This is a genomic window from Thalassospira profundimaris WP0211 (assembly GCF_000300275.1).
GTDB lineage: Bacteria > Pseudomonadota > Alphaproteobacteria > Rhodospirillales > Thalassospiraceae > Thalassospira > Thalassospira profundimaris.
Genome location: NZ_AMRN01000002.1, coordinates 1 through 230,686 on the forward strand (window position 1 = coordinate 1; position 230,686 = coordinate 230,686).

215 protein-coding genes, 2 tRNA genes, 1 pseudogene and 2 riboswitches (1 of these 220 cut by a window edge) are annotated in these 230,686 nt (G+C 54.7%); of the genes and pseudogenes, 129 read left to right on the forward strand and 89 right to left on the reverse strand.

Features of this window, described 5'->3' with window-relative positions; all coding sequences use genetic code 11:
* Positions 1 to 335 precede the first annotated feature (335 nt).
* Positions 336 to 887, forward strand: a complete 552-nt coding sequence (pgsA, locus tag TH2_RS04115) for a CDP-diacylglycerol--glycerol-3-phosphate 3-phosphatidyltransferase (RefSeq protein WP_040822814.1) — start codon at positions 336 to 338, stop codon at positions 885 to 887.
* Positions 888 to 919: 32 nt separating this feature from the next.
* Positions 920 to 1,375: a molybdopterin synthase catalytic subunit MoaE gene (moaE, locus tag TH2_RS04120; RefSeq protein WP_008889139.1), complete on the forward strand. Its 456-nt coding sequence runs from the start codon at positions 920 to 922 to the stop codon at positions 1,373 to 1,375.
* Between the two features lie 24 nt (positions 1,376 to 1,399).
* Here the strand turns inward: moaE and TH2_RS04125 are convergent, their stop codons facing one another.
* The 4 genes from TH2_RS04125 to metX form a co-directional block, all read right to left on the reverse strand.
* Positions 1,400 to 1,687 carry a hypothetical protein gene (locus TH2_RS04125; protein WP_008889140.1) on the reverse strand — a complete coding sequence of 96 codons (288 nt, stop codon included), beginning with the start codon at positions 1,685 to 1,687 and terminating at the stop codon, positions 1,400 to 1,402.
* A gap of 19 nt (positions 1,688 to 1,706) precedes the next feature.
* Positions 1,707 to 2,552, reverse strand: coding sequence for a hypothetical protein (locus tag TH2_RS04130; protein WP_157193849.1), 846 nt, complete (start codon positions 2,550 to 2,552; stop codon positions 1,707 to 1,709).
* A 113-nt stretch (positions 2,553 to 2,665) separates the two neighbouring features.
* The gene (gene metW, locus TH2_RS04135; RefSeq protein WP_008889142.1) at positions 2,666 to 3,316 is read right to left on the reverse strand and encodes a methionine biosynthesis protein MetW; all 651 of its coding nucleotides are present in this window, start codon (positions 3,314 to 3,316) and stop codon (positions 2,666 to 2,668) included.
* A 2-nt stretch (positions 3,317 to 3,318) separates the two neighbouring features.
* A complete protein-coding gene (metX, locus tag TH2_RS04140) occupies positions 3,319 to 4,479 on the reverse strand; it encodes a homoserine O-acetyltransferase MetX (RefSeq protein WP_040822680.1) in 1,161 nt (386 codons plus the stop codon).
* 196 nt (positions 4,480 to 4,675) lie between these two features.
* Between metX and TH2_RS04145 the strand changes: the two genes are divergently transcribed.
* The 6 genes from TH2_RS04145 to TH2_RS04170 all read left to right on the forward strand — a co-directional run bounded on the left by TH2_RS04145 (position 4,676) and on the right by TH2_RS04170 (position 10,209).
* Entirely contained in the window at positions 4,676 to 5,548 is an 873-nt protein-coding gene (locus TH2_RS04145) for a chorismate mutase (RefSeq protein ID WP_231959620.1), read from the forward strand.
* Positions 5,549 to 5,600: 52 nt separating this feature from the next.
* Positions 5,601 to 6,698, forward strand: a complete 1,098-nt coding sequence (gene hisC, locus TH2_RS04150; protein WP_008889145.1) for a histidinol-phosphate transaminase — start codon at positions 5,601 to 5,603, stop codon at positions 6,696 to 6,698.
* Position 6,699: 1 nt separating this feature from the next.
* The gene (locus TH2_RS04155; protein ID WP_008889146.1) at positions 6,700 to 7,665 is read left to right on the forward strand and encodes a prephenate/arogenate dehydrogenase family protein; all 966 of its coding nucleotides are present in this window, start codon (positions 6,700 to 6,702) and stop codon (positions 7,663 to 7,665) included.
* Positions 7,666 to 7,754: 89 nt separating this feature from the next.
* A complete protein-coding gene (locus TH2_RS04160; RefSeq protein WP_008889147.1) occupies positions 7,755 to 8,636 on the forward strand; it encodes a DMT family transporter in 882 nt (293 codons plus the stop codon).
* A 47-nt stretch (positions 8,637 to 8,683) separates the two neighbouring features.
* Positions 8,684 to 9,244 carry a gamma-glutamylcyclotransferase gene (locus TH2_RS04165; protein WP_008889148.1) on the forward strand — a complete coding sequence of 187 codons (561 nt, stop codon included), beginning with the start codon at positions 8,684 to 8,686 and terminating at the stop codon, positions 9,242 to 9,244.
* The gene (locus TH2_RS04170) at positions 9,244 to 10,209 is read left to right on the forward strand and encodes a DMT family transporter (RefSeq protein WP_008889149.1); all 966 of its coding nucleotides are present in this window, start codon (positions 9,244 to 9,246) and stop codon (positions 10,207 to 10,209) included. Before TH2_RS04165 ends, TH2_RS04170 begins: the two co-directional genes overlap by 1 nt.
* 18 nt (positions 10,210 to 10,227) lie before the next feature.
* Here the strand turns inward: TH2_RS04170 and TH2_RS04175 are convergent, their stop codons facing one another.
* Entirely contained in the window at positions 10,228 to 11,097 is an 870-nt protein-coding gene (locus tag TH2_RS04175) for an NmrA family NAD(P)-binding protein (RefSeq protein ID WP_008889150.1), read from the reverse strand.
* Between the two features lie 116 nt (positions 11,098 to 11,213).
* Between TH2_RS04175 and TH2_RS04180 the strand changes: the two genes are divergently transcribed.
* Positions 11,214 to 12,119, forward strand: coding sequence for a LysR family transcriptional regulator (locus tag TH2_RS04180; RefSeq protein WP_008889151.1), 906 nt, complete (start codon positions 11,214 to 11,216; stop codon positions 12,117 to 12,119).
* A 115-nt stretch (positions 12,120 to 12,234) separates the two neighbouring features.
* Here the strand turns inward: TH2_RS04180 and TH2_RS04185 are convergent, their stop codons facing one another.
* The 4 genes from TH2_RS04185 to ftsE all read right to left on the reverse strand — a co-directional run bounded on the left by TH2_RS04185 (position 12,235) and on the right by ftsE (position 15,882).
* Positions 12,235 to 13,038: a lysophospholipid acyltransferase family protein gene (locus tag TH2_RS04185; RefSeq protein WP_008889152.1), complete on the reverse strand. Its 804-nt coding sequence runs from the start codon at positions 13,036 to 13,038 to the stop codon at positions 12,235 to 12,237.
* Positions 13,039 to 13,125: 87 nt separating this feature from the next.
* Positions 13,126 to 13,854, reverse strand: a complete 729-nt coding sequence (locus TH2_RS04190; protein ID WP_008889153.1) for a YdcF family protein — start codon at positions 13,852 to 13,854, stop codon at positions 13,126 to 13,128.
* 387 nt (positions 13,855 to 14,241) lie between these two features.
* On the reverse strand, positions 14,242 to 15,144 hold the full coding sequence (locus tag TH2_RS04195) for a cell division protein FtsX (protein WP_008889154.1): 903 nt from the start codon (positions 15,142 to 15,144) through the stop codon (positions 14,242 to 14,244).
* Between the two features lie 60 nt (positions 15,145 to 15,204).
* Positions 15,205 to 15,882, reverse strand: a complete 678-nt coding sequence (ftsE, locus tag TH2_RS04200) for a cell division ATP-binding protein FtsE (protein ID WP_008889155.1) — start codon at positions 15,880 to 15,882, stop codon at positions 15,205 to 15,207.
* A gap of 350 nt (positions 15,883 to 16,232) precedes the next feature.
* Between ftsE and TH2_RS04205 the strand changes: the two genes are divergently transcribed.
* Positions 16,233 to 17,051, forward strand: coding sequence for a DUF3426 domain-containing protein (locus TH2_RS04205; protein ID WP_081579268.1), 819 nt, complete (start codon positions 16,233 to 16,235; stop codon positions 17,049 to 17,051).
* Positions 17,052 to 17,133: 82 nt separating this feature from the next.
* On the opposite strand, the gene TH2_RS04210 is transcribed toward TH2_RS04205, so the two are convergent.
* From TH2_RS04210 to argH, 4 genes are all read right to left on the reverse strand, one after another.
* On the reverse strand, positions 17,134 to 19,587 hold the full coding sequence (locus TH2_RS04210; RefSeq protein WP_008889157.1) for a DUF4175 domain-containing protein: 2,454 nt from the start codon (positions 19,585 to 19,587) through the stop codon (positions 17,134 to 17,136).
* Between the two features lie 187 nt (positions 19,588 to 19,774).
* The gene (gene lysA, locus TH2_RS04215) at positions 19,775 to 21,046 is read right to left on the reverse strand and encodes a diaminopimelate decarboxylase (RefSeq protein WP_008889158.1); all 1,272 of its coding nucleotides are present in this window, start codon (positions 21,044 to 21,046) and stop codon (positions 19,775 to 19,777) included.
* Positions 21,043 to 21,189 (reverse strand): LPS translocon maturation chaperone LptM, encoded by a 147-nt coding sequence (gene lptM / locus TH2_RS21465; RefSeq protein WP_008889159.1) that lies wholly within the window; start codon positions 21,187 to 21,189, stop codon positions 21,043 to 21,045. Before lptM ends, lysA begins: the two co-directional genes overlap by 4 nt.
* On the reverse strand, positions 21,186 to 22,601 hold the full coding sequence (argH, locus tag TH2_RS04220) for an argininosuccinate lyase (RefSeq protein ID WP_008889160.1): 1,416 nt from the start codon (positions 22,599 to 22,601) through the stop codon (positions 21,186 to 21,188). Before argH ends, lptM begins: the two co-directional genes overlap by 4 nt.
* Positions 22,602 to 22,632: 31 nt before the next feature.
* On the opposite strand from argH, the gene TH2_RS04225 reads away from it, so the two are divergent.
* The gene (locus TH2_RS04225) at positions 22,633 to 23,193 is read left to right on the forward strand and encodes a TlpA disulfide reductase family protein (RefSeq protein WP_008889161.1); all 561 of its coding nucleotides are present in this window, start codon (positions 22,633 to 22,635) and stop codon (positions 23,191 to 23,193) included.
* Between the two features lie 17 nt (positions 23,194 to 23,210).
* Here the strand turns inward: TH2_RS04225 and rbsK are convergent, their stop codons facing one another.
* From rbsK to TH2_RS04265, 8 genes are all read right to left on the reverse strand, one after another.
* Positions 23,211 to 24,134: a ribokinase gene (gene rbsK / locus TH2_RS04230; RefSeq protein WP_008889162.1), complete on the reverse strand. Its 924-nt coding sequence runs from the start codon at positions 24,132 to 24,134 to the stop codon at positions 23,211 to 23,213.
* A 150-nt stretch (positions 24,135 to 24,284) separates the two neighbouring features.
* Entirely contained in the window at positions 24,285 to 25,751 is a 1,467-nt protein-coding gene (xylB, locus tag TH2_RS04235; protein WP_008889163.1) for a xylulokinase, read from the reverse strand.
* A gap of 160 nt (positions 25,752 to 25,911) precedes the next feature.
* Positions 25,912 to 26,799, reverse strand: a complete 888-nt coding sequence (locus TH2_RS04240) for a 3-hydroxybutyryl-CoA dehydrogenase (RefSeq protein WP_040822681.1) — start codon at positions 26,797 to 26,799, stop codon at positions 25,912 to 25,914.
* Positions 26,800 to 26,867: 68 nt separating this feature from the next.
* Positions 26,868 to 27,803, reverse strand: coding sequence for an electron transfer flavoprotein subunit alpha/FixB family protein (locus TH2_RS04245; protein WP_008889165.1), 936 nt, complete (start codon positions 27,801 to 27,803; stop codon positions 26,868 to 26,870).
* A gap of 15 nt (positions 27,804 to 27,818) precedes the next feature.
* Positions 27,819 to 28,568, reverse strand: a complete 750-nt coding sequence (locus TH2_RS04250; RefSeq protein ID WP_008889166.1) for an electron transfer flavoprotein subunit beta/FixA family protein — start codon at positions 28,566 to 28,568, stop codon at positions 27,819 to 27,821.
* A 252-nt stretch (positions 28,569 to 28,820) separates the two neighbouring features.
* Positions 28,821 to 29,393: a cob(I)yrinic acid a,c-diamide adenosyltransferase gene (locus TH2_RS04255; protein ID WP_008889167.1), complete on the reverse strand. Its 573-nt coding sequence runs from the start codon at positions 29,391 to 29,393 to the stop codon at positions 28,821 to 28,823.
* A gap of 46 nt (positions 29,394 to 29,439) precedes the next feature.
* Positions 29,440 to 29,634: a twin transmembrane helix small protein gene (locus TH2_RS04260; RefSeq protein WP_008889168.1), complete on the reverse strand. Its 195-nt coding sequence runs from the start codon at positions 29,632 to 29,634 to the stop codon at positions 29,440 to 29,442.
* Between the two features lie 105 nt (positions 29,635 to 29,739).
* Positions 29,740 to 31,686 (reverse strand): sigma 54-interacting transcriptional regulator, encoded by a 1,947-nt coding sequence (locus tag TH2_RS04265; protein ID WP_008889169.1) that lies wholly within the window; start codon positions 31,684 to 31,686, stop codon positions 29,740 to 29,742.
* A 211-nt stretch (positions 31,687 to 31,897) separates the two neighbouring features.
* On the opposite strand from TH2_RS04265, the gene TH2_RS04270 reads away from it, so the two are divergent.
* The 7 genes from TH2_RS04270 to TH2_RS04300 all read left to right on the forward strand — a co-directional run bounded on the left by TH2_RS04270 (position 31,898) and on the right by TH2_RS04300 (position 39,242).
* Complete coding sequence (locus TH2_RS04270) at positions 31,898 to 33,364, forward strand: CmpA/NrtA family ABC transporter substrate-binding protein (protein ID WP_008889170.1); 1,467 nt, start codon at positions 31,898 to 31,900, stop codon at positions 33,362 to 33,364.
* Position 33,365: 1 nt separating this feature from the next.
* Positions 33,366 to 34,196, forward strand: a complete 831-nt coding sequence (ntrB, locus tag TH2_RS04275; protein ID WP_008889171.1) for a nitrate ABC transporter permease — start codon at positions 33,366 to 33,368, stop codon at positions 34,194 to 34,196.
* An 11-nt stretch (positions 34,197 to 34,207) separates the two neighbouring features.
* Positions 34,208 to 35,116, forward strand: coding sequence for an ABC transporter ATP-binding protein (locus TH2_RS04280; protein ID WP_008889172.1), 909 nt, complete (start codon positions 34,208 to 34,210; stop codon positions 35,114 to 35,116).
* Between the two features lie 37 nt (positions 35,117 to 35,153).
* Positions 35,154 to 35,594: a cyanase gene (gene cynS / locus TH2_RS04285; protein WP_008889173.1), complete on the forward strand. Its 441-nt coding sequence runs from the start codon at positions 35,154 to 35,156 to the stop codon at positions 35,592 to 35,594.
* Between the two features lie 189 nt (positions 35,595 to 35,783).
* Positions 35,784 to 36,488 (forward strand): glutathione S-transferase N-terminal domain-containing protein, encoded by a 705-nt coding sequence (locus TH2_RS04290; RefSeq protein WP_008889174.1) that lies wholly within the window; start codon positions 35,784 to 35,786, stop codon positions 36,486 to 36,488.
* Between the two features lie 103 nt (positions 36,489 to 36,591).
* The gene (locus tag TH2_RS04295; protein WP_008889175.1) at positions 36,592 to 37,758 is read left to right on the forward strand and encodes an adenosylhomocysteinase; all 1,167 of its coding nucleotides are present in this window, start codon (positions 36,592 to 36,594) and stop codon (positions 37,756 to 37,758) included.
* Positions 37,759 to 37,895: 137 nt separating this feature from the next.
* Entirely contained in the window at positions 37,896 to 39,242 is a 1,347-nt protein-coding gene (locus tag TH2_RS04300) for a ferredoxin reductase family protein (protein ID WP_008889176.1), read from the forward strand.
* 95 nt (positions 39,243 to 39,337) lie between these two features.
* On the opposite strand, the gene TH2_RS04305 is transcribed toward TH2_RS04300, so the two are convergent.
* The 3 genes from TH2_RS04305 to ccrA all read right to left on the reverse strand — a co-directional run bounded on the left by TH2_RS04305 (position 39,338) and on the right by ccrA (position 44,774).
* Positions 39,338 to 41,428, reverse strand: a complete 2,091-nt coding sequence (locus tag TH2_RS04305; protein WP_008889177.1) for a methyl-accepting chemotaxis protein — start codon at positions 41,426 to 41,428, stop codon at positions 39,338 to 39,340.
* Positions 41,429 to 41,664: 236 nt separating this feature from the next.
* Entirely contained in the window at positions 41,665 to 43,332 is a 1,668-nt protein-coding gene (locus TH2_RS04310) for an acyl-CoA dehydrogenase family protein (protein WP_008889178.1), read from the reverse strand.
* Between the two features lie 161 nt (positions 43,333 to 43,493).
* The gene (gene ccrA / locus TH2_RS04315) at positions 43,494 to 44,774 is read right to left on the reverse strand and encodes a crotonyl-CoA carboxylase/reductase (RefSeq protein ID WP_008889179.1); all 1,281 of its coding nucleotides are present in this window, start codon (positions 44,772 to 44,774) and stop codon (positions 43,494 to 43,496) included.
* A 291-nt stretch (positions 44,775 to 45,065) separates the two neighbouring features.
* On the opposite strand from ccrA, the gene TH2_RS04320 reads away from it, so the two are divergent.
* Positions 45,066 to 47,123, forward strand: a complete 2,058-nt coding sequence (locus tag TH2_RS04320) for a protein meaA (RefSeq protein WP_008889180.1) — start codon at positions 45,066 to 45,068, stop codon at positions 47,121 to 47,123.
* 84 nt (positions 47,124 to 47,207) lie between these two features.
* Here the strand turns inward: TH2_RS04320 and TH2_RS04325 are convergent, their stop codons facing one another.
* From TH2_RS04325 to ispH, 4 genes are all read right to left on the reverse strand, one after another.
* Entirely contained in the window at positions 47,208 to 49,568 is a 2,361-nt protein-coding gene (locus tag TH2_RS04325; RefSeq protein ID WP_008889181.1) for a putative bifunctional diguanylate cyclase/phosphodiesterase, read from the reverse strand.
* A gap of 268 nt (positions 49,569 to 49,836) precedes the next feature.
* Positions 49,837 to 50,286, reverse strand: a complete 450-nt coding sequence (gene rnhA / locus TH2_RS04330) for a ribonuclease HI (RefSeq protein ID WP_008889182.1) — start codon at positions 50,284 to 50,286, stop codon at positions 49,837 to 49,839.
* Positions 50,287 to 50,311: 25 nt separating this feature from the next.
* Positions 50,312 to 51,280 (reverse strand): homoserine kinase, encoded by a 969-nt coding sequence (locus TH2_RS04335; protein ID WP_008889183.1) that lies wholly within the window; start codon positions 51,278 to 51,280, stop codon positions 50,312 to 50,314.
* Between the two features lie 45 nt (positions 51,281 to 51,325).
* Positions 51,326 to 52,273 (reverse strand): 4-hydroxy-3-methylbut-2-enyl diphosphate reductase, encoded by a 948-nt coding sequence (gene ispH / locus TH2_RS04340; RefSeq protein WP_008889184.1) that lies wholly within the window; start codon positions 52,271 to 52,273, stop codon positions 51,326 to 51,328.
* A gap of 256 nt (positions 52,274 to 52,529) precedes the next feature.
* Here ispH and TH2_RS04345 point away from each other — a divergent pair, with 256 nt between their 5' ends.
* The 7 genes from TH2_RS04345 to TH2_RS04375 all read left to right on the forward strand — a co-directional run bounded on the left by TH2_RS04345 (position 52,530) and on the right by TH2_RS04375 (position 59,599).
* Entirely contained in the window at positions 52,530 to 53,087 is a 558-nt protein-coding gene (locus TH2_RS04345) for a hypothetical protein (RefSeq protein ID WP_008889185.1), read from the forward strand.
* A 103-nt stretch (positions 53,088 to 53,190) separates the two neighbouring features.
* Positions 53,191 to 53,289, forward strand: a riboswitch (glycine riboswitch).
* A gap of 3 nt (positions 53,290 to 53,292) precedes the next feature.
* Positions 53,293 to 53,400: riboswitch (glycine riboswitch) on the forward strand.
* A gap of 59 nt (positions 53,401 to 53,459) precedes the next feature.
* Positions 53,460 to 54,572 (forward strand): glycine cleavage system aminomethyltransferase GcvT, encoded by a 1,113-nt coding sequence (gene gcvT, locus TH2_RS04350; RefSeq protein ID WP_040822683.1) that lies wholly within the window; start codon positions 53,460 to 53,462, stop codon positions 54,570 to 54,572.
* A 74-nt stretch (positions 54,573 to 54,646) separates the two neighbouring features.
* The gene (gene gcvH, locus TH2_RS04355; RefSeq protein WP_008889187.1) at positions 54,647 to 55,018 is read left to right on the forward strand and encodes a glycine cleavage system protein GcvH; all 372 of its coding nucleotides are present in this window, start codon (positions 54,647 to 54,649) and stop codon (positions 55,016 to 55,018) included.
* 3 nt (positions 55,019 to 55,021) lie between these two features.
* Positions 55,022 to 56,377 carry an aminomethyl-transferring glycine dehydrogenase subunit GcvPA gene (gene gcvPA, locus TH2_RS04360; RefSeq protein WP_008889188.1) on the forward strand — a complete coding sequence of 452 codons (1,356 nt, stop codon included), beginning with the start codon at positions 55,022 to 55,024 and terminating at the stop codon, positions 56,375 to 56,377.
* Entirely contained in the window at positions 56,374 to 57,870 is a 1,497-nt protein-coding gene (gene gcvPB / locus TH2_RS04365; protein WP_008889189.1) for an aminomethyl-transferring glycine dehydrogenase subunit GcvPB, read from the forward strand. The genes gcvPA and gcvPB overlap by 4 nt, the downstream gene beginning before the upstream one ends.
* Before the next feature lie 202 nt (positions 57,871 to 58,072).
* On the forward strand, positions 58,073 to 58,984 hold the full coding sequence (locus TH2_RS04370) for a protein phosphatase CheZ (RefSeq protein WP_008889190.1): 912 nt from the start codon (positions 58,073 to 58,075) through the stop codon (positions 58,982 to 58,984).
* A 210-nt stretch (positions 58,985 to 59,194) separates the two neighbouring features.
* Positions 59,195 to 59,599, forward strand: coding sequence for a hypothetical protein (locus tag TH2_RS04375; protein ID WP_040822685.1), 405 nt, complete (start codon positions 59,195 to 59,197; stop codon positions 59,597 to 59,599).
* A gap of 89 nt (positions 59,600 to 59,688) precedes the next feature.
* Here TH2_RS04375 and TH2_RS04380 read toward each other — a convergent pair whose 3' ends face one another.
* A complete protein-coding gene (locus TH2_RS04380) occupies positions 59,689 to 60,168 on the reverse strand; it encodes a peroxiredoxin (protein ID WP_008889192.1) in 480 nt (159 codons plus the stop codon).
* 215 nt (positions 60,169 to 60,383) lie between these two features.
* Entirely contained in the window at positions 60,384 to 62,591 is a 2,208-nt protein-coding gene (locus TH2_RS04385; protein ID WP_008889193.1) for a protein-disulfide reductase DsbD family protein, read from the reverse strand.
* Positions 62,592 to 62,911: 320 nt separating this feature from the next.
* On the opposite strand from TH2_RS04385, the gene TH2_RS04390 reads away from it, so the two are divergent.
* The gene (locus TH2_RS04390) at positions 62,912 to 63,490 is read left to right on the forward strand and encodes a YqgE/AlgH family protein (RefSeq protein ID WP_008889194.1); all 579 of its coding nucleotides are present in this window, start codon (positions 62,912 to 62,914) and stop codon (positions 63,488 to 63,490) included.
* Positions 63,491 to 63,577: 87 nt separating this feature from the next.
* Here TH2_RS04390 and TH2_RS04395 read toward each other — a convergent pair whose 3' ends face one another.
* Complete coding sequence (locus tag TH2_RS04395; RefSeq protein WP_008889195.1) at positions 63,578 to 64,363, reverse strand: hypothetical protein; 786 nt, start codon at positions 64,361 to 64,363, stop codon at positions 63,578 to 63,580.
* Positions 64,364 to 65,197: 834 nt separating this feature from the next.
* On the opposite strand from TH2_RS04395, the gene coxB reads away from it, so the two are divergent.
* From coxB to TH2_RS04460, 14 genes are all read left to right on the forward strand, one after another.
* A complete protein-coding gene (coxB, locus tag TH2_RS04400; protein WP_008889196.1) occupies positions 65,198 to 66,049 on the forward strand; it encodes a cytochrome c oxidase subunit II in 852 nt (283 codons plus the stop codon).
* A gap of 11 nt (positions 66,050 to 66,060) precedes the next feature.
* Positions 66,061 to 67,644 carry a cytochrome c oxidase subunit I gene (ctaD, locus tag TH2_RS04405; RefSeq protein WP_008889197.1) on the forward strand — a complete coding sequence of 528 codons (1,584 nt, stop codon included), beginning with the start codon at positions 66,061 to 66,063 and terminating at the stop codon, positions 67,642 to 67,644.
* A 79-nt stretch (positions 67,645 to 67,723) separates the two neighbouring features.
* A complete protein-coding gene (gene cyoE / locus TH2_RS04410; RefSeq protein WP_008889198.1) occupies positions 67,724 to 68,650 on the forward strand; it encodes a heme o synthase in 927 nt (308 codons plus the stop codon).
* 14 nt (positions 68,651 to 68,664) lie between these two features.
* Positions 68,665 to 68,787: a hypothetical protein gene (locus TH2_RS21860; RefSeq protein ID WP_255356190.1), complete on the forward strand. Its 123-nt coding sequence runs from the start codon at positions 68,665 to 68,667 to the stop codon at positions 68,785 to 68,787.
* A 6-nt stretch (positions 68,788 to 68,793) separates the two neighbouring features.
* Entirely contained in the window at positions 68,794 to 69,384 is a 591-nt protein-coding gene (locus tag TH2_RS04415) for a cytochrome c oxidase assembly protein (protein WP_008889199.1), read from the forward strand.
* Between the two features lie 85 nt (positions 69,385 to 69,469).
* Entirely contained in the window at positions 69,470 to 70,270 is an 801-nt protein-coding gene (locus TH2_RS04420; protein ID WP_008889200.1) for a cytochrome c oxidase subunit 3, read from the forward strand.
* Between the two features lie 26 nt (positions 70,271 to 70,296).
* The gene (locus TH2_RS04425) at positions 70,297 to 70,662 is read left to right on the forward strand and encodes a DUF983 domain-containing protein (RefSeq protein WP_008889201.1); all 366 of its coding nucleotides are present in this window, start codon (positions 70,297 to 70,299) and stop codon (positions 70,660 to 70,662) included.
* Between the two features lie 6 nt (positions 70,663 to 70,668).
* Positions 70,669 to 71,400 (forward strand): SURF1 family protein, encoded by a 732-nt coding sequence (locus tag TH2_RS04430; protein WP_008889202.1) that lies wholly within the window; start codon positions 70,669 to 70,671, stop codon positions 71,398 to 71,400.
* Positions 71,401 to 71,465: 65 nt separating this feature from the next.
* Positions 71,466 to 72,953, forward strand: coding sequence for a carboxypeptidase M32 (locus TH2_RS04435; protein ID WP_008889203.1), 1,488 nt, complete (start codon positions 71,466 to 71,468; stop codon positions 72,951 to 72,953).
* A 115-nt stretch (positions 72,954 to 73,068) separates the two neighbouring features.
* A complete protein-coding gene (locus tag TH2_RS04440; protein WP_008889204.1) occupies positions 73,069 to 73,488 on the forward strand; it encodes a cyclic nucleotide-binding domain-containing protein in 420 nt (139 codons plus the stop codon).
* 186 nt (positions 73,489 to 73,674) lie between these two features.
* Positions 73,675 to 75,072 carry a threonine synthase gene (thrC, locus tag TH2_RS04445; RefSeq protein WP_008889205.1) on the forward strand — a complete coding sequence of 466 codons (1,398 nt, stop codon included), beginning with the start codon at positions 73,675 to 73,677 and terminating at the stop codon, positions 75,070 to 75,072.
* 47 nt (positions 75,073 to 75,119) lie between these two features.
* Entirely contained in the window at positions 75,120 to 76,379 is a 1,260-nt protein-coding gene (locus TH2_RS04450) for a M16 family metallopeptidase (RefSeq protein WP_008889206.1), read from the forward strand.
* Between the two features lie 120 nt (positions 76,380 to 76,499).
* Positions 76,500 to 77,420, forward strand: a complete 921-nt coding sequence (locus tag TH2_RS04455; RefSeq protein ID WP_008889207.1) for an ROK family protein — start codon at positions 76,500 to 76,502, stop codon at positions 77,418 to 77,420.
* Between the two features lie 176 nt (positions 77,421 to 77,596).
* The gene (locus TH2_RS04460; RefSeq protein WP_167549065.1) at positions 77,597 to 78,568 is read left to right on the forward strand and encodes a sensor domain-containing diguanylate cyclase; all 972 of its coding nucleotides are present in this window, start codon (positions 77,597 to 77,599) and stop codon (positions 78,566 to 78,568) included.
* Between the two features lie 95 nt (positions 78,569 to 78,663).
* Here the strand turns inward: TH2_RS04460 and TH2_RS04465 are convergent.
* The 7 genes from TH2_RS04465 to TH2_RS04495 all read right to left on the reverse strand — a co-directional run bounded on the left by TH2_RS04465 (position 78,664) and on the right by TH2_RS04495 (position 85,431).
* Positions 78,664 to 78,738, reverse strand: a tRNA-Gln gene (locus TH2_RS04465).
* A 78-nt stretch (positions 78,739 to 78,816) separates the two neighbouring features.
* Positions 78,817 to 79,746, reverse strand: a complete 930-nt coding sequence (locus TH2_RS04470) for a 4-(cytidine 5'-diphospho)-2-C-methyl-D-erythritol kinase (protein ID WP_008889209.1) — start codon at positions 79,744 to 79,746, stop codon at positions 78,817 to 78,819.
* Between the two features lie 21 nt (positions 79,747 to 79,767).
* Positions 79,768 to 81,483, reverse strand: a complete 1,716-nt coding sequence (locus TH2_RS04475; protein ID WP_008889210.1) for a tetratricopeptide repeat protein — start codon at positions 81,481 to 81,483, stop codon at positions 79,768 to 79,770.
* Between the two features lie 182 nt (positions 81,484 to 81,665).
* Positions 81,666 to 82,853, reverse strand: a complete 1,188-nt coding sequence (locus TH2_RS04480; RefSeq protein WP_040822831.1) for a M20 aminoacylase family protein — start codon at positions 82,851 to 82,853, stop codon at positions 81,666 to 81,668.
* Positions 82,854 to 82,949: 96 nt separating this feature from the next.
* The gene (locus TH2_RS04485) at positions 82,950 to 83,438 is read right to left on the reverse strand and encodes a hypothetical protein (protein WP_008889212.1); all 489 of its coding nucleotides are present in this window, start codon (positions 83,436 to 83,438) and stop codon (positions 82,950 to 82,952) included.
* Positions 83,439 to 83,440: 2 nt separating this feature from the next.
* Complete coding sequence (locus TH2_RS04490; RefSeq protein ID WP_008889213.1) at positions 83,441 to 84,271, reverse strand: DUF3100 domain-containing protein; 831 nt, start codon at positions 84,269 to 84,271, stop codon at positions 83,441 to 83,443.
* Between the two features lie 230 nt (positions 84,272 to 84,501).
* Positions 84,502 to 85,431, reverse strand: coding sequence for a LysR family transcriptional regulator (locus TH2_RS04495; protein WP_008889214.1), 930 nt, complete (start codon positions 85,429 to 85,431; stop codon positions 84,502 to 84,504).
* Between the two features lie 220 nt (positions 85,432 to 85,651).
* Here TH2_RS04495 and TH2_RS04500 point away from each other — a divergent pair, with 220 nt between their 5' ends.
* Together TH2_RS04500 and TH2_RS04505 are read left to right on the forward strand one after the other, a co-directional pair.
* Positions 85,652 to 86,566, forward strand: a complete 915-nt coding sequence (locus TH2_RS04500; protein WP_008889215.1) for an NAD(P)-dependent oxidoreductase — start codon at positions 85,652 to 85,654, stop codon at positions 86,564 to 86,566.
* Positions 86,567 to 86,568: 2 nt separating this feature from the next.
* Complete coding sequence (locus TH2_RS04505) at positions 86,569 to 88,104, forward strand: aldehyde dehydrogenase family protein (RefSeq protein WP_157193851.1); 1,536 nt, start codon at positions 86,569 to 86,571, stop codon at positions 88,102 to 88,104.
* A 71-nt stretch (positions 88,105 to 88,175) separates the two neighbouring features.
* On the opposite strand, the gene TH2_RS04510 is transcribed toward TH2_RS04505, so the two are convergent.
* The gene (locus tag TH2_RS04510) at positions 88,176 to 89,813 is read right to left on the reverse strand and encodes an electron transfer flavoprotein-ubiquinone oxidoreductase (RefSeq protein WP_008889217.1); all 1,638 of its coding nucleotides are present in this window, start codon (positions 89,811 to 89,813) and stop codon (positions 88,176 to 88,178) included.
* A 273-nt stretch (positions 89,814 to 90,086) separates the two neighbouring features.
* Here TH2_RS04510 and TH2_RS04515 point away from each other — a divergent pair, with 273 nt between their 5' ends.
* The 3 genes from TH2_RS04515 to TH2_RS04525 all read left to right on the forward strand — a co-directional run bounded on the left by TH2_RS04515 (position 90,087) and on the right by TH2_RS04525 (position 93,366).
* Positions 90,087 to 90,977: a uracil-DNA glycosylase gene (locus TH2_RS04515; protein WP_008889218.1), complete on the forward strand. Its 891-nt coding sequence runs from the start codon at positions 90,087 to 90,089 to the stop codon at positions 90,975 to 90,977.
* A 232-nt stretch (positions 90,978 to 91,209) separates the two neighbouring features.
* Positions 91,210 to 93,063 (forward strand): lytic transglycosylase domain-containing protein, encoded by a 1,854-nt coding sequence (locus tag TH2_RS04520; RefSeq protein ID WP_008889219.1) that lies wholly within the window; start codon positions 91,210 to 91,212, stop codon positions 93,061 to 93,063.
* A gap of 15 nt (positions 93,064 to 93,078) precedes the next feature.
* A complete protein-coding gene (locus TH2_RS04525) occupies positions 93,079 to 93,366 on the forward strand; it encodes a hypothetical protein (protein WP_008889220.1) in 288 nt (95 codons plus the stop codon).
* A gap of 15 nt (positions 93,367 to 93,381) precedes the next feature.
* Here the strand turns inward: TH2_RS04525 and TH2_RS04530 are convergent, their stop codons facing one another.
* The 10 genes from TH2_RS04530 to TH2_RS04575 all read right to left on the reverse strand — a co-directional run bounded on the left by TH2_RS04530 (position 93,382) and on the right by TH2_RS04575 (position 101,189).
* Positions 93,382 to 94,098: a tetratricopeptide repeat protein gene (locus TH2_RS04530; protein WP_008889221.1), complete on the reverse strand. Its 717-nt coding sequence runs from the start codon at positions 94,096 to 94,098 to the stop codon at positions 93,382 to 93,384.
* A 46-nt stretch (positions 94,099 to 94,144) separates the two neighbouring features.
* Positions 94,145 to 94,645, reverse strand: a complete 501-nt coding sequence (locus tag TH2_RS04535; RefSeq protein ID WP_008889222.1) for a cytochrome c-type biogenesis protein — start codon at positions 94,643 to 94,645, stop codon at positions 94,145 to 94,147.
* A complete protein-coding gene (locus TH2_RS04540) occupies positions 94,642 to 95,178 on the reverse strand; it encodes a DsbE family thiol:disulfide interchange protein (RefSeq protein WP_008889223.1) in 537 nt (178 codons plus the stop codon). The genes TH2_RS04535 and TH2_RS04540 overlap by 4 nt, the downstream gene beginning before the upstream one ends.
* Entirely contained in the window at positions 95,175 to 97,244 is a 2,070-nt protein-coding gene (locus TH2_RS04545) for a heme lyase CcmF/NrfE family subunit (RefSeq protein WP_008889224.1), read from the reverse strand. Before TH2_RS04545 ends, TH2_RS04540 begins: the two co-directional genes overlap by 4 nt.
* Positions 97,245 to 97,376: 132 nt before the next feature.
* On the reverse strand, positions 97,377 to 97,865 hold the full coding sequence (gene ccmE, locus TH2_RS04550; protein ID WP_008889225.1) for a cytochrome c maturation protein CcmE: 489 nt from the start codon (positions 97,863 to 97,865) through the stop codon (positions 97,377 to 97,379).
* A gap of 13 nt (positions 97,866 to 97,878) precedes the next feature.
* The gene (gene ccmD / locus TH2_RS04555; RefSeq protein WP_008889226.1) at positions 97,879 to 98,076 is read right to left on the reverse strand and encodes a heme exporter protein CcmD; all 198 of its coding nucleotides are present in this window, start codon (positions 98,074 to 98,076) and stop codon (positions 97,879 to 97,881) included.
* Positions 98,073 to 98,861, reverse strand: a complete 789-nt coding sequence (locus TH2_RS04560) for a heme ABC transporter permease (protein ID WP_008889227.1) — start codon at positions 98,859 to 98,861, stop codon at positions 98,073 to 98,075. Before TH2_RS04560 ends, ccmD begins: the two co-directional genes overlap by 4 nt.
* 60 nt (positions 98,862 to 98,921) lie before the next feature.
* Complete coding sequence (ccmB, locus tag TH2_RS04565; protein ID WP_008889228.1) at positions 98,922 to 99,587, reverse strand: heme exporter protein CcmB; 666 nt, start codon at positions 99,585 to 99,587, stop codon at positions 98,922 to 98,924.
* Positions 99,584 to 100,297, reverse strand: coding sequence for a heme ABC exporter ATP-binding protein CcmA (gene ccmA, locus TH2_RS04570; RefSeq protein ID WP_008889229.1), 714 nt, complete (start codon positions 100,295 to 100,297; stop codon positions 99,584 to 99,586). Before ccmA ends, ccmB begins: the two co-directional genes overlap by 4 nt.
* Before the next feature lie 139 nt (positions 100,298 to 100,436).
* Positions 100,437 to 101,189: a DUF1223 domain-containing protein gene (locus TH2_RS04575; RefSeq protein WP_157193853.1), complete on the reverse strand. Its 753-nt coding sequence runs from the start codon at positions 101,187 to 101,189 to the stop codon at positions 100,437 to 100,439.
* Between the two features lie 279 nt (positions 101,190 to 101,468).
* On the opposite strand from TH2_RS04575, the gene TH2_RS04580 reads away from it, so the two are divergent.
* On the forward strand, positions 101,469 to 102,809 hold the full coding sequence (locus TH2_RS04580; RefSeq protein WP_040822843.1) for a sodium-dependent transporter: 1,341 nt from the start codon (positions 101,469 to 101,471) through the stop codon (positions 102,807 to 102,809).
* A 77-nt stretch (positions 102,810 to 102,886) separates the two neighbouring features.
* Here TH2_RS04580 and TH2_RS04585 read toward each other — a convergent pair whose 3' ends face one another.
* The gene (locus TH2_RS04585; RefSeq protein ID WP_040822692.1) at positions 102,887 to 105,433 is read right to left on the reverse strand and encodes an EAL domain-containing protein; all 2,547 of its coding nucleotides are present in this window, start codon (positions 105,431 to 105,433) and stop codon (positions 102,887 to 102,889) included.
* 217 nt (positions 105,434 to 105,650) lie between these two features.
* Positions 105,651 to 108,338, reverse strand: coding sequence for an aconitate hydratase AcnA (gene acnA, locus TH2_RS04590; protein ID WP_008889233.1), 2,688 nt, complete (start codon positions 108,336 to 108,338; stop codon positions 105,651 to 105,653).
* Between the two features lie 820 nt (positions 108,339 to 109,158).
* On the opposite strand from acnA, the gene TH2_RS04595 reads away from it, so the two are divergent.
* The 7 genes from TH2_RS04595 to TH2_RS04630 all read left to right on the forward strand — a co-directional run bounded on the left by TH2_RS04595 (position 109,159) and on the right by TH2_RS04630 (position 117,811).
* Positions 109,159 to 109,968 (forward strand): ABC transporter ATP-binding protein, encoded by an 810-nt coding sequence (locus tag TH2_RS04595; RefSeq protein ID WP_040822694.1) that lies wholly within the window; start codon positions 109,159 to 109,161, stop codon positions 109,966 to 109,968.
* A 2-nt stretch (positions 109,969 to 109,970) separates the two neighbouring features.
* Positions 109,971 to 111,920, forward strand: a complete 1,950-nt coding sequence (locus TH2_RS04600) for a long-chain fatty acid--CoA ligase (RefSeq protein ID WP_008889235.1) — start codon at positions 109,971 to 109,973, stop codon at positions 111,918 to 111,920.
* Between the two features lie 60 nt (positions 111,921 to 111,980).
* Positions 111,981 to 112,874 (forward strand): branched-chain amino acid ABC transporter permease, encoded by an 894-nt coding sequence (locus TH2_RS04605; protein ID WP_008889236.1) that lies wholly within the window; start codon positions 111,981 to 111,983, stop codon positions 112,872 to 112,874.
* A gap of 285 nt (positions 112,875 to 113,159) precedes the next feature.
* On the forward strand, positions 113,160 to 114,233 hold the full coding sequence (locus TH2_RS04615; RefSeq protein WP_008889238.1) for a branched-chain amino acid ABC transporter permease: 1,074 nt from the start codon (positions 113,160 to 113,162) through the stop codon (positions 114,231 to 114,233).
* A 105-nt stretch (positions 114,234 to 114,338) separates the two neighbouring features.
* Complete coding sequence (locus TH2_RS04620; RefSeq protein ID WP_008889239.1) at positions 114,339 to 115,583, forward strand: ABC transporter substrate-binding protein; 1,245 nt, start codon at positions 114,339 to 114,341, stop codon at positions 115,581 to 115,583.
* A gap of 152 nt (positions 115,584 to 115,735) precedes the next feature.
* Positions 115,736 to 116,518, forward strand: a complete 783-nt coding sequence (locus TH2_RS04625; protein WP_008889240.1) for an ABC transporter ATP-binding protein — start codon at positions 115,736 to 115,738, stop codon at positions 116,516 to 116,518.
* Between the two features lie 57 nt (positions 116,519 to 116,575).
* Positions 116,576 to 117,811: a phenylacetate--CoA ligase family protein gene (locus tag TH2_RS04630; protein WP_008889241.1), complete on the forward strand. Its 1,236-nt coding sequence runs from the start codon at positions 116,576 to 116,578 to the stop codon at positions 117,809 to 117,811.
* 76 nt (positions 117,812 to 117,887) lie between these two features.
* Here the strand turns inward: TH2_RS04630 and TH2_RS04635 are convergent, their stop codons facing one another.
* Complete coding sequence (locus tag TH2_RS04635) at positions 117,888 to 119,150, reverse strand: permease (RefSeq protein WP_008889242.1); 1,263 nt, start codon at positions 119,148 to 119,150, stop codon at positions 117,888 to 117,890.
* A 132-nt stretch (positions 119,151 to 119,282) separates the two neighbouring features.
* Here TH2_RS04635 and TH2_RS04640 point away from each other — a divergent pair, with 132 nt between their 5' ends.
* The 9 genes from TH2_RS04640 to TH2_RS04680 all read left to right on the forward strand — a co-directional run bounded on the left by TH2_RS04640 (position 119,283) and on the right by TH2_RS04680 (position 127,952).
* Positions 119,283 to 120,488, forward strand: a complete 1,206-nt coding sequence (locus TH2_RS04640; RefSeq protein WP_008889243.1) for an MFS transporter — start codon at positions 119,283 to 119,285, stop codon at positions 120,486 to 120,488.
* 180 nt (positions 120,489 to 120,668) lie between these two features.
* Positions 120,669 to 123,533 (forward strand): monovalent cation/H+ antiporter subunit A, encoded by a 2,865-nt coding sequence (locus TH2_RS04645; RefSeq protein WP_008889244.1) that lies wholly within the window; start codon positions 120,669 to 120,671, stop codon positions 123,531 to 123,533.
* Between the two features lies 1 nt (position 123,534).
* A complete protein-coding gene (locus TH2_RS04650; protein ID WP_008889245.1) occupies positions 123,535 to 123,891 on the forward strand; it encodes a Na+/H+ antiporter subunit C in 357 nt (118 codons plus the stop codon).
* A complete protein-coding gene (locus TH2_RS04655) occupies positions 123,891 to 125,423 on the forward strand; it encodes a monovalent cation/H+ antiporter subunit D (protein ID WP_008889246.1) in 1,533 nt (510 codons plus the stop codon). The genes TH2_RS04650 and TH2_RS04655 overlap by 1 nt, the downstream gene beginning before the upstream one ends.
* Before the next feature lie 18 nt (positions 125,424 to 125,441).
* Entirely contained in the window at positions 125,442 to 125,933 is a 492-nt protein-coding gene (locus TH2_RS04660) for a Na+/H+ antiporter subunit E (protein ID WP_008889247.1), read from the forward strand.
* A complete protein-coding gene (locus tag TH2_RS04665) occupies positions 125,930 to 126,199 on the forward strand; it encodes a K+/H+ antiporter subunit F (protein ID WP_008889248.1) in 270 nt (89 codons plus the stop codon). Before TH2_RS04660 ends, TH2_RS04665 begins: the two co-directional genes overlap by 4 nt.
* 12 nt (positions 126,200 to 126,211) lie before the next feature.
* Complete coding sequence (locus TH2_RS04670; protein WP_008889249.1) at positions 126,212 to 126,616, forward strand: Na+/H+ antiporter subunit G; 405 nt, start codon at positions 126,212 to 126,214, stop codon at positions 126,614 to 126,616.
* A 98-nt stretch (positions 126,617 to 126,714) separates the two neighbouring features.
* Positions 126,715 to 127,245 carry a GNAT family N-acetyltransferase gene (locus TH2_RS04675; protein ID WP_040822700.1) on the forward strand — a complete coding sequence of 177 codons (531 nt, stop codon included), beginning with the start codon at positions 126,715 to 126,717 and terminating at the stop codon, positions 127,243 to 127,245.
* An 83-nt stretch (positions 127,246 to 127,328) separates the two neighbouring features.
* Positions 127,329 to 127,952 (forward strand): ribonuclease HII, encoded by a 624-nt coding sequence (locus TH2_RS04680; protein WP_008889251.1) that lies wholly within the window; start codon positions 127,329 to 127,331, stop codon positions 127,950 to 127,952.
* A 3-nt stretch (positions 127,953 to 127,955) separates the two neighbouring features.
* Here the strand turns inward: TH2_RS04680 and TH2_RS04685 are convergent, their stop codons facing one another.
* Together TH2_RS04685 and arfB are read right to left on the reverse strand one after the other, a co-directional pair.
* Entirely contained in the window at positions 127,956 to 128,738 is a 783-nt protein-coding gene (locus TH2_RS04685) for an acyl-[acyl-carrier-protein] thioesterase (RefSeq protein ID WP_008889252.1), read from the reverse strand.
* A gap of 37 nt (positions 128,739 to 128,775) precedes the next feature.
* A complete protein-coding gene (arfB, locus tag TH2_RS04690) occupies positions 128,776 to 129,192 on the reverse strand; it encodes an alternative ribosome rescue aminoacyl-tRNA hydrolase ArfB (RefSeq protein WP_008889253.1) in 417 nt (138 codons plus the stop codon).
* Between the two features lie 146 nt (positions 129,193 to 129,338).
* Between arfB and TH2_RS04695 the strand changes: the two genes are divergently transcribed.
* Positions 129,339 to 129,743 carry a YbaN family protein gene (locus TH2_RS04695; protein WP_008889254.1) on the forward strand — a complete coding sequence of 135 codons (405 nt, stop codon included), beginning with the start codon at positions 129,339 to 129,341 and terminating at the stop codon, positions 129,741 to 129,743.
* Here TH2_RS04695 and TH2_RS04700 read toward each other — a convergent pair.
* The 5 genes from TH2_RS04700 to TH2_RS04720 are packed head-to-tail and all read right to left on the reverse strand — an operon-like array spanning position 129,740 to position 135,277.
* Entirely contained in the window at positions 129,740 to 130,123 is a 384-nt protein-coding gene (locus tag TH2_RS04700) for a MerR family transcriptional regulator (RefSeq protein WP_008889255.1), read from the reverse strand. The two genes, TH2_RS04695 and TH2_RS04700, sit on opposite strands and share 4 nt — an antisense overlap.
* A gap of 38 nt (positions 130,124 to 130,161) precedes the next feature.
* Positions 130,162 to 131,781 carry an ATP-binding protein gene (locus TH2_RS04705; protein WP_008889256.1) on the reverse strand — a complete coding sequence of 540 codons (1,620 nt, stop codon included), beginning with the start codon at positions 131,779 to 131,781 and terminating at the stop codon, positions 130,162 to 130,164.
* A 14-nt stretch (positions 131,782 to 131,795) separates the two neighbouring features.
* Complete coding sequence (locus TH2_RS04710; protein WP_008889257.1) at positions 131,796 to 132,419, reverse strand: chemotaxis protein CheC; 624 nt, start codon at positions 132,417 to 132,419, stop codon at positions 131,796 to 131,798.
* A complete protein-coding gene (locus TH2_RS04715; RefSeq protein ID WP_040822850.1) occupies positions 132,416 to 132,790 on the reverse strand; it encodes a response regulator transcription factor in 375 nt (124 codons plus the stop codon). Before TH2_RS04715 ends, TH2_RS04710 begins: the two co-directional genes overlap by 4 nt.
* A gap of 60 nt (positions 132,791 to 132,850) precedes the next feature.
* The gene (locus tag TH2_RS04720; RefSeq protein WP_157193855.1) at positions 132,851 to 135,277 is read right to left on the reverse strand and encodes a putative bifunctional diguanylate cyclase/phosphodiesterase; all 2,427 of its coding nucleotides are present in this window, start codon (positions 135,275 to 135,277) and stop codon (positions 132,851 to 132,853) included.
* Positions 135,278 to 135,918: 641 nt separating this feature from the next.
* On the opposite strand from TH2_RS04720, the gene fdxA reads away from it, so the two are divergent.
* The 3 genes from fdxA (at position 135,919) to TH2_RS04735 (ending at position 137,961) form a co-directional block, all read left to right on the forward strand.
* A complete protein-coding gene (fdxA, locus tag TH2_RS04725) occupies positions 135,919 to 136,254 on the forward strand; it encodes a ferredoxin FdxA (protein WP_008889260.1) in 336 nt (111 codons plus the stop codon).
* A gap of 310 nt (positions 136,255 to 136,564) precedes the next feature.
* Positions 136,565 to 137,065 carry a CarD family transcriptional regulator gene (locus TH2_RS04730; RefSeq protein WP_008889261.1) on the forward strand — a complete coding sequence of 167 codons (501 nt, stop codon included), beginning with the start codon at positions 136,565 to 136,567 and terminating at the stop codon, positions 137,063 to 137,065.
* A gap of 92 nt (positions 137,066 to 137,157) precedes the next feature.
* Positions 137,158 to 137,961 (forward strand): hypothetical protein, encoded by an 804-nt coding sequence (locus tag TH2_RS04735; protein WP_008889262.1) that lies wholly within the window; start codon positions 137,158 to 137,160, stop codon positions 137,959 to 137,961.
* 101 nt (positions 137,962 to 138,062) lie between these two features.
* Here the strand turns inward: TH2_RS04735 and TH2_RS04740 are convergent, their stop codons facing one another.
* Positions 138,063 to 139,541: a M48 family metalloprotease gene (locus tag TH2_RS04740; RefSeq protein WP_008889263.1), complete on the reverse strand. Its 1,479-nt coding sequence runs from the start codon at positions 139,539 to 139,541 to the stop codon at positions 138,063 to 138,065.
* 181 nt (positions 139,542 to 139,722) lie between these two features.
* Between TH2_RS04740 and TH2_RS04745 the strand changes: the two genes are divergently transcribed.
* From TH2_RS04745 to TH2_RS04760, 4 genes are all read left to right on the forward strand, one after another.
* Positions 139,723 to 140,544 (forward strand): hypothetical protein, encoded by an 822-nt coding sequence (locus TH2_RS04745; protein ID WP_157193858.1) that lies wholly within the window; start codon positions 139,723 to 139,725, stop codon positions 140,542 to 140,544.
* A 108-nt stretch (positions 140,545 to 140,652) separates the two neighbouring features.
* On the forward strand, positions 140,653 to 141,609 hold the full coding sequence (pip, locus tag TH2_RS04750) for a prolyl aminopeptidase (protein WP_008889265.1): 957 nt from the start codon (positions 140,653 to 140,655) through the stop codon (positions 141,607 to 141,609).
* 88 nt (positions 141,610 to 141,697) lie between these two features.
* Positions 141,698 to 142,222, forward strand: coding sequence for an acyloxyacyl hydrolase (locus TH2_RS04755; protein WP_008889266.1), 525 nt, complete (start codon positions 141,698 to 141,700; stop codon positions 142,220 to 142,222).
* Positions 142,223 to 142,381: 159 nt separating this feature from the next.
* Positions 142,382 to 142,458 (forward strand) — tRNA-Arg (locus TH2_RS04760).
* Positions 142,459 to 142,672: 214 nt separating this feature from the next.
* On the opposite strand, the gene TH2_RS04765 is transcribed toward TH2_RS04760, so the two are convergent.
* Positions 142,673 to 143,665, reverse strand: coding sequence for an MBL fold metallo-hydrolase (locus TH2_RS04765; RefSeq protein WP_040822704.1), 993 nt, complete (start codon positions 143,663 to 143,665; stop codon positions 142,673 to 142,675).
* Between the two features lie 174 nt (positions 143,666 to 143,839).
* Between TH2_RS04765 and TH2_RS04770 the strand changes: the two genes are divergently transcribed.
* Positions 143,840 to 144,769, forward strand: a complete 930-nt coding sequence (locus TH2_RS04770) for a LysR family transcriptional regulator (protein ID WP_040822706.1) — start codon at positions 143,840 to 143,842, stop codon at positions 144,767 to 144,769.
* A gap of 20 nt (positions 144,770 to 144,789) precedes the next feature.
* On the opposite strand, the gene TH2_RS04775 is transcribed toward TH2_RS04770, so the two are convergent.
* On the reverse strand, positions 144,790 to 145,209 hold the full coding sequence (locus TH2_RS04775; protein WP_008889269.1) for a cupin domain-containing protein: 420 nt from the start codon (positions 145,207 to 145,209) through the stop codon (positions 144,790 to 144,792).
* A gap of 210 nt (positions 145,210 to 145,419) precedes the next feature.
* Between TH2_RS04775 and TH2_RS04780 the strand changes: the two genes are divergently transcribed.
* The 3 genes from TH2_RS04780 to TH2_RS04790 all read left to right on the forward strand — a co-directional run bounded on the left by TH2_RS04780 (position 145,420) and on the right by TH2_RS04790 (position 149,415).
* Positions 145,420 to 146,556, forward strand: a complete 1,137-nt coding sequence (locus tag TH2_RS04780) for a homogentisate 1,2-dioxygenase (RefSeq protein ID WP_008889270.1) — start codon at positions 145,420 to 145,422, stop codon at positions 146,554 to 146,556.
* Positions 146,557 to 146,800: 244 nt separating this feature from the next.
* A complete protein-coding gene (locus tag TH2_RS04785; RefSeq protein ID WP_040822708.1) occupies positions 146,801 to 147,967 on the forward strand; it encodes a hypothetical protein in 1,167 nt (388 codons plus the stop codon).
* Complete coding sequence (locus tag TH2_RS04790; RefSeq protein ID WP_008889272.1) at positions 147,964 to 149,415, forward strand: hypothetical protein; 1,452 nt, start codon at positions 147,964 to 147,966, stop codon at positions 149,413 to 149,415. The genes TH2_RS04785 and TH2_RS04790 overlap by 4 nt, the downstream gene beginning before the upstream one ends.
* Positions 149,416 to 149,430: 15 nt before the next feature.
* Here the strand turns inward: TH2_RS04790 and gcvA are convergent, their stop codons facing one another.
* The gene (gcvA, locus tag TH2_RS04795; protein WP_008889273.1) at positions 149,431 to 150,348 is read right to left on the reverse strand and encodes a transcriptional regulator GcvA; all 918 of its coding nucleotides are present in this window, start codon (positions 150,346 to 150,348) and stop codon (positions 149,431 to 149,433) included.
* A 221-nt stretch (positions 150,349 to 150,569) separates the two neighbouring features.
* Here gcvA and TH2_RS04800 point away from each other — a divergent pair, with 221 nt between their 5' ends.
* The 7 genes from TH2_RS04800 to TH2_RS04830 all read left to right on the forward strand — a co-directional run bounded on the left by TH2_RS04800 (position 150,570) and on the right by TH2_RS04830 (position 158,270).
* On the forward strand, positions 150,570 to 151,760 hold the full coding sequence (locus tag TH2_RS04800) for an acyl-CoA dehydrogenase (RefSeq protein WP_008889274.1): 1,191 nt from the start codon (positions 150,570 to 150,572) through the stop codon (positions 151,758 to 151,760).
* 91 nt (positions 151,761 to 151,851) lie between these two features.
* Positions 151,852 to 153,075, forward strand: coding sequence for a CaiB/BaiF CoA transferase family protein (locus tag TH2_RS04805; protein WP_008889275.1), 1,224 nt, complete (start codon positions 151,852 to 151,854; stop codon positions 153,073 to 153,075).
* A gap of 250 nt (positions 153,076 to 153,325) precedes the next feature.
* A complete protein-coding gene (locus TH2_RS04810) occupies positions 153,326 to 154,420 on the forward strand; it encodes an ABC transporter ATP-binding protein (protein WP_008889276.1) in 1,095 nt (364 codons plus the stop codon).
* A gap of 2 nt (positions 154,421 to 154,422) precedes the next feature.
* Positions 154,423 to 155,313, forward strand: a complete 891-nt coding sequence (locus TH2_RS04815; RefSeq protein ID WP_008889277.1) for an ABC transporter permease — start codon at positions 154,423 to 154,425, stop codon at positions 155,311 to 155,313.
* Positions 155,310 to 156,104: an ABC transporter permease gene (locus TH2_RS04820; RefSeq protein ID WP_008889278.1), complete on the forward strand. Its 795-nt coding sequence runs from the start codon at positions 155,310 to 155,312 to the stop codon at positions 156,102 to 156,104. Before TH2_RS04815 ends, TH2_RS04820 begins: the two co-directional genes overlap by 4 nt.
* Positions 156,105 to 156,196: 92 nt before the next feature.
* Positions 156,197 to 157,237, forward strand: a complete 1,041-nt coding sequence (locus TH2_RS04825) for an extracellular solute-binding protein (RefSeq protein WP_008889279.1) — start codon at positions 156,197 to 156,199, stop codon at positions 157,235 to 157,237.
* Positions 157,238 to 157,337: 100 nt separating this feature from the next.
* Positions 157,338 to 158,270 carry a nitrilase-related carbon-nitrogen hydrolase gene (locus TH2_RS04830; RefSeq protein WP_008889280.1) on the forward strand — a complete coding sequence of 311 codons (933 nt, stop codon included), beginning with the start codon at positions 157,338 to 157,340 and terminating at the stop codon, positions 158,268 to 158,270.
* Between the two features lie 167 nt (positions 158,271 to 158,437).
* On the opposite strand, the gene TH2_RS04835 is transcribed toward TH2_RS04830, so the two are convergent.
* A complete protein-coding gene (locus tag TH2_RS04835) occupies positions 158,438 to 158,980 on the reverse strand; it encodes a hypothetical protein (protein ID WP_008889281.1) in 543 nt (180 codons plus the stop codon).
* Positions 158,981 to 159,120: 140 nt separating this feature from the next.
* Here TH2_RS04835 and TH2_RS04840 point away from each other — a divergent pair, with 140 nt between their 5' ends.
* Complete coding sequence (locus TH2_RS04840) at positions 159,121 to 159,999, forward strand: ketopantoate reductase family protein (RefSeq protein WP_008889282.1); 879 nt, start codon at positions 159,121 to 159,123, stop codon at positions 159,997 to 159,999.
* A 29-nt stretch (positions 160,000 to 160,028) separates the two neighbouring features.
* Here the strand turns inward: TH2_RS04840 and TH2_RS04845 are convergent, their stop codons facing one another.
* Both TH2_RS04845 and TH2_RS04850 read right to left on the reverse strand, forming a co-directional pair.
* Positions 160,029 to 160,958, reverse strand: a complete 930-nt coding sequence (locus TH2_RS04845) for a DMT family transporter (protein ID WP_008889283.1) — start codon at positions 160,956 to 160,958, stop codon at positions 160,029 to 160,031.
* 138 nt (positions 160,959 to 161,096) lie between these two features.
* Positions 161,097 to 162,086: a helix-turn-helix domain-containing protein gene (locus tag TH2_RS04850; RefSeq protein WP_008889284.1), complete on the reverse strand. Its 990-nt coding sequence runs from the start codon at positions 162,084 to 162,086 to the stop codon at positions 161,097 to 161,099.
* A gap of 468 nt (positions 162,087 to 162,554) precedes the next feature.
* Between TH2_RS04850 and TH2_RS04855 the strand changes: the two genes are divergently transcribed.
* Entirely contained in the window at positions 162,555 to 163,115 is a 561-nt protein-coding gene (locus tag TH2_RS04855; RefSeq protein WP_040822714.1) for a hypothetical protein, read from the forward strand.
* 137 nt (positions 163,116 to 163,252) lie between these two features.
* Positions 163,253 to 164,068 (forward strand): hypothetical protein, encoded by an 816-nt coding sequence (locus tag TH2_RS04860; protein ID WP_157193860.1) that lies wholly within the window; start codon positions 163,253 to 163,255, stop codon positions 164,066 to 164,068.
* 11 nt (positions 164,069 to 164,079) lie between these two features.
* On the opposite strand, the gene TH2_RS04865 is transcribed toward TH2_RS04860, so the two are convergent.
* Positions 164,080 to 164,880, reverse strand: a complete 801-nt coding sequence (locus TH2_RS04865; RefSeq protein WP_008889288.1) for an AraC family transcriptional regulator — start codon at positions 164,878 to 164,880, stop codon at positions 164,080 to 164,082.
* A gap of 155 nt (positions 164,881 to 165,035) precedes the next feature.
* Here TH2_RS04865 and TH2_RS04870 point away from each other — a divergent pair, with 155 nt between their 5' ends.
* Together TH2_RS04870 and TH2_RS04875 are read left to right on the forward strand one after the other, a co-directional pair.
* The gene (locus TH2_RS04870; RefSeq protein ID WP_008889289.1) at positions 165,036 to 166,316 is read left to right on the forward strand and encodes an MFS transporter; all 1,281 of its coding nucleotides are present in this window, start codon (positions 165,036 to 165,038) and stop codon (positions 166,314 to 166,316) included.
* Positions 166,317 to 166,469: 153 nt separating this feature from the next.
* Complete coding sequence (locus TH2_RS04875; RefSeq protein ID WP_008889290.1) at positions 166,470 to 168,431, forward strand: bifunctional 2',3'-cyclic-nucleotide 2'-phosphodiesterase/3'-nucleotidase; 1,962 nt, start codon at positions 166,470 to 166,472, stop codon at positions 168,429 to 168,431.
* Between the two features lie 68 nt (positions 168,432 to 168,499).
* On the opposite strand, the gene TH2_RS04880 is transcribed toward TH2_RS04875, so the two are convergent.
* A complete protein-coding gene (locus tag TH2_RS04880) occupies positions 168,500 to 168,940 on the reverse strand; it encodes a GcrA family cell cycle regulator (RefSeq protein ID WP_008889291.1) in 441 nt (146 codons plus the stop codon).
* 220 nt (positions 168,941 to 169,160) lie between these two features.
* On the opposite strand from TH2_RS04880, the gene TH2_RS04885 reads away from it, so the two are divergent.
* The 3 genes from TH2_RS04885 to TH2_RS04895 all read left to right on the forward strand — a co-directional run bounded on the left by TH2_RS04885 (position 169,161) and on the right by TH2_RS04895 (position 170,983).
* Positions 169,161 to 169,799, forward strand: coding sequence for an NnrU family protein (locus tag TH2_RS04885; protein WP_238538660.1), 639 nt, complete (start codon positions 169,161 to 169,163; stop codon positions 169,797 to 169,799).
* A gap of 126 nt (positions 169,800 to 169,925) precedes the next feature.
* On the forward strand, positions 169,926 to 170,387 hold the full coding sequence (locus TH2_RS04890; protein ID WP_008889293.1) for a methylmalonyl-CoA mutase: 462 nt from the start codon (positions 169,926 to 169,928) through the stop codon (positions 170,385 to 170,387).
* A 113-nt stretch (positions 170,388 to 170,500) separates the two neighbouring features.
* Positions 170,501 to 170,983, forward strand: coding sequence for a hypothetical protein (locus TH2_RS04895; protein ID WP_008889294.1), 483 nt, complete (start codon positions 170,501 to 170,503; stop codon positions 170,981 to 170,983).
* 82 nt (positions 170,984 to 171,065) lie between these two features.
* Here the strand turns inward: TH2_RS04895 and TH2_RS04900 are convergent, their stop codons facing one another.
* From TH2_RS04900 to TH2_RS04915, 5 genes are all read right to left on the reverse strand, one after another.
* The gene (locus TH2_RS04900) at positions 171,066 to 171,929 is read right to left on the reverse strand and encodes an NUDIX hydrolase (RefSeq protein WP_008889295.1); all 864 of its coding nucleotides are present in this window, start codon (positions 171,927 to 171,929) and stop codon (positions 171,066 to 171,068) included.
* 59 nt (positions 171,930 to 171,988) lie between these two features.
* Positions 171,989 to 172,315, reverse strand: coding sequence for a hypothetical protein (locus tag TH2_RS04905; protein ID WP_008889296.1), 327 nt, complete (start codon positions 172,313 to 172,315; stop codon positions 171,989 to 171,991).
* Between the two features lie 206 nt (positions 172,316 to 172,521).
* Positions 172,522 to 172,644 (reverse strand): hypothetical protein, encoded by a 123-nt coding sequence (locus TH2_RS21865; RefSeq protein ID WP_269451506.1) that lies wholly within the window; start codon positions 172,642 to 172,644, stop codon positions 172,522 to 172,524.
* Positions 172,645 to 172,862: 218 nt separating this feature from the next.
* Entirely contained in the window at positions 172,863 to 175,298 is a 2,436-nt protein-coding gene (locus TH2_RS04910; protein ID WP_008889297.1) for a bifunctional diguanylate cyclase/phosphodiesterase, read from the reverse strand.
* Between the two features lie 121 nt (positions 175,299 to 175,419).
* Entirely contained in the window at positions 175,420 to 176,406 is a 987-nt protein-coding gene (locus tag TH2_RS04915) for a M23 family metallopeptidase (RefSeq protein ID WP_238538661.1), read from the reverse strand.
* Between the two features lie 217 nt (positions 176,407 to 176,623).
* On the opposite strand from TH2_RS04915, the gene TH2_RS04920 reads away from it, so the two are divergent.
* On the forward strand, positions 176,624 to 177,415 hold the full coding sequence (locus tag TH2_RS04920) for a sterol desaturase family protein (RefSeq protein WP_008889299.1): 792 nt from the start codon (positions 176,624 to 176,626) through the stop codon (positions 177,413 to 177,415).
* Here TH2_RS04920 and TH2_RS04925 read toward each other — a convergent pair whose 3' ends face one another.
* The gene (locus TH2_RS04925; RefSeq protein ID WP_008889300.1) at positions 177,416 to 178,222 is read right to left on the reverse strand and encodes a class I SAM-dependent methyltransferase; all 807 of its coding nucleotides are present in this window, start codon (positions 178,220 to 178,222) and stop codon (positions 177,416 to 177,418) included.
* A 241-nt stretch (positions 178,223 to 178,463) separates the two neighbouring features.
* Between TH2_RS04925 and TH2_RS04930 the strand changes: the two genes are divergently transcribed.
* The 9 genes from TH2_RS04930 (at position 178,464) to TH2_RS04970 (ending at position 189,869) form a co-directional block, all read left to right on the forward strand.
* Complete coding sequence (locus TH2_RS04930; RefSeq protein WP_008889301.1) at positions 178,464 to 178,901, forward strand: MaoC family dehydratase; 438 nt, start codon at positions 178,464 to 178,466, stop codon at positions 178,899 to 178,901.
* A 128-nt stretch (positions 178,902 to 179,029) separates the two neighbouring features.
* Positions 179,030 to 179,986: a bifunctional riboflavin kinase/FAD synthetase gene (locus TH2_RS04935; RefSeq protein ID WP_008889302.1), complete on the forward strand. Its 957-nt coding sequence runs from the start codon at positions 179,030 to 179,032 to the stop codon at positions 179,984 to 179,986.
* A gap of 109 nt (positions 179,987 to 180,095) precedes the next feature.
* A complete protein-coding gene (ileS, locus tag TH2_RS04940; protein ID WP_008889303.1) occupies positions 180,096 to 182,933 on the forward strand; it encodes an isoleucine--tRNA ligase in 2,838 nt (945 codons plus the stop codon).
* A gap of 65 nt (positions 182,934 to 182,998) precedes the next feature.
* Positions 182,999 to 183,472, forward strand: coding sequence for a signal peptidase II (gene lspA, locus TH2_RS04945; RefSeq protein WP_008889304.1), 474 nt, complete (start codon positions 182,999 to 183,001; stop codon positions 183,470 to 183,472).
* 50 nt (positions 183,473 to 183,522) lie between these two features.
* Positions 183,523 to 184,104, forward strand: a complete 582-nt coding sequence (locus TH2_RS04950) for a DUF3035 domain-containing protein (protein ID WP_008889305.1) — start codon at positions 183,523 to 183,525, stop codon at positions 184,102 to 184,104.
* Between the two features lie 455 nt (positions 184,105 to 184,559).
* Positions 184,560 to 185,981 (forward strand): M16 family metallopeptidase, encoded by a 1,422-nt coding sequence (locus TH2_RS04955; protein WP_008889307.1) that lies wholly within the window; start codon positions 184,560 to 184,562, stop codon positions 185,979 to 185,981.
* Position 185,982: 1 nt separating this feature from the next.
* Positions 185,983 to 187,314, forward strand: coding sequence for a M16 family metallopeptidase (locus TH2_RS04960; RefSeq protein WP_008889308.1), 1,332 nt, complete (start codon positions 185,983 to 185,985; stop codon positions 187,312 to 187,314).
* A gap of 108 nt (positions 187,315 to 187,422) precedes the next feature.
* Entirely contained in the window at positions 187,423 to 189,345 is a 1,923-nt protein-coding gene (gene mutL, locus TH2_RS04965) for a DNA mismatch repair endonuclease MutL (RefSeq protein ID WP_008889309.1), read from the forward strand.
* 8 nt (positions 189,346 to 189,353) lie between these two features.
* On the forward strand, positions 189,354 to 189,869 hold the full coding sequence (locus TH2_RS04970; RefSeq protein WP_008889310.1) for a GNAT family N-acetyltransferase: 516 nt from the start codon (positions 189,354 to 189,356) through the stop codon (positions 189,867 to 189,869).
* Here the strand turns inward: TH2_RS04970 and TH2_RS20465 are convergent.
* The 4 genes from TH2_RS20465 to TH2_RS04990 form a co-directional block, all read right to left on the reverse strand.
* Entirely contained in the window at positions 189,866 to 191,242 is a 1,377-nt protein-coding gene (locus TH2_RS20465; protein ID WP_008889311.1) for a pentapeptide repeat-containing protein, read from the reverse strand. The genes TH2_RS04970 and TH2_RS20465 overlap by 4 nt on opposite strands.
* A gap of 61 nt (positions 191,243 to 191,303) precedes the next feature.
* A complete protein-coding gene (locus tag TH2_RS04980; protein ID WP_081579271.1) occupies positions 191,304 to 192,239 on the reverse strand; it encodes an OmpA family protein in 936 nt (311 codons plus the stop codon).
* A 44-nt stretch (positions 192,240 to 192,283) separates the two neighbouring features.
* A complete protein-coding gene (locus TH2_RS04985) occupies positions 192,284 to 193,054 on the reverse strand; it encodes a motility protein A (protein ID WP_040822872.1) in 771 nt (256 codons plus the stop codon).
* A 491-nt stretch (positions 193,055 to 193,545) separates the two neighbouring features.
* Complete coding sequence (locus TH2_RS04990) at positions 193,546 to 194,397, reverse strand: GNAT family N-acetyltransferase (RefSeq protein WP_040822875.1); 852 nt, start codon at positions 194,395 to 194,397, stop codon at positions 193,546 to 193,548.
* A 186-nt stretch (positions 194,398 to 194,583) separates the two neighbouring features.
* On the opposite strand from TH2_RS04990, the gene TH2_RS04995 reads away from it, so the two are divergent.
* The gene (locus tag TH2_RS04995) at positions 194,584 to 195,651 is read left to right on the forward strand and encodes a siderophore-interacting protein (protein ID WP_008889315.1); all 1,068 of its coding nucleotides are present in this window, start codon (positions 194,584 to 194,586) and stop codon (positions 195,649 to 195,651) included.
* 25 nt (positions 195,652 to 195,676) lie between these two features.
* Here the strand turns inward: TH2_RS04995 and TH2_RS05000 are convergent, their stop codons facing one another.
* From TH2_RS05000 to TH2_RS05020, 5 genes are read right to left on the reverse strand one after another with little or no spacing between them, the layout of a single operon-like run.
* Positions 195,677 to 196,618 (reverse strand): hypothetical protein, encoded by a 942-nt coding sequence (locus TH2_RS05000; RefSeq protein ID WP_008889316.1) that lies wholly within the window; start codon positions 196,616 to 196,618, stop codon positions 195,677 to 195,679.
* Between the two features lie 45 nt (positions 196,619 to 196,663).
* Positions 196,664 to 197,614 carry a metal ABC transporter permease gene (locus tag TH2_RS05005; RefSeq protein WP_008889317.1) on the reverse strand — a complete coding sequence of 317 codons (951 nt, stop codon included), beginning with the start codon at positions 197,612 to 197,614 and terminating at the stop codon, positions 196,664 to 196,666.
* Positions 197,611 to 198,840: a metal ABC transporter permease gene (locus tag TH2_RS05010; RefSeq protein ID WP_008889318.1), complete on the reverse strand. Its 1,230-nt coding sequence runs from the start codon at positions 198,838 to 198,840 to the stop codon at positions 197,611 to 197,613. Before TH2_RS05010 ends, TH2_RS05005 begins: the two co-directional genes overlap by 4 nt.
* Before the next feature lie 5 nt (positions 198,841 to 198,845).
* Positions 198,846 to 199,646: a metal ABC transporter ATP-binding protein gene (locus TH2_RS05015; RefSeq protein WP_008889319.1), complete on the reverse strand. Its 801-nt coding sequence runs from the start codon at positions 199,644 to 199,646 to the stop codon at positions 198,846 to 198,848.
* A 54-nt stretch (positions 199,647 to 199,700) separates the two neighbouring features.
* Positions 199,701 to 200,675, reverse strand: coding sequence for a metal ABC transporter solute-binding protein, Zn/Mn family (locus TH2_RS05020; protein WP_008889320.1), 975 nt, complete (start codon positions 200,673 to 200,675; stop codon positions 199,701 to 199,703).
* Positions 200,676 to 200,816: 141 nt separating this feature from the next.
* On the opposite strand from TH2_RS05020, the gene mntR reads away from it, so the two are divergent.
* The 17 genes from mntR to TH2_RS21945 all read left to right on the forward strand — a co-directional run bounded on the left by mntR (position 200,817) and on the right by TH2_RS21945 (position 217,428).
* Complete coding sequence (mntR, locus tag TH2_RS05025; RefSeq protein WP_008889321.1) at positions 200,817 to 201,245, forward strand: manganese-binding transcriptional regulator MntR; 429 nt, start codon at positions 200,817 to 200,819, stop codon at positions 201,243 to 201,245.
* A gap of 332 nt (positions 201,246 to 201,577) precedes the next feature.
* Positions 201,578 to 202,615 carry a UDP-glucose 4-epimerase GalE gene (gene galE / locus TH2_RS05030; protein WP_008889322.1) on the forward strand — a complete coding sequence of 346 codons (1,038 nt, stop codon included), beginning with the start codon at positions 201,578 to 201,580 and terminating at the stop codon, positions 202,613 to 202,615.
* Between the two features lie 422 nt (positions 202,616 to 203,037).
* The gene (gene rfbA / locus TH2_RS05035) at positions 203,038 to 203,913 is read left to right on the forward strand and encodes a glucose-1-phosphate thymidylyltransferase RfbA (RefSeq protein ID WP_008889323.1); all 876 of its coding nucleotides are present in this window, start codon (positions 203,038 to 203,040) and stop codon (positions 203,911 to 203,913) included.
* An 8-nt stretch (positions 203,914 to 203,921) separates the two neighbouring features.
* The gene (locus tag TH2_RS05040) at positions 203,922 to 204,746 is read left to right on the forward strand and encodes an ABC transporter permease (protein ID WP_008889324.1); all 825 of its coding nucleotides are present in this window, start codon (positions 203,922 to 203,924) and stop codon (positions 204,744 to 204,746) included.
* Positions 204,736 to 206,064 carry an ABC transporter ATP-binding protein gene (locus TH2_RS05045; RefSeq protein WP_008889325.1) on the forward strand — a complete coding sequence of 443 codons (1,329 nt, stop codon included), beginning with the start codon at positions 204,736 to 204,738 and terminating at the stop codon, positions 206,062 to 206,064. Before TH2_RS05040 ends, TH2_RS05045 begins: the two co-directional genes overlap by 11 nt.
* Positions 206,064 to 206,978, forward strand: coding sequence for a hypothetical protein (locus TH2_RS20470; RefSeq protein ID WP_008889326.1), 915 nt, complete (start codon positions 206,064 to 206,066; stop codon positions 206,976 to 206,978). Before TH2_RS05045 ends, TH2_RS20470 begins: the two co-directional genes overlap by 1 nt.
* Entirely contained in the window at positions 206,968 to 207,888 is a 921-nt protein-coding gene (locus tag TH2_RS05055; protein ID WP_008889327.1) for a class I SAM-dependent methyltransferase, read from the forward strand. The genes TH2_RS20470 and TH2_RS05055 overlap by 11 nt, the downstream gene beginning before the upstream one ends.
* A gap of 19 nt (positions 207,889 to 207,907) precedes the next feature.
* On the forward strand, positions 207,908 to 208,774 hold the full coding sequence (locus TH2_RS05060) for a DUF268 domain-containing protein (RefSeq protein WP_202948990.1): 867 nt from the start codon (positions 207,908 to 207,910) through the stop codon (positions 208,772 to 208,774).
* A 19-nt stretch (positions 208,775 to 208,793) separates the two neighbouring features.
* Positions 208,794 to 209,477, forward strand: a complete 684-nt coding sequence (locus TH2_RS05065; RefSeq protein ID WP_008889329.1) for a class I SAM-dependent methyltransferase — start codon at positions 208,794 to 208,796, stop codon at positions 209,475 to 209,477.
* A gap of 34 nt (positions 209,478 to 209,511) precedes the next feature.
* A complete protein-coding gene (locus TH2_RS05070; RefSeq protein ID WP_008889330.1) occupies positions 209,512 to 210,390 on the forward strand; it encodes an alpha-1,2-fucosyltransferase in 879 nt (292 codons plus the stop codon).
* A complete protein-coding gene (locus TH2_RS20475) occupies positions 210,387 to 211,373 on the forward strand; it encodes a glycosyltransferase family 2 protein (RefSeq protein ID WP_008889331.1) in 987 nt (328 codons plus the stop codon). The genes TH2_RS05070 and TH2_RS20475 overlap by 4 nt, the downstream gene beginning before the upstream one ends.
* Before the next feature lie 13 nt (positions 211,374 to 211,386).
* Positions 211,387 to 212,883, forward strand: coding sequence for a glycosyltransferase family 4 protein (locus TH2_RS21595; RefSeq protein ID WP_008889332.1), 1,497 nt, complete (start codon positions 211,387 to 211,389; stop codon positions 212,881 to 212,883).
* A 6-nt stretch (positions 212,884 to 212,889) separates the two neighbouring features.
* Positions 212,890 to 213,825 carry an NAD-dependent epimerase/dehydratase family protein gene (locus tag TH2_RS05085; protein ID WP_008889333.1) on the forward strand — a complete coding sequence of 312 codons (936 nt, stop codon included), beginning with the start codon at positions 212,890 to 212,892 and terminating at the stop codon, positions 213,823 to 213,825.
* Positions 213,822 to 214,706: a glycosyltransferase family 2 protein gene (locus TH2_RS20480; protein ID WP_008889334.1), complete on the forward strand. Its 885-nt coding sequence runs from the start codon at positions 213,822 to 213,824 to the stop codon at positions 214,704 to 214,706. Before TH2_RS05085 ends, TH2_RS20480 begins: the two co-directional genes overlap by 4 nt.
* Positions 214,703 to 215,836 carry a glycosyltransferase family 4 protein gene (locus tag TH2_RS05095; RefSeq protein WP_008889335.1) on the forward strand — a complete coding sequence of 378 codons (1,134 nt, stop codon included), beginning with the start codon at positions 214,703 to 214,705 and terminating at the stop codon, positions 215,834 to 215,836. The genes TH2_RS20480 and TH2_RS05095 overlap by 4 nt, the downstream gene beginning before the upstream one ends.
* Before the next feature lie 822 nt (positions 215,837 to 216,658).
* Positions 216,659 to 216,787: a DUF6538 domain-containing protein gene (locus tag TH2_RS21940; protein ID WP_415674387.1), complete on the forward strand. Its 129-nt coding sequence runs from the start codon at positions 216,659 to 216,661 to the stop codon at positions 216,785 to 216,787.
* A gap of 215 nt (positions 216,788 to 217,002) precedes the next feature.
* Positions 217,003 to 217,428, forward strand: a complete 426-nt coding sequence (locus tag TH2_RS21945; protein WP_008889337.1) for a hypothetical protein — start codon at positions 217,003 to 217,005, stop codon at positions 217,426 to 217,428.
* Positions 217,429 to 217,525: 97 nt separating this feature from the next.
* Here TH2_RS21945 and TH2_RS05110 read toward each other — a convergent pair whose 3' ends face one another.
* Entirely contained in the window at positions 217,526 to 218,494 is a 969-nt protein-coding gene (locus tag TH2_RS05110) for a cation diffusion facilitator family transporter (RefSeq protein ID WP_318271648.1), read from the reverse strand.
* Here TH2_RS05110 and TH2_RS20705 point away from each other — a divergent pair.
* Positions 218,449 to 218,754, forward strand: a pseudogene (locus tag TH2_RS20705) (transposase); the annotation flags it as partial. The gene TH2_RS05110 and the pseudogene TH2_RS20705 overlap by 46 nt on opposite strands.
* 22 nt (positions 218,755 to 218,776) lie before the next feature.
* Here the strand turns inward: TH2_RS20705 and TH2_RS05120 are convergent.
* Positions 218,777 to 219,205 (reverse strand): MerR family transcriptional regulator, encoded by a 429-nt coding sequence (locus tag TH2_RS05120; protein WP_008889340.1) that lies wholly within the window; start codon positions 219,203 to 219,205, stop codon positions 218,777 to 218,779.
* A 171-nt stretch (positions 219,206 to 219,376) separates the two neighbouring features.
* Here TH2_RS05120 and TH2_RS05125 point away from each other — a divergent pair, with 171 nt between their 5' ends.
* Genes TH2_RS05125 through lnt form a run of 10 tightly spaced genes read left to right on the forward strand, consistent with a single transcriptional unit; the run spans position 219,377 to position 226,865 of the window.
* Entirely contained in the window at positions 219,377 to 219,979 is a 603-nt protein-coding gene (locus TH2_RS05125) for an SCO family protein (RefSeq protein ID WP_008889341.1), read from the forward strand.
* Between the two features lie 5 nt (positions 219,980 to 219,984).
* On the forward strand, positions 219,985 to 220,407 hold the full coding sequence (locus tag TH2_RS05130) for a disulfide bond formation protein B (RefSeq protein WP_008889342.1): 423 nt from the start codon (positions 219,985 to 219,987) through the stop codon (positions 220,405 to 220,407).
* Complete coding sequence (locus tag TH2_RS05135) at positions 220,404 to 221,063, forward strand: DsbA family protein (protein ID WP_008889343.1); 660 nt, start codon at positions 220,404 to 220,406, stop codon at positions 221,061 to 221,063. The genes TH2_RS05130 and TH2_RS05135 overlap by 4 nt, the downstream gene beginning before the upstream one ends.
* Positions 221,064 to 221,086: 23 nt before the next feature.
* A complete protein-coding gene (locus TH2_RS05140; RefSeq protein ID WP_008889344.1) occupies positions 221,087 to 221,554 on the forward strand; it encodes a copper chaperone PCu(A)C in 468 nt (155 codons plus the stop codon).
* Positions 221,554 to 222,180, forward strand: a complete 627-nt coding sequence (locus TH2_RS05145) for an SCO family protein (RefSeq protein ID WP_008889345.1) — start codon at positions 221,554 to 221,556, stop codon at positions 222,178 to 222,180. Before TH2_RS05140 ends, TH2_RS05145 begins: the two co-directional genes overlap by 1 nt.
* A complete protein-coding gene (locus TH2_RS05150) occupies positions 222,177 to 223,550 on the forward strand; it encodes a M23 family metallopeptidase (protein ID WP_040822729.1) in 1,374 nt (457 codons plus the stop codon). The genes TH2_RS05145 and TH2_RS05150 overlap by 4 nt, the downstream gene beginning before the upstream one ends.
* Before the next feature lie 3 nt (positions 223,551 to 223,553).
* Positions 223,554 to 224,009, forward strand: a complete 456-nt coding sequence (locus TH2_RS05155) for a DUF411 domain-containing protein (protein ID WP_008889347.1) — start codon at positions 223,554 to 223,556, stop codon at positions 224,007 to 224,009.
* A gap of 12 nt (positions 224,010 to 224,021) precedes the next feature.
* Entirely contained in the window at positions 224,022 to 224,804 is a 783-nt protein-coding gene (locus TH2_RS05160; RefSeq protein WP_040822731.1) for a ZIP family metal transporter, read from the forward strand.
* 4 nt (positions 224,805 to 224,808) lie between these two features.
* Entirely contained in the window at positions 224,809 to 225,291 is a 483-nt protein-coding gene (gene lspA, locus TH2_RS05165; protein ID WP_238538662.1) for a signal peptidase II, read from the forward strand.
* Positions 225,258 to 226,865 (forward strand): apolipoprotein N-acyltransferase, encoded by a 1,608-nt coding sequence (gene lnt / locus TH2_RS05170; RefSeq protein ID WP_008889350.1) that lies wholly within the window; start codon positions 225,258 to 225,260, stop codon positions 226,863 to 226,865. The genes lspA (TH2_RS05165) and lnt overlap by 34 nt, the downstream gene beginning before the upstream one ends.
* On the opposite strand, the gene TH2_RS05175 is transcribed toward lnt, so the two are convergent.
* The 4 genes from TH2_RS05175 to TH2_RS20710 all read right to left on the reverse strand — a co-directional run.
* Complete coding sequence (locus TH2_RS05175) at positions 226,846 to 227,358, reverse strand: L,D-transpeptidase family protein (RefSeq protein WP_008889351.1); 513 nt, start codon at positions 227,356 to 227,358, stop codon at positions 226,846 to 226,848. The two genes, lnt and TH2_RS05175, sit on opposite strands and share 20 nt — an antisense overlap.
* Positions 227,359 to 227,540: 182 nt before the next feature.
* Entirely contained in the window at positions 227,541 to 227,828 is a 288-nt protein-coding gene (locus TH2_RS05180; protein WP_008889352.1) for a TFIIB-type zinc ribbon-containing protein, read from the reverse strand.
* Positions 227,829 to 227,862: 34 nt separating this feature from the next.
* Complete coding sequence (locus tag TH2_RS05185) at positions 227,863 to 230,211, reverse strand: heavy metal translocating P-type ATPase (protein WP_008889353.1); 2,349 nt, start codon at positions 230,209 to 230,211, stop codon at positions 227,863 to 227,865.
* A 231-nt stretch (positions 230,212 to 230,442) separates the two neighbouring features.
* The gene (locus TH2_RS20710) for an IS5 family transposase (protein ID WP_414717972.1) occupies positions 230,443 to 230,686 on the reverse strand; it runs 526 nt beyond the window's last position. Within the gene, positions 230,443 to 230,686 belong to an annotated coding region that runs on past the window's edge; the region does not span the whole gene.

Here is a 230,686-nt window from a genome sequence, read left to right on the forward strand (position 1 = left end):
CGCTGATCTTTGGCGCGGGCGACTTCACGGTGAATTTCGGTGGCTTCGCCATGGGCGGGATCGGCACCGCGACCTTGGCTGCCATCATCCTCTATCAGGCGCTCAGCATCGGACGCGGCAAGTCCGTCCATCCGGCCGAGGCAGGGGCGGCGGCAGAATAATCGCGCCGACGCGATGAGTTGATAAATCGCACGGGCCGTGTTGTGACGCTAATCCGTCATCAACACGCCCCTTGTGGTATGTGCTTCAAGTCTTTAATAATTGCGCGGCCTTGGGCGTTTGCGCATCAGGGCCTTGATGTCATTGCCGTAAAATCCGTCAAACAGGCCCCGTTTATGAAGAACCAGATTCCCAATCTGCTGACCATGTCGCGCATATTCGTAATCCCGGCGCTGATTGCGTCGTTTTACATCAATGGTCCTGTCGGGAACTGGATCGGCTTTGCGCTGTTTGCCTTTGCCGGGGTGACCGATTTCTTTGACGGTTATCTGGCGCGCTCGATGAATGTGGTCTCCCCACTTGGTCGGTTCCTTGATCCGATTGCCGACAAGCTTCTGGTGGCGGCCGCATTGATGATGATGGTGGCGTTTGAACGCATTTCTGGTTTGGCGGTATTGCCTGCGGTGATCATCATGTGCCGGGAAATCATGGTGTCGGGCCTGCGCGAACATCTGGCCGAGATTAAAGTGCCCTTGCCGGTCACGGTCCTTGCCAAATGGAAAACCACGGCCCAGATTCTCGCCATCGGCTTCCTTCTGGTCGGTGATGCGTCGCCTGATCTGATTCCGTCGATCCTGATTGGCGATATCCTGCTGTGGATTGCCGGGATCGTCACGGTTCAGACCGGCTATATCTATCTGCGCACCGGCCTGAAACATCTCGATTAATTTGTGTAATCCGGCAAACCGGGACGGCGACCATGTCACGCGTTTCTGTTCAGCAAAATGATTTTGATCCCGGGGCCGAGCTTGCGGCCCTGACCGATGGGCGTACCGATATCGGGGCTGCGGTCAGTTTTGTCGGGCTGGTGCGTGATATCCACGGTGGCGAAAATGTCTCAGCCCTGACCCTTGATCACTATCCGGGCATGACCGAACGCGAACTGGAAAAGATCGCCGGTGAGGCCGCCAATCGCTGGCCGCTTGATGATATCCGCATCATTCATCGCTTTGGCCGCATGTTGCCCGGCGAACGCATCGTTCTGGTGATCGTGCTCTCGGCGCATCGCCGTGCCGCGTTCGAGGCCTGCGACTTCATTATGGATTTCCTCAAAACCCGCGCACCGTTCTGGAAACGCGAAGAAACCCCGGATGGTGGTGACAAGTGGGTGACGGCAAAGGCATCTGATGATGCCGATGCCGACCGCTGGAAATGACGGTGGAAGTAACCCCAAAGCGCGTCAGATAAATTTCGTCAGCACCGCAACCAGGGTCATCAACCCGGTTTGCAAGGTCGCGGCATTGTTGACCTGCTGACGCAATTGCTTCATCGCCGCTTCATCCTCGGCATCGACTTTCCTGGCTTCATCAAGCTGCTTGGCCTGAAGGGCGACCAGTTGGCTGGCGGCCTTGTCAAGCGCCGGTTTGGATTTGACCTTCTGGTCAATCGTTGCCCCCTGATAGGTCACAGCCGCTGTGGCATAGGCTTCCTGCGCATCGGCAATCAGGGCACCGAGTGTCTGGCTCATTGTGAAATCTCCCTTTTTTCTAGTTGGTGGCGGTTTCAAGCAGGCCGGTGCCTTGGGTGACGAGTTCGGCTGGGCTCAGCTTGCCGATCTGGCTCGAAAGTTTGATGCCGTCTTCGACTGCGGTAATCAGCGATCCGACATCAAGCTTGGCATAGTTATCGATCTGTTCCTGAAGCCTGTTGCCAAGGGCTGAGGCCGTGACAAAGGCGCGCAGGGTATCGGTCTGCATCGCGCGTTCGGCGGCGATCAGGCTGTTCCATTGCTGCCACCAGGCCTCGATCAGAAGGCTTTCGGCCTCGGGGTTGTTGTGATCCTTGGTGCGGATCAGGTTCAGTTCGGCAATCAGGGTGCTGCGCCGGGTCAGGAATTGCGGCGGGGTGCGCGCGAATTCTTCGCTGATGGTGGCAAGCTGCGCGCGCAGTTTTTCCAATATGGGCCCGGATTCTGTGACCGCCGATGCGCCGAATGCCGATCCGGCTTCGATATTATCGAAAATCGCAACAAACTGCTGATACTGGCTGCGCAGGCCCTTCAGCGTATCCTGCCACTGGCGTGTGACGTTTGGGTCGATTTTCACCGCATCGGGATCAAGCAAGGTATCGATATTGGCCGGCGTGATCGTGCCGGTGAAATCGGTGATGTTGGTGACAAACGCGCTGCGCTTTGCCGTGTCGGATTTCGGGAAGGGGGCAAATTGCGTGCTGTATGCCGCGTCATAGTGATCGAACGCCTGCTCGGTCGCGCTGCCAAACTGGGTGACCGAAAGTTTCAGCGTCTCGGCCTTCTGCGAACAGGCCGCAAGCAGGGTGATCGCACCGATCAGAATGCTACGTCGAACAAATTGTATGAGGATTGAATTGGTCATATCGGCCCCGTCTGATGATTTTGCCCGATCGGGCATCAGATTTCAGACGGGGACGCGATCAGTTTGTGATCGGGCAGGGGTGATTGTTCAATGAAAACGAATAATCGATCTGATTATTTGCTGAGCATGAAAAGTGCCTGATTGCCCAAAAAGTTGGAAAATCGGGTCTGGCTGCCGAGGCTGAGCTTCGAGCCCGCTTCATTGAGAACCATCGACCGTTCGATCGTCAAATCCATTTCCTTACACAGCGCAACGAAGTCCAAAACCGTGCAAAAATGGATGTTTGGCGTTTCGTACCACATGATCGGAAGGTTGGGGTTCTGCGGCATCCGGCCCCGGAACATCAAATCAAACCGTGCGCGCCAATGGCCGAAATTCGGAAAGGACACAATCGCCTTGGTACCAATGCGCAGCAATTCCGACAGCACCTCTTTCGGGCGCTGGGTTGCCTGCAAGGTCTGGCTGAGGATGGCGTAATCAAACGCCCCGTCCGGGTAATCGCGAAGATCGCGGTCCGCATCGCCCTGCATCACCGGAAGTCCCTGTGCGACACAGTTGCGCACCCCTTCGTTGGACAGCTCAAGGCCCCGCCCATCAACCTTTTTGGTGCGGGTGAGGTAGCCCAGAAGTTCGCCGTCGCCACAGCCGATATCAAGTACGCGTGTGCCCGGTTCGATCATGTCGGCAATCAGTTGCAGGTCGATACGGATGCGGTCGCTATGCGCAACGTTTGCTGCGCTGTTTGGGTTCAAAGTCTCATTCATGATTATTTCAGCCCCCGGCCTTCGGCGGCACCTTCGATGAAGCCACTTAGCACCATGTGGAAATCGGGTTCATCAAGCAGGAACGCATCATGGCCCTTGTCGCTTTCGATCTCGACGCAGCTGACATTGCACGATGCGGCATTGAGCGCATGGGCGACAATCCGGCTTTCGGCGGTGGTAAAGCACCAGTCGCTGGAAAACGAAATGACGCAGAACCGGGTTTTGCAGCCCTGAAACGCCTCGGCCAACCGCCCGTCATATTCAAGCGACAGATCGAAATAATCCATCGCCCGGGTGATATAGAGATAGCTGTTGGCATCAAAGCGATCGACGAAGCTTTTGCCCTGATGGCGCAGATAGCTTTCGACCTGGAAATCCTGATCGAAGCTATAGGTGATCGCACCACGGTTTTGCAGCTTGCGGCCGAATTTGCGGTGAAGGGCCGGTTGCGACAGATAGGTGATGTGCGCAGTCATGCGCGCCACAGCCAATCCGCGTGACGGTTTCTTGCCTTCGAGCAGGTAATTGCCCCCGCACCAGTCCGGGTCGGCCATGACGGCCTGACGCCCGACTTCGTGGAAGGCAATATTTTGCGCCGAGTGACGGAAAGAGGTCGCAATCGGGGCCGCGGCATAAACCCGTTCGGGATAGCTTTTGCACCATTCAAGAACCTGCATGCCGCCCATCGAGCCACCGATAACGGCAAACAGCATGTCGATGCCAAGCGCGTCAATCAGCATGGTCTGGGCGCGTACCATATCGGCAATGGTGATCACCGGGAAATCAAGACCCCATGGCTTGCCGGTTGCCGGATTGATTTCCTTGGGCCCGGTACTGCCAAGACAGCCGCCGATCACGTTGCTGCAGATGACGAAATACTTGTTGGTATCAATGATCTTGCCGGGGCCGACGATTTCGGACCACCAGCCTTCCTTGCCGGTGATCGGATGGACGTCATCGGCAACATATTGATCACCCGTCAGGGCATGGCAGACCAGAATCGCGTTGGATTTATCGGCATTAAGTTCGCCGTAGGTCTGATAGGCCAGGGTGAAGGGACCAAATTCCACACCGCTATCAAGGCGCAGCTTTTCCGTTTCGCCAAGTACCATGTGGTGACCTGGAAGTGGGGGGCGCTTTTCGGTGTTAGTCGCGGTGGACATGTAAAACGGTATCCCCTGAAGTGGTGTTATCCTTGTCAACAAGGTCTGACTTTCCTGCAACGTGACAGCAGGCGACCTGTCCTAGCTAGGAATACACTGGGATTTAGTCAATCTTTTCTTTGCATTTCTGCGGCCCTGTCCTAATACTGTGCGCCGTTCAAAAGAAGAGTAGATTATGGCGTCTGACGATAAAAATTTGGCAAATCTTGACCTGAATGAGCTGCGCGGAGAGATCGACGAGATCGATCAGGCTTTGCAGTCGCTGATCATTCGCCGGACAAAGGTTGTGCAGGCCGTCGGGGCCTACAAGGACCGGATGATCGCGGCGGGTGGCAAGGTCAAGGTGCCCTATCGCCCGGCCCGTGAAGCCCGCATCATGCGCACGCTTGTTGAACGTCATGAAGGGGCCTTTCCCAAAACCGCCCTGATCCAGATCTGGCGCGAAATGATCGCGGCCGGAACGCGCCTTGAAGCGCCGTACACAGTGGCACTTGGCCGCAATGCTGACGGGCTGGATTGCTGGGAACTGGCGCGTTTGAATTTCGGGTGCCTGAACGAAATCATTGAATTTGATACCCCGCGCGAAGCGTTCAATGCCGTTGAAGACGGGCGGGCAGCAGTTGGTGTTTTCCCCAAACCGCAACTGGGCGAGGCCCAGCCATGGTGGGTCCATCTGAGCGAACAAAGCCCGGTGCGTGTGGTTTCAAAGCTGCCCTTTGGCGGTCGCCCGGTTGGACGCGGCGAAGATACCGAGGGTTTCGTTCTGGCAGCGATTGAACTTGAAGACAGCGGTGATGACCGGACTCTGTTTGTGGTCAGCCTGTCAAAAGAGATTTCGATGGATACCGTGCGCAAAAAAATTGCGGATGGCATCGACGGGTCGGTAATCCTTGGCTTTTCTGACGATGAGGCGACGGATCGGCGTTTTGTGCTTGTTGATGTGCCGGGATTCTTTTGTAATCGCACCAATGCGTTTCAGAGCACACTGGACGCGCAAGGCCTTCGCCCCGAAAGTTTGCGGGTTGTTGGGGCCTATGCCGTGCCGCTTGCCGAAGACGCACTGAGTTAAACATGCTTGGCAGCCGCGACTGGCTGCAATTTCCCCAGGGAGAATATACCTGATGTCTGCGCCCACCCCACGCCCCGGAATTCTTGATATCGCGCCGTATAAAGGCGGTAAATCCAGTGCTGACAGTGCTCAGCGCGTGATCAAATTGTCTTCGAACGAGGGCGCACTTGGCCCGAGCCCCAAGGCCATGGAAGCCCTGCGTAACACGGCAACCCGTTTGCATCGTTATCCGGATGGCGGTTGCGACGTTCTGCGTCACAAGCTGGCGGAAAAATACGGTCTGGAATTTGATCAGCTTATTTGCGGCAACGGTTCTGATGAACTTCTGACGCTTCTGATCCGTGCCTATGCAGGTCCGGGCGATGAAGTGCTATATTCGCAGCACGGCTTTTTGATGTATCCGATTGCGACCATGGGTGTTGGTGCAACGCCGGTAACCGCGCCTGAAACCAACATGACGACCGATGTTGATGCGCTGCTGGCGGCGGTGACGGACAAAACCAAGATCGTGTTTGTTGCCAACCCGAACAACCCGACCGGCACCTATATTTCGGATGCGGAAATGAAGCGCCTGCGCGATGGTCTGCGTGAAGACATCGTTCTGGTGGTGGATGCGGCCTATGCCGAGTTCATGACCGGTCAGGAAGATTATTCGGCCGGTGAAGAGCTTGTGAAAGCAGGCAACAACACCGTGATGACCCGCACATTTTCCAAGATCTATGGTCTTGGTGGCATCCGTCTGGGTTGGTGCTATGCGCCGCCGGCGATTGCCGATGTGCTGCAACGCCTGCGCAACCCGTTCAACGTGCCGCTGCCGACACAGGAAGCTGGTGCCGCCGCCCTTGATGACGACGACTTCGTCAATGAGTGCGTGCGCCACAATGCCGAAACGCTTTCGTGGTTCCGTGACGAGGTGAACGCGATTTCGGGCCTTAAGGCACATCCGAGCTATGGCAACTTCGTTCTCGTTGAATTCCCGGCAGAAGAAGGCAAGAACGCCGATGCTGCCAATGATTTCATGATGGCCCGTGGCGTGATCCCACGCAAAATCGGTGCCTATGGCCTGCCGCAGATGCTTCGTATTTCTATCGGTACGAAGGAAGAAATGGAAATCTGCCTGCAGACCATCAAAGACTTTGTGAACGCATAAAATGACCAATACTGCATCCCAACCGCTGTTTGAAACTGTCGCCTTTATCGGCATGGGCCTGATCGGCTCGTCCATGGCCCGTCGCATCAAGCGTGACGGCCTTGCCAACAAAATCACCTGCGCGGTCCGATCAGAAGCGACCCGTGACCGGGTGCTTGAACTTGGCATTGCCGATGAGGCCTATTGCGACATCAAGCAGGCGGTTGGTGATGCAGATCTGGTCATGGTCTGTGCCCCGGTCGGCGCCAACGAAGCCATTGGGGCGCAATTGACCGGTGCATTGAAAAAAGGCGCGATTGTTTCCGACGTCGGGTCGGTCAAACAATCGGTCATCCGCGATATTGCCCCGCATCTGGATGAGGGTGTGCATTTCGTACCCGGTCACCCCCTTGCCGGTACGGAACATTCCGGCCCGGATTCCGGTTTTCCGGAACTGTTTGAGGAGCGCTGGTGCATCCTGACCCCGATCCCGGGCGAAAACGAGGCTGCGATTGCCAAGGTCAAAGCCCTTTGGGAAGCCTGCGGGATGTATGTTGAATGCATGGATGCCGATCATCACGACCGTATCCTTGGCATCACATCGCATCTGCCGCACCTGATTGCCTACACGATTGTCGGAACGGCAACTGATCTTGAGGACGCACTGCGTCAGGAAGTGATCAAGTTTTCGGCAACCGGTTTCCGTGATTTTACCCGTATTGCTGCGTCTGATCCGACCATGTGGCGGGACGTGTTCCTGAACAACCGCGAAGCCGTTCTCGATGTGCTGGGACGTTTTCAGGAAGACTTGATGGCCTTGCAACGCGCCATTCGCTGGGGCGAGGGCGACAAGCTGTTTGAGCTGTTTTCGCGCACCCGTGAAATTCGCCGCGGCATTGTTGATGCCGGTCAGTATTTCGCCAATTTCTCGGCCGAAGGCGAAGACCGCAAAAGCGACGAAAAGAGCAAGAAAAAGCCTGCTGAGTAATTTGGGAGTGACCGGCATTCTGTCGGTCATCCTGTGCGGTCCATCAAGCAGCCCCACCACGCTTTACGGACCGACCTTAGGGGAATGAAATGTCTGCCACCAATCATCCGGCGTTCGCCCGGATCATGCCATTTGTGTTCGTGTTCCTGTGGAGCACGGGCTTTGTCGGTGCCAAGTTTGGCCTGCCATACGCAGATCCGTTCGTTTTCCTTTTTGTCCGATTTGTCATCGTCCTGATCCTGATGATCCCGGTGATCTTCCTGATGGGCGCGAAATGGCCAAAAACATGGCGTGAGGCCGCACATATCGGCACCACCGGGGTGTTGGTGCATGGGGTGTATCTGGGCGGGGTGTTCTGGGCGATTGATACCGGGTTGCCGGCCGGGCTTGCCGCATTGATCGTTGGCTTGCAGCCGGTTGTGACCGCATCGGTCGTGGGGTCCATTTTGGGCGAACGGGTTTCGATGCGGCAATGGGGCGGGTTGATCCTGGGCCTGATCGGGGTGGCGCTGGTTTTGCTGCCCAAGATTGGCGATGGTGTCGGAATTACCCCATTTGGCATCGGACTTGCGGTTTTTGCGCTGTTTGGCATGACTGCGGGCACCCTTTATCAGAAACGTTTTTGCACCGGCATGGAACTGATGAGCGGTACAGTCGTTCAATATGTTGCTGCCAGTGTGTTTGTCGGCGTTGTCGCGCTGTTCAAGGAGCCGCTGCATGTTGAATGGAGCATGGACTTCATTCTGGCGATGGCTTGGCTGGTGCTGGTTTTATCCATCGGGGCGATCATGCTGTTGATGGTTCTGATCAAGCAGGGCGAAGCCACCCGTGTGGCCAGTATGTTCTACCTTGTGCCACCGACTGCCGCGTTCTTTGCCTGGCTTCTGTTTGACGAGCAACTTGGCGTGCTTGGCTTTGCCGGGTTTGCAATTGCCGCCCTTGGGGTGGCATTGGTGATCATGAAGCGTTAGTTTCGCGTAATTCTAAGAGATCAGAAAGCTAGTTAGCGGAGGAATGCGTGAGCGACGCGCGCGAAAAATGGGTGTTTGGATACGGGTCGCTGTTGTGGCGGCCAGGCTTTGAATTTGTCGAGTGCGCACGTGCGTTGCTGCCCGGCTATCACCGGTCGTTTTGTATCTATTCCCATCATTATCGCGGCACGCCGGAAAACCCGGGGCTGGTTCTTGGCCTGAACAAAGGCGGGGAATGTGTGGGCAACGCGTTTCTCATTGCTGAGGAAAACTGGTCAAAGGTGAAAGCCTATCTTGATGAGCGCGAACTTGTGACCAACACCTATATCCCGGCCGATGTCGAGGTTGAGCTTGCAGACGGGCGCAAGGTTATTGCGCACACCTATGTCGCCGATCCGACCCATGAACAATATGCCGGCAACCTACCGGTGCGCACCGCGGTTGAAATCATTGTTGCGGCCCATGGCAATGTCGGGCCGAACCTTGAATATCTGGAAAACACGGTGCGCCATCTTGATGAAATGGGCATCATTGATCCGCCCCTGCACGATCTGATGGATCTGGTGCGGCGCGAATATGGCGAGATCAATATGGGGGCGGGAATCTGATGAGCCAGTCAAACGTAACGACTGTTTCTGCCATCCAGACCGGGTCGCAGACGCCACTGACGATGGCCTATTTGATGTTGGTGGCCTGTTCGTTGATGTGGGGCTCAAACCACGTTGTGGCGCGCGGCATCAATGAAACGGTCCCGTTCGAGGCACTTTCATTCTGGCGCTGGATCGTTGCGATCTGTTTGCTGTTGCCGTTCTGCTTTAAATATCTGCGTCGCGATCTGAAAATCATGGCGGACCACAAATTGTCGATGTTCCTGATCGGCTTTACCGGTGTGTTCCTGTTTTCGGTGGTGATTTATCTGGCGGCCTATAACACCACGGCGGTCAATACCGGCCTTCTGAACGCGACGACACCGATCTGGGTTCTGTTGTTTGCAGCCCTTTTGACGGCAGACAAACCACGGCTTGGTCAATGGCTGGGCGTGCTGGTGGCCGGGGCCGGAACCGCGACCATCATCGCCAAGGGCGACCCATCGGTCTTTGCCAGAATGGATTTCGTTCTGGGCGATGTGCTGGCGATGATGTCGGCCATGGTCTGGGCGGCCTATTCGATGTTTTTGAAACGCGCGCCCAAGGGTGTGCATCCGCTGAGCCTGGTGTTTGTGTCGGCTCTTATCGGTTTGTGTTTCTTAACGCCGCTTTATGTCTGGGCGCTGGTGGTCGATGGAAAGCCGTTCTTTACCAGCCTTGATCCGGTGTGGCCCGATATGCTCAAGATTTTCTATATCGGGGCGGGGCCGGCGTTTCTGGGATACATGTTCTGGAACAGGGGCGTGTCGCTGGTGGGGCCGGCCAAGGCGGGCGTGTTCATGTATCTGATCCCGGTCTGTTCAAGCGGCCTTGCCATCGCGTTTCTGGGTGAGGCGCTGCATCTTTATCATCTGGCGGGGATTGTTTTGAACGTGTCGGGTATCTGGCTTGTGACACGTAAAAGGCGGGTGGCAAAGCCGACCTGAATGCGAACATTTGTGGGATCAGGTGCGCGGCATTTTTTCGCTAAGGAAATCGGGTATCTGGCGCGGATCACGCCCCAGTATGCGACTAAGTGTTGGGTCGACGGTTTCGAATTCACCAGCCTTGGCCGCACGGTAGTAACCGATAATGATTTCAAGCACGTTTCCTGAGAGTCCTGCGCGGTGCAGGCTTTCGAGCATCATATCTTCACCGATAATCTGACGTTCGATGGTTCTGCCTGTGACCGCGCTTGCCATCTGTGCCAGATCTGCAAGGTCAAGGGCGTGATTTCCGGTGAGGGGCGGTGTGATGCCTTCGATGGTTTCATGCCCGCTTAGCAGCCGTGCATCAGCCTCTGCCAGATCTTCGTGGGTTACCCAGGCAACCTTGCCATCCTCGGGGCCAGTCAGCGTGCCAGTGGCAAAACCATGTTCATGCATGCTCAGAATACTGTCGGCGTAAAAGCCGTGGCGCATTGAAGTCCATGCCAGGCCGGAGTCCGCTAGCATCGCCTCAGTCGCGGCGTGATCACGGCCCGGCGGGAAATGAGAGAGTGGGTTGCTTGATACCTGACTGGTATAGAACACACGTTCGATGCCGATTTCCTTTGCCACTGAAATTGCTTTTTCATGCTGATCGAGCGGATTGTCGCCACTTGCCCTGGCATTGGATGACACCAACAATAGTCGTTTGGCCCCCGCCCAAGCATGGCGGAGACTGTCGGTATCGTTGTAGTCGCCCCGCCTGACACGAACGCCCGCGGCTAGCCGTTCAGGAAGCTTTTCGGGGTTGCGCACGCTCAAACTGATTTGATGGGCTGGAACGAGGCGCTTTAGTGCTTCGACGATAAGGCTGCCGAGTTTCCCCGAGGCCCCTGTTACGATGAACATTGTTTGATCTCCAATCATCTTGTCACGCCACCGGGCGTTAATTGTATTCGTCATCGACAGGATGATTGTTCTGGATTATCGAATTAAGTGGGTAAATTCTGAACAGGTTGTTCTCTATGAAGAACGGTGTTTCTGCGGATGATCTTGCTGTTCTGGTTGCGGTTGTGCGCGAAGGTGGCTTTCGTGCTGCTGGCCGACGGCTTGGTATGGCCGCCTCGAATGTCAGTACGACGGTCTCGCGGATTGAGGAGCAATTGGGCATTCCTGTTTTGCGCCGTACGACACGCAGCCTGCATCTGACCGATGCGGGCAAAGTGCTTGTGGATCGTGTCGATCCATTGCTTTCGGGACTGGATGCGGCCTGTAACGAGGTGAAGGCCCTCGGTGGTCAGGTTCAGGGACGGTTGAAGCTGAACGTACCCGGTGCGGTCATGCGCGACATTCTTCCTGCGCTGATTGCCGAATATCGTGTGCGCCATCCAGCCGTAGAGGTTGAAATCGTCGTGGAGAGCGATCTTGTCGATATCGTTGCGGAGGGCTGTGACGCCGGGATTCGTTATGGCAGCGTTCTGGAACAGGACATGATTTCTATTCCGATTGGTCCGCGTCGCCAACAGATGGCGTTGGCCGCGGCCCCGGCGTATCTGGAAGCGCGCGGGATGCCTGACACAGCGGAAGACTTGATACATCATGATGCGATCCGCTATCGCCTTGATGGGGGCCCATTATTATCGTGGGATATTATGAGCGCACAAGGATCGGTTCAGGTGGAGCCATCCAATGTTCTGGTACTAAGCGTTGCTGCACTTGATACGGGTCTTCGTTTTGCCCACGCGGGAGTGGGGATCATCCATACTTTCCGCAACTGGCTGGAAGAAGACTTCGCGGCTGGAACCCTTGTACCTGTCCTGCCTGAATGTTGGCCGGAAATGGAGGGTCCGCGTCTTTATTATCCCAGCCGGTCGGCCCCTGCACCATTGCGCGCTTTTATCGATATCTGCCTGCACGCATCCAGAAATTGATGATGCTTGGTAGCTGAAGTTGCGCCGGATTTGAAATGGAATGCAGTCCACCATGAAAAAGGCCGAGGTGCGAATTGCACGTCGGCCGTTGGTTTAATATCTGCAATTGGCAGAGTTAAGACGCGCTTTTTTGATCCACGCTGTCAGTGTCGTCCACCTTGGCTTCGATATCATCGGTGGTGAGCGTCGGCAGGCGGAATTCTGTTTGTGCCTCGGCCTCAAGCTCGCGCGTGCGGGTATCGATGCGGTGCTTGATTTCCTTCATGAAGGTCTTGCGATCAAGGCCCGGTTCCATGGCCGGCAAGAATTCCATGGTGACCCGACCGCCATATTTCATAAAGCTGTCGCGGCCCCAGAACATGCCGGAATTAAGGGCGACCGGAATAACCTTGGTATCCGGGAAGGCCTTATAAAGCGCGAAAATCCCGGGGTGATAAGGACGATTTGAGCCCGGCGGGGTACGTGTGCCTTCGGGGAAAATGATCACCTGACGGTTTTCCTCAAGCGCCTTGGCAGCACCCTTGATCATGTCTTTGAGGGCCTGACTGCCCGCCGACCGATCAACGGCAATCTGGCCTGACAGGATCAGGAACTGCCCGACGAGCGGAATGCGGGTGAGTTCCTTTTTCAGGATATAGGCCGGATCAGGAACCACCGTATGGAAGGTCAGGGTTTCCCAGGCGGACTGATGTTTGGCGACAATGATGCACGGACCGTCTGGCAGATTTTCCAGACCGGTGAAGCGTTTGCGCATGCCCACCGAGTAGCGAAGCATGAACTGAATGAGGCGACACCAGGCATGGCCGACGAACTGGTTGGCCTTGCGCCCAAACAGCATCAGCGGCAACAGAACAATGCACAAAAGCGCCGTTCCACCGAAAAACAACACGTTAAACAGTAACGCGCGCAGGGTAATCATTCAGACAAATTCCTTACAGCCATGGTCCTGACCTTAAATATTCACTGTTTTGTAACAGCAATATGACGATCAGAAAATGCCGATTGTTCAGCCATCCTTGCGCGCCGCGTTTGAGGCGGAATAGTCATCAAGGTCTGGTGCATCCTTCGCAGGACCACCGGGGCTGCGCAGTGCGGCGCGGTCACCGTTTGGCAACCAGTTGAGCAACGCGTTGCGCAGGCTGGCAAAGACGTATTTGTTGTATTCACTGGCGATCAGGGCGCTGCTGCCGGGGAAGCGCCACCAATTGTCGACCTTGACGTTATCGGGAAAGACCGGATGTGCGACGATTTCAACATCGGGCATCAGGCTTTTGAATTCCAGAAGGGATCGAGGCATGTGGTAATTGGCCGTCACGATGCGCAGGCTTTTGAAACCTTCCTCATACATCCAGACAGCGGTTTCAATCGCATTGCCGCGCGTGTTTTCGGCGACATGGCCCAGAACAACACAACAGGCGATCAGTCGCGGATCGGATTTGCCGACCGACAGAAGTTCGTCGACTTCAACCCCGCGATAGACACCCGATATGAACAGTTTGTCGGCAAGGCCGCGTACCAGAAGACGGCGGCCTTCGGACAGACGTTCGCTGCCGCCCGTCAGAACGACAATGGCGTCGGTGCGTTGGGTCGTGTTTTCAACCGTTTTGGGGATATAGTCGACATACCAGATGAAGCCCGCCGCCCAGACCAGCGCGCAGAAAATCAGTGTGGAAAGCAAAAAACGAAACCGCCGGAACCGGCGGCGATGTTGCACACTCAGCGGGGGCTTGTTCATGAAGGCGTGCCTGAATAGCGGCGGTCTGGCATGAATTCGGATCTCCAGGGGGCAAAACTCATTCACATAATCGTCCGGTCGCCCGGATTTGTACGGATATGCAGAGCAAAATCGCAGGAAGATTAATATCTTTCAAGATTTTGCGACAAAATAGCCCGTGCAAATCCGGGTGATCCGAAGGACAACTGATATGAGAGAAAGCCTCTGCGTCAAATCCCTTGACCGGGGGTCACCCCGCTCTGCGGTCTTTTCCTTGCTTTTTCTCTCATATCAGTTGCCGGGTCGTTTATGTGAATGAGTTTTGCCCCCTGAGGGGACAAAGAGGGCCAAGGCCATGATCCCAAAAGGGAAGTGGTAAAAACCGACTATACGAAGACCGTGAGCGGGTTACAACATCCGGTGTAGGACACGAAGCACAGTTCGGTTGGCGGTGATGCCCGCCACCAATGCGACAATAAACGGAATGGCGACGATCAGGCCAATAAAGGTCGGGCTAAGAACCAGTGACGGCACCGGCCAGCCCGCCCGCAATCCAAGCCAACCAATCAGGGCCGAAACCGGCAGCGCAATCAAAAGACCGATCAGTGCGCCAAAGAAGGCAAGGCGTCGGTTATGGCGGCCGAACTGACTGGCGATATAGCCATCCTGTGCGCCAATCAGATGCAGCAATTCAATGATGCGATGATGGATCGAAAGGCCTGATCTGGTGGCAAACACCACCGAGAGCATGGTCGCGCCAAACAGCACGACAATCAAAAGGGCCAATGCCAGTTCAACCGAAAAGGCGACATCGGCAATGCGTTCGATCCAGATGCGATGATCATCAAGCACGGCTTCGGGCGCGATGACGCCAAGGCGGCTTTCAAGCGCATCAAAGTTAAACCCGGTTTCAGGCGTGACTTCGATAATGCGCGGAATGGGAAGCTCGCTGATGACTTCATCCGGGCCCAGCCAGGGTTCAAGCAGGGCGGCCATGGTATCGGGGCTAAGTTCCTCGATCCGGGCGATGCCGGGCAGGGTGGACACCTGTTCGATGATGCTATCGACCGTGCCTTGCAGGGCGGCTTCACGTTCGGCGGGGGATCGGTTGGCAAGTTCGGTCGGGGGGACCTGGATCGACAGGCTGCCTTCGATCTGGCCGGACCATTGGCCGACACTGTCATGCAGGGCGGCCAGCCCGACGATGGAAAAGGTCAGGAGCGCAACCATCAGGGCAACGATGCTCGGCAAAAAGCGCGAGGACGAATCGCTTTCAAGAGGGAGGTGCGATGGAGGTGCGCGAAATGCCATGATCGTGTGTTGGTCCTGTTGATCCCGTGTTTACGAAGTTTGGACTTGATGTGTCGGGTTTCAGCCGCTGTTGGTGACGTCGTGCAAGGTACCACCTTCGAGCAGCCATTGGGTATGGCCAAACCGCCGGACAAGTTGTCGATTGTGGGTTGCGATCAGAACGGTGGTACCGAGTTTGTTGAGCTCTTCAAACAGATAGAGCAATCGCATGGCGATTCGGTCATCAACGTTCCCGGTCGGCTCATCGGCCAGAAGCAGGGCAGGGCGGCCAATGACGGCGCGTGCAATGGCAACGCGTTGTTGCTGCCCGCCCGACAGGCGCGATGGCACTGCGTTGATATGATCGCCAAGCCCGACCCATTCGAGAAGTTCGGTGACGTTTTTGCGAATCTGCAGGTCTTCGACACCGGCAACACGCAGCGGCAGTGCGACGTTTTCAAAGGTCGTCAGATGGTTGATCAGCCGGAAATCCTGAAACACCACGCCGATCTTGCGGCGAATCGCCGGCAGTTCTTCGCGCGGGATGCGGATATTATCGCGGCCAAAGATCGAAATTTCGCCGCGTGTCTGGCGCAAGGCCAAAAATAAAAGTCGCATCAATGTCGACTTGCCCGCCCCCGATGCCCCGGTCAGGAAATGAAAACTGCCGCGACCGAGCGTAAAATTAAGGTCGCGCAGGATTTCCGGCCCGGATTCATACCGGACTCCGACATTCCTGAAACTGACAACGTCGGTCAAAATTCTTGCTCCATCTGGGCGAATGACGGTTGATACATCGGTGTTTATATCGGCTTTCGTCATGATCCGACAGGGTTGGAAAGTAGCCTTGTCGTGACGATATCGAAAATGAATTAACCGGTTTGGACGGTTTGTCGTCTATTTTGGATACCATTAACAGCCCGATCAGCCAGAGGTTTGATACCCAAATCCGGGCAGCTTCTGTTATCTCTGCTTAACAGTCTGTTAAATCGCCGCTATTTACATATAGTGTAAGGCTTCACTGACGGCACAGGGGGACCGTCAGTCGCAGACAGTTTCACGCCTTCCCCCGTGTTTGATGCCGCCGTCATCGATATGCCAGGTTTGCAATGATCATTACTTGCCCAGAGTGTTCAAAGAAATACTCAGTTAAAACAGAAGCAATCGGTCCGAAAGGCCGAACCGTGCGCTGTAAAAGCTGCGGCAATAGCTGGTATCAGGACCCGCCTGGCGCAAAGAAGCCAGCCCCGGCCCCGGAAAATGATATTCCGGCCCCGTTCAATGAAGAAGGGTCGCTGGGTGCTGATTTCAATGCAGATCAGATGGGCGGCGGGCCGGTTGATCCGGGCTTTGAAGAGGCCGACAAGATCCCCGATCCGCCCCCGATTCCCCAGCAGCTGATTCGCAACAATCCAAAGCCGGAGCCCAAAAAGAAAAAGGGCATCGTTGGCTGGATCATCTTCCTGCTGGTGTTGGGCGGGATTGGTGCGGGTGGCTATTTCGCCAAGGATCAGATCATCGAACTTTGGCCGCCGATTGCCAAGGTCTATGACATGGTGGGGCTTGATGTGCCGCATGTCGGCGAAGGCCTTGATATCCGCGAATTGCCGCCGACCCGCGAAGAAGAGGACGGCGTTGACGTTCTTGTTGTTCGGGCCGAGATCGTCAATATCAGCGAAGAACCGCGCGCGCTTCCTTACCTTCTGATCGAGCTTCTTGATCCGCTTGATCGTGTGGTACAGCGCAAGAAGGTGCCGCTGATTTATGATGAATCGCTGGTTCAGTCCGGTGCGGAAATGCCGATGGTGCAACAGATGTTGCCGGTTGGCGAAAGCATGGAAGTCGAAACCAAGATCCGGCGTCCGAACCCGACGGCAACCCGCCTGCACGTCACCTTCCTTGACCCGCGCGAGGCGGTTGAGCCCTAAGCGGTTCGCGCAAACATCCTGATTATGAGAAAGGCAGCACAACGCGTGCTGCCTTTCTTGTTTTGGGGGTTTCAGTGACCACTCAGAACCGTTTGAGCAAGCGGTCAATATATTCCTGTTCGATTTCCGGGCGTTCAGGATCGCCGGACCGGCGGCGGAGTTCCTGCAAGATGCGCCAGGCCCGTTCGAGCGTGTTCACATCCGGGATGGTGGTGGTGCCATCGCCACCGACGGGCCGGCCCAGCGGATCACGGCGCCCGGACCCTTCGAAGTCTTCGAGCATCGGGGCGAGTTGGCTTAAGCCTTCCAGCGCGCGGCTGATTTCGCCAATGCCCTGTTGCAGGGCATCCATGGCTTGTCGCTGATATTGCAGGGCCTCGTGCGACCGGTTGTTGCCAAGTGCCTCTGCCGCCCCGCGCATGGCATCAATCACCGAATTCATGCCGCTGACATCGCCAAACTGGCCAAGACCGGGATCGTTGAGGATTTCACCGGCATCGTCGGCAAGACCCTGTTGCTGGTTTGCACGCGGACCATTGCCGTTCTGGGTGGATGCATTATCGCCTTCATTCATCAGGTCCTGCTGACGGCGCGACAGATCACGCATCCCATCCAGCATTTCGCGGAGCGTCGATGTGATATCCATGCCGCCCTGACCGGTGGTGACCTGCATGTTTTCGACCAGTTCGCGCAGACGATCGATCAACTGGCGGGCCTGGTCACGCGCACCGGCGCGCATCAGGGCATCGATCTGATCGATGATGCGTGACAGGTCCTGTTGCTCAAGCGTTGCACTGCCGGGCGGGAGTTCTTCGTTGGCCTGTTCGGGGCTTTCGCGCATCATGGCGGCAAGATATTCATTCAGCGCCTGACGATATTCTTCAATCAGGCGGGCGATTTCGCTTTCGGTGACATCGGGGTTGGCAAGGGCCTCAAGCAGGCGTTCCTCGGCCTCCATCAGGTTGCGTTCGGCAATGCCGTAGGAACCCCGTTCGATCTCCTCGGCGACATGCCACAGAAGGCCTGCGACATCCTGATGGGTGGCGCGGTTTTGCAGGTTGGACGCCAGCCGGCTTTCGGCCACCGAAAGGGTCAGGAACACACCGAGATGGCCGTTAAAGGCCTGCGGGGCGAACAGGATCGGCAGCAGGGCCTGATGCATTTCAAGTGCGCGGTCGGGATAGCGCAGCAAACCGCGCCGGATATCAATCAGCTTTTGCGCCACCGGATGGCTGAATTCCCGTTCGGGCAACATCAGGGAACGGATATCGCTTTCACCACGCTGATCGGCATTATCGTTTGATACCATCTGGATATTGACCGGCAAGCCCGCCCAGGGATGGGCGACAAGATCAATAAAACGCGGGCCTTCGATGCGGGTCGGCATGGCGCCGGCACTGCTTGTAACGCCAGCCGCATCGCCCTTGAGATCAATTACCACCTGATCAATCGGGCCATATTGTTTGATCATGCCGTCCTCGGCCGCGGGCGTGATCACCAGATCAAGACTGGCGAGGCCATAATCATCGCTGGCGACGTAATCAAGGCGCACGTGATCGCGCCGGGTGATGGTCGGCGGGCTGACGAAGGAAAGGCTTGGCACATTATCGGCCAGCAATTCGATATCAAGGGTCAGGCGATCATTGCCCCAGACCGATATGCGCCATTGGCCGGGCTGGTCGATTGCGGTGGACAGCACATAGCTGTTCTCGGCCCCCTCGGTAAAGGATTGCGCGCCGGTCGGGGTGGTCAGGGTCGGTTCCCAGATGCTTGTGATGCTGCCATCAAGGGTCGATCCCGCCGGGACCTGAACAGTGATGACGTCACTGGTCTTGTCAGAGGTCGTATTACCTGTGTTTTCGGATTGGCGAGCACCTGTGGCATCGGCATTGGACAGGGCACTGAACTGCAAGATGCGCGGTATTTGCCCGGTATAGGCCGGTGGGGTGACCCAAAGGGTGGCGCTGAAGTCGGCCGCACCAAGGCGCTGAAGCGGGCTGAAGGCCTTTGAAAAGCGTTCCTCGGCATGTTCAAGGCCGGTCATCAGGCCGACAAACACCAGCAACACAGGAATGGCGGTCAGGCCAAAGCGGTCGACCCGGGTGATGGCGGGCAGGGGGCGCGACAGCCGGAGCTTTGCCAGTGCGGCTTCATGCAGGCCCAGTTGACGCTGCCAGAGGTAGCTGGTCAGTGGGTCGTCGGTTTCTGGGACGTGATCTTCAAGGCTTTGCAGCGGGTTGTTATCAAGCTGGTTGTCCACCTCGATCCGGTGCAGGATGTCGCGGCGCGTCGGCATTTTGAAATTGCGCCACGGGGCGACCACGGCAACCATGACCGCGACCGACAGGACGGACAGCAACATGATGTGCCCGGTCGCGGGGAGAAGTTCAAACGTTCCGGTCAGGGTCAGACCAACGATCAAAAGCCCGATCGAAAGCGCCGGGATCAGACAGGGCCAGACAGATTCCCACACCATCACCAAGCGCGTCTTGCGCACATGGCGTTCCATCTTGGGATAGGGTGGTATCAACGACATGCCTTTGAGCCCTGCTTGCCGACATATTGCGCGTTGTATCCGGCATTCTGGCACAACCCGCTTCTTTAAAGCTTGGTCTTTTGGCAGGGCGGGTCAAGCAATTCGACGGGATTGGGCAAAATAAAAGGGCGGCTGACAAATGGCCAGCCGCCCCGAAAGCGTTAAAAACCGAAACGGAATGCCGGTCTTATGCGTTGCTGAGCCAGGAGGGGACCTGATCCATGTTGATCAGATCGTCAATTTCCTGACGCGGGCGGACGATGGCAAAGTTGTTGCCCTTGACCAGCACTTCAGGTGTCAGCGCACGGGTGTTGTAGGTCGATGACATGACCGCGCCATAGGCCCCCGCTGACATGACGGCGACCAGATCGCCAGCCTTGAGATCATCGGGAAGGTCGCGGTCCTTGCCAAAGGTGTCACCGGTTTCGCAAACCGGGCCGACCACATCAACCTTGACCTGCTTGTCACCGTCAGTCTGTTCATCGACCGGGATGATTTCGTGATAGGCGCCATAAAGTGTCGGGCGGATCAGGTCGTTCATCGCGGCATCAAGAATGACAAAGCGTTTTGCTTCGCCGTCTTTGATATACATGACGCGCGACACCATGATCCCGGCATTGCCGGCAATCAAACGACCCGGTTCGAGCGTGATGTGACAGCCAAGATGGCCGACGGTTTCGCGCACCATCTGACCATAGGCATCGGGAAGCGGCGGTGTTTCACCCTGATAGGCAATGCCAAGCCCGCCACCAAGATCGAGATTGCGGATATCGATACCCTCAGATCGCAGCTGTTCGACCAGCCCGGCCAGACGCGTAAACGCCTCGCGGAACGGGGCCAGATCGGTCAGCTGGGAGCCGATATGCATGGCGATCCCGGTGACCTCGATACCATCCATGGCGGCGGCTTCACGGTAAACCTCGATCGCGCGGGTCCAGTCGATGCCGAATTTGTTTTCAGCCTTGCCGGTGGCGATCTTTTCGTGGGTTTTGGCATCGACATGCGGATTAACACGCAACGCAATGCGCGCCTTTTTACCCATGTCGATGGCAACACGGTTAAGCTCAACCAGTTCGGGGATGCTTTCGACATTGATCTGGGCAATGTCGGCGTCAAGGGCTTCGCGCATTTCGGCATCGGCCTTGCCAACCCCGGAAAAGATGATCTTTGCCGGGGGCATGCCCGCACGAAGCGCACGGCGCATTTCACCAACCGAAACAACGTCAGCACCCGCCCCAAGATTGGCGAGTGTTTTCAAGACCGCCTGATTGGAGTTTGCCTTAACGGCAAAGCACACGGTGGCATCAAGCCCGTCAAATGCGTCGGCATAGACCTTGTAATGGCGTTCCAGGGTCGCGGTCGAATAGCAGAAGAACGGGGTTCCGACCTTGTCAGCCATTTCCCGGATCGAGACGCCTTCGGCGTACAGTTCGCCGTTGATATATTCAAAATGGTTCATTGGGCCGGGTAATCCCTTGGATATTCGTAACCTTTGTCGGTCGGCGGTTCGAGCGGGCCTTTTTTGCCACAGGCCGCAACTGAAAGCCCCAACATGACGGCAAGCGCAACAACGGTGCTGCGTTTCAACAGGTTGCTGTTCATTTGAGGAACCTTTCCTTTGCCGCGGCAACGGATTCCTTGACCCGGACCGGGGCGGTGCCGCCAAAGCTTTGGCGGGCGGCAACCGATGCCTCGACTGTCAGCACATCATAAACCGCATTGGTGATTTTGGGTTCGATGCCTTGCAGGTCTTCAAGCGACAGCTGGTCAAGATCGCAGCCCTTGGTTTCGGCCAGTTTCACGGTCGCGCCAACAACGTGATGCGCATCACGGAACGGCATGCCAAGTTCGGCAACCAGCCAGTCGGCAAGGTCGGTGGCGGTGGTGTAACCCGCACCGGCAGCGGCACGCATATTATCGGCAAAGACCTTCATGTCGGCGATCATGCCGGTCATGGCGGCAACACACAGACCAAGATGGTCATGGGCCTGGAAGACGGGTTCCTTGTCTTCCTGCATGTCCTTGGAATAGGCGAGCGGCAGGCCCTTCATCGACAGCATCAAGCCGTTATAGCAGCCAACAATACGCCCGATTTTCGAGCGGATCAGTTCCGCCGCATCCGGGTTGCGTTTTTGCGGCATGATTGAAGAGCCGGTCGAAAACTTGTCAGACATGCCGATAAAGCGGAACTGGGCCGAACACCAGATGACCATTTCTTCGGCCAGACGAGACAGATGCATGGCAGCAATCGATGCGGCATTGAGGTATTCAAGCGCAAAGTCACGATCCGATACCGCATCGAGCGAGTTCGCCGTCGGGCGATCAAAGCCCAGCGCACTTGCCGTCATGTGACGATCAATCGGGTATGGTGTGCCAGCCAGGGCGGCGGAGCCCAGCGGGTTTTCGTTAATGCGCGTGCGGCAATCGGCAACGCGCCCGCGATCACGGCCAAACATTTCGACATAGGCCAGAAGATGATGGCCGAACGTGACCGGCTGGGCGGCCTGAAGGTGGGTGAAGCCCGGCATGATGGTTTCAGCATGGGTTTCAGCCTGCGCAATCAGGGCTTCCTGAAGGCCTTTGAGGCCGACCTCAAGATCGCCAAGTGCAACGTCACGGACCCAGAGTTTGAAGTCGGTCGCGACCTGATCATTGCGCGAGCGCGCAGTATGCAGGCGACCAGCGGCCGGGCCGATCAATTCGCGCAGGCGGCTTTCGACATTCATGTGGATGTCTTCAAGAGCGGCGGAGAATTTGAAGGCGCCGCTCTCGATTTCTTGAAGAATCTGGTCTAGACCGTTGGTGATCTTTTCGCCATCTTCAGCAGGAATGATGTTCTGCTTGACCAGCATGGCGCAGTGGGCCTTCGAGCCCTGAATGTCCTGGGCGTAAAGGCGTTTGTCAAAACCGATGGAAGCGTTGATTTCTTCCATGATGGCTGACGGGCCTGCTTCGAAGCGGCCGCCCCAAAGGGAGTTTGCGTTTTTCTGGTCAGTGGCGTTTTGATCGGTCATCGTGATCCGCAGTCTTGGAAAGGTGGGTGTTGTGAAAGCATTGCTTCGTTACGTAAAACTTGGCGTGATTGTCGCCATCTCGGGCATTTATGCAACCCCTGCCTTTGCTGATACGCAATTCCCGCAAGAACTTTCAAAGATGGTCATGCCATCCGAAGGGGGTTCTTTGCCCGAAGATCTGGCGTTTGTCGATGAAAATGGCAACGAGGTCGCCTTTAACAGCCTGAAAGGACAGGTTGTTCTGGTCAATCTGTGGGCGACCTGGTGTGTGCCCTGCGTCAAGGAAATGCCCGATCTGGATCGCCTGGCGGTCGAGATGGCCGATAAGCCGTTCCGGGTTCTCGCACTTAGTCAGGACCGTGGCGGGGCGGATGCGGTGCGCGAATTCTTTGAAACCAATGGAATCGAGAACCTTGATATCGTTCTGGATCCGCGTGGGGCGATTGCGCGTCAGATGGGGGCACGCGGCCTTCCGACCAGTTTTGTCTATGACGCCAAGGGTGATTTGCGCGGCAAGCTTGAAGGCATTGCGCGCTGGGATGCGCCAGAGGTCATCACCTATTTCGATCAGTTGATTGATCAAACGTCCTGAGCGCAAGTGACACGGTCTTAGGCGTTGCCTTCGATCAGGGACAAAACATCGGCAAGGCGTGGTGCAGCCTCGGCAGCACCATTGTTGGTGGTGGAAAGCGCGCCGGTCGCACAGGCAAAGCGCACGGCATCCTTGAGCGACTGATCACCATGCAGGGCGACAGCCAACCCGGCATTGAAGCAATCGCCTGCGCCCACCGTATCAACCGTGTTGACCACAAAGCCCGGAACCATACCGGTTTGCCCGCCCGATGAATAGAACGCACCATCGCCGCCCATTTTGATGATGACGGTTTCCGGGCCCATGTCATGCAGCTTGATGCTGGCGCTACTGGCGGTGGCCTCATCCACAGGGTCAATACCGGTGAGGGCCAAGCATTCGCTTTGGTTCGGCGTGACGATATGGGTAAGGGCCAGTAGATCACGCATGACCACCAGATCGGCGACCGGGGCCGGATCAAGCATCACCTTTGCCTTGCCTTCACGGGCATATTTGATGGCGCAATCAATGGCGACTACCGGGCATTCCAGCTGCAGCAGCAGATAGTCGCAATCGCGCAGGTAATCCTGTTTTTCATGCAAATCAGACCGGGTCATGGTCATGTTGGCCCCGCCAACGACCGTGATCATGTTCTCGCCTGCTTCATCAATCGAAATCAGGGCAATGCCGGTCTGGGCTTCGTCGGCGACGATGAGATGGGTGGTATCAAGTCCCTCGGCCGCGAGCGTTTCAATCAGCTGATTGCCAAGCATGTCATCACCGATCTTGGAGATGAAGACCGGATCGACCCCAAGACGTGCAACTGCAAGCGCCTGATTGCAGCCCTTGCCACCCGGGCCGGTTTTATAGGCTTGGGAGGATACCGTTTGTCCCTGCACTGGAAGCTTTGCCACACGGGCGGCGAAATCAAAGTTCGAGCTTCCAACCACTACAATCGTCATATCTGTCCGTGCTTATAAATTAATGCCATCAGATTAATGTTGGCACCCGGGCGGGGGTTTAAAAGGCGCGTCTGGCAAAATTCGACCAAATCGAGGAATTTTATTTAAAAACCGGTGTTTAGCCTATTCTTTGGATGGGGCATGCCTGCCCTAGTTCGGGGTGAATTCGTCAGACAAAGCAGCGTAAATCCGCTGGAACTTGGCAAAGCGCGGCTGATAAGCGTCACGACGTGACATGTCGGGTTCAACGACTTCTTCGATCACGGGTTTGACGCAGACATCCGTGACCGGTTCGTTGGTGAGCGCCAAACGCGCAAGGCGCGCCGCACCGAATGCCGGGCCTTTGGTGGCACCTTCGTAGCGGGCAAGCGGTTTGCCAAGGATATCGGCGATCATTTGAATCCAGTAGCGACTGCGTGCACCCCCGCCAATGACGCCCGGCAGATCACAATAGGTGCCAGCCGCATTCAGGCGCGATTTGGCGTCGCTGAGCGCAAAGCCGACACCCTCGAGAACGGCCTGCACCATGGCTTCGCGATTGGTGTCACTGCCCAGACCAAAGAAAACGCCACGGGCATAGGGATTGTTATGCGGGGTGCGCTCGCCGTTCAGATAGGGCAGGAACAGGATATCAGATGGTGCCTTGTGCTGTGCCTCGACCCGATTGAGCAGGTCGGTGATGTCACTTTCACCCAGAAGGTCTGCGGCCCATTTCAGGCAGCTTGCGCCATTGAGCAACACCGCCATCTGAAACCAGTGGTTCGGGATGGCGTGGGCAAAGCTGTGCAGCAATTCTTCGGGCTTGGGCCTGTATTTGTCCGAGGCGACGAAAATCTGTGATGAGGTACCAAGCGAGATGAAGCCATCACCATGGGCAACCGCCCCGACACCGATGCCACCAGTGGCCGCATCACCGCCACCCCCAGCAATGATAACACCATCGGCCATGCCCCAGCGCGCCGCCAGATTGGCGTGAAGGGTGCCTGTGATATCAGATCCCTCGACCAGTCCGGGGAGTTGATCAGGTGTCAGGCCGCAGGCGGCAATCGCACTTTCATTCCAGCTGCGGCTTTGTTCATCAAGCCACAGGGTGCCAGCCGCATCGGACATTTCCGTGACCTTGTCGCCAGACAGGCAAAAGCGGATGTAGTCCTTGGGCAGCAGGATGGTTTTGATTTTGGCAAAAACATCAGGTTCGTGTTTTTGCAGCCAGATCAGTTTGGGGGCGGTCATGCCTGACATGGTGGCAACCCCGGCACGCGCGCCAAGGTCGGGAAGGGTTGCATCAAGTTCGGCGCATTCGCGCATCGCACGGCCATCATTCCACAGGATGGCGGGACGCAGCGGTTTGTCATCGTCACCCAGCAAGGTCGCACCATGCATCTGGCCTGACAGGCCGATGGCACGGGTTGCGGCAATGGCGGACGGGTTCTGGCGGTGCAATTCATCAATCGCACGGGTGGTGGCATCCCACCAGTCTTCGGGGTTTTGTTCGCTCCAGAACGGTTTGGGGCTGGACACGCGTAAAGGGACATCAGCCTCGGAAAGGGTGACCGAGTTTTCGTCAATCAGTAGTGCCTTGACTGCCGATGTGCCGACATCAATTCCGAGATACATGTTCGGACGGCCTCCAGAACCGTTTGATTTTTCCCGACATCATGATTGCGCGGGTTAGAGTAATCGCCATTCCAGATGGTTGAAGCACGGAATGCAACAAAAAAAGCCGCTGCGGGGCAGCGGCTTTGATGTCTTGATGCCAACGTCGGCCTGCGACCGGTTAGCGGGTCGGGGTCGGTTCGTCGCCGCTATAGTCATAGAAGCCACGGCCAGCCTTGCGGCCAAGCCATCCGGCTTCGACATATTTGACCAGAAGCGGGCACGGGCGATACTTGGTATCGGCCAGACCATCATGCAGGACATGCATGATCGACAGGCAGGTATCGAGACCAATAAAGTCTGCCAGCTGCAGCGGGCCCATCGGATGGTTCGCACCCAGGCGCATCGCGGTATCGATGGACTCGACATTCCCCACACCTTCGTAAAGGGTGTAGATCGCCTCGTTGATCATCGGAAGCAGGATGCGGTTGACGATAAAGGCCGGGAAGTCTTCGGCGCTTGCCGTGTCCTTGCCGAGCTTTTTGGTCAGTTCATGAATGGTGCGATAGGTGGTTTCGTCCGTGGCAATACCACGGATCAGTTCCACCAGTTTCATCAGCGGCACCGGGTTCATGAAGTGCATGCCCATGAACTTCGCCGGGCGGTCGGTATAGGACGCCAGACGGGTGACCGAAATCGAAGAGGTGTTGGTCGCGATGATCGCTTCCGGGCCGAGTACCGGGCACAGAGCCTTGAAGATCTGTTTCTTGATCTCTTCGTTCTCGGTGGCCGCTTCGATGACCAGATCACAGTCAGACAGGAAGGTATATTCCGTTCCGGTTGAGATCAGCTTCAGCGCAGAATCTTTTTGCGCTGCGGTAATGATCTCTTTTTTGACCTGACGGTCCATGTTCTTTTCCATCACGCCGATGGCCTTATCAAGGGCATCTTGCGAGATGTCGAGAATTCGGACGTCGTAACCGGCCAGTGCGATCACATGTGCAATACCATTGCCCATCTGACCGGCGCCGATTACGCCAATGGTTTTGATATCTTCCAACGAAGCCATTTGTTCCCCACTCGTCCCCAAGGGTCAAAACAAGAGTATGCGTTGCCTTGACCCTAAAGGGGATCAGATTATTTGTCGAGTTCGCTCGCCAGAGCGGGAAGGGCCTCGAACAGGTCACCGACAAGTCCGTAATCCGCGACCGAGAAGATCGGCGCTTCTTCGTCCTTGTTGATCGCGACAATGACCTTACTGTCCTTCATGCCGGCAAGGTGCTGAATAGCACCCGAAATGCCTACAGCAATGTATAGCTGCGGTGCAACAACTTTGCCGGTCTGGCCGACCTGCCAGTCGTTGGGGGCATAGCCCGCATCAACCGCCGCGCGAGAAGCGCCAATCGCAGCGCCGAGTTTGTCGGCAATCGGTTCGATCAGGTGGAAGTTTTCACCCGAACCCATGCCACGACCGCCAGAGATGACGATGCTTGCAGCGGTGAGTTCCGGGCGTTCCGACTCGGTCAGTTCCTGACCAACGAAGGTCGACTTGCCAGCATCGGATGCAACAGCAACGTCTTCGATGGATGCAGAACCACCTTCGGCGGCGACCGGATCAAAGCCGGTGGTACGGACAGTGATCAGTTTGAGGCTGTCGGTCGACTGCACGGTTGCCATCGCGTTACCGGCATAGATCGGACGGACAAACGTATCGGCATCGACAACATCGGTGATGTCGGAAATCTGGGCGACGTCTTTTTTGGCGGCAACGCGCGGCATGAAGTTTTTGCCCGACGAAGAGGCCGAGGTGAGAATGTGGCTGTAATCGCCCGCCAGTTCACCAACCAGACCCGCCATGTTTTCGGCAAGGAAGTGGCCATAGGCTGCGTTGTCTGCGAGGAGAACCTTGGAGACACCTTCGACCTTGGCAGCGGCTTCGGCAACGGCCTTACAGCCTTCACCAGCCACGAGAACGGTGATGTCGCCACCGATTTTCTGAGCAGCAGCAACGGTGTTAAGCGTGCCACCCTTCAGTTCGGTATTGTCGTGTTCGGCAATAACAAGAATGCTCATTTGATCGATCCCCGCTTAGATTACTTTTGCTTCGTTGCGAAGCTTGTCGACAAGCTCTGCGACGTCGGCAACTTTGACACCTGCCTGACGTGCTTCCGGTTCGGAAACTTTCAGGGTTTTCAGGCGCGGCGCGGTATCAACACCAAGGTCGGCCGGGCTCAGGGTATCGAGCGGCTTTTTCTTGGCTTTCATGATGTTCGGCAGCGACGCATAACGCGGCTCGTTGAGGCGCAGGTCGGTGGTAACGATTGCCGGAAGATCAATCTTGATGGTTTCAAGACCACCGTCGATTTCACGCGTGACATCAAGCTTGCCGTCAGCAACGACAACCTTGGACGCGAAGGTGCCCTGCGGCCAATCCAGCAATGCGGCCAGCATCTGACCGGTCTGGTTGGCATCATCGTCAATTGCCTGTTTGCCGAGGATCACGAGATCCGGGCTTTCCTTGGCAACGACTTCTTTCAGAAGCTTTGCAACAGCCAGCGGCTGGAGTTCGTCCTCGGTTTCAACCAGAATGCCGCGATCGGCACCCATGGCGAGGGCCGTGCGCAGGGTTTCCTGGCACTGTTTAACGCCGAGCGACACGGCAACCACTTCGGTGGCGGTGCCCGCTTCCTTGAGGCGGATGGCCTCTTCAACGGCGATTTCGTCAAACGGGTTCATGGACATCTTAACGTTGTTCAACTCAACGCCAGACTGGTCCTGTTTGACACGGATCTTGACGTTGTAATCCACAACGCGCTTAACGGCGACAAGAACCTTCATGACAGACCTGTTCGTTTTTGTTGTCGAAACTGCGGGTTTGCTCCCTGCCTAGGCAGTTTGCGTTGGCCCGCATGGTAATGTTTTCCCCGCGACGCACAATAGGTAGTGCTACGCAGGTTGTCAATTTACGTAAAGGTGTTGACGTTAACGACAACTACTTCACGAAAATCTTGATGCCCTTCGCCGTCTTGATACGGCAAAAATCCGCAAGGGAACAAGGATTTTGTCCGATAATCTTGTTATCACGTCAGTTTATCGGGTCAGGCCAGGCTTCCAGAGAACATCATCCTTGCCGCCATTGTTGGCATGGCGGGCCAGAACAAACATGTGGTCTGACAGCCGGTTGATATAACGCACGGCCTCGGGATTGATCGTCTCGATCCCGGCCAGTTCGACAATCAGCCTTTCGGCCCGGCGCGAAACGGTGCGCGCGACATGCAGTTGTGCCGAAAGGGCACTGCCACCGGGCAGGACAAAGGATTTCAACGGATCAAGGGCTTCGTTGATCTGATCGATCTCGGCCTCAAGCCGTTCGGTTTGCTTGGCGGTAATGCGAAGGGTTGGCCGTTCGGGGTTATCGTCGCTGCCATCGCCCGGTGTGCACAGATCTGCACCCAGATCGAAAAGATCGTTCTGGATTCGGGCCAGCATCTCATCGAAGTTGCCGTCCGCATGCAGGCGGGCGACACCAATCACGGCATTGGTTTCATCAACGGTGCCATAGGCCTCTACGCGCACATCATTTTTGGCAACGCGCGTGCCATTGCCCAGGGCGGTTTTGCCCTTGTCACCGGATTTTGTATAGATACGAGTCAGTTGAACCATGTGCCGTCCGTAATCCTGGTTTGTGTGTTCAAGGCGTATGCCTGGCTTAGGAACCGACCGCCATCAGCGACAGGATGAAAAGCAGCAACAGGGCCAGGCCCTGCAAAAGGACGCGCATTTGCATCAGCTTGTTTTGTTTGCGCGCATCCTTGCCGCGTGCCATCGAAACGATGCCCATGATCAGGACCCCAGCGACTGCTGCCATCGCAAGCAAAACACCAATCTGTAAAAAACCAGCCATTCCTGTTTCTTCCCTGTTTCTGCCTGCTGACTTATACCGCGCCCGGCGGCGACATGCTGCGCCAAACGGACGCAACAGGCAACCAGACGATGGCAATTTTGGCAATTAGTCGATGGTTTCGTTTGCCGCAAAGCTGCGACGGTCGATTTTGAATTTCTTGATACGCGATGCCAACGTGGTTGGTTTGATATCGAGAAGGGCCGCCGCACCATTTTCGCCAAATACCTTACCCTTGGTCATGGTGAGCGCATGGATGATGTTGTCATATTCGGTCTGGCGCAGCTCACCCCGGGTCAGAACGGTTTTTTCCGGTTTGGCTTCGGGCTCTGTCGCAGGGGGTGCCAATTTGCGGCTGTCGCGCCCTCCCTGTTCGGGCAGATCAAAATGAAGCTTGCCGTCATGGGCGAGGATGGCAGCCCGTTCGATGACGTTTTCCAGTTCGCGGGCATTTCCCGGCCAGCCATAGTTTTGCAGGGTGCGGACCTGACCCCTGGTGAGTGTTGGCTGGGCGATATTAAGGCGCTGACAGATATTGCGTAGGAAATGCGATGCCAGCGGTGGGATATCGTCGGGCCGTTCACGGAGTGGGCGGCATTCGATGGGGAAAACGTTGAGGCGGAAATAAAGGTCTTCGCGGAAACGTCCCTGACGGACTTCTTCCTTTAGGTCGCGGTTGGTGGCGGCAATCAGACGGACATTGACCTCGCGCGTGCGTTCTTCGCCAATGCGCTCGAACTTCTGGTCCTGCAAAACACGCAACAGCTTGCCCTGAAGCTCCAGCGGGATTTCCCCGACTTCATCGAGAAACAGCGTGCCACCATCCGCCAGTTCAAACCGCCCGACGCGATCACGCACTGCACCGGTAAAGGCACCTCGGACATGGCCGAAGAACTCGCTTTCAAACAGTTCGTGCGGGATTGCCGCACAGTTTACACGCACCAGAACGCGATCAGACCGCGCACTGGCCTGATGGATGGCGCGCGCAATCAGTTCCTTGCCGGTGCCGGACTCACCAGTGATCAGAACGTTGGCATCGGTCGGCGCAACAAGGTCGATCTGTTTAAGCGCACCCTGAATGGCATCGGACTGGCCGATGATTTCGTGGTGGTTGTTGGTTGAAAGGATTTCTTCCTGCAGATAGGCGTTTTCAAGCTCCAGCCGTTCACGCAGTCGGTCGACCTCGGCAAGGGCCGCGTGCAGCTTTTCCTCGGCGATTTTACGTTCGGTGATGTCGCGAAAAACAATCACCGCCCCGATCACCAGCCCATGGTCACGGATCGGGGTGGAGGTATATTCCACCCGGATCGGTTTGCCGTCGCTGCGCCAGAAAACCTCGTCATCAACCCGCCTGACGATGCCTTCGCGAAAGGCGTTGTAAATCGGGCATTGTTCGGCGTGATACGGGTCGCCATTAACGTGGGAATGGTGGATGATCGAATGGATTTCGCGGCCAACCAGTTCCTCGGCCGTCCAGCCCAGCATGCGTTCGGCCGCCGGATTGACGAATGTCGTGATCCCGTCGCTGTTGACCCCGTAAATGCCTTCGCCCGCTGCACCCAGGATCAGCTGGTTTTCGCGTTCGATTTCGCGGAAAAACCGTTCGGCACGGCGCCATTCGGCGATGCCTTCGCGAAGATAATCATCGGCTTCCGAGTCCACATCGCGGCGATGGCGGGCATCAAGATCGGAAATCGTCACGGTCAGATATTCTTCGCCGTCCAGAATGAGCGGCCGGGCTTCGTGTTCAAGTTTCAGTTCGGTGCCGTCGGGGCGGGTGAGGTCCAGCCCACGGGTCCAGGCAAATCCGTGATAAAAGGCCGCCTCGCTAAATACCACCAGACTGGGCACCTGACCTTTGTGCAGCGCACTCATCGAGGTCGTCAGAAGCTCTTCAATGCTGCGCCCCAGCAGGTTCGCAGCGGCCTGATTGGCAAAGACAATCCGGTCCGTTTTGGGGTGAATCAGCAAGGTTGGATGGGTGTGGGCGAGCAATGCCTGCAAGTGCAGGTTTTCAATCATCACCGGTAGGGGCTTGATTTCACTGATCCTCATCACACACTCCTACGAAATATCGTAATATTTACTACGATATTTCGTGAATTACGATTTTTCGTATGTGGTAAGCGTCTCACTCAAAAGCGCAAGAGTCCAGCGTTTTCAACGAAAAATGACGCGTTGCACAAAATGGCACGCCCGTTGCTGTAGGGACTGTGAACATCTGGTGCTGCCTTTCTGGCGGCGTAACAACACAGGGGGTGATCACATGTCAGTCAAAAGTCTGGGCAATCCATTTAGTGGCGATACCGATCTGCGTCACAGCAAATCATGCGGCTGTGATGTCTGTTCGTCAAAAGATGGGCATACACATGCATCACATAAAGACCATGACCATGGCGTAAAACACGATTTGGCCAGCATGCCGGCCCATAGTGATATGGGCGATATGGACGCCAAAACGCCGGAAAGCAGCGAAGAAATGCTTGATCGTGCCATCGACAGCGCAATTGTGCGTTCGGTGTTTGGTCACAACGACATTTCGCGTCGTTCGTTTGCCAAGATGGTCGGTGGCAGCACCATGATGGCAGCCCTTGCCTCGGTCCTGCCAATCGACAAGGTCAAGGCGGCCATCCTTGATGATCTGGGCACGCCGGAAAAATCCAAACTGAACATCGGCTTTGTGCCGATCACCTGCGCCACGCCGATCATCATGGCCCAGCCGATGGGCTTTTATGAGAAATACGGCCTTGATGTTGATGTCATCAAGACAGCCGGTTGGGCAGTTGCCCGCGACAAGTCATTAAATAATGAATATGACGCGTCGCACATGCTGACCCCGATGCCGCTGGCGATTTCGATGGGGGCGGGTTCGACCGCAACGCCGTTCCTGATGCCGGCCGTTGAAAACATCAATGGTCAGGCGATTGTCCTGCATAACGATCACTTGGACAAACGTGATCCCAAGCAGTGGAAGGGCTTCAAGTTCGGTGTGCCGTTCGAATATTCGATGCACAACTTCCTGCTGCGTTATTACGTCGCCGAGCATGGCCTGGACCCGGACAAAGACATCCAGATCCGTGTCGTTCCGCCGCCCGAGATGGTTGCAAACCTGCGTGCCGGTAACCTTGATGGTTATCTGTCACCCGATCCGTTTAACCAGCGCGCCGTTTGGGAAAAGATCGGCTTCCTGCATACCCTGACCAAGGATATCTGGGAAGGCCATCCGTGCTGTGCATTTGCATGTTCCAAGGCGTTTTCCGAAGAGCTGCCGAATACCTATGGCGCGCTTTTGAAATCCATCGTCGATGCGACCCAGTACGCCGCCAAGGCGGAAAACCGCAAGGAAATCTCGGCCGCCATCGCACCGGCGAACTATCTGAACCAGCCGGTTCCGGTGATTGAACAGGTCCTGACCGGCCGTTACGCCGATGGTCTGGGCGAAGTGAAAAACGTTCCGGATCGCATCGATTTCGATCCGTTCCCGTGGCATTCGATGGGTGTCTGGATCCTGACCCAGATGAAACGCTGGGGCTATATCGAGGGCGATGTCGATTACAAGAAGATCGCCGAAGAAGTCTATGTCGCGAGCGATTGCGCCAAGATCATGAAAGAGCTTGGCTATGAAGCGCCGACCGAGACTTACAAAAGCTATACCATCATGGGCAAGGCGTTCGATCCCGATCAGCCTGAAGCCTATGTCAACAGCTTTGCCATCGGCAAAGGGGTAAGCTGATATGCTGGCATCGCTCAATGCCAGGGCGTTGGTGTTGTCACTTGTACTTCTGGCGGTCTTCCTTGGTCTTTGGGAGGCCGCCAGCCCAAAACAACAACTCGCTGGCGAACTCACAGAATATGAACTTCTGATGGGCGGGGCAGAGCCAAAGGCCGCTGTGCCGCCCCCCTCGGACGTGATCGCCAAGGCATGGGAAGAGCTCAGCAACCCGTTCTATGACGCCGGTCCCAACGACAAGGGCATTGGTATCCAGATCGGTTATTCGCTTTATCGCGTGCTGAGCGGTTATTTCCTTGCGGCGGCAATTGCCATTCCGGTCGGGTTCCTGATCGGGATGTCGCCCCTGATGTACAAGGCGCTTGATCCGTTTATTCAGGTGCTTCGCCCGATTTCCCCACTGGCATGGATGCCACTTGCGCTGTTTGTCATTCAGGACAGTCAGGCGTCGGCGATCTTTGTGATCTTTATCTGTTCGATCTGGCCAATGTTGATCAACACCGCCTTTGGTGTGGCCGGGGTTCGCAAGGATTGGGTCAATGTGGCGCGCACCCACGAACTGGGCCCGCTCAAGACCGCTTGGATCGTTATCCTTCCGGCAGCGGCCCCGACCATTCTGACCGGCATGCGGATTTCAATCGGCATTGCGTGGCTTGTGATTGTCGCGGCCGAGATGCTCGTGGGGGGGACAGGGATTGGCTACTACGTCTGGAACGAATGGAACAACCTTGATCTGACCAGCGTGGTGTTCTCGATCCTGATGATCGGTGTTGTCGGCATGTTGCTTGATACCGCCTTTGCCTATTGCGCACGTCTTGTGCAGTACCAGGAATAAGGAGACCTGATATGTCGAAACCATTCCTGAGTTTGCAGAACCTGACCAAACGTTTTCAGGCACCCAAGGGCGGTGAAGCCCTGACAGTGTTTGAAAACGTCAATCTGGGGATCGAGAAGGGGGAGTTTGTTTGCATCATCGGCCATTCCGGCTGTGGCAAATCGACAATCCTGAACATTCTGGCTGGTCTTGATGAACCGACCGAAGGGGCGGTCATCATGAATGGCAAGGAAGTGTCGGGTCCCAGCCTGGATCGCGGGATCGTGTTTCAGAACTATTCCCTGCTGCCATGGTTATCAGCGCTTAAGAACGTCACCTTTGCCGTTCAGGCGCGCTATAAATCCTGGAGCAAGAAACAGGTTCACGACCATTCGATGAAGTATCTGGAAATGGTCGGGCTGGCTGGCGGGGCGGAGCTTCGCAAACCATCGCAATTGTCGGGTGGCATGCGTCAGCGTGTATCGATCGCGCGTGCCTTTGCAATCCAGCCGGAATTGTTGCTTTTGGATGAGCCGTTCGGGGCCCTTGATGCCCTGACACGCGGCAGCATTCAGGATGAATTGATCCGCATCTGGTCAGGGTCAGACCAGACGGTCTTTATGATCACCCATGATGTGGATGAGGCCATCCTGTTGGCGGATCGTATTTTGCTGATGACCAACGGGCCATATGCCCGTGTCGCAGAATCGGTTCAGGTCGATATCCCGCGCCCGCGCGAACGGGCCAACATCATTCACCATTCCGACTATTACGACATCCGAAACCACTTGGTCGAATTCCTTGCCACCCGCTCCAAGGCGCTTGCCGGCAAGCAGGAGGAAGGCACACCAAGCGAGCCATCCATTGTGCGTTTTGGCGCACATGGGGTGGTTTCAGGCCCCAAAGACAACCGCAAACCGGCCACCAGCCCGGTGGAATAAATCACCTGCACGTTGATTACTTAGAAGGAGAAAAGCTGTGAAAAAAGCAGATGTCAAAGAAATGATCATCGAAGCCAAAAAGGCCAAAGGCCTTGGCTGGGAAGAAGTTGCCAGCAAGATCGGCATGTCGCCGGTATGGACGACTTCGGTCTGTTTTGGCATGAATTCCGCGCCAAAGGACAAGGCCGACATGCTGGTCGCCCTGTTTGACCTGCCGCCTGAAGCATCGGCTGTCATGCAGGAATGCCCGATGAAAATCTGGGATCAGGCGGTGCCGACCGATCCTGCGATCTATCGCCTTTATGAAATCGTCGGTGTTTACGGCGAGACCATCAAGGAAATCATCCACGAGAAATTCGGCGATGGCATCATGAGCGCGATCGACTACGAAATGTATATTGAGCGCAAGGAAGACCCGAAGGGCGACCGCGTTGTCATTACCCTTGATGGTAAATTCCTGAAATACCGGGCCTGGTAATCAAAGCCAATTGGTGGTTCGCAGTCACCTGGTACGAGCAGTCACAGAAGAAACCGGCCTGTGTCGCGCAGGCCGGTTTTGCCATTCCCCGATCCGGAAACAATAAGTTGCCAGATTGCCGGTGGCGCATTTGTGATGATGGCCTAAATGTTATGGTCAACAACACATTGACTTGGAAAGGGCTTTATCATGGCTGATCTGTCGAGCTTCGAGATTACCAAACGCTGGCCTGCGCAAAATCCGGACGTTATCCAGCTTTATTCCCTGCCGACGCCCAACGGGGTGAAGGTTTCGATCATGCTGGAAGAAACCGGGCTGGACTATGAGCCGCATCTGATCAATATCGGCGAAGATGAAACCTGGACGCCGGAATTCCTGTCGTTGAACCCGAACGGTAAAATTCCGGCAATCATTGATCCGCATGGACCGAATGGCAAACCGCTTGGTCTGTTTGAATCGGGTGCGATCATTCAGTATCTGGCGGAAAAAACCGGCAAGTTGTTGCCTGTCGATCCGGCCAAACGCATTGAGGCGATCCAGTGGGTGTATTTTCAGATGGGCGGGCTTGGCCCGATATTTGGCCAGCTTGGCTTCTTCCACAAGTTTGCCGGCAAGGAGATCGAGGACAAGCGTCCGCTGGATCGGTATCGCAAGGAATCAAAGCGGCTTCTGGGTGTGCTTGAAACCCGCCTTGATGGCCGTGACTGGATCATGGGCGATGAATACAGCATTGCAGACATTGCGTCGCTTGGCTGGGTGCGCAACCTGATCGGTTTCTATGACGCGGGTAGTCTTGTTGATTATCACGAATTTAAAAACGTTCCGGCGTGGCTGGAGCGCGGTCTTGATCGCCCGGCCGTTCAGCGCGGACTGAACATCCCGGCCCGCGATTAATCGCCGTTGATTTTGACCGGATGGAGACAAATGCTTTTCATCCGGTCAGGCTGGCCTTAATTAGGAGGGCATTCATTGTCCCACGAAGTTAAGAGACCAATTCATGACCAGCCGCATCAAGGACGCCGCCCTTGCCCAACAGATCACTGACGAGACCCTTGCCTGGCGCGAGGTGATTTGCCCGGTGACGGCAAAATACGGAAACTATGTCGCCAAGCGTGATCTGCGCGACAAAACCATCGTCAGTTTCCAGCACGTTCTTGAAGACACCATTCCCACCTTGCTGCCGTTTGTGAAGGCCGGGGCCAAGGTCAAGGTTGGTGCATGTAACCCCGATAGTACTGACGATGCAGCCGCCGCCTACCTCGCCGCCCATGGGGTCGAGGTCCATGCCTTTTCCGGCATGACGCCCGATGAATATGCCCAAAGCATCGATATCCTGTCGTCCGAGCCCGCTGACATCATTGCCGATATGGGCGGGGAGCTGATTGAGGCGTTTGTGAAGAAGGGCCACAAGGTCGATGGCGCGCTTGAAGCGACCACCACGGGCGTGCATCGGGTTGAGAAGCTTGACTATTCCTTCCCGGTGTTTAACTGGAACGATATCGCGATCAAGGATCGCCTGCATAACCGCCACCACGTGGCACAGGAAATGTGGCCGGTCTTTTCGAATGTGACGGGGCTGGCACTTTATGGGCGCACGGTTCTTGTGATCGGCTTTGGCCCGGTCGGGCGCGGCGTGGCTGAACGCGCGCGCAATCTCGGTGCGGTGGTATCTGTCGCCGAACGCGATCCGGTTCGCGCGCTTGAGGCGCAGCATTATGGCTGCCGGGTTGTCAGCCTTGAAGACGGCCTGAAAGAGAACGCGATCATTGTGACCGCCACCGGCCTTTCGGGCATTCTGGGCGCAGCGCAGATCAAGCAGTGCCGTCGCGGCGCAATCCTGGTCAATGTCGGGCATTCCAATACCGAGATTGACGTCAAATGGCTTGATACCCAGACGCGCACGAAAATGCGCCGCCATATCGAACGGTTCGAGCTGGATAACAGCCGTGAGGTGTATCTTCTGAACCGGGGTAGCTTGCTGAACCTTGCACCCGGCATGGGGGGCTCGGGCAAGGATCTGTTTGATCCGTTCTCGGCCATTCTGATCCGCGGGATCGACTGGCTGGCATCGGGCGGGGCGACCTCGTTCAAGCCGGGCTTTTATCCCTATCCGGAAGATGTCGAACGCGAAATTGCCCAAGCGATCCTGCAATCGCACAGCTGATCAATTTCGCTGAACTGACGAATCGCAACGAACCACCCGGTGCGGTCTGGTAACCTTAATGGGTTGATGTCGGGGCACGCGCAAATATTTGCGCTCAATAGCCCACGGCATCACTCATTAGAGGATGGAGGCCGGTCATGAGAACGATTTCAAAGGTCTTTGTTGGCTTTGTTCTGGTGATGACCGGCATCTGGCTGGTTTCAAACCCCGATCTTTTTGCGGCATCCAGTTTCATCAGCCTTCGCCATTTTATGGTGCAGTATTCGGGCTTTCTTGCGATCAGCATGATGAGCCTGATCTTGTTGTTGTCCGTTCGGCCTGTGTGGCTGACGCGACGGTTGGGCGGGTTGGACAAGGCGTATCGCCTGCACAAGTGGCTTGGCATTGCTGTGCTTGTCGTAGCGACCCTGCACTGGGCCTGGCGGATGGCGCCGAAATGGGGTGTTGCGCTTGGCCTTCTGGAGCGGGGGCGGCGTGGGTCAAGGCCGAGGGGGCCGGATGGGGCGGGCCTGCATTGGGCGCAATCGCTGTTTAATGAGCAGCGCGGGCTGGCGGAAGCGGTTGGAGAATGGGCGTTCTATATTGCCGTTGCCTTGATCCTGATCGCGTTGATCAAGCGCATCCCGTATCGCTGGTTTGCCAGAACACATACCGTTCTGGCCGTGATCTATCTTGTGCTGGTTTATCACAGCATCGTTTTGCTTGATTTCGCCAATTGGGCAACACCGGTTGGCTATGTTCTGGCGGCGATGTTGATGGTTGGCACGGGGTCATCCATCATTGTTCTGTTTGGCCAAATCGGGGCCGGGCGTCGATCCACCGGCGAGGTGATCGAGGTTGATTATCTTCCGGAGATGAAATCGCTTCAGATCGCGATCAGGTCGGATGGCGGGTGGAAAGGTCATCTTGCCGGGCAGTTCGCCTTTGTCCGGTTTGGCAATAGCAACGAAGCGCATCCGTTTACCATTGCGTCTGCCTGGCGCGACGGGGTTCCGGGACTAACCATTATCGCCAAGAAACTGGGCGACTATACCAACACACTCTACGAAACATTGAAGCCGGGCGACCGGGTGGCGCTTGAGGGTCCTTATGGCACCTTTGTACTGGATCGGGAAAAACGCCATCAAATCTGGATTTCCGGGGGTATTGGACTGACGCCGTTTGTTGCCTGGCTTGAAGATCTGGTGGCCAATCCGGCAAAGCTTGAGATCGATTTTTATCAGGTGGCCCCGCATTGCGATCCTGAACTGATGGCGCGGATCAACGACCTGGCCGGGCGTGCCGGTGTTCGGTTGCGTGAATGGCGCGATGCACGCGACGGCTTTCTGACCGGCGAGAAAATCCGTTCTGATGTGCCCCATTGGCAAGAAGCCCAAATCTGGTTCTGCGGGCCACGCCAATTTGGTGAAGATGTCAAAAACGATCTGGTGGCAGCCGGATTGCACAGCGATGCCTTCCATCAGGAGCTGTTTGATTTCAGATAGGGAAAGCAGAGTTTGGCGTTGAATAGAGTGCGGGCGGTCCGTGATGGAACCGCCCGCTTTTCGTTTGCTCGTTATCCTGATTGGTTTGGCAATGCCTAGGATTTGTAACCGATCCGAAGGTTGCCCCACTGTTCGCCATTGACCATGATCGGCACGTCGCATTCCTTCATGAAGACGACGGTGTTGCCCATGTCACGGAAATAGGTCTGCAGCAGGTGGGGCTTGGTGTTGCGCCCGGCCATCAGACCGGCACGGTCATCAAAGATGCGCCGGTTGCGGCAGTTGCCCATATTCCAGGCGGGTTCGCCCGGTCTTTGCGGTTGGCTGTAGACCTTGTTGTGGGTCGGCAGATAGCCGTTGGTATCCACACCGGCGGCAAAGACGATATGTTCGTCCTTTGCAAGAATGGCTTCTTGCAACGGGGTGAAGTTGCGGTCGGTAAAGGGCACATAGGGCGTCATGAATTGCTTGGGATCGGTGCCGTCAATCGGCTCGTAGCGGGTATTGAACAGATCATCATGGGTGAATTCGTGACTGCGCAAACCGCCTTCAAGAACCTTGCCCAACTCGCCGGCCAATTGCTTGCCGAGATCGGCAATCTTGGCGTCATGTTCGTGGGTTTTCTTAAGCAGTCCCAAAATGACCTTGGTTGCTTCGTCGTCGATTTCGGTGAACTGGATGTGGGTGCCGAGTGTCGAGTACGCTTTGACCGTCCCCTTAAGCCGGGTGCCGTCGGTCATCGTGATCGTGATCGCTTTGTTGCGGTCATCTTCGCTGGCATCAATACGCGCAAGCAGGCCGGCAAGCGACATGTCTGCGGTGACACCCTGGCGCACATCACCGTTGCCAAAGTCGACCTTGATATCAACCGCAATCGGAACCCGTTCTTCGTGACGACGGTTGGTGTTGTCTGCACTGCGCAGAACCATGCGGAAGCGCGTTTCCATCTCGTTGATATCATTGCGGATATTCGAAGAAAGAATGCGAAGGTTTTCCGCCGTCTGGCTGGCATTGTGCGATTTGTGGCTGGCCAGTTCGATGTCGCCGGAAATGCCCTGCATGTGGGTGGAGACTTCCTGCGCACTTGTCGAGATTTCGGCAATCGCGGCTGTTTGTTGTTCGACCGATGCCGAGATATCGCTTGAAAGCTGGCTGACTTCGTCAATCGCGCCGCCGATGCCCTCAATCGCGGTAACCGCCTCGGATGTGGCGCCCTGAATGGCGGTGATCTGGGCGTTGATATCAAGGATGGCCTTTTCGGTCTGGGTGGCGAGGTTTTTGACCTCGTTGGCGACCACGGCAAAACCCTTGCCGGCGTCGCCGGCGCGCGCAGCCTCGATCGTGGCGTTGAGTGCCAGCATCTTGGTCTGATCAGAAATGCGTTTGACGATATCAACAACCTTGCCGATTTCGGTCGCGGTTTCCGACAGGCTGCCCATGGTGGTGGATGTTTCCTGGGCGCGGGTGACGGCCTGACTGGCAATGTCATTGGTTTTGTGGATGCGTTCGGCAATTTCGTGGCTGGATGCCTGCAGTTCCTCGGTCGCGGATGCGACGGTTGCGACATTGCTGCTGGCGACTTCGGTGGTGGCAGTGATGCGTTCGACCAGTTGGGAAAGCTCGCTGGCGTCACTTTCCATGGCCTGCGCCACGTCATTGGTGCGCCCGGCCTGGAAGCCGACCTCGGAAATGATATTGTCGGTTTCGCGTTCAATGATTTCCGACATCGACTGAATTTCAGAGGCGGAACGCTGGTTGGCCAAAACGGTCTGGCGCGCCGATATCAGGCTGCCCATATCCGCCATCAGCAGGCAGCGCGCCGCATCCGCCGCGGCAGTTCCACCCTTGGACCGCGCGGCAAGCGTTGCGCAAAGTGCTGAAACCTTGTGGTAGGCCAGTACAATATGATCGGGTGCCACTCCGATGACCGCATTGGCCAGAACGTGCTCGTTAAAGCATTGGTTGAATGCATCCGGGCTGTTTGCATTGATCAGAGTTGTAAAACGTCGGGACAGTTCGGCAACATGATGTTGCGGATCACTTGGCGCAGCACTACTTTGCCCGGTCCCCAACAGTTCGGTGACCAGATTTTCTGCAAGCTGTTCTCCATGTTGCGCAAACAAATCCGTGGCGGCATTTATAAGCGCATAGATTGTACTTTCTGGCATTGCAGAGCTGTGATTCATTTGCCATTCTCTCCCTTATTCCCGGCGGACCTTTTGGCCCGATTTTTTCACAGACTTTCAGTGGTCTGCGTGTGCTTTTGGGGAGTGTATCACTACTGGTAAGTCCAAAATATATCATACTTTAGGTTGATATGGAAAAAGGCCCGCCAGTGTTGGCGGGCCAAGTTTGCCCTCGTTGTTCACAGGGGCCACGGTTCGGATGAGAATTTTATCAGTATTTCAGAATGTTATGTCGTTCACCGGGTCAGAATGCCGCGCGTGACCACCTGTGCCTGAATTTCGGCAGCCCCTTCGAAAATGTTCAAAATGCGCGCATCACACAGCACACGGCTGATCTGATATTCAAGCGCATAGCCGTTGCCGCCGTGAATCTGCAGGGCGTTGTCGGCATTCGACCATGCGACGCGCGCGCCTAGAAGCTTGGCCATGCCGGCCTCGATATCGCAGCGGATATCCTGATCCTTTTCAAAGGCCGAGAAATAGGTCAGCTGGCGGGCGATCATGGTTTCAACTACCATCCATGCGACTTTGCCGTAGACGCGCGGGAAGGCGTAAAGCGGCTTGGAAAACTGGATGCGATCCTTGGCATAGCGCATACCGATCTCAAGCGCGTTCTGGGCGACGCCGACAGCACGGGCTGCGGTCTGGATACGGGCCGACTCAAAGGTTGCCATCAATTGTTTGAAGCCCTGGCCTTCTTCGCCGCCCAAAAGGTTCTCGGTCGGGACTTCGAACCCGTCAAAGGAAAGCTCATATTCCTTCATGCCCCGATAACCAAGCACCTCGATCTCGCCACCCGACATGCCATCGGCCGGGAACGGGTTTTCATCGGTGCCGCGTGGCTTTTCGGCCAGCAGCATCGACAGGCCGCGATAACCGGACTCGTCGGGGTTGGTGCGGGTTAGAAGCGTCATCAGATCAGACCGCGCGGCATGGGTGATCCATGTCTTGTTGCCAGTGACCTTATAGGTATCGCCATCCTTGACCGCACGCGTGCGCAAGTGGGCCAGATCCGATCCATTGTTGGGTTCGGTAAAGACGGCGGTTGGCAGGATTTCGCCCGATGCCAGTTTGGGCAAGTAATGTTCCTTTTGCGCGTCGGTTCCGCCAAGGCGGATGAGTTCGGCAGCAATTTCAGAACGTGTCCCAAGCGACCCGACACCGATATAGCCACGAGAAAGTTCTTCGGTGACAACGCACATCGCGGTTTTGCCCATGCCAAGGCCACCGAATTCTTCGGGGATGGTCAGGCCGAAAACGCCCAGTTCAGACATTTCATTGACGATTTCAATCGGGATCAGCTCGTCACGTTCGTGCCAGCCATGGGCATGCGGCGATACCTTTTCCTCAACAAAGCGGCGGAACTGATCGCGCACCATATCAAGGGTTTCGTCTTCAAGACCGGTTTCGCCAAAGCGGCCGGTATCAAGGCTGTCTTCGATTTCAGCGGCAATCGCCCGGCGTGCTGCATCGGAATTGCCACCACGTGCAAGGGTCGCGACCGATGGGTTGGCAGCAAGGGATGCAATCAGGTCATCCGAAACGCCAAGGGTCGAAAGACGGATGATCTCGCCCTGTGACATCGGAATGCCACCGATGATCTGCGCCAGATATTCCCCGAACGCCGATTGCAGGATCAGTTGTTCGAGATTGCCGAACTTGCCCTGATCCTTAAGGCGATTTGCCCATGCCTTCATCTGGCCAAGGGCGGTGACATAGGTGGTGAACCAGGCAAAGCCGTGTGCGGCAAACTGGTTGTCATCAAAGGCATCTGCATTAACCCGGCCATCGACCGTTACAGCAGTCCGCAGCGCATATTCGGCCGCGTCATAAACCGGGCTGAGTGCCGCAAGGGCGTCATCGCACAAACGTTCGAGGTCAGGCAATAGGGCGTTGTTCGTCATTCTTCGGGTCCTCGGATCAGGTCCTCGTCGTGCAATCCTGTGGGGCGATTGCGCGGATCAGTTATGAGTGCATCAAAGCATAAAGGGTGGTGGCACCCCATGCGCAGATCGGGCGAGAATGCGCGCGGGGTGCCAGCTATCAGTCGAAGATTAATGTGGGACTAGCCTTCGACTGCTTCTTCAAGGGTGCGCATCCCCGGGCGTTTTGCCTGGACCAGAACGGCCATGTTGCCGGGTTTGTGTTCGTTGCGCATCATCTTCATGTGCGCGCGCGGAATGTCTTCCCAGCTGAACACTTCAGACATGCTCGGATCCAGACGGCGTTCGATCACAAGCTTGTTGGCCTGTGCCGCCTGTTTCAGGTTGGCGAAGTGGCTGCCCTGAATGCGTTTCTGGCGCATCCAGACAAAGCGCGCATCGAATGTCAGGTTAAAGCCGGTGGTGCCGGCACAGAACACAACCATGCCGCCGCGTTTCACAACGTTGCACGATACCGGGAAGGTCTGTTCGCCCGGATGTTCAAAGACGATGTCGACGTCATTGCCCTTGCCGGTGATGTCCCAGATCGCCTTGCCGAATTTGCGGACTTCTTTCATGTAGTCGCCAAATTCCGGGCCGTTGACGGTGGGAAGCTGTCCCCAGCAATTGAAATCCTTGCGGTTGATCACGGCCTTGGCACCCAGTCCCAGAACAAAGTCGCGCTTTGTTTCATCGGAAATGACACCAATCGCGTTGGCCCCGGCCGTTGTAATCAGCTGGATCGCCATCGAGCCCAAACCACCCGATGCGCCCCAGACCAGAACATTATGCCCCGGACGCAAGATGTGCGGACGATGGCCAAATAGCATGCGGTATGCGGTGGCAAGGGTCAGCGTGTAGCACGCACTTTCTTCCCAGGTCAGATGTTTGGGGCGCGGCATGAGCTGCTGTGCCTGAACGCAAGTGAACTGCGCGAAGGATCCATCCGGTGTTTCATAGCCCCAGATGCGCTGGGTCGGGGACAGCATCGGATCGCCACCGTTACATTCTTCGTCGTCGCCATCATCCTGGTTGCAGTGAATGACGACTTCATCACCGACTTTCCATCGGGTGACTTTCGATCCAACCGCCCAAACGATGCCCGATGCGTCCGATCCGGCAATGTGGAACGGGCAGTCATGGGAATTGAACACCGAGATCGGTTTGCCAAGCGATGCCCAGATACCGTTATAGTTCACCCCGGCCGCCATCACGAGAACAAGCACCTCGTGGCTGTCAGGCTGGGTCACTGGCAGGACTTCGCACTGCATGGCGGTATCGGGCTCGCCGTGGCGTTCTTCGCGAATCGCCCATGCATACATATTCTTTGGCACATGGCCCAATGGCGGGATTTCGCCAATTTCATAAAGATCTTTTTCTTCCTGACCGCCACGGAAAGGCAGCACTTCAGCAGACGTATTCATGGCCTTCACTCCTTGTTCGGGGTCGATCCGGTCTGCAGGGTAATTAAATTACCAATGCTGCGTTGCGGTCGACGGATCCTCCAAGCCACGGAATTTATTTTATTTTCCCCGGGCATCTCCCGGTTTCCTGCGGAATTTCAGCAAGGATAACCTAGGCGATATTTGTTTTCGCTTTTATCGCGTTGCACAAATTGTTATATAATTACCCAAGTGATGTCTAGTAGATAATTTAATAACGTTCAGGCGTAATTATCGTAAAGACATTGAGTAATAAAAATACAAGAGGTCGCGATGTCGATGGAAAAAAAGCGCAACGCAGCAAAGCCGGAACGCGATCGCCCGTGGCTGATCCGGACCTATGCCGGGCATAGCTCCGCACAGGCATCAAATGCGCTTTATCGTCAGAACCTGGCAAAGGGGCAGACCGGGCTTTCGGTGGCCTTCGATCTGCCGACCCAGACGGGGTATGATTCTGACCATGTTCTGGCGCGTGGCGAAGTCGGCAAGGTCGGCGTGCCGGTTTCCCATCTTGGCGACATGATGACGTTGTTTGACGGCATCCCGCTTGATCAGATGAACACATCAATGACGATCAACGCGCCAGCGGCCTGGCTTTTGTCACTTTATATTGCGGTGGCCGAAAAGCAGGGCACCGCGCGCGCCAGCCTGCAGGGCACGACCCAGAACGACATCATCAAGGAATATCTGTCACGCGGGACTTATATCTTCCCGCCCGCGCCCAGCCTTAAGCTGATTACGGATGTCGCGGCCTTTACCTATCGCGAGGTTCCGAAATGGAACCCGATGAATGTGTGTTCTTATCATTTGCAGGAAGCCGGGGCGACGGCCGAGCAGGAGCTTGCCTATGCACTCGCAACGGCGATTGCGGTTCTGGATGCGGTGCGCGATTCGGGTCAGGTGCCCGAAGAAGACTTTGCCAAGGTGGTCGGGCGTATTTCATTCTTTGTGAATGCCGGGATTCGCTTTGTTACTGAAATCTGCAAGATGCGGGCATTCTGCGAACTCTGGGATGAAATCACCCGCGACCGTTACGGCATCGAAGACGCCAAATATCGCCGGTTCCGCTATGGCGTTCAGGTCAACTCGTTGGGCCTGACCGAACAGCAGCCCGAAAATAACGTCTATCGTATTCTGATCGAGATGCTGGCGGTGGTTCTGTCAAAGAATGCGCGGGCGCGCGCCGTGCAGTTGCCCGCCTGGAATGAGGCCCTTGGCCTGCCGCGTCCATGGGATCAGCAATGGTCGCTGCGCCTGCAACAGATCATGGCCTATGAAACCGATCTTCTGGAATATGAAGACCTGTTTGATGGCAACCCGGCGATTGAACGCAAGGTCGGCGCGCTTAAGGAAGGCGCGCGGGCAGAACTCGCGAAGATCGATGAGATGGGCGGGGCGATTGCCGCAGTTGATTGCGGCTATATGAAACAGGAACTGGTGCGGTCCAACGCGCTGCGTCTGGCCGATATCGAAAGCGGCCTGACAAAAGTGATCGGTGTGAATGCCTTTACCGAAACCGAACCATCGCCGCTGACATCGGGGGAGAAATCGATCCTGACCGTCGATGACATGGCCGAACAGGACCAGATCGAAAAACTAAAAGCCTGGCGGTCGGAGCGCAATCAGGCCGAAGTCGATGCCACGCTGACCGATTTGAAGTCAGCCGCCAGCGAAGGCCGCAATATCATGGAAAGTTCCATCGCCTGTGCTCATGCCGGGGTGACAACGGGCGAGTGGTCGGAAACCCTGCGCGAGGTGTTTGGCGAATACCGTGCGCCGACCGGTATTACATCGATGATCATGACCGGGGATGCGGAAAACCTTCAGGATTTGCGCAAACGCGTTGATGAGGTTTCCGACAAGCTTGGCGAACGCATGAAGATGCTGGTCGGTAAACCGGGTCTGGATGGTCATTCCAACGGGGCCGAACAGATTGCGGTCAAGGCGGGTGAGGCCGGGATTGAAGTGCTGTATGAAGGCATTCGCTGGACGCCAGAGGAACTGGTACGCAATGCGATTGAAGACGGCGCGCATGTCATCGGACTTTCGATCCTGTCCGGGTCGCATGTGCCGCTGGTGCGTGAAGTGGTCAACGGGCTGCGTGCCCAAGGGGCTGGTCATATCCCGGTCGTTGTCGGCGGGATTATCCCGGAATCTGATATGCTGGTGCTGCGCCAAATGGGCGTTTCGGCGGTCTATACCCCCAAGGATTATCAGTTGGCCAAGGTGATTTCCGAGATTGTTGATCTTGTGGATCGCAAGTCATCTGACAAAACAGCAGTTTCATCAAATGGTGCCGGCGACGCACATGGGGATGCAGCGCTTTACTAACTTCCATTTAGGATCGCCCATCTAATAAAAAACCGGTCGGACCCCATAACGGGTGCGACCGGTTTGTTTTGGGATGTGCCCGGATCAGGATTTGGCTGAGACAGTTTCCTGTTCGGTGCCATGCCGCTCGTTGACCCAACTTTCGAAGGTCGAGGCGGGCAATGGTTTGGAGAACAGGAAGCCCTGGATAAAGTCGCAGCCCTTTTCCTGCAGATAGACAAGCTGTTCGACTTCTTCCACGCCCTCGGCAACGACTTCGAGATTGAGGCTGTGACCCAAGCCGATGACCGCATCGACAATGGCCTTGTCATCGACATCGACATGGATGTCGTTCACGAATGAACGGTCGATCTTGATCGAGGTCACCGGGAACCGTTTGAGATAGTTCAGCGACGAATAGCCGGTGCCGAAATCATCAATCGCGATCAGAACACCAAGTTCCTTGAGTTCCTTGAGCGTCGAGACCGCCTTTTCCGGGTTGTTCATCAGAATGGATTCGGTGATTTCAAGTTCCAGCGTGCCATGCGGCAGGGCGGTTTCCTTGACGATTTTGGTCACACTATCAACCAGTTCGGCATCCTGGAACTGGGCCGGGGACAGGTTGACGGCAATCCGAAGATCGGAAAGGGATGAGTCGCGCCAGATGCGTGTCTGACGGCAGGCCTTTTCAAGAACCCATGCTCCCAGACGGTTGATCAGGCCGCATTCCTCGGCAACGGAAATGAATTCGCCCGGCAGGATCAGGCCGCGTTCCGGGTGATGCCAGCGCACAAGCGCCTCGGCACCGACAACACGTTCGGTGCGGCAATCGATTTTCGGCTGATAGTAAAGTTCGAGCTGATCATGTTCGAGCGCGTTGCGCAGATCTTCCTCGATGGTTTTGCGTTCTTTGACCCGTTCGTGCATCGACGGCAGGAAGAAGCGGTAATTGTTGCGCCCTTCGGCCTTGGCGGCATACATCGCCATGTCGGCGTTCTTGACCAGTTGTTCGGGGTTTTCGCCGTCTTCCGGGAACAGGGTGATGCCGACACTGGCCGTCGAATGCAGGCGGATGCCGCGGCAATCAAATGGCTGGCAGAGTTCATCAATGATGCGCTGGGCAAGGGCGATGGTGTCTTCGATGTTCTGGACATCGGTCTGGATGATTGCGAATTCATCGCCACCAAGGCGGGCGGCGGTATCCGAATCCCGGATGATGCGCGACAGACGCTGCCCCATTTCCTGGATCATCAGATCGCCAACATCGTGGCCGAAGTGGTCGTTGATATCCTTGAACCGGTCAAGGTCGACAAACAGAACCGTCACGCCGCGCTGGAAACGACGGGCCGACAGTAGAGCCTGACGCAGACGGTCAAGGAACAGGGTGCGGTTCGGCAGGCTGGTCAGAACGTCATGGACCGCAAGGTGACGCATGCGCGCTTCGGTCTGTTTACGTTCGGTAATATCGGTGTAGGTCGCAACATAACCGCCGCCCGGCATCGGGTTGTGATCAACCTGAATGACGCGGCCATTCGGGCGGGTACGTTCCATGCGATAGGGTTCACGACGACGGGCAATCGCAACACGGTCGGAAATCAGGGCCTGAATGCTGACATCGCCATATTCGCCGCGTTCGCCGTTATAGCGCAGGATATCGGAAAGCGGGGTGCCTTCCTTGACCAGATCGCGCGGCAGGTTCAGCAATTCGATATAGCGTTCGTTCCAGACCATCAGGTTCAGGTCCTGATCGAACAGACAGATGCCCTGGCCGATATTGTGAAGGGTTGCTTCCAGCAGGGCCTGTTTGCGCTGGGCTTCTTCCTGCGCCTGACCCTGAAGGGCGACCATTTCATTATATTCGCGGATCAGAAGACCGAGTTCGTCCGAGCTGTTCCATTCCACCGGACGGCGCAGGCGGCCGTGCTTGGTCATTCGAATGGAATGCAGCAACCGGTTGAGCGGTTCCTTGATCGAGCGTTTGTTGGCGATCAGAAGGCTTGCGGCCACGACCGAGATCAAAAGCCCGAACAGGATCATGTCGATCGCAATACGGCGGAACAGCAAATCCTGAACACGTGCGTCGGTGAAGTAAATCACCAGTTCGCCAACGTCATGGCGCACGTTGTTGCGTTCGAAATAGACACGGCGCGAAAGTCGAAGCGTGTCGGTCAGTTCGGATTGCGATACGCCGGTATGGGCAAATTCGGTGCCGTCTGCGCCCAGTGCCTGCACGGCGACGATGTCGCGATCACGCGCCATGGCGTTGAGGGCAGATTCAATATTGTCGACGTCGAGATACCAGAAAGGTGTGGCCAGAACGCGGGCATTAATGTCGGCGGTCTGTTCGACTTTGCCATTCAGGTCGTCGCGCAGCACCTTGTAGCTGACATAGCCAAAGACGATGAAAAGGGCGAGCGAGAACAGCGAAACAAGCGGCAATGCGATAAACAGCAGCCGACTGCTCAAGGACTTTCGTTGTAAAAACCCGTACGATCCGCGTGACAAGCGTTCTCTCCCTGACACCCACTTTAGGCTAGTCGAATATAATGTACTCGACCTTTGTATGGGTGCCAACACCCCCTTGAATTAGTCTCAAGTCAAACCGCAACTTGATGAAAACGCAAGTTTGATTTCGTTAAACATTCAATTATCTGACACAAGCCAGCAAAGCTATTTATCTTGTAGCGAAGTCCCTCAGCTTCAAGCAGTTTTCCCGATAACCGCGAAAAATTCGTTATCGCGGCACAGCTTGTCGGGCCAATTCGTCGCATCTTTCGTTTTCCGGGTGACCGGCATGACCCTTGACCCAATGCCACTCAACCTTATGCGGTTCAAGGGCTTGCAGCAAACGTTGCCATAATTCCACATTCTTGACCGGCTTTTTATCGGCGGTTTTCCAGCCACGTTTCTGCCAGCCGAAAATCCATTTGGTAATGCCGTCGCGGACATAGCTGCTGTCGGTGTAGATATCGATGACACAGGGACGTTTCAGGGCCTCCAGCGCGCTAATGGCGGCCATCATTTCCATACGATTGTTGGTGGTTTCCGGATCGCCGCCCGACATTTCCTTTTCGACACCCTTGAAGCGCAAAATTGCACCCCAGCCACCGGGGCCGGGATTGCCGCTGCACGCGCCGTCTGTGTAAATCTCGACGCGGTTATCGTCACCGTTACTTGAAGTCATATTGTCGTGTTCCCCGCCTTTGTGCCTAATCCAGGCCATAGGCTGTTGCGTTTTCCACACGTTGGTGGAACCGCAATTTGTTGATGTATTCGCGCGGGTTCTTCGGGGTGACCAGCGCATCCTTGGGGGTGTTCACCCAGTCATACAGCCGTGTCAGAAGGAACCGAAGACTTGCGCCGCGCGCCAGAATGGGCAGGGCGGCCTTTTCGACGTCCGAAAGCGGACGGACCTTGCTGTAATGCGACAGAAGGTTTTTGGCCTTGGTCACATTGAAGCTGTTATCGGGTTCAAAGCACCAGGCATTCATGCAGATGGCAACGTCGTAGCAAAACAGGTCATTGCACGCGAAATAGAAGTCAATCAGCCCGGAAACGGCTTCCTTGTTCGGAAAGAAGAAGACGTTATCGGGGAACAGATCCGCATGAATGACCCCCTTGGGAAGGGCGTGCGGCCAGTTTTCTTCAAGAAATGCGAGTTCTTCGCCAATCATTTTGCCAAGGCCGGGTTCGACATCGTCTGCATGTTCCGCGCAGCTGTCGAAAAGCGAACGCCATCCCTTGATGCTCAGCGCATTTGGCAGGTGCATTTCGAAGTCCTGACCGGCTGAATGCAACTCGGCCAGTGCGGCGCCAACCCCGGCACAGTGATGAGGTTGAATGCGCCTGGGAGACATGCCTTGCAGGAAGGATGTGATGGCGGCCGGGCGACCACACAGCCGTCGCAGGGCAACACCGTCCTTGCCGTGGATCGGGGTCGGGCAATTCAGGCCCTTGGCCGACAAGTGATCCATCAGACCAAGATAGAAGGGCAAATCATCGGGATTTACCCGCTTCTCATACAGGGTGAGGATATAAGGCGCCTTTGTCGTCTGAAGCAGGAAGTTGGTGTTTTCGACGCCTTCTGCGATCCCCTTGAACGACACCACGTCACCGATATCGTATTCGGCCACAAAGCGGGAAATATCTTCGTCTGAAACGTCGGTGTAGACGGCCATGAGTTCTATCGTCGTCCTGATCTTAAAATAAGCATGTCCGCAGACCTAGCTGGCAAGCTGACGCGGAAGTTTGAAAGTGACATTTTCGTTGGTCAGCGTGATTGTCTCGACCGTCACGTCAAAGCGTTCGCGGCAGGCATCAATGACTTCCTCGACCAGGATTTCAGGTGCCGATGCACCGGCAGTGATGCCAAGGCTTGAAATACCGTCAAGCTTGGACCAGTCGATATCCTTTGCACGTTCGACCAGAACCGACCGTGTGCAGCCTTCGCGTTTGGCGACTTCGACCAAGCGGTTGGAGTTCGACGAGTTTGGCGCGCCAAGGACCAGAATGGCATCGGCCTTTTCCGCAATCAGTTTGACCGCATGCTGGCGGTTGGTCGTGGCGTAGCAGATGTCTTCCTTTTTCGGCACCGCGATTGACGGGAAACGCCGTTGCAGGATTTCTATGATCTTGGCGGTGTCATCAAGTGACAAGGTCGTCTGGGTCACGAAGGCCAGATTTTCCGGATCGCTGATTTCGATGGTTTCGGCGTCTTCCTCGGTCTCGACCAGGGTCATGCTGCCGGGGGGTAACTGGCCCATCGTGCCGATGACTTCGGGATGACCGGCATGACCAATCAGAAGAATATGTTTGCCATCGGCGTGATGACGTTCCGCCCCGCGATGGACTTTGGAGACCAGCGGGCAGGTCGCATCAAGATATTCAAGTTTGCGGGTTTCGGCCGCCTCGGGCACGGATTTCGGGACACCATGGGCCGAAAAGATCACTGGTACGCCATCGGGAACGGCATCAAGTTCGTCAACGAAAACGGCACCCATATCGCGCAGGCGATTAACCACGAATTTGTTATGCACGATTTCGTGGCGGACATAGACCGGTGCGCCATATTTTTCGAGTGCCTTTTCGACGATCTCGATGGCGCGATCAACCCCCGCGCAGAAACCGCGCGGATTGGCAAGAACGATCCGAAGGCTGGCTTTGTCAGACATGATACAGGTCCGGCTTTCCCAATTGCGTGCGGGCGTTGCCGACGCATTTTTCAAACATTGACGTTACATAACCTGCCTGATCATGCGGTGCAATGACTCTGGGGTAAATGGTCGTTGCGGGTTGGCCGAATTTTTGACGTTTTACACGGCCCAAGGCCGTTCAAGCGGGTTGTGCCGACATCCGCGACAGAATAGACTGCGCGCGGGCCGGTCGTCGCGATGCGGCCCGAAAACATTTGGTTTGATAGAGGCTTGGATGACAATCGGTAACGGACTTCGGCGCGTTTATGCATTGGGTATGGTCTCGCTTGGTGGATTGCTAAGCGCATGCGGCGGTGGCAACCCGTTCGAAGAACAGCCGGTCCCGGTTTGTCCGGCGGCCTATCTGCCAAAGGATACCGCAAAACTTGTCCAGTTCAGTGGTGCTGGCCGCGACCTGACCGATGTGATCGTCGAAGCCGAATTTACCGGATACCTTGGTGATTGCGGCTATGACCTTGATGACAAGGAACTTGATGTCATCATCAGTCCGATCATTACCGCCGAGCTTGGACCGGCAGCCCAGAACCGTAACGTTCAATTTAAATATTTCGTCGCCCTGCGTGACCCGAACGGCGCCTTCATTCAGAAATCGGTGTTTGACGTTAATATGGCGTTTGCCGACAATCTGAACATGGCACGTATCCGTGACGAACAGGTGACCCTGTCGGTGCCGCTGGACGATGTCTGGACCGGTCCGGATTACGAAATCTATCTTGGTTTCCAGCTGAGCGCGGATCAACTTGAGTATAATCGCCGGTTTGGAACCGATTGATTTTATTCGGGTTTGGCCATCTGAGACGCGGCAGGCCGATCATGCCCGAAAAATAGGGGCTGGTCGGTTTGCGCGGAAACCCGTATAACAGAAACATACCCAAATGATGCACGTGGGAGAGGCCGCAGTCCTGATCGGATGAGCGGACGCCGAAGGAGCAACCACCCCGGAAACTCTCAGGCAACAGGACCGCGTGGAGATGGGACTCTGGAAAGCAGGTGACCTGAATTTCTGATCAGGAACACCTCGCCGAAGATGTAAGCAGACCGGCTTCCTACCCCGGATGTGATTCTTTCAGGCTCCAAAGACAGAGGGGGAATGTGGTTGGCCACTGGTCGGCTATATTTCGCAACGATTGTCTTGGAGAACCTGATGGCGGATCAAGAATCCGAACTTCTAAAAACTGCCCTTTATGATTTGCATGTGGAACTCGGTGCCAAAATGGTACCGTTCGCGGGCTATGCCATGCCTGTGCAATATCCGCTTGGTGTGAAGGGCGAACATCTTCATACCCGTGCGAAGGCAGGCCTGTTTGATGTGTCCCATATGGGGCAGGTGCGTTTGACCGGCGAGAACCGCGTGGCGGAGCTTGAAAAGCTTGTGCCCGGTGATATTGCCATCCTCAAACCCGGTCGCACCCGCTATTCCGCATTTACCCAGGACGACGGCACGATCCTTGACGATCTGATGATTACCAATGCGGGCGACAGCCTGTTTCTGGTGATCAATGCGGCCTGCAAGGACGATGATATCGTTCATATGCGTGCCAATCTTGGTGACGGTGTATCGCTTGAAGAAATCGATGACCGGGCGCTTCTCGCACTTCAGGGCCCGGATGCGGCCAAGGTTCTGGCGCGCTTTGCACCATCGGTTGCCGATCTGAAATTCATGAGCTTTGCCGAAATCGACATCGCTGGCAGTCCGTGCTTTGTGACCCGTTCGGGTTACACCGGCGAAGACGGCTTTGAGATTTCCGTACCCAACGCCGATGCCGAGGCGCTTGCACGCAAGCTGCTGGCCGAGGACGAGGTCGAGGCGATTGGCCTTGGCGCACGTGACTCACTGCGCCTCGAAGCGGGCCTTTGCCTGTATGGCAATGACATTGATACCACCACGACCCCGGTTGAAGGGGATCTGAACTGGATCATCAACAAACGTCGCCGGGCCGAGGGTGGCTTCAAGGGCGCGGATGTGATCCTTGATCAGCTTGAACACGGTGCGGATCGCAAACGTGTCGGCATCAAGCCCGAAGGCAAGGCACCGGCACGCGAACACACCCAGATTTTGAACGCGGATGGCGAAGAAATCGGCGAGATCACCTCGGGCGGGTTTGGCCCGACCGTCGATGGCCCGATTGCCATGGGGTATGTCGCAATTGAATTTGCCGAACCGGGTACCAAGGTCGATCTTATGGTGCGCGGCAAGGCGCGCCCGGCCGAGGTGGTCGAACTTCCGTTCGCGCCGCATCGTTATTTCCGCGGTTGAGAACCAGAATTTATCATAGAGAGAGCGGCGCTACGCTGCATTGGCACTGAATTGATCAACAGGGACAATGGAAGATGACTAAGAAATTTTCGCAGGAACATGAATGGATCGAGCTTGAAGACGGTGTGGCAACCGTTGGCATCACCGATTACGCGCAGCAGTCGCTGGGCGATATCGTTTATGTCGAGCTGCCGGAAGTTGGCAAGAAACTGACCAAGGATGGCGACGCCGCGGTTGTTGAATCGGTCAAGGCCGCCAGTGACGTCTACGCCCCGCTGGATGGTGAAATTGTCGAGGTCAACGAAGAGCTTGATGACAATCCTGCACTGGTCAATGAAGCCCCGGAATCTGATGGCTGGTTCTTTAGAATGACACTGACCGATGAATCCCAGCTTGATGAGCTGATGGATGAAGCTGCCTACAAAGACTTCGTCGAAGGCCTTTAAAACATGCGTTATCTCCCACTGACACGCGCTGATCGTGCTGCGATGCTTGATACCATCGGGGCATCATCGGTTGATGAACTTTATTGTGATGTGCCCGACGGCGCGTTGCTTGATGCACCTGTTGATTTGCCATCCCACCTTGGCGAAATGCAGGTCGAACGCGATATGATGGCCTTGGCCGCCAAAAACATGGGCGCATCGAGCGTGCCCAGTTTCCTGGGCGCGGGTGCCTATCGCCACCATGTTCCGGCGACGGTTGATTACGTGATCCAGCGCGGTGAGTTTCTGACCGCCTATACCCCGTATCAGCCAGAAATCGCGCAAGGGACACTGCAATACCTGTTTGAATTCCAGACCCAGGTTGCCTCGATCACCGGGATGGATGTTGCCAACGCGTCGATGTGGGATGGTGCGACATCCTGCGCCGAAGCGGTTCTGATGGCCTGCCGTGCGACCCGTCGCAAGAAGGCGGTTCTTTCGGGTGGTCTGCACCCGCATTACCGCGAAGTGACCGAAACCTATTGCCAGTATAGCGACACCGAAGTTGCCGGGCGCGATGGGCATCCGGAACATCAGGCAACTGCCGAAGAACTCAACGATCTGATTGATGATCAGACCGCCTGTGTTGTCGTGCAGTACCCGGACGTCTTTGGCCGCATTCAGGATCACACCCAACTGGCCGATCTTTGCCATGCCAAGGGTGCGCTTCTGGTGGTGGTCTTTACCGAGGCGGTGGCGTTTGGCGCGGTGAAATCACCGGGCAGCTTTGGCGCAGACATCGTTTGCGGCGAAGGCCAGTCGATCGGTAATGCGCTGAACTATGGTGGGCCGTATGTCGGTCTGTTTGCCACCACGCAAAAGCTCGTGCGTCAGATGCCGGGCCGCCTGTGTGGTGAAACGGTTGATCAGGACGGCAAACGTGGTTTTGTTCTGACGCTGTCGACCCGCGAACAGCATATCCGCCGTGAAAAGGCGACCTCGAACATCTGCACCAACTCGGGCCTGTGTTCGTTGGCCTTTACGGTGCATATGAGCCTGCTGGGTGAAGACGGTTATCGCCGTTTGGCGACATTGAACCATGAAAATGCCTGCAAGGCGGCGGACGCGATTGATGCCGTTGATGGGGCGTCGGTGGTCAATGACAGCTTCTTTAACGAATTCACCGTGAAGCTTTCCAAGCCGGCCGCCGAAGTGGTTGAAGCGCTGGTTGCCAAGGGCGTCCTTGCCGGTGTGCCGCTGTCGCGTCTGTATCCGAACCGTTCGGATCTGGATAAGTACCTGTTGGTTGCGGTCACCGAAACCAACACGGACGAGGATATCGCGGCGCTTGCGTCCGCATTGAAGGAGGCGCTGGCATGACCTTTACAACCCATACCGGCAACCGTGGACTTGTTCTTGAAGAACAGCTGATTTTCGAGCAGGGCCAGCCCGGCCGTACCGGCGTTGATTTGCCGGAACCAAAGGGCACCAAATCGCGCCTCGGTGGTCTTGACCGTGATAGCGACGTTGGTCTTCCGGGGCTTTCGGAGCCGCAAGTCGTGCGTCACTTCACGCGCCTGTCGCAGAAGAACTATGGCATTGATGCCGGTTTCTTCCCGCTGGGTTCGTGCACGATGAAGCATAACCCGCGCCTGAACGAAAAAGTCGCCCGTCTGCCCGGTCTTGCCGATCTGCATCCGATGCAGCCCGAAAGCACCGTTCAGGGTGCGTTGGAACTGATTGATCAGTGTGCGCATTGGCTTCTGGTTCTGACCGGCATGCCGGCGGTTTCCATGTCCCCGGCAGCGGGTGCACAGGGTGAGCTTTGCGGCATGATGGCCATTCGTGCGGCCCTTGACGCACGCGGTGAAAACCGTCGTCGTGTACTGGTGCCGGAATCAGCCCACGGGACCAACCCGGCAACGGCAGCAGCCTGTGGCTTTACAGTTGATTCGATCCCCGCGACCGAGGATGGCCGGGTTGATCTGGCGGCGTTTGAAGCCAAGCTTGGCGACGATGTGGCTGGCATCATGCTGACCAACCCGAATACCTGCGGTTTGTTTGAACGTGATGTCCGCAAGATTGCCGATCTGGTGCATGAGGCGGGCGGGTATTTCTATTGCGATGGTGCGAACTTCAACGCCATTGTTGGTCGGGTGCGCCCGGCGGACCTTGGCATTGATGCGATGCATATCAACCTGCACAAGACGTTCTCGACCCCGCATGGCGGCGGTGGACCGGGTTCAGGACCCGTTGTCTTTTCCGAGGCACTGGCACCGTTTGCCCCGATCCCGTATGTCGTGAAAAAGGGTGATGGTTTCCATCTGGTCGAAACCGCAGACGAAGAAGACGGCATGAAGCCGTTTGGCCGTCTGAAGGGCTTCCATGGTCAGATGGGCATGTTTATTCGTGCGCTGACCTATATGAAAAGCCATGGTGCAGATGGCCTGCGTCAGGCATCGGGTGATGCAGTGCTGAATGCCAACTATCTGCTTGCGCGTCTTAAGGACAAGCTCAGTGTCGCCTTCCCGGGCTATTGCATGCATGAAGCCCTGTTTGACGACGGCTTCCTGAAAGATACCGGGGTTTCGACGCTGGATCTGGCCAAGGCAATCATCGACGAAGGGTTCCACCCGATGACGATGTATTTCCCGCTGGTGGTTCATGGGGCGTTGCTGATCGAACCGACCGAAACCGAAACCAAGGAATCGATTGATCAGTTCTGTGATGCGATTCTGTCGCTTGTGGCCAAGGCCGAGTCGGGCGATGCAGAATTCTTCAAGAATGCACCGTACCTGACCCCGCGCAGACGCCTTGATGAAACGGCGGCTGCCCGTAAGCCGGTTTTGCGCTGGAAGCCTGAAACAGCTTGATAACCAACGCAACCTGACCTTTTGGTGCACCCCGGTCTTTTGGCCGGGGTGTTCTTTTTCAAAGACTTGGACTTGAAACCCATTGGACTTGTCGCAATCTGCACCCTTATACTTGCCGTAATAGTAATGAACGCCGTCAAAATGGTGCGTTTGGGGATTTAGTGATCGGACGTATGTCCGTTCCGGAGGGTTAAAGTCAGTTATGTCTCGTCGCGTGCAAAAAGTATTCACTGCCGAACGTCGTCTTAAAGAACGCACCGGTGGTGTTGTTGAGGATTGGTCTGACTCCTTTTTTGACCCGACGCTGGAAAGCGGCATGGGGGCGGGGGAACCGATGCAGGCATCCTTGCCGGCAGCGACGAGTGCCCCGGAAACATCCGGTATTACCCAGGCTGTTCTTGATGAAATCAGAGCCCTGCGTGGTGAAGTTTCACAACTGCGTCAGGCGGTGGCAGCCGGTGGTGTTCCGGCCAGTGATGTCGCCACCCCGTTTGCATCAAACGATGCGCCTATGGATGAATTGCCCGAACCGGTTTCAAGTAACCCAAGTCACTCCAATCGCCCGGGGGCGGCAGAGCCCGACCGTGACGATCTGGAACTGATCCGCACCCAGATCGCGGAAATGAACGAGCACATCCACAGGGCCAAGGTTCAGATTGCGTCGCTGCGCCATCCAAAGGCACAGGATGACCGGCTGGTAAGTGCGACCTCGGAACTTGATGCCATCGTCAAGGATACCGAAATGGCAACCCATACCATTCTGGAATCCGCCGAGCAGATTGACGATCTGACGATGACGCTCAAAAACTCGGCGCCGAGCGATTTTGTCGCCGATCACGTCGAACAGATAGCTTTCATCGTTACCAAGATTTTTGAAGCCTGTAACTTCCAGGATATTACCGGACAGCGCATCAACAAGGTTGTCAGAACGCTTGAGTTCGTTGAAGAGCGCGTCCACAACATGATCTCGATCTGGGGTGAAGATGCGTTTGCCGAATTGCCGGTTCCTGAGGTCGAGGAAGAATCACGCCCCGAGGATGCAGACCTTCTGAATGGTCCGCAGCTCGAAGGGGAAGGCATCAGCCAGGACGATATCGATAAGTTGTTCGAATAATTCGAAAAATGCTTGGTTTTGTGCTGTGATTTAAGGTAGTAGCGTGAGCTATATCTTCTTGGCAAAGAGCGCTGAAGGCGTTTTCGCCCAGTCTTTTGTCAATCAAAAGTTTACATATGTAGGGTAAGTTCTTACCTATAAGAATAAGAAGCTATGTTGGGATGCGTGTGACATACGGTTGCACGCGTTTTGGCGTGCTTGGAGGTTAATATGGGATTTTGGTCTCTCGGTGCTATTCGCCAGCCAAAGGCACAAGATATAAAATGGCGAAAAAGCCCACGTGGGGAGTACTACCGCCTGTTCATGATCGACGATATTTCAGAGCTTAGCCTGGATGGGGTCGGTGGCGTTTACTTGCTGTGGCATGGTGGCCTGAAGCCGTCTTGGCTGGTGGCTGGTGCAACAGAAGATCTTGGACACAGTTTTTCTGAACTGATGCGAGATCCGGATATTCGCGAATATGACACCCGTGGCGGGGTCTATATGAGCTGGTCGCCGATCAAAGACAGTTTCCGGGAAGGTGTTGTGCATTTCATTGCCAAGCACACCAACCCGACCTTTGAATGCGATTATGACAGCAAGGAAGACCCGATACCGGTTTTGCTTCCGCGCTGATCAGGCAATAATATTCCCTACATTCAAAGCAAAAAGCTCCGCAAATGATTGCGGAGCTTTAAGCGCTTTTTGCGGGAAAGTTTCCGGTTTTAAAGCTTTTTCAGAACAGCTTCGGCACTTGAAACTTCAAACGCGCCCGGTTCTTCGACGGCAATGTCGGTGACTTTGCCGTCTTCGACAATCATGGCGAAACGGTTGGCGCGCTTGCCAAGGCCGCGGCCGGTCAGGTCAAGTCCAAGCCCGGTTGCGTCGACAAACGCCAGATCCCCGTCCGAAAGCATGGTGACGTCGTTGGCCTTTTCCGCGTCGGCCCATGCCTGAAGGACAAAGGCATCGTTTGATGCAAGGCAGGCAATCTCATCGACACCTTTGGCTTTGATCTCATCGGCTTTGGCAACAAAGCCCGGAAGGTGTTTGGCCGAGCAGGTCGGGGTGAAGGCACCCGGTACGGCAAACAGGACAACTTTGCGACCTGCGAAGAATTCCTTGGAATTGACAGCTTCCGGACCGTCGCTGGTTGCGCGGAAAAGGGTAACTTCCGGGAGTTCGGAACCGACTGAAATGGTCATGGGTATCTCCGTTATTTGGCGCAATCCCGTTGACTGCGCGCTGGATCGCATGCCGGAATCAAACACCAAATCTGCTTGGCATTCAATGCTTTCACGCAGAGTTTTTAACAGGTTTCATCTGCCTGACTTCAATTGGCAGCAATTTCTGGCCTGTGTGCACCTTAACGCCTGCGCTGAGAGGAGCGGAAACACTGCGCGTTCCCAATCAGATGTGATCACTGAACGGAACTGGCAAGGCTTGCCGAACCGTTTGCATCTTCAAGCGCACCAAGAACCTCGTCCACACCGAGCAACTCTGAAAGCAAAATGCCATCCGGTGCCCCCGGACCAAATACCGCATTGAACGGAATGCCAAATCGGCCATAAGAGGCAAGGTAATCGGCAATTTTTTGATCCGGACGGGTCCAGTCGGCCTGCATCAGGACAACATCATCCTGCATCAATGCATTTCGGACGTCGGACTTTTCGAGAACCAGCTTTTTGTTGACCTGACAGGTCACACACCATTCGGCCGTAACATCGATCACGACCGTCTTTCCATCGGCAACCAAACGATCAATGGTTTCAGGTGCAAACGCCTGCCAGACAAGTGTGCCATTGTCCGATGATGCGCTTGGCGATGACGGCGGTTGTGAAAAGCCGGGCGCAAACAGTGCAACAAGGAAGCCCAGTACAGCCAGTGACGTAAAGGCAAAGCGTGGACGCAGGTTTGATGTGCGTTTGCGGGCCCAGATAAAGACGCAGCCCAAAATCAGGCCAAGCCCGACGGCAATCGCACCACCCATGCCGATCTGGACCGATAGAATACCCAGAAGCCAGATCGCCGTGCCGATCAGGGCAAGACCCAGAACAACTTTGACGCCATTCATCCAGCGGCCCGGTTTGGGCAGGATATGTGCCACACGCGGTTGGATGGCGATGGCAAAATACGGTAGCGCCAAGCCAATCCCCAGCAAGGTGAAGATCCAGAAGATATCAAACACACTGCCTGCCAGCGCAAAACCAACCGCCGTGCCAAGGAACGGGGCAGAGCAGGGGGTTGCCAGCAAGGTGGCAAACATGCCGGTCAGGAAGTTGCTGCTGATATGGTGGCCGTGGCTTTCGCTGCGTGTGATGGCGTCATTTGCCGCGTTGCCAAGCTGATCCGGGCCGGAAATTTCAAACAGCCCCCACATATTCAGCGCAAACAGGGCGAGGATGATCGTCATAACCGTCAGGAACAGCGGTTGCTGGAACTGAATGCCCCAGCCAATGGTGCCCCCGGCCAGTTTGATGCCGACCAGAACAGCGGCAATCAGCCAGAAGGATGTAATGATCCCGGCGGCACTGGCAAGGAAACCGATGCGTACCCGGTTAATGTCCTGTTCGCGGGCTTTAAGGGCTGACATAATCTTGATCGACAGGACCGGCAACACACATGGCATGACATTCAGGATCAGGCCGCCAAGCAGGGCGAACAATCCGATCATCGCGAAACTCATGCCTGCCGTTGCGCCCGCGCTGGATGCTGTGCTTATGGCTGCGTTGCCATCGCCGACAACAAGGTTTTGCTCAACAGAAAGCGGACCTGCAATGACGGTGACGGTGACTGGCTGATCTTTCAGTGTCTGGTCTTCGGCCAAGCCCATGACGGTCAGATCGAAATACTGAACATCCTCGTTGCTGCCCGTCGCGGTCGTTTGCGGTTCGGGCAGACCGAAACCTGCACGCAGGTCGCTTTCAATCAGGATGTCGTCAATGTCGACCCCGGCATCATCAAGGCCGCGAACACCCAGACGCAGGCTGTGTGTTTCGCCCTGGTTGATGCTGGAAATACTGGTGACTTCGATGGGAAGGCCGGTGCCGCGCAGCGGCACCTTGGAAACAAATTTTTCGATCTGGTGGGCGTGATTGCTGGCGATCGATGTGCCTGCACCAGCGGAGGCACTGGCGGGGATATCAAGATCAAAGCTGGCATTTGCCGGAATGCAGATGTCGCTGCACACCAGATAATCGACATCAAGGCGGATCGCGACCGGTTGGGCCGGATCGGGGATCGCAACATCAATCGGCAGAATGATGTGATCCTTGTAGCCGAATGTTTCGAGGCCAAAGATCGAAAAGCGGTGAGGGGCCGGCCAAAGGATGTTTGCGTCGCCGACATTTTCGGACCCGGTCCAATCAAGTTGCGGCGGGAAACCGGCATCGCCTGCGCTGCGCCAGTAAATCTTCCAGTCGGGTTGCAGTTCGTATTCAAGACCAAGACGGAGTGTCTGTTTGCCGCCGGTTTCGGTTTGCGCACTGATCAGGCGAACTGACGCGAAGTCCTCATCGACCCAGTCGGTTGCCATATCCGATGCCGCCAGTGCAACAGAACTTGCACCGATGGATGACAGGCAGATGGCAATTAAAAAAGCCAAGCGGGTGATAAGGTGGCGGAGCACGTGTTGTTCCTTAAGCACGAAAAACCGATTTGCGCAGTGTGGGCCAAACTTGTGGCACAGAAGAGGCGTAATTCCAGTCCCCGTTCAAATCAAGCCACGACTGTGTGAACGCCCTATCACTAGCACATGCAGGCAGGGGCTTGTCCTGATCCAACGCAAAACGAGATGGATCCATTGCCATGGCAGTGCGTTCCTATCTACATGAGGTATATGGCAATCCGGAATGTCAAACGACAAAAAACACGGTTTTCCGGGTTCTTGATGGAAATGGGCAGGTATTCGCGCTAGGCTCTGTGAAACAGGATAAAGAGAGTTGCGACATGGCAGAAGGTATAGGCACGGGTGATTATCTCGGCGGCAAGCTGTTGGTAGCGATGCCGGGCATGCGTGATCCGCGCTTTTCGCAAAGTGTGGTCTATATCTGTGCGCATAACAAAGACGGTGCGATGGGGCTGGTGATCAACCGCCTGATCGACAGCATCACTTTCCCGGAATTGCTTGAACAGCTTGGCATTGCGCGCCCGGCACCGACCATCGAAGACATTCAGGTCCATTTCGGTGGACCGGTTGAAAGCAGCCGTGGCTTTGTTCTGCACTCGACCGATTTCTCGAACGAGGCGACCCTTCATGTTGATCGTGGCGTGTCGGTGACAGCGACGGTTGATATTCTTGAACAGATTGCCGTCGGCGAAGGTCCGCAAAGCCGCATTCTTGCCCTTGGCTATGCCGGATGGCGCAGCGGGCAGCTTGAAAGTGAAATCCTTGCCAATGGCTGGCTTCACGTCGACGCCGATGCGGATCTGCTGTTTGATACCGATTGCGAAGACAAGTGGGAGCAGGCGTTTTCACGGCTTGGCTTTGCGCCGGAACTGCTTTCGGGTGAAGCCGGACACGCTTAAGGCGTTCTATCCCGAGACCTTCAGAACCCGTCAAAAGAAAAGCCTGCCAATCTGGCAGGCTTTTGCATTTCGGACAGTCGTGATCGATCAATCAAACAGGGCGTCGATTTCTTCCTGTGAGAAGATCTGGTCGACTTCATCCTGAGACACACGATTGGCATTCTGCGGTGCCTTGGTGACGGTTTTGTCCAGGTTGTCGAGGCCTTTGGGGTCTGGCGGCAGGTCAAAGTCGCCAAAGTCATCCTCACCCCAGATTTCGATCACGCGGTTCACGCGTTCCTCGATATACTTCATGGTGTTGACGACCTTGGTAATCCGCTGCCCGGTCAGATCCTGGAAGTTACAGGATTCAAAGACTTTCACCACAAGTTCGACAATGTCATCGGCCAGCCCTTGTGTGTAGTCATCCGGGGCGGCGGAACGGATATTGTGGGCAACCGCGTCAATCTTTTCGACGGTTTCAAGGATGCTGGCAGTCGCATCCTCAGTTGCGGCGACGACAGAATCAAGTTCACCCTTTACGATATTAAGACGCGTGCCGCTGTCATCTTCGGGCGCGGTGTATAGGGCTGCGATTTCGCGTTTTGTTTCCTGAATGGAATTGGCAAGGGCGCGAACTTCGTTTTTGACCAGGCGCAGTTCATTGCGGGCGTCGGCCTGTTCGTCGTCTTCCGGGTCGATTGCCTTGTTCGCCTTTTTCTGCTCTTCGATCATCACGCGGATGTCGGTAAGCAGTTCAAGCTTGAGATCTTCAATCGCGGTATGCAGGCTCGAAATGTCGGCACCGCCGACAGAGCCATTCGCATCAGTCGGCATGTCGGTCGGCAAGGCGACCATGTCGCTCATGGTTTCGAGTTTATTGAGCAACCGCATTTCCGCGGTAAATAGTCTTTTACTTCCTGAGCGTGCCATAGACGAACCTCTGTCTTTGAACCGTCTGCATCGGGCAGCAACCTGTCTGGTTGCGGTGCACGGAACATCGGGAATGCATACGTTTTGGTAGAATAGTCGGCAAAGCTGATATATCCAACCGAATTTCTATCCGTGATATTGGGGAAAAGTCCGCTCAATTAAAGGGTTCGGATAGTATTTTTGCATTTGGTTTCTTACGGCCTGCCTCACGCCAGTATCCGAATCGTTGGCAAAATCGATCCTGGAGCGGTCTGTTGCGAAAAATCAGCCCGGATCAGGACGCTGTCAGGATGACGTAACGTCGTGTTGATCCGCCGATGTGCGGATCGCGTAGGATTTGAAAAGAAACGGCTTTAGCCATTGGTTGAAGTGATTCTAACGAGTTTTGCGCATATATTGCAAAGCAGCATTCGTTGGAAAGGTGAAAATCGGCCATGCGGAATGGCGGTTTTTCTATCCAAGGGTGGGTATTTAGAGCGATTTCAGTCAAAACCAGAGCGATCATTCTGATGGCGGCAAAATATATTTTTTGTGCAATGCAGCGAGGTTTTTTCTGGAACTGGTGTCGAAGATACGCTATTTGCCTGCGTTACAAATGTACTTTCGAGTGCAGGCTTATTAAGAATAAGATATGTCAGAGGAAATGCTCCGGCCTGTTTGTCAGGGTAATCTTTGGTTGAGACGTGATAAGGTCCTTGAGAGTGGGCCGTATTTGTCAGCTCGGCCACTGTCAGTCAGGGGTGGAGACGATTGAGGCATATCGCCTTGAGATGTAATGCGAGGGGGCAGATTCGCATGTCGATCAAGAAGCTATTTCCCATCCTTCTGTTGGGATTGGCGGTACTTACCGGGTTTGATGGCGCAGCACTTGCGGCTGTTGGTCAACCTGAACCCTGGCAGCTTGGGCTGCAGGATCCGGTTTCGCCTGTGGCTGTTGAAGGCCAGAAATTCTTTAATCTCGTTACGTGGTTGATGGTGATCATTACCGTGATCGTCTTGGCTTTGCTGCTGTTTGTGCTTTATCGCTTCAGCGCGAAACGCAACCCGGTCCCATCGAAAACAACGCACCATACCCTTCTTGAAGTGGTCTGGACGGTTGTTCCGGTGCTTATTCTTCTTGTTATCGCGATCCCCTCTTTCCGCCTGCTGTATTTTGCAGACCGTGTCGAGGATGCCGATCTTACGCTCAAGATTATCGGCAAGCAGTGGTACTGGACATATGAGTACCCCGATAACGGCAACTTCACCTTTGATTCGCTTATGATCGATCAGGAAACCGCCATTGCCGAAGGCAAGAAGCGCCTTCTGGATGTGGACAATCCCGTTGTCCTGCCGGTTGATCAAAACATCCGTCTGATCATGACGTCAGACGACGTGATCCATAACTGGGCGATGCCGTCGCTGTTCATCAAGCTTGATGCCGTTCCCGGCCGACTGAACGAAACCTGGACCCGCATTCCAGCTGAGTATGCCGGTACGACATTCTATGGTCAGTGTTCGGAACTGTGTGGTGTGAACCACGCATATATGCCGATCGCGGTTAAGGCCGTTACCATGGAAGAATACGAAGCCTGGGTCGCCGAGGCTCAAGAACAGTTCGCATCTGCTGATCTGCCGTCTGCGGTATCAGTGGCATCGGCAGAGTGAGGGAGAGATTGATGGCTCACGCTGAAACACATGATCACGATCATACCCCCGGCTTCTTTACCCGTTGGTTCCTGTCGACCAACCACAAGGATATCGGGACTCTTTATCTAATCTTCTCAGTGCTTGCCGGTTTGATCGGTGGTGCGTTTTCGGTCTGGTTCCGTATGGAACTGGCACAACCGGGAACCCAGGTCATTGATGACCCGCAATTCTTTAACGTGCTTGTGACCGCACACGGCATGATCATGGTGTTCTTTGTTGTCATGCCCGCGATGATTGGCGGCTTTGGCAACTGGTTTGTTCCGATCATGATTGGCGCGCCGGATATGGCGTTCCCGCGTTTGAACAACATTTCGTTCTGGCTGATTGTTCCGGCCTTTATCCTGCTGATGCTGTCGGCTGTTGTCGGCAGTGGTGCCGGCACCGGCTGGACGGTTTATCCGCCACTTTCAAGTGTGCTTGGCCATCCGGATGCCTCGGTGGATATGGCGATCTTTGCCCTTCACCTTGCCGGTGCCAGCTCGATCCTTGGTGCGGTGAACTTCATTACCACCATCTTTAACATGCGTGCGCCGGGCATGACCCTGCATAAGATGCCGCTTTTTGCTTGGGCAATGCTGGTGACGGCATTCTTGCTGCTGCTGGCGGTGCCGGTACTTGGTGGCGCGATCACCATGCTTCTGACCGACCGTAACTTTGGCACGGACTTCTTCAATCCGGCCGGTGGCGGTGACCCGATCCTGTATCAGCACCTGTTCTGGTTCTTTGGTCATCCAGAAGTGTACATCATGATCCTGCCGGGCTTTGGCATCATCAGCCACATCATCTCGACCTTCTCGCGCAAGCCGATCTTCGGTTATCTCGGGATGGCCTATGCGATGGTGGCAATCGGTGTTGTCGGCTTCATCGTGTGGGCGCACCATATGTACACGGTGGGCTTGGATGTTGATACCCGTGCATACTTTACCGCAGCGACGATGGTGATTGCGGTGCCGACCGGGGTTAAGATCTTTTCGTGGATCGCGACCATGTGGGGGGGCTCGATCACCTTGCGGGCTCCGATGCTTTGGGCAATCGGTTTCATCTTCCTGTTTACTGTGGGCGGTGTGACAGGTGTGATTCTGGCGAACTCGGGCATGGATCTGCCGCTGCATGACACTTATTTCGTTGTGGCGCACTTCCACTATGTTCTGTCGCTTGGCGCTGTCTTCTCGATCTTTGCTGGCTTCTACTATTGGTTCAGCAAAATGTCGGGCTACGAGATTTCCGATCTCGGTGCGAAGATCCACTTCTGGCTCTTCTTCATTGGCGTCAACCTGACCTTCTTCCCGCAGCACTTCCTGGGGCTTGCCGGCATGCCGCGTCGTTATGCCGACTACCCGGATGCGTTTGCCGGATGGAACATGGTTTCGTCTTATGGTGCCTATATCTCGTTTGCGGCGACGATCTTCTTCCTTGGTGTGGTGGCGCATGCCTTCATCCGTGGCAAGAAGGCCGAAGCAAACCCGTACGGGGAAGGTGCAGATACACTGGAATGGACCGTCAGCTCTCCGCCGCCGTTCCATACCTTTGACGAACTGCCACGTATCAAGTAAGTGATCCTGGTTTAAGTCCCCCGCAGGCCCCGGTTTGCGGGGGGCATCCTACCGCCCCAAACGAGAAGACCAGAGTTCAATGACCAAGCAGGTTGCAGATCAGACCCTAGCGCTTGAAAACGCAGTATCCCTGCCGGTTTCGGATGTGCGTGACTATATCGCGTTGCTCAAACCCGGTGTGATGACGCTTGTGGTTTTCACCGGTGCTGTGGGGTTGCTGATTGCCCCGGGTTCGATCCATCCGTTTCTGGGACTCGTCGCAATCGCCTGTATCGCTATCGCCAGTGGTGCCGCGGCATCCATTAACATGTGGTATGATCGTGATATCGATATCCACATGAAACGTACCCAAAACCGACCGATCCCGGCCGGGCGCGTGCCCGCCGACGAGGCCTTGTCTCTTGGCATTGCGCTGTCGATTGTTTCGGTCACGATCATGGCGGTTGCCATCAATATTGCTGCTGCGGTTTTGCTGGCTGTATCGATAGCGTTTTACGTGTTCGTCTACACCATCTGGCTGAAACGCAGCACACCACAGAATATCGTCATCGGCGGTGCCGCCGGGGCCTTTCCCCCGATGATCGGCTGGGCGTCGGTGACGGGCGGGATTGATATCAATTCAATCGCGCTGTTCATGATTATCTTTATGTGGACACCGCCGCATTTTTGGGCGCTGGCACTGTTTCGGTGCGGCGACTATGCCAAGGTCGGTGTTCCCATGATGCCGGTGGTTGCCGGTGACGCCGCAACCAAAAAGCAGATGCTGGTTTATACCATTCTGCTTTTGCCGGTGACCTTTGTTCCGGTCGCGACCGGATTGCTAGGAACGATTTACGCCGTGACGGCGGGTCTGACCGGGCTTTGGTTCCTGCGCCATGCGGTACGGGTTTTGCGCAACGCCGAAGAACGCGCGCCGCACAAGATGTTTGGATATTCCATTTTGTATCTGTTTGTCCTGTTTGGGGCGATGGTTGCAGATGTCTGGCTTGGCGGGTTCATCGTATGACGGAGCACCCCAAAATGAGCAAAGCCGAACTCGAAGCGTTTTACGCCAAGCGTAAAAAGAAGAACTGGGCGTTTTTGGTGATTTTGACCAGCCTGATTGTGCTGTTCTTTGCCATAACCATTTTGAAGATGAGCTAGGAAACCATGGCTGATCAACAACACACAGATACAGTAAAGAAGCGCAACAAGCGCGTGATGCTGAGTTGTGCCGCCGTCGTTGGCGGCATGATTGGCCTGTCCTATGCGTCGGTTCCGCTTTATGAGCTGTTTTGTCAGGTAACCGGATTTGGCGGCACGCCGCAGGTGGGCAAAGACACCGGCGTTGAAGTCTCGGAAAAGACTATCAAGGTTCGGTTCAATGCCGATGTGAATTCCGGCCTGCCGTGGCAGTTCAAACCCGAACAGCGTGAAATCACGGTGCGTCTGGGCGAAGATAATCTGGCCCATTACGTGGCCGAAAACATGTCGGTCAAGCCGATCACCGGTCAGGCTGTCTACAATGTGACGCCGCTAAAAGCCGGGCAGTATTTCAGCAAGATCGCGTGTTTCTGTTTTGACGAGCAAACCCTTCAACCGGGCGAGCGCGTCGACATGCCAGTCAGTTTCTATGTCGATCCGGCAATTGCCGACGACATCAATACCCAGGACGTGAAGACGATTACCCTGTCATACACTTTCTTCAAATCCGAGGCATCGGTGGAAGCAAATGACGGGAACGAAGATCAGGGAGGCTGACAGAACACGGTTTCGTGGACTGGACGGTCTTTGGTTAACAAAGCGAACTTAGAGTTTCTTTTGTAAGGATTGAGGGGGGCAAGGAATGAGTGATCATGCACAAAAGCATCCGTTCCACCTGGTAGACCCGAGCCCGTGGCCGCTGGTGGCTGCGGCGTCCGCCGGTCTTTTCACCGGTGGTATGGTCATGTTCATGCATTCGGACCGTGCGCCGGCTGACTTCTGGCTGGCGGCGATCGGCATTGCAGGCATTCTGTTTGTGATGTTCCGTTGGTGGAGCAACGTGATCAGCGAATCACACATCTATCATAACAAGGTCGTTCAGATCGGCCTGCGTTACGGGATGTCGCTGTTCATCGCATCCGAGGTGATGTTCTTTGTCGCCTTCTTCTGGGCATTCTTCCACAACGCGTTTGTGATCTTCAGCCCCGGCGTGACCGAATGGCCGCCCGCAGGCGTTGAAGTGCTTGATCCGTGGGATCTGCCGTTCCTGAACACCCTGATCCTGCTGCTGTCGGGTTGCACCCTGACCTGGGCGCATCATGGCATCCTGGAAGGCAAGAAAAAGGACCTTGTTCAGGGTCTGGCACTGACTGTTGGTCTTGGCGTCATCTTCCTGTTCCTTCAGGCATATGAATACAGCCACGCGGCATTTGGCTTCTCTGACAACATCTATTCCTCGACCTTCTACATGGCGACCGGTTTCCATGGTTTCCACGTGTTTGTCGGAACGGTGTTCCTGGCCGTCTGCCTTGTGCGTGCAATGAAAGATGGCTTCAAGCAGGATCATCACTTTGGCCTGGAAGCAGCAGCTTGGTACTGGCACTTCGTTGACGTTGTTTGGCTGTTCCTGTTCTTTGCTGTTTACATCTGGGGTGGCGAATAAGCCGTCGTCAGGTGACACAAAAGATCATGGATGAATATTATCCAAACCTTTCCCCCATTCGTACCGGGTTGGCATGCAAATGCCCCCGCTGCGGTGGGGGAAAGTTGTTTTCGGGCTATTTGACAGTGCGTGAAACCTGCGAGGTTTGCGGACTGGATTTGCGCGGCCATGATTCCGGTGATGGTCCGGCTGTTTTCATCATCTTTATTCTCGGATTTCTGGTGGTGCCGATGGCGCTATGGGTCGAAATGACCTATATGCCTCCACTCTGGCTGCACGCGGTCGTGTGGGGACCGGTGATCATTGGTTTGACGCTGGTCTTGCTAAGGCCGCTTAAAGGCATCATGGTGGCGCTGCAATACCGCCACCGATCGACATCCGAACAGGACTGACCCTTCATGCCACTTCTTAAAACGCGTCCCAGTCTGGCGATGAAAATTTCCGCCGGACTGTCTCTGATCATTCTTTTGGGGCTTGGTTCCTGGCAGGTTGACAGACTGTTCTGGAAAAAAGACCTGATCGAAATGCGCCAGGCGCAGGCACAAATGCCTCCAATTGCCGTGCCGACCGATACCATCCTTGACCCCGATATGGCATTTCGCGCGGCCTATGCCGAAGGTCGTTACCTGAATGATCAGGAAAAATACCTGATGGCGCGCACCCGGCGCGGCAATGTCGGTTTTCAGTTGATCACCCCGCTTGAACAGGAAGATGGCCGCATCATTCTGGTCAATCGTGGCTGGGTGCCGCAAGATTACCGCGAACCTGAAACCCGCCCCCAAAGCCTGATCGAGGGTCCGGTGCGTGTATCGGGCGTATTGCGCCTGCCAAGCGAAAAGCATTGGGCGCAGCCGGAAAATGACGCGATCCGCAATCAATGGTTCTATGTCGATGTCAATCACATGGCCGAAGATACCGGTGCGGACCTTGCAAGCCCGTATTATCTCGAACTCGACGATACGCCGATCCCCGGCGGATTGCCGATTGGCGGGCAGGCCAAGGTGGAGTTGCCCAACAACCATCTTGAATATGCCATCACCTGGTATAGCCTGGCACTTACCCTGATCGTGATGTTTGTCCTTTATCACCGTCGCCCAACCAGCGATGACGAAAAAGACGCGCAAGCCTGATCTTGTCGCCACCAGTTGAATGATATTTTGCGGACAGCAGCCGGACTGCCCGCGCAGGAGTTCCCATGACCGACGCGTATAAAAAGCTCGAAGCCCGTTTCCACCGTATGAGTGTCCTGTCCGGTATTGGCGGGATGTTGCACTGGGATATGGCTGTGATCATGCCAGACGGCGGTGCAGATGCCCGTTCCGAACAGCTTGCAACATTGAGTGTTCTGGAAAACGAGCTGATCAATGCGCCGGATCTGGGCGATCTGATCAGCAGTGCGGAAAGCGAGCGCCTTGACGATTGGCAGCAGGCCAATCTGGCGGAGATGAAGCGCGCATGGGTTCATGGCACGGCGGTGCCAGTCGATCTGGTTGAGAAAATGTCACGGGCGGAAACACGCTGTGAAGTGGCATGGCGCAAGGCACGGGCCGACAACGATTTCAAAGGGCTCCTGCCGCACTTGCAGGAAGTGCTTGATCTGTCGATTGAGGCAGGCAAAGCCAAGGCAGAGGCATTGGGCACCTCGGTATATGATGCGCTGTTGGATCAATATGATCCGATGATGCGCTCTGATCGGATTGATAGCCTGTTTGCCGAACTGGAAAGCTTCCTGCCCGATTTTACCGCCGATGTGATCGAACGCCAGAAATCCGAAGATAAGCCGGTTAAACCAACCGGTCCGTTCGCGATTGAAACCCAAAACCGGATTGGCCTTGATCTGATGAAGGCGGTTGGTTTCGATTTTGACCACGGACGGTTGGACATTTCCCATCATCCGTTCTGTGGCGGTATTCCGGAAGATGTGCGTTTGACCACGCGCTATGACGAGAATGATTTTACCTCGGCCATCATGGGGGTTCTGCATGAAACCGGTCATGCCATGTATGAGCGCGGATTGCCCGCCGATTGGCAAAACCAGCCCGTGGGCAAGGCGCGCGGTATGACCATGCATGAAAGCCAGTCGCTTCTGGTGGAAATGCAGGCCTGCCGGTCAGAAGAGTTCCTGACCTATGCCGGACCGGTGTTCAAGGAAGCCTTTGGCGGTGATAACGCCGCGTGGGGGGCCGCAAACCTGCATCGCCTATATACCCGCGTTGAGCCGGGCCTGATCCGTGTTGATGCCGACGAGGTAACCTATCCGGCGCATGTGATCTTGCGCTATCGGTTGGAACGCGCGCTGATCGAAGGCGACATGAAGCTTGCCGATCTGCCCGGCGCCTGGAACGAGTTGATGCAAAAACTTCTGGGCATTGTCCCTGAAGATGACCGTAATGGCTGCATGCAGGATATCCACTGGCCATCGGGCGCATGGGGATACTTCCCGACCTATACGTTAGGGGCGATGGCCGCAGCGCAAATCTTTGCCGCGGCCAAGGAATCCAACCCTGAAATACCCAACGCATTGTCGCGTGGTGATTTCGCCCCGTTGATGGGCTGGCTTCGCACAAACATTCACAGTCAGGCCTCAAGCAAATCCACCGATGCCATCCTTGAGGCCGCGACCGGAAAGCCCCTTGGCGTGGATGCCTTCAGGACCCATCTTGAGAATAGGTACGGCCAGTAAATTCAATTGAATGGGCCCGGCAATCTGCTAGCATTGATTTATTGATCGGTGATACACGCGGCCATCGATCCTCGGGACAAGAAATTCCCAAACCTTTCATGGGCTCTGCAAACACATGGGCATAACCGACGGCAACAAGAAGGTGATGGACCGACAGGTCTTTGCCATCGATCAGGTTATTTTCCGCGAAGGAAAGCCTGGAAACGCTGCCTATGTGGTGCAGGAAGGCCAAGTCGAAATCTTTAAGACGCTGGGCGAAGGCAAAGAGGTTATTCTCGGCTCGATCGAGGCCGGTGGTCTTTTTGGCGAACTCGCACTTGTCGATAATCAGCCGCGCATGGCCTCTGCTCGGGCAAAAGAACGTACCGTTTTGATCGCGATCAGCCGCCAGACGTTTGAAAAGAAAATGTCGGGGTCGGACCGGTTTATCAAAGCCGTGTTGCGAATCCTTTTGGGCAACTACCGCACGGTTGTGCGCCGGGCGGCATTGGCTGAGTCGAAGCTCAAGGAACATGGCATCCCGCTTGACGGTTAGGGTGGGCTGAATGCGGGGTGGGGCCGTGGCTTGCGCGATAATGCTTAAAGCACGGCAGGCTTGCTGGATTGTCCCTTGACTATATCTGCTCAAACCCTCACTAAATCAGGCTTTGGCGTGTTGTTTGGGGGCGATTTGCGCCCAAATGCACGCAACCGATATTCGCCTTATGCAGGAGCAGGTCTAGTGCGCTATGTCAGCACGCGGGGAAGCGCCCCCGTTTTGCAGTTCGATGAAGTTCTTCTTGCCGGTCTGGCCCGTGACGGGGGGCTTTATGTTCCCGAAACCTGGCCGACCTTTTCCAAGGATGACATTCGTGCGCTGCGAACTCTGACTTATGCCGAAGTGGCCTTCAAAGTCATCCAGCCGTTTGTTGCCGGCACTGTTGATGACGACGCCCTTAAGACCATTCTTGAAGATACCTATCGCGGCTTTGATCACGAAGCCGTCGCACCGCTTAAGCAGCTTGGCCCGAATGACTGGGTGATGGAGCTGTTCCATGGCCCGACGCTGGCGTTCAAGGATTATGCGCTTCAGGTGGTTGGCCGACTGTTTGACCATGTTCTGGCCAAACGCGGTGAGCGCATCACGATTGTTGGGGCGACGTCGGGTGATACCGGGTCGGCCGCGATTGAAGCTTGCCGGGATCGCGAAAATATCGACATTTTCATCCTGCATCCCAAGGGCCGCGTTTCGGAAGTTCAGCGTCGTCAGATGACGACCATCCTGTCGGACAACGTGCACAACGTTGCCGTCGAAGGATCGTTTGATGATTGTCAGGATCTGGTCAAGGCGCTGTTTAACGACCATGGCTTCCGCGATGAAGTTGGCCTGTCGGCGGTGAATTCGATCAACTGGGCGCGCATCATGTGCCAGATCGCTTATTACTTCTGGGCGGGGGTGCAGCTTGGATCGCCGGAACGCGAAATTTCGTTCTCGGTGCCGTCGGGCAACTTTGGCAATGTTTATGCCGGTTATGCCGCCATGCAGATGGGCCTTCCGATCAAGCAGTTCGTGGTTGGTGCCAACCGCAATGACATCCTTGCCCGCTTCTTTGAAACCGGGACCATGAAGATGGAAGGCGTTGAGCCGTCGCTCAGCCCGTCGATGGATATTCAGGTCAGCTCGAATTTTGAACGTCTGATGTTTGATCTTTATGATCGTGATGGGCTTGCGATTGCCGAGATGCTGACCAAGTTCCGCGAAACCGGCGTTATGGAAATGTCGCAGGGCCAGTTTGGCCGTGCGCGTGAACATTTCGATGGCTATCGACTGGATGACGAAGAAACCAAAGCCGCAATCAAGGATGTGCTGGCAACCAGTGGCGAACTGGTGGATCCGCATTCCGTGATTGGTATCGTGTCAGGCCGTCAGTGCAATCGGGACAAATCGGTGCCGATGGTGGCATTGGCAACCGCACATCCGGCGAAATTCCCGGATGCGGTCAAGCAGGCGTCGGGCATCTACCCGGACTTGCCGCCGCGTCTTTCTGATCTATATGACCGACCTGAAAAGGTCGAACCAATGTCCAACGATGTGGCGGCCTTGATGGCGCATGTCCGTAAGAACCGGCGTGCAGCCTGAAGACCAGCCATGGTTGGGAAAAGAATGCGAAACAGGAGTAATGCTATATGACAGTCGAGCTCACCCAGCTTGACAATGGAATGATTGTCGCGACGGACCGCCTTGATCATGTGCAGTCGGTTGCCTTGGGCACGTGGGTTGATGTCGGGGCGCGTAACGAGACGCCCGACATTAACGGCATTTCCCATATGCTTGAACATATGGCGTTCAAGGGCACGCGGCGTCGTTCCGCGCTTCAGATTTCCGAAGAAATCGAAGCAGTTGGCGGGCAGATGAATGCCTATACCTCGCGCGAGAACACAGCCTATTATTGCAAGGTCCTGCACGAAGATCAGGAACTGGCGATTGATGTGATTGCCGACATCCTTCAGCATTCCACGCTGGATGCGAAGGAACTTGAACGCGAACGTCAGGTGATCCTGCAGGAAATCGGTCAGGCCAATGACACGCCTGATGACATCATTTTCGATTATTTCCAGGAAACCGCCCTGCCCAATCAGGCACTGGGGCGCTCAATCCTGGGCAGTCCGGAAAATGTATCGTCGCTTAGCCGTGACCATCTGTTTGATTTTATGTCGCGCCGTTATAGCCCGAAACGCATGGTGTTTTCGGCATCGGGCAAGGTCGAGCACAATCGCGTTGTCGATATGGTCGCGAAGAAATTCGATAGCCTTCCGGCCCATGAAGACCATGAGATGGAGCCGTTGAAATACGAAGGCGGCAGCCGGATCGAAAATCGCAAGCTTGAACAGGTGCATGTGATTTTTGGTCTGCCGACCGTGTCCTACACCGATGACAGTTTCTATGACCTGCAGGTGTTCAACACCCTTCTGGGTGGAGGCATGTCATCGCGCCTGTTCCAGGAAATCCGCGAAAAGCGCGGGCTGGTCTATTCGGTCTATAGCTTCTCGTCGCACTATGTTGATGGCGGTCTTTTCTCGATCTATGCCGGAACCGGCGCAAATGACGTTGGCGAATTGATGCCGGTCATGTGTGATGAACTGGTCCGCGCGACCGAGGATTTGACCGAGGAAGAAGTCGCACGTGCACGTGCGCAACTTAAGGCATCTGTGGTGATGGCGATGGAAAGCAATTCCGGTCGCTGTGAAACACTGGCCCGTCAGATCCAGATTTTCGGCCGCCCGCAAAGCATGGAAGAAATCGTTGAAAAGATCGACGGTGTTGACCTTGAAAGCGTGCGACGTTCCGGCAAGGCATTGCTGGATGGCACGCCGACCGTGACGGCCCTTGGTCCTGTCGATCAGATGCCGTCCTACGACGATCTGGCAGCACGCCTGCGCAGCTAGGCCGCGGCGAGTTTTGAACACATTAACGGCACCTGCCTGACCCGGCTGGTGCCGTTTCTTTTTGCGACGTACTCTAGGCTGGTGTATCCCGATAGCAGGATAGTTCGTGGAAAGTTAAGCATGCAATATGCCTTTGACATAGGGGGCTCGAATATCGAGTTCGGTGTTTTTGATGCCGGTGGGGCGATGGTGCTTCATCGCAAGGCATCGACACCGCTTGGTGACCGAGACGCCTTTGTCAAAATCCTGGCGGGCTTTGTGCACGAGGCCGATGAGCAATATGGCAATCGCCCGGTCGGCATCAGTCTTGCCGGTGGGATGGATCCGCAGACCGGGTCGGTTATTTCTGCCAATATTCCGGCCATCAAGGATTGGCCGCTGGCGGCCGAGCTTTCAGCCATTCTGGACCGTCCTGTTTTGATCGAAAATGACGCCGATTGTTTTGCCTTGGCCGAGGCAACAACAGGTGCCGCCCAAAACGCCCGAACCGTCTTTGCCATTATCCTTGGCACCGGGGTTGGTGGCGGCATTGTGTTCGATGGTCAGTTCGTCGGCGGCAACAGTGGTATCCGCGGCGAATGGGGGCATGGCAATGATGTCACCGGTAGCCTCATCAAACATAGCCTGTCGGCGGTTGCCTGCGGCTGTGGGCGCACAGGATGCCTTGATAGCTGGGGCGGGGCGCGCGGGCTTGAACGGATTTACGCGCAACTCCATGATCAGGCACCTGCAAGCCACGACATCACAACTGCATGGCTGGCCGGGGATGACAAGGCAGCAAGGGTTATAGACATCTATTGTGATCTGGTTGCCCGTGAATTGGCACTGATGGTCAATGTTCTCGATCCGGACTGTGTCCCGGTGGGCGGCGGATTGGCATCCGAGACGGCCTTGATCGCAGAGATCGACACCCGGGTGCGAAAACATGCCCTGGGGCGCTATGACGTGCCGCTGGTGGTGCCCGGTGCCTATGCCCGGGATGGCGGTTTGCGGGGGGCGGCCTTGTTGCACCAGATGACAGCACGGCCGAAATCCGCATAACCGAGCCGGTCATATCAGAAAAATATTATCCAATCAGAAGAATGGCCTATGCCTTGATATGCTTACGGTTTAGAATTTGCCGCATGCGATTATCGGACTTAATTGTCGCAGTATAACAAGGCTTTATGACTGGCGTTTTCGCGCAAGGCCGTGCCAGTCAAAAAATGGGAAATCAAATGACCACCGAGTTTGAGACCGATCATCAGGGCGAAATGGCCAAAATGTTCGAACAGCGTGTTGAGGCGATCCTGAAGCTCGGTATTGAGCAGTTCGGTCTGCCAGTCGGCATCTTTAGTGCGATTGGCGAACAGACCTATGAAATTCGACAGGTGTTTCATCCGGAAAATGTCCTGACCCCGGGCATGGAATTCGATCTTGATGAGACATTCTGCAGTCAGGTTATTTCGGCCAGCAAAGTCTTTGCCTTTCATGATGTCAGCGAAAGCGAACTGGGGTCGCATCCGGCCGGCGAAAAATTCGGGTTTGCCGCCTATCTTGGCGCACCGATTGTTGTCGAGGGCGAATGCATCGGGACCCTTGCATTTGGCAGCCCGGTGCCGGTGAAAGCCTTTACCAAGCATGATATCGATCTGGTGCAGCTTTTTGCCGACTCAATCGGGCAGGCGGTTGCCCATATCCACGATCGCAAGGCACTTGATCAGGCGCGCAAGGATATCGAGCTTTCGACCAATACCGATCCGCTGACGGGGCTTTACAATCGCCATTACATGGAAAGTATCTTGCGCACAGAGCTTGAACGTTCAAACCGTTATGGCAATGCGGTTGTGATCGGGATGGTCTATTTCGACAATCTCAAGAACCTGAATGAGAACTTTGGCTATGACGCCGGTGATGCCGCGCTAAAACTGTTTGCCAAGGTGGCATCGGGCATGAAGCGCGAAACCGACGTCATTGCGCGCTGGAGTGACAAGGAATTCATCATCCTGATGCCTGAGACCGGGGCGGCGGGTGCGCTTAACTACCTACAGCGCCTGACCGAGCGCGTTGGTGCCGAGGATTTCGAGGCCGGAAGCGCACACCCGAAGCTTACACTCAGCATCGGCCTTGGCATTGCGGAGGCGGGCGATACGCTTGATAAACTGGTGTCGCGCGCCAGCATAGCCATGCACCAGTCAAAGCAGTCCTGAACAGATAATTTGTGGCGGCACGTTCGCGTGCGGCCATGTTCCATTGATCAGGCAAAAGAAAACCGCTTTGAGGAAAACCTCAAAGCGGTTTGTCTTGGCTGGGGCGGTAGGATTCGAACCTACGGTACACGATACCAAAAACCGATGCCTTACCACTTGGCCACGCCCCATCAGCGTGCGTGGCGCGGAAAATAGCGCCCTCATGACAAGAGTGCAACCCTCTATTTGAAGGTTTTTTTATCTCGAGCTCAGTCGGGGAATGCCGCGCCCATATCTGCCTGCTCGCGGCTCTTTTCCGTCAGGATATGGGTGGGCGAAATCCACCAGTCCGGGTTCTGTGCCGCAATGGCATTTGCCGCACGTTCTGCCTGATCGTTTGTGTCGTAAATCCCGAAACACGTCGCCCCGCTGCCTGACATTCTGGCCAGCAAGCATCCCTCTTCACGGGCAAGCGCATTTAGCACATCACAAATTTCCGGAAGGATACCGGTGGCCGGCAGGGTCAGGTCATTGCCGCATTCCGACAATGCATCGGCAAGGGCCGCACCACTTTGAAAGGTTTGCTGGGAATCCCATGCGCCGGTCGCACTAAACCCCTCGTCCGCCCGGGCCTTGAAGATCTCGGGCGTGGAAACCGCCTTGCCGGGATTGATCAGGACCATCGGGACGGACGGTAGGTCCGGCAGTGCGGTGATTTCTTCGCCGATCCCCGACATCAGACAGGTTCTACCATGCAGGCAAACCGGAACATCTGCCCCGAGTGTTAGTGCCATGCGCGACAAGGTGTCTTCGTCGAGATCAAGTTTCCACATCTCGCACAACAACCGGATCGCTGCCGCCGCATCCGCCGACCCGCCACCAATCCCCGATGCAATCGGCAATCGCTTATCAAGAATCAGGTCGGCCCCCTGTGTCGTGCCACTTTCAGCCTGGAGCATCCGGGCGGCACGCATGACAAGGTTGTCGCTGGTGTCTTCAAGGGCGAGGTTGGCGGCCATGGGGCCTGTGATCGAAAGGGTGATGGTGCCATCGTCGCGCACCTCACCACTTACCACGTCACCGCTTGCGGTAAAGCAGACGAGGCTTTCAAGCAGGTGATAGCCGTCATCGCGTTTGCCGGTGACGTGCAAAAACAGGTTAACCTTGGCAGGTGCCTGCTGGCGATAGGTCGCAGACATGAACGTTTCTTCCCAAATGCGTCAGTTTACGACGGTCGGGGCCACGCTTGGTACCTGACCATTGATCTTGGCTTCGACGGTACTGCGCAGTTCTTCGGTCGGATTGAAGGACAGGGCACGGTGCCACTGGAAGCGGGCCTCGTGATAGCGCCCGATCTGCCAATAGGCATCACCCAGATGATCATTGATGGTCGGGTCATCGGGTTTCAGTTCAACCGCCTTTTCAAGCTGTTCGACCGCATCTTCGAACCGGCCCAGTTTGTAGTAAACCCACCCCAGACTGTCGACGATATAGCCATCATCAGGCTGCAATTCGACGGCGCGTTTAAGCATGTCTTCGGCCTGTTCGAAATTCATGCCCATATCAACCCAGCTATAGCCAAGATAGTTGAGCACATAGGGCTGTTCCGGTTCGACTTCGAGCGCCTGAAGGAAATCTGCCTCGGCCTTTGCCCAGTCACCGGCACGTTCATGCGCAATGCCGCGACGATACAGCAAACGCCAGCCAACCTGGGTCTGGCCACCAAGCCGTTCAATCGCCTTGTCATAGGCGTCGGCCGCTGGGCCATATTGCTGCTGAATGCGCAGGATATCGCCAAGCTGGATCAGCGCATCCGGGCGATCTCGGCGTTCGCTGACCATGTCCTTGAGGATATCAATCGCTTCATCCGCGCGGCCGATTTGCTCAAGGCTTGAGGCGGTGCGAAGCCGCGCGTTCCAGCTATGCGGGGATGAGCGCGGGATCGCTTTGTAAACCTCAATTGCCGTTTCAAAGCGGTTCTGAATTTCCATCACTTCGCCAACCAGAAGACGGGTAATGTCATCATCGGGACGTAGCGACAGCGAATAGCGCGCCATCAGCAAGGATGGATCAACCGCGTTTTCCTGACTAAGCAGGGTGGCGATATCGAGATAGGCCTCTGCCAGACCCTCTGCCGGGGTCAGCATGGTGGCGATCGGTGGTTCGTTGCGGTCAAGCCGCGCCAGATGGAACGGCATGGCAAGCGATTGCGGATGCCGATCCATATAGCTTTCATACAGAAGCGACGCCTTTTGCACCTGACCTTTGCGCTCATAGACGGCACCAAGGGCCTCGGCGGCGCGAAGCGGCGCGTCGGCCGGATCGCCATAAGCGCTGGCAAGGGCGCGTTCGGCGGCATCAAAATCACCAAAATGCGCCAGGATCAGACCGCGATGATATTCCGAAAGCGGGTTAAGCGCGCCATTGCCCTGCATGCCATCAAGGGCGGTCATTGCCGCGTCTTTTTGATCAAGGCCGGTGTAAAGCCAGGCCTTTGCCAGCGGCGCAATCAGGGCATTGATGCCACGTTCCGGCAGGCTTGAGACAATATCAAGCGCATCCTGATAGCGATCTTCGCGAATGGCGGCATCCATCACGGTCAGGGCGGCAAACAGGTCCTGATCGTTTTCGGATTGCAAACTGGTGGCAATGTCGACGGCATCGCTGATGCGCCCGTCGCTGATCAATGCCAGGAAGGCACGGCGGCGCAGCTCTGCGTTATCGGGGTCGAGTTGATGGGCGCGCAAAAGATATTGCGCAGCGTAGTCGGACCGGCTTTCCATCTGGGCGGCCTTGCCAGCCAGGAAATTGCCCGAAAACCCGTTGGATTGCGGATACTCGAAAACGGCATCGTCGCTGTTCTGTGGCATGGTGCCACAGGCCGAAAGCGCAACAGCCGTCATCGGGATGAGGAGATGTAACAATTTACGTTTCAAAGGCTTTTCCTGCGTCCGCAATTCGGGTTCGGCGACGCCAGATCTGGCGCATCGCCATAGTGAATTTCGGGATTAGCCTACTCAGTCGGCAATTATAAGGCAAAGCATTTGCAACAACTACAAACCGCTATCTTTGAATGGGATCACTGACATGGGAATACGCAGCGCAGGATAATATGTCTTCAGTCCTGCGACAGGGCTTCTTTGACCAGCGCAATCCAATAGCTGACACCATGCGTGATGGCGTCATCGTTGAAGTCATATGCGGCGTTATGAAGCAACCGGTCGCCATCCGTCGGGCCATTACCGAGCCAGATATAGCAACCCGGTTTGACATTCAGCATGAAGGCGAAATCTTCGCTGGCCATGGACGGTTCCGGATTGGTGTCCACCTGATCTGCGCCGACAATCTTCGATGCCACCGCAAGGGCGATTTCGGATTCTGCCGGGCTGTTGATTGTTGCCGGATAGCGGCGTTGATAATTCACGCGGGCATCGCAGCCCAGAGCCTGTGCGGTGTGTTTGGCTGTGTCGACCAGACGCGCTTCGATAACATCCTGAATATCAGGATCAAACGTGCGCACAGTGCCGCGAATGGTCGCGGTATTGGGGATTACGTTCCAGGTGTCACCGCCGAAAATCTGCGTGGGCGAAATGACAGCGCTTTTCAAAGGATTGATTTCGCGTGCGACGATGGTTTGCAGAGCCAGCAGAACCTGACCTGCTGTTGTAATCGGATCATGTCCGAGATGGGGCATGGCCGCGTGGCACCCTTTGCCCTCAATCACGATTTCAAACACGTCGTAGCTTGCCATCATCGGGCCAGCCTTGACAGCCATGGTGCCGATATCGCGGCCCGGCCAGTTATGCATACCATAAACCGTATCGACCGGATGGCTGTCAAACAGGCCCTCTTTGACCATCTCGCGCCCGCCGCCTTCGTTTTCTTCGGCAGGCTGGAAAATAAAATCAACCGTTCCGGCAAAATCCGGGTTTTCAGCAAGTATTTTGGCGGCACCAAGCAGCATGGTCATATGGCCATCATGACCACAGGCATGCATTTTCCCCGGATGTTTTGACGCATAAGGCAGATTGGTTGTTTCATGGATATCAAGTGCATCCATGTCGGCGCGAAGCCCGATCCGCTTTCCAGCCCCTTTGTTGCCACGCAGGGTTGCGACAACGCCTGTCTTGGCGATGCCGGTTTTGACCTCCAAGCCAAAGGATTTCAGCTTTTCTGCGACAAAGGCACTGGTCAGGTTTTCTTCAAATGCGGTTTCAGGGTGAGCATGCAGATGGTGACGCCAGCTGATGAATTCATCGACAAGTTCGGTGGCGCGAGGATGAAGGGAGCAAGAAGGGACAGACATCTGCATACTCGATTTTGGATGATATGTGCGGGCGTGAACCCGGTAACTTAACACCGGGACCACCATATTTCAGATGGTCCCGGTTACAGGATGTGATCAGATACCCTGAAGCTTCAGGATCGCTTCGGCAACAAGAACCGAACCGGCATAGGTGCCAAGGAAGACAAGGCAGGCAACCAGTGCCAGTTTCCAGCCGGAATGTTTGGCAACTTCGATTTCCTTTTTGGCAATCGCAAAGCCGGCATAGGCGAGAGCCGGGGTTGCAAGGGCCAGGAAGTTAACCGACTTGGCCTGTGCGACGATCCATTCCGAACCCGGGGTCCAGGGAAGGGTCGCGACAATGCCGACCAACGAAATCCATGCAACGCTTGGCAGATAGAACGGCGCAAAGCGGGTCAGGATAAGGCCAACCATCGAGATCAAATAGATCACGATCATGCCCATAAATCCGTCCATCAACGGTATCGCCGGTCCGACTGTGTTCATCACCAGTCCGACAAGGCAGACAATGATCAGGACGACGGCATGATCGACAAGATCAATTTTCGGGCGGGTGGTTTCTTTTGCAACAACGCTATCAGACATGATCAAGCCCCCTTGTTGTCAGCAGCGGCAAGGTCACGCTTACCAGCCGTCGCGTTATAGAGTTTTTCAACGATCGGAAGAGCAATAAACAGTCCGGCATAAAGACCTGTTGCATAGGTCAAAAGGTTGCTCGCCCCGGCAAGTGCAAGGATTTCGTCCTTCATGGAAGGGACAACTTCCGTTAGCGCACCAGTGCAGGCCGCCATCATTGATCCGCTGCCGATCCCGCATGCCATTGCAAGGGCGCGCGGATCAAAAACATCAATGCTGGCAAACAGTGACGCCAGAATGGCGAAAATGAAGGTCCCGAAAAGCGTACCGATCACATAAACGCCCATGACACCCGCACCTTCCGGGCTTTTAAGCGTGTAACGGTCAGCGATGATGGCAAGGTTCGGTTCACGTGCGATCGAGAAGGTCGCACCAATGGCCTCACGGCCCATTTTAAGGCCCCAAACCGCCAGCGGGAATGCCAGAACAATCGTGCCGAGGTTCCCAAGTTCCTGCAGCAACAGTGCAGGACCCGCTTCGATGATGGTTTCGATTGCCGGGCCGATGGTGGTTCCGAACTTGGCGATGAACGGCATGATCGCAATGACGATTAGCGGTGAGGCCGCCTTGACTTCTTTTTCACCGATGAACTTGCCAAATTTCGGCATGACATTCGGATTCATAAGGGCTGCCATGATAAAGGCATAAAGCAGCGGCAACAGAAGGATTGCCCCAATTCCCAACGGAATTTTGCGGATGCCGATCAGCTCGGCGATTGCCCCAATGATGATAACGGCTAAATGGAGCTTCCAAAGCCCCATTTGTCCCCGAAGCGCATTCATTTCCCAGTCTCCTTGACAGACAGTGGCGTTTACGACGCAAGGACACCTTTCCCATTGATGCGGGAAACCAAACGCGCCTTGTCATCCCTGTAAAATCCGGCGACGCAAAATTCATCGTTTTGCCATTTTTAGATCCGGAATTTCCGACCGAGAATGGGAACATGCCGATTCATGGGCAAGTGCCATTTTGGGATGCTTCTGTTGCCGAAATGGCAACAGGTCACGCAAGGTTATTCGTGTTCTTCGGGATACCAGGCGGAGCCAAATGCCTCCATCCGATCCCGGATCATGCCTGTAACAGCCCGCACTGCGGCGGTTTTGGGGCGCTCCTTGCGCACCAGCAAGTGTGAGGGAACACGCGCCAGGAAGGGATCGGTCATCGGGATGGCAACGACTTCTCCTCTGCGTAGTTGTCGTGATACCGCAAACGCTGGCAGATAGGTAATACCGCCCCCCGACAGGACAAAATGAATGGCAACATTGATCGAATCGGCGGTCAGAAAAGCATCCCGCGCAACGCGATTTCCCGGATCGGCATTTGCCAAAAGTTTGGACACCCCGAAATTCTGATCCAGCAAGGCGGCCGGATAATTCAGCGTTTCATTCAGTTTGCAGCTTTGCTTGGAGGCAAGGGCAAATTCCGGCGGGACCAGCACGCAAAGCGGGCTGTGGTTTTCAGCGAGTAATTCAAGCTCCGGCGTGCGCGGCGGGTTGAAGACCAGCCCCAGATCATAGTCATCGCGCAGAATGCCATGGGTGATCTTCTCGGTTCCCGCAACATCGACTTCAAGCCGAATGTCGGGGAACTCGTCGCGCAACGGGCGGATCACGTGATTAACAAGATCGACAACAAAGCCCTCCCCGGTTGCGATGCGCACCGTCCCGGCAATGGCGCCACGGGCGGCGGCAAGATCAACTGCAAATGCTTCGTCGATTTCAATGCGCTTGCGTGCATGTGCCGCAACCATATGCCCCGTTTCGGTAAAGATGATCCCGCGTTTGGTGCGTTCCATCAAAAGCGTATTCAGATGGGCCTCAAGGCTTGAGATCTGTCGACTGATCGCCGAGGGGGCAATACGCAAGTTCTCGGCGGCAGTCCGGATCGAGCCGGCTTCGAAAACAGCCAAAAAATAACGGAGAGGTTTGTCATCGATCTTCATATCGGGGCTTCGAATTGTGGGGCGATGTCGTAATCAGAGCATATCTGTTGCTGTTTCGGCAACAACATGTTCCGGCAATTGATCTTGAAACAGCGGTGCTTCCGCCGGAAGTTGATCAGGAAATCAAAACAGAAAAGGGCGGAAAAGGGCGGTCAAAGGCGAAGGTTGTAACCTTTGATGCAGCGCGTAACGACCCCAAAGCAGCAAAGAGGCAGCAATCGTGACACAAACACACATCAATGGCAGCGGAACCGTCGGGGTCATTGGGCTTGGAAATATGGGGCTTGGTATGGCGCGCACACTTTTGCGCGAGGGCCACGCTGTAACCGGGTTCGACCTTTCCGTCGAACGCCAGGCGGATGCTGCGCGCGATGGTGTGACCATCGTTGCCACCCAACAGGAACTTTTTAGCGCCTGTGAGACCATAATCCTTTCCTTGCCGACAGCACGCCACGTGCAAACCGTTCTGATCGGGGATAATGGCCTTGCGTCTTGTGATCTTGCGCCGCGCCTGATCATTGATACGACAACGTCTGAACCCGATGTAACCCGCGAACTTGACGCGGCTTTGCGTGTGATCGGTCATGTCCTGATTGATGCGCCGGTCAGTGGTGGCCCCGCTGGTGCCAATAGTGGGCAACTGACCATGATGGTTGGCGGCGATGATGCCGGTTTTGCCAAGGCGATGCCGATCCTTTCAGTTCTGGGTGGCAAGATTACCCATGTTGGCCCGGTGGGGGCTGGCCACGCCGTCAAGATTATCAACAACATGCTTGTTGCGACCCATCTTTTGACCATGCGCGAAGCAGTCGCACTGGGCAAGGCGGCCGGGGTGGATACCAACTACCTGATCTCCGCACTTAATGCCGGTTCAGGGCGCAGTGCTGTTAGCGAAGTCAATTATCCGAAATGGGTTCTTACCGGGCAGTTTGACAGTGGCTTTACCATGGGACTGATGCGCAAGGACATGCGCCTTGCCATGGCCTTGGCATCGCAAAAGGACGTGGCGCTTCCGGTCAGTCAACTGGCCGGGCAGATTTGGCAGGACAGTGCAGCGGCGCTTTCCGATGACATGGATTTCAATCGCATCACCGAATTGACTGCAAACACCAACACCGCCCAGGCAGGAGAATGAAAATGAGCAGCGCAGATGAACTGATGACGCGTGACTATGCCAAGGCCATGGCACCGTTCTTTGCTGATGGTGTTGTTGGCAGTTGGGTCAATGGTGCGATCATGCCGGGCAAAGGCGTTGATATCGAATTGATCGATCCTGCAACCGGCAAGGCGTTTTTGACGTTCAAGGATGCTGGTGGCGATGTCGTCGATGCAGCTATGAAGGCGGCGGTTGCCGGGCAGCGTGTCTGGTGGGCGATGACGGCGGCGGAACGCGGCCGTATTCTTTGGAAAATCGGTGCCCAGGTCCGCGATCATCTTGAACAGCTGGCACTTCTGGAATGCGTTTCTGCCGGTAAACCGATCCGCGATACGCGGGTCGAGGTGCTTAAAGTCGCCGAGATGTTTGAATATTATGCCGGTTGGGCGGACAAGCTTCATGGCGATGTCATTCCGGTGCCGACCAGCCATCTGAACTATACCCGTCCCGAGCCATATGGCGTTGTTACGCAAATAACGCCCTGGAATGCGCCGATCTTTACGGCCGGTTGGCAGTTGGCCCCAGCATTGTGTGCGGGCAATGCGGCGGTTCTTAAACCGTCGGAAATGACGCCGCTGACCTCTGTTGCGCTTGGTGTTCTGTCGAAAAAGGCAGGTTTGCCGGATGGTGTTATTTCGGTACTGGCAGGATTGGGCCATACCACAGGTGTTGCGGCGACAACCCACGATGCCACCCGCAAGGTCGTCTTCGTCGGATCACCCAAAACCGGTTCTGTTATTGCGGCCCAAGCCGCCCAGAATATCGTGCCGTGTGTTCTTGAGCTTGGCGGGAAATCGGCGAACATTGTGTTCGAAGATGCCGATCTTAAGCGTGCCGTGACTGGGGCGCAGGCCGCGATCTTTAGCGGAGCCGGGCAAAGCTGTGTTGCCGGTTCGCGCCTGTTGGTTCAGCGTTCCGTGTTGGATCAGTTCCAGGAAATGCTGGTTACGGGTGCCAATCATATTCCGGTGGGCGATCCGCTTGATACCGCAACCCAGATTGGCCCGATCAACAATGATGCCCAGTATCAGACGGTAAAACGCCTGATCGCGGCGGGGCGTGCCGAGGGGGCCGAAATTCTTGCAGGTGGTGTCCGCCCGGATGGGACGGCCTGTGCCGATGGGTATTTCTTGCGTCCGACGGTTCTTGGCAATGTCCGCAACGATATGTCGATTGCACGTGACGAAATCTTTGGCCCGGTTGTTTCGGTCATACCTTTTGAGGACGAGGTGGAAGCCATTGCCATCGCCAACGACAGCAAATTTGGCCTGGCCGGTGCGGTGTGGACTGGCGCGGTGGATCGTGCGCACCGGGTGGCCGCCAATGTGCGGGCCGGGACGTTCTGGATTAACAGCTATAAGACCATCAATGTCATGTCGCCGTTTGGCGGGTTTGGACATAGTGGCTATGGCCGATCCAGCGGCAAGGAAGGCTTGATGGAATATATGCAGCCCAAAAGTGTCTGGACCGAAACCGCGGCAAATCCGCCGGTTGCCTTTGGCTATGCGCCAGAATGATCAAATCATCAGACTAAATAATAAGGGCCGCAAAAAGCGGCCCTTATTTGTATGAGGAAAGCCGAAAAGGCTTACATGTTCGGGTAGTTAGGTCCGCCGCCACCTTCGGGTACGACCCAAACGATGTTCTGGGTCGGGTCCTTGATGTCGCAGGTTTTGCAATGCACGCAGTTCTGCGCATTGATCTGCAGACGCTTGCCACCATTGTCTTCGTCTTCGACGAATTCATAGACACCGGCCGGGCAGAAACGTGCCTCGGGCCCGTCATAGACGGCAAGGTTGGTGTTGACCGGAACACTTGCGTCTTTGAGCGTCAGGTGGATCGGCTGATCTTCGCTGTGGTTGGTGTTTGACAGGAAGACCGATGACAGCTTGTCGAAGCTGATTTTGCCATCCGGTTTCGGATAGTCGATCTTTGGCATTTCTGCGGCTGGCTTCAGGCAGGCATGGTCGGCATGGTTTTTAAAGGTCCATGGGGCCTTGCCGCCGAACAGATAGGTATCGACCGCGCTGTAGGCCATACCACCCCAGAAGCCCCACTTGGCGAAGCTCGGTCGGATGTTGCGCACCTTGTGCAGTTCCGGATAGACCCAGCTGTCTTTCAGACGCTGCGGGTAGCTGTCCATCTGTGCAGGCGTTTCGTCGGCCGTCAGGGCCTCAAACGCGGCCTCGGCTGCCAGCATGCCGGTCTTCATTGCCGTGTGCGAACCCTTGATCTTCGGCACGTTCATGAAACCGGCCGAACAGCCGATCAGGCAGCCGCCCGGGAAGACAAGATCGGGGATCGACTGGAAACCGCCTTCGTTCAGCGCACGTGCGCCGTACGAGATGCGACGACCGTTTTCGAAGATCTTGCGGATTTCCGGATGCGTCTTGAAACGCTGGAATTCATCAAACGGGCTGAGATGCGGGTTTTCGTAATCAAGACCAATCACGAAACCAACAACCACCTGATTGTTATCAAGGTGATAGAGGAACGACCCGCCATAAGTGTCCTTATCCAGCGGCCAGCCAACGGTGTGCTGAATCAGGCCTTCCTTGTGCACTTCGGGGTCAACTTCCCAAAGTTCCTTGATGCCGATGCCATAGGTTTGCGGATCGGAATTTTTGCGCAGATCAAATTTCTTGATCAGCTGTTCAGACAGCGAACCACGGCACCCTTCGGCAAAGAAGGTGTATTTGGCATGCAGTTCCATGCCCGGTTCATGGTTCGGGCCCGGCGTACCATCACGTTGCAGGCCCATGTCACCGGTCGCGATACCCTTGACCGATCCGTCTTCGTTAAACAGAACTTCGGCGGCGGCAAAGCCCGGATAAACTTCAACACCAAGGGCCTCTGCCTGTTCGCCAAGCCAGCGGCAAACATTGCCAAGGCTGACGATATAGTTGCCTTTATTGTGCATTTGCGGCGGGGTCGGCAGCTTTTTCGCGCCGGTTTCGCTCAGCATCATGAACTGGTCTTCGCCTGCCGGCACGTTCAGCGGCGCGCCGCGTTCTTTCCAGTCCGGGAAAAGTTCATTGATCGAGCGCGGCTCCATCACGGCCCCTGAAAGGGTGTGTGCGCCGACCTCGGAACCTTTTTCAACCACACAGACGGTGATTTCTTTTTCCTGTTCCTGGGCGAGTTGCATCAGCTTGATGGCCGCTGACAGACCGGATACACCGGCGCCAACAACGACCACGTCAAATTCCATGGATTCCCGTTCCATTTGGCCTCTCTCCTTTGGCTGGCGACCATATCGAACTGTTCCCGTTCGTTGGCCGTGAGCCGGTATTCACCGTTCAGAGTCTCGCCCAAGCCCTGAATTCTCTCATAATTCTCTATGAATACAGCTATACCGATCATGGGATCAGTTGACAATCCATAGTCACGAACGGTGTCGCGTTTGTACTCTGGCACAAAGGACCCAAAATCGTATAAGGTCATCCCAAGCAACAGCTGCGATCCCGTTCGCGGTGCAACATACATCGCCTTAGTGTAGATGAGCAAACCAATTACAGACTTTGATGTAAATAATCTCGACCCGTTCGAGGCCCTTGTCTGGCAATTTGAAATGGGCGCGGACGAGGCCATCGCCGACGAGCCGCTTGACCGTTTCAAGGCGTCCGAAAGCCTGCGTCAGAACGCGGCGAACCGGCCGGGCTTTGGCGCGAATGCGGGCACCAACCCGCAGCGTCCGGCAGGGGCGTCGGCCCGTCCGGCACAGGCAGCGGGCACCGGCCCGGCACCAATCCCGGCTGGCGCGGATGGTGGATTTTTACTGTCTGACACGCCGCATGAAGCACGCCAGTCCGCACGTGATGCGGCGGCCGCGGCAAACAGTCTTGAGGAACTCAATGCGGCGATTGAAAAGTTTGAAGGCTGTGCCCTTAAGAAGTCCGCCAGCAATACCGTTTTTGGCACCGGCAATGTCGAGGCCAAGCTTGTTCTGGTCGGCGAAGCGCCCGGTGCTGAAGAGGACCGTCAGGGACTGCCGTTTGTCGGGCCAAGTGGCAAGTTGCTTGATGCGATGTTGCGATCCATCGGCTTGGCGCGCGAAGAAGTTTACATCACCAATATCCTGCCATGGCGGCCACCGGGAAACCGACAGCCAACCACAGCCGAAGTCGCGGTGTGTGAACCGTTTGTGCGCCGACATCTTGAATTGATCGGGCCAAAGGTTGTGGTGTGTCTTGGCGGCAGTTCGGCCAAGACACTGATGGAAGAAGATCGCGGGATCACGCGTTTGCGCGGCACCTGGAAGGAAGTTTCCTTTGCCGATGGCAAAAAGGCCGACCTGACTGCGATGTTCCATCCGGCCTATCTTCTGCGCACGCCGGAACAGAAACGCCTTGCCTGGCGTGATTTGCGCGCGATCGCACAAAAGCTTTAAGGAATTGGCGATAAACTGACTGTATGCATGGGAGATATGCATGCGTTCGAGGTGCGTATTCTGGGGTGGGCCAAGTGCTTGATTCCAGATAAATGATTTCGCGGTTTGGCTGTTTGCTGCTATAAGGGACGCCGTTGCACGAGGGGGAACACCGCAGGCAACGGGTTGCGAGACCAAACTGCTTCGGGATAAACACGCGGCTTGAAAACAAGTCTCGTTGGGGAAACTAATTTTGATCGAAGCAATAAGAACACGCCTGCCGGGTGTCAAAAGCACCTTAAGGCAGGGCCTATTCTTCGCGTTTCTTGGCACCATGACCGTCATGGGGGCCACGTCACCTGCTGTTGCCAGCACGCAGGAACAGGCAGCCCTTGGCAGCCCGGTTCTGGATGACGCGCTTTCGACCGTAATCCCCAAACCACTTTCCGAACGTGACGCCGAACTTTACGAACAGATTTTTGCCGTTCAGGAACAGGGCCGTTGGCAAGATGCCGACCGCCTGATTTCGCGCCTGTCTGATGATGTCCTGATGGGGCATGTGATGGCGCAGCGTTATCTGCATCCGACGGCCTACCGTTCGCGTTACAAGGAACTAAAAGACTGGCTTGCCAGCTATGCAGATCATCCGCAGGCACCGCGCATCTACAAACTTGCGCTGACACGTCGCGGATCGGCCAATTATCCGAAAAAGCCTGTGGGCAGCTATGTTTCGGGTGCCGGTTATGATTACGAGAACATCACGCCCTATTATCACAAGTCGTCCAAGAAGCTGTCGTCCAAGCAACGTTCGCGCGTCGCGACCCTGAAAAGTCGCATTCGCCATCGCATCGGCAGTGGCTGGCCGACCGGCGCGCTGGAAGTTCTTGAAAGTGATGAGGCACAGCGTCTTTTTGATGCCTATGAGCAGGACCACGCCAAGGCGGCAATTGCATCTGGGTACTATTACTTTGGCAAACCGGACCTTGCGTTGAAATATGCCGGTGAAGCGGCAAAGCGTTCGGGCAAGTATCTGCCGCAGGCGCATTGGACGGCGGGCCTGACCGCGTGGCGTCTGGGCAAGATGGATGAATCGCACGCCCATTTCGCAGCCCTGAGTACCAATAAATATGCATCCAGCTGGACCCGGACCGCAGGTGCGTTCTGGGCAGGGCGTATTGATCTGGCCGCAGGCCGGTTCGAAGAGGCCGATGCCATGTTGAACCGCGCGGCGGAATATCCGCGCTCGTTCTATGGTCAGTTGGCGATGCGCGCCCTTGGCCGTGACGATGTCTTTGACTGGGACAGCCTGGAGCTTGATGAAAACCGCGCCAACAAGCTGAAGCTAGATCCGCATGGGCGTCGTGCGCTTTCGCTGTTGCAGATCGGGCAGCGCGATGAAGCCGAACGTGAATTGCGCAAGGCCGCGGCAAAAGATGATGATTCGCTGCGCCGTGCAGTTCTGGCGCTGACTGATACCGCCAACTTTGCATCGCTGACCATGCGCCTTGGCAGCTATATCGCCCAGAAGACTGGTGAAGTGTTTGTAAACGCGCTTTATCCGGTCCCGCCATGGGAGCCGGAAGGTGGTTACGAAGTTGACCGGGCGGTGATTTATGCCTTCATGCGTCAGGAATCAGGTTTCAATACCGACGCCCGCAGTCATGCCGGTGCGCGTGGTTTGATGCAACTGATGCCGGCAACGGCAAGCTATATCGGCAATACCCGTTACCGGGGTGAAAAGCGTGCCGAGCTGTATCAGCCGGAAATCAACCTGTCGCTGGGGCAGAAATATGTTGATCACCTGCTTGAACAGAATGGCGTTGATAACGGCTTCTTGCAGTTGATGGCGGCCTATAATGGTGGCATTGGCAATCTTGGTCGCTGGCAGAAGGCGCTTAAGGACAATGTCGATCCGCTGTATTTCATCGAAAGCATTCCGTCGCGCGAAACCCGACTGTTCATCGAACGCGTAATGGCAAACCTTTGGATGTATCGTTCGCGGTTCGGTCAGGAAACGCCGTCGCTTGATCTTCTTGCAGCCGGTGAATGGCCAACCTATCAGCCGCAGGATCAGGAAAATGATCGCGGACTGACGGCCCAGCGTTAAGCACAATTATCTGCGATGACAGCCAGTAACGGCGACACCCCGCAAAAGCATCCATCACATGACAAGGACCGTCGCCCGGATCAGGGGACGGTCCTTGATCGTATCAAGATGCCGCCCATGAGCGGCGAAGAAGCTTTGCGACGGTTTAACGAGGGGCAGTCATCGGCAAATGGCGCCGGGAATGCGACGCAGCCGGGCGAGCTTGAAAACCTTCATCCGATCATCAAACTGATGGCACTGGGCGGGACATTGGTTCTGATTGTCGCGGTGTTGCTCGGGGTGCTTTATCTGTTTGCGGCCTAGTTCCCGCAATACAGACTAGTCGGCGCTGATCACGGCATCGGCACTGGATTGCAGGGCCTTGATTTCGCTTTCGGTGGCATTGCCAAGCGGGTCATCCTTGGGAAGGTCGCGATAAAGGTCGCTAAGCACGCGAAGCGCCTGATCGGATTTGCCATTTTGTTTCAGCATCATGCCGTAATAGTAGCGCGCCAACAGATGGTTGGGCATTTGCCCGAGGGCATGAAGCACAAGATCGCGTGATGTACTGTCGATCTGGCCATCCTGGGCGGTGATGCGGGTATCGGCATATTCAATGGCAAGCAACGGATTGTGCCCCGAAAGGGCGTAGGCCTGCGCAAAGGCGGCAACGGCGCGCTCAATATTGCCAAGGCGCAGCGATCCACGCGCCAGGGCGACCCAGCCTTGAAGATTGCGCGGGTTTACCTCAAGCGAGACGACAATCTGATTAAGCAAGCGCCTGATCTGTTGATCGGTTTTGAAATCCGGGTCGGTGGCGTTGTCGGCAACGGCGGCGGCTGCGGCGAGGTTGCGTTCACCGGCACGGTCTGCATAGGGCCGCGATGGCAGGGTTGGGCTGGCAATGATCGCATAAAGACCCAGTGCCGCGACGATCGGCAGTGCGGCAAACGTCACACGGCGCGCACGGGATCCGTGCCCGTCGGATTTCGGCAGGCTTGCATAGAGTGCAGAACCCGCCAGAACTGCCAGAACCGTCAAGCCAACCCAGATCACGCGAAACCTCCGACCGGTTGACGATATGTCAGGCGATCACGTTTCATCAGGACTTGCCGTCATCATTTGAAGTGCCAAGAAGTTCGTCCAGACGTTCCTGTTCGTCCTTTGACAGGGATGCAGATGCCGGGGAACCTTCGCGCTGCTTGCGGCGATAGAATGCAAAGACCGCTAGCAAGGCCAGCACCACCAGAACAGCCGGGCTTGCCCAAAGAATATAGGTTTCCGGTTTTAGCGGCGGGTTCAAAAGAACATAGTCGCCATAGCGCGCAACGATATAGTCAATGACCTCTTCATTATCGTCGCCGGCAACAAGGCGTTCACGCACCAGCACGCGCAGATCACGCGCCAGTTCGGCATCAGAATCATCAATCGACTGGTTTTGACAGACAAGGCAGCGCAGTTCCTTGCTGATTTCGCGCGCGCGTTCTTCAAGAACCGGGTTGGACAGCATTTCATCGGGGTTGACCGCAAATGCCGGGTTCGATGCAATGACCGGAACCAGAATGGCAAGTGCGCCAAAAACAAGTTTGAAGCGGCTTATCATCCCTTTAACTCCGCGATTTTCGGCAGCAGGACCTTTTCAAGGACTTCGACCGTAACGGGCCCGACATGCTTGTATCTGATTTGGCCGGTGCCATCGATGATGAAGGTCTCCGGCACGCCATAAACGCCAAAGTCAATACCGGTCCGGCCCGACAGATCCATGCCGACAGCGGCATAGGGATCGCCAAGTTCGGCCAGCCATTTCACGCCGTCTTCGGGATCCTTTTCCTTGTAATTCAGGCCATAGACCGGAACGTCGGCTTCGCGCGACAGGCGTTTGATCAGCGGATGTTCTGCGCGGCACGGGACGCACCAGCTTGCAAAGACGTTCAGAACCGATACCTCGCCCTTGGTCAGATCCGCACGCGACAGGCCCTTATCCCGACCCGGTAGTGGCGGCAGCGAGAATTCCGGTGCCGGTTTATCGATCAGGACCGATGGCACAACCGATGCATCCTTGTCGATGTTTAACAAGAACACCCCGGCTAGTGCGGCAAACAAAACCAGCGGAATGACAGCGATCGAAAATCTCATGAAGCGGGAACTCCAGTCTTCTTGAAGCGCAGGATTACGCGCGTGAGGATGCTGAAACATCCACCGATCAACATCAATAACATGCCACCCCAGACCCAGGGCATCATGGGCAAATAATGAACCGTTACCACCCGGCCACCGTCATCATCACGGTCACCGATCGAGACATGCAGATCGCCATCGCGACCATGCCAGATATCGGCTTCACGGGTTTCAACGCCACGGATCGGGTAATAGCGAATTTCAGGGAACAGTTCGGTGACCGGCAGGGAATGCCGATACAGGATAAAGGTCGCCTGACGGGTGGCATAGTTTTCACCGGCCAAAAGCGAGACACCTTCATATTGCAGGTTATAGGGGCCTGCCTGAATGCTTTGTCCGGCACGGGCAGAGACAACAACCTGTTCTTCCCAGATGCTGCTGGCCGATCCACCGGCAATCAGGATTGCAAGGCCGATATGGGAAAGGGTCATGCTGATATAGCGCGGACCCAGAAGTTGCAGGTTGCGATATTTGCTTTCGCCGTATTCAGGGTGGCGCCAAAGCCGTGCCCACAGATCACTTAGCGAAGCGGTCAGAACCCAACCGGCAAGACCGATACCGATCAGCGGTGCGGGTGACAGATCGATAAAGCGGATGGAAACGAACAGCACCGTGATGAGCGACAGGATGGCTGCAAGCTTCATGCGCCGCCCGATCATCCAGACTTCATCCTGTCGCCAACGCAGTGCCGGGGCAAAGGCCATCAGAAACAGCAAGGGCAGAACAATCGGGATCAGAGCTTTGACATAGAACGGCGCGCCAACCGTGATCGGGTCGCCCGTAATCCATTGCAAAACCAGTGGATAAATCGTTCCGATCAGCACGACGGCGGCAACCAGCGACAGCATGACGCTGTTAAGGAACATCGCACTTTCGCGCGAAATGACATCAAAACCGCGACCATCGCCCATCTGATCGACAGATCGCCAAAACAGGTAATAGGCGACCGCAAACACCAGACAGAACGCAACCAGAAGACCGGTACTGTCAATCGGCAGAAGCTGTGTTTCGGGCAGGGGCGCAAACAGATCTGATCGGGTCAGGTAGACCCCGAACCATCCCACCGCAAGCGTCGTTATGCCCAGAAAGGCTGTCCAGGCGCGCAGGGTTTCGGTTTTTTCCAGAACAGCCCGGCAATGCAAAAGGGCGGTTGCCAGCAACCATGGCAACAGAAGGCTGTTTTCCGCCGTATCCCAGTACCACCAGCCACCCCATGCCTGTTCGCTGTAGGAGCGATAGGCATTGATCGCAATTGCGGTGCCAAGGCAGACCCAGGAAATGATGGTCCAGGATCGCATGGTTTCGGCAAACCGGCGGTCAATCTTGCGGTCAAGCAAACCGGCCAGTGTCATGGCAAAGATACCGGCAAGGCCCGCCAGACCAAGATAAAGGAACGGTTCGCGCAGGACTTTAAGAAGGTCCTGGCTTTGCGGGTTCATCCCCCGACCATCAAGCGGCGCAACAGTGACGCGCAGGAACGGGTCGGCATCAATCAGTGTCACGACACCAAGAATTGCGATCAATGCGCCAAGAACGGAAAGGGCATTGCGCGCAAAGCGATCCGTACAGATGGCCACGGAACTGCGCAGTTGGATGGCAATCAGAAGATTGACCAGTGAAAGGGCCAGAAGCCACAGCAGCATGGCCCCGCCATCGGGGGTAAAGGCCGCCCCAATGCGATAAAGCAATGGGGTCGATGAATGACTGACGTTCGATACGATGGGCAGGGTGAAGTCACTGACGATAAAGGCATTAAGCAACGCCCCCTCGGCCAGAAGGCCAAGTAACAGAATGACCGCAGGCAAAAGAAACAGACTGGACGGTTTTACCGTAGTCTGCCCGAAAGCACCGTCATTATCATCATCATCGGAAAAGTCGGGGCTGCCAGCTGGTGTGGCAGAAGCCCGTTGGGGTGAGAGCATGCGCAGCGATGCACGTAGCCAAAGCGGGCTGAACAGAACCGCCTGTCCAATTCCCGTGACCACCATCAGCAGCAGGGCAAAATGTCCTAACTCTGCAAACATGTGCGTCTATGACTTCCCCAATAGTTCCCCTGCGCCCTATTGCCCGATCGGTCGGGTACAGATCAAGGGGCAATGGCCGCGGCTATGTTTTTCTTGCGCGTATGGTCGGGCTTTATGGCGGCAGAATGTGGCTTAATTGCGCATTTGTTCGGCGTTCTTGGCTTCGATTTCTTCCCAATAGCCGCTTTTCTTAAGCGATTCGGCGACTTCAGGGGGCATGTAGTTTTCATCATGCTTGGCCAGAACTTCGGATGCGACAAAGGTGCCGTCGCTGTTCATGTGACCTTCGGCGACGACACCCTGACCTTCGCGGAACAGGTCAGGCAAAATCCCGCGATATGAAACCGGCACACTTTCGGCCATGTCTGTGACGACGAAGGCAATGGTTTGGCCATCATCCTGTTTTGCCACCGACCCTTCAACCACAAGGCCGCCAATCCGCAAACGCTGATCGGGGTCAATCGGTGATTTTTCGGCGATTTCGGTCGGGCTGAAGAAGAACACCACCGAATCTTCAAATGCCGTCAGCATCAGGGCCGCAGCACTGCCAACGGCGAGCAAGATGGCCCCGATGACATACATGCGTTGGCGTTTACGGATTTTTGCGCGGGAAAGTGACACAGTCGTTCTCCGTTCAGGATGCCTGTTGGGTCTTTTTGGTTCGGCGGGGACGCCGTGATTGCAAAACCGCTTCAAGCTGTTCGCGTTCGATCCGGCTGCTGCGTAAGCCGCGTAGCGTTGCAATCAGCAAAACGATCATGGCAAGGGCGGTAACGCCGTAACTTGCCCAGATATAGCCGCCATAGCCGCCCATTGAGAAGAATTCACTCATTGCTTGGCCTCCGCATTGTGACCCGCTTCATAGGCTTGTTCTTTTGCCGATGTCGGGGTTTCGGGATCTTCAAACATGCCTGACAGATGCAGGGCGCGAATGCGCCGTTCATTCAGTTCCAGTCGGACCCTGAGGATCAAAACAACGAAGTAATAGCAGGTGAAACCAAGGATCATCAGGGCAAGCGGCAATTGCATGCTCGGATCGACGGCCGGGCCATCCATGCGCACGATCGAGGCTGGTTGATGCAGTGTATTCCACCAGTCGACCGAGAATTTGACAATCGGCACATTGACCGCACCGACAAGGGCCAGCGCCGATCCGGCCTTTGATCCGCGTTCCGGATCGTCAAAGGCGTTCACCAGCGCCATGTAGCCGAGATAAAGGAACAACAGGATCAGCATCGATGTCAGACGCGCATCCCACACCCACCAGGTGCCCCACATCGGTTCGCCCCAAAGCGATCCGGTAATCAGGCAAAGGGCGGTAAAGGTCGCGCCAACCGGTGCGGTGGCGCGCGCGCAGATATCAGCCAACGGGTGTTTCCAGATCAGGCTCATCGCGCCGCAAATCGCCATGCCGACATAGCAAAACAGCCCCATCCATGCGGCCGGAACATGGATATACATGATCCGCACAGTGTGGCCTTGCTGGTAATCAACCGGCGATCCGATCAGGGAAAAATAAAGGCCGGCCGCGATCAGGACCACGGTAAGAGCCGACAGCCACGGCAGGATCGGGGCTGTAAATTTCAAAAACACACTTGGTTTAGCAAAGCGATGCATTTTTCTTATCCTTGGTGCGGAAATCCGCAAAGGGTCATCCCGTCTCGTCGTCTTGTTGTTCTATTCCATGGCCTGGCGTACGGCATGGGCGGTGGCAAAGGGTGCGGCTGCCAATGTCAAAAGCAGGATGGCGGCCATGATCTGTAATTGCGCGGTCGCCGAAATTCCAAGCAGGGCCGCCTCAACTGCACCGGCCCCGAATATCAGTACCGGAATATATAGTGGTAAAACTAGAAGTGATACAAGAACTCCGCCACGTCGCGCGCCAAGTATGAGTGCTGCGCCAATCGCCCCGATCAGGCTCAGTGCCGGTGTACCAAGCAACATGGCGATCATCAAAGTGACAAAGCCGTCCTGATCCATGTTGAGCATCACGGCCATCAGGGGGGCCGCAATAATCAACGGAAGTCCGGTCGTCAGCCAATGGGCAAGCACCTTGCCCAGGATCAGAAGTTCGAGTGACACCGGCGATAGCGTTAAAAGTTCAAGCGTTCCATCCTCGTAATCGGCCTGAAACACGCGTTCGAGTGACAGCATGGCTGCCAGCAGAGCAGAGACCCAGATCACCCCCGATGCGATACGTGCCAGAATGTTGACCTCCGGCCCGACACCGAACGGGAACAGCGTGGTGGTAACAATAAAGAACGCCACGACCATCACGGAATCCGCACCCTGCCGCAGGGCCAGGCGCAGATCGCGTTGCAGAATGGCCAGAAAGCCGTTCATTGCGCGGCCTCCTGCGATGAGGCTGCACGCTTTGTCGGGGCCATGTCCTCGAGTTCGTCCTGCTCTGCCAGCCATTCGACCATCGGGATGGCAAAATCATCCAGATCGAGAATGGTCGGGTTTTCGACATCAAGATCGATATGGGTTGAATAGACGACAATGCCACCGCGGCCACGAAATTCGGTGATCAGTTGGGCCAGTTCAGCACAGCTTTCGCGATCCAGCCCGACGGTGGGTTCATCTAACAACCAAAGATCGCTTTGCCCGATCAGAACGCGGGCAAGGGCGGTGCGCCGTTTCTGGCCACTTGAAAGATACCGACCGGTAACCCGTGCAAGATGATGGATTTGAAGCGCTGTCAACGCCCGGTCAATCGCTGGGTCAAGATCACGCACGCCGCGCAACTGGCCCCACAAACGCAGATTGTCACGCACCGTCAGAACCGGTTTGATCGCATCCTGATGGCCAAGATAATGGGTGCGCGCATGATGGGCTGAACGATCCTCTGCGATGTTTTCACCGTTCCAGCGAAGGTCGCCCGAACGCGGTGCGACAAGGCCTGCCATCAGGCGCAAAAGGCTTGATTTCCCGGCACCATTTCGACCGCGCAGCATCACGGCATCACCGGATTTGGCCGAAAAGGACAGGCCGCCAAATACCAGTCTTTCGCCGCGGAGGCAGGTCAGATCAGAACCGCTAAAATCAGCCATATAACCCGTTAGATTGTCTGAAATTCATTCTGTAACATGTCATGATATAACGCGTTACAGCGTATTATTCATGCAATAACCGACAATCGACTGGTTGGCATTGTTTCAAATCAATCCAAACTCACGATCAAACAGGGAATCAGTCGTCGAAACGGACCATGGACGCACCGATGATCGGGCCGCCACGTCCGTTCTGGATCAATACGGCGATCCCCCCGTCATAGGCGGCTTTCATGGAAAACGGGATTTTCTGCTGATTGGTGCCATCCCATTGGCCAAGGCTGATCATATCGCGCACGACATTGGCATTAACCAGTCGTTTGCCGGCGTTTTCGCCCGAAAGCACATCGCGCTGATGTTCGCGATCAAAGCCGATCAACCAGATCTGCGAAATCTGTCCCGGGTTTGGTTTACCAACACCGTGCAAGGAAACAGTGCCCTTTGCCGGTTGTGTTTGATCAATGGTGCTTAGATGGATATCCGCAAGATCGCGTAACGGGGCAACCGTGGTGCTGGTGGTTTCGATCTGTTGTCTGGCGGTGGCGCGTACCACGTGATCGCCATTGATGATGACCTGCGGGGTATAGACGTAACGTTCGCGCATACGATTGGCATAGTCGCGTTGACGTTCGCTATATCGGGCGTCGGAGAACGGATCTTCCCAACCAAGGTAGTTCCAGTAATCAACGTGATAGGACAGCAACAGCAGATCATCATGCTGATCTGCCATATCATGCAGGACCTGATCGGCGGGCGGGCAGGAGTTGCATCCTTGGGACGTGTAAAGTTCGACGACCGCACGCGGCAAAACACTTTCAGCAGCCCTTGCGGGTGAAGATACGGTCATGAGCAACAGTGCAAGCGCACTTAAAAGGGGGCGAGGGTTTTTCATGACATTGATCATGCCTGAAAACCACCATCACCGACCAATCACAAGGCCTTGAAATCAGCAGTAGGTGTAAAGTGGAAGATATTTGCGCGTTTGCGTGGATCTTTGAAAGGAGATTTCCAAAGATTGATGCTATGAGCTGCGGACCAATCGGAACCAGTTCTAGGGAGCTGTCCATTGCAAAGGAACAAACGACCTTTGCGTTAAATGAAAAATGCGGAACTGATCTGCTGGTGGGAGCTTAATCTGGCAAGATCGGTCCAATACGAGGTTTGCAAGCGAATGATGAAACGCGAACACTGGGGCTCACGCCTTGGATTTATTCTGGCCGCCGCCGGGTCGGCTGTCGGATTGGGGAACATCTGGAAGTTCCCGTATATGGCTGGCGAGAATGGCGGTGGCGCATTCTTGGTGATCTATCTTGCGCTGGTCTTTACCATCGGTATTTCGGTCATGCTCGCCGAATTCGTGATCGGCCGCATGTCGGAAAAGAACGCGATTGGCGCATTCGCCAAACTTAAAGGTGGGCTTTGGCCGATCGTTGGTTTGTTTGGCGTTGCTGCCGCCTTCATGATTTTGTCGTTTTATTCGGTGGTTGCCGGCTGGACCCTGTCCTACATGATCAAGGCCGTCACCGGGGCGCTTTCGATCGAAGATCCGGCAGCCCTTGGTGACATCTTTGGCAGCTTCATCAGTGATACGACCTCGCCGTTGATTTTCCACGCGATCTTCATGGCGTTGACCATTTTTGTTGTGCTTTCCGGTGTTGGTGCCGGTATTGAGCGCGCGTCGAAAATCCTGATGCCCGCACTGTTTGCGCTTTTGATCGTTCTGATCGTACGCTCGGTTACGCTTCCGGGGGGCATGGAAGGTGTGGCCTTCCTGCTGTCACCGGACTTTTCGAAAGTGACCTGGGCAACGGTTTCTGATGCGCTATCGCAGGCCTTCTTCTCGTTGTCGCTGGGGATGGGGGCAATGATCACCTATGGCTCTTACCTTGCTAAGAAAGAAAACCTTCCGGGCTCTGCCGGTTGGGTCACTTTGCTTGATTCGGCTGTTGCCGTTCTGGCCGGTCTTCTGGTTCTTCCGGCGGTGTTTGCCTTTGGCTTTGATCCGAGTGCCGGTCCGGGCCTGACCTTTATTACGCTGCCAGCTGTGTTCGCCCAGATGCCGTTTGGTTCGTTCTTTGCCTTCCTGTTCTTCCTGCTGTTGGCGATTGCGGCTTTGACCTCTGCGGTTTCCATCCTTGAAGTGGTTGTTGCCTATTTCGTCGATGATCGTGGGATCAATCGCAAAACCGCGGCAGTGGTTCTTGGTTTCGTGATCTTCCTGCTTGGTATTCCGTCGTCGCTTTCGATGGGGGTCATGTCGGATGTCGAAATCCTGTGGGGCAAGAACTTCTTTGACCTGATGGACTTCGTCAGTTCGAGTCTGCTGTTGCCGATTGGCGGTTTGTTGATTTCGTTGTTTGTTGGCTGGATCGTTTGGGGCAAGGCCCAGGAAGAAATCGCAGCACATAACGGAATTGTGCCGATATGGATCGGTGCGTGGGGCTTGATCGTCAAGTTCGTCGCACCGCTGGCGATTGCCTTTATCCTGCTTAAAGGTCTTGGCGTTTTCTAAGTCAGACTTGCTGATAGGCATATGCGAAAGGGCGGGGAAATTCCCCGCCCTTTCGTCTTTTGGTAATTGCGCTGGTTTTACAGGGCGGTTTCCTTGGCGAGCTTGGAAACAGATTCTGCGCTCATCGGCTGACCCAGCAGATATCCCTGGATCAAGTCACATCCGGCCTTGCGCAGCACGTCAAGCTGATGCTGGTTTTCCACCCCTTCGGCAACGCAGGTTTTGCCAAGGTTGCGCGCCATATTGATGATCGTAATTGGCAAGGTTTCACCATCCGGGCCGTCTTCGATGTCCCAGACAAAACTGCGATCAAGCTTGATCACATCAAAGGGCAATGTGCGCAGATAACTCAGGCTCGAAAATCCAGTCCCGAAATCATCAAGTGCGATGCGCACACCAAGATCACGCAGTCGCTGCAATTTGGTCCGCATGTCATCAATATTGCGCATGAACAGGCTTTCGGTGACTTCGATTTCCAACCGGTCGGCAGCCACACCCTTGTCAACGATGATGGCGCGAAGCTGTTCGGCAAAATCCATCGATCCATAGAACTGCTGAACTGACACATTCACCGCAAGGCGCAGGTTATGTAAGCCTTCCTGACGCCAGGCGACCAATTGCTTGCAGGCGGTACGAATGACCCAACGACCCAATTCGCCAATTACGCCCATTTCCTCGGCAATCGGGATAAAGGTCGAGGGCGGAATGGTTTTGCCATCGGCCGTCGTCCAGCGCAGCAATGCCTCGACGCCGGCCATTTCACCGGTTTTTGCATCAAATTGCGGCTGATAGACAAGGTGGAGTTCCTGATTGTCTACTGCACGGCGCAAAGCAGTTTCAAGGGCAAGGTCCGCGCCCTTTTGACTGTGCAGATTTACGCTATAAAGCCCGACCCGGTTGCGTCCCTGTTCCTTGGCCTGGACCATAGCCAGCTCAGCACAGCGAATGATGTTGCTGGTGTCATTCGCGTCTTCGGGGAAGGACGCAATGCCAATACTTGCCGAAAGATAGACGTCCTCACCCTTGCGGGTCAGATGGGCTTCGCCAAGGCGCGTCAGAAGACTTTCTGCTATCCCGACGGCTTCCTGTTCGGTGTTCACATTTGGCAGGATTGCGGCGAACTCGTCGGCACCGATACGAGCAATGACAGCATCGTGACCAAGTTCGCGGCTGATGCGGCGTGATACTTCGACCAGGACATCGTCCCCGATGTTATGACCAAGGGCATTATTGACGCGCTGGAAGTTGTCGATATCGAGCATGGCAACCGTGAGCGGGCGTCCGACCCGGCGGGCGCGACCGATATGAAGCGACAAAAGCTCCGAAAACCGGCGGCGGTTTGGCATGCCGGTCAGTTCATCGGTAAAGGCAATCCGCAGGACATCTTCGCGGTTTTTTTCACGTCCACTGATGTCGGTAAAGATCGAAGCGTAGTGGGTGATTGTGCCTGCACCATCACGGACCGCCATGATCGAAAGCCATTCTGCGTAAATCTCGCCAGACTTGCGCCGGTTCCAGATTTCGCCTTCCCATTTCCCGGTGCGCGCCAAATCCGCCCAGAGCTTGGCATAGAAAGTTTTGCTCTGTCGCCCGGATTTCAAAATCGCCGGTGTCTTGCCGATCACTTCTTCGGCCTGATAACCGGTCACGCGCGTGAAGGCCGGATTGACGGCCTCGATCTCGGATTGCGCATTGCAGATCATCACACAGTCCGGGGAATTTTCGATCAGCTTGTTGGCAAGGGCCAGAGACTGGCGCGCCTTGGTAATTTCGCTGCCGCTGTCTTCGGCCAAGCTGCTTAGATGGATCAGGTAATCCTGTTCAATAAATTCAAGCAGATCGGCAAATGACAAAACCCCGATGGTTTCGCCGTTATGATTATGAACTACAAGATGACGAAAATTGTCGCGCATCATCATATTACGCGCGTCATCAAGGTTCATGTCCTGACGAATGAAGGTCACCGGCCGGGTGGCAATGTCGCCCGCAGTCAGGGTTTCATGTTCGTCAGCCAAGTGACGCAAGATATCACGTTCAGTGATAATACCGGTTTTCTGTTCTGCCGGCAGGTCGTCGGGGAAACCGGAAATGATCGCGCTATCGCATTTTTCCGAATACATGCGCTGACGCAGTTCCCAGACCCGAATATCCTTATGGGCAAACACGGTGGATTGGCGCACGGCATCTGCAACATCGTTGGCAATGAACGGCTTTTTATCACCGACGTGACGGATGAGATCGGTCTGACTGATGATCCCGACAAGGCAGCCATCCGCATCAATGGTGACAAGATGGCGCACGCTGCGATCACGCATGCGTACGATAGCCGATTGCGGTGTGGCATGGACCGAAATGGTATGTACCGGTTGGGACATACGCGTTGAAACAGGTTCAGAAAGGGCGACCATGGTTGACGGAGGCAACGATAGCAAATCGTGCTCGGTCAGAATTCCCACAGGTTTATTGTCGACGACAATAATGATGGAACTGCTGTTGGCTTTGCGCATTTTGGCGGTGGCGTCGCCAAGAGACGTTTGCGGTGTGCAGCTTAAAACTATTCCTGGAGAAAGTGTACCGACCGTCAGACCAAACGGGCGTCCATCGGAGGATCTGGGGCGTATCATGCGCGTTTGCTCTGTTCGACTGATCTTTTTCGGCTTTTATTCTTAAGGGTGAGGCGAAGGCGCCATACCTAGCAGGTTCGGCTTACTTGAGAATTGTTCTGGATCAAATCCGCGACGTTCAATTGAACGTCGCTCAGTAAAGCCGGTCCCAAACAAGAACACCCCACCGGAAAACCGGTGGGGTGTCAACATTTTGGTTCGCGATTTCAGAATGAAATCAGGCCGCTTTCATCATGTTACGCAGAACGAACTGCAGGATGCCGCCGTTCTGGTAATAGAGAACTTCGTTCTCGGTATCGATACGACAGGTGACAGCGAATTCTTCGGTGCTGCCATCCTTGCGCGTGATGCGAACCGTAACGTCCTGAAGCGGGGTGATGCCATCACCGATGCCAAGGACATCAAAGGTTTCCGAACCGTCCAGCTTGTAGGTCGCACGACCTTCGCCGTCCTTGAACTGCAGCGGCAGAACGCCCATGCAGACCAGGTTGGTACGGTGGATACGCTCGAAGCTTTCCGCGATCACAGCTTTGACGCCAAGCAGGTTGGTGCCTTTTGCTGCCCAGTCACGCGAAGAACCGGTGCCGTATTCCTTACCAGCGACGACAACCAGCGGGGTGCCTTCGGCCTGGTAACGCATTGCAACGTCATAGACCCAGCCCTGTTCGCCCGACGGATAATGAACCGAAACACCACCTTCGGTGCCCGGTGCCATTTCGTTACGGATACGAATGTTGGCAAAGGTACCGCGCATCATGACTTCGTGGTTACCACGACGTGCGCCATAGGAGTTGAAGTCACGAACAGCAACGCCGTGCGCCTTGAGGTATTCACCTGCCGGGCTTTCTTCCTTGATCGAACCGGCCGGGGAAATGTGGTCGGTGGTGACAGAGTCACCCAGGATCAGGAGCGGACGTGCGCCATGAACTTCAGAGAAGTCACCCGGCTCTTTCGCCATGTCGACGAAGTAAGGCGGGTTCTGAACGTAGGTGGACTTGCCATCCCACGCGAAGGTCTCGCCTTCGGTGACTTCGATTTCCTGCCACGGTTTCGGACCGGCAAAGATGTTGTCGTAACGATCTTTGTACATGGACGCCGAGATCGAGGACGCGATGGTGTCAGCGATCTCTTTGTTGGTCGGCCAGATGTCTTTCATGAAGACGTCTTTACCGTTTTTGTCCTTACCGATCGGATCTTTGTTCAGATCGATCTTCAGGTTACCGGCAAGCGCATAGGCAACAACCAGCGGCGGGGAGGCAAGGTAGTTTGCCTTGACCTGCGGGCTGATACGGCCTTCGAAGTTACGGTTACCCGACAGAACGGCGGTGACGAGCATGTCGTTACCATCGATCGCGTCGATGATCGGTGCTGCCAGCGGACCGGAGTTACCGATACACGTGGTGCAACCGAAACCGGCCACGTTAAAGCCAAGCTGATCCAGGTAATCCTGAAGGCCTGCTTTTTCGAGGTAGTCGGCAACAACCAGCGAACCCGGTGCGAGCGAGGTTTTCACCCACGGCTTGCTCTGAAGGCCGAGTTCGACAGCTTTTTTCGCCAGAAGACCTGCTGCGATCAAAACGCTCGGGTTCGAGGTGTTGGTGCAAGAGGTGATCGCGGCGATGACGACGTTACCGTCTTTCATTTCGAAGTTTTCGTTCGAAACCGGAACAGAACGATCAGCATCAACACCCGGTGCCATGTCGGCAAAGGTCTTGGTGAAGCTCGAAACGGCATCTTTCAGCAGAACACGGTCCTGCGGACGCTTCGGACCCGAAAGGGCCGGCTCGACGGTGGAGATGTCAAGTTCAAGCGTTGCGGTGTATTCGGCTTCATGTGCCGGGTCACGCCACATGCCCTGTTCTTTGGCATATGCTTCGACCAGTGCAATCTGGTCTTCGTCACGGCCGGTCGAACGCATGTAGTTGAGCGTTTCGTCATCGATCGGGAAGAAGCCACAGGTCGCACCATATTCCGGTGCCATGTTACCAATGGTCGCACGATCCGGAAGGCTCATGTGGTCAAGCGCATCGCCGTAGAATTCGACGAATTTGCCGACAACGCCTTTTTCACGCAGCATCTGAACGACGCGCAGAACAAGGTCAGTTGCGGTGATGCCTTCTTTCATGGAACCGGTCAGCTTGAAGCCGACAACTTCCGGGATCAGCATCGAGATCGGCTGACCAAGCATTGCTGCTTCGGCTTCCAGACCACCAACACCCCAACCGAGAACAGCAAGGCCGTTCACCATGGTGGTGTGAGAGTCGGTACCGACCAGCGTGTCCGGATAGGCAACGGTTTTGCCGTCTTCGTCCTTGCCGGTCCAGACGACCTTTGCAAGATGTTCGACGTTAACCTGGTGGCAGATACCAGCCCCCGGCGGAACAATGCGGAAGTTGTTGAAGGCGTTCTGGCCCCAACGTAGGAACTCGTAACGTTCGCCGTTACGTTCGAACTCGACTTCCATGTTCTTGTCGAGTGCGTCGTCGGTGCCGAAGAAGTCGATCATGACCGAGTGGTCAATGACGAGGTCAACCGGTGAAAGCGGGTTCACCTTCTGGGCGTCGCCGCCCATCTTCACCACAGCATCGCGCATCGCAGCAAGGTCAACAACGGCGGGAACGCCGGTGAAGTCCTGCATCAGAACGCGGGCCGGACGATAGTTGATTTCGTGGCTGCTTTTGCGCTCTTTGAGCCAGTCAACAACAGCTTTGACATCGTCGGTTTTAACGGTGAAATCGTCTTCGTAACGCAGAAGGTTCTCAAGAACGACTTTCAGCGTGAAGGGAAGTTTTGAAACGTCGCCGAATTTCTCGGAAGCAACTTTGAGGCTGTAATAGTCGACGGACTTGTCCCCGACTTTCAGCGTGCGGCGCGTTTTCAGGTTGTCTTTGCCACAAATGGACATCAGACCCTCCTCAAGGTGGTTAAAAGGGCTTGTCGTGACAAGACACCCCGACCGTCGGAGCGCCGAGCGGTGGGCTATCTGTGTTGCGTGACGCGGGTCACGGCTACATATCTATGTGCAACGGGGTTACACCACAATTCCCTGTGAAAGTCCAGACCCCGAAAAGGGGTATTGGTGAAAACCCGTTGATCACAGCATGTTGGCAAAGCCCAACAAGCAGTCAAACGGCTTTAGACGATATGTGCCGTGGCTTTTGGCCTTTCAATAGGACGGGCAAAACACGGAGTCTGTTTTTTCCTGACATGTTTATAAAGCCGCCGGCATTTGCGGCAATGAATGTCGGCGTGGGGCGCAGGGTCCGGTCGCCTGTAACGACGACTCCGCACCGGAGTCGGGGTGGCGGGTTCGAATTTGCCTGCAAAGCGACATGTTCCCAATGCGCGCGAATTGTGCGGTGCATGATTGCGAAAGATTTTTGCATTGCGGTGTTTTCGCGTGCCGTCTGCGACCTGCAACCTGAGATAACGCTACGTAATCAAGGGTAGAGCGGTCAGTGTATTCTGTCGTCAAATAATTGTGCGGTGCGAATTTGTAGAAAACTCCCAACCCCTTGAGAATCATTGCATTGACGCAATATGCTGAAATTGGTACTTAAATGCCTATTAAATGTGTCAGGCCCGGTTTCCGTAAGGTCAGGGTCATAAAATAAACCGACACATCATCAGGGAAACTGAACAGCGGTTTGCAAATTTTCACGCGAAAGAACCCGAAATGCGGTTCTGCGGCATTTGCGGCCCAAGTCAGGGAGGAATGCGACGGCATGACGTCACAGAGTCCTATTTTAGAGATTAGCGACGTGTCGCTTGTTTTCGGCGGCGTGCGTGCGCTGAGTGATGTCAGCTTCTCCGTTCAGCCGGGCGAGCTTTTTTCGATTATCGGCCCGAACGGTGCCGGTAAGACATCCATGCTGAACTGCGTTTCGGGGCGTTATACGCCAACGACCGGTTCGGTATCTTTCAAGGGCAAGGATGTTACCGGGCTCAAGCCGAATGATCGTGCCGAACTTGGTATCGGGCGTACGTTCCAGAACCTGGCGCTTTTCGGGCACATGAATGTGCTTGATAACATCATGGTCGGTCGTCACCACCTGCTTAAGAACAACTTTCTGAACGGGCCGCTTTACTGGTTTGGCGGGGCGCAGAAAGAAGAGCTCGATCATCGTCGCTTCTGTGAAGATGTGATCGACTTCCTTGAAATTTCCCATATCCGCAAGGCGACCGCCGGCACGCTTTCCTATGGTTTGCGTAAACGGGTCGAGCTTGCGCGTGCTGTTGCGTTGCGCCCAGACCTGATCCTGCTTGATGAGCCGATGGCGGGTATGAACCTCGAAGAAAAAGAGGACATGGCGCGCTTTATCATCGACCTCAATGAAGAGTGGGGCATGACCGTTGTCATGATCGAACACGACATGGGTGTGGTCATGGATATCTCCAATCGGGTGATGGTCCTTGATTTCGGTCGCAAGATTGCCGAAGGCCTGCCTGAAGAGGTCATGGCCAACAAGCATGTCAAGAAAGCCTATCTCGGCGAAGAAGACGACGACACGGACGAAGACGAGCAGGTGGCCTGATCATGAGCAGCAATATCCCGGAATATGCCGACGTTCAGTCGCTTGATAGCTTCCCGAAAGTGCTGGCCTACAACGCGCGCAACTGGCCCAAAGAAGTCGCCATGCGCGAAAAGGAATTCGGCATCTGGCAGGAATTCACCTGGCAGGATTACAATGACCGCGTCAAATGGATGGCGCTTGGCATGCGCGCCCTTGGTCTTGGGCAGGGCGATGTTGTTGGCATCATCGGCGAAAACCGCCCGGAATGGGTTTGGGCCGAAATCGCGGCGCATGCGCTGCGCGGTATGTCGGTTGGTCTTTATCAGGACAGCCTGCACGAAGAAGTCGCCTATCTGATTACCTATTCAGGCGCACGCATCCTGATCGCCGAAGACGAAGAACAGTGCGACAAGCTGCTTGAGCTTGGCGAAGATATCCCGACTGTCGACCACATCGTTTATTGCGACCCGCGCGGGATGCGCAAATACGACGATCCGCGTTTGCTGGATGTCGAAAAGCTTTATGAACTGGGCCGCGAGCTGGAGGCAAAAAATCCGGGCATTTATGACCAGATGGTTGCCGACACCCGTGGCGATGAATGCGCCATTCTGTGCACCACGTCGGGTACAACGTCCAAGCCGAAGATGGCGATGCTCAATTCCGGTGATTTCCTTGATCACTGTGCCGCTTACCTTCGTGCTGACCCGAAATATCCGGGTGACAATTATGTCTCTGTCCTGCCGTTGCCGTGGATTATGGAGCAGGTCTATGTCGTTGGTCAGTCGCTGATCAGTCGCCAGATCGTCAATTTCGTCGAAGAGCAGGAAACCATGATGGCCGACCTGCGCGAAATTGGTCCGAACTTCGTCCTGCTGGCACCGCGCGTTTGGGAAACCATCGCGGCCGATGTTCGTGCACGGATGATGGATTCCACACCGTTCAAACAAAAGATGTTTGATTTCGGCATGGCACTGGCGCGCACCGCGATGGATGCCGGTGGTCATTCGAAAATGGCCGATATGATCCTGATGGGTGCGCTGAAAGACCGTCTTGGATTTTCCAATCTGCGTTCCGCTGCGACAGGTGGTGCAGCGATTGGCCCGGAAACCTTCAGGTTCTTCCATGCGATGGGGGTGCCGCTGCGTCAGCTTTATGGCCAGACCGAATTGTGCGGCGCTTATACCATCCATCAGCCGGGCGATATTGATTTCGATACGGTGGGCGTTGCCTTTGATAATTCCGAGATCAAGGTCATCAATACCGACGAAAATGGTGTTGGCGAAATCGTTGCGCGCACGTCGGGCATGTTTACCGGATACTTCAAAAATCAGGCCGCCTATGACGAGGATGTCCGGGATGGCTGGATGCATACCGGTGATGCCGGTTACTTCAAGGACGAGAACAAGCACCTTGTGGTGATTGACCGCATGAAGGATCTGGCGGAAACCTCGACCGGGGTGCGCTATTCGCCGCAGTTTATTGAAAATAAGCTGAAATTCTCGCCCTTCATTGCCGAGGCTGTGATCCTTGGCAAGGGCCTGCCGTTCCTGTCGACCATGATCTGTATTCGTTATTCGATCATGGCGAAATGGGCCGAGCAGCGCGGGATTGCCTTTACAAACTACACCAACCTGTCAGCCCAGCCGCAAGTCTATGACATGATCACCGAGGAAATCCGCGAAGTGAACAAGACACTTCCGGAAGCTCAGCGGATCAAGCGGTTCCTTCTGCTTTACAAGGAACTGGATGCCGATGACGGCGAACTCACCCGCACACGCAAAGTGCGCCGTGGTGTGGTTGCCGAGAAATATGCCGACATCATCGATGCGGTTTATGCCGGCAATGACAAGGTTGATATCGACACCATGATCACCTTCCAGGACGGGTCGAAAACCCGCATCCAGACGAGTGTGAAGGTCGTTGATCTTGATAATGACAAGGCCGCACAGACGGCCCCGAAAGCCGCCGAATAAGGCAGCAGCATAACTGTGGCCCGGGCCAACGGCCTGGGTCGCCATTACAGGGATGGCAACATGAATTTCGAACTTCTGTTCCAGCTTCTGCTGAACGGTTTGATTGTCGGGACACTCTATGGCGTTGTCGCCATGTGCTTTGTCCTGATCTACAAATCGACCCAGATCGTCAACTTTGCCCAGGGTGAGTTCCTGCTGATCGGGGCATGGGTGTGTTATGCATTCCTTGTCGAAATGCACATGCCCTTCTGGCTGGGTTTCCTGTTTACCTTGCTGTTCATGATGGCGTTTGGCATCGTTCTGCAGATGGTCGTCTTGCGACCGATGATTGGCGAACCGATCATTTCGGTGATCATGGTGACCATCGGGCTTTCGATCTTCTTCCAGGCAGCAACCAAGTGGATTTTCGGGGCAACCACCGCGACCTATCCACAGGTGTTTGAAACCCGATCGGTCAACCTTTTGGGGATGCAGATCGAGACGGCCTATATCATGAGCTTCGTGATCTCGTTGTTCATCATGGCCGGGTTCTATTGGTTCTTTAAATATTCCAAGCTTGGCCTTGCCATGCGGGCAACCGCCTTTGATCAGCAGGTCGCGCAAAGCCTTGGTATTTCCGTCAAAACCGTATTCGCCATGTCTTGGGCAATCTCGGCCCTTGTATCGGGTGTTGCCGGGATCGTGATCGGCATGGTCAATGGCGTGTCGTCCGCCCTTTCGGTTATCGGCATCAAGGTGTTCCCGGCGGTGATCCTTGGCGGGCTTGATTCAATCATCGGTGCCATTGTTGGTGGTGTGATCATTGGTCTGCTTGAAAACACCGCGGAGTTTGTTGACGGCCAGTATCTGCACTGGGGCAACCTGTTCTCGATCGCACCGTTCTACGTGCTGATCATTATCCTGTGCATCAAGCCATATGGCCTGTTTGGCACCAAAGACATCGAACGTATCTAGGGCCTGTTGATGATCAGGATATCGCCGTGGTTGCCGCCTAAGGGCGCGAAATTAGGAGTGAGGACGCAGGACATGCTTGGCATATTCAAGGACGAGGGACGCGGGGTCGCGCCCTTAGGCAGCAATCCCTCTGGGACGGGGCGTATTTTCCCACCTGCGGCGTCGCGGCTGGCTTTCGTGGGGCCCGCCACGCAGCGCCATCCACTTCTTGCAGGTTGGAAAATACGATCCCGCCACGACGGCATCCTGATCATCAACAGGCCCTAAGGACGAGGAAGATATACTATGGCTGGATTTTCTATACGTCCTTGCGGTGACTTCCGAACGACTTATCGTCAGGATACCCGCATCTTTGATACGACCTATATCCGTAACGCCGCGATCCTTGGTATCTTTGCCGTTGCCATGATCCCGTTTGTGCTGGATGGCTATTACGTCAACCTGTTCATTCAGATATCCTACTTTGCGATTGCCGCACTGGGTTTGAATATTCTGGTTGGCTTTACCGGGCAGATTTCATTGGGCCATGCCGCATTCTTTGGCTTTGGTGCCTTTGCGTCGGCCTGGATTAACAACACAACCGGCATTCCCGTCCTGTTGTCGATCCCGCTCGCCGGGTTGATGACCGCAGCGGTCGGTATGCTGTTTGGGTTGCCAGCCGCCCGCATCAAGGGGCTTTATCTGGCGATTGCGACACTGGCAGCCCAGTTCATCCTCGAAGATTTCTTTGCTCGGGCCGAATGGTTTACGGGCGGTTCCTATGGCGCGGCCGCCAATCCGGTCAATGTGTTTGGCTATGAAGTTCTGGATGATTTCAGCTTCTTCTATGTCTGCCTGTTCTTCCTGGTGGTGATGTATCTGCTGGGGACGAACCTGATGCGGACCCGCGATGGCCGTGCCTTTGTTGCGGTACGTGACCATTATCTTTCGGCTGAAATCATGGGGATCAACCTCACGAAATATCGCCTGATGAGCTTTGCGATTTCGTCTTTCTATGCCGGTGTCGGCGGGGCGATGTATGGCCACTATCTGGGCTTTGTCTCGGCCGAGGGCTTTACCATTCTGCTGTCGATCCAGTTCCTGGGCATGATCATCATCGGTGGTCTTGGTTCCGTCAAAGGGACGTTGATGGGCACGGTGTTTATGGTTTTGTTGCCCGAAGTCATGGAAACCGGTGTCAGCGCACTGAGCGTTTTTGAATGGGCCAATTCGACGGCTGTGACCGACGGGCTGGCCTATATCAAGGAGATGGCAATTGGTCTGGCCATCATCCTGTTCTTGATCTTTGAGCCGGATGGGCTTGCCCATCGCTGGCAACAGATCAGGGCGTACTGGAAGCTTTATCCCTTCTCGTACTGACTAAAACCCCGAACCCGGCCCGCTTACAAAAAACAAAAGGGCCGGGACAAAAACGGGGCGACCGGGAGGCTTACTTTAGTGAAAACGTCCAAGGGAGACGTCGTTATGAAAAGATTGATTGCTGCGACCGCGATGGTCGCAACGGGGCTGTCGTTCTCGGCAGCACAAGCAGATGACGATATGGTATTTGTCGGCCATCTGATGGATATCACCGGTGCCACCGGCTTTATCGGCAAGTTCTATGCCGATGGTGTGCGCGATGCGCTGTCTTACATCAACACCCATGGCGGTATTGATGGCACGGTTCTGGATTCTGAATCTGTTGACTATGCCTACAAGGTTCCGCAGGCGATTGCGAACTACAAGAAATGGCGTTCGCGCAACGACATGGTTGCGATGCAAGGCTGGGGCACGGGCGATACCGAAGCCCTGATCAGCTTCGTTGCCAAGGATGAAGTGCCGGTCTATTCCGCATCCTATTCCGGTCACCTGACCGACCCGACTGGCAAAAACCCGAAAACCGCCAAACCGGCACCTTATAACTTCTTCTATGGTGCGTCCTATTCCGACGCCTGCCGTGCGCTGGTTCAGTGGGCTGCAGAAGACTGGAAACAGTCCGGTGGTTCGGGCAAGCCGGTGTTCTCGCATATTGGCGATAACCACCCTTATCCGAACGCCCCGAAAGAAGCCTGTGCGGAATACGCAACCGAGCTTGGCTTTGAAGTAACCGCACCGGTCGTTGTTTCGATGAAGCCGGGTGATTTCAAGGCACAGTGCCTGACGCTTAAGGAAGCCGGGACCAACTATGGCTACCTTGGTAACCTCGGTCCGTCGGTTGTGTCACTGGTGAAATCCTGTGACACGGTTGGCGCCACCCCGAAATGGCTGGCCAACATCTGGGCTGGTGACTACGAGACCCTTAAAACCATTGGCGAGGTCGAAAACTACATCTTCCCGGCGATGACCAGCTTCTGGACCGATGAAGGTGTTCCGGGCATGGATCTGGTGCGCGAAATCTCCAAGATGTCGGACAGCTCTGGCGAAGAGTTCCGCACCCATCACTATATCCGTGGCATTTGTTCTGCCTATTACATGAAAGAAGCCATGGAATGGGCCAAGAACAATGGCGGCATCACCGGTGCAAACATCAAGGCAGGCATGTATGCCCGCCAGAACTGGGTGCCGGCCGGTCTTGAAGGCGTTTGCATGGAAGCAACCTGGACCGCCGAAGACCATCGCGGCATCAACACCGTCAATATCTATAACGGTAGTGCCAAGGGCGGTGAAGCAACGGTCGAAAAAGTAACGACTGTAACGCTGCCGCGTCGTGACGACTGGCTTGGTTACTAAGACCATCCAGTAAGACGAATGTCTCCCAGACTGTTCGGAGGCAGGGCATAAGACGCAAGATGCCCTGTCTCCGACAGCTGGAGATCAAAAGAAGATCATTCGAAAGGGACACCATGGCAGAGCCGGCCCGCAAAATAGAAACCGTCGAACCGATGCTGTCGGTCAATAATATCGAAGTCGTCTATGACGAGGTGATTCTGGTCCTGCGTGGCGTCTCGCTTGAGGTCCCACAAGGCAAGATCGTTACCCTTCTTGGCCCGAACGGGGCTGGTAAATCCACGACGCTTAAGGCGATTTCGGGTTTGCTGAAAACCGAAGACGGCGAAGTCACCCGTGGTGACATCAGTTTCATGGGCAACCAGATTGCCAATGGCAATCCCGAGGATATCGTGCGCTCCGGCCTGTTCCAGGTTATGGAAGGCCGCCGTATCATCGAGGATATGACCTGCATCGAAAACCTGCGTCTGGGCGCCTATACGCGCAAGGACAACAAGGTCAAAGACGATATTGAAATGGTCTTTGAATACTTCCCGCGCCTGAAGGAACGTACCGGGCTTGCCGGTTACCTTTCAGGTGGGGAGCAACAGATGCTGGCGATTGGCCGTGCGCTTATGGCGCGGCCCAAAATGATCTTGCTTGATGAGCCGTCAATGGGCTTGTCGCCGCTTCTGGTCAAGGAAGTGTTCGGGATTATCGAAAAGATCAACCGCGAACAGGGCATCACCATGCTCATCGTTGAACAGAACGCCAACTTTGCGCTTAAGGTTGCCGACTATGGTTACATCATGGAAAGCGGTAAGGTTGTTCTGGATGGCACCCGTGACGAGCTTCTGAATAACGAGGACGTCAAGGAGTTCTATCTTGGCGGCGGTTCTGAAGAACGCAAAAGCTTCAAGAACATCAAGTCCTACAAGCGCCGCAAACGTTGGCTCTAGGATTAAAACACCGGGGCGTATATCGGTGTGATGGACGCCTTTGAATGAAAGACGGGTATGATGCTTAAAACTTACTATGACGAGCGCGAAACGCGAACTCCCGGAAGCCGCGAGGCCGGCTTGATGGCCGCACTGCCGCGCATTCTGCATCATGCCAAATCACAATCGAAGGCTTATGGTCAACTGTTGGCCGATATCGAGCCGCAAAAAATCACCACCCGCGAGACACTGGCGAAACTGCCGCTGACCCGCAAGTCGGATCTGATTGATGCGCAGGCCAAGGAACCGCCGCTGGCGGGACTGAACGCAACGCCAATCCCGGCGATGGCGCGCCTGTTCCAAAGCCCGGGGCCGATTTACGATCCGCAGGGCAAGGGCGATGACTGGTGGCGGATGGGGCGCGCGTTCTTTGCCGCCGGCTTCCGCCCCGGCGATATTGTTCATAACTGCCTGTCCTACCACCTGACACCGGGGGGCTTTATCTTTGACAGTGGCGCACGTGCTTGTGGGTGTGTTGTCGTTCCGGCCGGGGTTGGACAAAGCGAGGCACAGGTCAAGGCAATCAGCGACCTTAAGCCAACCGGATATAGCGGCACGCCATCCTTCCTGAAAATCCTGATCGAAAAGGCCGAGGAACTCGGTGCGGATATTTCATCGATCAAGCGCGCATTGGTATCGGGCGAAGCATTGCCAGAAAGTCTGCGATCCTGGTTTGCCGAACGCGATATCGCCATGCTGCAATGCTATGCCAGTGCCGACCTTGGCCTGATTGCCTATGAAAGCGATGCCAAGGACGGCATGATTGTTGCCGAAGACATCATTCTTGAAATCGTCCGTCCGGGCACGGGCGAGCCGGTGGCAGAGGGCGAGGTTGGCGAAGTCGTCGTTACCACGCTTAACATGGACTATCCGCTGATCCGGTTTGCAACCGGTGACTTGTCGGCAATTGCCGAGGGTGAAAGTGCCTGTGGTCGCACAAACCATCGTATCAAGGGCTGGATGGGGCGTGCCGATCAGACCACCAAGATCAAGGGCATGTTTGTTCATCCGCAACAGATCGGTGAAATCGTCAAACGCCATGGCGATATTGCCAGGGCGCGGCTTGTCGTTACCCGCGAAAACGATAACGACGTCATGACCCTGACCTGCGAGGGTATTGATGACGGCCAGATTGACGCGATTGCCGAAACGCTAGCCAGCGTTTGCAAACTGCGTGGGACGGTTTTGGCCACAGAGGTTGGCAGTCTGCCCAATGACGGCAAAGTGATTGATGATCAGCGTGATCTAAACTGATTAAGTTAACTGACTTGGTGTTTCATTCCCGCTCGGGAAAACTGTGCCGCTCGGCTTTGCCGGCGGCACTTTTTTTCTAGATCAAGCTGGTTGCCTTAAGCACTAGGCCACCTGCAAGCAGAGTAAGTGCCGTCCCGACAATCACGTTTTTAAGGGAAAGCACGGACCCGTCGCCATGGTCATGGTCGTGATCATGCCCGTGGTCGTGTCCACCATGATCGTGCTCGTGGTCATGCTGTGCTGCCTTTTGGCCTTCGCGGCGGAGCCACAGCAGGATGCCAATCAGCCCAAAGGCCGCGATATTCAGGAACAGCGTGTAATTGACGCCAAAGGCACTGACTTCCGCGATGTCACGGTTGCTTTCAGGCAGGGCGCCGAGTGCGACAAAGGCGTAATGCAGGATAAGCGCGGTGGCCACAATGCTGGCATACATGACACCTGCGATATAAAGCGCAGTTTTCCAGCCATAATACCGGGCATTGACCTTGACCAGTGGCGGGACCATCAGGTCCGAATAGATAAAGCCCATAATCCCGGCAAAGCTGACACCCCCGGCACTGAGAACCGTGGCCAATGGAATGTTACCCATCGAGCCGATAAAGGTCGCGGCGGCGACAAATGGTGCCACAAGGGCATTTTCAAGAACCGTCAGAAATGGCAAGTCTGCCGCCTTACCCGTGCCGTCCCCGGCAAGGAACAGGGTCTGCCAGAATTCGGCTGGGACAAACACCGCAATGAAGCCGGCAATCGTGAAACCGATCAGGATTTCACGCCAGACCATCTGCCATTCCATGACAAAGCGGTTGCCGACCTGTTGCCAGCCTTGCTTGGACTTGATGCGTTTCTTCCAGTCGAAGTCGTCTTCTTCGCTGCCGGTTTCCGCGTCGGCATGTTGCTTGGCGGCTTCAATCATCGCCTTGGGATATGTCACGCGGATCAGAACGGCAGAAATCGCAATCATCAGGATACCGCCGATGATTTCGGCGGCCAGAAACTGCCACCCCAGAAACAGGAAGATCAGAACGCCAAGTTCAATGACCAGGTTGGTCGATGCGAACATGAAGGCGACAGTGGCAATGAAATGTGCGCCTTTCTGAAACAGCGATCGTGCTGCCGAGAGGGCCGCAAACGAGCATGAACTTGATACGGTGCCAAACAGACCGGCAAGCGAAACGCTGCCGATCCCGGCATCGCCCATATGTGCAGTCAGTCGGTTCTTGGGGACGAAAACCTGAATCGCGGCACTGATGGCGTAACCAAGCACAAACGCCCACAGCGCGTTCCAGAAGAAACCAAGTGCGGTCATGACGCCGTTTGAATATTGATCTAGCAAATCCATTGCGACCTTCCTGCCATTTCAGGTGTCGGGGTCCTTGTTAAACGGCTGGAAAGGTGAGGTGTTCCAAGATAGGCATTCGCCAACATCTGTGTATGATGGCCGAAATACCAAAAATGCCGCGGGGGAAGCACGGTGCGTACGGGCAAGACTTTTGCCGTTTCCATGATTACGGTCTGCCAGTTGATGGCGCTCGCGCTGTGGTTTTCGGCCACGGCGGTGCTGCCGCAATTGCGCAGCGAGTTTGGTATTGGGGCGCTGCAATCTTCATTATTTACCAGTGCAGTTTTGCTGGGCTTCGTTCTGGGAACTGTAACCAGTGCGATCCTCGGTCTGGCGGATCGCATCGAACCCCGGCGTTTCTGGGCGGCATCGGCGATGATTGCCGCGACTGCCAATATTTTGATCCTTGTTGTACCGGTTGACGGCATTGTTGTGATCCTGTTGCGGTTGATCACAGGCGTTTGCATGGCCGGGATTTACCCGATTGGCATGAAGATGGTGGCAACCTGGTCACGCGGGGATACAGGTTTCTTGGTGGGGCTCTTGGTCGGGGCGCTGACCATGGGGTCTGCCATGCCGCACCTGTTTGCGGTGGCGGTACCCTTGGACTGGCGATACGTGATCATGACTGCCAGTGTGACCGCCTATATTGCCGCGATTGCGGTGTTGTTCGTGCATTTGGGCGGCACGCCGGGACGCTCGCCGCGCTTTGATCCGAAAATGGTTGGCAAGATCTGGTCAAACAAGCCGTTGCGTCATGCCTGCTATGGCTATTTCGGGCATATGTGGGAGCTCTATGCCATGTGGGGCTGGATCGGTTTGTTCCTATATGGCGCATTTTCCGATCGGATGGTCGATGATCCCGGCATCTGGTCTGCCCTTTCGACCTTTGCGATTGTCGGGGTTGGGGCGTTTGGTTCCTTGGCCGGGGGCTATTACGCAGACCGGATTGGGCGAACGACGGTGACAATTGCCGCCATGGTGGTTAGCGGTGCCTGTGCGCTGATCGCGGGTGGTTTGGCCGATGCGCCGTTCGTTCTTCTTCTTGTGGTCTGTGTCGTCTGGGGAATTTCGGTTGTTGCGGATTCCGCGCAATTTTCATCCTGTGTGATTGAACTTGCCGATCCGCATCAGGTCGGCACAGCATTAACCCTGCAAAATGCCATCGGCTTTCTGATCGCCCTTGTATCCATCCATCTTGTGCCGGTGATCGCCGATCAGACTGGTTGGTGGGGGGCGTTTGCCATGTTGGCTGTCGGGCCTGTTTTGGGAACGATTGCCATGGTCAGACTGCGCATGATGCCAGAGGCGATACAGCTCGCAGGCGGTAAAAAGTAAGGTTTGCCCGCTATAATTGCGATCTTTGGTGATCGGCTTCACTTGACAGCAGGGTGTTAAAAAGCTGCGCTGTTTGGGTTTTCTTGACCATTATCAGTACTAATATTAACTTCTGGCGGAATTTTCTTGCTGTCTCGCGTTCGGGGCGATGCGGCGAATATCCAAAAATAAGGGTCTTTCATGAGTCTCACCCTCATTGTTTTGCTTCCCTTCATTGGGGCGGTCTTACCCGCCATAATGATCAGGGCCGGGCGCAATGCATGTGCCACAGCAACCGGTTCTGTCACGCTGCTTGCCCTGATCCTGCTGATGGCGAAGGCCCCGGCGGTCATTGCCGGCGAGGTATTTCAGGTCAGTTACACGTGGCTGCCGGAACTGGGTCTGAATGTGACCTTCTTCCTTGATGCGCTTGGGTTGCTGTTTGCAACGCTGATCCTTGGCATCGGTTTGCTGATCATCATCTATGCGCGGTTCTATCTTTCCAAGGACGACCCGATGGGCAGGTTCTATGTGTTCCTGCTACTGTTCCAGGGGGCCATGGTCGGTATCGTTCTGTCTGATAATATCCTGCTGCTGTTGATTTTCTGGGAACTGACATCGCTGTCATCCTTCCTTCTGATCGGGTATTGGAAACATTTGCCAGAAGGCCGTCAGGGTGCCCGCATGGCGCTTGCCGTTACCGGCGCCGGTGGTTTGGCGATGATTGCCGGGATGCTGATCCTTGGCGATATTGTCGGGTCTTATGATCTGACCGTCATTTTGCAGAACGCCGATCTGATCCAGGCATCGCCGATGTATGTTCCGGCACTGATCCTGATCCTGCTTGGGTGCTTTACCAAATCGGCGCAATTCCCGTTCCATTTCTGGCTGCCGCATGCGATGGCCGCACCGACACCGGTTTCGGCCTATCTGCATTCGGCGACAATGGTGAAGGCGGGCATCTTCCTGATGGCGCGCATGTGGCCGGTTCTTTCTGGTACGCCGGAATGGTTCTATATCGTGGCAACAGCCGGTCTTGTGACCATGGTGCTTGGTGCCTGGATTGCGATCTTCAAGCATGACCTTAAGGGGCTTCTGGCATTTTCCACGGTCAGTCACCTTGGTCTGGTCACCATGTTGCTTGGTTTTGGGACCCCTATGGCCGCCGTGGCCGGTGTGTTTCATATCATCAACCATGCGACCTTCAAGGCCGCCCTGTTTATGACGGCTGGTATTGTCGATCATGAAACCGGGACCCGTGATATTCGCCGCTTTGGCGGATTGCTTAACCTGATGCCGATTGCGGGCACCATCGGGATTATCACTGCGGCTTCGATGGCCGGTGTTATTCCGTTTAACGGCTTCATTTCCAAGGAAATGATGCTTGAGGAAGCATGGCACACAATGTGGTTTGACCAGAACTGGGTTGTACCGCTTCTGGCAACCGTTGGTGCGCTGTTCTCGGTGGCGTATTCCTTCCGGTTTATCTTCCATGTTTGGCTGGGCAAGCCGCGTGATGAAACCCTGCCGCACCATCCGCATGACCCGCCATTTGGCATGTGGGCACCGCCCGCCTTGCTGACGGTTCTGGTGGTGCTTATCGGGCTGTTCCCGTCTGCTATCGCCGGTCCGTTGGTAGCCGCGACCGCAGGGGCAGTAACCGGTGGTGAATTGCCGGAATACCATTTGTCGCTTTGGCATGGTTTGACGCCGGCGCTTGGCATGAGTGCGATCGCCCTGATTGGTGGTGCGTTGTTGCTGATGCGTCATGGTGGATTGATGTCGGCAACCGCGAACTTGTCGCGGCCTGATGCCAAGGCGATGTTTGATTGCGCTATCGCCAAGTCGGTCGCAGTTAGCCGACTTGTCTCAGACAATCTGCATAACGGATCGCTGCAGCGGTATCTTGCAATCACAATTATTGGTGCGATTGGCATCGGGCTTTCAGGCTTCTATGCGCAGCCGGACTTCCAGTCCGGTTCGCGGGAACTTCTTGAAGTCTCCCCGCCTGCGGCCATTGGCTGGCTGTTGTTGGTTGCGACCTGTATTGCCTCGGTCTTTATGCATCACAACCGTTTGCTGACCTTGCTTTTGGTTGGTGTGGTTGGCCTGATTGTATCACTTGGCTTTATCTATCTCTCCGCACCGGACCTTGCCCTGACGCAAATTTCGGTCGAGGTGGTAACCGTCATTCTGATGTTGCTTGCCCTTAATATCCTGCCCAAGGAAACGCCAAAAGAAAGCTTGGCCGGGCGCAAAATGCGCGACGGCATTGTTTCGATTGCCGCGGGCCTTGGGGTTGGTGGTGCGATCTGGGCAATCATGACCCGCGATCTGCCAAACTCGATCTCGTCCTACCATCTGGCGAATTCAAAGATCGAAGGCGGCGGGACCAACGTTGTGAATGTCATCCTCGTTGACTTCCGTGGCTTTGATACCTTTGGCGAGATCATCGTTCTGGGGATTGCGGCGCTTTCGATCTTTGCCTTGATCGAAACCGTGACCCAGGGCGAGGCCGCCAAACGTCTGGCCAATTGGGTTGTCAGCAACCGTCGCTCAGCTGATCGTCACCCGATGATGATGGTGGTGGCAACGCGTGTGATGTTGCCGCTGTCCTTGATGGTTGGTGTTTATATCTTCCTGCGCGGTCATAACGAGCCGGGCGGTGGCTTTATCGCCGGTCTCGTCGTTTCGGTCGCACTGATCATGCAGTATATGGCGTCCGGCTTTGGTTGGGCCCAGAATCGCATGAAAGTCCGCTATCACGGCATGATTGGTTTGGGGGTTATCGCAGCTGCCATTACCGGGGCTTCGGCCTGGGTGGCAGGCTTGCCGTTCCTGACCAGCGGTTTTGTTCATGTTCACCTGCCGTTGATTGGCGAGTTCGAATTGGCATCTGCCATGGGCTTTGACCTTGGCGTGTTCCTGACCGTGGTCGGGGCGGTGATGCTGGCACTTGCCAAATTGTCACAGGTCGAACGGATGGCAGAACATGCCGAAATCAACCGTGACCCGATGGATTACGATCCATCCGTATCGGCGGCAACGCCGGAAAAGGAGGCCTGATATGGAATTTCTTGTCGCAAGCAGTATTGGGCTTCTGACCACCTGCGGGACTTATCTGTTGCTGCGCGGGCGAACCTTCCCGGTGGTTGTCGGTCTGGCCTTGTTGTCCTACGCGGTGAACGTCTTCCTGTTTGCCATGGGGCGCCTGACCATCAATATGCCGCCGATCCTGCGAGAGGGTGTCACCGAATATACTGATCCCTTGCCCCAGGCACTTGTCCTGACGGCCATTGTGATTTCGTTCGGTATGACGGCACTTATCGTCGTTTTGTCGATCCGGGCATTCCTTGAAATTGGCAATGACCATGTTGACGGTCGCCCGGTTGGCGCGCCTTCCGAAGCAGGAGATAAAAACTGATGGGTGACTGGATTGTTGTTCCCATAGTGCTGCCAGCCGTGATGGCCGCCCTGATTGTATTGGCGGTGCGTCACGACATCATTCTGCAGCGCGTCTTTTCGATTACGGCAACACTCGCCCTTGTGGCGGTGACACTGTCACTTTTGATTTTTGCCAGTGGCAATGGTCCGGAAATGTATGCCTTGGGCGATTGGCCCGCACCGTTTGGTATTGTGCTGGTGCTGGATCGTTTGTCGGCGATGATGGTGTTCCTGACATCGCTTCTGGGGCTTGGTGTTATCCTGTTTGCCTCAAGCGAATGGGATCAGCGCGGCAAGCATTTCCATGCCCTGTTCCAGTTCCAGCTGATGGGGGTTAATGGCGCGTTCCTGACTGGCGACGTCTTTAACCTGTTCGTGTTCTTCGAAGTCCTTTTGATCGCGTCCTATGGCTTGATGCTGCATGGCGCGGGTGCTGAACGTCTTAAGGCCGGGATGCAATATGTCGTCATCAACCTGACAGGGTCATCGTTGTTCCTGATTGGTGTCGGCATGATCTATTCCGTGACCGGGACGCTGAACATGGCCGACCTTGCCATTCAGGTGACCAATGTTGCGTCGGGTGATGCGGCGTTGCTGCGCGCTGGCGCGTTGATCCTGCTTTTGGTGTTCTGTGTGAAGGCGGCGTTGGTTCCGGTTCATTTCTGGTTGCCTGGCACCTATGCCAATGCACCGGCACCGGTGGCCGCACTGTTTGCCATCATGACCAAGGTCGGGGCCTATTGCGTCTTGCGCGTTTATTCGCTGGCCTTTGGCGATATGGCAGGCGACATGGCTTGGTTGGCCGCGCCTTATGTTCTGCCGGCAGCACTGGTTACGCTGGTATTGGGCATGACCGGGGTTCTTGCTGCAAAGCGCCTTAACAGTCTGATTGCGTTTTCCGTGATCGGATCGATGGGGACCCTGTTGATTGCCATCGGGCTGTTCACGCCAGAAGCCATTTCTGCCGGTCTTTATTACATGCTGCATTCGACCTTCTCGGCTGCGGCGCTTTTCCTGATTGCCGATCTGGTGGTGTCACGTCGCGGGCAATTTGGCGACAGCCTGAATACCGCACCGCGCTTCCATCAGTCGGGCTTCCTGGCTGCTCTGTTCTTTGCCGGGGCCATCGGCATGGCCGGGATGCCGCCGCTCAGTGGTTTTATCGGGAAGTTGCAAATCCTTGATGCGGCGCGCGACAGCGATGCCATGGTCTGGATCTGGTCGATTATTCTCGTGACATCACTTATGTGTATCGTGGGCTTTGGCCGGGCGGGCAGTGTCCTGTTCTGGAAAAGTGCTTCGGTCGACGGTGAAATCACAGTCGACGGCGCGAAATGGCCGGTTCTGCCGATCATTGCAAGCTGTGGCATGTTGGGTGCCCTGGTTGCGCTGACCATCTTTGCTGGGCCGATCACGGATTACCTTAACGGGGTTTCCGCGCAGCTGTTCGACACGTCGCAATATATCGAAGCGGTGCTGGGTGAAAATGCCCTGTCACTGCTTGGTCAATAAGGGGATAGGATAGAAAAGATGCTGAAACGTTATCTACCTCATCCGCTTTTGACTGTGGTCCTGCTTGTTGTGTGGGTCTTTCTGGTCAATGAAATATCGGTTGGTGCCGTGATCTTTGGCCTTATTCTGGCGGTTGTCATTCCGCTGATCACGTCAAGCTTCTGGCAGGATCGGCCGCGTTTGCGCAACGTCTATGGAATGTGTGAATACGGTCTGATTGTGTTGTGGGATATTCTGGTGGCCAATGTGGTCGTGGCTGGTTTGATCCTGTTTCGCAAAACCGAAAGTCTGGAATCAAAGTCGGTTGTCGTGCCGCTTGATCTGACATCTCCCGAAGCCATCACCACACTTGCCGGTACCATCACGATGACGCCCGGAACGGTGACGATTGATCTGAGTGCCGATGCCAAAAGCCTGCTTGTGCATTGCCTTCATGCACCCGATCCGCAGTCCGTTATCGATGACATCAAGAATCGCTACGAACGCCGTCTGAAGGAGATTTTCGAATGATCGAATATGCGCTCAATTTCGGCTTCGTCTGTGTGGCATTGGCGCTGCTGATGAACCTGTATCGTCTGACGGTGGGGCCGACCACAGCAGACCGGGTTCTTGCCGTCGACACCATGGCGATCAATGCCATTGCGCTTCTGATCCTTTACGGGATCGGCAAGGCGACTGCGATGTATTTCGAAGGGGCATTGCTGTTTGCGATGTTCGGATTTGTATCAACTGTGGCCTATTGCAAGTTCGTCTTGCGCGGCGACATCATCGAATAAGGGAGCGTTACGATGCCGTTTGTTGTTGAACTCATCATTTCGCTTTTGATCGTGATTGGCGGTGCCTTTTTGCTGATCGGGTCATTCGGGATGATCAAGTTGCGCGATCTTCTGCCGCGACTGCATGCACCGACCAAGGCCAGCACCGTGGGCTTGGGCGGTTTGTTGATTGCGTCCATGCTGTTCTTCTGGATTGAACGTGGTCATTTCACCATTCATGAATTGTTGATCACGCTGTTTATCTTCCTGACTGCTCCGATCACGGCCAACCTGATTGCCAAGGCCTACATGCTGCTGAATGTTGATCCCAACAAGGATCTGCCACCCAGTAAACAGGATGAAGGCTGGGCAACCTTCGATCCGGTCGGGCCAGAGGGCTATGACCCCAGCGAGGAATATCAGGAAAAGGAAACCTGAAAGGGTCAGGACCTTTGATGACTTCAAACGGCATCGGGAAACCGGTGCCGTTTTTTGTTATGGTGGCGAGAACGCAATCATGATGACCCGGCATCCAGATGATTTTTGAAACCGAACGCCTATTCCTGCGGCCAAGGACGATGGACGGTTTTGATGCCTGTCTTGCAATGGACAGGGCACCGGGGGTTGTCGACTTCGTTCAGTGCCCGTGGCGTGATCCTGTGCAACACAGGGCATTTATCGCCGCCCGTATCGGCCAGGACTATGGAAGCGGTCTTGGGTATTGGTCGATCTTTGCAAAGGCGCAACCGGATTGCTTTCTTGGATGGGTATTGTTGATCCCCGAAGACGGTACAGGACCCGAGATAGAAGTTGGTTGGCGATTGCATCCCGATTACTGGGAACAGGGAATTGCAAGCGAAGCAGCGACAGTGATCATTGATCACGCGTTTTCTCGTCTCGAACTTCCGTGCATTGTCGCTGATATTGATGAACGCAATATGGCGTCACGGAGGCTTGCAGAAAAATTGGGTATGACGGCTGATCGCGTTGTTGACGGCTGTCTGCGTCATGCGATGACGCTTGAGGATTATCAGGGTCTTCGTTTCTCTGCGAAAAATCCTGATTAGATATACTGCTCGTTTGTTGTCCGAAGCTTTGTGGCTTGCTATGACAAATAGCAGAGAGGGACACCATAGGCACACCATACAGCATGCCAGATTTTGCCATCGAAGATCAGTATCACGGACGAATTGCCGGGATTGACGAGGTCGGTCGTGGCCCCTTGGCGGGGCCGGTCGTTGCCGCCGCTGTGATCCTGCCGCGTGACGGGCGGCTGCCAATCGAATTGGTGTCCGAACTTAATGATTCCAAAAAGCTTTCTGCGAAAAAGCGCGATCACCTGTATGCGATCATCATGAACTGCGCCGAGGTTGGTATTGGCGCAGCATCCGTGCGCGAGATTGACCAAATCAATATCCTTCAGGCGACCTATGTTGCTATGCGCCGTGCCGTTGATCGCCTTAACGCTTTACCTGATCAGGCACTTGTTGATGGTAACCGTGATCCCGGATTGCCCTGTGCCGTCGAGACTGTTGTGAAAGGTGATAGCAAGTCACTGTCGATTGCGGCTGCGTCAATTGTCGCCAAGGTCGTACGTGATCGCGCGATGGCGCGTTTGGCGACGCGCTACCCGTTTTTTGGCTGGGAAGGCAATGCGGGATATGGCGTCAAGAAACACATGACCGGATTGGGCGAAGTTGGTCCCACGGCACATCATCGCAAAAGCTTCAAGCCGATTGCCGATCTTTTTGATGCCATGATGGATGGTCGCTAGGCACTAGGCCAAGGCAGTCTGGTTGAACGGAACGATATGGGCGCGTACCAGATCGGTGCCATCTTCCTTGCGGGTAACAGCGGCAAAGCCATTCTCATAACCAATTGAAACGCGTTCATGGACACGGCACTCGGTTCGGAACTGGATATCAAGACTTTCCGGGTGAAAATCCGGACGACCGTCCGGACCCGCCACACCCATGACCCACTGCATCATGCGCACATTATTGACATGCCCATACAGATCAAGATCAGACGGCCGTGCCTTGATGTTATCGATGATTGGCAAATGATCCTTGGTAAAGGCCGGTCGTAAAGATGGTTCGATCAGTTTGGGACCGGGCGGATCGGGCAGGCGTTCTTCGACCCAGTCTGGCCATTGCGCTGCACGACGGGTGGTTAGGTCAAACATCACCCAGAAACTTTGCGCGACACCGATAACCTCGCCCTTGCTGTTGGAAAGACGAAAATCACGGGTGGCGACGCGGCGCGAAACGCCAGATGGCCAGGTTTCAACCCGAATGTCTTCGCCATTGCCGGGATAGTCGCGGATATGAATAACCATGCGTGCCAGCACCCAGGCAATCCCCTGATCCACCGTATCGTCATAGGCGAGTTTCAGAATACGGGCACCCCAGCCGGCGGCATCCTGCATATAGTCCGCCAGTGCAGACATCATGACCTTGCCATTGTCACCAATCTCGGAATAACGAACGCGATAGGTTCCCTTCCATCCGCAATTGGCGGGGAGCTTTGCCGTTGCAATCCTATTCCAATCGATGGTCATGACAGTCCTTTGTCTGGGCGCGTTTCTGGGGGCGCGATCAATAGGAAGGTTTTTGCCGCATCTTCTTGGTGTCACCGCGTTTCTTTTTGGTATCAACGCGTTTGCGTTTGGCAGAAAGGCTGGGTCGGGTTTTGACGCGGTATTTTTTGCGTTCGGCTGCCTTGCGCAAAAGCGCCAAGAACCGTTCGATTGCATCCTGCTTGTTGCGTTCCTGGGTGCGGTGACGCTGGGCATCAAAGATGATTTCGCCGTCATTGGTCAGTTTGCTGCCAGCAAGTTCGCGCAGGCGATTGCGCACCCGCATCGGCAATTCAGTCAGATCATCGATGCGTACGCGCATCTGAACAGCACTGGATACTTTGTTGACGTTCTGCCCGCCCGGACCAGAGGCACGGACAAACTGAAAATTCAGATGGCGTTCATCCAGATAGAGGCCATTTTCAATTTCAAGCATGGGAACCGTGCAGATTTTCGATGAGTTTCAAGGTGATCAACTAACTGAGTGCGATGGTTGGCTATTGATTGAATTTGCTGATTTCTATGCCTACATTACACCCGTCTAACCTGTCAGGGGTGAGATCGACTGTAAACAGGAAATCAATGCTGCGCGTCTCGCATATCTATCTGGCCCTTGGGTGGCTTTCTGTTGGTCTTGGTGTGATCGGTATTTTCCTGCCGCTTTTGCCAACAACGCCTTTCATGCTGCTTGCGGCATGGCTGTTTGCCAAGGGATCACCGCGCCTGCATGACTGGATTTGCAATCATCCGCGGTTCGGAACGTCAATCCGTCAATGGAACGAATATGGGGTGATCAATCGCCGGGCGAAGGCGCTTGCGATGGTGGCTTTTCTGGCGGTGATTACGGCTTCGCTGGTGTTGATTGAAAACCGTTGGGTGGTGACGATCCAGCTTCTGGTCGCCATTCCGGTCAGTTGTTTTATCCTGTCGCGCCCGTCTGAGCCCCGGCTTGCCAAGGTGCCAAACCCTACAAACCCGGGGGCTTAGCCCGCCTTCTTGCGGGTTAATTCTTCCTGACAGGTTTCTTCAAGCTTATCTAGCTCATCAAGCGTTGCATCAATGTCTTCGCGCTGCTTTCGCAGTGTCTCGCGCCGTTCATTGACCTTGTCGACCAAAGTGGTCAGCTGGGTAATCTCGCTGCGGTCACCGTCATAAAGATCCAGAAGATCGCGAATTTCCTTGAGCGAGAAACCAAGCCGTTTGCCCCGCATGATCAGGCGCAAACGCACACGGTCACGTTGACTATAGATACGGGTCTGACCTTGCCGTTCGGGCGAGATCAGTTCCTGATCCTCATAAAAGCGGATGGTGCGCGTCGTGACTTCGAATTCGCGGGCAAGATCGGTGATGGTGTAGCTGTCGCTCATGGTGGCTCAATCATCTTTACGCTTACGTAAACTGAAAGCTACATGCTTTCGGATGCGGCGACAATCGACAATTCTTTTGGAAGTTCGACACAAAAGGTACTGCCCTGACCGGGTTTGCTGGTAACGTCAATGTTGCCGCCATGGCGGTCGACGATCTTTTTACAGATCGCAAGGCCAATTCCCGTCCCAGCATAATCGCCGTAACCGTGCAGGCGTTTAAAAATCTCAAAGATGGTTTCGTGATATTGCGGGTCGATGCCAATCCCGTTATCGGCAACAAAAATCCGGTAGCTGTCAGATGTTTCCGAGGCAAAAATTCGCACCTGACCGTTTTTCGGATCGCTGTATTTAAGCCCGTTTGACACCAGGTTCTGGAACAACAACAGCAACTGGCTTGCATCCCCCATGACGGTCGGCAGGTGGCCCTCGCGGATGATGTTGCCTTCGGGGGTGGAACCGGCCCGCCTGAAATTGGTAACAATGGCATCAAACAGATTGTCGAGCGGGACGGGATTGAACGGTTTGCCGTGGCGTCCAACCCGCGACAGGGTTAGAAGGTCATCAATCATTCGCTGCATGCGTTGCGTGCCATCAACCGCATAATGAATGAATTCGTCAGCTGTTTCGTCGAGTTGTCCCTCATACCGCCGGGCAAGTAACTGCGTGTAGCTTGAAACCATGCGCAACGGTTCCTGCAAGTCATGCGAGGCGGCATAGGCGAACTGCTCGAGTTCCGCGTTCGAGCGTTCAAGTTCCTGCATCGTCCGCTGGATCTCTTTTTCGTGGCGTTTGCGTTGGGAAATATCACGCAGCGTAATGATGTAGTGATAGCGCTGATCAGCGGAAAAATGGCTGATCGCGACTTCAAGTGGCACATTGCGACCACTGAGCGTGGATGCCAGCACTTCGATCACCCCGGTGCCAAGGTCGGTCAAAAGCCGGTTTGGCGGCGGCGGGGTCAGCGGGGTATGTTCGCTATCGGGCAGCAAAAACCGGATGATGTTGCGCAGTTCCGGATCACCCGTCGGACCGCAAAGCTCCTGCGCGCGGGAATTAAGCGGTTCGATGCTGCCATCATCAGAGGCGACAAGAATCGCATCGATGGTGTTTTGCAAAATCGCGCGTGTGCGGTCTTCGCTGCGTTTGGTTTGCGTCACAAGGTCGGCCAACTCGGCTGCCTGCTGGCGCAAAAGACGGTCGCGCTGAACAGCGAGTGTGACGTCGCGAATGATCAGTGAACACAAGGTGCCATTACGCTTGGTCTGGATCGGGTGAACACGAATGGATTGTTCCATACGATCAAAACTGGCGGCAAATTGCGGTAGGGGACGAAGCGGCAAAGCGCCCTGATTGAGTGAGGGCGAAATGACAGCTGGCATGCCGAATTTCAGGCAATCTTCAATCGCAAGACTGACACGGCCGAGTTTCGTGTCGGGGAACACATCGTGCAACGCCTTACCCATCACCTGATCGGCATCCTTGCCCGACCGGCTTTGCATCCATTGGTTCCAGTGGCAAATCGTTCCGTCCGGGGCAAGCGCAATCAGCCCTGTATCTGCCGTATCAAGCAGTGCAGCAAAAAGATCAGCAGCATCGCTGTCACGGTTCAGATCAAATGACGGGGGTTGGTCCCCCTTAGCGGATTGCGACTTTGTCATTCACCTCTCACCGGTTATCGAAGGGAGTTGGCCAGAAAACGCCGCACCAGTTCACGCAACATCTGGATGGACTCCAAATCCATCACAAACAGAACATAGCCATCGATATCGTTCTGACGCAGCATGAATTGTACATGCAAAATCATCAAAACGGGATTCGTTGCGGCGCTGGCCCCTGCTGTGTCATCGTCAAGCAATGCACGGGTTTCCCGTTTGCGAAACGTCGGCATGGAGCAATTGATCGGTTCACCCAGTACATTCGAAATACTGCCAAGGCAGGCATTGAGGATAATGTTGCCGACCTCCATCAGGGCTTCCTGTTCAAGATCGGTCAGCGTATCAAGTGGTACATCAACTTTAAGCAAGCTACGGACAAGTTCCAGGCTGCGAACTTCCGGGAATACCAGCATGGCTTCGCCGGTAAACGGTCCATGAAAACTTTGACTGACGGCAGAAACAACTTCGGTCGGGGCGTTGGCCAGTTCGCTGTCGGAAAACCGTTCGACAAACGAGATGGCAGGCACGGTCAATTCAACAGGCTGATCAACCATTTCGGAAAGCGACGACGCAGCACGCCCGACACCAATATTGATCAGTTCACTGATTGTATCATGTTCAAGTTCGGTCAGTTCGATCATCGGGTTGCTTCCCGCGACATGATGTAGTCGCGAATTTTGTCTTCGGTCGGGGGTTTGGCGATGAAATCAAGTCCAAGGTTTTCGGCCTTCTTCTGGATTTCCTGTTGAATATTGGCAGTCAGAAGCGCAATTACAGCCCCGGGGAACCGGGCGCGCAGCTTTTCGCCCAGTTCAAGCCCATCCATGCCCGGCATATTGAAGTCAACCAGCATGTAGTCATAGGTTTTGGCATCAACCATCTGAAGCGCCTTGGCGCCATCCTCGGCCTCGTCAATTTCCCAATTGGCAAAATTACTGGAAATGAACGCCTTGACCAGAAGGCGGGCAAACTTGCTGTCATCAATGAGCAATACGGATTTGGTGTTTGGCATTTTCATCTCGATTTTGCGGGGCAGGGGCGAAGCATCTGTTAAATGGGCATGTCTGGCGGGCTAGATTTCACTCGGTATGTCGATTGACGGTCGTCGAATGTATTGGACAATTTCTTCGGGCGGCAGCGGGGTTGCGATCAGGAAACCCTGGACTTCATCGCAATTGCATTCCCGCAAGAAATTCATTTGTTCCTGGGTCTCGACCCCTTCAGCGATAACCTTGAGGCCAAGGTTATGTCCCATAGCAATAATGGTGCGCGTGATCGCGGCGTCGTCTGTGTCGATGGTGACATCCCGAACGAACGAACGGTCAATCTTGATGGAATTGATCGGTAACCGTTTGAGGTAGGCGAGTGACGAATATCCTGTACCAAAATCATCAACTGCGATCTTTAAACCAAGATGGCGCAGCTCATCAAGGATGGTCGCTGCCTTCTTGATTTCCTGCATCATCGCTGTTTCCGTGACTTCAAGCACAATACGGGCGGCTGGTGTCGCCGTCTCGGCAAGGATGCGAGAAATCGTCTCTGTGATGTGGCCCTCGATCAACTGTCTTGGGGACAGATTGACCGCAATTGGCATCGGTGGAAGTGACTGTGCCTCCCACTCGGAAATCTGGCGACAGACTTCACGGAAAACCCATTCGCCAATCCTGCTGATCAGGCCGGTTTCCTCGGCAACCGGAATGAACTGCATTGGCGAAATATACCCTCGGCCCGGCTGTTTCCAACGGATCAGGGCTTCAAGGCCGCAGACCTGGTTTGTCCGCAGATCGACCTTCGGCTGGTAATGCAGTTCAAATTCATCCTTCACCAAAGCTTCGCGTAGATCATTTTCGATCACAAGGCGCGCCATGGCACTTTCATTCATGGTCTTGGTAAAGAAGTGATAGGTGCCGCCACCACTGGATTTCGCACTGTACATAGCGGTGTCAGCATTGCGCATCAGGGCCGGGAAATCCTCGCCATCAGATGGATAAAGGGCAATCCCGATAGACGGTGTAACAAACAGAACGCGTCCCTTGATGTCAAAAGCCGGCGCCAGGGCATCAAGCACGGCCTGCGACAGGATGACGGCATTCTGCGTTTCCTTAAGGTCAGGAATAATGATCAGGAATTCATCACCGCCCAATCGACCGACAATTTCCTGTCGCCCGATCACGCGTTGCAACCTGAGTGCGACGGCCTTGAGCATCAAGTCACCGACATCATGACCGAGACTGTCATTGATGACCTTGAAACGATCAAGGTCAATGAACAGGATTGCGGTGGCACCACTGCGCTCGGAAGCATTGTTTTTATGGGTATTTAGGGCTTCTGACAGGCTGCGTTCAAGCATGCTGCGGTTGGGCAGGTTGGTCAGCGTGTCATGATTGGCCATATAGACCAGTTGTTCTTCATACCGTTTTCGCACGGTGATGTCGTTCAGAACGGCAGTCATCAATGGTGTTGCGTTATCGGGGATCAGGCGCAATGCAATCAAGACATCGATTTCTTTCTGATCGGCGCGCACAATCGGCAGGGTGAAACGTTTTTCGACGGCCTCGGCGCCGGGGGCGTGTGCGGCAAGTTCTTCCAGACTGTGTTCGAGAAGCGGCACCGCACGCGGCAGCAGGAATTCATGTAATGTGCGGCCCTTCGGCGTCTCATCGCGCATCAGACCAAGGATTTCTTTGGTTGCTGCATTGCATTCGACAATACGGCCGGTCGGCGTGATGGTCAGAATACCGTCCGCAACATTTTGAACGATAGCGCTCAGGCGGCTTTCACGGTCGCGGACCTTTTGCTGGCTTTCAAGCAATCTGTCGAGTGTTGATGAAACCCGTTCGACCAGACCACGTGTTGTCTGCAGGATCATGCCAAGTTCATTGCGGGCATGGTGCGGCGGAATGTTGATGGCAGCGGAGTCGGGCTTTTCCGGATCGATTTGGCGTAATTGTGCGGCAATGCCCAGAAGCGGTTTGGTCAGTGTGATATAGAAAAAAGCAACCAGAACCAGACCCAGCAGGAGGTTGCGCACGATCCCTGATAGCAGAATGCGCGATGCACGGTTGATGAAACCCTCTGCAATCATGTCGGTATCGATCTTGACACTAAGGTGGCCGACCAGACCGTTTGGTCCGTCTGTATTCAGCGGGATTTCGTATTCCTGATTTTCCCCGAACATGATCTGGGTCAGGAATGTGCGGTTGGAATTGATTGGCTGTTCGGTCTTGCGTGCGAGAACATTTTTGAAGTTGTCGCGAAGCTCGGCCTCGTAGACTGGCTCATATTCAAACAGACCTGAAATGACGCGGGCTGCGAGTGTCTCATCCAGACCATATGCGGCCTGGGTCGCAGACTCGCGCAGCGTTGCAAGAACCTGGTTTACGGTGCGGTCAATCAGGTTCTGTTCTTCACGAAGATCCCAGACAATCTGAATGCCACTGAATAACAGGCCGATCAGCAAAGTAAGGCCGACCGCAATCCTTGCCTGTTTGACAGACAAGCGATCGCGCCATCTAAGCCGTTGTTGATCAAGGCCTTTTTCCGGCAATCCGATCCCCACAGTTTCTTCTGTTATACCCCTTGCGAAGCAGACTATGGCTTTGCGGGGGTAAAAGCAATTCTCCGCGGGGTTTAGGGGCCAAACTCATTCACATGACCGCCCCGGCAACTGACATGAGAGAAAGAGCAAGGAACGGCCCGCAGAGCGGGGCCGTTGCCCCGGTCAAGCGGTTTGACGCAGAGGCTTTCTCTCATATCAGTTGTCCTTCGGATCCCCCGGATTTGCACGGGCTATTTTGTCGTAAAACCTTGAAAGATATAGATCTTCCTGTGATTTCACTCCGCATATCCGCATAAATCCGGAGAACCGGGACGATTATGTGAGTGAGTTTGGCGCCTAAGATCTGGAAAAGTGACTGGAAATCTGTATGGTCTGCGCTGCATTGCAGCGGGCCGGGGCAATCTGTGATGGGCTTTGTGCAACGTTACGGTGCGATGCAAACAGAATACTACGCAAAAAATTAGGGTTTTATTGGAGTTGCACACAACTGCGGTGCGTGATAACCCAATTCCCGAGAGAGAAAATGGCCAAAAGCGGGTGCAGCCGCAATCTTGGCCCCGCAACCTGTACGGAGTTACACCATGACCTATGTGGTGACGGAAAACTGCATCAAGTGTAAGTATCAGGACTGCGTCGAGGTTTGCCCCGTCGATTGCTTCTATGAAGGTGAAAACTTTCTGGTGATTCACCCTGATGAATGCATCGATTGCGGTGTTTGCGAACCGGAATGCCCCGCTGAGGCGATTATTCCCGATACCGAACCGAATCTGGATAACTGGTTGGAAATCAACCGTAAATTTGCAGAAGTATGGCCAAATATCACCCGCAAGGGTGACGCGCCTGCCGATGCAGATGAATGGAATGGCAAAGCTGGCAAGACAGAAATGCTGTCCGAAGCCCCGGGAACGGGCGACTGATTTTTAGGCTAACCACCGGATATTTAACGCGAATTTTGACCCACTGGTTTACGCCAGTGGGTTTTGCGCATGGCTGCATTGAACGACCTGCCGGGAAAATTCCTGTAAACTGATGGCTTGTTGTGTTATGGTTCACAATTCGCGCTAAGGGCTCGACAGGCTCATTCCGAATTGTCGGATTTCCGTATTTGAAATTCCTGTCTGAACCGCGACTTTGCCAAAAAGCTTGGTCGCGTGCAGCTCTTTGCGTCGCTGGTTCTGTAGTGTTGCAGTTGAATGACCAGGCCTGATTAGGCCGGAAGGATGCTTGATGTCGGATAAGTTGCCGTTTGCTGTTGGCGATTACGTTGTTTACCCCGCGCATGGTGTTGGCTGTGTTGATGGCCTGGAAACCCAGGAAATTGCGGGGCAGGAATTGCGCCTTTATGTAATTACCTTTGAATCTAGCCGCATGACCCTGCGCGTGCCGGTGAACAAAGTTGGCAACTCCGGTCTGCGCAAGCTGTCCTCGAAAAAGCAGATGGATTCCGCGCTGATTACCCTTAAGGGCCGTGCGCGCGTCAAGCGCACCATGTGGTCCCGTCGTGCGCAGGAATATGAAGCAAAGATCAATTCAGGTGACCCGGTTTCGATCGCCGAAGTCGTGCGCGACCTTCACCGCAGCGCGACCCAGCCGGAACAGTCCTTCTCCGAACGTCAGATCTACGAAGCTGCTTTCGAGCGCCTCGTTGACGAACTTGCCGCGATTGAAAAAATCGACAAGGACAAGGCATCTGGCAAACTCGAAAAGCTTTTGCAGAAGGCTGCCTGATTGCGAAGGCATCTTCAGACAACTATTTATAAAAACCGGCCCGCGATATACGCTTGGGCCGGTTTTATTTTTGTTTTGGGCAGGTTACAGCGATGAGTACGGTTCTGGCGCCGATCAAGCCGGCTGAGCGAATCTGGGTCGTCGGCGCAATCAATGGTGATCACGGCGCATTATGTGCCGTTCACCAGAAACTTGCGCAACGCCTAAAAGCGGGCGACAGGCTTGTCTATCTCGGCAATTACTGGGGTGATGGCACGGCTGAAAATGTCGTTGCCTGCATCAACGAATTGCTGCTTTTCCGCCGTTTCTTCATTGCCATGGATGGTGTTGATATCAGTGACATCGCCTTCCTGCGCGGTGCAGCCGAAGAAATGCTGTCCAAGTTGCAGCAGATCCAGTTTGCCCCAAACCCGGGCGAGGTTTTTGACTGGATGCTGACTCGCGGCATCGCCGGACCGGTGCGTGCCTATGGCTTTGATCCGGTCAATGTCCAAAGAACCATGCATCAGGGCGCACATGCGATCTCGCAATGGACGTCGGGCTTTGCGGATGCCGTACGCCGCCATAGTGGCCATAACGCATTGATGTCTGATCTGAAGCACGCGGCCTATTCGACAGATGGGCGCCTGATCTTTGTTCATACCGGGCTGGATGGCTCACGGCCACTGACAGGCCAGACGGATACGTTCTGGTGGGGCGGATCAATGTTTGAAGCCATCACAGAACGGTATTACGACTGTGCGCGTATTGTGCGCGGTGCGTCCCAAGGCCAAACGGGCTTGCAGGAACGTGAATTTACCCTGTCGCTGGATGGCGGGGCAGGGCGCGGTGGTCATTTGATTGCGGTCGCCCTTGATGGCCAAGGTGCTGTCATCGAGCAGATTACAAGTAGCTAGACTTTCCGTTATTCCCTCAGGGAAGTGAGCAATCGAAAAAGAAAAAAGGCAGCATGAATATGCTGCCTTTTGTCGTGTTTGGGTTTGGATAGTTTGGCGTTCTAGTGCCGAACCACCTTGACCAGTGACCCGACCGCAGGCGGCTGGCCATCGGCAAGGCCATTGATCGTGGCAAAGACGTCTGCCGGTAACTTGTCGACCTCCATATCGTCGATAAAGGTCTGCAGGTCATATTCCGGGTTCACAGCGCGGACCTTGATGCGAAGCGGGGTGTAAACCTTCTTTTCGCGATCGGTCAGCGGGCGGAAGCTATAGGTCGTGCGACGCAGCGGCAGGTTATAGCTATCGGCCTGATCAAGTGGTGTCACAAACAGGAATTGATAGGCGGAGCTGTCATGACGGATCACGACCACGCGCAGACGCGCCGGTCCGGATCGTAGTGAAATATCCGCACTGCCGGTGGCGGCTTCCTGGCCTTCGATATCCAGCATCTCGATATTGCGAATTGCGATTTGCTTTGAGAAACCGTTTTGAAGGTAGGTATCAAGGCGCATGTCCTTTGCGCCCGGCGCGCCTTCGAAGATGATCTGCGCACCTTTGCCATCCTGGGCAATGACGGCATTGGGTTGGTTTGTCATGTTAAAGCCATCGGGCACTTCAAACCTGAAATTCAGCGGCACATGGACAAATTCCTGTCCCCGCACATAACCCTGATCCGGGCCATCTCCGTACAAAATGCCGTCAATAGCTGTCATGTAGCGCACAGTGCCAATTTCCGGATTGGCAACCGCTGTGACATTGGCGCTTTGGCGTGCCTGCTCGATACGGTCAAGGGTGCGCGGATGGGTTGCCATGAAGTCATATTGGTCAACATCGTCTGGCGAACGCCCGGCGCGTTTCGCCTGCAAACGTGAATGTGCACGCAATTTCTTGAGGAAGGATGCCATGGCCTTTGGGTCGTATCCGGCCTTGGTCATGTATCGAATGCCAAGCATGTCGGCTTCGAATTCATGCTCGCGCGAGAAGGCCTTAAGATAGGCGTTCGCCCCTTGGCCAATCAGCTCGCCGGCCCCGTTACCAATTGCGACGGCAAGTCCACCCGCAAGAAGTTGCGTCAGAACGCCGCGGCTGTAACGCTGTGCCGAGTGACGGGCAACCACATGGCCGATTTCATGGGCAACAACACCAGCCAGCTCTGCCTCGTTGGTGGCAAGGGCAGCCAGGCCACGTGTGATATAAACATACCCACCAGGCAGGGCAAAGGCGTTTACAACCGGGGAATCCAGTACTGTGAAAGTAAATTTCTCATTCGGGGTTTCCGAAACCGCAACCAGCTTTTCACCGACTTCTGTCACATAGGTCTGCAGGTCCTTTTCGGTATATTGACCACCGAATTCCTTGACCATTTTCGGATGTTCCTGCGAGCCGATCTGTTTTTCCTGCTCGGGCGACATAAACGCCGTAAAGCTGTCTTCGCCGGTCGCCCGGTTGGTCGAACATCCGGCTACGGCAGTACTCAGCGCAATCGCAGCAAGCACACCTGCAATATGTTTATGTGAACGAAAGTTCAGCCAGCCCATTGATATCTTTCCTCGTGTCCTTTGGCCGCGTAAGCTGTCACGCATTATATTTGCGAAACCAACCGGGAATTGGTAGCGCGTGTTCCTTGATCATTCAATCTTTTCGCAATCACCGATAAAGCATCAAAAATGGGGAAATTTTTGGGCTGGATCGACATTGGTGTGGCGTAAAGGCGCATTGATGCTGATTGTTGTCGTCTTTTGCGGGGCCAGTCTACCCGTGATGGCCGCGGATTGGCGCTGCGGGACTGACATCATCGCGGGTGATGCTCAAACGCTGCTTTCAACAGACCGGGGATCGGTTTGGCGTGACGTGCAGCTCAATATTGAAGCGATTGATGCATTCACCACCGCCAAGCTGCCGGACAAATCATTTCGGCTCGCAGATATCGCGTTTGTACCGGAATATGAAGACGCGGCAATGGCATGGTTAGAACTGGCAAGTGCGAACAAGGTTTCGATCACGCCGCTGGCCGAACAGCCAGACTTTCTCGGGCGAATGCCGGTTCGCATCCAAGATGAAGGTCTCGGCGACTGGCGTGCGGAACTTTTGGCTGCCGGTCTCGTGATGCTTGTTCCTGAAAGCGGGCAAGATATGTCAGAGCTGATCGGGATTGAGGACTCCGCGATCAAAAATCAGTCTGGCATATGGTCCGCCCCTGGCCCAGAGACAGCTTATTACGTGCGGGCCCATGATGCGGGGGCAGAGAATATCCCGACCGCCCGTGATGCAATTGGCAGATTTGCCGTGATTGACGGCACAATCAGAAGCATCGAACATCAGGAATGGCGCAGTTACCTTAACTTCGGATCGAACTGGCGCGAGGATTTCACCATCGCACTCGATGCCACCTTGCGCGATGCATTAGCCAACGGCGAAGACTTTCAAGACATCCTGCAGGATTGGGTTGGGCAGGAAATTCGGGTGCGTGGCGTGATTGAAAATCGCGGTGGCCCTTACATCACACTTGAAAACCCATTCTGGCTTTGCCTCGCCAAGTAGTCGCGGGCGCAATAGAGCTTGTTCTTATACCGTTGTTTATGCGACTTCTTGTACGCGCCACCACCGGCGAAAAACAGCGTCCCGTTCAATAAAGAAAAGGTCCTTCGCGTGCTCTATCCCGAAATTTCGCCCCATCAGTCGGGTTGGTTATCTCGTCAAGACGGTCACGAGATTTACTGGGAAGAAGTTGGTAACCCCGACGGGCTGCCAGTCATCTTCCTGCATGGCGGTCCGGGTGCGGGTATTTCGCCTAACAGTCGCCGCTTCTTTGATCCGGAAAAGTACCGTGTGATTTTGTTTGATCAGCGCGGAGCCGGAAAATCACGCCCGTTCGGCAGCCTTGAAAACAATACGACCGACCATCTGATTGGCGATATCGAAGCCCTGCGCAAGGAGCGCGGCATTGATCGTTGGCTGGTGTTTGGGGGCTCGTGGGGGTCGACTTTGGCGTTGGCTTACGGTCAGGCGTGCCCGGAACGTGTCACTGGGTTTGTCCTGCGCGGTATCTTCCTTGGCACGACATCCGAAATCAAATGGTTCATGGAAGGCATGGGGCGGTTCTTCCCCGAGGCAGAGCGGCGCTTCCTTGATGCTACTGGTTTCAAACATAATCCCGGTTATCAGGCATTGCTTGACCGTTATGCCGAGATTTTCTTGGGCAAGGATGGTGAAGACGCGGCCATTGATGCCGCACGCGTCTGGTCAGCCTATGAGGCAACATGCTGTACGCTTCTGCCTGATGATGGTCTGGTCGAGGACTTTGAAGGCGATCAGATCGCGTTGGCCCTGGCCAAGTTTGAGCATCATTACTTTGTTCATCGCTGTTTCTTTGAAGAAGACCAGTTGATCAAGAACGTCGGTCGCATTTCCCATGCACCGCTCGTCATTGTTCAGGGGCGCTATGACGTTGTGTGTCCGCCGGTTTCGGCCTTGACACTTCATAAGGCTTGGGATGGCTCCGAACTGGTCATCGTTGATGATGCCGGGCATGCGGCGAGCGAACCCGGGATTATCCGGGAGCTGGTGCTTGCGACCAACCGGTTTGATGGCAAGAAGTTTGTGTAAAATTAACAGACAAGCAGCATTGTGTTGTTGAGTTTGAAGCACGGTTGGGTAGTATATCGAACCGATTGATCTAGTGGGGACTTGGTTAATGAAGTTGGTTTTGGGGAAACTGCTTGCAGTTTGCGCACTGTTTGGTTTTTTGAACACCGCACAAGCACAGCAAATTCTTGGAAATGATAACGATTCTGGACTGTTTGAATTTTCGACCGGTATGGTCGACATCACGCAGGACGAAGAAGCTGCCGAATTTCGTCTGAACTACCGTGCACAGCACGCGATGTTTGATGTCACCCGCCCGATCGGTGGTGTGATGGTCACCTCCGAAGGTGCCGTTCACGGTTATGGCGGTCTGGCGGTTGACGTTCTGTGGGGGGATCATTTCGTTTCCAGCGTCTACACCTCGGTTGGTGCCTACCATCAGGGCAATGGTGAAGATCTTGGTCACTGGATCGAATTCCGTTCGGGTCTTGAGCTTGGCTTCCGCTTTGATAGCCACGAGCGCCTGAGCCTTGGTATCTCGCACATCTCGAACGCCAGCATTGGTGACGAGAACCCGGGTACAGAAATCCTGTCCCTAACCTATTCCTTCCCGATTGAGCGCCTCTTCGACTAAGGCGATCATCGATAAGGGCTTTAATCAGCCGAGGGTGATCGCATCCTCGGCTGATTTATTTTTCGGACAATGTTTTGGCCGCCAAGGCGGCAATATCTGTGCCCTCGCGGATTGATCGCCATCAGATTTACTGCTAATGGAATGCTGCCTTTTGGCAGTGCGCCCGTAGCTCAGCAGGATAGAGCACCAGATTCCTAATCTGGGGGCCACAGGTTCGAATCCTGTCGGGCGCACCATTAAACCAAAGGCCCGGAAGGATATCCCTCCGGGCCTTTGGCTTTTTTTGAGTATCAAATAGGCTGCATATTCTTCAAAGAATGACATGATCCAAGATCGATGTAACATCGCTTTGTGGATGCAAGTTTGAGCCAGCCCATTTCGGGACGCGCTGGTAAGTCATCGGGCCATCCCAATTTGCTCTGACGGACGGCACTTTATTATCCCACAGTTTCAAAACGCCCAGTTGGCAGGGACCCATGCGTAGGCTTCATCTGTCTTGAGCATGTGACCAAGTCCGGGAAACGGGAAGTGGAAGCCAAGCACCGGAATGCGGTCGGCGGCGGCCCTGTCGAAAATTCGACGACGGGAGTTGAGCGCTGTCTCCTTGTCACGGTCCGGGCCGGGAATCCAGGGTCTATCGACATTGATGACCGGGTGATAAGCAAGGTCGGCCGTCAGCAGGAGCTGTTCTTTGCCTGAGTGAACAAGGAAGGTCGCCATGCCCGGTGTGTGGCCAGCAGCGACAATCGTTGTCAGGCCGGGTAAGATCTCGTCACCGGCTTCGTAAAGCTCGATATCGCGTGAGACCGGTTCAAGGCTGCTTTTGATGTTTGCGGCGAAGCGCGTGCGGAAATCCTGCGGGACCGGCATATAGGAAAGGTCCGGATCGTTGGCGACGAAGAAATCCCAGTCCGCTTTTGGGACAAAGACCCTGGCATTGGGAAACGCCTTGCTACCATCTGCAGTACGAAGATTGCCGACATGATCTGGATGGGTGTGCGAGATGACGACCGCATCAATGTCAGCAGGCCCAAGTCCGATTGCAGCAAGGTTGTCAAAGATGCGACCACCGTTCGGTCCCATTGTTTTGCCAGCGCCTGCTTCGATCAGGATTCGTCTTCCACCGGTTTCGATCAGCAACGTGTTCATATTGAGCGTCATATGCTCGGTCGAGAGGAATGCTTGGCGCAGGACTTCCTCTAACTCCACTTCGGGGGCGTTGCTCGCATAAATGCGGGGCGGCCCACCAATAATGCCATCGCTTAATACCGTTGCCGTGATCTCGCCGACACGGAAGTGGTAGTGCCCGGTATTGCCACTTGGTGAAGCTGCGGTTTGGGCATTTGCACCGCCGAAAAAGCCCAAGCTTGGGATGAACATGCTCGATGCGCCCGCGACGGCGGACAGCATGATGGCGCGTCTGTTTAGGGTTAGGGTACTCATCTGTCTTCCCTTGTTCGGTGGGCACTCCTTTGCTTCATTCAGTAGTGTGGGTCTGCAATGATTGGCAAAAGGAAGCAATTGGAGCGCAACGTTATCCGTCAGACGAGCATGACAGAGGAAAATTGATCTGATAATATGGATAAAATTAACCAGATTGATTAGATATACTTCGCAATGAGTGCAATCCGTCTAGACAGCTTTGATGTGTTTGTCGCCATCGTTCGATGCGGTGGGTTCCGTGCGGCCGCACTCGAGCGCGGCGTATCTTCTTCGGCACTGAGCCAAACAATGAATGCTTTGGAAGAGGCGTTGGGAATTCGGTTGCTTAATCGGACAACAAGAAGTGTCTCTCCGACCGAAGCAGGGCAGCGTCTTCTTGAACGATTGGCGCCGGCATTAAGCGATATCAGGCTTGCAATTGCCGAAGTCGACGAATTGCGGGAAAGCCCGTCCGGGACGCTGCGGATCAATGCGCCTGCACCGGCTATTGATCATTTTCTGTGCCCGCTTGCTTTCGATTTCATGGATGCTTACCCGCAAGTGAAGATTGAGCTGATAAGTGATGCGGCTGTCATCGACATTGTCGAACAACGGTTTGATGCAGGTGTCAGGTTTGGGAAGCAGCTCGCTCAGGACATGATCGCACTTCCGCTTGGTCCTGCGCTTCGTTATGTGATTGTTGCTTCGCCTGATTACCTTAAAAAGCACGGTCAGCCCCGGTCGCCAAATGACCTTATAAATTATGACTGTATCAAACGCCGGTTTTCCAATGGCAGGCTTGTTAACTGGAAATTTGTCGAAGGGGATGAAGAGATAGAAATCTCACCCACGGGGCGCTTGACGGTCAGTACGGCGCATAACGAATTGCAGGCCGCCCTGGCAAGCAGGGGGCTGGCACATGTTTTCGAAGATTATGCCAGGCCGTATATACGGTCCGGTCGGCTGGTCGAAATACTCCCGGAATGGAGCCAGATCTTGCCGCATTGGTTCTTGTATTATCCGAACCGTCGTCTGCCAAGTGCGGCCATGCGTTCATTTCTGGACTATATGAAAGGCTATGACTGGCAGAAAATAAACCGAGTTTGCGCGACCACTACACGGTAAATTTACAGAACAGGTTTGGCTCAGACCGCATCCGTTGGCGGGTTTTCTTTGAACCATTCAACGATCTTGGGCATATTTTCTTCAAAGGTGCCGGGCGCATAGATATTCAGCACACCCGCCTTTTCTGTGCTGCGATTTTCGAAATTGTGCTGAATACCGGCGGGGACGTATATGAAGCTGCCTTTTTCTGCTTCCTGCCAGTTCTTACCGATCAGAAAGCTCCTTGTGCCCTCAAGCACATAGAAAATCTCGTTCCCGTCATCATGAGAATGCGCGCCGATGCCTTTGGTGTTTGGCTCCATCCACCATTCAGAAATGGAATACTGATTGGCTGTTTCCTGACCATCGGCTTTAAAGACGGCTTTAATTCGACCCATGTCGTAGCTGCGGCCCTTGCCCTGTTTAAGGAAAATGGCCTGCTGAGTATCACGATCTGACATTGTTTTCGGTCCCTGATGTGCGCAGTGTCTTTGAATAATTTTGGCGCCATCATAGGTTGATTTTGCGAATGCAGAAAGATGCTCAATGATTTTGCGTCTTCAATCCGCAATGCTTGAAAAACAACCGCTTCTTTCTCATATCAGTAGAAAGGGGGCTTGGTTGCGATCCACTCCGTTTGGCTCCCGATAAAACCGATCTGGGAGGATCACATGACGAACTGGATCAGGCTTCCAAATAGCGAAGGTCAATGTGTTGCGCGCCCCGAAGGACAAGTTGACCAAAAAACATATCAGCGCGAAGTCGGGCGTGCCGGTTTCACGGGGCCTTCCGCGCAAATCTATCATCGCCACCCGCCGGCCGGCTGGGCGACATTTGAAGGTCCGTTGCGACCACGCGCGTTTTCCCTTGGCAAGCTCTCACCGGGCCCGGCCTGTCCATTGCAGGCCCGTCGGGTGCTTCATAACGATCATATGGAAGTTCGTTACTGGAAAACCGATAGCAAAATGCATGCGCTTGCCCGTAATGCGGATGGCGATACGCTGATCTTTGTTCACAATGGGTCCGGGGCGCTTTTTTGCGATTACGGTCATCTGAGCTATCGCGACGGGGACTATATCCTTTTGCCGCGCGGCACTGCCTGGCGGATCGAGCCATCTGAACTTTCGGAATTCATGATGATCGAGGCAACGGCAGATGCCTTTAAGCTGCCGGATGCGTCATCGGATGGCGCGCGCGCGGTAGATCCGATGTTGTTCACCTTTCCCAGAATTGACGATGCCTTCATTGCCCAGCAAGACGACGCATTCTGGGAAATCCACATCAAGCGCCGCGGGCAGGTTTCGACCCTGACCTATCCGTTCAATCCGCTGGATGCGGTTGGTTGGGAAGGCGATCTTTGTGTGGTGAAGCTCAATTGGCGCGATCTTGCAAAACACCGGTCCAACGGTCAGAGAACGCCACCTGCAGCGTCGTGCACCTTTGTCACAGAGACCTTTGCAATCAGTACATTCATTCCCAAGGTGGGAGAGGGTGAGTCCGGTATCATGCGCGTGCCGTTCTATCATTCGAACGAAGATGCAGATGAGTTCATCTTTTATCACCGGGGCGAGTTCTTCAGTCGTGGCGAAATAAGGGCCGGAATGGCAACATTCCATCCAAGCGGTTTCCCGCACGGACCGCATCCAAGCGCCTATCAGACAAAGATGGTCAAGGCACCTGTGGAAACTGAAGAAGTGGCTATCATGATCGACAGTCGGGCATTCCTGACGGTTGACGAATCCATTCCGGATGGTGCGGAATGGAAGGCGTATGTGAAAACATGGGAAAAAGCGCAAGAGACACTATAAGGACTTGCTGACATTCGGTGAAAAATGGCAATTTGGCGCCGCCAGTTGATGGTGGTAATTTCGGGGAAGGTTGTTAATGTAATTACCACCTTGTCGGGGTAGTCTGAGTTGTCCCGAGAGTTTCTGGCCAAAATGACAAAATGTTCATTACGTACTGCTTTCTTACGCCGGGAATCCTGCCCTTAAATGGGCGTCAGGGTGACCACCAGACATTAGCGCCGATACCGCTTAGCCAAAGCCAAGAATGAATAAACAGAAGATTGTAAATTCCGTCAGCCACAAGTCTCCTGAACCGCATGAGGTGCCGGACGATCCTTTGTCGTGCTTGCCGCAAACATTCGCTTCGCGCGGTGTCAGGACTCCCTTTACGACCAAAACCCTGCGTTACGCGCGCGTTTCCATTGGCAAGGCCGGACGGAAAATGATCATGTTGCCCGGTCTGTCTGGCGGACTTGGGACCTATGAGTTGCCGCTCGATACATTGCGCGAAGTGTTCGATCTTTCGGTTCATGATCGCATGCTTTACGACCGCCTTATCGAGTTGGAGGATGTCCGTCCGCAGACGGTTCTGGAGTATAGTCGCGACGTTGGCAGCACCGGTGTTGGCGGGGTGGAACTGGCGCGCACCTGCACGCGGCGCAACTGGACCGAAAAAGCATCACGCGAACTTGGCCAGATGGCGGTTCTGCATCAGGCCTTGCGCCAACTTGGTGGTGATGCTGTCAAGGACATGAAGCGCGAGGAATTGATGACCACCGATGGTCAAATTCGCGCTCGCCGGGCGCTGAACCGCTTTGCGTCCGAGCACAAGGTCGCCAATGACACCATCATTGATAGCCTCGGCGAATGGAGCAAGATGATTGCCCCGGTGGGTCTGGACCTTGAGGGATGTCAGGGGCAGCTTCGCGTTCTGGCCAACGGGCTCAAGAAGTTCGCCCAGGATATCGAGGAATGGTCAAATTCCGAACAGTCCGACTTCCGCTTTATGGCCGGACGTATTGTCAGTGCGACCCGTTCGACAAGTAATCATGCCTTGAAGCGCATCGCGGAAGTTGATAGCTGGAACAGTGAACTTGGCAAGGTTCTGACGGATTGGGAAACTGCCAAAAAGGCTATTGGTGAAACGATTGAGTATCTCTGGTGGCTGCTTGATGGTTGGCAGGAACTGATTGATGTCTGGGATAGGCGGTCTCTGACGGATCGCGCAAAACAGCGCGAAACTGTTGAGGAAGTCGCAAGTTTTGCACCGGTCTTGCCGCTTTCAGAGATTGAGCAGTCCGAACAGCAGTTCTGGGCTGATGTACGGGTTAATCAGATGCTTTGGGCTGGTGAATTGCGTAAGCTGGGCAGTGGTGAAATTGACGCCGATATGATGGATCGTCTCGAACGCTTCAGGAGACAGTCGGCATGAAGATTGAAGACGCCGGAAAGCTTGGCGTTTCGCAACTTGGTAAACTGTTCGAATCGCTCAGCAGTAATGAAATTGCCCGCTTCACGCGCGCGATCGAAAGTGATCGTGCCGATCCCAAATTGCCATTGCCCCATGAAGCCATTCTTCAAATCCTGCGCCCGCGTCTGGCATCGCTCAAACCGGAACGCTATCCGACACCGATGCGTCAGTTCTGCGATCCGTTTGAAGATCTGCTGACCTCTGGCGAGCCCAATGAAAAAAGCATCCGCATCAGCCGGTCATCACTGATGCCAATCTGGAATGTCGTGGTGGAATCCGGCGGTCCTGAGTTTCAGCAGGCGATGCAGGACATCGACAAGGCTGCTGCGACCCGCGACACTGCAAAACTTGCCATCGCAGAGCGCAAGCTTTGGCAGATCGGGGCGCGTACGATTGAGGATCAACTTGAAAATTCTCATACCGGCGTAAAGCAAGAACGTGCATTGGCAACCCGGCTTGGCTCGCGCATTCATCTTACGGCCTTTGCCGAAGTCGGCAAGATCTTGCGGGTCGGCGACGAAATTGCGCAATTGCGTGAACGCTTTCCGTCGGCGCCGATCAGGGTGCTCGATGCAAGCGACGTGAAATGGCTGCGTGACCTGTTCATGTCGATCTCAAAGGAGAAGCCCGGGCTTGAGCCGATGTTCCTGCTCGCCGTTCTGGCGCGCCTTTTGCGGCCGAGCGAGTTGTTCAAGCTTATTCGTGTGCTGTCGACCAAGTCTGATGACCGCACGATCGAGAAAACCAACCTGGCTGAAACCGGTGATCTGATCATTGACCTGTTGGCCGAGACGGTAACCGAGATTGAACAAGGTGTCGGTACCGGCAAGGACGAAGCCCACATCCTGTCATTGGCCCGCTGGTATGCTTCGGAATTTGTCCGTATCACGCGCGAGTTTAAAATCCGCAAGGATGGCCGTTGGGGTGAAAAGCTGCTTGAAACCCGTCGTCGGGTATCGCGCGCGCTTGCCGATACGATGTTTGGCGCAACGCCGGAACGCGTGATTGATGCCTTGCCAAAGCTTGAAGCGGCTCAAGGTCCGGGGTCGGGGCGTGGTGCACTTGCCCGTCCGATCTTCTCGCAGGAATTCGATGACGAGAAAGTCCTGGCCGCTGAAAAATCGGCTGAGGCAATTGCCGAAACCGCCCGCATTTCCGATGTGCTCGCAGCCCAAAGTTCGGCCGCCAAAGCGGTGGTGGAGCTTAAGAAAAAGCTCAATCAGATCGGTCGTGCCGGTGTGGACAGCATGCGTCGACTGACACCCGAAGAAGTTCCGAACGCGCAGCGAAACCTGATGGCCACGGTGCGGCTACTTGAGATTGTCGATGGTCCGGAAGATGCCGATGTGCTGCGCCGCCGCGGGATGAATGCACTGCGTGCATTAACAGCCGATCAAAAGGCAAGCTGATCAAACCAGTTTGCCCTACGTGGCGATTCCACGCGCAAGTTTCTTTACCGTCTCAAGTTGATCAAGCCAGTTCATAAAGGCCCGGATCTTGGGCAGGCGTGCGCGGCTTTTCGGGCAACAGGCATAATAGTGAAACGGACTGGCCTTGGGTTGGCCGAACGGGGCGATGATCCTGCCGGTTGCCAGTTCATCGGTGATTGCAAAGGTCGGCAATAGTGCCACGCCAAGTCCGGCAACGGCGGCCTGCATGGCCATGGTGAAATGCTCAAACTTCGGTCCGTTTTCACCGTCAATATCACTAAGCCCACTTGCTGCAAGCCAATCGGCCCAACCGCGCGGCCGGGTTGCGATATGCAGCAACGGAAAGTTTCGCAAGTCCTCTGGCTGTGGCGTGCGTCCCAGATTGGTAACCAGTTGCGGGCTGCAAATCGGGACCATTTCCTCGCCATGCAAGATGTGGGCATCAAGTTCCGACCAGTTTCCTTCACCAAACAGAACCGCGATATCAATCTGTTCGCGATCAAAATCGGGCATGCCGATCCGCGAAATGAAATTGATCGCAATGTCGGGATATTTGGACCGGAAGTCAGGCAATAACGGAATAAGGCAGCGCGAACCGAATGTCGGCGGCGCGGCAACCGTCAAAACCCCGCTTTCCGATCCGCCCGACAAAAGGGTCAAGGTCGCACTTTCAAGCTGATCAAGCGCCGGGCGAATGGATTGCAAATAGCTTTCGCCTTCGGGGGTCAGCGACAGACGTTGCTTTTCCCGGGCAAACAGCTTGCAGCCAAGCCAGTTTTCAAGCCCCTGAATTTGTCGGCTGACCGCACTTTGGGTCAGATACAATTCTTCAGCCGCGCGTGATGCGCTGCCAAAACGGGCCGTTTGTTCAAAGCAACTCAATGCCTTGAGGCTGGGAATGCGGCGGCTCATCTGTCAACTATCCCGCTATTTGTTCTTGTTTTGTTTCATATGAAACGTTTTAGATTATGAGTTTTTCGCATAATCTATGTCGCTTTTATCATTTGCAACTTGCGCTGCCAATTCCTAGCTTTAACCCATAAGCAACTAAGCTTTTCAGGGGTAGCGTCATCTCGCCCTTCTATGGCGCTGCCCCTGCTTTCTGTAGAAAAACTCATAAAAGGACCAGGCGAATGGCAAGCCGCGCACCGTTTCATTGGGAAGATCCGCTCCTGCTTGAAGAGCAGTTGAGCGAAGACGAACGCATGATCCGCGATGCGGCCCGTGCATATTGTCAGGAAAACCTTCAGACCCGCGTTCTTGAAGCCAACCGGCATGAGATTTTCCATCGTGAAATCATGACCGAGATGGGTGAACTTGGCTTGCTGGGCCCGACCATCCCCGAGGAATATGGCGGACCGGGTGTCAACCACGTGGCCTATGGGCTGGTGGCCCGCGAAGTTGAACGCGTTGACTCCGGTTATCGCTCGGCAATGTCGGTGCAGAGCTCGCTCGTGATGCATCCGATTTATGCCTATGGCAGCGAAGAACAGCGCAAGAAATACCTTCCGAAACTGGCAACCGGTGAATGGGTTGGTTGCTTTGGCCTGACCGAGCCGGATCACGGTTCCGATCCGGGCGGTATGAAAACCCGTGCACGCAAGGCTGATGGTGGCTTTACCCTGTCGGGTGCCAAAATGTGGATCACCAACAGCCCGATTGCCGATGTCTTTGTTGTTTGGGGCAAGGATGACGATAGCGTTATCCGTGGCTTCATCCTTGAAAAAGGCATGAAAGGTCTGTCGGCACCGAAGATCGAAGGCAAATTTTCGCTGCGTGCGTCGATCACCGGCGAAATCGTCATGGACAATGTGTTTGTGCCCGAAGAAAACATGCTGCCGAACGTCAAGGGCCTTGGTGGTCCGTTTGGCTGCCTGAACAAGGCACGTTATGGCATTGCATGGGGTGCGATGGGGGCGGCTGAGTTCTGCTGGCATGCCGCACGTCAGTACACCATGGATCGCAAACAGTTCGGGCGTCCGCTTGCGGCCAACCAGTTGATCCAGTTGAAACTGGCCAACATGCAGACCGAAATCACCCTTGGCCTGCAGGGCGCGCTTCAGGTTGGCCGTCTGCTTGACGAAGGCAAAGGAGCACCGGAAGCCATTTCGCTGATGAAGCGTAATAACTGTGGCAAGGCGCTTGATATTGCCCGTGTTGCCCGTGACATGCATGGCGGTAACGGTATCGCCGATGAATACCATGTCATTCGTCACGCGATGAACCTTGAAGCGGTCAATACCTATGAAGGTACCCACGATGTGCACGCCCTGATCCTTGGGCGGGCGCAGACCGGAATCCAGGCCTTCACTGCTGAGGCTTGATCCCAAAAGTTTGATCGGGCGGCGGCAGAAATGTTGTCGCCCGATTTGATTCTACCTGCTTTTTTAAAAGTCGATATTTCGGGATATTCAGATGACTGGCGCACTTTCCGGGCTTCGTGTTCTTGACCTTTCGCGTGTACTGGCCGGGCCGTGGGCCAGCCAGACCCTTGCCGATATGGGGGCCGAGGTCATCAAGATCGAACGTCCGGGTGCCGGTGATGATACCCGTGGCTGGGGGCCGCCCTTTGCCAAGGATGCCAGTGGCAATGACACGACCGAAGCCGCCTATTACCTGACAGCCAATCGCGGCAAGAAATCACTGACCATCGATATCACCAAACCCGAAGGCCAGGAGATCGTGCGCAATCTTGCGGCCGAAAGTGACGTGGTTCTGGAAAACTTCAAGGTTGGTGGCCTTGCCAAATACGGCCTTGATTATGCGACCCTTTCCAAGGTGAACCCCAACCTGGTTTATTGTTCGATAACAGGCTTTGGACAAGACGGCCCGTATAAGGACCGGCCGGGCTATGATTTCATGATTCAGGGTATGGGCGGGCTTATGAGCATCACCGGTGCGCCCGATAGTGCACCGGGTGGTCAGCCGATGAAGGTTGGTGTTGCAGTTGCCGATATCTTTACCGGCCTCTATGCGACTATTGGCATTCTGGCGGCCTTGCGTCACCGCGATGCAACCGGCGAGGGGCAGTATATTGATCTGGCCCTTCTCGATGTGCAAACAGCGGTTCTTGCCAATCAGGCGATGAACTACCTTGCGACCGGCAACGCACCGGGCCGCCTTGGCAATGCCCATCCCAATATTGTGCCTTACGAAGCCTTTCCGACGGCGGATGGCTATCTGATCCTGGCGGTTGGCAATGACAGCCAGTTCAAAAGCTTCTGCGCGGTTGCGGGGCTGGATGCCTTGCCGCTTGATGAACGTTACGCCACCAACCGCAACCGTGTGGCCAATCGTACCGAACTGGTGCCGCTAATCCGTCAGGCCATGGTTGCCAAAACCACCGACGCATGGATTGATGCGCTTGAAAAGGCCAATGTGCCGTGCGGTCCGATCAATACCCTTGATCGCGTATTTGAAAACCCGCAAGTTCAGCATCGCGGTATGGTCAAGCAGCTTGCCCATCCGACGGCCGGAACAGTTCCGACCGTTGCCAATCCGATAAAGTTCTCCAAAACACCGATCACGGATGAAAAAGCCCCGCCGATGCTGGGGCAACACAGCGATGAAATCTTGCGCAAGGTGGCTGACCTTAGCGACGACCAGATTGCCAAGCTGCGTGACGCCGGCATTGTCTGATCTGACGGCGATTTCCGTGTATTTGGTGTCCTCTGATTGTCTTTCTGCCAAAGAAGTCCTCGTTTTGCGTGAATAGTGTGCTGCACATTATTTTGTAAAGTGTCTATATGACGCAATCAGAACCAGTTTGGATGCCATTTTAAGGCGGATATTGCGGAACTTCTGTAAATATCGACGCTTTCTTGACCACCGGATTGCAAGTCTCTGTAGATTTTATATCATTTTACAAAATACAAATTCGGGGAAGTGCATGTCAGAAGTAGTCATTTCGGCAAAGTCTGTTGGAAAAACATTTGGGTCGGGTGTCGATAAAGTCACGGCACTGGACGACGTATCTGTCGATATCTTTCAGAATGAGTTTTTCACCATGTTGGGTCCTTCGGGATGTGGCAAAACGACTTTGCTGCGTCTGATCGGCGGGTTTGAACAGGCGACTTCGGGGCAAATTTTGCTTGAAGGGAAGGCGCTAAATGACCTTCCGCCTTACAAGCGGCCCATCAACACGGTGTTTCAGTCCTATGCACTTTTCCCGCATTTGACGGTCAGACAGAACATTACCTTTGGCCTTGAAATGCAGGGGATTGCGCGCAAGCAGGCTGATGATCGTGCTGAAGAGATGCTTGAACTTGTCCGTCTGGCGCAATACGGGGACCGCGTGCCAAGCCAGCTTTCCGGTGGCCAGCAGCAACGTATTGCGCTGGCCCGTGCGCTGGCACCCGCGCCAAAGGTGTTGCTGCTGGATGAGCCACTTTCGGCACTTGATCTGAAACTGCGCAAGGAAATGCAGGTCGAACTCAAACGCCTGCAGACAGAAACCGGGATTACCTTTGTTTTTGTCACCCATGACCAGGAAGAGGCCCTTGCGATGTCAGATCGCATTGCGGTGATGAAGTCGGGCGAAATTCTTCAGGTCGGTGCACCCCGTGAAATCTATGAAGCCCCGACCCACCGCTTTGTTGCCGACTTCATTGGCGACAGTAATTTCCTTGTGGGTAATCTTGTCGATGATGGTGCTGGCAAACATGCCATTAAGCTTGGTGGTGGTCAGGTCATTGAACTGACACAGGAAGTTTCCGGTCAACGAAGTGGCGAGGTCACTGTTTCTGTACGCCCGGAACGCCTTGGGCTGGTTGCTGAAAGTAAGGCCAACGCAAATCATCTTGTTGGTACCGTTTCCACCGTCATCTATTTCGGCACGGATACGACCTATCAGATTGATCTGGGTAATGACGCCTTGTTGACAGTCCGGATGCAAAACGGATCGGGTGCGAAGGCTGATTTCGCCCAAGGCGAGCGTGTCGGTATCACCATGTCCCCTGACTCCATTCGGGTACTGGCGGATTGATCATGGGTAATATCATACGATCCAAACGATTTTGGCTGGTCGCACCTGCGGTGGTCTATATCGGCTTTTTCATGGCCGTGCCGCTGTTGCAGATGGCCTATGTTTCGATGTTGGAACGTGGCGATTATGGCGGGGTGAACTGGGGCGTATTCTCGATGGATGCCTATATCAGTTTCATCTTTGAACGCGATCTGATGGACAATCTGGTGGTCAATACTGATTACCTTCAGATCTTTGCCCGTTCCTTTGGCCTGTCGGCGATGACGACGGTCTTTGCCCTTTTGCTGGGTTTCCCGACCGCGTTTTACATTTCAACCCAACCGCAAAGCCGTCGCAACTTCCTGATCTTTCTGGTGACCATTCCGTTCTGGACCAACATTCTGGTGCGGAACTATGCCTGGATGCTGTTGCTGCGCAATGGCGGGTTGATTGATGGTGCGCTGAATTGGATGGGCATTGAAACCGGCGGGCTTGATGTCCTTTATACGCCCTACGCAGTTTCCATCGGTCTGACTTATACCTATCTGCCATTCATGGTTTTGCCGATCTATGCCAGCCTTGAAAAGCTTGACCATCGGCTGGTCGAGGCGGCCTTTGATCTGGGTGCTGACAAACGTCGCGCCATGACCCGGGTGATCTTGCCACTTGCGGCACCGGGCATTGCCGCGGGCTGCATTCTGGTCTTCATTCCATGTCTTGGCGCCTATGTGACCCCGGAACTTCTGGGTGGCGGCAAGTTCATGATGATTGCCAACCTGATCGGCAGCCAGTTTGGTGCGGCACGTAACTGGCCGCTTGGTGCCGGGCTTGGCTTTGTGCTTCTGGCGCTCGTCCTGATCTCGATGATGGTATATTCGTTCAAGTTCAAATCATTGCCGGAGGAAAGCCGATGAAAGTCGATGCTTCCAACCCGCTGTGGCGTTTTCGCGGGATCACCTCGACGGCAATGTTTTTCTTTGCCTATCTGTATTTGCCGATTGTTGTTTTGATTGCGCTTTCGTTTAACGAAAACCGTCTGGCGACGATCTGGACCGGCTTTACAATGGACTGGTATGTCACAGCCCTTTCCAACGATGACATGCTGCGTGCAGCCCAGAACTCCATCGTTATTGCGGTGTCGGCAACCGTGCTTGCCACCATTGCCGCCACCCTTGCTGCAATGGGGATGTCACGCGGCCGGTTTAAGGGTGAGTCCGGCGTTTCGGCGATGCTGGTTCTGCCGTTGCTGGTGCCCGAAATCGTCACGGCGATTGCGACCCTTCTGTTCTTTGTCGCATTGGGGATCAAGCTTGGGCTTCTGACCGTGATCATTGCCCATACGGTGTTTTGCATTCCGTTTGCCTATCTGCCGATCCGCGCACGGTTGGAGGGCATGGACCCGGCACTGGTTGAGGCGGCAAATGATTTGTATGCCAATGAATGGAAAGCCTTCCGGCGCGTAACCCTGCCGTTGCTTTGGCCAGGGATTTTGTCGGGTGCGATGTTGTCCTTCATCATCTCGCTTGATGACTTTGTCATTTCCTATTTTGTTGGAGGTGCAGGGGCGACGACCTTGCCGATCTATATTTTCGGGATGATCCGGATCGGGATCACGCCCGAGGTCAATGCTGTCTCTGCGATGATGCTGATTGTCTCAATCTTGTTTGTCAGCATCTCGTTCCTGATTGATCGTATTCGATATTGATCTCTGAAATTCAAAACGGGATTGCCGGTTCCCGGACGGGCCGACCATCCGAATAACAAAACAACCCACCGTCCTTATTTGGGAGTCTCACGATGAAACTACGTTCTGTGCTTCTGGGAGCATCCGCGATCGCCTTGTTGTCGGTCGGTTCGGCAAAGGCGGATGGCGAACTGTTTTTCTATAACTGGTCGAACTATTTTCCGCCGGAACTGATGGAAAAGTTCGAGGCTGAAACCGGCATCAAGGTCACCCTTGATGTGTATGATTCCAACGAAACCATGCTGGCAAAGCTCCAGGCCGGTGCGTCGGGCTATGACATTGCTGTCGCATCCGACTACATGGTTGACGTGATGATCAAGGAAGGCCTGGCAACCAAGTTCGATGCCAAAAGCCTCGAAAACTTTGACAACGTTGCCAAGCCGCACGACACCATGAAATACGATCCGGAGCGTGAATACTCCGTGACATACCTCTGGGGAACCACCGGCTTTACCTATGATGCGGCCGCTGTTGATGGCGAGCTTGAAAACAGCTGGAAAGAGTTTTTTGAGCCGCGTGAAGAATTCCGCGGCAAGATTGGTGCGCTGAATGACGAAGTCGAAATGTTCAATGCTGCATCCTACTATGCGGGCGTTGAAAAATGCACCGAGGACCCGGCCGAAGCGCAGAAGGTCCTTGATGTTCTGACGAAACAGAAACCCTACATCGCTGTTTACAGCTCTGAGGGCACCATCGACCGCATGTCGGCCCGCGAAGTTCAGATGCATATGCAGTGGAACGGTGCAGCCCACCGGACCAAGGAAAGCATCCCGGAAGCGGTATTTGTCTATCCGAAGGAAGGCCTGACCTACTGGGCTGACCACTTCGTCATTCCGGATGGCGCGCCAAACCTTGAAAACGCCAAAACCTTCATCAACTGGATGATGCAGCCGGAAAATGCGGCCGAGGCATCGAATTATGCCGGTTACATGAACTCGATCAAGGGCTCTGGCGAATTCATGGATCCGGCCCTCACCGCCGATCCGGCCGTGAACATGCCGGAAGAATACGCAGACCTTCTGATCCCATCGCAGAATTGCTCGGTCAAGGCGCGTGATCTTCGTAACCGTGTCTGGACCAAACTTAAAAACTAACTCTGGTTCCATTCGCGATTTATCTGATCCGGCTGTCATTTGATGGCCGGATCATGCCGCTTTTAGCTAAACGCCCCTCTGAATATCAGGAACGCTGATCATGACGTCACCGGCATCCTTCCCCGAATATGTAACGCTGGCCCTTTGGGCGACGAACCTTGGCCGACCCGTTAAAGACATGGCGGGTTGGGCCGATCACGTTAATGCCCAGATGGCCGAGGCCGCCAAACAAGGTGCCAAGATCTTCGTTCTGCCGGAATATGCCAGCGAACAATGGCTGGCCTTCAAACCCGAAGGTCTGCAAACCGGTCAGGAAATTGACTGGATGGCCGACCTTGCACCGGAGGCGCGCAAATACGCAGCCGGTCTTGCCAAAAAGCATGACATGCTTCTGGTTGCCGGCAGCATGCCCTGGCACATTGATCCCGAAAATCCGGATGCCGGGCAAACCAACAGTGCGATGATCTTCACCCCCGAAGGGGATGCGATCATTCAGGACAAGCTTTCCCTGACCCCGGGGGAACAAGAACCGGAAAACTGGAACCTGACACCGGGCAAGGCATTCAATGTGATCAAATGGCGCGGGCTCAATGTTGCGGTGCTGATTTGTCTGGATATCGAAATGCCGGCTTTGTCGTGCCTGCTTGCACCGCTTGATATTGATCTGTTGCTGGTGCCATCCATGACCCTGACACCATCGGGCTATAACCGGGTGTTTGGCTGCGCAAAGGCGCGTGCGGTTGAGCTTATGACCGTGGTTGCGGCCTGCGGCACGACGGGTGCTGCGGTCAACACCACCAACAACCCGACCAATTATTCGGGCTGTTCGGTCTATACCCCTTGCGAACCGGAGTTGGGTCATATCGGCCGTTTTGCCGAGACCGAGCCGACCTTTGATGATGGTGCGGATGGTGAACTTCTGATTGCCAAGGACGTGCCGATTGGTCTGATCCGTAACCTGCGGCATGGCGGTGCCGAAGTCTGGCCGGGAGGCTGGAATGCGGTCCATGTTTCGGTCATTAAGAGCGGCTGAAGTTATAGTGTTAGCACAGCCTTTAAGAGCTCTTGTGTAGATGTCGATGATTAAGGTATCAAAGTTATTTGTGGCTGTATTGACGTCCGTAAATAGGCGCGATGCACTAAGCGGATAGGTTGCCAAACTGCTCATCAGTGGCATGGTATTCTTATATGCGCTAGGATTCATATGTTCATAGATGCAAGTTCCAATTTGGTTTGGATCTTATCTTTTGCATCTTTAGCTGCCTTAATTGGGGCAAAAGAGAGCGCCGCAGTTGAGAGCAAGGATATTGCCAATCCCAATATTCCTCCAATTAGCCCAAAAAAGTAAGAGCCGATAAATACAATTAATGGCACTCCCACAATTGATTGCGCGCCGATGAATGCCCAAGTTCCTATATTTTTTGATGGAGGGGAGTTTTTATAGTGTATTGAAATAATTTGGCTATCTTCGTCGTTTATTACAGAGGCAGTAAAATAAAATTTTACTCCTGCGTGTTTCATTTCACCATGAATTTGTTTTTCATCATATTCTTTTATATCCATTTTAGGTGAATGATGTGACTCTGTAAGAATTTTTTTTAATTCAATCAAGCTTATATTGCCTTTATTCTTTATTTTTTCTTTTACAATATACACATCCTCTTTCGAGGATTTGTTTGTTGTGTATAGTGCAATGCCAAACAAGATCGTGCTAACGAACAAGGATATTGGTACTAACAACATAAAATAACTCTCCTTCTCCGGAATGTTTTTTAACTTTAGGTTGTGTCTTATTTCAAGTCAATCTCCTAGCTTGATGCCTTCATAGCGGATTAGGTAGATAAGCTCTCTTTCTGAATGTCGCGAAAATGAAAATTGCAATAATGGGTGCAGGGGCAGTTGGATGTTACTATGGGGCGATGCTGGCCCGTGCAGGGCATGATGTGACCCTGATCGGGCGTCCCAACCATGTTGAGGCCATGAATCGTGATGGCTTGTTGCTCGATTTCGGGTCGTCACAGGAATATGTCTCTGTTACTGGCGATACCGATGCTGCGGGCGTCGCCGGGGCCGAAATGATCCTGTTTTGCGTTAAATCCACCGACACGGTGGAGGCCGGTGAACAGATCAAGCCGTTCATCTCTGCCAACACAATTGTGCTAAGCCTGCAAAACGGTGTGGATAACGCCGAAAGGCTTGGTGTGGTCCTTGAGCAACCGGTTATTCCGGTGGTTGTCTATGTCGCGACCAGCATGGGTGGCCCCGGCCACGTGAAGCATCACGGACGCGGTGAACTTGTCATCGGACCATCTGCACAAAGTCAGACCGTGGTCGATACCCTTGTTCCGGCGAAAATACCGGTCGAGGTATCGGACAACGCAGAAGGTGCCTTGTGGGCAAAAATGATCCTGAACTGTGCCTATAACGCGTTGTCAGCCATTACCCAACGGCCCTATGGCGAAGTTGTCGAGGGCGTTGGCGTTTGGGATGTGATGCGCAATGCGGTGGACGAATGTTTGGCAGTTGCCAAGGGATGCGGTGTAACTGTGCCCGGCGACGTCTGGGGTGCGATTGAAAAGATCGCGGACACCATGCCGGGTCAGTATTCCTCAACCGCACAGGATCTGGCACGTGGCAAAGCAAGCGAGATTGATTTTCTGAACGGTTATATTGTGCGTAAGGGCACTGAGCTTGGCATTGCAACCCCGACCAACCTTGCTCTGCACGCGATAACCAAGCTTCAGGAAACCAAACAGGCCTGATCAATCGCCAAGGGGGCGCGGCGGCAAAGTTATTCTGCCGCCGATTTTACGGGTTCTGAAGTGCGGCCAAATTTGCGCGCGATGGCAGCAACGATCTGGTCGTTAAACATCACCAGTGCCGCGGCCATGACAATCAGCACACCACCCATCAGGCTGATCGGTGCGGGCAGGACGCCAAATACCACAAGATCCAGAATGATCGCCCAGATCATCGCGGTATATTCAAAGGCCGACAGGGTCGATGCCGGGGCACGGGCCAGTGCCTCGGTCATGGCGATATGGGCAAGCCCGCCAGTCAGCCCGGCGCCAATCAGGAAAACGATATTGTTGACCGAAAGCGGCGCCCAGCCAAACGGGATGGTCAAAAGTCCGCCGATGGAACAGATCACGGCAAAGTAAAAGGCAATCGTGCCCGAAGGTTCTGTCGTGGTCAGCGACTTGATCTGTACCTTGGCAAAGGCAGTGGTGACAGCAAAGGCCACTCCGGCGCCGATCCCGATCAGGGTGTTATGATCAAGCCCCGGTGTGGACAGCATCGGCCATAGCATCAGGAACACCCCGGCAAATCCGCCGACGGTCGCGCCAATGACAAGCCAGCCGGGATTTTCCCGAAGCGTGATGATCGCAACAGGAATAAGAATAAGCGGGGCGAGGAAGCCAAGGGCCGTGGCCAGTGCCAGCGGCAGATAGGCCAGTGATACAAAAGCCAGAAACATTGAAATGCAGCCATATGTGCTGCGTTTCAAATGCCCAAAAGGACGCTTGGTCCGCAGTGCCTTGGGGAACTGATTGCGCCACATCAGATAAAGCACAATCGGGATCAGGGCGACACTGCTGCGCCAAAAGACGATCTGGCCTGTCGGTGCCTCAAAGGATGCAAGCCGGACAAACAGGTTCATAACCCCGAACAACCCGGTCGCGGCAAGGCGTAACCCAATTCCAGACCAGAAACTGTTCATTGCGATCTTCCTGAATGGTGGCGGATGCCATCGGCATCTGTTTTCAGGGATATCGCAAGTTGGCGTCAGGTAATACTGACAAAATTTCATGCCAGAAATGCGGGTAATCCGACAAAGGTCAAACGTCAGAAGACCTTTTTAAAGGGAGTGCAGCCACTTTTCATAGCGCGTATCACGACCTTCACCATCCGCCCCATTTGAATTTTTTAGAGCGGTCTGTTGATTGCGCCTGAAATCACCCGGCGTCATGTCAAATGTCTCTCGAAATGCCCGGATAAAGGACGTGTCACTGGAAAAACCGCATTCCAACGCAACATCGTAAAGAGAGCGGGGACGCTTCGTTGTTGTGCTTAGCAATTGCTTGGCACGACGCAGGCGAAGATCGCGTGTATAGCGATAAACACCGCCATGCTCTTCAAGCAACTGATACAGCTTGGAACGGGAAATCCCCAACTCTCTTGCCGCACGCTCCGGGGTAAGGTCAGGGCGCGAAAAATTCTCCCGGAAATAGCGACGGATCATCGTCATGACTTCAATGTTCTGGCGTTTGTTGGTCGTGTCGCTTGTCTCGCCATAGGCGGAATTCAGGCAGGCGGCGAGCATGTCGGCAAAGCTGTTTTCAAGAACATGAGCATGCTCTGTCTTGAGCGCGGACGCATTGGCCTTTAACGAGCGCATCAGATTGGCGACAACCCGGACCATCGGGTCACGCGGACTGAGAAACCGCATGTTGTGATCTTCGGGAAGGGTAAGCCGGTCTTCCAGAAGCGGGCGGGGAATGACGAAAACAAGATTGTCAAAATCGCTTGTTGTGGCCTTGGTGGTTTGCGACAGATCCTGAAAGAGCAGACCGTCGGGGGCAATTTCCTGACCGTCCTTGCCATAGTCTGAGGTCACGCCGCCGCTATAGTAAAGCTGAAGGATGTAATGATCCATCCCGTCGGCAGCGATTGTGTGGGAACTGCGTTCCCAGAACTGATGTGTGCTGTTGGTGCGGGCGAGCATCATCGATCCCAACAGATCCGCATCCAATGTTGCATGGAAGGTGTTCTTGCGGATGTCGGGAAGGGTTTCGACGTTGAAAATGCAGTCAATACTACTTTGCCAAACGTCATAACGTTTTGACATTGGTAGATCATTAACTGTGAAAAAAGAATTGGTTGATGACTGTGTCATGCCTGACTCCCGGTTTTGCTTCATTGCAAACAACGCTACTTGCGCGGGTTCATCTGGATTAATATTCGATATCTCTAATACCAGATTTTTTTCATATTAAGCGGAAACCGGGCGTTTCGTCAAAACCACAAAGGTATAGGTTTAGGCAAAAATGAACGCAAAGGTATTATGATTACGTAAGGTGATCTGGATTATACCTTTGGTCTTAAGGCCTTATGGTTATACGGGATGTTAGGGATTATTTTTGCGAAATCCCTTTATTAGGTGTTTTGGATGGTTCGCACATTTTTTTGGACGCTTCGTGCATTGTCACCCCGCTGCACATGGTAAAAATCCAAAAAACAGAGATACCGCCTATGACGAAAAACAGAAAACGCTGGCGGCCCTTATCAGTGTGTGCACCGAACCTTGGGGGATTAGATGCATTCGACAGAACCACATCCGGCACGCCGGACGGGGGAGAAAAACTATGCCGGGCCCGGCCGTGACTGGGGAAAGAACTGCCACGTGTTACCCGGACGTCGTCAAGGTGAGAAAAATCATCATTTCTGGCAGAGCCGGGAAGATCAGGAACCGGTTTTCCTATCCTTTGATGATGAACCACCAGCAGGGCCGTGCTTTGGCGATCCTGAGATGGCGCAAGGCGCAGAACCGTCTTCTGTGAACCAGTCTCTTGCGGCGACCTTCGATATGATGAAGTCGCTTTCTGAACTGGTCCGCGTATTGGAGGCCATCCGTTCTGTGTCCAATGAAAATGATATCTTCAGCGCAGACGAGCGGCTTCTGGACCAAACGAAAGACACGTCGTCAACAGGTGGCGAAGGGAATGACACCCGCCCATGGGTGCTGGCCGTGATTGACCAGCTGGCCGTATTGGGCGCTTCGGAACGTATTCCGTCGCTCAACCATGGTGCGAAGGCAATGGCCTATAGCGACCGCATTCAAGCGGCTAATGATGTCGTGTCACGGGTCTCGCACTAAGAATAAACTCAAGGTCGACCATAAAGGACTGGAAGTATCACTGTCAGACGTGAGGCTGACTTGCGATCACGCAGTGCGTATTTCTGTTTCCTGATCCAGGCATAAATGCGCATCAGACCGGATAGTGTATCCGGGTAATGTGGGCTGCTGCGTTCTTTTTGGAAGCCTTGTCAAAAGCCGAAAAGCAGGGTTTTGCCGCGTTTTTTGGACAATTTGCATATTCATATGGATGGAATGTGCAATTCCAACAAACAACCTGTGGTATCTGTGGATTAAATAATAAGACACATGTCCGTTCACAGAGTGGGAATATCTGCGTTCAAGTAAGGGCATGGATATCAGAGAAGCGCAATTTTTACGCTCTGGGGAAAGAGATGATGTCGTACGAACCACATCCGGCACGCCGGAAGGGTGAGGTTAATTGTACCGGTCATGGACGTGACTGGGGACAAAACAGCCATATTCTTCCAGGGCGTCGCGTCAATGAGCCCAACCATCAGGCTTGGAAAAGCCGCATGGCAGCGGGCATACACAAATACGAGCCTTCCGATGTAGACGGTGATGGATTATTTGCCGACTACATAGAAGAAGCTTCGGTCGCCGTGACCCGAACCTTCGAAAACAGTGTTGGGATGCTTAAATCCGTGATGGAAATGATGGCCTTCCTTGAAGGTATCCGCGTCATGCATCATGACGGTGCTGTTGCGCCGAAAACGGATAAACGCCTTGATCGTCTGAGCAATGGCAGGTTTACCAATCGGGCGTCGGAAAACGCGACGCATGAACGAAACGGCTTGTCCTCGGAATTCATGGTTCAGCTTCACAACATGTGTGCCAATGGGCAGAATCCTTGCCGGGACCATGTGAAAGTGACAAAGCGTTACGGAACATATCTTGAGCCCGAGCACGAGATCATTCCGCCGAAACCACGTGTAACCCGTTACGACCACTGAGCATCCCGGGCCTAGCGAAAATAGCTGCCCGGTGTGCGGCCTGTGGCCTTGCGAAACATGGCGATAAAGGCCGATGGGGTCTCATAGCCAAGATCAAGTGCGATCTCGGTCACCGGACGGTCATTGGCGAGCTTTTCAAGCGCATGGAGCAGACGAAGCTTTTGCCGCCATTCGCGGAACGGCATGCCAGTTTCGCGTTGAAAAAGCCGGGCAAGCGTCCGGCTTGAGGCGCCGCACACCTTTGCCCAGTCCTCAAGCGTGCGGTTATCGGCCGGGTCACTTTGCAAGTGATCGCAAATGCGTGCCAGTCGGGTATCCTTGGGCGCAGGCAGATAAAGCTTGTCCTGATCTGGCGCCTTGATCTGATCCAGAAGCACGCGGATCAGCCGACCTTCTTCGCCATCTTCATCATATTCGACCGGGATTTCTGTCGCGGCCCGGATCAGTTCCCGTAAAAGCGGACTGACTTCCAGAACCATGCAACGGTCGGGCAGGTTGGTGGCAACTTCCCGACCGATATAAAGGTGCCGAGCACGGGTAAAGCCCGTACAGGTCACGGCATGCTGGGTATGCGGGGGCACCCATACCGCACGTTGTGGCGGCACAACCCACATCCCGGCCTCTGTCACCACAGTCATCGTGCCCTCAATCGCATATAAAAGCTGGTTCCAGTCATGGCTGTGTGCCGCGACATGATAGCCAGCAGGCATATCACTGACCCGGACATATACTGCGCGTGGCAGCTCACGCGGGCGGGGGATCTTGTTGTGATGTTCCGGACGTCCGTCAAAGGTGTTGAGGATATGAACCATGATATGGCGACATTCAAAACTGTCTTGATTGCGATATATGATGGCAGATTACCGCAAGACAGACGGGTCGGACAGGTTTAACTTGGTCGCATTCCAAAACGCACAAGATGTGACAGGGGCGTCGCCACCACAACGATCCTGTCCTCGGAGGTACAATGTCCAAGGAAATCATACCGGAAGCCAGCAATCACGCGGCCCCGCTTGGTGATGCGCCCGACGCCCCCAATAATGCCAGCACAGCCCCGGTTCATAAGGGTTGGCGCAACCCGGAAGTTCTGCTGATCGTTATGGCGGCCGCCATGCCGCTGTCCTTTTCGACCTGGATGGCGCTGCTAAACAACTTTTCGGTCGAAATGGCCGATTTCACCGGCCGCGAGATCGGCATTTTGCAGTCCCTGCGCGAAATTCCGGGGTTCCTTGCCTTTACCGCGATTTTTGTGCTGCTGATCCTGCGTGAACAGACCTTTGCGGTTCTGTCGCTTCTGGTTCTGGGCATCGGGGTTGCGATATCGGGCTACTTCCCGACGGTGATCGGGCTTTATTGCACGACGGTCCTGATGTCGATCGGCTTCCATTACTTCGAAACCATGCAGCAGGCCCTATCCCTGCAGTGGGTGCGTAAGGATCGCACCGCGATGGTCATGGGGCGGCAGCTGTCGGCGAAATCAATCTCGTCGCTGATCATGTTTGGCATGGTTTGGGTGATGCTCGAAGTTTTCGCGGTCGAGTACCGCTACGTCTATCTGTTCGGCGGTGCGCTGACGATCTTGGCCGCGCTTTTTGTCTGGGGGGCGTTTCCGAAATTTGCCGATGCCCATCCGCAGAACAAGAAGCTGATCTTGCGCAAACGCTATTGGCTTTACTATGCGCTGACATTCATGAGTGGTGCACGCCGTCAGATCTTTACCGTGTTTGCCGGCTTCCTGATGGTTGAGAAGTTCGGCTATGACGCAGCAACCATCACCTTGCTGTATCTGCTTAACCACGTGATCAACATGTTCCTGGCCCCCAAGATCGGCAAGATGATCGGCAAATGGGGCGAACGCCGTGCGCTGGTCTTTGAATATGCTGGTCTGTTTGTTGTTTTCGTCTCATACGCCTTTGTCGAAAACCACATTCTGGCCGGCGGTCTTTATGTGGTTGATCACCTGTTCTTTGCGCTGGCGATCGCCATCAAGACCTATTTCCAGAAGATCGCCGATCCGGCCGATATCTCGTCGACCGCAGGTGTCAGTTTTACCATCAACCACATTGCCGCTGTTTTCATTCCGGCTGCCTTTGGATTGTTATGGTTGATATCGCCCGGCGCGGTATTTCTGGCCGGTGCGGCGATGGCCTTTGTGTCTTTGGTACTGTCGCTTAATGTGCCGCACGATCCCGAGCCCGGAAACGAGGTCATTCGTGGATACAAATCACCCGCGATGCAACCAGCCTGATCGCCAAATATGTCTCAGACCAGAAACGCCTGCCGAATGTGGCAGGCGTTTCTGTTTGTGTTTGCCTTGCCTTTTTCGCAAAATCTTCAAAACACCGACATTTAAACGGGATTAGATTGTCGCGGTTTAACGCATAAGCAGGGACACGGCGCGATGGTATTCATTCACAAAAAAGCTGCCCGGATTACCGGGATTTCGATGGCACTTGCACTGGTCAGCAGCACGGCATTGGCCGACAGCACAGTGTCATTGCGCATACTCGAAACCACCGACATCCACACGCATCTCGTTAACTATGACTATTACCGTGATGGCGAGTCAGACACGGTTGGCCTGGCAAAGGTCGCGACCCTGCTTAAGACGGCGCGTGGCGAAGCAGAGAACGTTGTCTTTATCGATAATGGTGACTTAATCCAGGGCAATCCGCTTGGCGATTACATGGCCAAGGAACGCGGCCTTAAGGACGGTGATGTCCATCCGGTCTATAAGGCGATGAACCTTCTTGGCTATGACGCGGCCAATATCGGGAACCATGAATTCAATTATGGCCTCGACTTCCTGGGTAAATCGCTGGCCGGTGCCAATTTCCCCTATGTCAGTGCCAATGTCTTTGTCGATGATGGCGATGACAATCCCGAAAACGACAAGCCGTATTTCGAACCCTATGTCCTGCTGGATCGGGAATTTACCGATAATGACGGCAAGGTGCACAAGGCCAAGGTCGGTGTGATCGGGTTTGTGCCGCCGCAGATCATGCAGTGGGACAAGGCCAATCTTGAAGGCAGTGTGATCGCAAAAGACATTGTCGAGATGGCCAATAAATATGTCCCGGAAATGCGTGAAAAGGGGGCGGATATCGTCATTGCGGTTCCGCATTCCGGTCTGTCGACAATGGCGCGCAACGGCATGGAAGAAAACGCGACCTATTACCTGTCCGAAGTTGACGGTATTGACGCAATCCTGTTTGGCCATGCGCACACCGTGTTTCCGTCCGAAACCTTTGCCGATCTTGAAGGTGTTGATATTGCCAAAGGCACGATCAATGGCGTTGCTGCGGTGATGCCGGGCTTTTGGGGCAGCCATCTTGGTGTCATTGATCTGACGTTTAACGTTACCGATGATGGCAAATGGAATGTCACTGACAGTCTGTCTGACGCGCGCCCGATCTATCAGCGCGAAGGACGCACAGTGACGCCGCTGGTCGAAGCCGATCCGGAAATCATTGCCGCGGTCAAGGACGAACACGAAGCCACCATCGCCTATATGCGCGAAGGGGTGGGCACGACATCGGCACCGATCAACAGCTTCTTTGCGCTGGTGGCCGACGATCCGTCGATCCAGATCGTGACCAATGCCCAGAAATGGTATCTCGAAAAAATCCTGAATGGCTCGGAATATGACGGCATCCCGATCCTGTCGGCGGGTGCTCCGTTCAAGGCAGGCGGCCGTGGGGGGCCGGATTACTTTACCGACATTCCTGAAGGCAAGATCGCGCTTAAAAACGTTGCCGATCTTTACATTTATCCCAATACGGTGCGTGCGGTATTGCTTGATGGCGATCAGGTGCGTGAATGGCTTGAAATGTCGGCAGGCCAGTTCAATCAGATCGACCCCAATAGCCGCGAAGAACAGCCACTGATCAACCCGGATTTCCCGACCTATAATTACGATGTGATTGATGGCGTGACATATGAAATCGATGTCACGAAACCTGCGCGTTACAACAAAGCGGGCGAAGTCATCAATCTTGACAGCCACCGTATCGTTGATCTCAGCTTCGATGGAAAGCCAGTCAGTGCGGATCAGAAATTTGTCGTTGCAACCAACAACTATCGTGCAGGCGGTGGCGGCAACTTCCCGGGGCTTGATGGTTCGACCATCATTGTCGAAGCCCCGGATGAAAACCGCACGGTTCTGGGCAACTACATTCTGGCGAAAAAGGAAATAGATCCAAAGGCCGATGGCAACTGGACCTTTGCCCCGATCGGGGATGCGTCAAACGTTACCTTTGTGACCAGTCCCAAGGCGTCGGGTGCGGCGAATGCGCCAGACAATATCAGCTTTGTCGGTGAAGATGCCGAAGGCTTTGCCAAATATGTGCTGCAAACCAGATAACCGGCAGATCGCCGATATAGTCCAACGAAAATGGTCGGGCAAGACCCGGGCACCAGGTGCGGAGCAGATTATTTCCGGTTTGCTGCCTGTGGACCTTTGCCGCCGGGGCCCCCTTGTTGTGCGGGGGGATTATCTTCGCGCGGGTTCTTGCCATTCAGATAGGCAGCCGCGCAATGTTCGTCGCAATAAGGCTTGCCCGGCACGATTTTCTTGCCGCAGAAATGGAAATCATCGTCGCCCGGGTCGCCAAACGGCCAGCGGCACATGCCCGGACCAAGATCAAAGATCGAAATGCCTTTGGTCTGCTGTTTGGGGGCCGGTGCCTTTTTCTGTTCTGCTTCCTCGGCACGGCGCTGAATCGGGGACGGGCGCTTGGGCAGCCCAAGGCGGTGTGCCTTGCCAACGACGGCATTTTTGCCGACGCCGAGTTCCTCACCGATGCGTGCCGTGGTCCAACCCTGATTCCAGAGCGAGGTCAGCAATTCAATCTTTTCCGGCGTCCAGCTCATTTCGAGTATATTCCGTATTTCTTGGTCTGCCGGTCAGAATATCCGATGGCAGGTGCTTGTTGTTCGATGTCAAACAGGGATACAGACGTATCGCCTAATATCGTGTAACGCAAGGGTCTTGGAGATTCGCACCCTGACCCGTCTACGCGAACAGGGCAATTTGCATGTTGAAGCCACAATGTAAAGAGGGGATCGCGTTTTGGCAGGGTTTTTAATTGCAGTGACCGTTTTCCTTGCAGGCCATCTTATTCCGGGCTTGCTGCGCGAAAGGCTTATAAGACGTATCGGGTACCGCCCCTATATTATTGCATTCTCGATCCTGTCAGTTCTGCTGTTTGGCTGGGTCATTCACGAGGTTTTGGTCGCGGAGTCGTTTTGGCTTTGGGGCTATCAAACATGGCAGGCGCAACTCCTTGTTGTTGTCATGTTGCCTGCCTGTATTTTGTGGGCCTGTGCCATTCTTCAACCCTGTCCGCTGTCGATTGGTCGAAAAACCGGCTTTGATCCGGCGCGGCCTGGCATCAATCGGTTTTGTCGGCATCCCCTGTTGCTGGGCATGATCCTTTGGGGTGCCGGACACACGATTGCCAACGGAGATGTTGTCGCCGTCCTGTTCTTTGGCGGCAGCAGCATTTTTGCCCTGATCGGGTTTTGGCGGATGGAGAAAATCCGTCTGCGGGGGCTGGCAGAGGGCGAACAGGCGGTCCTTCTGGCGGCAACCAGACGCTTTTCCCTGTCAGGCCTAAAGGATGCCTTTCGGGGGCGGGATATCCTTGCCGGGATTGTGCTTTATATCGTCATTTTGGGCGGTCATGGTCATGTGATTGGTGTCGATCCACTTGCAATGGCAGGCTGGTAGATACTGTTTTGATCGCAAGGCTTGTCAGCCAATGTTTTGACAGGGATACTGGGGGGCGGTGCAGGACATCTGCACTGGCCCGCTTTGCCGTGTTGTATGGCAAAGGGCAGTTTCAAGCGAGGTAACATGACGTCTCCTCAACTTGCGAGCAGTCTGGCCAAATTCGCCGAAATGGAGGGACGCCACCCGCGTCTTCTTTTGGCGACGGCATCCTCTGTCGAAGAAAAGCACCACAAACATGTCGCAACCCTGTTTGCCGATGGTGGATTTGATGTCGATGTCGCACCACGGCACTCCGACGCACAATCCATCGCACGGCAGGTAATCGATTGCGATGCTGATATGCTGTTGCTGATCCGCACCTCGATGACGGCACCGGACCGGGTCAGTGTTGCCGATCTGATTTCGGCACTGGATGCGCTGGATGCTGAATATGTCAAAGTCGGCATTGTCGGCCATGAAGATGATCCGGCTGCAAGCAATGTCGATTTTGTTTGTGATCTTGAACATCTGCAAACAAGCGACTGCGAGGCACTGATCGACTACATTCTGGCGGTTGAAGAAACCCGCGTTGCGCAACATATTTAGAACGTTGCAAAATTTCGCCGTCTTTCGGTGAAATGTTTTCGAAACTCTTTGGGTGCATAATGATATGCAATCATTGCACCCAAAGTTGGGTCGTTTAATCAAGGGATGATTGGATGGGATTGCTCAAGGAAACGCTGATGCGCGTCTTTGTCGGCAAAAAAGGCCGGGATGCGATTCAGGCTTATAATGACGCGCAATCCCTTCATCTGCGTGACAGTGCCACTGCGGAAAAAACAGCCGCTCAGGCGCGTCAGGCGCGTCGCATCGAAGATCGTGCCCTTGCCCATCAGGACGAAGGCATGTCGCTGGAAGAAGCCCGTGCCCTTGCCCTTGCGGAAACCCTGACCGAACAGGCCGACGCACCGCATACCGAAATCATGAAGGCGCTGAATGCGGCTGATGCGAAACTTGGCAAAAAGAAAAGCAAGATCGCAACGCCCGAGGATGAACGTCGTCAGGAATTGATCAATGAAGCGGTCAAGGCGCTGCGCAGCAAACAAAGTGACCTTGATAAGCTTGATCCGGAACTGCGCGCCAAGCTGACGGTGATGGCTGTGGGCGCCTTGATGGGCGGGCCAAATACGCCGCGTCAGTAAATTTTCTATAAGCCTGCAAGGAAATGGCACCGCCTGTATCGGGATGGTGCCATTCTTGTTTACGGTATCGGCAAAGGCCGCATCAGGGCTCAAGGCTGCGGTGAAGGCCAGTGACAAGTTCGCAGTAGGATGGCTCGTTATCCGCGGTGAGATAGCCGTGGCGAATCAGAAAGTCGATCACCACCAGGGCGCAATTGAATTTGAAATCAAAGCCGGTGCGGACGATCTCGGCGACCTCGCCGATGGGAAGCAGATCAAATTGTGCAACTTCGCCATCGGCGCAATGCGGGACGAAGTCTTCTGGCAATTCCAGATCGAAATTGACCATCACATCGGGTTTCAAGCCTTCGTCGGTTTCATAAAGGTATGAAACAGTACCGATCGCCACGACGTTTTCAGCAAGGTTTGCTGGAATGCCAGCTTCTTCGGCGCATTCCTTGATCATGTTTTCGCGAAAACCAAGACCGGTCGGTTGGCCTCCTGCGACCATGTTATCGAGCATGCCGGGGTAGGTCGGCTTGTCCAGCGCGCGTTTGGCAATCCACATGTGAATTCCATCGGCCTTGCGGACAAAGCCGTTCATATGCACGCCCCACGACCGGCAGCCGAAATAGGGCATGGCAAACCGATCCAGTTGGCACAACGGATCGTCGGAAAGCCGATTGCGGATATCAAACTTCTCGCCATGCAGGTGCTTGATTACGCCTTGCTCGCACAGGGCTTCGGTCGCCTCGATGAGGGTCTGGTTCCGGGCATCAATGGTTTTGATGTGCGAACCAAAACCATATTCGCCATTCTCGTCACGGATGAAGCTGTCCCCAAGCGCGGTAAGGGCGCCGGCAAATTCTGGCCGGATGGCACCGACCGGAAGGTCGCCAATGCGAAACCGGGCATAGCGTGACAGATTGGCGTTGTTGCACGCATGGATATGATCAAGATAGGCCAATTCAGAACTCCTGTCGGGCAGAGGCACTGCCAGTTTTGCAGTGCCGCAACCAAGACAGCCTACGCGCTAAGCGCAGAGTTTGAATAGCCTTTTTCCGATGTCAGAACCGCATTCACGTGAATGATTTGTCGCAGGCAGCGCGCGATGTGCTCGGCAACTTTGGTTTCAAGTTGCTGGACCTGAATGTCGATCTGAAGTTCCTCGTAACCGCGCAGACCATTGGCAACGGTCGAATGCCAGCTGGCCGGAACCAGATTACGCTTGGCAAACAGTTCGAGGACGCGTGGCATCACGTCCGGTTCGGCTGCGGCGTGAACGGAAAAGCAGTAAACGGATTTGGGGCTATGTGCGTCCATTGCGGACGCAGCAAATGCATGATCAGTCATGACAATGCTCACAGATATTCAGTGCATCAAAAAGGCGAACAGATACGTCCCGGTGTCCTTAGACAACCGGGCTGATAATTCGCGCAATGATGACCGAGAAGACGCTGTGATGTGTCATGGGGCTATTTAAAAGAAGCTCTCTTCAAAACCAGTTGGTTTGTCATTTGGTTTGAATAGGGACGCTAATGATGAAAGCGAAACGTAGGTCAGATGACCAGAAGCGATGCGATGATAGCCAGAATGGTACCGGCGAACAGGATTTCCATCGAACGGGCGATCTGCTGTTCACGGGCAATGGCGATTGCAACGGCTTTGCGCTTATTCATCATGTTTACTCCGTCTTATGACAGGTAGTGTCAATGTGCCGGGCTCGGCACACGTCAAATATAGGCAGGCAAAAGGGCGAGTTACAAGAGTTGTGAGTCAAAAAACGTCAAAAAACTTTCAACCTCATGGAAAAGGTCACGTTTTTGCTGCCTGTTTTGTCACAAATTGCAATAGCCCTGCCTGTTTGAAACGCAATATGCCTTTCCGGGTTCCATAACAATCAAACGGTTTCGATGCCGCTATCCCGATTCGCGGTGGTTTCGGGGAATTCTGTCGGGTTTACGACATGTGCGTAGTCGCTTATCGGCTTGGGATATCCGTACTTATACCCCTGCACGGAGCGGCAATCATGATCGTTCAGGAAGCTTGCCTGTTCGTCGGTTTCGACCCCCTCTGCAATCACCTCGAGGTTGAGGTCGCGGCTCAGATTGATCACCGCACGGACGATGGCAATCGCCTGATCGTTGCTAACCAGCTTCTTGATAAAGGATTGGTCGATCTTGATGCGATCCACCGGGAAGTTCTGCAAGGTCGCAAGCGACGAGTAACCGGTGCCGAAATCATCCATGGCAATCCGCACACCCAGCTTTTTGATATCAGAAAGGATCTTCATCGAGCGCGCCGGATTGTGAATAAGGGCTGTCTCGGTGACTTCCAGTTCAAGGCGTTTCGGATCAAGACCGGTTTCATCAAGGATACTGGCAACCACTTCCGGCAGTTCGTGTTTCTGCAATTGAACCGCAGACAGGTTGACCCCGATGCCAAGCGGATTTTTCCAGCGTGCGGCCTCGCAGCAGGCGGTTCTAAGCACCCATTCGCCCAGCGGCACAATCAGGCCGGTTTCCTCGGCAATCGGAATAAACCGTCCGGGCGGAATCGATCCCAGTTCCGGATCGGTCCAGCGCAGCAAGGCTTCAAACGAGTGGATCACCTGATCATCACCATCGGTCTCGCATTGCGGCTGGTAATGAAGTTCAAGCTGTCCGTTCTCCATCGCCTGACGCAGATTCGACGAAAGCTGGCGCTTGAAACGGTATTCCTCGTCCATTTCCGACGAATAGAACACGATGTCATTGCCGCCGGATTGTTTGACCCGATACATCGCAAGGTCTGCATGGAAAAGGATGCTTTCGGCGTCATTGCCATCGGTTGGATAATGCGCAATCCCGATACTTGCAGAAAGCTTCGCACGGTGTTCGGAATTGACGAAAATCGGGAGTGCAACACAATCAAGGATTTTCTGGGCCGTTTCGCGCGACCGGGCGATGACATTATCCATATCTGCCTGATCAGGGTGTGAAAGCAGGGCGACAAACTCGTCACCGCCAACGCGCGCGATCACCACATCATTGCTGAAAAGGTCTGACAGGCGTTCGCCCAATTCCCGAAGCGCATGGTCGCCGGCAATGTGGCCAAAGCTGTCATTGAGTTCCTTGAAGTGATCGAAATCAATGCACATCACCGTCAACGGGATACCCGTTTCATCTGATTCCGTAAGTGCCTCGGCCAGGCGGTCATTGAATGTCGACCGGTTCAGAAGCTTGGTCAGGGCGTCACGTTCTGCCAGGAAACGGATATGGTTTTCTGCGGCGTAACGTTCGCGCAAGTCACGCAGGGCGAATATTACTGTGGCATCGGATATTTCATCAGCCGGTATTTCACGTCGCACGACCTCTACCGGTATCGCGGTGATGTTATTCCAGGACAGGGTCGCTTCAGCATATCCGATCTTTCCCGACTTGAATTCGGCAGGTGTATCAGAAAGCCATTCTGTCAGGAAATCTTGATCAAGAATGTCTGCGCGGGTGACGCCACCGAGTTTCAGGAAACTGTCATTGGCATCAATCACCCGACCATTCTGGGTCAGAACAAGTGCTTCGATGGCGGAATCACCCAAGATGCGCATGCGGTTACTGACATGATCGCGAAGCTGCCGGTCAAGAAGGGCGGTGACAAAACCAATGGCAATCAGTCCGATCGCAACAACGGCGACGCCAACCGCAAGATATTCCTGCGAAATAAGCTGTGCCGGGACCGGGACAGTCGGATCGGGTGTAATCACCAAGGCACCCATCGCACCGAAATGCATGGTCGCCACCGCGATGGTCAGATTTGCCTTGCCCAGAAGTTTCTGTTGGTCGGTCTGTGCGGATCTGGCCAGATACAGCGACGCCATGCCGAACAAGGCCCCCATCAGGATGGCGGCAATCACAATATCCATATGCCAGCTGATAACACCGGGAACGCGGATGGCAGACATGCCGGTGAAATGCATGGCCGAAATGCCAAGTCCGACAACAAGGCCGCCGACAAGACGTGACAGGACAAGGTGCGGCCCACTGACCGAGGCAATCGCGAAACCAATCGTGGTTGTGGCAATCGCAATGGCCAGTGAAACAGCCGTCATAACAGGCTCATAGCCGACCGGAACAACCGGGTCATAGGACAGCATTGCAATGAAATGGGTTGCCCAGATGCCACCACCGGTCACAACCCCGGTCAGGAACAGCCATGCGATTTTCTGACGAAGGCGACCGATGCAGGCGCGTGCGTATAGATTGAATGCGGTATGAATGCCCGCCAGTCCAATAAGAAGGGCAACAAGGACCAGTACGATATCGTGCTGGTGTGCCAGACAGTCATAAATTCTGTACATTCACGCGCCAAATCTAAAATTAATGTAATAGTTTCAATAGCTAATACATTTTGCTGGTGTAATTTTAAGTCGGCAGGTGTGCGTGAAGCAACTCAAATCGGATCTTTCCGGGGCTGGGTTCCTAGCGGATCACAACTTTACCCTCGCCGATGATGCGCGGGGAATTGTCCCCACGGGTAAAGGTGATCTCGCCCTCATAGGTGCCAGCCGGCCATTGGCTTCCGGGGCGATCCATATTGATGAAGAACCACTTCGCACGCGGGCCTGCATCGTTGGGCAGATCAATGACAAAGTCGCGATGGCCGCCCTTGCCATCAGGTGTTTGCAGGCTCATGCGGATGACATCACCGTCATTGGCGCCAATCAGATAGGCCCAGAAATAAAGTGCCGGGCTTGTGCGTGGCAATTCCGGATCCTTGCCATATCCGCGTTTAAGGTCGGATGCGTTCGGACGCGCCATCGAAAACCCATGGCCATAAAGCGTGATCTCGTTATAGCTCAGCTTTGCGCGTGCAGACGATGACCAAAGGGCCGCATTTTCCACATTGCAATCGGTGGCACTGCTGGTGCCCATGGCGGTGCCACTGAACGGATCAACAAGTTCGCCATCCTTGCGCAGGTTGAAATGCAGGTGCGGGAAGGTGGCCTGACCGGAAATCCCGATCCGCCCGATCACCTGACCACGGCTGACACGGTCGCCCTGTTTGACCGCGACCCAGCCACGGCGCAAATGGCAATACTGGCTTTGCCACCCATCATCGTGATCAATCAGGATGCCGTTGCCGCATTCGATGCCATCAAGGCTGCTTGGTGAAATGCGACCGGAATCAATATCCTCGACTCCTTCACGCAGGGCGACGACCGTGCCATCTGCAATCGACAGGACCGGAACACCATCAAGCATGGTGGCTTCATCCGGGATGGCAAAATCAGTGCCGCGGTGGCCATCATATGTTGTCGTGCCACAGGCGTAGTCGCGAATATTCGGTCCGGGATCGTGATCGACATAATGAACTATGTCACAGGTGTTGCCCGTACAAACGACCGGTAAATCAAACGGCGGACCATCTGCGAAGGCGATGCTGCCAAAAGACAGGGTCGCGAACACGGAAAGAAAAAGTGTCCGAATAGATCCTGATCGTTCTGGCATATAGTCCCCCGTTATCGGTTATTGTCGCCAAGCATTGGCATTTCACTATGAATCACCTTTCTCTAACATAAAGGTGATGAGATATCGAACTGCAAGATGTTGTTTATACATTGCGATATCCGATATCAGTTCAAGGTGACGCATACGCGCTTCTTATCACGCAAGGCAGGATGAAATGGATCAGAGCGGACTGTTTCGGCTGGGTATCTTTGCTGCCATTCTGGCGGTCATGGCCTTGTGGGAGGCGGTGGCTCCTTATCGGCCCAGAGAAGCCGTGCGTCGTCCCATGCGCTGGCTGACCAATTTGGGTCTGTTGTTGCTGAGTGCCGCCCTTGCACGTTTCACCATCGGGGCTGCGATGATTGCCGCGGCCATCTGGGCGCAGGCCAATGGTTGGGGGATAAATAACCTTGTGGGCATGCCAGCATTATTATCCGGGCTGGTCACCATCATTGTTCTGGATTGCGCGATCTATTGGCAGCATCGTCTGACACATATCGTGCCGGTATTCTGGCGGTTTCACCGGGTGCATCACTGCGATACAGAATTTGATGTCTCGACCGCTGTGCGTTTCCATCCGGTCGAGATCGTCGCATCCGCGCTCTACAAATCGAGCTTTGTCGTGCTGATCGGGGCCGATCTGTGGGCGGTGGTGATTTATGAAAGCATGCTAAGCGGCTTTGCCCTGTTTAATCACGGCAATGTGCATCTGCCCAAAAGCTTTGATCGCGCCTTGCGCCTGTTGGTCGTTACACCCGATATGCACCGGGTGCATCATTCAAGTTTGATGAAAGAAACCAACAGCAACTACGGCAATATCCTGTCGATCTGGGACCGGCTGTTTGTCAGCTATATCGATCACACCAAGGTCAATGATCACGATATGCAGATCGGCCTGAAGGAATTCCGCGACATGGACAGTCAAAGTTTGCTGGGTGTTTTGTGGATGCCATTCGGGCGTCGCTGATTACGCTGGCACCACGCCGCGCACAGCCATTGCCGATGCCACAAGCGACCGCCGCCCGTCTGTCTTGCCCCCAAGATATGCCAGACGTGTGGCCTGCTGAATTTCATAGGCCGTGTCGGCATATTGCCGGTTAAAGAAATTGCGGATCAGGCTGTGCGCCCCCATCAGTGACTGCCAATAGTCATCGAAATCGATGAAATCCATGCGCACCGCCAGAGTTGCGGTTTCAATATCGCCCAATCCCGCATCCGACCAAAGATCGTAAAGGTCGTCCTCATCCTGATAGGGGACGTCGAAAACTTCTTCGCGCAGTTTTTCCCCTTCCAGTCCGCCAAGAATGGCCGCCGCATCCAGAAACAGTCGGATAAAGGTCAGCCCGCCTGATCGATCCCAAACAGAGGCCGCTATTTTCCCGTTCGGTTTGGTGACGCGGACCATCTCGGCAACCGCCTTTTCCGGATCTTCCAGATCATTGATCAACAATTGCGAAAACGCAGTATCAAAACTGTTTTCCTCGAACGGCAGCGACAATGCATCCCCGGTTTTCAGTTCGATATTTGAAGCTTCTTCATTTGAAGCTTCTTCGCGCAGGGCGTCTGTCAGGTAATCCGGGATCAGGTCAATACCGACAACCCGCGCATCCGGATAACGGTTGGCCGCAGCCAGGGTCAGACTGCCCGTGCCACATCCGACATCAACCAACGACCCGCACGAAGGTGCTGCGACAAAATCAAGGAAGCTGCGCGACAGACGGCGGCTCCATCGACCCATGGCAATTTCATAGGTGTCTGTGATCGTGGTGTTCATCGGCGGCGTTCCCCAAAGGTTTGATCTTTTGATTTATTTTATAGCGATGACGGGTGGGCATGCCCTGATATGTCTCCGTTTCCGATAATTTCAAGCACAAGACAATTGGCCATTCGACGAAATAGGCATTGCTCATTTTGAAAAATGCGCAATAAAATTACAAATATTGCATTGCGGAATAATCATAAGCGCGACATCTAATGACTAAGTGACCGCGCAACAGGCAAAGGGTTCCAAGGAAATGAACGAACGCGACGGACTTCACGGGCTGTATTTCGAGGATCTGGAGATCGGCCTGTCGGGAAGCTATGGCAAGACGGTAACAGAAACCGATATTGTCATGTTTGCCGGCATTACCGGTGATACCAACCCGGTACATCTTAATCAGGATTACGCCGAAACCACGATGTTCGAAGGCCGGATTGCCCATGGTATGCTGTCGGCCGGGTTCATTTCCACCGTTCTTGGCACCCGCTTGCCGGGGCCGGGTACGATTTATCTTTCCCAGAACCTGCAATTCAAGGCCCCGGTCCGGATTGGTGACACTGTAACGGCGCGCGTCACTGTTCGTGAACTGATGCCGGAAAAGAAACGCGCCATTCTGGAAACCAACTGCTATGTCGGGGATCGCTGTGTGATCACGGGCGAGGCAACCGTGATGGTGCCTTCGCGCGGTTGACCCGGCAAAGCTCGCTTTTTTGTCGGAAAAGTCTTTACGCTTCGGGCCTGCGCCCTATATAGCTGCCTGCTGGATTTGCCGATAAAAGGTCGGCAGGCATGGAACGCAGCAAAGAGAGACCGGCGCGAATGCGCGTTTTTCGATCTTTTGAGAACCTGACCGATGATGCGCGCGGCGCCGTTGTGGCGATCGGCAATTTCGATGGTCTGCATCTGGGGCATCAATCGCTTCTGGATCAGGCACGTGCGATTGCCCGCGATCTTGGTGCGCCGCTTGCGATTCTGACGTTCGAGCCCCATCCGCGCATGCTGTTTCGCGCCGATGATCCGCCATTTCGCCTCACCTCGGCCGAGGACCGTGAAACTGCGGCTGGCAGCTTTGATATCGACCTGTTCTATGAGGTCGAATTCAACCGCGACTTTGCCGCCATGACCGCCGAGGAATTCATCGAACGTGTTCTGGTTAACGGCCTTGGTGCGAAGCATGTCGTGGTCGGCTGGGATTTCTGTTTCGGCAAGGGCCGGGCAGGCGACGTGGATTTGCTGCGCGCCATTGGCGAGAAATCCGGTTTTGGCGTTACGGCGGTCACCGCTGTCACCCATGATAACGGGATTATCTATTCCTCGACCGCGATCCGTCAGGCGCTGCGTGATGGACGCCCGGAAGATGCCATGCATCTTTTGGGCCGTCCGTGGGAAATCGACGGGATTGTGGCCCATGGCGATGCGCGCGGACGGACGATCGGGTTTCCGACGGCCAATGTGGCGCTTGGCAATCATCTGCGGCCGAAATTCGGTGTATATGCTGTTGAACTTGGGCTGGTTTCCGAGGCCGATGGCAAAACCGTCGAACGTTGGATACCCGGAGTCGCCAATATCGGCGTGCGACCAAGCTTTGGCGGCGATGACGATGCCGGGCTTGAAGCACACCTTTTTGACTTTGATCAGGACATCTATGACCGGCGTGTGCGCGTGCGCCTGCACGGCTTTATCCGCGGGGAAAAGAAGTTCGATGGGCTTGATGCCCTGAAAGCCCAGATCGCGGCAGATGTGATCGCTGCCAAGGATATTCTCGGCAAGATTTGAATTTGTTGACGAACCCGCTATGATCCGCGCGCTTTTCGCATGATCAGCTTTTCGCGAGATCTCCGGGGGTTCGCCCTTTTAATTTGTTCAAGACGACAGGACCGTCACGATGAGTGTCGAATACAAGAAAACCGTTATCCTGCCCAAGACCGATTTCCCGATGCGGGCGGGTTTGCCAAAGATGGAGCCCACCCTGCTCGAGCAGTGGAAAAACGAGGACCTCTACGGCAAAATTCGCGGTATTTCGTCCGATCGTGAAATGTTTGTCCTCCATGATGGCCCGCCCTATGCGAACGGCCACCTGCATATTGGTCATGCGCTGAACAAGATCCTTAAAGACGTCATCACCCGTTCGCAGCAGATGCTGGGCAAGAACGCGGTATACGTTCCGGGTTGGGACTGCCACGGCCTTCCGATTGAATGGAAGATCGAAGAACAGTATCGCGCCAAGGGCAAAAACAAGGACGATGTTCCGATTGCCGAATTCCGGAAGGAATGCCGCGAGTTCGCCCAGAAATGGCTTGATATTCAGCGCGAAGAATTCAAACGCCTTGGCGTAATGGGCGACTGGGACAATCCCTATGTCACCATGGATTACAAGGCCGAGGCATCGATTGCCCGTGAACTTGGCAAGTTCCTGATGAACGGTTCGCTCTATATGGGCTCCAAACCGGTCATGTGGTCGGTGGTGGAAAAAACCGCCCTTGCCGAGGCCGAAGTCGAATATCACGACCATACCTCGAAAACGATCTATGTCCGTTTTCCGGTTACCGAGACCAAGGTTGATCTGCTTAAAGATGCCACCATCGTCATCTGGACCACGACCCCTTGGACCATTCCGGGCAACCGCGCGATTTCGTATGGCGAAGACATCGAATATTCCGTCATCGAAGTCACCGAAACCGCCGAAGAAGCCTGGTCGAAGGTCGGCGAAAAGATGGCGGTCTGTACTGATCTTCTTGAAGATCTTTGCAAAAACGGTCGCATTACGGGCCACAAGGTTGTTGGCACCTTCAAGGGTTCTGACCTTGAAGGCACGCTTGCTGCCCATCCATTCCGCGGGCAGGGTTATGACTTTGATGTGCCGCTTCTGGCGGCTGATTATGTCACGACCGATACCGGTACCGGCTTTGTCCATACCGCACCGACCCACGGCCCGGACGATTACCAGACCGGTCTGAAATACGGTCTGGAAGTGCCGGAAATGGTCGATGGCGACGGTGCCTATTATCAGACCGTGCCGCTGTTTGCCGGTGAACGTATTTATGATGAAAACGGCAAGGAAGCCGGTGCCAACGAAGCTGTCATTGCCAAGCTGATCGAAGTTGGTGCGCTGCTGTCGCGCGGCCGTCTCAAGCACTCCTATCCGTGCTCCTGGCGATCCAAGGCGCCGGTGATCTATCGCACCACACCGCAGTGGTTCATTTCCATGCAGGATAATGACCTGCGTGAAAAGGCGCTTAAGGCGATTGATGAAACCCGCTTTGTGCCGGAAGCCGGTCGCAACCGTCTGCATTCCATGATCGCCAACCGCCCGGACTGGTGCGTATCGCGCCAGCGCGCATGGGGCGTGCCGATCACGGTGTTCATTGAAAAAAGCACCCGGCAGCCGCTGCGTGATCAGGAAGTCCTTGATCGCGTGTACGAAGCCTTCTGCGAAGAAGGGGCAGACGCGTGGTTCACCCGCGATGCACAGTATTTCCTTGGCGACAAATACAACGCCGATGATTTCGAACAGGTCACGGACGTGCTTGACGTCTGGTTTGATTCCGGTTCGACCCACGCCTTCGTGCTTGAAGAACGTCAGGACCTGAAATGGCCGGCGGATCTGTACCTCGAAGGATCGGACCAGCACCGCGGCTGGTTCCACAGCTCTTTGCTGGAATCCTGTGGCACCCGTGGTCGCGCCCCGTACGAAGCGGTTCTGACCCATGGCTTCGTTCTTGATGGCGAAGGCCGCAAGATGTCGAAATCGCTTGGCAATGTGATTGCGCCGAACGATGTCATCGACAAGCTTGGTGCCGATATCCTGCGTCTGTGGGTGGTGAGCTCGGACTATCATGATGATCTGCGCATCAGCCATGAAATCATCCAGCGCCATTCGGATATCTATCGTCGCCTGCGTAACACGCTGCGCTTCCTGCTGGGCAACCTCGCCGAATTCAGCGAAGACGAAAAAGTCGCAGACAGTGAACTGCCGGAACTTGAACGTTGGGTTCTGCATCGTCTGAGCCACCTTGACGACATGGTGCGCAAGACGACGGCGGATTACGACTTCCACAGCATGTTTATCGAACTGCATAACTTCTGCGCGCTTGATATGTCGGCGTTCTATCTGGATATCCGCAAGGACGCGCTTTATTGCGACGCGCCAAGCAGCCTGCGCCGCCGTGCGGCCCGCACGGTCATGGATCGCGTGTTTGATTGCCTTGTGCGTTGGTTGGCACCGGTTCTGTGCTTTACCGCCGACGAAGCATGGCGTGCCCGTTATGGCGCAGACAGCTCGGTGCATGCAGAAACCTTCAACACGGTTTCGGATGGCTGGAAAGACGATGCACTGGCAACCAAATGGGCCAAAATCCGCAAGCTGCGTCGTGTTGTTACCGGGGCGCTTGAACTTGAACGCGCGGAAAAACGTATCGGCGCAAGCCTTGATGCCGCACCGAAGGTTTATGCAGCCGCCGATTATGTTGAAGCATTGGCTGGCCTTAATCTTGCCGAAATCGCCATTACATCTGACATCGAACTGATCACGGGTGACGCACCGGACGGTGCCTATACCCTTGATGATGTTGCTGGTGTCGGTGTTGTGCCGGCACTGGCAGAAGGTGCGAAATGCGAACGTTGCTGGCAGACCCTGCCGGAAGTTGGCAGCCACGCTGAACATAAAACCGTTTGTAACCGCTGTGCGGATGCCGTTGATGAAATGGGAATTGCTGCCGAGTAACGGTGGCGTTCGGGGACGCCCTGCCAGTTGGCAGGGCTAGTGCCCTTCAGTCAGAAAGAGTGTTTATGAAACATCGTGCCTTTGTGTTTGGTCTGGTCGTCATTGCAATCGTGTTTGGTGTCGACCAGTGGACCAAGGCGCTTGCCATTGATGGTCTGTCTAACCCACTTCGCGTAATTGAAGTGACGCCGTTCATGAACTTTGTTCTGGCCTGGAACCCGGGTGTTTCGTTTGGCCTGTTTCAGGGGCAGGCACCCTGGGTGATGATTGCGGTGACCGCTGCCATCACCATTGGCTTTGGCATCTGGATGTGGCGCACGCGCGATTCCATGTTGCGTTTTGCCCTGGCAATGATCATCGGCGGCGCGATTGGCAATCTGGTAGATCGTCTGCGCCACGGGGCTGTGACCGACTTCATTGATCTGCATGTTGCGGGTTATCACTGGCCGGTATTCAATATTGCCGATAGTGCAATCACGGTTGGTGCGGCGCTACTGTTGATCGATTCCCTTTTTGGCGGTAAAAAATCTACCAGATGAATTTTGGCCGGGCGAACATGGTCCGGTTTTGAAGTGGTAATGAGGCACAAATGGCCCGGAAACTGACGACCAATATTTTCAAAATTGCATTGCTGGGCGGACTTGCGCTTGGCGTTTCCGGTTGTGAATCAACACGTGAAACCTTTGGCCTGAACAAACAGTCGCCCGACGAGTTTGCGGTTGTTTCGCGCGCCCCGCTCAGCCTGCCGCCTGATTTTACGCTGCGTGTTCCCGATCCGGGCGCACCGCGCCCGCAGACCGGTTCGACCACCGATCAGGCGCGTCGTATTCTGGTGGGTGAAGACCCCAACGTTGTAAAACGTGACATCACTGAGGGCACGCGCAGCAAGGGTCAGGTTGCCCTTCTTTCGGCATCCGGTGCGCAATATGCCGATCCGGAAATCCGCAACACGGTGGATCGTGAAACCTCGATCTTTATTTCCGAAAGCGAAGGCGTCGTCGACGATCTGCTGTTCTGGCAGGAAAAGCAGGAATTTGGCTCCGTGGTTGACCCGGCGGCAGAGGCCAAACGTATCCGCGATCAGCAGGCGCTTGGTGACAGCGTCGCTGGCGGTGCCGATACTCCTGTGATTGAACGCAAACAGAAGGGCTGGCTGGAAGATATCTTCTAAGGCCTCGCGCCCGGTATTGCGACCACACGACAATTTGATGAGTCAGGGTCCAAACTCATTCACATAATCGTCCCGGTCGCCCGGATTTGTGCGGATACACGAAGCAAAACCGCAGGAAGATCTACATCTTGCAAGGTTTTGCGACAAAGTAGCCCGTGCAAATCCGGGTGATCCGGAGGACAACTGATATGAGAGAAAGCCTCTGCGTCAAATCCCTTGACCGGGGATCACCCCGATCTGCGGGCTTTTCCTAGTTTTTTCTCTCATATCAGTTGCCGGGGCGGTCATGTGAATGAGTTTGGACCCTGAGACAAGGGCGCGATGGTTTCGCGCCCTTGTTCTGTCATATTCGGTTTTTAAGAAATGTCTGTTGAATGCGCTCGCCCTGTTGTGGATCCGCCGCATTCATGCCCCCTCTTTGCTCAACCATACCTGAATTGGAATGGGACGCCACAATGACAATTCCTGAAACTTTCCGATCCAAGACGCGCAGCTTCTTGCCTGCGATCTTGTTGGCCGCACTTACCCTGGCGCTTGCGCCGGGCCTGTCACGTGCGGCGGTATTCAGTCCGCAAACCGCAACCCTTGATAACGGGATTCAGGTCGTGCTGGTGGAAAATCACCGTGCGCCGGTCGTTACCCATATGGTCTGGTACAAGGTCGGCTCGGCCGACGAGCCCCAAGGTGTATCGGGCATCGCCCATTTCCTTGAACATCTGATGTTCAAGGGGACCGATAATATGGCGCCGGGCGACTTTTCAAAGATAGTTGCGCGCAATGGCGGCAATGACAACGCCTTCACCAGTTGGGACTATACCGGATATTTCCAGAACATCGCACGAGACCGGCTTGATCTGGTTATGGAGATGGAAGCCGACCGCATGACCAATCTGAAACTCTCAGACGATGTGGTTCTGCCCGAACGCGATGTGATCATCGAAGAACGCCGGTCTAGGCTTGATACCAGCCCGGGGGCGCTTTTGGGCGAACAGATGCGGGCAAGCCTTTATATGGCGCACCCCTATGGGCGTTCGATTATCGGCTGGTTAAACGAGATGGAAACCCTTTCCACCGAAGACGCGCTTGATTTCTATCACGACTGGTATGCGCCCAATAACGCCATTCTGGTTGTTGCCGGCGACATCACCATGGATGAATTGCTGCCAATGGCCGAAAAATATTACGGCGTTATCCCGCGCGGCAAGGACATGACCCGCAACCGTGTTCAGGAACCGGTTCAGCATGCCCCGCGCAAGGTCACCATGCGTGACCCGCAGGTCGGTCAGGCATCCTGGTCGCGCTATTATCTGGCACCGTCCTATAATACCGATGCGGCTGATGCCGCACCGCTTGATGTGCTGAGCGAAATCATCGGATCGGGCACCACCAGCCGCTTCTTTAGGGCCCTTGTGGTTGATCAGGAAATCGCATCAAGCGTTGGCACCTTCTACGACCCGGTCGCGGTCGATCTCGCAAGCTTCGGTGTTTATGCCGTTCCGCGCGGTGATGTTGACCTCGCCGACCTTGAAAAGGCGGTCGAGGCCGAAATTGCCAAGGTCGTTGCCGATGGTGTGACGCAAGATGAACTAGACCGGGCCAAGCAGAAACTGCTTGATAGTGCCGTTTTCGCCCGTGATTCGCTATCGGCCGGTGCGCGTGTGCTCGGCCAGTCACTTGCGGTGGGTTTGACCGTGGATCAGGTCGAAAGCTGGCCGGACCGGATTTCGGCCGTGACGGTGGATCAGGTCAATGACGCTGCCAAACGGGTGTTCGATGCCAAGAAATCTGTCACCGGCTGGCTGATGCCGCCCGAAGGTGGCCCGGTCACCGGGGCTGGTGCGGCCCTTCCGATCACCTCTGGCGAAGGAGTGCACTGATATGAACAAGCTGTTTAAACAGATCGCCGGTGTGGCCTTTGCCTCGACACTGGGCTTTGGCTTCGCACAACAGGCCAAGGCGGTTGAAGTTCAGGAAGTGGTGTCGGATGGCGGCATTCGCGCCTGGCTGATCGAAGATCATATGAACCCCCTGATGACCATGGATATCGCCTTTACCGGTGCGGGGGCGGCAACCGACCCCGATGGCAAGCTTGGTCTTGCCAATATGGTATCGGGCCTGATTGACGAAGGTGCAGGTGCGATGGACAGTCAGACCTTCCGGGGCGAAATGGAAAACCGGTCGATTGGTCTTTCATTTGATGCCGGGCGCGATGACTTTGCCGGATCGCTGACCACCCTGACGCGCGAACGCGATACTGCGATTGATCTGTTGCGTCTGGCCCTGTCCGAGCCACGCTTTGATGACGAGGCCGTAGAACGGATCCGCGCACAGGTTGTCTCGGGCCTTAAACGGGCCGAAACCGATCCGCGCGATATTGCCAGCCGGACTTTCTTTACGTCGATCTTTGGCGATCATCCCTATTCCCGCCCGGTGTCGGGCACGTTTGATACCGTGGCCGGGCTCAATGCCAATGACTTCCGTGGTTTTGTCGGCCGGGCCTTTGCCAAGGACAATTTGATCATTGGGGTCGCCGGTGACATCACGGCCGAAGAACTCGGCCCGCTTCTTGACGAGGCGTTTGGCAGTCTGCCAGACCATGCCGATCTTCCGACCATCCCGGATGTGACACCAAAATTTGGCGCACTGGACGTGGTGCAGCAGGACATCCCGCAAAGCCAGGCGATCTGGGGCCAGAAGGGCATCAAACGTCATGATCCGGATTTCTATGCCGCCTATGTGATGAACTACATCCTGGGTGGCGGTGGTTTCTCGTCACGCCTGACCGAGGAAGTCCGTGAAAAGCGCGGGCTGGCTTATGGCGTTTACAGCTACCTTGCCAATCTGGATCATGCCGATCTGATGATGGGCGGGGTTGCCACACGCAATGATGCGATTGGTCAAAGCCTGTCGTTGATCAGCACCGAATGGTCGAAGATGAAGAAGGACGGCATTACCCAGGAAGAACTTGATAACGCCAAGGCTTACCTCACCGGGGCCTTCCCGCTGCGCTTTACAAGCCTTGGCAATCTTTCGGGCATGCTGGTGGGTATGCAAAAGGAAGACCTTGGCATGGACTTTCTTGATCGCCGCAATGACATGGTCAATGCCGTCAGTCTTGATGACGTCAACCGGGTGGCCACCAATCTGATGGATCCGGCCAATGTCACAGTGACTGTGGTGGGCAAGCCCGAAGGTGATCTGGCCTTCTGATCGCAGACCAGACCTTAAATGTCACAAAGCGCGGTGAAAGGGATTTCGCCGCGCTTTGTGCTTTGATAGGTTCATCTCAACCAAATAAACATCACGAGCATTGCCTTCATGACCCTGCGCGTCCTGCCACAGAACCTGATCAACCAGATTGCCGCCGGTGAGGTGGTCGAACGGCCTGCGGCTGCGCTGAAGGAGCTGGTGGAAAATGCGCTTGATGCCGGGGCGACGCGCGTTGATGTCAATCTGCGTGATGGCGGTCGCACGCTTTTGTCCGTCACCGATGACGGCAAGGGTATGACGCCCAATGAACTGGCATTGGCGGTCGAACGCCACGCGACATCCAAGCTGCCCGATGATGATCTGTTTAATATCGGTTTCATGGGCTTTCGTGGCGAGGCCTTGCCATCCATCGGATCGGTGTCGCGCATGCGCCTGACCAGCCGGGTGCGGGGTTCTGAGAACGCCTGGACACTGTCCGTTGAAGGCGGGGCCAAGGGCGAACCGGAACCAGCCGCCCATCCCTATGGCACGCGGGTTGAGGTGCGCGATCTTTTCTATGCGACACCAGCCCGCCTCAAGTTCCTGAAAACTGCGCGGACCGAACAGATGTATGCGCGCGAAATCATGGATCGCCTTGCCATGGCGCGCCCGGATGTCGGATTTACACTCAGTGGTGATAACAACAAAACGATCCTGAATTACCCGGCCTGCGAAGGCGATCTGTTTGATGCCCGCCTGAAACGGCTCGGCGCGGTCATGGGCCGCGAATTTCAGGATAACGCGCTTCAGATCGAGGCAGAGCGTGAAGGCATCCGCCTGACCGGTTATGCCGGGGTGCCGACGCTTAACCGTGGCAATGCCCAAATGCAGTTCATGTTCGTCAATGGTCGCCCGGTCAAGGACCGGCTGCTGCAAGGGGCCGTGCGCGGGGCCTATCAGGATTTCCTCGCCCGTGATCGCCATCCGTTGTTGGCTCTGTTCTTTGAACTGACCCCGCGGGATGTCGATGTCAACGTCCATCCCGGCAAGACCGAGGTCCGGTTCCGTGATCCTGGGCTGGTGCGTGGGTTGATTGTCGGGGCGCTCAAACATGCACTGGCCGGGGCCGGGCATCGGGCATCAACCACGGTTGCCGACATGGCACTGGGTGCTGTGCGTCGCGAAGGTGAGGGACCCTCACTTCCGTATGGTGGCGGTCATCGGACGGGGGCGGGTAGCGGGTTTAACATCGGCCAGTATCAGCCAAGCGTACCGGGCCATGCCGCGATTGAGCGCAGCTATGCCGCCCAGGCACCGATGGAAAATCAGGGGAATTATGGCGGCCTGTTTGATCGCGGGCGCGAGTTTGGTAGGCCTGATGGTAGCGCTAACATGGCGGGTGGTGGCTTTGCGGCCGCGGCTGCCCCGTCGGCACGGATTGATAACATCACCGATGAAGGCAAGTTTGTTGATCATCCGTTGGGCGCTGCGCGCGGGCAGGTGCATGCCAACTACATCATCGCCCAGACCCGCGACGGGCTGGTGATTGTTGATCAGCATGCCGCCCATGAACGTATTGTTTATGAACGCATGAAGGCCGATCTGGCCGAAAACGGCGTTAAGCGACAGGGACTGTTGTTGCCCGAAGTGGTTGAGCTTGATGAAGCATCGGCTGACCGTATCGCGGACCGGGCCGAAGAATTTGCCGAACTGGGTCTGGTGATCGAACCGTTTGGCCCCGGTGCCATCGTGGTCCGCGAAGTGCCGGCCTTGCTGGGCAAGGTCGATGTTGGTGCATTGGTGCGCGACATGGCCGATGAAATTGCCGAACTGGGGCAGGGAATGGCGCTAAAAGACCGGCTGATGTATGTCTGTGCGACCATGGCCTGCCATGGGTCTGTGCGATCAGGACGCAAGCTTAATGCCGATGAAATGAACGCGCTTTTGCGTCAGATGGAAGCGACCCCGCATTCCGGGCAGTGCAACCATGGTCGCCCGACTTATGTCGAGCTGAAGCTTCATGACATCGAAAAGATGTTTGGCCGCAGGTAGGAAAGCAAATGGCGGCGATCACGCTTCATATCGCGACCCTTGATGATGCCCCGGCCATCCGTGCCTTGTTTGCGCGGTCTTATGCGACGTTTCTGGCCCCTGACTATGCGCCGGAAGTGCTTCAACGCGCCATGCCGTTTCTCACCTTTGCCAAGCTCGAGTTATTAAGTTCGGGCACCTATTACATCGCCAGGGCGGAGGCCGGTGAGGTTGTTGGCGCGGGCGGTTGGACGGCGGTTCGGCCCGGAAGCCGGGAAGGTGATGTTCAACCGGGGCTGGCCCATGTCCGGCATTTCGCCGTCGATCCCGATCATGCGCGCAAGGGCATTGCCAGTATGCTGTTTGATCGCTGCGTAAGCGACGCCAAGGCATCGGAAAATGTCACGCGCTTTGAATGCTATTCCACGCTCACAGCCAGGCGGTTTTATGAATCACTTGGCTTTCGGGTGATCGGTGATTTCGAAGCGCCTTTTGCGCCGGACTTCCGTTTTCCCAGCCTGCATATGGTCTGTGATCTCGACTAATCGCGGAGTTTCAGGTCGTGGGGCAGGCGGGTATTGGCGTTGACGCGTGCCCGCTGGATTTGTTCGGCAAACAGCCCGCGCGTGCCACTCAGATCCGCATCGCGGAAATCCGTTCCGGCCAGATTGGTGCCGCTCAGATCACAATTGACCATCTTGAGGCCCCGGAAATTGGCATTCGACAGGTCCGATCCCAAAAATACCGTGTTGCGCATCATCGCCTTGCTAAACCGTGCGCCTGAAAGTCGGCTTGCCGCCAGGTTGGCGTTATCAAGATTGCTTTCACCAAAATCAGCGGCAACCAGGTTGCAGCGGCGCAATACCGCATCCTTGCAATTGGCACGATGGAAACTGGCAAACGGCAATCCACACCGGCTGAGATCAATGCCTTCCAGCTCGGCCTCGCGCAGGTCGGCATGTTCGATGGACATCACAGCCCCTTCGCGCCCGCCGGTATCAACCCAAAGCTTGTGACTGATCAACGCCGCGTGCAGGTCAATCTCGACGAGTTCCTCGTCTTCCGCGGCGGTGTCATCCTCGGCCTCAATCGGTTCGTCGGCGGCATCAGATCGCTTGGTTTCGTCACTGGCAACGGCGGCAGGCAGGACTTCTTTGGCAGATTGCAGGGCCTCTATGTTCTGTGCACACGTGCGTTTGTCACGCGCACTCGGAACACCAACAAGCTCGCCATCGCCAAATGTCTGACCGGCCCCATTCAGGCGTGGTCGGCTATCGGCGATGTCGAAATTTGTCGGCATGCCGATGGCAGGCGACGGTTTGGCCGGCTTTGTTTGCGTTTTCGGTCCGGCACCATCGTTTTCCGGTGTTTCGGAAGTCTCGATGCTTTCAGGGACCGTTGCCGTCGGAATTTTTGGCTTTGCGCTCGCGCTGGCGGCACTTGAAGTCGCCAGTTTGGCAAGGTCCTGTGGCCGCGCGGGGCCAAAATAGTTTTCTTCGAGCACGAACCGGCGTGGTTTTTTCAGGACCGTCTCAATGATCTTGGTCAGGCGTTCGGGATCAATCGGCTGGCGAAAAACGCCCTCAATCCCGGCGTCGACCGCATCGCGCATGCCCCGGCGATCCAGTTTCGGCGCGCCGAGCAGGATCGGGACGATACCGCCGTGCGGATTTTCTCGTGTGGCGGCGTCGCGAATGGCGCGAATTGTCGAAATACCGCGGATGCCATCAAGATAAAGACCGATCAGAACCAGATCCGGCTTAAGCTCGGCAATCAGTTCGAGCGTGCGTTCGCGGTCGTCACAGTCAACGAATTGGCCAAAGCCAAAGGGCTCCACCGCCGCCCGCGCTGCGTTGATGTTCCGTTCGCTGTAATCGGCATACAGGATTGTCTTTTTCTTGTTGGCATGGCTCGCCATGATGGGCGGTGTTCCCTTTGCTCACGCGTTTTTTGGATCAGGTCCCGTTGGCAGATTTCTGTCAGGGGCTGTCTGACGGAATGCTGAAAGTACGCCGTGTTTCAGGGGGTGGATTGCTGGTGGCATCACCGGTTCCGGGATTTGCACCTTCATCAAAGTCTTCTCCACCGTTTGACGGGGCTCTGAATCCGCCGCCTTCTGAGGCGCCGTTGGCGTCGTAATTGGTCTCGACCATTTCAATGGTAATTTCCACCCGACGGTTGGTGGCACGGCCTTCGGGGGTATCGTTGGTCGCCAGTGGCCGACTGTCGCCATATCCCTGAATGACCATGCGGCTTGGATCCGTGCCGTTCTGATCGATCAGAAAATGCAGAACCGATGTCGCACGTGCCGCCGACAGGTCCCAGTTCGATATATAGGGAGACGACGCCGAAACAGGAACGTTATCGGTATGACCGGCGACAAAAATTTCGCCGGCCGTCTGGTTGATCACCGGGGCAACGCGGTTCAGGATGGCGGCAAATTCATCTGTCATGCCGGATGATCCGGACGGAAAGGCCAGTTCGTTGGGGAAACGCATGACAACCTCGCCGTCAATGCGTTCCAGCCCGACCTGATCCTGAAGACCCATGTTATCAAGAACCTTGCCAAGCGTCTCTTCAAGCGCCTCGGCCTTTTCTTCCTTGCTGTCGGTTTCGTCGCTTTCAACCTCGGGGGTCTCCACCGGCGGAATTTCCGACACCACGCGCGGGGTATCGGGTGTTGGCGCCCTAAGCGATTTGCCAACGATCGAGCCATCAAGCTCAATCACCCCGGCAAGCTGATCCTGTTGGGAAAAACCAAAGGCCGCCTTGACCGAACCGGCAATCTGTTTGTAGCGGATGACATCCATCTCGGCGAAGGTCAGCAACAGCACAAACAGGACAAGCAGCAACGACATCAGATCGGCGAATGTCGCCATCCAAGCCGGTGCGCCTGCTGCTGGTTTCTTTGCCATCGCCTATGCCCAGTCTGCTGCCTGAATGCGCGCTGCCATCATGATCATGCTCCGCCGTCTTCAGGATCGGCCGGAATGCCACCCGGAAGATAGGGCCCCAGGATTTCCTTCATGACCATCGGGCTCTGGCTTGCCTGGATCTGCACCACGGATTCAATGATCAGCTGTTTGGTGTTTTTCAAGCGATCAACCTTAAGGGCCAGTTTGTCGGCAACCGGAAGCGCGATCAGGTTGGCCAGAACAGCGCCATAGAACGTGGTCAGCATGGCAATTGCCATGGCCGGGCCGATGGCATCCGGGTCTGAAAGGTTGGCCAGCATCTGCACCAGACCAACAAGTGTTCCGATCATGCCAAATGCCGGGGCAGTATCACCGATACCACGGAACATCAGTTCGCCAAGCTCGTCATTCTGGATGGATTTTTCCACCTCGCTTGAAATAGAACTGCGGATGACCTCGCCGCTGTGACCATCCACACACATGCGGATACCGCGCGCCATGATCTCGTTTTCGACTTCAACGCTTTCAAGCCCCAAAAGACCGTTCTTGCGGACGATGCCGGCAAGTTCGATCGCCTTTTCATAGATCGAAAGCGGATCTTCCTTGGGGTTTTTGAACGCAATGCCGATGCCGATCTTGAGCGACTTGATAACGTCACGCATCGGGAATTTGATCAGGGTTGCTGCTGCTGTTCCGCCAAACACCACCATGACGGATGGAAGGTCGACAAAGGAATCAAGGCTGCCACCCATCAAGATGGCGCCAAAAATAACGCCCATCCCGGCGATAATTCCAATAAGTGTCGCTATATCCATGTCGGTTTTAAAATCCGGCCTTAAAACAAGTTCGTCAAACGCATCGGTACCAAGCGGGGCAGGCGATACGTGGCGGGTCATACACTAATTAATGGTCTGACAGACACACAGATGAAATCTGTCTGCTTGAAAGGCTGCCAGATGGAAATGAAACGCGGACTACACTCCTGAAATTGGGACTGTGTTACTGGTTTTCCATATGCTTGCAGCAACTTCTTGCGACAAAGGCCAAAAGCAGGCCACAAAAAGAGCCGCCAGATGATGAAGCTATGGCGATGGTTTAGCCAAGGCTATACTTTTGGCGTTAAATGTTTGTTGCCAGACTTTTGAACAGCACTCAACCCCGCCCTAAGAATAAGTGAATTCTATTCCTGTGGCGGGGCTGTTTGGTTTTACACCAAGCAAGCAGACACAAACAGGACCGGAATTCTGACATTTTCTGATGTTTGCAAGGACTTAACGGTGAAATTTTCCGAAAAATTTGACCGAAACTAGCCCAGCTCGAACGACGAAATCCCGAAAGTCATAGCAAGATCAAGCTTTGGTGCCGGCCCCTTATACATGCGCGCCGTCTCGAACTCCGGCACCATGCCATGGGCCGTCGCCAGATCAACTGCCGCCTGATTGGGCTCTGGCACATCAAGATAAACCTTGCCACCCTGATCATCCCGGCTTTGCAAAAGGGCGTCAAACAGGGTTTTTGCATCCTTGGCATCGGGGGCAAACAGTGGTCCGATCTTGTGACCTTCAAGGCACGGACGGATCACGCCATATGCGCGAAGCCCCATCGGGCCCTTAAGGGCAAGGGCTTTGTGTTTTTCGTTGCCAATCCAGCCACGCAGGAACTCAATCCGGCTTTCAGCGAACAGGTTACAGGTCTGCTCATACGCATCGACAATGGCAATGTCATCGACCGCAAGTGTGAACAGATCATCTGGTGTTTCGACATTGGCTTCAACCACACCGCCATAGCGGATATTACGATGGGCAAACTCAAAACCCGATTTGCGGTAATTGTCCTGTTGATCGACAACGCCATCAAGACCGATGGTTTTGGGAACGCTACCGTAAAGCACCGCTTGCCACAGGCGATAGCCAAGGCCAGACCCGCGACGGTCCGGACGACAGATATAAAAGCCGACAAAGCCAAAGTCCGAGCTGTACTGGACTGCTGAAATGACCGCCGCCAGCCCCTGTTTGTCAAACGCGCCCCAGAACCCTTCCGGGTCGGTGTTGAAAAACACCTCTGCATCTGCAAGGCCGGGGTTCCAGCCCTCTTTGGCGGCCCATTCAACGGCAAGGGGAAACTCGAATGATTTCAGACGGCGGATTTTGTCAGGCATCGCTTTGTTCAGACTTCCAATAAACAGATCAAGGTCGCGCTTGCCGCCACTGACAGGGCAAACGCATGTGCCAAACATCTATCACGCACCGCTAAAATCAATGATAATTTTTATTGAGAATGCCTATCATTGTTATTATTACAGACAAACACATCTTGTCCGCGCCCCCTTTATCCGAGAGCCCCCATGTCCACATCGCTTCTGACGGCCAAAACGCGTATCGCACTTCCAGACAGTGCCGCCCTGATCAAACAGGCCGCCGCGTTCTATCGTGAACATGATTGTGAGGTCACAGGGGATGGGGATCAAACGCGGATTTCGGTTTCCATCGGCCATATTCAGCTCAGCAGCACGGAAACCACACTTGAGGTCGAAGTCGGTGCGAAGACCGAGGTCGACGTCATCCAGATGAAGTCGGCGATCATTTCCATCCTGCAGGGGGCTGCACCCGATGCTGACCTTGATTGCCGCTGGACAGGTGCGGGCAAAAGCAACGGTAAACTTCCTAATTTCTGCGAGCTGAAAGTGGGCGAGATCACCGACCTTTCACCGCATATGCGACGCGTGCGCCTTCATGCCAGTAATCTTGATGCCTATGACACGGGCAGCATCCATGTCCGGCTTCTGATCCCACCGCGTGGGCAGAAAAATCCGCAATGGCCGACCCTTGCCGATAACGGCATGCCCGTCTGGCCCAGTGGTGAAAACACCATCGAACAACGCGTTTATACGATCCGTGCAATTGATGCCAAGGCGGGCTGGATCGATGTCGATTTTGTCATGCATGGCGATAACGGCCCGGGTTCGGCCTTTGCCATGCATGCTAGCCCCGGGGATTTGGTGGCGATGACCGGTCCGCTGGGAACCGCATTGCCCGAAGCAGACTGGATGCTGTTTGCCGGCGATGAAACCGCCTTGCCAGCCATCGGGCGTTATTTGGCCGAGATGCCCGATCATGTGTCGGGCCATGCGATCATCGAAGTCGGAAGCAAATCAGATGTCATTTCAATACCCACCAACAGCCAGATACAGGTTGAATGGCTGTTTCGTGATGATCGTCAACCTGTCGTGCGCAGCCTAATTCAGGATGCCATTCGTTCGGTTGAAATGCCCGATGCGCGTGATCGTATCTATTGCTGGGCCGGGGTGGAGCAGGGCGATTACAAGCCAGTTCACACCTATTGGAGCAAAGAGTTGGGTTTGGATCGCGATCGCTGTCTTGCCATGACATTCTGGCGCAAGACTGGTCGCTGAACCAGGGCGCCAAGTTTTTGTGCAATCAGTTCGCCCTGATATTTGCCACCGACTGATGCAATTCGGGGGCAAAATGCGCGATTGCGTCATCCAGTGCGATCAGAATGTCGCCAGCAAGGCTGTTACTTTTCGTCTCCGTTCCTTGGTCGACCGCTTGGCGCAGTTCAGTAATGGCGCGGATCAGTTCACGATTTGTCGGGGTAACGGCAGTGGCAATTAATTGTGCCCGCTTGCCGATTTGTTGGCGGACTGTCTGGAATGCCGCCATTTCGTCCTTGGCACTGAACGGCACCATTTGGTCAGGTGTTTCAAGGGCATGCCTCAGCGACAAACCGACCATGTGGCTGCGCTCAGCGAACAGGGCGGAGGTAATCACTCGAAAGGCCGCGATATCAGCCGCCAGCGCATTGCGGTTCTGTGCATTCGCCAGATATTCAAAAGCCGAGAGGTCTGCTTCGAGTTCGTCCTGATGGTCTTTTAGCTCATCACCGCCAAAGTGATCGGGCTGGCAATGGCGCACCTCATGAAAGATCAGCCAGCGAAAGGTCAGGTCAGAATTACTGGCATAGCTAAGCTTTGTGCCAAACCAGTTGCGCATCAGTTCGGCAAAGATTTCGGTATGGCTTTCAGGGGTGATTTTGGCCGGGATGAATATCCGGCATATAGCCAATGCGTCATCCCCTTTCCGTCCGGTAACGGTGAAGGGCGACCGCGGCAGTTTGGCAAAGGTCTCATCCGGGTTCTTGATATTGCCAAGGCCAAGTGCGTTGTCGATCTGTCTTAAAAAGTCTTCCCGTCCGTCAAAGACTAACAGCTCGATATCGCCAAGCTCGCGGATTTCCGCTGCCAGGTTAGCAGTGGTTGCTGTGGGCTCGGCCGCCTGTGCGCAGTTGGCCCCGGCACTGGCCAAAACCAGCGTCGCGATCAGGCCAATCCGCTGAAGGGTTGTTTGGGCCAATGCAATCATAGGATCACTATGCCCGTGCTTGCACAATGGTGCGACTGGAAACTGTCAGGCTTCGGCCTGTTGGCCGGTGCGTTTGCGTTGCGGACCAAACAGGCAGGTCAGAATAAGGATCACACCGGAAACAGTCGCGATCATGCCCGCGGCACTGACCGCATAGGGCGATCCGAACCAGCCCGGACCGTATCCCGCCAAGACATAGCCCAGAATGGCCGAGATTGTTGCAAACACGACCGACCAGCCAACTTGACGGGCCAACTGATTGGTCATCAGTCGCGCGCTGGCTGGCGGGCAGACAAACATCGCAATCACAATGATCGACCCGACCGCATCAAAGGCCGCAACGGCGGCAACGGCTGTTGCCACCACCAGCGCAAAGCCAAGCGCGCGGGTACGAATACCAATCGCCCCGGCAAAGGCAGCATCGAAGGTCGAGATTTTCAATTCTTTCCAAAACAGGAAAATAAACAGCCCGATGCCGATCAGAACAACCGCCAGACGCGGTAATTGCGGTGGCAGGGTCGCAAGGGCAGCCGGATCAACAAGAGATCCCCAACCTTCGGCATCAAACCAGATCAGGCTTTCCAGATTACCCAGCAACGCGTGCTGCACATCGATATGAACCGAACTGGTATCGGTTATTTCTAGGAACAAGACACCGGCGGCAAACAGCGTGGTGAAAACCAGCCCCATCGCGGCCCCCGGTTCAACCCGTCCAAGGCGCTTGACGATTTCGATCATCACCACCGCAATGATTGCCGCCGCCCCGGCGCCCAGCATCATCGGGACAGCCGTAATAGTGCCGGTCACCAGAAAGGCTGCGACAATACCGGGCAGGACAACGTGACTGATCGCATCGCCAATCAGGGCCTGCCGACGCAGCAACAGGAAATTCCCCGGAAGCGCACAGGCAATGGCGGCCAGCGTGCCAATCACAATCGGCGTCAGGCTCAGCTGCACAAACTCCGCGCCAAGGGCTGTGATCAGATTATCGATCATGCCTTTGCTCCCTGGGTGGTTTGCGCGTTCTGGATCATGCGATCAATCTCGGCGATCTGGTCCGGGGTCATCATCCGTTCAATCGGGGTCAGCCCGTCATAACGTTCAATAGTGGAATCATCGGGCAGCATGCGGCGTGCCATTGCCCAGCGGGCTTCGTCACGGGCGGCTTTTTCTGCCGCAATTCGGCCGCGTGCGGTGGCAACACCGTCTGCACGGATCATTCCGGCTCGGCGCAGGATGCGAATGGTCAGCCCGTCATAGATCGGTTCACGGCGCGCCAGCGACAGCAAGCCTTGCCGGCGATGCACGCGGCGCTGAAACCGTTGATGCCTCAGGGCGGACGCCAGCCCGCCACGCAACGGCGAAAACAGGGCGGAGATCATAAAGAACCCAAAGGCCACCAGAACAATGATCGGACCGGTCGGAAGTGCTGCGTGCGCGGCCGATAACACCGCCCCGACATAACCTGAAAGACCACCAATGACGGCGGCAATGCCGATCATCTTGCCGACCTGATTGGTCCAGAAACGGGCAGCCACCGGCGGAATGATCAAAAGCGCGACAATCAGGATAAGGCCAACGATCTTAAGCCCGATCACGGTGACAATCAGGGCAAGCCCCATCATGGCAAGATCGATATTGCGCACATTAACCCCGGTGGTCGCGGCATATTCCGGGTCAAACGCCACCAGCGTCATCGGACGCCGAAGCAGGAAAACAAAGCCGGCCGCCATGGCCCCGGCAACGGCGATTGTGGTGGCTTCTGAAATCAGCATCCCGGCGGTGGAACCCAGCAGGAAATTTTCAAGCCCGGCCTGACGGCCTGATGACATGGTCTGGATGACAGTCAAAAGAACGATGCCAAATCCGAAAAATACCGACAGAACGGCACCGATGGCGGCATCCTCGGTCAGGCGGGTTTTGCGTGTGATCCATTCGACCATCAAAAGCCCGATGGCCGATGAAATCGCTGATCCCAGAATAAGCCCCGGTAACCAGCGCCCGTCACTGCCAAACGCCACCATGATGATGAAGGCGAGCCCGACACCGGGCAGGGTGGCATGACTGATCGCATCGGAAACAAGGGCCCGTTTGCGCAGGAAAATGAAGGCCCCGGCACTGCCGGCCGAAAGGCCCAGCAAGCCCGCACCGATTGCAACAAGCGCGCTGTTATAGCCAGCCTGTAGGAAAAGGGCGCTTATGAAATAATCACCAAATCCCATGTGCGTTACGCCAGATGCAATTCATCGATATGGGTGGCAGCAAGCCGACCACCATAGGTTTCCTGAAGGTTCTCGGCGGTAAAGGTCGTCTCGACCGGGCCTTCGGCAATGCGCCGGACATTGATCAGAAGAACCCGGTCAAAATACTCCGCCACGGTCGAAAGATCATGATGCACGCAGACGACTGTGCGGCCTTCGGATTTAAGTTCCTTCAGCACCGAGACAATCGCACGCTCAGTCGCGGCATCGACGCCGGCAAACGGCTCATCGAGCAAATAGAACTCTGCATTCTGCGCCAAGGCACGTGCCAGGAAAACGCGCTGTTGCTGTCCGCCGGAAAGCTGACCGATCTGGCGCTCGGCGAAATCGCTCATGCCAACGCGTTTCAGGCACTCCATCGCCTGTTCACGATGGCGCGCCTGCCACAGGCGAAACAGCCCGACCGATCCATAAAGCCCCATCAGGACGACATCAATCACGCGCGCCGGGAAATCCCAATCGACACTGGCGCGTTGCGGAACGTATGCGACGCGATCACGGGCATCTTCAAACAGCTTGCCAAAAATGCGCACTTCGCCTGAAAGGCGCGGCACCACGCCAAGTGCACCTTTGAGGAAGGTCGACTTGCCGGCACCGTTCGGACCGATGATCGCGGTCATCGAGCCCGCCGGGATCGATGCGTCAACGGAAAACACAGCCGGCTTGTTGCCATAAGATACCGTAAGTCCGCGCACGGTCAGCGGCGCGTCCTTGGAGGCGACGTCCAGTATCTTGCCTGATTCTGCAACCAGTTTGGCGCTGCTCATGGTGTGTGTCCTGCTTCGTTTTGTTTCATGCTATCTGGATTAATATGTGAAGCGTTATGATCCGGCCGCAAGCTTGCCCTGAAAACCGCCTTCGGGGGCATCGCCGCCAAGAGCACGGGTGATTAATGTCGCGTTGTGATCAATCATGCCAATATAGGTGCCTTCATAGGTGCCGGGTTCTCCCATCGCATCGGAATACAGCGTACCACCAATTACAACGTCCTGACCACGGGCAGAAGCCCCTTCGATCAGGGCACGCACATTGCGTTCAGGCACAGAGCTTTCGACAAAGACGGCTGATATCTTGCGCTCGACAATGGTGTCGACCAGCTCCTCGACGCGGCGCAGGCCAGCCTCAGACTCTGTTGATATGCCCTGAATGCCAAGCACATCGAAATCATAGCCACGCCCGAAATAGCTAAACGCATCATGGGCGGTCAACAGCACGCGGCTTTGCTTCGGCACGGTGGCGGTGACGGATGTCATGTAGGCGACCAGTTTTTCGATCTCGGCCACATGAGCATCGGCATTGGCGTTATAGGTTGCTGCGCCATCGGGATCGGTTTTGATCAGGGCATCGCGCACGGCATAAACCACGGTTTCCCAAAGTTTCGGATCCATCCAGACATGGGGGTCAAACCGGCCTTCATAATCGGCATGGCTCAGAAGTTTTTCGCGCGCCACAGCTTCGCCAACCGCAACCACGTTGCGCCGCTTGCCAAGATCAAGGAAGAACTCTTCAAGCTGCGCCTCCAGATAAAGGCCATGCCACAAAACAAGATCGGCACGCGCCAGGGCGGCGATATCGCTTCGCGTCTGGCGATAGGAATGCGGATCCACACCCGGCCCCATCAGAGCCGTGACTTCCGCCCGATCACCGGCGACCTGGCGCGCGGCATCGGCAATCATCGATGTGGTCGCAACCACATTCAGCGGCTTCGCATGGGCAACACCCGCGCTGACATACAGCGCAACGGCAAGTGCAACAAGATAACGAGCGACGGGTCGGGAAGTCGGGAAAAGCGGCATCAGGGCATCCGAAAGTTAATTGGAATTACTCTGGTAAATGTCCCCTATTTATGTGCGGACTTTTAAAGTTAGTCAAGGCTAAATTGCTATTTGCCAACTTACTTGTTATGAAGGTTTCAGGAATCTGGATTGGAGAGATCGATGGGCGACGACACCCGGCTTAACCCGCGTCACAACAAGGCCGAAGTTTTTGCGCGCCTGCGCGACGCGCACGCCCGCGAAGTGACCGAAGACTATGTGGAAATGATCGGTGATTTGATCGCTGAGGAAGGCGAGGCGCGCTCAGTCGCTCTGGCCGAACGCTTTGGCGTGACGGCAGCGACGGTCAATAACACCATCAAGCGTCTGGAACGCGACGGCTACGTCACTTCGCGTCCCTACCGCTCAATCTTCCTGACGGAAAAAGGCGAAACGCTCGCCAAAAAATGTCGCGAACGCCACCAGATCGTTTATAACTATCTCGTCTCGATCGGGGTTGAGCCGGAGGTTGCAGAGTTTGATGCCGAGGGGATTGAGCATCATGTGAGTGAAGAGACTTTGAGGGTGTTTGAACTGCGGTTGTTGTCCTGAAATCAGAGTGAAAATTGAACGTTAAGCTGGGGTTCAATGGCGAATATTCAGGAATCACTCTCCTGCTTCGGTTCAAGGTAGGATTCCCATTTTTGGCTCCGAGGTTGGCGGTTCAACTCTCTCTCTCTCTCTCTCTCTCTTTGTCTTGTTGTACATATTTCGAATCGAAAGCAGAACTGGCCAATGTTGGGTCTGTAATGGGCTCAAGTCTAAGGGGAATTTTTAACTAGGGGGATGAAATTATAATATATTTTTGCGTATCCACAAATAAACTTATTGAGAAAGTATTTGGTTCGTCTTTGTATTCGGCGTAGTTTGAAAGTATATCGTTTATGTATAAAGAAAATGATTCTGTTAATAGGAAAGTTTTTCTAACTGGAGGGTTAGGGTACATTGGTTCTCACACAGCAGTTTCACTTATAGAGGCAGGGTATTCTGTTGTCATATATGATAATTTTAGTAATAGCAAAAAGGAAGTAATTGACCGAATCGAGCTCATTACAGGATTTAGGGTGCCATTCATAGAGGGTGATGTGCGCGATACAGTGTATTTGGAGAAATCTTTGAAGAAGCACGAGGTCGATTCTGTAATACACTTGGCAGGACTCAAGTCTGTTGGTGAATCTTTTAGTAAACCAATTAAGTATTACGACAATAACGTTGTGGGTACCGTTAGTTTGCTTAAGGCTATGAATGGCGCTCAAGTTAGGACTATGGTTTTTAGTAGTAGTGCTACTATCTATGGTGTTCCAAAGTACTTGCCTTTAGGTGAGGATCACCCAACCTGCGCTATTAATCCATACGGACGCAGTAAACTGCAAACTGAAGAAATTCTATTTGATTTGGCGGTGGCGGGTATTCAAGCCGAACAGTTGCCGTGGTGTATAGCTAGCTTGAGATATTTCAATCCAGTAGGTGCGCATAGCAGCGGTTTGATAGGTGAAAATCCAAATGGTATTCCAACTAACTTGATGCCTTATGTGGGGCGGGTTGCAAGTGGTGTGCTGCCTAAGTTAAATATCTTTGGCGGGGATTATGACACACAAGATGGCACAGGCGTACGTGACTATATCCATATTGTGGATCTTGCCGAAGGACACAAAGCGGCTCTTGGTTTCCTTGCGAAGCATTCGGGGGCACATGCATTCAACCTTGGTACTGGGGTTGGGTATAGCGTTCTAGAGGTTATTGAAGCGTATGAGAGGGCGTCAGGCCAGAGCGTTCCATATGAAATAGTTTCGCGCAGAACTGGAGATGTAGCCGCGTGTTATGCCAATCCAAGTAAAGCTAATAAAGAGCTAGGTTGGCGAGCATTACTGACACTAGAAGATATGTGTGCAAGTGCATGGAACTTTCAATCCAATCAGTGAGAAAAGGTCTTATTTCAACTGATGCTTCAAGCTGTATGCGCACTGCACTCTTGTTCTCGTTAGAAAAGAGTTTCTATTTATGCAGATTGCTGTTCGTTGGTGTTCTAACAATTTTCCAAGTTTTTCACTCTCTTTTAATTGTTGAGGGGGGGTGAGTGCTTGAATATTAAAGTAATATTTTGTTTTGTGATAAATCTGCTGATTAGTTAAGTTTTGCGCTCTGGATTTAAGGGAGGTGCCTGCTTTTCTATGGGAAGCTGGGGAGAAATAGAGTTTTGTTATCAAAGAAAATGATTATAAATCGCGTATTTTTTATATAGATTTTTTTTATAATTAGTTGTTTGGGTTTTGTTATTATAAGGTTTTTGAATTATTTAGCCTAAATTTGTTAGGCGGGGATCTGATCAACAAAGAGGTGATTTATGAAAGGCATATTATTGGCAGGTGGATCTGGGACAAGGTTGCGTCCTGCCACTATAGCTATTTCAAAACAGTTACTGCCAGTTTATGATAAGCCGATGGTTTACTATCCACTTTCTACGCTTATGCTTTCTGGCGTTAGAGATATACTACTGATTTCAACTCCAGTTGATATCCCAAGATTTCAACAGCTTTTGGGAGACGGATCTCAGTGGGGGATCAATATCGAATACGCCGTTCAGAATGAACCCGCAGGGATTCCTCAAGCTTTCACAATAGGGGAGGAGTTCGTTGCGGGGGATAGTGTATTTCTCATACTTGGCGATAACATTTTTTATGGAAATCAGCTCTCCAGAGATTTGTCACAAATTGGCAGTTCGACAGGTGCAACCATATTTGCCTATCCCGTTAAGGATCCTGAGCGATATGGTGTCGTGGAGTTTGATAAATTCGGTGATCCAATTGAATTAGTCGAGAAGCCCTTAAAACCACGTTCCAAATATGCAGTGACAGGGCTTTACTTTTACGATAATCGGGTTGTTGAGATATCGAAGAATCTGAGGCCATCACCCCGCGGTGAGTTAGAAATAACAGATGTCAATCGGCACTATCTTGAACTAGGTGAATTGAATGTGCGGAGGTTTGGCCGAGGTCACGCTTGGTTAGACACTGGAACCCATGATTCTCTGCTGGAAGCAAGTCAGTTTGTTGCAACACTAGAGCATCGACAGGGACTCAAAATTGCTTGTCCAGAAGAAATCGCATTCTACAATGGGTATATTACAGGTGAACAACTTGAGAAACTGGCAGTTGAATTGTCTAAGACAAGCTATGGAAATTATCTATTTGATCTACTTAAAGAATACTCCAGTTTATAGATAAGAATATGAGTTTAGATAAGAATATTTTAGTTATAGAGAACGGTGTTTCAAGCAAGGCTTATTGGGGAGACATCTGGCGTCATCGCGAGCTGCTTCTGTTTTTGGCATGGCGTGACATTCTTGTCCGATACAAGCAGACAGTGATTGGCGTTAGCTGGGTACTCTTTCGGCCTCTGTTGACTATGGCTGTCCTCACCGTGGTGTTTGGTCGGATTGCCAATCTGTCATCAGGAGATATTCCTTATTCATTGGTGGTGCTTACCGGGCTTCTCCCTTGGTTTTTCTTTTCGAATGGGACGTCTGAGTCGAGCAATAGTCTCGTCACCAATGCTAATTTACTGTCAAAGGTTTACTTCCCTCGCATGATCGTTCCCGCGAGTACAATTTTGGTTAGTGCTGTTGATTTTGTGGTTTCAATATTTGTCCTGATTCTGCTAATGATGTGGTACGGCATTTTGCCAACTTGGCATGTTCTCTTGCTGCCAGTCCTTGGTGTATGGGTGGGCTTATTGGCTCTTGGAACAGGGCTTTTGTTCTCTGCTCTCACCGTTAGTTACCGTGACTTCCGGCACATTGTGCCATTTATGCTTATGCTTGGCATTTACACTTCTCCAGTGGGCTACAGCACATCACTTATTCCAGAAAAGTGGGCGCCGTTGTACTACCTGAACCCGATTGCGGGAATCGTTGATGCCTTCCGTTGGGCGATTCTCGGCCAAGTTCCAAGCTCATATGGCATTATTTCAGCGCTGATTATTACTACTGCGGCCCTTGTCGTTGGATTTAGCTATTTTCGGTCTGCAGAATCAAGGTTTGCTGATGAAATCTAAGCCCCTGTCCATTGAGGTTGACGACCTCTCCAAAAGTTATGTAATCACCCACAATGCGCGTCGCCAGCCAAGAACTTTGCGCGAGCTTCTAACATCACCATTTAAGCGACCGGTTATTGAAGCCGAGATGGCAGAGGAGTCTAAAAAAGAAACTTTTTGGGCTTTAAAGGATGTTTCTTTCAATATTGGTGAGGGAGAGCGCATTGCCATTATTGGCGGAAATGGTGCAGGTAAGTCTACTCTGCTGAAAATTTTAAGCCGAATTACAGAGCCGACGAAAGGAAAGGTTACGATTCGGGGTAGGGTGTCTAGCTTGCTTGAAGTTGGAACGGGTTTCCATCCCGAATTGACTGGCCGTGAAAACATATTCCTCAATGGTTCCATTCTTGGCATGAGGCGTAGCGAAGTTGCTGCAAAATTCGATCAAATAGTCGATTTTTCAGGTGTGGAAAAATTCATTGATACTCCGGTCAAGCATTATTCAAGCGGAATGTATGTGCGCTTGGCGTTTTCAGTTTCTGCGTGGCTTGATCCAGATATTCTGATTGTCGACGAAGTCCTTTCAGTGGGAGACCAAGCGTTTCAGCGTAAGTGCGCTGAGAGGATGAAAGAGTTGACCGGCGCCGGGCGAACCGTATTGTTTGTTAGTCATTCGATGGCGGCTGTAAAAAGTATGTGTGAAAAAGCCCTGTATTTACAACACGGTGAGGTACGTTCTTTTGGTTCTGTAGAGGAGGCGGCAAGCAAGTATTTACAGTCGATCGATTCGTCTTCAGGCGATGTATGGCACAAAGGTAAGTTTGATCCCTTGGTGGATCATGTAACCCAATACGGGTTTGATGATAGTTTTGTTCAATGTATTAGCGCATACGCTTGTGATGAACATAATACGGTTCGTTCATCTTTTTCTATTGGTGAGAGGGTGCGGCTAGTATTGAAGTACAGGATTTCGCAGGAGAGCCCTAGTAATATAGTGCCTAATTTTCATGTTTCTGATGAATTTGGTTCTCCTGTCTTTGTCTCGTATCCAGAAGAATTCTCTCCAAATGAAATTGGTCTTTACACTGTGCAATGTAATATATATCCGTTTTTACTTAATGCGGGGAAATATTCAGTCATGCTCGTTATGAGTAGCTTTTACGGTGGGTTGGAATATAGGCACCACTTTTCTTACGAAGCCGCATTGCGGATCGAAATAACAGAAGAGGGTAGCGTAGATAAACGTCGCCACGGTTGGGCAGGGATAATACCTGGAGCAGTTAGGCCGCGATTAGAGTGGCATTATTCCCAGGAACTAGCTTCAGAGACTGAGACATAATGACCATGGTTAATTGCAGCTTTGAACTTACTCTATTAAAGAGTGAGAAGGGAAATCTGTGTGCATCAAAATTGGTGCCACTACAAAAGATGATATCAGCCGAGTATTTTATTGAGACAGGGACTTATCTCGGTGACACTACGCATGCAATGAAAATGTTGTTCAAGAAAGTTGTGTCAATAGAACTCTCTGAGGAGCTCTACCTTGCTGGGCGAAAGCGCTTCTCCTCGGATGATAACGTCGTACTACTGCACGGTGACTCCGCAGAACGGATAAGTGATGCACTTTCATGCGTAGGAGAAAGACGCGCCGTAATTTGGTTGGATGCCCATTGGAGTGGTGGAAATACTGCAAAGGCGAATGGGAATACCCCAATACTCGCAGAACTACAGCGTATCAAAGACGCAGGGGTAGGTGATGTTGTCATCCTTATTGACGATGTTCGCTATTTCTGGGATGTGCGGTCGGGTTTCAATGTTCATGACTCGATAGGGGGCTATCCTGAAGTTGATTTGCTGGTGTCTGAGCTTAAGAAAATTAATCCCAATTTCGTGATTTTTGTAAACGGCGATATCATGTTTGCCATACCTAAAGACTTAATGGGAGAGACGGAAATCTCGCCAGTACTGTCTGCCACTTCACAACTCCGTATGGGGTATTCTACACTCGGCGAAATTGAGAGCTTAGAGACGACCATTGCAGAAGCCAAGGGGGGAGAAAGGGATACTATTCTTAGACTACCTGAATTTTATAAAGATGCCTTAACCTACGGTATAGGTGGTCATTTTTGTTACTGGCGTGCATTGGTTAATGAGCGTTTGGGGCGGATGGAAGACGCTCTACGTGATTTTAGTTTAGCAAGAAATTGTGGGGTAGAAATAGCTAAGCGAAGGTGGGAAGCAGATGTTAACTAAATCGGCTGTGCGACGGATTTTCCGGACCATTATAAGTGTTCCCTTGCTTTTTTTTAATATTCTGCGTTTGACGCTCAAGGGTGAAGGGATTGTGCTAAAATCTCATTCTGGGAACGGTGTATTTTTTGCCGAAGGTTCCCCGTCTTTTGCGCTTCAGACCACAATTCGGGAAATGTCAGAAAGGCAGTGCCTGACACCTGAAGGAGCGGACGGGCTGGTTGGAACGTTGAATGCTGTAACGAGAGACGATTGGATTGCGAAGACATTGGCAGCACTGCCCGAGGGGGCGAAAATTCTTGACGCTGGCGCGGGTGAAATGCAGTACAAGCAGCTTTGCTCGCACTTGGAGTATGTATCTCAAGATCTTGCTGAATATGATGGAAGTGGTAATTCTGCGGGCCTTCAAACTGGTGACTGGAATACCGATGGAATCGACATCGTTTCAGATATCTGTGACATGCCCTTGGAAGATGGCGGCTTTGATGCAGTGCTTTGTACTGAAGTGCTTGAGCATGTATCACATCCAGTAATGGCCCTTAAGGAGATGGGGCGTGTATTACGACCTGGCGGCAAAATTATTATAACTGCGCCATTCTGCAGCTTAACACATTTTGCTCCTTACCATTATGCTACTGGCTTCAATAAATATTTTTATCTCCACCACCTGACGGAACTTGGGTTTAGAGACATAAAGGTTGAAGAGAATGGTAATTTTTTCGAATTTGTAGCGCAGGAACTGCGAAGGATCCCATCTATGGCAGAGCAGTATGCTGGTATGAAGCTAAGTCCAGAAGGAAGTTTTGCTATCTCTACGTTGTTATCCCTTTTGCAAGAGTATTCTGATCATGACAAAGGTAGTAACGAGATGCTTCATTTTGATTGTCAAGTTACTGCAGTAAAAGTCGAGTAAAATATGGGAAAATTATTTGATGAATATTCGAGTTCGTGCGGCCAATTTTTTGAAATTTTTAACCGTTGTCGCCAGATTCTCAGTGGTTGCATGGAATAATACAAATCTATCAAGAATGTTTGTCGCGTGTTTTCAAAACGACTCTGAACAAACACAGCTGGAACTGGAGCGGCTAACCCGCAAGCAAACTGCGATGGTTGGCTTTTATGAAGAGTTTAAGGCGTTCAATTATCTTCTGGCCGAAGAAGGGCGATCAAGTATTTCTCAAGAGGAGCAATATCCTTGTCTTGATGATCGTACTGAGCAAACTGGCTTTGATCGGCACTATATATACCATCCGGCCTGGGCCGCAAGGGTGATCGCAGCGAGAAATCCAGAGCACCATGTCGACATTTCTTCGACTCTTCATTTTGCCACTATTCTGTCTGCCTTTGTAAAGGTCGAGTTCTTCGACTTCCGAAAGGCACCGCTAACCCTTTCGAATCTGACGTCTAATGAAGCTGATCTCACACAACTCCCCTTCCGTTCAGATGCAATAAAATCTCTGTCATGTATGCACGTTATTGAGCATATAGGTTTAGGTCGCTACGGCGACCCAATTGATATAGATGGGGACAAGAAGGCCGCTAGAGAACTTTCGCGCGTCCTCGCGCCTGATGGGGACTTACTTGTTGTTGTTCCCGTAGGAAGATCTAGAATTCAATTTAATGCACACCGCATCTATTCGCATGAGCAAGTAATCGAAATGTTCCCGGATCTCATCTTGGTGGAACACGCATTGATACCTGACGGTGAGGCAGAGGATGGATTGATTGAGAATCCAGATAGTAAGTTAATCTCAAGTCAGAGCTATGGATGTGGATGTTACGTTTTTTCGAAGAGGTGACTAACAGGAGGAAGCGAAGATGCGAAAAATACTAAGAGCCGTCACTACACAGAAACAACGAATTGCCTTATACAATCTTCTGAACTCCGTCCGTAGCTCTTCTCTGATTTCAGGAATCGGAACCAAGCGCAAATCCCCCAGAGATTTCGAACGCCCGTATCAGCTCCACCTTGGATGCGGTAATGTGGCGTTGTCGGGCTATATAAATGTTGATGTTATGAACACGCTTGGTGTTGACGTCATTGATGATATTCGTTCACTTAAGCGTTTCCCAGAGAACTCAGCAAGCCAAATCTATGCTTGTCATGTTCTCGAACATTTTGGTCATGATGAGATATTGCCTATCCCCAAGCGTTGGTACGAGGTTCTAATGCCAGGAGGAGAAATACGCATATCCGTTCCAGATATAGATAAGATCATCAAAATTTATTCAGACAATCCGCAACATTTCCAAACACCTGGCAACTCTCCGTGGATTGGTTTGATTTATGGAGGGCAATCTACGCCTTATGATTATCATAAGACCGGATATAATTTCTGCTGGTTGAAACATTTGATGGAACAATGTGGTTTTGAGGATTTCAATGAATATCCCCATGAGCCTCATTTCATTCCGGGAACCGTTGATGCATCAATAGCCAAGGAGCCGTTTGGGGTCCACTTCTCTCTCAATATGAAAGCTAAGAAGCCCTTGGAACAATGATAGATTATCGTCGCTTTATAAAGGGAGGGCATTCTTGGTTATTGTCAAATTGTTAGGTGGTCTTGGCAATCAGATGTTTCAATATGCAACCGGTCGTGCAGTTGCAAGTCGGTTAGATGTGGAACTGTTACTTGATGTAAGTGCTTTCGCGCATTATGACCTTCGACGTTATGAGCTGGACGATTGGAACATTACCGCGAGGCTTGCTACTTCTGAGGAGCTGGCCCGCTCAGGTGTTACTGCAGCACCCCCTTCTTTTTTTGATCGTATTGCTCGCTTTCTTAGAATTGACCTGCCTGTAAATTGCTTTAGAGAAGCTTCCTTTACCTACGATCCGCGTATCCTGGAAGTGAGTTCGCCGGTCTATTTGGATGGGTATTGGCAAAGTGAGCGCTACTTCTTAGATATCGAAAAAAAATTGCGACAGGAATTTCAGTTAAAGGCATCCATAGACGCAAACAATCATTCATTTAAGAAGAAAATTGACGGTCTGGGAAAGCAGGCTGTCTCTCTTCATGTTCGTCGTGGTGACTACGTTACCAACCCCCAAACAGCAAGTTATCACGGAGTCTGTTCCCTTGATTATTACCGTGCTGCTGTGGATTATATTGCCGAACACGTCTCGGATCCATGTTTCTTTGTCTTTTCCGACGATCTTGAGTGGGTGCAGACAAATTTGAACATTAAGCAACCAATTGTGCTGGTCGATGCGAATGGACCGGACAATGGAGCTGCTGACATGGCTCTAATGATGGCATGTAGACATCATATCATAGCCAACAGCTCTTTCAGTTGGTGGGGGAGTTGGTTGAACCCGCTTAATGACAAGATTATTGTTGCGCCAAAGAAGTGGTTTGGCAGAGCAAACCACGATACGACAGATCTAGTTCCAGATTCTTGGGTTCGTCTATGAGTGATCCTCGTGTTTCTGTGATTATGCCGATCTTCAATGGCGCTGATGATTTGGAACGTGCCTTAGATTCAATCTTAGGTCAGACCTTTCAGGACTTTGAAGTCATTGCCATAAACGACGGTTCAAAAGACAATTCATATGCATTGTTGAATGCGGTTACGGATCCACGCGTTAAAGTCGTGCATCAGGATAATATGGGCCTTGCAGGAACTCTTAACAGAGGGCTTTCTATGGCCCGTGGAGCATTAATTGCTCGGCAGGATCAAGACGATTTAAGTCATCCTGAACGATTTGAACGGCAAGTATCTTATTTTGATGCTCACCCTGATTGCATCCTCCTCGGAACAGCTGCTGAAATCTGGATTGGTAATACACCAACTGAGCGGACGCATGATCATCCCACCTATCACGAAGCCTTGGCGTTCGAATTACTATTTAACAATCCATTTGTACATAGTTCCGTAATGATGTGCCGCGATGCGGTGCTTTCCATCGGTGGATATTCAACTGACAGAGAGCGTCAACCGCCAGAAGATTATGAGCTTTGGTCACGAATGGCGCGAACTGGTCGTGTCGCCAATCTCAAGGATCGGCTGCTGGTTTATAGAGAAGTTCCTCAAAGCATGTCTAGAAATGGGCCATCGCCATTTCTGGATCGTTTGGTGACGATCAGTGCAGAAAACATTGCCATGGCTAGTGGCCGGAATATCGAAGATGATAATGCTATAAACTTAGCGGCTTTGACACATTCGGCTTTAGATCGAATGAAAAAAAAAGCAAATCTGACTAAAATGCAAAAAATACTTGAGGATGCAGTCGCAAATATTGCCCCCGATGATCCGGATGTTGCCACACGCGCTGCTGAGAGAGTAAGAATACTGCGATATCAATGGACGATGTATCGTATGCGCTCGCAGTGGGCGATGCCGTTATTTCGTAGGTTCATTCGTTGCGTGAGACGCTTACCTTACCTTTCCCGCTGATTAGAGAGTTGTCATGCGTCTTTTGTTTTGCTGTGAATTCTATTACCCGAGCGTTGGCGGGGTTCAAGAGGTCATGCGGCAGATTGCAGAACGGCTTGTTTTACGTGGTCATGATGTCACCGTCGCGACGACCAGATTAGCTGAGCGCAATGTTGATGAGTACAACGGTGTAAAGATTGTACAATTCGGTGTTACAGGAAACCTTGTGCGAGGAATGGAAGGCGAGGTCGAGCTTTACCGCCAATTTGTGCGTACATTTGAATGTGACGCGATTTTGATTAAGGCTGCCCAGCAATGGACTTTTGATGCATTATGGCCGGTACTTGATGCTAAACAAGCACGTAAGGTATTCATTCCTTGCGGTTTTTCTGGTTTATTTGAACCGAGCTATTCTAGTTACTTTGACAAAATTCCAGATGTTTTGCGAAAGTTTGATCATCTCATTTTCTATACTGAGAAATATAGAGATGTTGACTTTGCTAGGCGGCACAATATCAATCACTTTTCAATTATTCCAAACGGGGCCAGTGAATCTGAATTTGGTGCGCAGCGTGATCCGACGTTTCGACAGCGGAATGGTATCCCAGAGGACAGTGCAGTTTTGCTGACCGTAGGTAGTATGACGGGAATGAAGGGGCATAAAGAATTACTAGAGGCCTTTGTTCACCTCAAAACTAAACGTCGCCACGTAACTCTGATTATGAACGGCAATATTCCATCCAATCCGCTCTTATTGTCGCACAAAGAAAATTTAGACTCAAAGGATTCTAGAGAGCAGTCAACAATGCGAACAGCATATTCGTACCCTCCATTGTGGTGTAGGGTGTCGAAAGTCTATCAGGTTGAAGGCCTCGAAGGTGTAGCCAAAAAAAGCTTGCAACGTGTTTACTTTATACTCAACACAATACAAAAACTTTTTCTCAAAACTATCCGGGTCTATCGAGAAGAAGGAATGATAGGTGTGCGTTCACGCATTTTACGGCGAATTGGAACTTGTTTGCAGGATAGTGAGTTGCTCAACTATCTGCCAGCTGCCGTACGTGCCTCATTAAACCCTATGTCTTACTGGATGGCAGAAGCTCAACGCACTTCAAACAATAAAAAGTTGGTTATAACTGATTTGTCACGAGAAGAACTCGTGCAAGCATATCTGTCTGCAGACCTTTTTGTGTTTGCCTCGAATATTGAGTACTCTCCACTGGTTCTGTTTGAAGCAGCTGCAGCAGGACTTCCGTTCCTTTCTGTGCCTGTCGGAAATTCAGAGGAAATAGCAAAGTGGACCGGATGCGGTTTAATCTGTCCAGCCGAGAAAGACGATCGAGGATATACTCGTGTTGCGCCAACCGTTCTCGCTACAGAAATAGCTAAAGCAATTGAAGACGGTCCCAGGTTGAAAGAGCTTGGTCGTGTCGGGCACGCAAATTGGCGAGAAAATTTCACTTGGGATGTGATAGCCGCAAGATATGAGGCGTTGTTGATACTGCAATCACCAAAGTCAAAAAAGGATTAATATCTCGTGCGCACGTGTGTTATTGGTGGGGGAGGCTTCATTGGAAAGTATCTCGTAAAGCTATTGCTTGCATCAGGTAGAGATGTACTTGTGTTAGGGCGGCGCAGCGAGCGTCCACTCGATCTGAGCACAAATGCTTACTATAAACCTTGCGATTATGCTGACAAGAACAACTTGCGCAAGTGTCTTGTGGACTGTGATGAAATCGTAGATTTAGCATATGCAACTGTACCGCAAACGAGTTTTGAGAATCCGATTTTTGATCTCCAGGCGAATTTACCCCCAAGTGTGGCATTGCTAGAGGTTGCAAACGAGTTAAATAATCTTCGTTGCCTAATTGTGACTTCATCTGGAGGGACCGTTTATGGATTATCCCAAGTTCTACCAATCACCGAAGAATGTGCCACTCAACCCATCTCTCCTTACGGTATCACGAAGCTTGCAATTGAGAGGTATGCTCTCATGTTTCATTTACTTTCAGATTTGCCAGTTATAATTGTTCGGCCCTCGAATGCTTTTGGCTTGGGGCAAAAGCCTTTTACAGGACAAGGTTTTATTGCGACAGCAATGGGTAAGGTGCTTAAAAATGAACCAGTAACTATTTTTGGTGAGAACGGAACAATACGCGATTACGTTCATGTCAAGGATATTGCATTAGGAATTCTATGCGCAATGGACCGCGGAGAGGCGGGAGAGATATACAATATTGGGTCTGGGATCGGTCGCTCCAACCGTGATGTGCTGGAAGAAATGCGCCCAATAGTTGAAGGATCTGGATTTTCTATCCGGTCTAATAATGCGCAGCCTAGAGGGTTTGACGTGCCAACAAATGTCCTCAGCTACGAAAAACTTTTGAAACACGCTAACTGGCAACCTGAGGTGTCTTTTGACACGGGGATTTGTGAGATGTGGGAGGGGATGCTTTCCAACTTTAAATCATGACTTTCGATAAAAGCCCGAGAATCAGCGTCATTTTACCTATTTTTAATTGTGCAAGCACATTGAAAGAGGCAATTGATTCGATTTTGACGCAAAGTTTCAGCGATTTCGAGTTAATAGTGCTAAATGATGGCTCGACAGACAAAACTGGCGAAATCGTTAGAGCATATACTGACCCGAGAGTTCGATTTTACGACAGTACTCATCGTCTTGGTTTAGCAAGAAGGTTAAATCAGGCGGTTGATTTGTCCCGCGGTCATTATATCGCCAGGATGGACGGCGACGATATTGCATTCTATGATCGCCTGGAACGACAAATAGATTTTCTAGATACGCACCCATCGGTGGATCTGGTTGGAGGTCAGGCGATAGCTTTTCATGACTCTGGTGAGTGTATTGGTCTTCTCCCTGCACCAGTTTGTCATGCTGCTATAACGCGTCAGCCTTGGCGTAATATTCCAATTTCGCATCCTACATGGATGGGGAGAGCAGAATGGTTCAAGCTACATCGATACCGCATCCCTGAGGTAATACGAGCCGAAGATCAGGAACTTTTGTTGCGTGCTGCTCCAAAAAGTAATTACGCAAATCTGGAGCACCCAATTTTGGCATATCGACAAGGACCGTTTCAATTTTTTAAGACCTTTACTGCTCGACGAGCTTTACTATTTGCCCAGATCGCTATCTTTACCGAAAGACGAGAGTTTAAAAATATGTTTCTAGCGTTAACTATGGCGGTTATTAAAATAGCGATAGACATGTTGGCATCTTTGCCTCGCTGTCAGCATCTTTTCTTCATTAGAATGTCAAGCTCTGTACCGGACCATATTGTTTTGCGGATGCAGGCACTACCTGTAACTAAGGGAAAACTAGATAAAAAGTGAAGAAAAAAATTCTGTATCTGATCAACGAAGATTGGTTCTTTTGTTCCCATTTTCTTGACCGAGCTAAGGCTGCACATCAGAGTGGGTATGATGTTGTTGTTGTAACTCGTGTACGGGCTCATCAGAGAGATATCATTGACTCCGGGCTGAGATTGATTCCTTTCCAGAATGATCGCCGCAGTGTTAATCCATTCAGTGAGCTTAGGCGTTTATGGCGGTTGATTTCAATCTATCATCAAGAGAGACCTACACTTTGCCATCACATTGCTCTTAAATCGGTTTTATTAGGTACGATAGCGGCGAAAATAACTAATGTAACTGCTATAGTAAATGCCCCAGTGGGATTGGGATATGTATTTAGTTCAAATAATAAAATTACGTACTTACTTCGTCCTTTTGTAAGGTTTGCATTGAAGTTATTTCTAAACCCTAACAATAGCAAAGTTATATTTGAGAATTTCGATGATATGGAGTATTTTTGTAAAAAAAATTACGTTCGAAGAGATAGATCCATACTCATTCGCGGTGCAGGAATTGACTTAGAAAAATTTCGCCCAGTTCCTGAGCCATTTGGGAAGCCGGTTATTCTTTTAGCCGCGCGGATGCTTTATGACAAAGGAGTACGTGAATTTGTGGAAGCGGCGACATTATTGCGTAACCAAGGTATTGACGCGTGCTTCAAACTGGTAGGTGGTTTGGACCCCGATAATCGCGCAGCGATCCCCGAGGCCGTGCTTAATGATTGGGTTGCTCAGGGGCTGGTTGAATGGCTTGGCCATAGAACCGATATCGCCCAACAGCTGGCAACATGCCATATTGTTTGTCTTCCTTCTTACCGTGAAGGTTTGCCCAAATTCCTATTGGAGGCAGCAGCAAGTTCTCGTCCTATTGTGACGACTGATGTGCCTGGTTGCCGGGAAGTGGTGCTTCACGGAGATAATGGTTTGCTTGTGCCACCGCGTGACGCTATCCATTTATCTAAAGCTCTTAAGATTTTGATTGAGTCTGAGGTTCTACGAGCCAAAATGGGAGAAAGAGGGCGTAGAAGGAGCGAGTCTGAATTTTCCAATAATAAAGTGATTACAGAAACGTTGTGCGTTTATCAACAGAGTCTGGAGGTTATAAATTGACACACAGGTCTCTGCGTGCCGGAGATTAAGTTGTGTAATAGTGAGTAGATTGTCGGGGGGGGCAGTTCCGCGTGAGGGAGCACACAGGATCCGTAATTCAGCCATAATGAGCATCGCCAAATCTTGGTAGATTAAACACCCGTGCGTTGAAATAAAAGTGATCATCGGGAACGGCGCACCAATTCCAGATATGGCCCTTCTTAAAGCACTTGATCAGTCGCATGACTGGGGCCTAATTGCGCTGGGGAGTGGCTTTAAAAGAAGGGAGGGGGGCTAAATTCGGGCTCAGTTAAAGCAAGCTTTTTTTTGTGCTGAAGGTTCAGAACACTATACACGCCGGGACATTTAATCCGGAATTTACAGCTAACCAGCTTGATGCACATGAATATCGTCATAGACTGGCTGGCCTGTGAAGCCCTATTCCTCGCTTAGAGGCCGCTGTTTCTCAGATACAGATTCTCTCATATAGGATTAAGCATTCCCTGTTATTAACAATACTGTCGCTAAGGGCCCCTAAAACTGCCAAAGGAGACAAGTTCGGGAATGTTGCAGAAAGCAGCTTTGTTGCGTGGCCCAGCTAAGATGGGATCTTCTATGGTGCTGTTAAGCCTGAGTTACTATGGCTCAAATTAGATAAGATCAGGGTCAATACGCTGAGTGGCGGAGAGGGTGGGACTCGGTAGTCATACTAATCACAACCCCCAAACCATTAAAGATAAATAAAAACATTAGGTTAGCTTGTCAAGCGGTGTGACACAGGAGTGTGACACATTGTCAAAGCAAAGCCATCTTTTTCGTCGTGGGGCAGTATATTATTTTCGGATGCGTGTCCCCGCAGACCTCAAAAACCGGATTCCCCAGTCAGAACTTCGTTTTAGCCTTAAAACCCGGAACTTTGCTCTTGCCAAAGTTGCTGCGCTTGGGTTACCAAGCGCCCCAGCATATTGTTGAAGTTGTGCAAAGGCCTTATCTAGGTTCCGACCCTTGAAAAAGTAATCAATCCCCATTTCACAACCAATATCCGCGATCTCTAAGCCACAGACCTCGGTCAAGCGTGCACCGGTAAACATACATACCAAGGGCACCCAAAAAGCTGCCTCCCCAGCTCCTCCGAGTGGACGAAAGCCTTCCGAAAAAACCGGAGAATTTAGAACCATCTGCAATCTATGCACACGTTTCGTATCCATACCAACTGGACGAATACGGTTAGCGAAATTCATATCCTGACCCTTGATGACTTGTTGGATGCGGGTAAACGTCAGATTCTTAAGGATGTGATGTGCGACCCGGAAAGATTGCGTCCGGGAAAGACACGTCAGGCACTTACAGAGGAAGCAGCGGAGAAATTCGCCACTTTGGCCCGTGACTTGAGGGCAAAAGGTTACGAAGCCGACAGGGTCGCCCACTTCGTAAACCGGCTTGTTTTTTGTATGTTCGCGGAGGATGAAAATAGAAAAAAGGGGATTGGATGTGCTGGCGACTGTGACACAATCGTGATACACAAGATTTTTAAACCAGCCGCTTGCAGCGCCAGCCAAAAATCTTTGTTTTTCAGTGATTTATCTGGGAAATGGCGGAGGGGATGGGCCTGATATCCAACCTTCTCCACCAAGCTGACACTGCTTGCCCTGCTCTTAAGTGTTTGAAGGTGCGAGATAATATCGTTCTTCCGTCAATTCGTCCTCCTGATCATTCATGGCCATTACTACCGTGACCGTAGAGGTTGGCGTTGGTGTGGGCGTTCCTTTCATTCTCGAATTCGAGGCTGGAATGAGCGATGCCGAAGCGTTCGCTCAGTCGTGCTTTGATCTTGCCCTTGATGGCCTCAATTCTCGTCCATCCATCTTCGGCGACGACCACGTGGCAGTCGAGCGCCGCCTCGTGTTCCTGCATCTGCCATAGGTGCACGTGGTGGACATCCGTAACGCCGTCCACGTCCCGCATCGCGGCGATCACGGCCGAGTTGTCGATATCCGGCGGGCTGCCCAGCATCAGTGTCCGGATCGGGCCGCCGATCTCGGTCAGTGCGAGATACAGTATGTACAGCGCGATTCCGATGGTGATTGCGGGATCGACCCAGCGCAGGTCGTAGAGAATGATCAGCGTGCCGCCGACGATCACGGCGACCGAGGCGAGCGCATCCGAGAGGTTGTGCAGGAAGAGCGCGCGGATGTTCACGCTGCCCTTCTGCATGGACCAGGTGAGCGCCGCAGTCAGAGCGTCGACCACGAGCGCCACGCCGCCGAGGATGACGACGGTCCAACCCTGAACCTCGGGCGGATCGATAATGCGCATACCGCCCTCGTAGATCAGATAAACGCCGACGAGGATGAGTGTCTTGTAGTTGATCAGTGCCGCGACAATCTCGATCCGGCCGTATCCGAAGGTCATCCGCTCGTCCGCAGGCCTCCGCGCGATCTTGCGCGCCGCGAAAGCGATCACCAGCGACGCCATATCCGAGAAGTTGTGCAGGTCATCCGCGATCAGCGCGAGACTGCCCGAAACGATTCCGCCTGCGATCTGCGCGACGGTCAGAAGGGCGTTCGCTGGCTCTGTTGCACAAATGGTCTGAGGGGATTCATCTTGTGAATCCAGCGTGGTAGCTGGGCTGCATGAGCAGACCGATACCCCCGACCTACAAGACCCGGAACTGGCCAGCCTACAACGAGGCGCTCAAGCGCCGGGGCTCGCTGACGATCTGGTTCGATCCCGCCATGATGTGGGGAGCCGCGCCCACCGGCAAGCGCGGGCGCCAGCCAGACGACAGCGACGCCGCCATCCAGACCTGCCTGACGATGAAGGTGCTGTTCGGCATGGCCCTGCGCCATACAACCGGGTTCGTCGAGAGCCTGCTGCGTCTGTTCGGCCTGGACTGGGCTGTGCCCGACTTCAGCACGCTGTCGCGGCGCCAGAAGACGGCTCTGTTGCAACAGAGCCCAATCAGGCCCCAATCTCGTCGTGCTCGGTCAGACATTCAGAATGGTCCCGCAACACCTCCAGCACCCGGCAATCCGCTATCCGCCCGCCGCTGCACTCGTGGACCATGCGTTTCAGTTCCGTGCGCAGCGCCTTCAGGCGGGCCATGCGCTGCTCCACCTGTTTGAGCTGGCGACGCGCGATGGCATCAGCCTCGTCGCAGGGTCGGTTGGGATGGTCGCTGAGGTCGAGCAGCTCGCGGATCGCATCGAGCGAGAAACCGAGTTGCCGCGAATGGCGGATGAAGGACAGTCGGTCAAGCTGTGCATTGTCGTAGCGCCTCTGCCCGCCTTCGGACCTGCCGGGTTCGGGCATGAGTCCGATCTGTTCGTAGTACCTGATGGTCTGCACCTTTGTGCCGGTCTTCTTTGACAGAGTACCGATCGTGAGCATTTTCGCCTCCATGAAAAAGATACAGTTTGTGTAGGTTTTGTCGTCGGAATAAACAAGTGTCGGATTCACAGACGCGTGAGTTCAAGCTATACCATGATTTCGCGCTTGAACCTCTAGCTGCTAGAGGATGTATCCGTATATGCAATAAGAATCAAAAGCAGGCGAACAGGATTGTCCCTTACTTCGGCGCAGAAATTTCTTTGGGTTTTGGCAGGCGTGGCAGCGCTTGCCTTCGTATGGCTTTTGCTCTGGTCCGATTATCGTGCCGATAGCGCCCGAACCGACGCCGAACCGCCTTTTTTCGCTGAATTCGAACTAACGGACCACCAGGGTATGGTTCGAACCGAGGAGGACTTTGCGGGGCGCTGGATGCTGGTGTTTTTCGGCTTCACCAACTGTCCCGACGTCTGCCCGACGACCCTGTCAGAGGTCGCGGCGGTGATGGACGGTCTGGGCGACGATGCCGCCAAGGTCCAGCCGATTTTCATAACAATCGACCCCGAACGGGACACGCCCGCCGCACTCGCCGAATACGTCCCGCTGTTCGATGCGGGCATCATCGGGCTGACGGGCACGCCGGAACAAATCGCCGCCACATCCGAGACGTTTCCGATCTTCTTTGAACGCGTCGAAGAGGCTGCGGCGCCGGATGGTTACACGATGGGCCACACGTCGCATCTGTTCCTCTTCGATCCCGACGCGGGCTTTGCCGACTCCTGGCCCTACGGCACCCCGGCCGAAGAGATTCTCGCCGATCTGGAAGAGAGGATCTGATCGACATGAACCGCATATCCGGAGAAACAGCCCTCGGGCTGGCGTGGATCATCGCGCTTGTCGCCTCGCTTGCCGTGCTTTTCATCGGCGAGGTGCTGGGGCAGACGCCCTGTGTGCTGTGCTGGTTCCAGCGCGCCTTCATGTTTCCCTTGGCCATTATCCTCGGGCTGGGCCTTTGGTGGCGGGACGGCCGTGTGGGGCGCTACGGCATCGCATTGGCGCTTGGCGGCGGCGCAATCGCCCTGTGGCACATGGGGCTGTACGTCGGTCTTGTTCCCGAACGCGTCCAGCCCTGCACGGCCACCGGCCCCTCTTGCACCGATGACAACCAACTGGTCTTCGGCATCCCTATCCCGCTGATGGCGCTCGCCGCCTTCGCGCTGATCGGGGCGCTGTCGGCCCTTTCATTAAAGGACACACGAACATGAATCGACGCGGCCTGATCCTGTCCGTTGTTGCCCTCGGCGCCGCCGGTTTCGGCGGAGCCACCTGGTTTGCAAACCGCCCCGGCCCAGTGGCCGAAGCGGAGCCCGTTGCTCCGGAACTTGCGGAGGCGATGATCCGCCCCTACTCGCCCATCCTCGGGCCTGCGGATGCGCCCGTCACGATCGTCGAATTCTTCGATCCGGCCTGCGAGGCCTGTCGCGCCTTTCATCCCATCGTGAAGGACATCATGGCCGAGCATGGGGAAGCTGTCCGCGTCGTGATCCGCTACACGCCTTTCCACGGCGCGGCATCCGAGGAAGCCATCCGCGTGCTCGAGGCGGCGCGCATGCAGGACGTTTACGTGCCGGTGCTCGAGGCCGTTCTGCGGGAACAGCCGAGATGGGCGTCACACGGTGCCCCGGCGCCCGGCCTGATCCTACAGGTCGCCGCCACGGCCGGGCTCGATGCCGAGGCCGCGCGCACGCAAATGCTGGCACCGGGTGTAGTGGCGATCCTGAATCAGGATCGTGCCGATGTAGAGACCGTGGGAATTCGCCAGACGCCCACATTCTTCGTGAACGGCAAGCCGCTCGATCCGTTCGGGGAGGCAGAACTGCGGCGATTGGTGGCTGCCGAAGTCGCTTCCGCGCAAAAATGAATGGAAAGGGCAGGATCAAAACGATGAAAAAGTATATTTTAACCAGCACACTGGCGGCGCTTTTGACCCTTGGAGGGCTCTCGGTGCCCGCGCTGGCCGGACCCGAGGATGTCGTCGTCGAGAACGCGTGGTCCCGCGCCTCCATCGGGATGAACCGTCCCGGGGCGGCCTACATGACGATCCGCAACGCTGGCGACGAGCCGGTAACGCTGATCGGCCTTAAGACACCGCTCGCGATGATGCCCGAGATCCACGAGACGAAGACCAATGCCGAAGGTGTGAGTTCGATGAGCCCGGCGGGCGAGATCACAATCGCCCCGGGCGAGAGCGTCGCGCTCGAGCCGGGGGGCCTGCACGCAATGCTGATGCGGCTGCAAGAACCGATGACGGAAGGGGAAACCTTTCCGCTGACCCTGCTCTTCGACGGCGGAGGCGAAGTGACGGTCGACGTGCCGATCCTCGGCATCGCCGCGAGGGGGCCGCAGGACTGATGCGGCGACGGGCGATCCTGGGGTATGGTGCGGCTGGTGTCGGGGCGGTCGCCCTGATGCTCTTCGTCGGTTGGTGGCGGGTCGACGGACCCGGTGCACCCGCACCTGTCGGGCAGCTGCCTGTGGCCCTGACCGAGATGGACTTCCGTCTGACGGATCATGAGGGCAACGCGGTCGGGCCGGAAACCCTCATCGGGCGACCGACGATGGCGTTCTTCGGCTTCACCTACTGTCCCGATGTCTGCCCGACCACACTCTCTGACATTTCGGGATGGCTCGACGATCTGGGAGACGAGGCCGACGAGATGAACGTGGTTTTCATCACGGTCGATCCCGAGCGCGACACTGTCGAAACGATGGCCGAATATGTCGGCTACTTCCATCCTGCGATCCGTGGCTGGACGGGGCCGGAGGAGCAGATAGCGCGCGTCGCGGACGGCTTCCGCGCCACCTACGAAAGGGTGCCGACGGAGAGCGGCGATTACACGATGAACCACACCGCGAGCGTCTTCCTGTTCGCAGCCTCCGGGCGGTTCGTCACCATGATCGACTATCACGAAGCCAGAGAATTCGCGGTGCCGAAGATCCGTCGCGCGCTGGCAGAAGAAATGGAGGGGGCGACATGAGGCTCAGAACTTTGGCGGCTTGTGTTGCAATTGCGGGGACGGTTTCGGGTGCGGCTATCGCCATCTCCGATCTTTTGTCGAAAGAACCCGTGCCGCCGGAACTTGCCCAGGCAGGTAGCTGGATGCCCCAACGTCCTGAAGTCCCCCAGAACGTTGACATTCCCGTGACGCTGCCCGTGACGGCATGGGCAGATGATGCACACAATCTCAGCCCGCTGCCCCTTCTGCAGGTCGCTGTTGCCGACAGGCCGGTACGGGCGATCGAGCCACCGCTGTCGACGTGGTCGCGCGACGTTGCACCTGGCGAGACGCTCGATTTCTTGCTGTCCGAAGCTGGACTTGCGGCACCTGACAGAGCCGAAGTTGCCCTCGCGCTTGGCGCGGAATACGATCTGCGACGGCTGCGGCCGGGGCACTCGGTCACTGTTGCTTCGACCATGGACGGCAGCCCCCGCACCGTCTCACTCGCCGTCGAGGACGGGGTTCGGATCGAGGTGGTTTTCGGCGAGCAGTTGTCCACACAGGTCGTGGCTCCGGATCCGGAGATCGTAACCCTTGCCGGCGAAGTCGTGATCAACAGCTCGATCTTCGCGGCACTCGACGAAGCCGGGATACCCGCCCGTTTTGCCGTGGACCTTGCGCAGATGCTGGGTGGGACCGTGGATTTCCGCCGCGAGATGGCCGGTGGCGAGACACTAAGGCTTCTCTGGCGCGAGGCGCGGGTCGGCGAGGACAGGATCGGACAGCCCGAGCTCGCCTTCGCCGCACTGGAGATCGGCGGTTCGCTTTACGAGATCGTATGGCCGGACGACGGCAGCGGTCAGGCGACGATCTACGTCGATGGCGAGGTGCTGCGCGTCTTCGCACAGCCGGTCGAGGGCGCGCGCCTCAGCTCGGTGTTCGGACGCCGCACGCATCCGGTCTTTGGCAACGTCCGGATGCACACCGGCGTTGATTTCGCAGCGGCACGTGGGACACCGGTTCAAGCGACGGCACCGGGGCGGGTCAGTTTCATCGGCTGGCGCGGCGGCTATGGTCGCGTGGTTGAAATCTCGCACGGGTCCGACACCATGACGCGCTACGCGCATCTGAGCGCCGTGCCGGAGGGCCTGGTACAAGGCCAACGCGTGGCGGCGGGAGATGTGATCAGCCGCGTCGGCGCGACCGGCACGGCGACAGGCCCGAACCTGCACTACGAAGTCCTCGTGGATGGGCGCCCGACTGACCCCCTCACTGACGACCGGCTCGCCGAAGCAGCCGAGAGCGAAGCGGATGATACCGCCGCGCTCTCGCGTCTGGCCGAGGCGCGGGCGCTTCTGAATGAAAACCTCGGCAGCGAGATTGCCGAAACGACAACCGAAAGGCTCTGACCCATGAAACGCATGACCCAAGCTCTTGCCATCACGCTCGCCCTTTTCCCGGCGGCCCAGGCCCTCGCAGAGACGACGGCGATCGACGTCCGCAAGACGAACGGATGCGGCTGCTGCCTCTCGTGGATGAACCACCTCGAAGAGAACGGTTTTGTGCCGACCGGCCAGGACATGTTCGGTGGGTCGCTGGTTCGCTTCAAGCTCGACAATGGCGTGCCGCAGCGCATGGTCTCCTGCCACACCGCGCTAATCGAGGGCTACGTGATCGAAGGCCATGTCCCGGCCGCTGACATCCGCCGCCTTCTCGATGAGCGCCCGGACGCAGTCGGTCTCGCCGTGCCTGGGATGCCCTATGGCTCGCCCGGCATGGGGCCAGAAGACGACCGCGAGGCCTATGATGTCTTCCTCATCCGCAAGGACGGGTCGACGGAAGTCTGTTCGAGCTACGCCGAAGGATAATCTGGCCCGCCCATGGAAAATCTGTCTCCGATAATGCTCGGCTTTCTCGGAAGTCTCGCCGCCGGTTCGCTCACGGCAGCCGGAGCAGCTCCCGTGCTGTTCGGGCGCATCCCGTCCCGGGCCACGCGCGACCTGTCGCTCGGCTTCGCTGCCGGTGTTATGCTGTCAGCCTCGTTCTTTTCGCTGATCATCCCCGCATTGGATGCGGCCGAGCCGATGTTCGAAAACGGCGCGATGCCTGCGGCCATCGTATGCGTCTCGATCCTTCTGGGCATGGGGGCTGTCGCCCTGATGAACGAAAAGCTGCCGCACGAGCACTTCAAGACAGGACGCGAAGGGCCCGAAGCGGCGTCTTTGCGGCGGGTCTGGCTGTTCATCATCGCGATCACGATCCACAACTTCCCCGAAGGCCTCGCGGTTGGGGTCGGCTTCGGATCCGGAGGTATGGAGGGCGGTCTGCCGCTTGCTGTCGGCATCGGGCTTCAGAATGCGCCCGAAGGATTGGCCGTCGCTGTATCGCTGCTGGGCGAGGGATATCCGAAGCTGCGCGCCTGGGGCATCGCGGCGCTGACGGGCATGGTCGAGCCGATTGGCGGCCTGCTTGGGGCCGGGATCATCACACTGTCGGAACCGCTGCTTCCATGGGGGCTGGCCTTTGCCGCGGGCGCAATGCTCTACGTCATCAGCCACGAAATTATCCCCGAAACGCATCGCAGCGGCCATCAGAACAGGGCGACGCTCGGTCTCGCAGTCGGGCTCGTTCTGATGCTGTTCCTTGATGTCTGGTTGGGATGAGGCAATGTCACTAAACAAGGTATCTCCGATGATCGGCGTATTAGCAGCACTTGCTGCGTTCGCGATCGATCAGATAACAAAAGCCATTGTCGTTGCGAATGCCGCCACTTTAAGCGCCGGGATTTCCGTGTTTCCGGGATTCAACCTCGTCTTTTATCGTAATGACGGCGTGACTTTTGGGATGCTGGGCGGCGCGCCGTGGTGGAGCCTCATCGCTCTCGCTCTTGCCATCTGTGTTTGGCTGGGGGTTATGCTGTTTCGCGCCGACAATACGGTGGAAACGCTTGCCTATGGCGCGATCATTGGCGGAGCCCTGGGCAATGTCATCGACCGTGTGCGGTATCGGGCTGTAACAGACTTTCTCGATTTCTACATTGGCACCGCACACTGGCCTGCCTTCAACATGGCCGATGTGTTTGTGGTCAGTGGCGTGGGGCTCTTGCTCGCCGCGCCATGGATCAGCGCGCGGCGTTCGGTCAAGTCGTGAAGCCGGAAATTCTGAACCGCATCGCTCTGCGCTACCGTCTGCTTTCGCGGATGACGCTTGGTTTCGTCGCCGGGGCGCTGGCGGTTCTGACTTTCCCGCCTTTCTCGCTTCTCCTGCTCGTTCCCCTTGCCTATTCCGCGTTGTTTGTCGGGCTTCGCGATCTCTCCTTTGGGCGTGCTTTCCTCGTCGGCTGGGCGTTTGGTCTTGGCCAGTTCGGTTTCGGGATTTCGTGGATCGCGGAAAGTTTTTACGTCGAGGCCGGGCGGTTCGGGACGATGGCGATCCCGGCCGTCGCGGGATTGTCCGCAGGTCTCGCGATTTTCCCGGCCATTGCCGCCGCGCTTTTCGCCGAAATCGCGCGGCGCGGAGCCATGGGCAGTCTCTTGGCCTGCCTCCTGTTCGCGACCTCGTGGACCGCGGCCGAGTGGTTGCGTGGTCACGTTCTGACAGGTTTTCCGTGGAACCTCGCCGGCTACGCACTTGTAGACTACGCCACCCTTCGCCAGACCGCCGCCTGGGTCGGAAGCTATGGGCTAAGCTTTCTCACCGTGTTCGTCGCGGCACTTCCCGGCGCGGCTGTCATGGCGTCCGGGCGGCAACGATTGACCGTTTCGCTCATGGCGCTGGCCGGCATCGCGACGATGTGGGCTGTCGGCACGCTTCGCCTCCAGTCGGATGCACAACAGCCACCCGGTGTCGACCTGCGCATCGTCCAGGGCAACATTCCCCAAGGGGAGAAATGGGCGCCCGAGAACCGCGAGGCGACATTCGCGCGCTATCTTGAGCTTTCAACCCGGCCCGGCGATTTCGACGTTCTTCTCTGGCCCGAAACCGCCTTTCCGGGTTTCCTCGATGAGGATACGAAGGCGCGGGATCGCATTGCCGCTGCGCTACCGGACGGCAGGGTGCTGCTCACCGGTGTGCCGGACCGTGTACCGAGCGAGTATGGGATCCGATATTTCAACACGGTCCAGGCATTTGACGAGACCGGCGAGATCCTGACCGGATACGCGAAACACCATCTCGTGCCCTTCGGCGAATACGTGCCATTTCGCGGCTGGTTGCCGGTCGAGCGGCTGACAGCGGGGCTGGGCGATTTCACGCCCGGTCCGGGCCCGCGAACGCTTGCGCTTCCGGGTGTGCCGCTGGTCGCCGTGGCGATCTGCTATGAGGTCATCTTCCCAGGCCATGTGGTCGACGACCTGTTCCGGCCTGACTGGATCTTCAACGCCACCAACGATGCCTGGTTTGGTACCAGCATCGGACCGGAGCAGCATCTGGCTTCCGCACGTATGCGCGCCGTGGAGGAAGGCCTTCCTGTCATCCGAGCCGCGAATACGGGCATTTCTGCGGTCATCGACGCGAACGGAGAGATCGTTGCGCGGCTCGATACCGGCGAAACGGGCATCATCGACGCTAGTCTGCCCTCCGCGCGTCCGCCGACACTCTACGCGAGCTTCGGGGACTGGATGCTGTTGGCGCTCATCTTGGCTTCGTGGAGCTGGGCTCTGACGGCCAATGCGACGGCTCGTTTCCGCCGCATGAGAAAGACCGTCATGCAAAGATGTGGATAGGTGTTCCGTCCTTCACCATTGCATAGATGTCCTCGATCTGCCGATCTGTGACCGCGATGCAGCCAGCTGTCCAGTCGCGGACGTTCGTCGGATCGATGCCGGGGCGTGGACCACCATGGATGAAGATGTCGCCGCCGGGGGAAAAGCCCTGCGCTTCGGCAAAGGCGATGTCGGCCTCATTCGGATAAGAGATACCAACTGAAAGATGATACGTACTTTCAGGGTTGCGCTTATCGACTATGTAGGTGCCCTCCGGAGTCCGGCCGTCTCCCTCGAATTGCTTGTGCCCCTCAGGAGCAAAACCCAGTCCGACCGGATAGGTTTGCAATACTCGATCGGCTCCGTCGAGAACAAGCAAGCGCTGCCCCTTGTAAAGCCGAACGCGGGTCACCTCGGGTCCGCCATAGCTGCGGAACTTGCTGGCGCAGCCGGACAGAAACGCTGCCAACCCGCCCAACAGGACGGCGCGGCGGGGAAATCGGATGGTTTTCACTGCTCGATGCCTCTTTCGTGAGGCCTGATATGGACATTACGTTACCTTGCCAATGCTGCGTGATCAATGTCCGTGGGCAAGCGCGGCCTTTGCCATCTGTGGGCCAACCTGCTCACCGCTTAATGCCTTGTGTGCCTACCGCAGCGCCTTGAGGGCGACCGGCAGGGAGGCCCCGGCAGGCCTTAATCGAACAACTCGTGAAGCCAGGATTTGCGGCGGTAGCCGTGCTTGCCGTCGCCGCCGCCGTGCTTTCCGCGCCCGTAGCCGCGATCATCGTCGTAGCCGCGCGGCTCAGGCACGCGCTGAGGCGCCAAATCGGGTGCCGAACGCTCGATGATCTTGTCCAGTTCGCCCCGGTCGAGCCAGACACCCCGGCAATCGGGACAGAAGTCGATCTCGATCCCCTGGCGGTCGGTCATGCTCAAGGGCACCTCGCAAACCGGACACATCATCCTGCCCTTCACGCTCATGTCTCGTCTCGGCTCCTCTCCGGGTTCTCTCAGTTCAATGACCATGTGCCAGCGCCCCTTTGGACAAGCCTTCGCCAACCGGCTCGCCGCGGCATGGCGGCGTCTTGGCCTTGTGGCCGTTCAACAGCCGCAGCGCGTTGGCCACAACCAGCAACGACACACCGACATCCGCCGCAATGGCGCCCCACATCGAGGCCATGCCGAAGGCAGTCAACCCGACGAACAGCGCCTTCGTCGCCAGCGAAATGCCGATGTTCTGACGGATGATCGTCATGGCCCGGCGCGAATGACCGATCAGCCAAGGCACCTTGCCGAGGTCGTCGGTCATCAGGGCAATATCCGCCGTCTCGATTGCCGCGTCCGAACCAACAGCACCCATCGCGATGGCGTAATGCGCACGCGCCATGGCGGGGGCGTCGTTCACTCCGTCGCCGATCATGGCCACCATGTCATGCGTTTCGACCAGTTCTTCGATGGCTGTCACCTTGTCTTCGGGCAGAAGCTCGGCACGGACCTCGTCGATGCCGACCTCGGCGGCAACGGCGCGCGCTGTCCGCTCGTTGTCGCCCGTCAGCATGACGATGGTCTTCACGCCTTGCGCGTGGAGCTGTGCCACGATGCCCTTGGCGTCGGGGCGGATACGGTCGCGCAATTCCAGGATGCCGGTCACGCCGGTGTCGTCGCCCACGGCAACAAGGGTGCTGCCGGCGCCTTCTATGCGGTCGCGCAAATCCTTTGGAATGGCGTCGCCGAAACCCTTCTCCTCGGCAAACCGGTCGGACCCCAGCCAGATCGACCGGCCGTCTGTGCGTCCTTCAAGTCCCCTACCGGGAACGGTTCGGGTATCTTCCGCGGCGGACACATTGATGCCGTCGGCTTCTGCCCGCGTGAGAATGGCGCGCGCCAAGGGATGCGAGGAACGTGCCTCCAGTCCAGCGGCGAGGGTCATCAGATCTTGCGCCGATGCTTTGCCCAGCGGATGCACCGCCGCCACCTCGGGCTCGCCCATGGTGATCGTGCCGGTCTTGTCCATGGCCAGTGCAGTGGTCTTGCCCGGTGCCTCAACATATGCACCACCCTTGATCAGCACCCCGGCCCGCGCAGAGGCGGTGAGTGCAGCGACGATGGAGACCGGTGTCGAGATGACCAGAGCACACGGGCAGGCGATCACCAGCAGCACGAGTGCATTGTAGAACCAATAATCCCAGGCCCCACCCAAAATGAGCGGCGGCAGCAGGGCAATTGCAATGGCGAGAGCCATGACGATAGGCGTGTAGATGCGGGCGAACTTCGCCACCCATTGCTCCACCGGCGCGCGGCGGGCATGGGCGTCGCCGACCATGCGGATGATCTTGGCCAAGACGGTGTCCGAGGCGGCCTTCGTGGCGCGCACCGTCAATGTGCCTTCGCCGTTGATCGTGCCGGCATAGACTTCGTCGCCTCGTTCCTTTGTGACCAGCGCACTCTCTCCGGTGATTGGCGCCTGATCGACCGCGCCCGCGCCGTCCGTCACCTCACCATCCAGCGGGATACGGTCGCCACCGCGTACTATGAAGCTTGCGCCTACGGCGACTTGAGCCGCCGGAACGTCGGCCTCGCTTCCGTCTTCGCGGATCACGCGCGCCGTCGGTGGTGCAAGATCCAAGAGCGCCGAGACCGCATTCCTTGCACGCCCGACGCTCCAGCTTTCGAGGTAGAGCGAGAGCGAGAAGAAGAACGCGACCGTCGCCGCCTCGAAGAATTCGCCAAGCCCGATGGCACCGGCCACGGCGACAACCATGAGCAGGTTCATGTCCGGCGACAGCCGCCGAGCGGACGACCATGCCTTGGGTGCCACGAGCCAGACACCGAACAGGATCGCAACCGCGAACAGCCCTGCCTCGACCAGCGGCATCGGCGCTTCGCCGTGCCCCGCGAAAAGGCCGAGCGCCCCGCCCATGCCGGTCTCGATGATGTGCCACAGGAATCCCGCGGCCCAGAAGCCGCCGCTGAGCGCCGTAAACAGCCGCTGTCGTGCAAGATGGGCCGCCTGGTCGACCGACGCGTTTTCGGCATCCCAGGGCTTGGCGGTCATGCCGGTGCTTGCCACCAGTTCTGCAACTTCGCCGTCCGATACCTGCATTGCGCTGTCGAGGATGGTCATCCGTCCATTGATCACGTCGAACGCGAGATGCTCCGCCCCGCCGATCTTCGGGCCGACCACCTTGTTCAGGATCGCGACCTCCTCGGCGCAATCGAGGCCTGAAACCTGAAAGCTGCGCCCGGCATACGGCGCGGGCGTCACTGGAGCGACGTCGCCACAGCTTCGACTGCCTTCGCAGCAGCCGTCGCCGGATGCCTGCGGAGCGTCGGTATCATCATGGCGGTGGATATCAGACGGCATGAACGGACCTCGGGATTCGGACAGTTCAGATCAACATAGCACCTACAGCAACTAGAGCTTCAAGTGAAAAATCGGTTGGTCTTCATGTCCTGTTTTTTGGTAGGACTGACAGCGGATTGCCCCGTTTTGGCGAGGCAGAAAGAAAATGCGAAAGGAAACTCAATGCAATCGATCATGCAAAAACGTAACGTGATGGTCCTGCCCACGTTAGGGTCAGGACTCGTTCTCGCGTCATAGCCAGAACATGACTGTTGCTGCGAGGGCGACGGCGGAGAGGAAGACCGTCGGGCACCTGTCGTAGCGGGTAGCAATCCGTCGCCAGTCCTTCAGTCGCCCGAACATGATCTCGATCCGGTTGCGGCGTTTGTAGCGGCGCTTGTCATGCTTGATTGGCTTGCCGCGTGACTTCCGGCCCGGGATGCAGGGCTTTATCCCCTTGTCTTTCAACGCCTCTCGGAACCAGTCGGCATCATAA

Excerpts from the sequence above, each read along its gene's own strand:
- pgsA (WP_040822814.1), top strand. The coding sequence starts at position 336 with ATGAAGAACCAGATTCCCAATCTGCTGACCATGTCGCGCATATTCGTA.
- moaE (WP_008889139.1), top strand. The coding sequence starts at position 920 with ATGTCACGCGTTTCTGTTCAGCAAAATGATTTTGATCCCGGGGCCGAG.
- TH2_RS04125 (WP_008889140.1), bottom strand. The coding sequence starts at position 1,687 with ATGAGCCAGACACTCGGTGCCCTGATTGCCGATGCGCAGGAAGCCTAT.
- TH2_RS04130 (WP_157193849.1), bottom strand. The coding sequence starts at position 2,552 with ATGACCAATTCAATCCTCATACAATTTGTTCGACGTAGCATTCTGATC.
- metW (WP_008889142.1), bottom strand. The coding sequence starts at position 3,316 with ATGAATGAGACTTTGAACCCAAACAGCGCAGCAAACGTTGCGCATAGC.
- metX (WP_040822680.1), bottom strand. The coding sequence starts at position 4,479 with ATGTCCACCGCGACTAACACCGAAAAGCGCCCCCCACTTCCAGGTCAC.
- hisC (WP_008889145.1), top strand. The coding sequence starts at position 5,601 with ATGTCTGCGCCCACCCCACGCCCCGGAATTCTTGATATCGCGCCGTAT.
- TH2_RS04155 (WP_008889146.1), top strand. The coding sequence starts at position 6,700 with ATGACCAATACTGCATCCCAACCGCTGTTTGAAACTGTCGCCTTTATC.
- TH2_RS04160 (WP_008889147.1), top strand. The coding sequence starts at position 7,755 with ATGTCTGCCACCAATCATCCGGCGTTCGCCCGGATCATGCCATTTGTG.
- TH2_RS04170 (WP_008889149.1), top strand. The coding sequence starts at position 9,244 with ATGAGCCAGTCAAACGTAACGACTGTTTCTGCCATCCAGACCGGGTCG.
- TH2_RS04175 (WP_008889150.1), bottom strand. The coding sequence starts at position 11,097 with ATGTTCATCGTAACAGGGGCCTCGGGGAAACTCGGCAGCCTTATCGTC.
- TH2_RS04180 (WP_008889151.1), top strand. The coding sequence starts at position 11,214 with ATGAAGAACGGTGTTTCTGCGGATGATCTTGCTGTTCTGGTTGCGGTT.
- TH2_RS04185 (WP_008889152.1), bottom strand. The coding sequence starts at position 13,038 with ATGATTACCCTGCGCGCGTTACTGTTTAACGTGTTGTTTTTCGGTGGA.
- TH2_RS04190 (WP_008889153.1), bottom strand. The coding sequence starts at position 13,854 with ATGAACAAGCCCCCGCTGAGTGTGCAACATCGCCGCCGGTTCCGGCGG.
- TH2_RS04195 (WP_008889154.1), bottom strand. The coding sequence starts at position 15,144 with ATGGCATTTCGCGCACCTCCATCGCACCTCCCTCTTGAAAGCGATTCG.
- TH2_RS04205 (WP_081579268.1), top strand. The coding sequence starts at position 16,233 with ATGATCATTACTTGCCCAGAGTGTTCAAAGAAATACTCAGTTAAAACA.
- TH2_RS04210 (WP_008889157.1), bottom strand. The coding sequence starts at position 19,587 with ATGTCGTTGATACCACCCTATCCCAAGATGGAACGCCATGTGCGCAAG.
- lysA (WP_008889158.1), bottom strand. The coding sequence starts at position 21,046 with ATGAACCATTTTGAATATATCAACGGCGAACTGTACGCCGAAGGCGTC.
- lptM (WP_008889159.1), bottom strand. The coding sequence starts at position 21,189 with ATGAACAGCAACCTGTTGAAACGCAGCACCGTTGTTGCGCTTGCCGTC.
- argH (WP_008889160.1), bottom strand. The coding sequence starts at position 22,601 with ATGACCGATCAAAACGCCACTGACCAGAAAAACGCAAACTCCCTTTGG.
- rbsK (WP_008889162.1), bottom strand. The coding sequence starts at position 24,134 with ATGACGATTGTAGTGGTTGGAAGCTCGAACTTTGATTTCGCCGCCCGT.
- xylB (WP_008889163.1), bottom strand. The coding sequence starts at position 25,751 with ATGTATCTCGGAATTGATGTCGGCACATCGGCAGTCAAGGCACTACTG.
- TH2_RS04240 (WP_040822681.1), bottom strand. The coding sequence starts at position 26,799 with ATGGCTTCGTTGGAAGATATCAAAACCATTGGCGTAATCGGCGCCGGT.
- TH2_RS04245 (WP_008889165.1), bottom strand. The coding sequence starts at position 27,803 with ATGAGCATTCTTGTTATTGCCGAACACGACAATACCGAACTGAAGGGT.
- TH2_RS04250 (WP_008889166.1), bottom strand. The coding sequence starts at position 28,568 with ATGAAGGTTCTTGTCGCCGTTAAGCGCGTTGTGGATTACAACGTCAAG.
- TH2_RS04255 (WP_008889167.1), bottom strand. The coding sequence starts at position 29,393 with ATGGTTCAACTGACTCGTATCTATACAAAATCCGGTGACAAGGGCAAA.
- TH2_RS04260 (WP_008889168.1), bottom strand. The coding sequence starts at position 29,634 with ATGGCTGGTTTTTTACAGATTGGTGTTTTGCTTGCGATGGCAGCAGTC.
- TH2_RS04265 (WP_008889169.1), bottom strand. The coding sequence starts at position 31,686 with ATGAGGATCAGTGAAATCAAGCCCCTACCGGTGATGATTGAAAACCTG.
- TH2_RS04270 (WP_008889170.1), top strand. The coding sequence starts at position 31,898 with ATGTCAGTCAAAAGTCTGGGCAATCCATTTAGTGGCGATACCGATCTG.
- ntrB (WP_008889171.1), top strand. The coding sequence starts at position 33,366 with ATGCTGGCATCGCTCAATGCCAGGGCGTTGGTGTTGTCACTTGTACTT.
- TH2_RS04280 (WP_008889172.1), top strand. The coding sequence starts at position 34,208 with ATGTCGAAACCATTCCTGAGTTTGCAGAACCTGACCAAACGTTTTCAG.
- TH2_RS04290 (WP_008889174.1), top strand. The coding sequence starts at position 35,784 with ATGGCTGATCTGTCGAGCTTCGAGATTACCAAACGCTGGCCTGCGCAA.
- TH2_RS04295 (WP_008889175.1), top strand. The coding sequence starts at position 36,592 with ATGACCAGCCGCATCAAGGACGCCGCCCTTGCCCAACAGATCACTGAC.
- TH2_RS04300 (WP_008889176.1), top strand. The coding sequence starts at position 37,896 with ATGAGAACGATTTCAAAGGTCTTTGTTGGCTTTGTTCTGGTGATGACC.
- TH2_RS04305 (WP_008889177.1), bottom strand. The coding sequence starts at position 41,428 with ATGAATCACAGCTCTGCAATGCCAGAAAGTACAATCTATGCGCTTATA.
- TH2_RS04310 (WP_008889178.1), bottom strand. The coding sequence starts at position 43,332 with ATGACGAACAACGCCCTATTGCCTGACCTCGAACGTTTGTGCGATGAC.
- ccrA (WP_008889179.1), bottom strand. The coding sequence starts at position 44,774 with ATGAATACGTCTGCTGAAGTGCTGCCTTTCCGTGGCGGTCAGGAAGAA.
- TH2_RS04320 (WP_008889180.1), top strand. The coding sequence starts at position 45,066 with ATGTCGATGGAAAAAAAGCGCAACGCAGCAAAGCCGGAACGCGATCGC.
- rnhA (WP_008889182.1), bottom strand. The coding sequence starts at position 50,286 with ATGACTTCAAGTAACGGTGACGATAACCGCGTCGAGATTTACACAGAC.
- TH2_RS04335 (WP_008889183.1), bottom strand. The coding sequence starts at position 51,280 with ATGGCCGTCTACACCGACGTTTCAGACGAAGATATTTCCCGCTTTGTG.
- ispH (WP_008889184.1), bottom strand. The coding sequence starts at position 52,273 with ATGTCTGACAAAGCCAGCCTTCGGATCGTTCTTGCCAATCCGCGCGGT.
- TH2_RS04345 (WP_008889185.1), top strand. The coding sequence starts at position 52,530 with ATGACAATCGGTAACGGACTTCGGCGCGTTTATGCATTGGGTATGGTC.
- gcvT (WP_040822683.1), top strand. The coding sequence starts at position 53,460 with ATGGCGGATCAAGAATCCGAACTTCTAAAAACTGCCCTTTATGATTTG.
- gcvH (WP_008889187.1), top strand. The coding sequence starts at position 54,647 with ATGACTAAGAAATTTTCGCAGGAACATGAATGGATCGAGCTTGAAGAC.
- gcvPA (WP_008889188.1), top strand. The coding sequence starts at position 55,022 with ATGCGTTATCTCCCACTGACACGCGCTGATCGTGCTGCGATGCTTGAT.
- gcvPB (WP_008889189.1), top strand. The coding sequence starts at position 56,374 with ATGACCTTTACAACCCATACCGGCAACCGTGGACTTGTTCTTGAAGAA.
- TH2_RS04370 (WP_008889190.1), top strand. The coding sequence starts at position 58,073 with ATGTCTCGTCGCGTGCAAAAAGTATTCACTGCCGAACGTCGTCTTAAA.
- TH2_RS04375 (WP_040822685.1), top strand. The coding sequence starts at position 59,195 with ATGGGATTTTGGTCTCTCGGTGCTATTCGCCAGCCAAAGGCACAAGAT.
- TH2_RS04380 (WP_008889192.1), bottom strand. The coding sequence starts at position 60,168 with ATGACCATTTCAGTCGGTTCCGAACTCCCGGAAGTTACCCTTTTCCGC.
- TH2_RS04390 (WP_008889194.1), top strand. The coding sequence starts at position 62,912 with ATGGCAGAAGGTATAGGCACGGGTGATTATCTCGGCGGCAAGCTGTTG.
- TH2_RS04395 (WP_008889195.1), bottom strand. The coding sequence starts at position 64,363 with ATGCGGTTGCTCAATAAACTCGAAACCATGAGCGACATGGTCGCCTTG.
- coxB (WP_008889196.1), top strand. The coding sequence starts at position 65,198 with ATGTCGATCAAGAAGCTATTTCCCATCCTTCTGTTGGGATTGGCGGTA.
- ctaD (WP_008889197.1), top strand. The coding sequence starts at position 66,061 with ATGGCTCACGCTGAAACACATGATCACGATCATACCCCCGGCTTCTTT.
- cyoE (WP_008889198.1), top strand. The coding sequence starts at position 67,724 with ATGACCAAGCAGGTTGCAGATCAGACCCTAGCGCTTGAAAACGCAGTA.
- TH2_RS21860 (WP_255356190.1), top strand. The coding sequence starts at position 68,665 with ATGAGCAAAGCCGAACTCGAAGCGTTTTACGCCAAGCGTAAAAAGAAG.
- TH2_RS04415 (WP_008889199.1), top strand. The coding sequence starts at position 68,794 with ATGGCTGATCAACAACACACAGATACAGTAAAGAAGCGCAACAAGCGC.
- TH2_RS04420 (WP_008889200.1), top strand. The coding sequence starts at position 69,470 with ATGAGTGATCATGCACAAAAGCATCCGTTCCACCTGGTAGACCCGAGC.
- TH2_RS04425 (WP_008889201.1), top strand. The coding sequence starts at position 70,297 with ATGGATGAATATTATCCAAACCTTTCCCCCATTCGTACCGGGTTGGCA.
- TH2_RS04430 (WP_008889202.1), top strand. The coding sequence starts at position 70,669 with ATGCCACTTCTTAAAACGCGTCCCAGTCTGGCGATGAAAATTTCCGCC.
- TH2_RS04435 (WP_008889203.1), top strand. The coding sequence starts at position 71,466 with ATGACCGACGCGTATAAAAAGCTCGAAGCCCGTTTCCACCGTATGAGT.
- TH2_RS04440 (WP_008889204.1), top strand. The coding sequence starts at position 73,069 with ATGGGCATAACCGACGGCAACAAGAAGGTGATGGACCGACAGGTCTTT.
- TH2_RS04450 (WP_008889206.1), top strand. The coding sequence starts at position 75,120 with ATGACAGTCGAGCTCACCCAGCTTGACAATGGAATGATTGTCGCGACG.
- TH2_RS04455 (WP_008889207.1), top strand. The coding sequence starts at position 76,500 with ATGCAATATGCCTTTGACATAGGGGGCTCGAATATCGAGTTCGGTGTT.
- TH2_RS04460 (WP_167549065.1), top strand. The coding sequence starts at position 77,597 with ATGACCACCGAGTTTGAGACCGATCATCAGGGCGAAATGGCCAAAATG.
- TH2_RS04470 (WP_008889209.1), bottom strand. The coding sequence starts at position 79,746 with ATGTCTGCGACCTATCGCCAGCAGGCACCTGCCAAGGTTAACCTGTTT.
- TH2_RS04480 (WP_040822831.1), bottom strand. The coding sequence starts at position 82,853 with ATGTCTGTCCCTTCTTGCTCCCTTCATCCTCGCGCCACCGAACTTGTC.
- TH2_RS04485 (WP_008889212.1), bottom strand. The coding sequence starts at position 83,438 with ATGTCTGATAGCGTTGTTGCAAAAGAAACCACCCGCCCGAAAATTGAT.
- TH2_RS04490 (WP_008889213.1), bottom strand. The coding sequence starts at position 84,271 with ATGAATGCGCTTCGGGGACAAATGGGGCTTTGGAAGCTCCATTTAGCC.
- TH2_RS04495 (WP_008889214.1), bottom strand. The coding sequence starts at position 85,431 with ATGAAGATCGATGACAAACCTCTCCGTTATTTTTTGGCTGTTTTCGAA.
- TH2_RS04505 (WP_157193851.1), top strand. The coding sequence starts at position 86,569 with ATGAGCAGCGCAGATGAACTGATGACGCGTGACTATGCCAAGGCCATG.
- TH2_RS04510 (WP_008889217.1), bottom strand. The coding sequence starts at position 89,813 with ATGGAACGGGAATCCATGGAATTTGACGTGGTCGTTGTTGGCGCCGGT.
- TH2_RS04515 (WP_008889218.1), top strand. The coding sequence starts at position 90,087 with ATGAGCAAACCAATTACAGACTTTGATGTAAATAATCTCGACCCGTTC.
- TH2_RS04525 (WP_008889220.1), top strand. The coding sequence starts at position 93,079 with ATGACAGCCAGTAACGGCGACACCCCGCAAAAGCATCCATCACATGAC.
- TH2_RS04535 (WP_008889222.1), bottom strand. The coding sequence starts at position 94,645 with ATGATAAGCCGCTTCAAACTTGTTTTTGGCGCACTTGCCATTCTGGTT.
- TH2_RS04540 (WP_008889223.1), bottom strand. The coding sequence starts at position 95,178 with ATGAGATTTTCGATCGCTGTCATTCCGCTGGTTTTGTTTGCCGCACTA.
- TH2_RS04545 (WP_008889224.1), bottom strand. The coding sequence starts at position 97,244 with ATGTTTGCAGAGTTAGGACATTTTGCCCTGCTGCTGATGGTGGTCACG.
- ccmD (WP_008889226.1), bottom strand. The coding sequence starts at position 98,076 with ATGAGTGAATTCTTCTCAATGGGCGGCTATGGCGGCTATATCTGGGCA.
- TH2_RS04560 (WP_008889227.1), bottom strand. The coding sequence starts at position 98,861 with ATGCATCGCTTTGCTAAACCAAGTGTGTTTTTGAAATTTACAGCCCCG.
- ccmB (WP_008889228.1), bottom strand. The coding sequence starts at position 99,587 with ATGAACGGCTTTCTGGCCATTCTGCAACGCGATCTGCGCCTGGCCCTG.
- ccmA (WP_008889229.1), bottom strand. The coding sequence starts at position 100,297 with ATGGCTGATTTTAGCGGTTCTGATCTGACCTGCCTCCGCGGCGAAAGA.
- TH2_RS04575 (WP_157193853.1), bottom strand. The coding sequence starts at position 101,189 with ATGAAAAACCCTCGCCCCCTTTTAAGTGCGCTTGCACTGTTGCTCATG.
- TH2_RS04580 (WP_040822843.1), top strand. The coding sequence starts at position 101,469 with ATGATGAAACGCGAACACTGGGGCTCACGCCTTGGATTTATTCTGGCC.
- TH2_RS04585 (WP_040822692.1), bottom strand. The coding sequence starts at position 105,433 with ATGATACGCCCCAGATCCTCCGATGGACGCCCGTTTGGTCTGACGGTC.
- acnA (WP_008889233.1), bottom strand. The coding sequence starts at position 108,338 with ATGTCCATTTGTGGCAAAGACAACCTGAAAACGCGCCGCACGCTGAAA.
- TH2_RS04595 (WP_040822694.1), top strand. The coding sequence starts at position 109,159 with ATGACGTCACAGAGTCCTATTTTAGAGATTAGCGACGTGTCGCTTGTT.
- TH2_RS04600 (WP_008889235.1), top strand. The coding sequence starts at position 109,971 with ATGAGCAGCAATATCCCGGAATATGCCGACGTTCAGTCGCTTGATAGC.
- TH2_RS04605 (WP_008889236.1), top strand. The coding sequence starts at position 111,981 with ATGAATTTCGAACTTCTGTTCCAGCTTCTGCTGAACGGTTTGATTGTC.
- TH2_RS04615 (WP_008889238.1), top strand. The coding sequence starts at position 113,160 with ATGGCTGGATTTTCTATACGTCCTTGCGGTGACTTCCGAACGACTTAT.
- TH2_RS04620 (WP_008889239.1), top strand. The coding sequence starts at position 114,339 with ATGAAAAGATTGATTGCTGCGACCGCGATGGTCGCAACGGGGCTGTCG.
- TH2_RS04625 (WP_008889240.1), top strand. The coding sequence starts at position 115,736 with ATGCTGTCGGTCAATAATATCGAAGTCGTCTATGACGAGGTGATTCTG.
- TH2_RS04630 (WP_008889241.1), top strand. The coding sequence starts at position 116,576 with ATGATGCTTAAAACTTACTATGACGAGCGCGAAACGCGAACTCCCGGA.
- TH2_RS04635 (WP_008889242.1), bottom strand. The coding sequence starts at position 119,150 with ATGGATTTGCTAGATCAATATTCAAACGGCGTCATGACCGCACTTGGT.
- TH2_RS04645 (WP_008889244.1), top strand. The coding sequence starts at position 120,669 with ATGAGTCTCACCCTCATTGTTTTGCTTCCCTTCATTGGGGCGGTCTTA.
- TH2_RS04650 (WP_008889245.1), top strand. The coding sequence starts at position 123,535 with ATGGAATTTCTTGTCGCAAGCAGTATTGGGCTTCTGACCACCTGCGGG.
- TH2_RS04655 (WP_008889246.1), top strand. The coding sequence starts at position 123,891 with ATGGGTGACTGGATTGTTGTTCCCATAGTGCTGCCAGCCGTGATGGCC.
- TH2_RS04660 (WP_008889247.1), top strand. The coding sequence starts at position 125,442 with ATGCTGAAACGTTATCTACCTCATCCGCTTTTGACTGTGGTCCTGCTT.
- TH2_RS04665 (WP_008889248.1), top strand. The coding sequence starts at position 125,930 with ATGATCGAATATGCGCTCAATTTCGGCTTCGTCTGTGTGGCATTGGCG.
- TH2_RS04670 (WP_008889249.1), top strand. The coding sequence starts at position 126,212 with ATGCCGTTTGTTGTTGAACTCATCATTTCGCTTTTGATCGTGATTGGC.
- TH2_RS04675 (WP_040822700.1), top strand. The coding sequence starts at position 126,715 with ATGATTTTTGAAACCGAACGCCTATTCCTGCGGCCAAGGACGATGGAC.
- TH2_RS04680 (WP_008889251.1), top strand. The coding sequence starts at position 127,329 with ATGCCAGATTTTGCCATCGAAGATCAGTATCACGGACGAATTGCCGGG.
- TH2_RS04685 (WP_008889252.1), bottom strand. The coding sequence starts at position 128,738 with ATGACCATCGATTGGAATAGGATTGCAACGGCAAAGCTCCCCGCCAAT.
- arfB (WP_008889253.1), bottom strand. The coding sequence starts at position 129,192 with ATGCTTGAAATTGAAAATGGCCTCTATCTGGATGAACGCCATCTGAAT.
- TH2_RS04695 (WP_008889254.1), top strand. The coding sequence starts at position 129,339 with ATGCTGCGCGTCTCGCATATCTATCTGGCCCTTGGGTGGCTTTCTGTT.
- TH2_RS04700 (WP_008889255.1), bottom strand. The coding sequence starts at position 130,123 with ATGAGCGACAGCTACACCATCACCGATCTTGCCCGCGAATTCGAAGTC.
- TH2_RS04705 (WP_008889256.1), bottom strand. The coding sequence starts at position 131,781 with ATGACAAAGTCGCAATCCGCTAAGGGGGACCAACCCCCGTCATTTGAT.
- TH2_RS04710 (WP_008889257.1), bottom strand. The coding sequence starts at position 132,419 with ATGATCGAACTGACCGAACTTGAACATGATACAATCAGTGAACTGATC.
- TH2_RS04715 (WP_040822850.1), bottom strand. The coding sequence starts at position 132,790 with ATGCCAAACACCAAATCCGTATTGCTCATTGATGACAGCAAGTTTGCC.
- fdxA (WP_008889260.1), top strand. The coding sequence starts at position 135,919 with ATGACCTATGTGGTGACGGAAAACTGCATCAAGTGTAAGTATCAGGAC.
- TH2_RS04730 (WP_008889261.1), top strand. The coding sequence starts at position 136,565 with ATGTCGGATAAGTTGCCGTTTGCTGTTGGCGATTACGTTGTTTACCCC.
- TH2_RS04735 (WP_008889262.1), top strand. The coding sequence starts at position 137,158 with ATGAGTACGGTTCTGGCGCCGATCAAGCCGGCTGAGCGAATCTGGGTC.
- TH2_RS04740 (WP_008889263.1), bottom strand. The coding sequence starts at position 139,541 with ATGGGCTGGCTGAACTTTCGTTCACATAAACATATTGCAGGTGTGCTT.
- TH2_RS04745 (WP_157193858.1), top strand. The coding sequence starts at position 139,723 with ATGCTGATTGTTGTCGTCTTTTGCGGGGCCAGTCTACCCGTGATGGCC.
- TH2_RS04755 (WP_008889266.1), top strand. The coding sequence starts at position 141,698 with ATGAAGTTGGTTTTGGGGAAACTGCTTGCAGTTTGCGCACTGTTTGGT.
- TH2_RS04765 (WP_040822704.1), bottom strand. The coding sequence starts at position 143,665 with ATGAGTACCCTAACCCTAAACAGACGCGCCATCATGCTGTCCGCCGTC.
- TH2_RS04770 (WP_040822706.1), top strand. The coding sequence starts at position 143,840 with ATGAGTGCAATCCGTCTAGACAGCTTTGATGTGTTTGTCGCCATCGTT.
- TH2_RS04775 (WP_008889269.1), bottom strand. The coding sequence starts at position 145,209 with ATGTCAGATCGTGATACTCAGCAGGCCATTTTCCTTAAACAGGGCAAG.
- TH2_RS04780 (WP_008889270.1), top strand. The coding sequence starts at position 145,420 with ATGACGAACTGGATCAGGCTTCCAAATAGCGAAGGTCAATGTGTTGCG.
- TH2_RS04785 (WP_040822708.1), top strand. The coding sequence starts at position 146,801 with ATGAATAAACAGAAGATTGTAAATTCCGTCAGCCACAAGTCTCCTGAA.
- TH2_RS04790 (WP_008889272.1), top strand. The coding sequence starts at position 147,964 with ATGAAGATTGAAGACGCCGGAAAGCTTGGCGTTTCGCAACTTGGTAAA.
- gcvA (WP_008889273.1), bottom strand. The coding sequence starts at position 150,348 with ATGAGCCGCCGCATTCCCAGCCTCAAGGCATTGAGTTGCTTTGAACAA.
- TH2_RS04800 (WP_008889274.1), top strand. The coding sequence starts at position 150,570 with ATGGCAAGCCGCGCACCGTTTCATTGGGAAGATCCGCTCCTGCTTGAA.
- TH2_RS04805 (WP_008889275.1), top strand. The coding sequence starts at position 151,852 with ATGACTGGCGCACTTTCCGGGCTTCGTGTTCTTGACCTTTCGCGTGTA.
- TH2_RS04810 (WP_008889276.1), top strand. The coding sequence starts at position 153,326 with ATGTCAGAAGTAGTCATTTCGGCAAAGTCTGTTGGAAAAACATTTGGG.
- TH2_RS04815 (WP_008889277.1), top strand. The coding sequence starts at position 154,423 with ATGGGTAATATCATACGATCCAAACGATTTTGGCTGGTCGCACCTGCG.
- TH2_RS04820 (WP_008889278.1), top strand. The coding sequence starts at position 155,310 with ATGAAAGTCGATGCTTCCAACCCGCTGTGGCGTTTTCGCGGGATCACC.
- TH2_RS04825 (WP_008889279.1), top strand. The coding sequence starts at position 156,197 with ATGAAACTACGTTCTGTGCTTCTGGGAGCATCCGCGATCGCCTTGTTG.
- TH2_RS04830 (WP_008889280.1), top strand. The coding sequence starts at position 157,338 with ATGACGTCACCGGCATCCTTCCCCGAATATGTAACGCTGGCCCTTTGG.
- TH2_RS04835 (WP_008889281.1), bottom strand. The coding sequence starts at position 158,980 with ATGTTGTTAGTACCAATATCCTTGTTCGTTAGCACGATCTTGTTTGGC.
- TH2_RS04840 (WP_008889282.1), top strand. The coding sequence starts at position 159,121 with ATGGGTGCAGGGGCAGTTGGATGTTACTATGGGGCGATGCTGGCCCGT.
- TH2_RS04845 (WP_008889283.1), bottom strand. The coding sequence starts at position 160,958 with ATGAACAGTTTCTGGTCTGGAATTGGGTTACGCCTTGCCGCGACCGGG.
- TH2_RS04850 (WP_008889284.1), bottom strand. The coding sequence starts at position 162,086 with ATGTCAAAACGTTATGACGTTTGGCAAAGTAGTATTGACTGCATTTTC.
- TH2_RS04855 (WP_040822714.1), top strand. The coding sequence starts at position 162,555 with ATGCATTCGACAGAACCACATCCGGCACGCCGGACGGGGGAGAAAAAC.
- TH2_RS04860 (WP_157193860.1), top strand. The coding sequence starts at position 163,253 with ATGTGGGCTGCTGCGTTCTTTTTGGAAGCCTTGTCAAAAGCCGAAAAG.
- TH2_RS04865 (WP_008889288.1), bottom strand. The coding sequence starts at position 164,880 with ATGGTTCATATCCTCAACACCTTTGACGGACGTCCGGAACATCACAAC.
- TH2_RS04870 (WP_008889289.1), top strand. The coding sequence starts at position 165,036 with ATGTCCAAGGAAATCATACCGGAAGCCAGCAATCACGCGGCCCCGCTT.
- TH2_RS04875 (WP_008889290.1), top strand. The coding sequence starts at position 166,470 with ATGGTATTCATTCACAAAAAAGCTGCCCGGATTACCGGGATTTCGATG.
- TH2_RS04880 (WP_008889291.1), bottom strand. The coding sequence starts at position 168,940 with ATGAGCTGGACGCCGGAAAAGATTGAATTGCTGACCTCGCTCTGGAAT.
- TH2_RS04890 (WP_008889293.1), top strand. The coding sequence starts at position 169,926 with ATGACGTCTCCTCAACTTGCGAGCAGTCTGGCCAAATTCGCCGAAATG.
- TH2_RS04895 (WP_008889294.1), top strand. The coding sequence starts at position 170,501 with ATGGGATTGCTCAAGGAAACGCTGATGCGCGTCTTTGTCGGCAAAAAA.
- TH2_RS04905 (WP_008889296.1), bottom strand. The coding sequence starts at position 172,315 with ATGACTGATCATGCATTTGCTGCGTCCGCAATGGACGCACATAGCCCC.
- TH2_RS21865 (WP_269451506.1), bottom strand. The coding sequence starts at position 172,644 with ATGATGAATAAGCGCAAAGCCGTTGCAATCGCCATTGCCCGTGAACAG.
- TH2_RS04910 (WP_008889297.1), bottom strand. The coding sequence starts at position 175,298 with ATGTACAGAATTTATGACTGTCTGGCACACCAGCACGATATCGTACTG.
- TH2_RS04920 (WP_008889299.1), top strand. The coding sequence starts at position 176,624 with ATGGATCAGAGCGGACTGTTTCGGCTGGGTATCTTTGCTGCCATTCTG.
- TH2_RS04925 (WP_008889300.1), bottom strand. The coding sequence starts at position 178,222 with ATGAACACCACGATCACAGACACCTATGAAATTGCCATGGGTCGATGG.
- TH2_RS04930 (WP_008889301.1), top strand. The coding sequence starts at position 178,464 with ATGAACGAACGCGACGGACTTCACGGGCTGTATTTCGAGGATCTGGAG.
- TH2_RS04935 (WP_008889302.1), top strand. The coding sequence starts at position 179,030 with ATGCGCGTTTTTCGATCTTTTGAGAACCTGACCGATGATGCGCGCGGC.
- ileS (WP_008889303.1), top strand. The coding sequence starts at position 180,096 with ATGAGTGTCGAATACAAGAAAACCGTTATCCTGCCCAAGACCGATTTC.
- lspA (WP_008889304.1), top strand. The coding sequence starts at position 182,999 with ATGAAACATCGTGCCTTTGTGTTTGGTCTGGTCGTCATTGCAATCGTG.
- TH2_RS04950 (WP_008889305.1), top strand. The coding sequence starts at position 183,523 with ATGGCCCGGAAACTGACGACCAATATTTTCAAAATTGCATTGCTGGGC.
- TH2_RS04955 (WP_008889307.1), top strand. The coding sequence starts at position 184,560 with ATGACAATTCCTGAAACTTTCCGATCCAAGACGCGCAGCTTCTTGCCT.
- TH2_RS04960 (WP_008889308.1), top strand. The coding sequence starts at position 185,983 with ATGAACAAGCTGTTTAAACAGATCGCCGGTGTGGCCTTTGCCTCGACA.
- mutL (WP_008889309.1), top strand. The coding sequence starts at position 187,423 with ATGACCCTGCGCGTCCTGCCACAGAACCTGATCAACCAGATTGCCGCC.
- TH2_RS04970 (WP_008889310.1), top strand. The coding sequence starts at position 189,354 with ATGGCGGCGATCACGCTTCATATCGCGACCCTTGATGATGCCCCGGCC.
- TH2_RS20465 (WP_008889311.1), bottom strand. The coding sequence starts at position 191,242 with ATGGCGAGCCATGCCAACAAGAAAAAGACAATCCTGTATGCCGATTAC.
- TH2_RS04980 (WP_081579271.1), bottom strand. The coding sequence starts at position 192,239 with ATGGCAAAGAAACCAGCAGCAGGCGCACCGGCTTGGATGGCGACATTC.
- TH2_RS04985 (WP_040822872.1), bottom strand. The coding sequence starts at position 193,054 with ATGGATATAGCGACACTTATTGGAATTATCGCCGGGATGGGCGTTATT.
- TH2_RS04990 (WP_040822875.1), bottom strand. The coding sequence starts at position 194,397 with ATGCCTGACAAAATCCGCCGTCTGAAATCATTCGAGTTTCCCCTTGCC.
- TH2_RS04995 (WP_008889315.1), top strand. The coding sequence starts at position 194,584 with ATGTCCACATCGCTTCTGACGGCCAAAACGCGTATCGCACTTCCAGAC.
- TH2_RS05000 (WP_008889316.1), bottom strand. The coding sequence starts at position 196,618 with ATGATTGCATTGGCCCAAACAACCCTTCAGCGGATTGGCCTGATCGCG.
- TH2_RS05005 (WP_008889317.1), bottom strand. The coding sequence starts at position 197,614 with ATGATCGATAATCTGATCACAGCCCTTGGCGCGGAGTTTGTGCAGCTG.
- TH2_RS05010 (WP_008889318.1), bottom strand. The coding sequence starts at position 198,840 with ATGGGATTTGGTGATTATTTCATAAGCGCCCTTTTCCTACAGGCTGGC.
- TH2_RS05015 (WP_008889319.1), bottom strand. The coding sequence starts at position 199,646 with ATGAGCAGCGCCAAACTGGTTGCAGAATCAGGCAAGATACTGGACGTC.
- TH2_RS05020 (WP_008889320.1), bottom strand. The coding sequence starts at position 200,675 with ATGCCGCTTTTCCCGACTTCCCGACCCGTCGCTCGTTATCTTGTTGCA.
- mntR (WP_008889321.1), top strand. The coding sequence starts at position 200,817 with ATGGGCGACGACACCCGGCTTAACCCGCGTCACAACAAGGCCGAAGTT.
- galE (WP_008889322.1), top strand. The coding sequence starts at position 201,578 with ATGTATAAAGAAAATGATTCTGTTAATAGGAAAGTTTTTCTAACTGGA.
- rfbA (WP_008889323.1), top strand. The coding sequence starts at position 203,038 with ATGAAAGGCATATTATTGGCAGGTGGATCTGGGACAAGGTTGCGTCCT.
- TH2_RS05040 (WP_008889324.1), top strand. The coding sequence starts at position 203,922 with ATGAGTTTAGATAAGAATATTTTAGTTATAGAGAACGGTGTTTCAAGC.
- TH2_RS05045 (WP_008889325.1), top strand. The coding sequence starts at position 204,736 with ATGAAATCTAAGCCCCTGTCCATTGAGGTTGACGACCTCTCCAAAAGT.
- TH2_RS20470 (WP_008889326.1), top strand. The coding sequence starts at position 206,064 with ATGACCATGGTTAATTGCAGCTTTGAACTTACTCTATTAAAGAGTGAG.
- TH2_RS05055 (WP_008889327.1), top strand. The coding sequence starts at position 206,968 with ATGTTAACTAAATCGGCTGTGCGACGGATTTTCCGGACCATTATAAGT.
- TH2_RS05060 (WP_202948990.1), top strand. The coding sequence starts at position 207,908 with ATGAATATTCGAGTTCGTGCGGCCAATTTTTTGAAATTTTTAACCGTT.
- TH2_RS05065 (WP_008889329.1), top strand. The coding sequence starts at position 208,794 with ATGCGAAAAATACTAAGAGCCGTCACTACACAGAAACAACGAATTGCC.
- TH2_RS20475 (WP_008889331.1), top strand. The coding sequence starts at position 210,387 with ATGAGTGATCCTCGTGTTTCTGTGATTATGCCGATCTTCAATGGCGCT.
- TH2_RS21595 (WP_008889332.1), top strand. The coding sequence starts at position 211,387 with ATGCGTCTTTTGTTTTGCTGTGAATTCTATTACCCGAGCGTTGGCGGG.
- TH2_RS20480 (WP_008889334.1), top strand. The coding sequence starts at position 213,822 with ATGACTTTCGATAAAAGCCCGAGAATCAGCGTCATTTTACCTATTTTT.
- TH2_RS21940 (WP_415674387.1), top strand. The coding sequence starts at position 216,659 with ATGCGTGTCCCCGCAGACCTCAAAAACCGGATTCCCCAGTCAGAACTT.
- TH2_RS21945 (WP_008889337.1), top strand. The coding sequence starts at position 217,003 with ATGCACACGTTTCGTATCCATACCAACTGGACGAATACGGTTAGCGAA.
- TH2_RS05120 (WP_008889340.1), bottom strand. The coding sequence starts at position 219,205 with ATGCTCACGATCGGTACTCTGTCAAAGAAGACCGGCACAAAGGTGCAG.
- TH2_RS05130 (WP_008889342.1), top strand. The coding sequence starts at position 219,985 with ATGAACCGCATATCCGGAGAAACAGCCCTCGGGCTGGCGTGGATCATC.
- TH2_RS05135 (WP_008889343.1), top strand. The coding sequence starts at position 220,404 with ATGAATCGACGCGGCCTGATCCTGTCCGTTGTTGCCCTCGGCGCCGCC.
- TH2_RS05140 (WP_008889344.1), top strand. The coding sequence starts at position 221,087 with ATGAAAAAGTATATTTTAACCAGCACACTGGCGGCGCTTTTGACCCTT.
- TH2_RS05145 (WP_008889345.1), top strand. The coding sequence starts at position 221,554 with ATGCGGCGACGGGCGATCCTGGGGTATGGTGCGGCTGGTGTCGGGGCG.
- TH2_RS05150 (WP_040822729.1), top strand. The coding sequence starts at position 222,177 with ATGAGGCTCAGAACTTTGGCGGCTTGTGTTGCAATTGCGGGGACGGTT.
- TH2_RS05155 (WP_008889347.1), top strand. The coding sequence starts at position 223,554 with ATGAAACGCATGACCCAAGCTCTTGCCATCACGCTCGCCCTTTTCCCG.
- TH2_RS05160 (WP_040822731.1), top strand. The coding sequence starts at position 224,022 with ATGGAAAATCTGTCTCCGATAATGCTCGGCTTTCTCGGAAGTCTCGCC.
- lspA (WP_238538662.1), top strand. The coding sequence starts at position 224,809 with ATGTCACTAAACAAGGTATCTCCGATGATCGGCGTATTAGCAGCACTT.
- lnt (WP_008889350.1), top strand. The coding sequence starts at position 225,258 with ATGGATCAGCGCGCGGCGTTCGGTCAAGTCGTGAAGCCGGAAATTCTG.
- TH2_RS05180 (WP_008889352.1), bottom strand. The coding sequence starts at position 227,828 with ATGAGCGTGAAGGGCAGGATGATGTGTCCGGTTTGCGAGGTGCCCTTG.
- TH2_RS05185 (WP_008889353.1), bottom strand. The coding sequence starts at position 230,211 with ATGCCGTCTGATATCCACCGCCATGATGATACCGACGCTCCGCAGGCA.